Source organism: Paucibacter sp. M5-1 (assembly GCF_027498415.2).
In the GTDB taxonomy this organism is placed as follows: Bacteria; Pseudomonadota; Gammaproteobacteria; order Burkholderiales; family Burkholderiaceae_C; genus Roseateles_E.
In genome coordinates, this window is record NZ_JAPZLM020000001.1 from 791,840 (window position 1) to 1,015,297 (window position 223,458).

The 223,458-nt window shown below is 67.6% G+C and carries 207 protein-coding genes, 1 tRNA gene, 2 other RNA genes, 1 pseudogene and 2 riboswitches (2 of these 213 only partly in view); of the genes and pseudogenes, 120 read left to right on the top strand and 91 right to left on the bottom strand.

The window, feature by feature from the left end; all coding sequences use genetic code 11:
• Window positions 1-728 carry the 5' portion of an excinuclease ABC subunit UvrB gene (gene uvrB / locus O5M90_RS03640; RefSeq protein ID WP_137943547.1) on the bottom strand. Its footprint begins 1,405 nt before the window's first position, so the window shows 728 of its 2,133 coding nt (coding positions 1-728); it begins with the start codon at window positions 726-728; the stop codon falls past the left edge of the window.
• A gap of 136 nt (window positions 729-864) precedes the next feature.
• On the opposite strand from uvrB, the gene O5M90_RS03645 reads away from it, so the two are divergent.
• From O5M90_RS03645 to O5M90_RS03685, 9 genes are all read left to right on the top strand, one after another.
• Complete coding sequence (locus O5M90_RS03645) at window positions 865-2,067, top strand: amino acid aminotransferase (RefSeq protein ID WP_269841412.1); 1,203 nt, start codon at window positions 865-867, stop codon at window positions 2,065-2,067.
• A 128-nt stretch (window positions 2,068-2,195) separates the two neighbouring features.
• Complete coding sequence (locus O5M90_RS03650) at window positions 2,196-3,488, top strand: polyhydroxyalkanoate depolymerase (protein ID WP_269841411.1); 1,293 nt, start codon at window positions 2,196-2,198, stop codon at window positions 3,486-3,488.
• A complete protein-coding gene (rsxB, locus tag O5M90_RS03655; RefSeq protein WP_269841410.1) occupies window positions 3,485-4,153 on the top strand; it encodes an electron transport complex subunit RsxB in 669 nt (222 codons plus the stop codon). The genes O5M90_RS03650 and rsxB overlap by 4 nt, the downstream gene beginning before the upstream one ends.
• A 24-nt stretch (window positions 4,154-4,177) precedes the next feature.
• On the top strand, window positions 4,178-4,840 hold the full coding sequence (nth, locus tag O5M90_RS03660) for an endonuclease III (protein WP_269841409.1): 663 nt from the start codon (window positions 4,178-4,180) through the stop codon (window positions 4,838-4,840).
• Window positions 4,841-4,855: 15 nt separating this feature from the next.
• Window positions 4,856-5,071 carry a cell division protein ZapB gene (gene zapB, locus O5M90_RS03665; RefSeq protein WP_137943552.1) on the top strand — a complete coding sequence of 72 codons (216 nt, stop codon included), beginning with the start codon at window positions 4,856-4,858 and terminating at the stop codon, window positions 5,069-5,071.
• The gene (locus tag O5M90_RS03670; protein ID WP_137943553.1) at window positions 5,068-5,376 is read left to right on the top strand and encodes a cell division protein ZapA; all 309 of its coding nucleotides are present in this window, start codon (window positions 5,068-5,070) and stop codon (window positions 5,374-5,376) included. The genes zapB and O5M90_RS03670 overlap by 4 nt, the downstream gene beginning before the upstream one ends.
• Window positions 5,377-5,391: 15 nt before the next feature.
• Window positions 5,392-5,569: non-coding RNA, 6S RNA (ssrS, locus tag O5M90_RS03675), on the top strand.
• Window positions 5,570-5,597: 28 nt separating this feature from the next.
• Entirely contained in the window at window positions 5,598-6,056 is a 459-nt protein-coding gene (locus O5M90_RS03680) for an EVE domain-containing protein (RefSeq protein WP_269841408.1), read from the top strand.
• Between the two features lie 6 nt (window positions 6,057-6,062).
• The gene (locus O5M90_RS03685) at window positions 6,063-6,875 is read left to right on the top strand and encodes a sulfite exporter TauE/SafE family protein (RefSeq protein WP_269841407.1); all 813 of its coding nucleotides are present in this window, start codon (window positions 6,063-6,065) and stop codon (window positions 6,873-6,875) included.
• Here the strand turns inward: O5M90_RS03685 and O5M90_RS03690 are convergent.
• Window positions 6,867-7,901, bottom strand: a complete 1,035-nt coding sequence (locus tag O5M90_RS03690; protein WP_269841406.1) for a GGDEF domain-containing protein — start codon at window positions 7,899-7,901, stop codon at window positions 6,867-6,869. The two genes, O5M90_RS03685 and O5M90_RS03690, sit on opposite strands and share 9 nt — an antisense overlap.
• Before the next feature lie 303 nt (window positions 7,902-8,204).
• Here O5M90_RS03690 and O5M90_RS03695 point away from each other — a divergent pair, with 303 nt between their 5' ends.
• The 6 genes from O5M90_RS03695 (at window position 8,205) to O5M90_RS03720 (ending at window position 13,240) form a co-directional block, all read left to right on the top strand.
• Window positions 8,205-9,437 carry an NAD(P)/FAD-dependent oxidoreductase gene (locus O5M90_RS03695; RefSeq protein WP_269841405.1) on the top strand — a complete coding sequence of 411 codons (1,233 nt, stop codon included), beginning with the start codon at window positions 8,205-8,207 and terminating at the stop codon, window positions 9,435-9,437.
• 180 nt (window positions 9,438-9,617) lie between these two features.
• Window positions 9,618-9,830: a 30S ribosomal protein S21 gene (rpsU, locus tag O5M90_RS03700; RefSeq protein WP_007833691.1), complete on the top strand. Its 213-nt coding sequence runs from the start codon at window positions 9,618-9,620 to the stop codon at window positions 9,828-9,830.
• Window positions 9,831-9,967: 137 nt separating this feature from the next.
• Entirely contained in the window at window positions 9,968-10,414 is a 447-nt protein-coding gene (locus O5M90_RS03705; RefSeq protein ID WP_269841404.1) for a GatB/YqeY domain-containing protein, read from the top strand.
• A 10-nt stretch (window positions 10,415-10,424) separates the two neighbouring features.
• Window positions 10,425-10,769: a TIGR01244 family sulfur transferase gene (locus tag O5M90_RS03710; RefSeq protein WP_137943559.1), complete on the top strand. Its 345-nt coding sequence runs from the start codon at window positions 10,425-10,427 to the stop codon at window positions 10,767-10,769.
• Between the two features lie 120 nt (window positions 10,770-10,889).
• Window positions 10,890-11,492 carry a TRAP transporter small permease subunit gene (locus tag O5M90_RS03715; protein WP_269841403.1) on the top strand — a complete coding sequence of 201 codons (603 nt, stop codon included), beginning with the start codon at window positions 10,890-10,892 and terminating at the stop codon, window positions 11,490-11,492.
• Complete coding sequence (locus tag O5M90_RS03720) at window positions 11,492-13,240, top strand: TRAP transporter large permease (protein WP_269841402.1); 1,749 nt, start codon at window positions 11,492-11,494, stop codon at window positions 13,238-13,240. Before O5M90_RS03715 ends, O5M90_RS03720 begins: the two co-directional genes overlap by 1 nt.
• A 128-nt stretch (window positions 13,241-13,368) precedes the next feature.
• On the opposite strand, the gene O5M90_RS03725 is transcribed toward O5M90_RS03720, so the two are convergent.
• The 3 genes from O5M90_RS03725 to pmbA form a co-directional block, all read right to left on the bottom strand.
• Window positions 13,369-14,451, bottom strand: coding sequence for a TRAP transporter substrate-binding protein (locus tag O5M90_RS03725; protein WP_262972779.1), 1,083 nt, complete (start codon window positions 14,449-14,451; stop codon window positions 13,369-13,371).
• Window positions 14,452-14,605: 154 nt separating this feature from the next.
• Window positions 14,606-15,688 carry a TRAP transporter substrate-binding protein gene (locus tag O5M90_RS03730; RefSeq protein ID WP_137943563.1) on the bottom strand — a complete coding sequence of 361 codons (1,083 nt, stop codon included), beginning with the start codon at window positions 15,686-15,688 and terminating at the stop codon, window positions 14,606-14,608.
• Between the two features lie 204 nt (window positions 15,689-15,892).
• Window positions 15,893-17,284 carry a metalloprotease PmbA gene (gene pmbA, locus O5M90_RS03735; protein ID WP_269841401.1) on the bottom strand — a complete coding sequence of 464 codons (1,392 nt, stop codon included), beginning with the start codon at window positions 17,282-17,284 and terminating at the stop codon, window positions 15,893-15,895.
• Between the two features lie 79 nt (window positions 17,285-17,363).
• Here pmbA and yjgA point away from each other — a divergent pair, with 79 nt between their 5' ends.
• From yjgA to O5M90_RS03750, 3 genes are read left to right on the top strand one after another with little or no spacing between them, the layout of a single operon-like run.
• Window positions 17,364-17,912 carry a ribosome biogenesis factor YjgA gene (gene yjgA / locus O5M90_RS03740; protein WP_137945045.1) on the top strand — a complete coding sequence of 183 codons (549 nt, stop codon included), beginning with the start codon at window positions 17,364-17,366 and terminating at the stop codon, window positions 17,910-17,912.
• Window positions 17,905-18,483, top strand: coding sequence for a molybdopterin adenylyltransferase (gene mog / locus O5M90_RS03745; protein WP_262972777.1), 579 nt, complete (start codon window positions 17,905-17,907; stop codon window positions 18,481-18,483). Before yjgA ends, mog begins: the two co-directional genes overlap by 8 nt.
• Complete coding sequence (locus tag O5M90_RS03750; protein WP_137945043.1) at window positions 18,480-18,956, top strand: FKBP-type peptidyl-prolyl cis-trans isomerase; 477 nt, start codon at window positions 18,480-18,482, stop codon at window positions 18,954-18,956. The genes mog and O5M90_RS03750 overlap by 4 nt, the downstream gene beginning before the upstream one ends.
• A 3-nt stretch (window positions 18,957-18,959) precedes the next feature.
• Here the strand turns inward: O5M90_RS03750 and cysE are convergent, their stop codons facing one another.
• Both cysE and O5M90_RS03760 read right to left on the bottom strand, forming a co-directional pair.
• Window positions 18,960-19,748 carry a serine O-acetyltransferase gene (gene cysE, locus O5M90_RS03755; RefSeq protein WP_269841400.1) on the bottom strand — a complete coding sequence of 263 codons (789 nt, stop codon included), beginning with the start codon at window positions 19,746-19,748 and terminating at the stop codon, window positions 18,960-18,962.
• 98 nt (window positions 19,749-19,846) lie between these two features.
• Window positions 19,847-20,572, bottom strand: coding sequence for an RNA methyltransferase (locus O5M90_RS03760; RefSeq protein WP_269841399.1), 726 nt, complete (start codon window positions 20,570-20,572; stop codon window positions 19,847-19,849).
• Between the two features lie 120 nt (window positions 20,573-20,692).
• On the opposite strand from O5M90_RS03760, the gene O5M90_RS03765 reads away from it, so the two are divergent.
• A complete protein-coding gene (locus tag O5M90_RS03765; protein WP_269841398.1) occupies window positions 20,693-21,625 on the top strand; it encodes an inositol monophosphatase family protein in 933 nt (310 codons plus the stop codon).
• 68 nt (window positions 21,626-21,693) lie between these two features.
• On the opposite strand, the gene O5M90_RS03770 is transcribed toward O5M90_RS03765, so the two are convergent.
• The 18 genes from O5M90_RS03770 to gcvPA all read right to left on the bottom strand — a co-directional run bounded on the left by O5M90_RS03770 (window position 21,694) and on the right by gcvPA (window position 43,869).
• The gene (locus O5M90_RS03770; RefSeq protein WP_137945040.1) at window positions 21,694-22,062 is read right to left on the bottom strand and encodes a cupin domain-containing protein; all 369 of its coding nucleotides are present in this window, start codon (window positions 22,060-22,062) and stop codon (window positions 21,694-21,696) included.
• A gap of 35 nt (window positions 22,063-22,097) precedes the next feature.
• Window positions 22,098-24,722 (bottom strand): TonB-dependent siderophore receptor, encoded by a 2,625-nt coding sequence (locus O5M90_RS03775; protein ID WP_269841397.1) that lies wholly within the window; start codon window positions 24,720-24,722, stop codon window positions 22,098-22,100.
• Window positions 24,723-24,889: 167 nt separating this feature from the next.
• Window positions 24,890-25,876, bottom strand: coding sequence for a glucokinase (gene glk, locus O5M90_RS03780; protein ID WP_269841396.1), 987 nt, complete (start codon window positions 25,874-25,876; stop codon window positions 24,890-24,892).
• Window positions 25,873-27,036: a Gfo/Idh/MocA family protein gene (locus tag O5M90_RS03785; RefSeq protein ID WP_269841395.1), complete on the bottom strand. Its 1,164-nt coding sequence runs from the start codon at window positions 27,034-27,036 to the stop codon at window positions 25,873-25,875. Before O5M90_RS03785 ends, glk begins: the two co-directional genes overlap by 4 nt.
• Window positions 27,033-28,103: a sugar phosphate isomerase/epimerase family protein gene (locus O5M90_RS03790; protein ID WP_269841394.1), complete on the bottom strand. Its 1,071-nt coding sequence runs from the start codon at window positions 28,101-28,103 to the stop codon at window positions 27,033-27,035. Before O5M90_RS03790 ends, O5M90_RS03785 begins: the two co-directional genes overlap by 4 nt.
• A complete protein-coding gene (locus O5M90_RS03795) occupies window positions 28,100-29,140 on the bottom strand; it encodes a LacI family transcriptional regulator (protein ID WP_269841393.1) in 1,041 nt (346 codons plus the stop codon). The genes O5M90_RS03790 and O5M90_RS03795 overlap by 4 nt, the downstream gene beginning before the upstream one ends.
• A complete protein-coding gene (locus O5M90_RS03800; protein WP_269841392.1) occupies window positions 29,137-30,840 on the bottom strand; it encodes an amylo-alpha-1,6-glucosidase in 1,704 nt (567 codons plus the stop codon). The genes O5M90_RS03795 and O5M90_RS03800 overlap by 4 nt, the downstream gene beginning before the upstream one ends.
• On the bottom strand, window positions 30,837-31,676 hold the full coding sequence (locus tag O5M90_RS03805; protein WP_269841391.1) for a carbohydrate ABC transporter permease: 840 nt from the start codon (window positions 31,674-31,676) through the stop codon (window positions 30,837-30,839). The genes O5M90_RS03800 and O5M90_RS03805 overlap by 4 nt, the downstream gene beginning before the upstream one ends.
• Window positions 31,673-32,644: a carbohydrate ABC transporter permease gene (locus O5M90_RS03810; protein WP_269841390.1), complete on the bottom strand. Its 972-nt coding sequence runs from the start codon at window positions 32,642-32,644 to the stop codon at window positions 31,673-31,675. Before O5M90_RS03810 ends, O5M90_RS03805 begins: the two co-directional genes overlap by 4 nt.
• A complete protein-coding gene (locus O5M90_RS03815; RefSeq protein WP_269841389.1) occupies window positions 32,641-33,846 on the bottom strand; it encodes an ABC transporter substrate-binding protein in 1,206 nt (401 codons plus the stop codon). Before O5M90_RS03815 ends, O5M90_RS03810 begins: the two co-directional genes overlap by 4 nt.
• On the bottom strand, window positions 33,843-34,904 hold the full coding sequence (locus O5M90_RS03820) for an ABC transporter ATP-binding protein (protein WP_269841388.1): 1,062 nt from the start codon (window positions 34,902-34,904) through the stop codon (window positions 33,843-33,845). Before O5M90_RS03820 ends, O5M90_RS03815 begins: the two co-directional genes overlap by 4 nt.
• Before the next feature lie 6 nt (window positions 34,905-34,910).
• A complete protein-coding gene (locus O5M90_RS03825; RefSeq protein WP_269841387.1) occupies window positions 34,911-35,669 on the bottom strand; it encodes a sugar phosphate isomerase/epimerase family protein in 759 nt (252 codons plus the stop codon).
• A complete protein-coding gene (locus tag O5M90_RS03830) occupies window positions 35,666-36,790 on the bottom strand; it encodes a Gfo/Idh/MocA family protein (RefSeq protein ID WP_269841386.1) in 1,125 nt (374 codons plus the stop codon). Before O5M90_RS03830 ends, O5M90_RS03825 begins: the two co-directional genes overlap by 4 nt.
• A complete protein-coding gene (locus O5M90_RS03835) occupies window positions 36,787-38,823 on the bottom strand; it encodes an aldo/keto reductase (RefSeq protein ID WP_440401815.1) in 2,037 nt (678 codons plus the stop codon). Before O5M90_RS03835 ends, O5M90_RS03830 begins: the two co-directional genes overlap by 4 nt.
• A gap of 100 nt (window positions 38,824-38,923) precedes the next feature.
• Complete coding sequence (locus O5M90_RS03840) at window positions 38,924-39,715, bottom strand: SDR family NAD(P)-dependent oxidoreductase (protein WP_269841383.1); 792 nt, start codon at window positions 39,713-39,715, stop codon at window positions 38,924-38,926.
• A gap of 24 nt (window positions 39,716-39,739) precedes the next feature.
• The gene (locus O5M90_RS03845) at window positions 39,740-40,837 is read right to left on the bottom strand and encodes an ATP-NAD kinase family protein (protein ID WP_269841382.1); all 1,098 of its coding nucleotides are present in this window, start codon (window positions 40,835-40,837) and stop codon (window positions 39,740-39,742) included.
• Between the two features lie 18 nt (window positions 40,838-40,855).
• Window positions 40,856-42,448: an aminomethyl-transferring glycine dehydrogenase subunit GcvPB gene (gene gcvPB / locus O5M90_RS03850; RefSeq protein WP_269841381.1), complete on the bottom strand. Its 1,593-nt coding sequence runs from the start codon at window positions 42,446-42,448 to the stop codon at window positions 40,856-40,858.
• Window positions 42,449-42,468: 20 nt separating this feature from the next.
• Window positions 42,469-43,869 carry an aminomethyl-transferring glycine dehydrogenase subunit GcvPA gene (gcvPA, locus tag O5M90_RS03855; RefSeq protein ID WP_269841380.1) on the bottom strand — a complete coding sequence of 467 codons (1,401 nt, stop codon included), beginning with the start codon at window positions 43,867-43,869 and terminating at the stop codon, window positions 42,469-42,471.
• 105 nt (window positions 43,870-43,974) lie between these two features.
• Here gcvPA and O5M90_RS03860 point away from each other — a divergent pair, with 105 nt between their 5' ends.
• The 11 genes from O5M90_RS03860 to O5M90_RS03910 all read left to right on the top strand — a co-directional run bounded on the left by O5M90_RS03860 (window position 43,975) and on the right by O5M90_RS03910 (window position 56,077).
• A complete protein-coding gene (locus O5M90_RS03860) occupies window positions 43,975-44,868 on the top strand; it encodes a LysR substrate-binding domain-containing protein (RefSeq protein WP_269841379.1) in 894 nt (297 codons plus the stop codon).
• 76 nt (window positions 44,869-44,944) lie between these two features.
• Entirely contained in the window at window positions 44,945-47,524 is a 2,580-nt protein-coding gene (mutS, locus tag O5M90_RS03865; RefSeq protein ID WP_269841378.1) for a DNA mismatch repair protein MutS, read from the top strand.
• A 52-nt stretch (window positions 47,525-47,576) separates the two neighbouring features.
• A complete protein-coding gene (locus O5M90_RS03870) occupies window positions 47,577-48,413 on the top strand; it encodes an alpha/beta hydrolase (protein WP_262972754.1) in 837 nt (278 codons plus the stop codon).
• 44 nt (window positions 48,414-48,457) lie between these two features.
• A complete protein-coding gene (locus O5M90_RS03875) occupies window positions 48,458-50,101 on the top strand; it encodes a CTP synthase (protein ID WP_269841377.1) in 1,644 nt (547 codons plus the stop codon).
• A 13-nt stretch (window positions 50,102-50,114) separates the two neighbouring features.
• Window positions 50,115-50,972 carry a 3-deoxy-8-phosphooctulonate synthase gene (gene kdsA, locus O5M90_RS03880; RefSeq protein WP_269841376.1) on the top strand — a complete coding sequence of 286 codons (858 nt, stop codon included), beginning with the start codon at window positions 50,115-50,117 and terminating at the stop codon, window positions 50,970-50,972.
• Between the two features lie 41 nt (window positions 50,973-51,013).
• Window positions 51,014-51,304, top strand: a complete 291-nt coding sequence (locus O5M90_RS03885) for a DUF1330 domain-containing protein (RefSeq protein WP_137945020.1) — start codon at window positions 51,014-51,016, stop codon at window positions 51,302-51,304.
• A gap of 100 nt (window positions 51,305-51,404) precedes the next feature.
• The gene (eno, locus tag O5M90_RS03890; protein WP_137945019.1) at window positions 51,405-52,691 is read left to right on the top strand and encodes a phosphopyruvate hydratase; all 1,287 of its coding nucleotides are present in this window, start codon (window positions 51,405-51,407) and stop codon (window positions 52,689-52,691) included.
• Between the two features lie 25 nt (window positions 52,692-52,716).
• Complete coding sequence (gene ftsB / locus O5M90_RS03895; protein WP_269841375.1) at window positions 52,717-52,986, top strand: cell division protein FtsB; 270 nt, start codon at window positions 52,717-52,719, stop codon at window positions 52,984-52,986.
• Between the two features lie 12 nt (window positions 52,987-52,998).
• Entirely contained in the window at window positions 52,999-53,640 is a 642-nt protein-coding gene (gene pnuC / locus O5M90_RS03900) for a nicotinamide riboside transporter PnuC (protein ID WP_137945017.1), read from the top strand.
• Between the two features lie 7 nt (window positions 53,641-53,647).
• On the top strand, window positions 53,648-54,352 hold the full coding sequence (locus O5M90_RS03905) for an AAA family ATPase (protein ID WP_269841374.1): 705 nt from the start codon (window positions 53,648-53,650) through the stop codon (window positions 54,350-54,352).
• A 63-nt stretch (window positions 54,353-54,415) separates the two neighbouring features.
• Entirely contained in the window at window positions 54,416-56,077 is a 1,662-nt protein-coding gene (locus O5M90_RS03910) for a bifunctional metallophosphatase/5'-nucleotidase (protein ID WP_269841373.1), read from the top strand.
• 6 nt (window positions 56,078-56,083) lie between these two features.
• Here the strand turns inward: O5M90_RS03910 and hslO are convergent, their stop codons facing one another.
• Together hslO and O5M90_RS03920 are read right to left on the bottom strand one after the other, a co-directional pair.
• Window positions 56,084-57,040, bottom strand: a complete 957-nt coding sequence (gene hslO / locus O5M90_RS03915) for an Hsp33 family molecular chaperone HslO (protein ID WP_137945015.1) — start codon at window positions 57,038-57,040, stop codon at window positions 56,084-56,086.
• Window positions 57,040-57,564 (bottom strand): gamma carbonic anhydrase family protein, encoded by a 525-nt coding sequence (locus tag O5M90_RS03920; protein ID WP_269841372.1) that lies wholly within the window; start codon window positions 57,562-57,564, stop codon window positions 57,040-57,042. Before O5M90_RS03920 ends, hslO begins: the two co-directional genes overlap by 1 nt.
• A 38-nt stretch (window positions 57,565-57,602) precedes the next feature.
• On the opposite strand from O5M90_RS03920, the gene O5M90_RS03925 reads away from it, so the two are divergent.
• The 6 genes from O5M90_RS03925 to O5M90_RS03950 all read left to right on the top strand — a co-directional run bounded on the left by O5M90_RS03925 (window position 57,603) and on the right by O5M90_RS03950 (window position 61,563).
• On the top strand, window positions 57,603-58,391 hold the full coding sequence (locus tag O5M90_RS03925) for a ferritin-like domain-containing protein (RefSeq protein WP_269841371.1): 789 nt from the start codon (window positions 57,603-57,605) through the stop codon (window positions 58,389-58,391).
• 26 nt (window positions 58,392-58,417) lie between these two features.
• Entirely contained in the window at window positions 58,418-58,750 is a 333-nt protein-coding gene (locus O5M90_RS03930; protein WP_269841370.1) for a hypothetical protein, read from the top strand.
• Between the two features lie 115 nt (window positions 58,751-58,865).
• Entirely contained in the window at window positions 58,866-59,651 is a 786-nt protein-coding gene (locus O5M90_RS03935) for a TerC family protein (RefSeq protein WP_137945011.1), read from the top strand.
• Entirely contained in the window at window positions 59,648-60,343 is a 696-nt protein-coding gene (locus O5M90_RS03940; protein ID WP_137945010.1) for a Bax inhibitor-1/YccA family protein, read from the top strand. The genes O5M90_RS03935 and O5M90_RS03940 overlap by 4 nt, the downstream gene beginning before the upstream one ends.
• Window positions 60,344-60,418: 75 nt before the next feature.
• Window positions 60,419-61,330, top strand: a complete 912-nt coding sequence (locus O5M90_RS03945) for a DMT family transporter (RefSeq protein ID WP_269841369.1) — start codon at window positions 60,419-60,421, stop codon at window positions 61,328-61,330.
• 80 nt (window positions 61,331-61,410) lie between these two features.
• Complete coding sequence (locus O5M90_RS03950) at window positions 61,411-61,563, top strand: hypothetical protein (protein WP_269841368.1); 153 nt, start codon at window positions 61,411-61,413, stop codon at window positions 61,561-61,563.
• A 33-nt stretch (window positions 61,564-61,596) separates the two neighbouring features.
• On the opposite strand, the gene O5M90_RS03955 is transcribed toward O5M90_RS03950, so the two are convergent.
• Window positions 61,597-62,067 carry an Lrp/AsnC family transcriptional regulator gene (locus O5M90_RS03955; RefSeq protein ID WP_137945008.1) on the bottom strand — a complete coding sequence of 157 codons (471 nt, stop codon included), beginning with the start codon at window positions 62,065-62,067 and terminating at the stop codon, window positions 61,597-61,599.
• A gap of 133 nt (window positions 62,068-62,200) precedes the next feature.
• On the opposite strand from O5M90_RS03955, the gene O5M90_RS03960 reads away from it, so the two are divergent.
• The 8 genes from O5M90_RS03960 to O5M90_RS03995 all read left to right on the top strand — a co-directional run bounded on the left by O5M90_RS03960 (window position 62,201) and on the right by O5M90_RS03995 (window position 71,907).
• Entirely contained in the window at window positions 62,201-63,523 is a 1,323-nt protein-coding gene (locus O5M90_RS03960) for an aspartate aminotransferase family protein (RefSeq protein WP_440401816.1), read from the top strand.
• 42 nt (window positions 63,524-63,565) lie between these two features.
• Window positions 63,566-64,342, top strand: a complete 777-nt coding sequence (locus O5M90_RS03965; RefSeq protein WP_137945006.1) for a gamma-glutamyl-gamma-aminobutyrate hydrolase family protein — start codon at window positions 63,566-63,568, stop codon at window positions 64,340-64,342.
• 48 nt (window positions 64,343-64,390) lie between these two features.
• Window positions 64,391-65,758 carry a glutamine synthetase family protein gene (locus O5M90_RS03970; RefSeq protein WP_137945005.1) on the top strand — a complete coding sequence of 456 codons (1,368 nt, stop codon included), beginning with the start codon at window positions 64,391-64,393 and terminating at the stop codon, window positions 65,756-65,758.
• A 12-nt stretch (window positions 65,759-65,770) separates the two neighbouring features.
• A complete protein-coding gene (locus tag O5M90_RS03975) occupies window positions 65,771-67,180 on the top strand; it encodes an aspartate aminotransferase family protein (RefSeq protein WP_269841366.1) in 1,410 nt (469 codons plus the stop codon).
• A gap of 74 nt (window positions 67,181-67,254) precedes the next feature.
• On the top strand, window positions 67,255-67,584 hold the full coding sequence (locus tag O5M90_RS03980) for an antibiotic biosynthesis monooxygenase family protein (protein ID WP_262972743.1): 330 nt from the start codon (window positions 67,255-67,257) through the stop codon (window positions 67,582-67,584).
• 3 nt (window positions 67,585-67,587) lie between these two features.
• Window positions 67,588-67,998, top strand: a complete 411-nt coding sequence (locus tag O5M90_RS03985) for a hypothetical protein (protein ID WP_137945004.1) — start codon at window positions 67,588-67,590, stop codon at window positions 67,996-67,998.
• Complete coding sequence (locus tag O5M90_RS03990) at window positions 67,995-70,364, top strand: NB-ARC domain-containing protein (protein ID WP_269841365.1); 2,370 nt, start codon at window positions 67,995-67,997, stop codon at window positions 70,362-70,364. Before O5M90_RS03985 ends, O5M90_RS03990 begins: the two co-directional genes overlap by 4 nt.
• 40 nt (window positions 70,365-70,404) lie before the next feature.
• Window positions 70,405-71,907: an aldehyde dehydrogenase gene (locus O5M90_RS03995; RefSeq protein ID WP_269841364.1), complete on the top strand. Its 1,503-nt coding sequence runs from the start codon at window positions 70,405-70,407 to the stop codon at window positions 71,905-71,907.
• Between the two features lie 15 nt (window positions 71,908-71,922).
• Here O5M90_RS03995 and O5M90_RS04000 read toward each other — a convergent pair whose 3' ends face one another.
• From O5M90_RS04000 to O5M90_RS04035, 8 genes are all read right to left on the bottom strand, one after another.
• Window positions 71,923-72,738 (bottom strand): hypothetical protein, encoded by an 816-nt coding sequence (locus O5M90_RS04000; RefSeq protein WP_137945001.1) that lies wholly within the window; start codon window positions 72,736-72,738, stop codon window positions 71,923-71,925.
• A 94-nt stretch (window positions 72,739-72,832) separates the two neighbouring features.
• On the bottom strand, window positions 72,833-74,449 hold the full coding sequence (locus O5M90_RS04005) for an MFS transporter (protein ID WP_440401817.1): 1,617 nt from the start codon (window positions 74,447-74,449) through the stop codon (window positions 72,833-72,835).
• Entirely contained in the window at window positions 74,424-74,816 is a 393-nt protein-coding gene (locus O5M90_RS04010) for a DoxX family protein (protein ID WP_440401818.1), read from the bottom strand. The genes O5M90_RS04005 and O5M90_RS04010 overlap by 26 nt, the downstream gene beginning before the upstream one ends.
• A gap of 2 nt (window positions 74,817-74,818) precedes the next feature.
• Window positions 74,819-76,696 carry an amidohydrolase gene (locus O5M90_RS04015; RefSeq protein ID WP_440401819.1) on the bottom strand — a complete coding sequence of 626 codons (1,878 nt, stop codon included), beginning with the start codon at window positions 76,694-76,696 and terminating at the stop codon, window positions 74,819-74,821.
• Window positions 76,689-76,961, bottom strand: coding sequence for a XapX domain-containing protein (locus tag O5M90_RS04020; protein ID WP_137944997.1), 273 nt, complete (start codon window positions 76,959-76,961; stop codon window positions 76,689-76,691). The genes O5M90_RS04015 and O5M90_RS04020 overlap by 8 nt, the downstream gene beginning before the upstream one ends.
• 16 nt (window positions 76,962-76,977) lie before the next feature.
• Window positions 76,978-77,631 (bottom strand): hydrolase, encoded by a 654-nt coding sequence (locus tag O5M90_RS04025; protein ID WP_269838947.1) that lies wholly within the window; start codon window positions 77,629-77,631, stop codon window positions 76,978-76,980.
• Between the two features lie 45 nt (window positions 77,632-77,676).
• Window positions 77,677-78,504: an alpha/beta fold hydrolase gene (locus tag O5M90_RS04030; RefSeq protein WP_137944995.1), complete on the bottom strand. Its 828-nt coding sequence runs from the start codon at window positions 78,502-78,504 to the stop codon at window positions 77,677-77,679.
• Between the two features lie 153 nt (window positions 78,505-78,657).
• The gene (locus tag O5M90_RS04035; protein WP_440401820.1) at window positions 78,658-79,260 is read right to left on the bottom strand and encodes a response regulator transcription factor; all 603 of its coding nucleotides are present in this window, start codon (window positions 79,258-79,260) and stop codon (window positions 78,658-78,660) included.
• 242 nt (window positions 79,261-79,502) lie between these two features.
• Here O5M90_RS04035 and O5M90_RS04040 point away from each other — a divergent pair, with 242 nt between their 5' ends.
• Complete coding sequence (locus O5M90_RS04040; RefSeq protein ID WP_269838946.1) at window positions 79,503-80,174, top strand: response regulator transcription factor; 672 nt, start codon at window positions 79,503-79,505, stop codon at window positions 80,172-80,174.
• A 10-nt stretch (window positions 80,175-80,184) separates the two neighbouring features.
• Here O5M90_RS04040 and O5M90_RS04045 read toward each other — a convergent pair whose 3' ends face one another.
• From O5M90_RS04045 to O5M90_RS04085, 9 genes are all read right to left on the bottom strand, one after another.
• Window positions 80,185-80,505 carry a hypothetical protein gene (locus tag O5M90_RS04045; protein WP_269838945.1) on the bottom strand — a complete coding sequence of 107 codons (321 nt, stop codon included), beginning with the start codon at window positions 80,503-80,505 and terminating at the stop codon, window positions 80,185-80,187.
• Between the two features lie 146 nt (window positions 80,506-80,651).
• Window positions 80,652-81,581, bottom strand: coding sequence for a 2-hydroxyacid dehydrogenase (locus O5M90_RS04050; protein WP_269838944.1), 930 nt, complete (start codon window positions 81,579-81,581; stop codon window positions 80,652-80,654).
• A complete protein-coding gene (locus O5M90_RS04055) occupies window positions 81,581-82,351 on the bottom strand; it encodes a class II aldolase/adducin family protein (protein WP_269838943.1) in 771 nt (256 codons plus the stop codon). Before O5M90_RS04055 ends, O5M90_RS04050 begins: the two co-directional genes overlap by 1 nt.
• Entirely contained in the window at window positions 82,351-82,665 is a 315-nt protein-coding gene (locus O5M90_RS04060) for a type II toxin-antitoxin system RelE/ParE family toxin (RefSeq protein ID WP_262972730.1), read from the bottom strand. Before O5M90_RS04060 ends, O5M90_RS04055 begins: the two co-directional genes overlap by 1 nt.
• Complete coding sequence (locus O5M90_RS04065) at window positions 82,662-82,934, bottom strand: YlcI/YnfO family protein (RefSeq protein WP_137944988.1); 273 nt, start codon at window positions 82,932-82,934, stop codon at window positions 82,662-82,664. The genes O5M90_RS04060 and O5M90_RS04065 overlap by 4 nt, the downstream gene beginning before the upstream one ends.
• A gap of 46 nt (window positions 82,935-82,980) precedes the next feature.
• Window positions 82,981-83,943 (bottom strand): tripartite tricarboxylate transporter substrate binding protein, encoded by a 963-nt coding sequence (locus O5M90_RS04070; protein ID WP_269838942.1) that lies wholly within the window; start codon window positions 83,941-83,943, stop codon window positions 82,981-82,983.
• The gene (locus O5M90_RS04075) at window positions 83,940-85,457 is read right to left on the bottom strand and encodes a class I adenylate-forming enzyme family protein (RefSeq protein ID WP_269838941.1); all 1,518 of its coding nucleotides are present in this window, start codon (window positions 85,455-85,457) and stop codon (window positions 83,940-83,942) included. The genes O5M90_RS04070 and O5M90_RS04075 overlap by 4 nt, the downstream gene beginning before the upstream one ends.
• Before the next feature lie 9 nt (window positions 85,458-85,466).
• A complete protein-coding gene (locus tag O5M90_RS04080; RefSeq protein WP_137944985.1) occupies window positions 85,467-86,450 on the bottom strand; it encodes a tripartite tricarboxylate transporter substrate binding protein in 984 nt (327 codons plus the stop codon).
• Window positions 86,451-86,484: 34 nt separating this feature from the next.
• A complete protein-coding gene (locus O5M90_RS04085; protein WP_269838940.1) occupies window positions 86,485-88,173 on the bottom strand; it encodes a long-chain fatty acid--CoA ligase in 1,689 nt (562 codons plus the stop codon).
• A 279-nt stretch (window positions 88,174-88,452) separates the two neighbouring features.
• Between O5M90_RS04085 and O5M90_RS04090 the strand changes: the two genes are divergently transcribed.
• From O5M90_RS04090 to O5M90_RS04115, 6 genes are all read left to right on the top strand, one after another.
• Complete coding sequence (locus O5M90_RS04090; RefSeq protein ID WP_262972726.1) at window positions 88,453-89,286, top strand: IclR family transcriptional regulator; 834 nt, start codon at window positions 88,453-88,455, stop codon at window positions 89,284-89,286.
• Window positions 89,286-90,185, top strand: coding sequence for a DMT family transporter (locus tag O5M90_RS04095; RefSeq protein ID WP_269838939.1), 900 nt, complete (start codon window positions 89,286-89,288; stop codon window positions 90,183-90,185). Before O5M90_RS04090 ends, O5M90_RS04095 begins: the two co-directional genes overlap by 1 nt.
• Before the next feature lie 97 nt (window positions 90,186-90,282).
• Entirely contained in the window at window positions 90,283-91,128 is an 846-nt protein-coding gene (locus O5M90_RS04100) for a PIG-L deacetylase family protein (protein ID WP_269838938.1), read from the top strand.
• A 15-nt stretch (window positions 91,129-91,143) separates the two neighbouring features.
• Window positions 91,144-92,124 (top strand): succinylglutamate desuccinylase/aspartoacylase family protein, encoded by a 981-nt coding sequence (locus tag O5M90_RS04105; RefSeq protein WP_269838937.1) that lies wholly within the window; start codon window positions 91,144-91,146, stop codon window positions 92,122-92,124.
• Between the two features lie 10 nt (window positions 92,125-92,134).
• Complete coding sequence (locus O5M90_RS04110) at window positions 92,135-92,785, top strand: DsbA family oxidoreductase (RefSeq protein ID WP_269838936.1); 651 nt, start codon at window positions 92,135-92,137, stop codon at window positions 92,783-92,785.
• An 81-nt stretch (window positions 92,786-92,866) separates the two neighbouring features.
• Window positions 92,867-93,856, top strand: a complete 990-nt coding sequence (locus O5M90_RS04115) for a recombination-associated protein RdgC (protein WP_262972721.1) — start codon at window positions 92,867-92,869, stop codon at window positions 93,854-93,856.
• Between the two features lie 16 nt (window positions 93,857-93,872).
• On the opposite strand, the gene O5M90_RS04120 is transcribed toward O5M90_RS04115, so the two are convergent.
• The 14 genes from O5M90_RS04120 to rimP all read right to left on the bottom strand — a co-directional run bounded on the left by O5M90_RS04120 (window position 93,873) and on the right by rimP (window position 111,614).
• Window positions 93,873-94,631, bottom strand: a complete 759-nt coding sequence (locus O5M90_RS04120; protein ID WP_269838935.1) for a substrate-binding periplasmic protein — start codon at window positions 94,629-94,631, stop codon at window positions 93,873-93,875.
• Between the two features lie 25 nt (window positions 94,632-94,656).
• A complete protein-coding gene (locus O5M90_RS04125) occupies window positions 94,657-95,892 on the bottom strand; it encodes a DEAD/DEAH box helicase (protein WP_440401821.1) in 1,236 nt (411 codons plus the stop codon).
• 44 nt (window positions 95,893-95,936) lie between these two features.
• On the bottom strand, window positions 95,937-96,503 hold the full coding sequence (locus O5M90_RS04130; RefSeq protein ID WP_440401822.1) for a methylated-DNA--[protein]-cysteine S-methyltransferase: 567 nt from the start codon (window positions 96,501-96,503) through the stop codon (window positions 95,937-95,939).
• A 35-nt stretch (window positions 96,504-96,538) separates the two neighbouring features.
• Window positions 96,539-97,525, bottom strand: a complete 987-nt coding sequence (dusA, locus tag O5M90_RS04135) for a tRNA dihydrouridine(20/20a) synthase DusA (protein WP_440402507.1) — start codon at window positions 97,523-97,525, stop codon at window positions 96,539-96,541.
• Window positions 97,526-97,578: 53 nt separating this feature from the next.
• Window positions 97,579-98,880: an MFS transporter gene (locus O5M90_RS04140; RefSeq protein ID WP_269838932.1), complete on the bottom strand. Its 1,302-nt coding sequence runs from the start codon at window positions 98,878-98,880 to the stop codon at window positions 97,579-97,581.
• 90 nt (window positions 98,881-98,970) lie between these two features.
• The gene (ggt, locus tag O5M90_RS04145; RefSeq protein WP_269838931.1) at window positions 98,971-100,950 is read right to left on the bottom strand and encodes a gamma-glutamyltransferase; all 1,980 of its coding nucleotides are present in this window, start codon (window positions 100,948-100,950) and stop codon (window positions 98,971-98,973) included.
• Window positions 100,951-101,037: 87 nt separating this feature from the next.
• A complete protein-coding gene (locus tag O5M90_RS04150) occupies window positions 101,038-102,159 on the bottom strand; it encodes an enoyl-CoA hydratase/isomerase family protein (protein WP_269838930.1) in 1,122 nt (373 codons plus the stop codon).
• A gap of 11 nt (window positions 102,160-102,170) precedes the next feature.
• On the bottom strand, window positions 102,171-103,076 hold the full coding sequence (locus O5M90_RS04155) for a DMT family transporter (RefSeq protein WP_269838929.1): 906 nt from the start codon (window positions 103,074-103,076) through the stop codon (window positions 102,171-102,173).
• A gap of 121 nt (window positions 103,077-103,197) precedes the next feature.
• A complete protein-coding gene (gene typA, locus O5M90_RS04160) occupies window positions 103,198-105,021 on the bottom strand; it encodes a translational GTPase TypA (protein WP_262972711.1) in 1,824 nt (607 codons plus the stop codon).
• Window positions 105,018-105,980, bottom strand: a complete 963-nt coding sequence (gene truB, locus O5M90_RS04165; protein WP_440401823.1) for a tRNA pseudouridine(55) synthase TruB — start codon at window positions 105,978-105,980, stop codon at window positions 105,018-105,020. Before truB ends, typA begins: the two co-directional genes overlap by 4 nt.
• A gap of 9 nt (window positions 105,981-105,989) precedes the next feature.
• A complete protein-coding gene (rbfA, locus tag O5M90_RS04170; RefSeq protein ID WP_137944965.1) occupies window positions 105,990-106,400 on the bottom strand; it encodes a 30S ribosome-binding factor RbfA in 411 nt (136 codons plus the stop codon).
• Window positions 106,401-106,493: 93 nt separating this feature from the next.
• Window positions 106,494-109,520, bottom strand: coding sequence for a translation initiation factor IF-2 (gene infB / locus O5M90_RS04175; RefSeq protein ID WP_137944964.1), 3,027 nt, complete (start codon window positions 109,518-109,520; stop codon window positions 106,494-106,496).
• 67 nt (window positions 109,521-109,587) lie between these two features.
• Window positions 109,588-111,063 (bottom strand): transcription termination factor NusA, encoded by a 1,476-nt coding sequence (gene nusA / locus O5M90_RS04180; RefSeq protein ID WP_137944963.1) that lies wholly within the window; start codon window positions 111,061-111,063, stop codon window positions 109,588-109,590.
• On the bottom strand, window positions 111,060-111,614 hold the full coding sequence (gene rimP / locus O5M90_RS04185) for a ribosome maturation factor RimP (protein ID WP_269838928.1): 555 nt from the start codon (window positions 111,612-111,614) through the stop codon (window positions 111,060-111,062). Before rimP ends, nusA begins: the two co-directional genes overlap by 4 nt.
• Window positions 111,615-111,878: 264 nt before the next feature.
• On the opposite strand from rimP, the gene fabI reads away from it, so the two are divergent.
• Complete coding sequence (gene fabI / locus O5M90_RS04190; RefSeq protein WP_269838927.1) at window positions 111,879-112,658, top strand: enoyl-ACP reductase FabI; 780 nt, start codon at window positions 111,879-111,881, stop codon at window positions 112,656-112,658.
• A 119-nt stretch (window positions 112,659-112,777) separates the two neighbouring features.
• On the opposite strand, the gene O5M90_RS04195 is transcribed toward fabI, so the two are convergent.
• The gene (locus O5M90_RS04195; protein WP_137944960.1) at window positions 112,778-115,042 is read right to left on the bottom strand and encodes an arginine/lysine/ornithine decarboxylase; all 2,265 of its coding nucleotides are present in this window, start codon (window positions 115,040-115,042) and stop codon (window positions 112,778-112,780) included.
• 153 nt (window positions 115,043-115,195) lie between these two features.
• Here O5M90_RS04195 and O5M90_RS04200 point away from each other — a divergent pair, with 153 nt between their 5' ends.
• A complete protein-coding gene (locus tag O5M90_RS04200; RefSeq protein WP_137944959.1) occupies window positions 115,196-115,624 on the top strand; it encodes an NfeD family protein in 429 nt (142 codons plus the stop codon).
• Window positions 115,625-115,651: 27 nt separating this feature from the next.
• Window positions 115,652-116,563 (top strand): SPFH domain-containing protein, encoded by a 912-nt coding sequence (locus O5M90_RS04205; RefSeq protein ID WP_137944958.1) that lies wholly within the window; start codon window positions 115,652-115,654, stop codon window positions 116,561-116,563.
• On the opposite strand, the gene ribB is transcribed toward O5M90_RS04205, so the two are convergent.
• On the bottom strand, window positions 116,560-117,252 hold the full coding sequence (gene ribB, locus O5M90_RS04210) for a 3,4-dihydroxy-2-butanone-4-phosphate synthase (RefSeq protein WP_440401824.1): 693 nt from the start codon (window positions 117,250-117,252) through the stop codon (window positions 116,560-116,562). The two genes, O5M90_RS04205 and ribB, sit on opposite strands and share 4 nt — an antisense overlap.
• A gap of 108 nt (window positions 117,253-117,360) precedes the next feature.
• A riboswitch (FMN riboswitch) is annotated at window positions 117,361-117,512 on the bottom strand.
• Window positions 117,513-117,646: 134 nt separating this feature from the next.
• Between ribB and O5M90_RS04215 the strand changes: the two genes are divergently transcribed.
• Window positions 117,647-117,736 (top strand) — tRNA-Ser (locus O5M90_RS04215).
• A 424-nt stretch (window positions 117,737-118,160) separates the two neighbouring features.
• On the opposite strand, the gene O5M90_RS04220 is transcribed toward O5M90_RS04215, so the two are convergent.
• From O5M90_RS04220 to O5M90_RS04230, 3 genes are all read right to left on the bottom strand, one after another.
• Window positions 118,161-118,394 (bottom strand): hypothetical protein, encoded by a 234-nt coding sequence (locus O5M90_RS04220; RefSeq protein ID WP_269838926.1) that lies wholly within the window; start codon window positions 118,392-118,394, stop codon window positions 118,161-118,163.
• A 573-nt stretch (window positions 118,395-118,967) separates the two neighbouring features.
• Window positions 118,968-119,462 carry a DNA methyltransferase gene (locus O5M90_RS04225; RefSeq protein WP_269838925.1) on the bottom strand — a complete coding sequence of 165 codons (495 nt, stop codon included), beginning with the start codon at window positions 119,460-119,462 and terminating at the stop codon, window positions 118,968-118,970.
• A 570-nt stretch (window positions 119,463-120,032) separates the two neighbouring features.
• Window positions 120,033-120,956: a LysR substrate-binding domain-containing protein gene (locus O5M90_RS04230; RefSeq protein ID WP_269838924.1), complete on the bottom strand. Its 924-nt coding sequence runs from the start codon at window positions 120,954-120,956 to the stop codon at window positions 120,033-120,035.
• 83 nt (window positions 120,957-121,039) lie between these two features.
• Between O5M90_RS04230 and O5M90_RS04235 the strand changes: the two genes are divergently transcribed.
• The 4 genes from O5M90_RS04235 (at window position 121,040) to O5M90_RS04250 (ending at window position 125,238) form a co-directional block, all read left to right on the top strand.
• Window positions 121,040-121,609 (top strand): sulfite exporter TauE/SafE family protein, encoded by a 570-nt coding sequence (locus O5M90_RS04235; RefSeq protein ID WP_269838923.1) that lies wholly within the window; start codon window positions 121,040-121,042, stop codon window positions 121,607-121,609.
• A 36-nt stretch (window positions 121,610-121,645) separates the two neighbouring features.
• A protein-coding gene (locus O5M90_RS04240) for an IS3 family transposase (RefSeq protein WP_269838922.1) occupies window positions 121,646-122,748 on the top strand; the annotation gives its coding sequence in 2 pieces (ribosomal slippage) (window positions 121,646-121,904 and window positions 121,904-122,748; 1,104 coding nt in all).
• A gap of 1,865 nt (window positions 122,749-124,613) precedes the next feature.
• Window positions 124,614-125,066 carry a hypothetical protein gene (locus O5M90_RS04245; RefSeq protein ID WP_269838921.1) on the top strand — a complete coding sequence of 151 codons (453 nt, stop codon included), beginning with the start codon at window positions 124,614-124,616 and terminating at the stop codon, window positions 125,064-125,066.
• A 10-nt stretch (window positions 125,067-125,076) separates the two neighbouring features.
• Window positions 125,077-125,238 carry a hypothetical protein gene (locus tag O5M90_RS04250; RefSeq protein ID WP_269838920.1) on the top strand — a complete coding sequence of 54 codons (162 nt, stop codon included), beginning with the start codon at window positions 125,077-125,079 and terminating at the stop codon, window positions 125,236-125,238.
• Between the two features lie 115 nt (window positions 125,239-125,353).
• Here the strand turns inward: O5M90_RS04250 and O5M90_RS04255 are convergent, their stop codons facing one another.
• Entirely contained in the window at window positions 125,354-125,485 is a 132-nt protein-coding gene (locus O5M90_RS04255) for a hypothetical protein (RefSeq protein WP_262972482.1), read from the bottom strand.
• A gap of 446 nt (window positions 125,486-125,931) precedes the next feature.
• Between O5M90_RS04255 and O5M90_RS04260 the strand changes: the two genes are divergently transcribed.
• Complete coding sequence (locus tag O5M90_RS04260; protein WP_269838919.1) at window positions 125,932-127,023, top strand: catalase family peroxidase; 1,092 nt, start codon at window positions 125,932-125,934, stop codon at window positions 127,021-127,023.
• 348 nt (window positions 127,024-127,371) lie between these two features.
• On the opposite strand, the gene O5M90_RS04265 is transcribed toward O5M90_RS04260, so the two are convergent.
• From O5M90_RS04265 to ompA, 5 genes are all read right to left on the bottom strand, one after another.
• Entirely contained in the window at window positions 127,372-128,670 is a 1,299-nt protein-coding gene (locus tag O5M90_RS04265; protein ID WP_269838918.1) for a tyrosine-type recombinase/integrase, read from the bottom strand.
• Between the two features lie 181 nt (window positions 128,671-128,851).
• Window positions 128,852-129,223, bottom strand: a transfer-messenger RNA (tmRNA) gene (ssrA, locus tag O5M90_RS04270).
• 13 nt (window positions 129,224-129,236) lie between these two features.
• Entirely contained in the window at window positions 129,237-129,929 is a 693-nt protein-coding gene (gene gph, locus O5M90_RS04275) for a phosphoglycolate phosphatase (RefSeq protein WP_269838917.1), read from the bottom strand.
• Complete coding sequence (gene ubiG, locus O5M90_RS04280; protein ID WP_440401825.1) at window positions 129,926-130,630, bottom strand: bifunctional 2-polyprenyl-6-hydroxyphenol methylase/3-demethylubiquinol 3-O-methyltransferase UbiG; 705 nt, start codon at window positions 130,628-130,630, stop codon at window positions 129,926-129,928. The genes gph and ubiG overlap by 4 nt, the downstream gene beginning before the upstream one ends.
• Window positions 130,631-130,713: 83 nt before the next feature.
• Window positions 130,714-131,361 (bottom strand): outer membrane protein OmpA, encoded by a 648-nt coding sequence (gene ompA, locus O5M90_RS04285; RefSeq protein ID WP_262970751.1) that lies wholly within the window; start codon window positions 131,359-131,361, stop codon window positions 130,714-130,716.
• 265 nt (window positions 131,362-131,626) lie between these two features.
• Here ompA and gyrA point away from each other — a divergent pair, with 265 nt between their 5' ends.
• The 18 genes from gyrA (at window position 131,627) to O5M90_RS04375 (ending at window position 151,436) form a co-directional block, all read left to right on the top strand.
• Window positions 131,627-134,275 carry a DNA gyrase subunit A gene (gene gyrA, locus O5M90_RS04290; protein WP_269838915.1) on the top strand — a complete coding sequence of 883 codons (2,649 nt, stop codon included), beginning with the start codon at window positions 131,627-131,629 and terminating at the stop codon, window positions 134,273-134,275.
• 4 nt (window positions 134,276-134,279) lie between these two features.
• Window positions 134,280-134,894: a DUF2059 domain-containing protein gene (locus tag O5M90_RS04295; RefSeq protein WP_262970649.1), complete on the top strand. Its 615-nt coding sequence runs from the start codon at window positions 134,280-134,282 to the stop codon at window positions 134,892-134,894.
• A 36-nt stretch (window positions 134,895-134,930) separates the two neighbouring features.
• Entirely contained in the window at window positions 134,931-136,046 is a 1,116-nt protein-coding gene (serC, locus tag O5M90_RS04300) for a 3-phosphoserine/phosphohydroxythreonine transaminase (protein WP_269838913.1), read from the top strand.
• Complete coding sequence (pheA, locus tag O5M90_RS04305; RefSeq protein ID WP_269838912.1) at window positions 136,039-137,160, top strand: prephenate dehydratase; 1,122 nt, start codon at window positions 136,039-136,041, stop codon at window positions 137,158-137,160. The genes serC and pheA overlap by 8 nt, the downstream gene beginning before the upstream one ends.
• Before the next feature lies 1 nt (window position 137,161).
• The gene (locus O5M90_RS04310) at window positions 137,162-138,052 is read left to right on the top strand and encodes a prephenate dehydrogenase (RefSeq protein ID WP_137940819.1); all 891 of its coding nucleotides are present in this window, start codon (window positions 137,162-137,164) and stop codon (window positions 138,050-138,052) included.
• A gap of 14 nt (window positions 138,053-138,066) precedes the next feature.
• The gene (locus tag O5M90_RS04315; RefSeq protein WP_269838911.1) at window positions 138,067-140,082 is read left to right on the top strand and encodes a bifunctional 3-phosphoshikimate 1-carboxyvinyltransferase/cytidylate kinase; all 2,016 of its coding nucleotides are present in this window, start codon (window positions 138,067-138,069) and stop codon (window positions 140,080-140,082) included.
• A gap of 157 nt (window positions 140,083-140,239) precedes the next feature.
• Window positions 140,240-141,949: a 30S ribosomal protein S1 gene (rpsA, locus tag O5M90_RS04320; protein ID WP_137940821.1), complete on the top strand. Its 1,710-nt coding sequence runs from the start codon at window positions 140,240-140,242 to the stop codon at window positions 141,947-141,949.
• A 117-nt stretch (window positions 141,950-142,066) separates the two neighbouring features.
• The gene (locus O5M90_RS04325; RefSeq protein WP_137940822.1) at window positions 142,067-142,387 is read left to right on the top strand and encodes an integration host factor subunit beta; all 321 of its coding nucleotides are present in this window, start codon (window positions 142,067-142,069) and stop codon (window positions 142,385-142,387) included.
• A 40-nt stretch (window positions 142,388-142,427) separates the two neighbouring features.
• Complete coding sequence (locus O5M90_RS04330) at window positions 142,428-142,730, top strand: LapA family protein (RefSeq protein ID WP_269838910.1); 303 nt, start codon at window positions 142,428-142,430, stop codon at window positions 142,728-142,730.
• The gene (gene lapB, locus O5M90_RS04335; RefSeq protein ID WP_440401826.1) at window positions 142,720-143,868 is read left to right on the top strand and encodes a lipopolysaccharide assembly protein LapB; all 1,149 of its coding nucleotides are present in this window, start codon (window positions 142,720-142,722) and stop codon (window positions 143,866-143,868) included. Before O5M90_RS04330 ends, lapB begins: the two co-directional genes overlap by 11 nt.
• A gap of 7 nt (window positions 143,869-143,875) precedes the next feature.
• Window positions 143,876-144,610 (top strand): glycosyltransferase, encoded by a 735-nt coding sequence (locus O5M90_RS04340; RefSeq protein WP_269838909.1) that lies wholly within the window; start codon window positions 143,876-143,878, stop codon window positions 144,608-144,610.
• Window positions 144,607-145,710 (top strand): glycosyltransferase, encoded by a 1,104-nt coding sequence (locus tag O5M90_RS04345; RefSeq protein WP_269838908.1) that lies wholly within the window; start codon window positions 144,607-144,609, stop codon window positions 145,708-145,710. The genes O5M90_RS04340 and O5M90_RS04345 overlap by 4 nt, the downstream gene beginning before the upstream one ends.
• The gene (locus O5M90_RS04350) at window positions 145,707-146,477 is read left to right on the top strand and encodes a glycosyltransferase family 25 protein (RefSeq protein WP_269838907.1); all 771 of its coding nucleotides are present in this window, start codon (window positions 145,707-145,709) and stop codon (window positions 146,475-146,477) included. The genes O5M90_RS04345 and O5M90_RS04350 overlap by 4 nt, the downstream gene beginning before the upstream one ends.
• A gap of 14 nt (window positions 146,478-146,491) precedes the next feature.
• Complete coding sequence (gene glf, locus O5M90_RS04355) at window positions 146,492-147,595, top strand: UDP-galactopyranose mutase (protein ID WP_269838906.1); 1,104 nt, start codon at window positions 146,492-146,494, stop codon at window positions 147,593-147,595.
• Window positions 147,592-148,419: a hypothetical protein gene (locus O5M90_RS04360; protein ID WP_269838905.1), complete on the top strand. Its 828-nt coding sequence runs from the start codon at window positions 147,592-147,594 to the stop codon at window positions 148,417-148,419. Before glf ends, O5M90_RS04360 begins: the two co-directional genes overlap by 4 nt.
• Entirely contained in the window at window positions 148,416-149,432 is a 1,017-nt protein-coding gene (locus tag O5M90_RS04365; protein ID WP_269838904.1) for a glycosyltransferase family 2 protein, read from the top strand. The genes O5M90_RS04360 and O5M90_RS04365 overlap by 4 nt, the downstream gene beginning before the upstream one ends.
• Window positions 149,432-151,153 carry an ABC transporter transmembrane domain-containing protein gene (locus tag O5M90_RS04370; protein WP_440401827.1) on the top strand — a complete coding sequence of 574 codons (1,722 nt, stop codon included), beginning with the start codon at window positions 149,432-149,434 and terminating at the stop codon, window positions 151,151-151,153. Before O5M90_RS04365 ends, O5M90_RS04370 begins: the two co-directional genes overlap by 1 nt.
• 4 nt (window positions 151,154-151,157) lie before the next feature.
• The gene (locus O5M90_RS04375; protein ID WP_269840125.1) at window positions 151,158-151,436 is read left to right on the top strand and encodes a ComEA family DNA-binding protein; all 279 of its coding nucleotides are present in this window, start codon (window positions 151,158-151,160) and stop codon (window positions 151,434-151,436) included.
• Here O5M90_RS04375 and O5M90_RS04380 read toward each other — a convergent pair.
• On the bottom strand, window positions 151,424-152,692 hold the full coding sequence (locus O5M90_RS04380) for a patatin-like phospholipase family protein (RefSeq protein WP_440401828.1): 1,269 nt from the start codon (window positions 152,690-152,692) through the stop codon (window positions 151,424-151,426). The two genes, O5M90_RS04375 and O5M90_RS04380, sit on opposite strands and share 13 nt — an antisense overlap.
• Window positions 152,693-152,920: 228 nt before the next feature.
• On the opposite strand from O5M90_RS04380, the gene O5M90_RS04385 reads away from it, so the two are divergent.
• From O5M90_RS04385 to O5M90_RS04395, 3 genes are all read left to right on the top strand, one after another.
• Entirely contained in the window at window positions 152,921-157,468 is a 4,548-nt protein-coding gene (locus O5M90_RS04385) for a hypothetical protein (RefSeq protein WP_269840126.1), read from the top strand.
• Between the two features lie 66 nt (window positions 157,469-157,534).
• Window positions 157,535-158,194 (top strand): nucleotidyltransferase domain-containing protein, encoded by a 660-nt coding sequence (locus O5M90_RS04390; protein WP_269840127.1) that lies wholly within the window; start codon window positions 157,535-157,537, stop codon window positions 158,192-158,194.
• Window positions 158,091-158,540 (top strand): DNA-binding protein, encoded by a 450-nt coding sequence (locus O5M90_RS04395; RefSeq protein ID WP_269840128.1) that lies wholly within the window; start codon window positions 158,091-158,093, stop codon window positions 158,538-158,540. The genes O5M90_RS04390 and O5M90_RS04395 overlap by 104 nt, the downstream gene beginning before the upstream one ends.
• Window positions 158,541-158,582: 42 nt before the next feature.
• Here the strand turns inward: O5M90_RS04395 and dnaE are convergent, their stop codons facing one another.
• Window positions 158,583-162,089, bottom strand: a complete 3,507-nt coding sequence (gene dnaE / locus O5M90_RS04400; protein ID WP_440401829.1) for a DNA polymerase III subunit alpha — start codon at window positions 162,087-162,089, stop codon at window positions 158,583-158,585.
• A 37-nt stretch (window positions 162,090-162,126) separates the two neighbouring features.
• Between dnaE and O5M90_RS04405 the strand changes: the two genes are divergently transcribed.
• From O5M90_RS04405 to O5M90_RS04440, 8 genes are all read left to right on the top strand, one after another.
• Complete coding sequence (locus O5M90_RS04405) at window positions 162,127-163,047, top strand: peptidylprolyl isomerase (protein WP_269840129.1); 921 nt, start codon at window positions 162,127-162,129, stop codon at window positions 163,045-163,047.
• Between the two features lie 40 nt (window positions 163,048-163,087).
• Window positions 163,088-163,879, top strand: a complete 792-nt coding sequence (locus O5M90_RS04410; protein WP_269840130.1) for a sulfurtransferase — start codon at window positions 163,088-163,090, stop codon at window positions 163,877-163,879.
• The gene (locus O5M90_RS04415; RefSeq protein ID WP_269840131.1) at window positions 163,876-164,844 is read left to right on the top strand and encodes an alpha/beta fold hydrolase; all 969 of its coding nucleotides are present in this window, start codon (window positions 163,876-163,878) and stop codon (window positions 164,842-164,844) included. The genes O5M90_RS04410 and O5M90_RS04415 overlap by 4 nt, the downstream gene beginning before the upstream one ends.
• Before the next feature lie 70 nt (window positions 164,845-164,914).
• Window positions 164,915-165,709, top strand: coding sequence for an ABC transporter substrate-binding protein (locus tag O5M90_RS04420; RefSeq protein WP_137940840.1), 795 nt, complete (start codon window positions 164,915-164,917; stop codon window positions 165,707-165,709).
• A gap of 19 nt (window positions 165,710-165,728) precedes the next feature.
• Window positions 165,729-166,421, top strand: coding sequence for an ABC transporter permease (locus O5M90_RS04425; RefSeq protein ID WP_269840132.1), 693 nt, complete (start codon window positions 165,729-165,731; stop codon window positions 166,419-166,421).
• Window positions 166,418-167,104 (top strand): ABC transporter permease, encoded by a 687-nt coding sequence (locus O5M90_RS04430; RefSeq protein ID WP_269840133.1) that lies wholly within the window; start codon window positions 166,418-166,420, stop codon window positions 167,102-167,104. Before O5M90_RS04425 ends, O5M90_RS04430 begins: the two co-directional genes overlap by 4 nt.
• A 27-nt stretch (window positions 167,105-167,131) precedes the next feature.
• The gene (locus tag O5M90_RS04435; RefSeq protein ID WP_269840134.1) at window positions 167,132-168,247 is read left to right on the top strand and encodes a succinylglutamate desuccinylase/aspartoacylase family protein; all 1,116 of its coding nucleotides are present in this window, start codon (window positions 167,132-167,134) and stop codon (window positions 168,245-168,247) included.
• 7 nt (window positions 168,248-168,254) lie between these two features.
• Window positions 168,255-169,025 carry an ABC transporter ATP-binding protein gene (locus O5M90_RS04440; protein ID WP_269840135.1) on the top strand — a complete coding sequence of 257 codons (771 nt, stop codon included), beginning with the start codon at window positions 168,255-168,257 and terminating at the stop codon, window positions 169,023-169,025.
• Window positions 169,026-169,041: 16 nt separating this feature from the next.
• Here O5M90_RS04440 and O5M90_RS04445 read toward each other — a convergent pair whose 3' ends face one another.
• The gene (locus O5M90_RS04445; RefSeq protein ID WP_269840136.1) at window positions 169,042-169,923 is read right to left on the bottom strand and encodes a YbgC/FadM family acyl-CoA thioesterase; all 882 of its coding nucleotides are present in this window, start codon (window positions 169,921-169,923) and stop codon (window positions 169,042-169,044) included.
• Entirely contained in the window at window positions 169,920-170,837 is a 918-nt protein-coding gene (locus tag O5M90_RS04450; RefSeq protein ID WP_269840423.1) for an alpha/beta hydrolase, read from the bottom strand. The genes O5M90_RS04445 and O5M90_RS04450 overlap by 4 nt, the downstream gene beginning before the upstream one ends.
• 97 nt (window positions 170,838-170,934) lie before the next feature.
• Between O5M90_RS04450 and O5M90_RS04455 the strand changes: the two genes are divergently transcribed.
• Together O5M90_RS04455 and O5M90_RS04460 are read left to right on the top strand one after the other, a co-directional pair.
• Window positions 170,935-172,092, top strand: a complete 1,158-nt coding sequence (locus O5M90_RS04455) for an iron-containing alcohol dehydrogenase (RefSeq protein WP_269840137.1) — start codon at window positions 170,935-170,937, stop codon at window positions 172,090-172,092.
• A 180-nt stretch (window positions 172,093-172,272) separates the two neighbouring features.
• Window positions 172,273-172,407, top strand: a complete 135-nt coding sequence (locus O5M90_RS04460) for a hypothetical protein (protein WP_262970622.1) — start codon at window positions 172,273-172,275, stop codon at window positions 172,405-172,407.
• A gap of 94 nt (window positions 172,408-172,501) precedes the next feature.
• On the opposite strand, the gene aceA is transcribed toward O5M90_RS04460, so the two are convergent.
• Window positions 172,502-173,800 carry an isocitrate lyase gene (aceA, locus tag O5M90_RS04465; protein ID WP_440401830.1) on the bottom strand — a complete coding sequence of 433 codons (1,299 nt, stop codon included), beginning with the start codon at window positions 173,798-173,800 and terminating at the stop codon, window positions 172,502-172,504.
• 253 nt (window positions 173,801-174,053) lie between these two features.
• Window positions 174,054-174,656 carry a MarC family protein gene (locus tag O5M90_RS04470; protein ID WP_137940848.1) on the bottom strand — a complete coding sequence of 201 codons (603 nt, stop codon included), beginning with the start codon at window positions 174,654-174,656 and terminating at the stop codon, window positions 174,054-174,056.
• A gap of 264 nt (window positions 174,657-174,920) precedes the next feature.
• Here O5M90_RS04470 and O5M90_RS04475 point away from each other — a divergent pair, with 264 nt between their 5' ends.
• Together O5M90_RS04475 and O5M90_RS04480 are read left to right on the top strand one after the other, a co-directional pair.
• Window positions 174,921-177,107: a TonB-dependent siderophore receptor gene (locus tag O5M90_RS04475; protein ID WP_269840138.1), complete on the top strand. Its 2,187-nt coding sequence runs from the start codon at window positions 174,921-174,923 to the stop codon at window positions 177,105-177,107.
• Window positions 177,108-177,157: 50 nt separating this feature from the next.
• Entirely contained in the window at window positions 177,158-177,631 is a 474-nt protein-coding gene (locus O5M90_RS04480; RefSeq protein ID WP_269840139.1) for an Lrp/AsnC family transcriptional regulator, read from the top strand.
• On the opposite strand, the gene O5M90_RS04485 is transcribed toward O5M90_RS04480, so the two are convergent.
• Window positions 177,600-178,517, bottom strand: coding sequence for a LysR substrate-binding domain-containing protein (locus O5M90_RS04485; RefSeq protein WP_262970619.1), 918 nt, complete (start codon window positions 178,515-178,517; stop codon window positions 177,600-177,602). The two genes, O5M90_RS04480 and O5M90_RS04485, sit on opposite strands and share 32 nt — an antisense overlap.
• 137 nt (window positions 178,518-178,654) lie before the next feature.
• On the opposite strand from O5M90_RS04485, the gene O5M90_RS04490 reads away from it, so the two are divergent.
• Together O5M90_RS04490 and O5M90_RS04495 are read left to right on the top strand one after the other, a co-directional pair.
• Entirely contained in the window at window positions 178,655-179,059 is a 405-nt protein-coding gene (locus tag O5M90_RS04490; RefSeq protein WP_269840140.1) for a RidA family protein, read from the top strand.
• A complete protein-coding gene (locus O5M90_RS04495; protein WP_269840141.1) occupies window positions 179,056-180,165 on the top strand; it encodes an NADH:flavin oxidoreductase in 1,110 nt (369 codons plus the stop codon). The genes O5M90_RS04490 and O5M90_RS04495 overlap by 4 nt, the downstream gene beginning before the upstream one ends.
• On the opposite strand, the gene xerD is transcribed toward O5M90_RS04495, so the two are convergent.
• The 3 genes from xerD to O5M90_RS04510 all read right to left on the bottom strand — a co-directional run bounded on the left by xerD (window position 180,150) and on the right by O5M90_RS04510 (window position 182,775).
• Window positions 180,150-181,064, bottom strand: coding sequence for a site-specific tyrosine recombinase XerD (xerD, locus tag O5M90_RS04500; protein WP_269840142.1), 915 nt, complete (start codon window positions 181,062-181,064; stop codon window positions 180,150-180,152). The two genes, O5M90_RS04495 and xerD, sit on opposite strands and share 16 nt — an antisense overlap.
• A gap of 61 nt (window positions 181,065-181,125) precedes the next feature.
• Complete coding sequence (locus tag O5M90_RS04505; RefSeq protein WP_262970616.1) at window positions 181,126-182,103, bottom strand: tripartite tricarboxylate transporter substrate binding protein BugE; 978 nt, start codon at window positions 182,101-182,103, stop codon at window positions 181,126-181,128.
• A gap of 108 nt (window positions 182,104-182,211) precedes the next feature.
• The gene (locus O5M90_RS04510; RefSeq protein WP_269840143.1) at window positions 182,212-182,775 is read right to left on the bottom strand and encodes a chalcone isomerase family protein; all 564 of its coding nucleotides are present in this window, start codon (window positions 182,773-182,775) and stop codon (window positions 182,212-182,214) included.
• Between the two features lie 136 nt (window positions 182,776-182,911).
• Between O5M90_RS04510 and O5M90_RS04515 the strand changes: the two genes are divergently transcribed.
• A complete protein-coding gene (locus O5M90_RS04515) occupies window positions 182,912-183,820 on the top strand; it encodes an AEC family transporter (RefSeq protein ID WP_440401831.1) in 909 nt (302 codons plus the stop codon).
• Here the strand turns inward: O5M90_RS04515 and queG are convergent.
• On the bottom strand, window positions 183,770-184,900 hold the full coding sequence (queG, locus tag O5M90_RS04520; protein WP_269840144.1) for a tRNA epoxyqueuosine(34) reductase QueG: 1,131 nt from the start codon (window positions 184,898-184,900) through the stop codon (window positions 183,770-183,772). The two genes, O5M90_RS04515 and queG, sit on opposite strands and share 51 nt — an antisense overlap.
• Here queG and tsaE point away from each other — a divergent pair, their 5' ends adjacent.
• Both tsaE and O5M90_RS04530 read left to right on the top strand, forming a co-directional pair.
• Window positions 184,901-185,377, top strand: a complete 477-nt coding sequence (gene tsaE, locus O5M90_RS04525; RefSeq protein ID WP_269840145.1) for a tRNA (adenosine(37)-N6)-threonylcarbamoyltransferase complex ATPase subunit type 1 TsaE — start codon at window positions 184,901-184,903, stop codon at window positions 185,375-185,377.
• Window positions 185,374-186,780: an N-acetylmuramoyl-L-alanine amidase gene (locus tag O5M90_RS04530; protein WP_269840146.1), complete on the top strand. Its 1,407-nt coding sequence runs from the start codon at window positions 185,374-185,376 to the stop codon at window positions 186,778-186,780. The genes tsaE and O5M90_RS04530 overlap by 4 nt, the downstream gene beginning before the upstream one ends.
• Before the next feature lie 10 nt (window positions 186,781-186,790).
• On the opposite strand, the gene O5M90_RS04535 is transcribed toward O5M90_RS04530, so the two are convergent.
• The gene (locus O5M90_RS04535; protein ID WP_269840147.1) at window positions 186,791-187,441 is read right to left on the bottom strand and encodes a DedA family protein; all 651 of its coding nucleotides are present in this window, start codon (window positions 187,439-187,441) and stop codon (window positions 186,791-186,793) included.
• A 61-nt stretch (window positions 187,442-187,502) separates the two neighbouring features.
• On the opposite strand from O5M90_RS04535, the gene mutL reads away from it, so the two are divergent.
• The 8 genes from mutL to O5M90_RS04575 all read left to right on the top strand — a co-directional run bounded on the left by mutL (window position 187,503) and on the right by O5M90_RS04575 (window position 198,180).
• Window positions 187,503-189,383, top strand: coding sequence for a DNA mismatch repair endonuclease MutL (mutL, locus tag O5M90_RS04540; RefSeq protein WP_440401832.1), 1,881 nt, complete (start codon window positions 187,503-187,505; stop codon window positions 189,381-189,383).
• Between the two features lie 33 nt (window positions 189,384-189,416).
• Complete coding sequence (locus tag O5M90_RS04545; RefSeq protein WP_332909483.1) at window positions 189,417-190,730, top strand: pseudouridine synthase; 1,314 nt, start codon at window positions 189,417-189,419, stop codon at window positions 190,728-190,730.
• Window positions 190,727-191,947, top strand: a complete 1,221-nt coding sequence (locus tag O5M90_RS04550; protein ID WP_269840148.1) for a Bcr/CflA family efflux MFS transporter — start codon at window positions 190,727-190,729, stop codon at window positions 191,945-191,947. Before O5M90_RS04545 ends, O5M90_RS04550 begins: the two co-directional genes overlap by 4 nt.
• Complete coding sequence (gene miaA, locus O5M90_RS04555; protein WP_269840149.1) at window positions 191,944-192,879, top strand: tRNA (adenosine(37)-N6)-dimethylallyltransferase MiaA; 936 nt, start codon at window positions 191,944-191,946, stop codon at window positions 192,877-192,879. The genes O5M90_RS04550 and miaA overlap by 4 nt, the downstream gene beginning before the upstream one ends.
• Window positions 192,866-193,531, top strand: coding sequence for an ABC transporter ATP-binding protein (locus O5M90_RS04560; RefSeq protein WP_269840150.1), 666 nt, complete (start codon window positions 192,866-192,868; stop codon window positions 193,529-193,531). The genes miaA and O5M90_RS04560 overlap by 14 nt, the downstream gene beginning before the upstream one ends.
• Window positions 193,516-196,044, top strand: coding sequence for an FtsX-like permease family protein (locus O5M90_RS04565; RefSeq protein ID WP_440401833.1), 2,529 nt, complete (start codon window positions 193,516-193,518; stop codon window positions 196,042-196,044). Before O5M90_RS04560 ends, O5M90_RS04565 begins: the two co-directional genes overlap by 16 nt.
• 133 nt (window positions 196,045-196,177) lie before the next feature.
• Window positions 196,178-197,080, top strand: a complete 903-nt coding sequence (locus O5M90_RS04570) for a CPBP family intramembrane glutamic endopeptidase (protein WP_269840153.1) — start codon at window positions 196,178-196,180, stop codon at window positions 197,078-197,080.
• Window positions 197,077-198,180, top strand: coding sequence for a lipocalin-like domain-containing protein (locus O5M90_RS04575; RefSeq protein WP_269840154.1), 1,104 nt, complete (start codon window positions 197,077-197,079; stop codon window positions 198,178-198,180). The genes O5M90_RS04570 and O5M90_RS04575 overlap by 4 nt, the downstream gene beginning before the upstream one ends.
• Before the next feature lie 10 nt (window positions 198,181-198,190).
• Here the strand turns inward: O5M90_RS04575 and O5M90_RS04580 are convergent, their stop codons facing one another.
• Complete coding sequence (locus O5M90_RS04580) at window positions 198,191-199,000, bottom strand: GGDEF domain-containing protein (RefSeq protein WP_137940868.1); 810 nt, start codon at window positions 198,998-199,000, stop codon at window positions 198,191-198,193.
• A 107-nt stretch (window positions 199,001-199,107) separates the two neighbouring features.
• On the opposite strand from O5M90_RS04580, the gene O5M90_RS04585 reads away from it, so the two are divergent.
• The 8 genes from O5M90_RS04585 (at window position 199,108) to O5M90_RS04620 (ending at window position 207,800) form a co-directional block, all read left to right on the top strand.
• Window positions 199,108-199,455 (top strand): hypothetical protein, encoded by a 348-nt coding sequence (locus O5M90_RS04585; RefSeq protein WP_269840155.1) that lies wholly within the window; start codon window positions 199,108-199,110, stop codon window positions 199,453-199,455.
• Window positions 199,456-199,541: 86 nt separating this feature from the next.
• Window positions 199,542-200,771 carry a TolC family protein gene (locus tag O5M90_RS04590; RefSeq protein ID WP_269840156.1) on the top strand — a complete coding sequence of 410 codons (1,230 nt, stop codon included), beginning with the start codon at window positions 199,542-199,544 and terminating at the stop codon, window positions 200,769-200,771.
• A 26-nt stretch (window positions 200,772-200,797) separates the two neighbouring features.
• A complete protein-coding gene (locus tag O5M90_RS04595; RefSeq protein ID WP_269840157.1) occupies window positions 200,798-201,334 on the top strand; it encodes a hypothetical protein in 537 nt (178 codons plus the stop codon).
• Complete coding sequence (locus tag O5M90_RS04600) at window positions 201,331-202,425, top strand: efflux RND transporter periplasmic adaptor subunit (RefSeq protein ID WP_269840158.1); 1,095 nt, start codon at window positions 201,331-201,333, stop codon at window positions 202,423-202,425. Before O5M90_RS04595 ends, O5M90_RS04600 begins: the two co-directional genes overlap by 4 nt.
• 15 nt (window positions 202,426-202,440) lie before the next feature.
• Window positions 202,441-205,560: an efflux RND transporter permease subunit gene (locus tag O5M90_RS04605; RefSeq protein WP_269840159.1), complete on the top strand. Its 3,120-nt coding sequence runs from the start codon at window positions 202,441-202,443 to the stop codon at window positions 205,558-205,560.
• Window positions 205,561-205,595: 35 nt separating this feature from the next.
• On the top strand, window positions 205,596-205,991 hold the full coding sequence (locus O5M90_RS04610) for a hypothetical protein (protein WP_440401834.1): 396 nt from the start codon (window positions 205,596-205,598) through the stop codon (window positions 205,989-205,991).
• Between the two features lie 51 nt (window positions 205,992-206,042).
• The gene (locus O5M90_RS04615) at window positions 206,043-206,816 is read left to right on the top strand and encodes a helix-turn-helix transcriptional regulator (protein ID WP_269840160.1); all 774 of its coding nucleotides are present in this window, start codon (window positions 206,043-206,045) and stop codon (window positions 206,814-206,816) included.
• 72 nt (window positions 206,817-206,888) lie between these two features.
• A complete protein-coding gene (locus O5M90_RS04620) occupies window positions 206,889-207,800 on the top strand; it encodes a DMT family transporter (protein ID WP_440401835.1) in 912 nt (303 codons plus the stop codon).
• On the opposite strand, the gene O5M90_RS04625 is transcribed toward O5M90_RS04620, so the two are convergent.
• Window positions 207,784-209,334 (bottom strand): methyl-accepting chemotaxis protein, encoded by a 1,551-nt coding sequence (locus O5M90_RS04625; protein WP_440401837.1) that lies wholly within the window; start codon window positions 209,332-209,334, stop codon window positions 207,784-207,786. The two genes, O5M90_RS04620 and O5M90_RS04625, sit on opposite strands and share 17 nt — an antisense overlap.
• 197 nt (window positions 209,335-209,531) lie before the next feature.
• Here O5M90_RS04625 and O5M90_RS04630 point away from each other — a divergent pair, with 197 nt between their 5' ends.
• Window positions 209,532-211,325 carry an ABC transporter transmembrane domain-containing protein gene (locus O5M90_RS04630; RefSeq protein WP_269840163.1) on the top strand — a complete coding sequence of 598 codons (1,794 nt, stop codon included), beginning with the start codon at window positions 209,532-209,534 and terminating at the stop codon, window positions 211,323-211,325.
• Here O5M90_RS04630 and O5M90_RS04635 read toward each other — a convergent pair whose 3' ends face one another.
• Both O5M90_RS04635 and O5M90_RS04640 read right to left on the bottom strand, forming a co-directional pair.
• Window positions 211,326-212,051, bottom strand: coding sequence for a DUF599 domain-containing protein (locus tag O5M90_RS04635; RefSeq protein WP_269840164.1), 726 nt, complete (start codon window positions 212,049-212,051; stop codon window positions 211,326-211,328).
• Between the two features lie 20 nt (window positions 212,052-212,071).
• Complete coding sequence (locus tag O5M90_RS04640; protein WP_269840165.1) at window positions 212,072-212,794, bottom strand: pirin family protein; 723 nt, start codon at window positions 212,792-212,794, stop codon at window positions 212,072-212,074.
• A 134-nt stretch (window positions 212,795-212,928) separates the two neighbouring features.
• Between O5M90_RS04640 and O5M90_RS04645 the strand changes: the two genes are divergently transcribed.
• The 5 genes and pseudogenes from O5M90_RS04645 to O5M90_RS04665 all read left to right on the top strand — a co-directional run bounded on the left by O5M90_RS04645 (window position 212,929) and on the right by O5M90_RS04665 (window position 216,163).
• Window positions 212,929-213,921, top strand: coding sequence for a LysR family transcriptional regulator (locus O5M90_RS04645; RefSeq protein WP_137940877.1), 993 nt, complete (start codon window positions 212,929-212,931; stop codon window positions 213,919-213,921).
• Window positions 213,921-214,787, top strand: coding sequence for a tRNA glutamyl-Q(34) synthetase GluQRS (gene gluQRS / locus O5M90_RS04650; protein WP_269840166.1), 867 nt, complete (start codon window positions 213,921-213,923; stop codon window positions 214,785-214,787). Before O5M90_RS04645 ends, gluQRS begins: the two co-directional genes overlap by 1 nt.
• Window positions 214,788-214,816: 29 nt before the next feature.
• Window positions 214,817-215,161 (top strand): annotated as a pseudogene (locus O5M90_RS04655) (FKBP-type peptidyl-prolyl cis-trans isomerase); the annotation flags it as partial.
• 24 nt (window positions 215,162-215,185) lie between these two features.
• Window positions 215,186-215,539, top strand: coding sequence for an FKBP-type peptidyl-prolyl cis-trans isomerase (locus tag O5M90_RS04660; RefSeq protein ID WP_269840426.1), 354 nt, complete (start codon window positions 215,186-215,188; stop codon window positions 215,537-215,539).
• Window positions 215,540-215,851: 312 nt separating this feature from the next.
• The gene (locus tag O5M90_RS04665; protein ID WP_269840167.1) at window positions 215,852-216,163 is read left to right on the top strand and encodes a hypothetical protein; all 312 of its coding nucleotides are present in this window, start codon (window positions 215,852-215,854) and stop codon (window positions 216,161-216,163) included.
• 231 nt (window positions 216,164-216,394) lie between these two features.
• On the opposite strand, the gene O5M90_RS04670 is transcribed toward O5M90_RS04665, so the two are convergent.
• From O5M90_RS04670 to O5M90_RS04690, 5 genes are all read right to left on the bottom strand, one after another.
• Entirely contained in the window at window positions 216,395-216,877 is a 483-nt protein-coding gene (locus O5M90_RS04670; RefSeq protein ID WP_269840168.1) for a GreA/GreB family elongation factor, read from the bottom strand.
• Window positions 216,878-217,011: 134 nt separating this feature from the next.
• The gene (locus O5M90_RS04675; RefSeq protein WP_269840169.1) at window positions 217,012-217,392 is read right to left on the bottom strand and encodes a (2Fe-2S) ferredoxin domain-containing protein; all 381 of its coding nucleotides are present in this window, start codon (window positions 217,390-217,392) and stop codon (window positions 217,012-217,014) included.
• On the bottom strand, window positions 217,389-218,882 hold the full coding sequence (locus O5M90_RS04680; protein ID WP_269840170.1) for a PepSY domain-containing protein: 1,494 nt from the start codon (window positions 218,880-218,882) through the stop codon (window positions 217,389-217,391). Before O5M90_RS04680 ends, O5M90_RS04675 begins: the two co-directional genes overlap by 4 nt.
• Window positions 218,883-218,894: 12 nt before the next feature.
• Window positions 218,895-221,054, bottom strand: coding sequence for a TonB-dependent receptor (locus tag O5M90_RS04685; RefSeq protein ID WP_440401838.1), 2,160 nt, complete (start codon window positions 221,052-221,054; stop codon window positions 218,895-218,897).
• A gap of 152 nt (window positions 221,055-221,206) precedes the next feature.
• Window positions 221,207-221,458: riboswitch (cobalamin riboswitch) on the bottom strand.
• A 50-nt stretch (window positions 221,459-221,508) separates the two neighbouring features.
• On the bottom strand, window positions 221,509-223,458 hold the 3' portion of the coding sequence (locus tag O5M90_RS04690) for an ATP-binding protein (RefSeq protein ID WP_269840172.1). 870 nt of this gene lie beyond the right edge of the window; only the last 1,950 of its 2,820 coding nucleotides appear in the window; its start codon lies beyond the right edge, outside the window; the stop codon is at window positions 221,509-221,511.

Below are 223,458 nucleotides of genomic sequence, written 5' to 3' on the forward strand. Positions count from 1 at the left end.
TCAAAGAGCTCGATGCGCAGCGCCAGCTCCGAATGCTCGGCCGGAAACACATCGATGGTGTCGCCGCGCACGCGGAAGTGCCCGCGCGTGAACTCCATCTCGTTGCGCGTGTACTGCATCCGTATCAGCTGGGCGATCACATCGCGCTGGTCCATCTTGTCGCCGCTGCGCAGCGTCATCACCATCTGGTGGTAGTCGGCCGGGTTGCCGATGCCGTAGATGGCCGAGACCGAGGCGACAATCACGACATCGCGACGCTCCAGCAGGCTCTTGGTGCAGGACAGGCGCAGCTGCTCGATGTGCTCGTTGATCGCGCTGTCCTTCTCGATGAAGAGATCGCGCTGCGGCACATAGGCCTCGGGCTGGTAGTAGTCGTAGTAGCTGACGAAATACTCGACCGCGTTCTTCGGGAAGAACTCGCGGAACTCGCTGTAGAGCTGGGCCGCCAGCGTCTTGTTGGGCGCGAAGATGATGGCCGGCCGGCCCAGCCGGGCGATCACATTGGCCATCGTGAAGGTCTTGCCCGAGCCGGTCACGCCCAGCAGGGTCTGGAAGCTCAGGCCATCATTGATGCCCTCGCAGAGCTGGGCGATGGCCGTGGGCTGATCACCGGCCGGCGCAAAGGGCTGGAAGAGCTGGAAGGGCGAGCCTTCGAAAGACACGAATTCGCCCTTCGGCTCCTCGCTAGGGCTTTCGGGGTTCTCAATGGCGACGGGGGCAGATTGCATCGGGGTTTCCCAGGACTCGGGCCGCAAGCCCTCTAGAATTCACGGGCTTGCGCATCATCAACAGCCCGACAGGGTAGCGCAGGCGCCGTTCGATTGTTCGAACGCTCTTGCCACCGTCATGTCAGGAAAGCCGTCCATGTCCTTGTTTGCCGCCGTCGAAATGGCCCCCCGCGACCCCATCCTGGGTCTGAACGAGCAGTTCAACGCCGATACCAATCCCGCCAAGGTGAATCTGGGGGTCGGCGTCTACTACGACGAGAACGGCAAGCTGCCCCTGCTGAAGTGCGTGGCCCAGGCCGAGGCCGCGATGCAGGCCGATCCGAAGGCACGCGGTTATCTGCCGATCGACGGCATCGCCGCCTATGACAAGGCCGTGCAAGGCCTGGTGTTCGGTTCTGAGAGCGCCATCCTGGCGGCCAAGCGTGTGGCCACCGTGCAGGCCATCGGCGGCACCGGCGGCCTGAAGATAGGCGCCGACTTCCTGAAGCGCCTGAACCCCGGCGCCACCGTGCTGATCTCCGACCCCAGCTGGGAAAACCACCGCGCGCTGTTCACCAACGCCGGCTTCCCGGTTCAGACCTATCCCTATTACGACGCCGCCAAGCTGGGCATCAATTTCGACGGCATGCTGGCCGCGCTGAACGGCGCCAGCGCCGGCACCGTGGTCGTGCTGCACGCCTGCTGCCACAACCCGACCGGCTATGACCTGAGCCCCGCCCAATGGGAGCAGGTGGTCGCCACCGTCAAGGCACGTGGCCTGGTCGCCTTCCTGGACATGGCCTACCAGGGCTTCGGCGAAGGCATTGCCGAGGACGGCGCGGTGATCCAGCAATTTCTCGCCGCCAATCTGGACTTCTTCGTCTCGACCAGTTTCTCGAAGAGCTTCTCGCTCTACGGCGAGCGCGTCGGCGCGCTGAGCGTGGTCTGCGCCTCGGCCGAGGAGACCGCCAAGGTGCTGAGCCAGCTGAAGATCGTGATCCGCACCAACTATTCCAACCCGCCAACCCATGGCGCCCAGGTGGTTGCGAACGTGTTGTCGACCCCGGCACTGCGCGCGCTCTGGGAAGAGGAGCTGGCCGGCATGCGCCTGCGCATCCGGGCGATGCGCCAGGCGCTGGTCAGCGCGCTGCAAGCGGCCGGCGTGAGCCAGGACCTGAGCTTCGTGACCCGCCAGAAAGGCATGTTCAGCTATTCCGGCCTGAATGCCGCGCAAATGCAGCGACTGCGCAGCGAGTTCGGCATTTATGGTGTCGATTCGGGCCGCATCTGCGTGGCCGCGCTGAACGAGAAAAACCTGCCGGCTGTCGCGCAGGCGATGGCGGCGGTGCTGCGCGGCTGACAATCTGCCCGCTGGAACGAGTGGGCTTGCGCAGTTTTAACGGCTTTGCCACCTGGCAAGCCGCATAATGCTGCACTGCACCATTTGTTTTGCAGTACTGTCACCCCACAAAGCTACCGAGGTCCTCCATGCTGTATCAGCTCTACGAAACCCAGCGCGCGCTGATGAGTCCTTTTGCGGAGTTCGCGGGCGCCTCGGCCAAGCTCTACAGCCATCCGCTCTCGCCCTTCGCCCACGGCCCGATGGCCCATCGGGTCTCGGCCGGGCTGGATCTGATGCACCGGCTGGCCAAGGACTACGAGAAGCCCGAGTTCGGGATTCGCGGCGTCGAGGTCGACGGGATCGAGGTGGCGGTGCAGGAGCTGGTGCCGGTCGAGCTGCCCTTTTGCCGGCTGCTGCGCTTCAAGCGCTACACCGATGATCTGGCCGTGCTGGCCAAGATGAAGGACCAGCCCACCGTGCTGGTGGTGGCGCCGCTGTCGGGCCACCACAGCACCCTGCTGCGCGACACCGTGCGCCAGCTGCTGAAGGACCACAAGGTCTTCATCACCGACTGGACCGATGCGCGCATGGTGCCGCTGGACCAGGGCGCCTTCCATCTGGACGACTACATCGCCTATGTGCAGCAGTTCATCCGTCATATCGGCGCGGCCGAGTGCCATGTGATCTCGGTCTGCCAGCCCACCGTGCCGGTGCTGGCCGCAATCTCGCTGATGGCGTCGAATGGCGAGACCACGCCGCGCAGCATGACCATGATGGGCGGCCCGATCGACGCCCGCAAGAGCCCCACGGCCGTCAACAATCTGGCGATGAACCGCAGCTTCAGCTGGTTCGAGACCAATGTGATCTACCGGGTACCGACCAACTTCCCGGGTGCGCAGCGCGCGGTCTACCCCGGTTTTCTGCAGCACACCGGCTTTGTCGCGATGAATCCGGACCGGCATCTGAGCTCGCATTACGACTATTTCCTCGACCTGGTGCGCGGCGACGACGACAGCGCCGAGTCGCACCGCCAGTTCTACGACGAGTACAACGCGGTGCTGGACATGCCGGCCGAGTACTACCTGGACACCATCAAGACCGTGTTCCAGGACTTCGCCCTGGTCAACGGCACCTGGGAGGTCAAGGGCCAGCTGGTGCGCCCACAGGACATCCAGGGCACGGCCCTGCTGACCATCGAAGGCGAACTCGATGACATCTCGGGCGCCGGCCAGACCCGTGCCGCGCATGAGCTGTGCTCGGGCATCGCCCCCGAGCACCAGTACCACTATGACGCGATCGGCGCCGGCCACTACGGCATCTTCTCGGGTCGCCGCTGGCGCGAGAAGGTCTACCCCGAGGTGCGCGACTTCATCCTCAAGTACGAGCACCCGGTGACCGCGCCTGCACGCAAGACAACACGGAGCAAGAAGTCCGCTTGAGCGTCTTGGCCCCGACCGCCGATCTGGTCGCCCGCATCGACGCGGCGCTGCCGCAGACCCAGTGCACGCGCTGCGGCTATCCGGACTGCCTGAGCTATGCCCAGGCCGTCGCGGCCGGCGCGGCCGGCATCAACCAGTGTCCGCCCGGAGGTGCCGAGGGCGTCGCGCGCCTGGCCGCCCTCACCGGCCGGCCCGCGCTGCCGCTGAGCGCCGAGCATGGTGTCGAGGGCCCGCGCCAGTTGGCGGTGATCGACGAGAACTGGTGCATAGGCTGCACGCTGTGCATCAAGGCCTGCCCGGTCGACTGCATCGTCGGCGCGCCCAAGGCCATGCATCTGATCATCAACGAGCAATGCACCGGCTGCGAGCTGTGCGTGCCGGCCTGCCCGGTCGACTGCATCTCGCTGCTCAATGTCAGCGGCGAGCGGACCGGCTGGCAAGCCTGGAGCGCACCCCAGGCCGACGAAGCCCTGCAGCGCTACCGCTTCCATCAGCAGCGCCTGCCCCGCGCCCGGCAGGAGAACGAGGCCCGGCTGCAGGCCAAGGCCGAGGCCAAGCTCGCCAATCTGGCCGAGGCCAGCAAGCTCACGGACCCGGCCGCGCTGGACCGCAAGCGCAGCATGATAGAAGCCGCGCTGGCGCGTGCCCGGGCCCAGCGCGATTGAGATCCAGGCCCTCGGGCATACGCCATGAACAAGCAAGACATCGCCGCCTTCTTCGCCATCCTGAAGGCGGCCAACCCTTCGCCGCAGACCGAGCTCGAATACAGCAGCGTGTTCGAGCTGCTGGCCGCCGTGCTGCTGTCGGCCCAGGCCACCGATGTCGGCGTCAACAAGGCCACGCGCCGGCTCTATCCGGTCGCCAACACGCCGGCCAAGATCCTCGCACTGGGTGAGGACGGCCTTGCCGGCTACATCCGCACCATCGGCCTGTACCGCACCAAGGCCAAGAATCTCTACAAGACCTGCCAGATCCTGATCGAGCAGCATGGCGGCCAGGTGCCGCGCTCGCGCGAGGCGCTCGAAGCCCTGCCCGGCGTCGGCCGCAAGACCGCCAATGTGGTGCTCAATGTCGCCTTCGGCGAGCCGACGATGGCGGTGGACACGCATATCTTCCGGCTCGGCAACCGCACCGGCCTGGCGCCGGGCAAAAACGTGCTGGAGGTCGAGCAGGGTCTGCTCAAACGCATCCCGGCCGAGTACCTGGTCGACGCCCATCACTGGCTGATCCTGCATGGCCGCTATGTCTGCCAGGCCCGCAAGCCCTTGTGCGGCCAATGCCAGGTGCGGCCCTTCTGCGATCTGGGCCGCGCGCTGGGGCCCTCTACAATCGGTGCCAATCCCGCCCCATGATTCACTTAGGAAGCCATGCCTAGCATCACCGATCTTCTCGACCGGGTAGAGCGCCTGCTGCTGCGCCATGATGAGTTGAAGCGCACCAACGCCCTGCTGCAGGAGCAGGTGCAAAGCCTGGGCCAGGAGCGCGACAGCCTGCGCTCCCGCCTCGGCGCGGCGCGGCTGCGCATTGATGCGCTGCTGGAGCGGCTGCCTGTCGAGAGTGAGTCCGGAAAGAACAAGTCATGAAGCAAATGGAAGTCACCATCATGGGCCAGAGCTATTTGCTCGGCTGCCCCGAGGGTGGAGAAGCGACGCTGAGCCGTGCGGTCAGCCAGGTAGACCGCGAGATGAGCGCGATCCGTGATGCCGGCAAGGTCAAGGCGCGCGAGCGCATTGCCGTGCTGGCCGCGCTGAACCTGGCCTACCAGCTCGCCGATGGCCCGGCCGCCGCCACGCCGGCACGCGCCGACGAGAGCCAGACCGCCCCCGAACTCGAAGCGCTGATTCGCCGTCTCGATGAAGCCCTTGGCCACGACGGCCAATTGCTTTGAGCGCATAGAATGCGATGGTCCATCGTGTTCGCGTGAGTCTTATATTTCCTTGACCGATGCTCTATGAGCAAGGGCTTGGAACATCGCCCGGTTGGTGTGATCGTCTCGCGTCAGATGAACCCGAAGCTTGGCTGACCTCGCCCACCTGAATCCCCGGGTTCAGGAATGCGGCTCACGGCTCGCGGTGGACACCTTACACAAGCACGGGCCCGCTCCACACCTTGAACTACTGGTTGATGAAGTCCGAGCCGGACGAGTGCTCGATCGACGATCTCGCTGCCGCACCTGACCACACCGTGCCCTGGATCGGTGTGCGCAACTACCAGGCCCGCAACTTCATGCGCGATGCGATGCGGGTGGGCGATGGTGTGCTGTTCTATCACTCCTCGTGTCCGCAGCCTGGCATCGCCGGCCTGGCAGAGGTGGCCAGCCCCGCCTACCCGGACGCCAGCCAGTTCGACCCGGCCAGCCCCTACTTCGATGCCAAATCCAAGCTCGAGGCGCCACGCTGGCTGCATGTCGATGTGCGCTTGCTGCGCAAGACGCGGCTGCTGAGTCTGGCCGAGATGCGCGCCGAGCCGGACCTGGCCCAGATGCGCACGCTGCAAAGCGGCAACCGTCTTTCCATCACCCCGGTCACGGCCGCGGAATGGACCCTGATCCTGAAACTCCTGGCCTGAGTACCGATGACCTTCGACCCCGTTTTGCTGATCGAATTGCTGATACTGGGCCTGTGCTCGGGCTTTCTGGCCGGCCTGCTGGGCATAGGCGGCGGCATGCTGATGGTGCCCATCCTGACCTGGATGCTGTCCAAGCAAGGGGTCAGCGCCGATATGGCCGTCAAGATGGCGATCGCCACCTCGATGGCCACCATCATGTTCACCTCGATCTCCAGCGTGCGCGCCCATCACAAACGCGGCGCGGTGCGCTGGGATCTGGTGCGCGGCCTGGCGCCCGGCATCCTGATCGGCGGCCTGATCGCCGGCGCCGGCATCTTCGCGCTGCTCAAGGGTGCCTGGCTGGCGCTGTTCTTTGCCGGCTTCGTCAGCTTCTCTGCCTTCCAGATGCTGCTGAACAAGAAGCCGGCGCCGAGCCGCCAGATGCCCGGCACGGCCGGCCAGATCGGCGCCGGCGCCGGCATCGGCATGCTGTCGGGCCTGGTCGGCGCGGGCGGCGGCTTTGTCTCGGTGCCTTTCATGACCTGGTGCAATGTGGCGATGCACAACGCGGTGGCCACCAGTGCCGCCTTGGGCTTCCCGATAGCGCTGGCCAACACCCTGGGCTATGTGGTCGGCGGCTGGCATCTGGCGCCGGCACTGCCGGGTGCGGTCGGCTATCTCTTCATGCCAGCCCTGCTTGTGATCGCTGCGGCCAGCGTGACGATGGCGCCGCTCGGTGCGCGCGCCGCCCATGCGATGAATGTGGCCCAGCTGAAGCGGGCCTTCGCGATGCTGCTCTTCGTGTTGGCCGCTTATATGCTCTACAAGGGCCTAAGCTAGGGCGCCAAAGGGAATCGGCGCCAGCACCACCTGGTTGCCGCCGCGGCGCAGCGCTTCCTGCACCGCAGTCTCGCTGGCCGCGACCAGCTCTTCCTGCTTGGACGCGGTGTGCGGGAAGCTCGCCACCCCCATCGACAGCGACAGTCCCAGGTCCTGGCCATTGAGCACCACGATCTGGGCGGTGCATTGGCGGCGCAGCTGCTCCATGCGGGCATGGGCCGTCGCCAGACCGACGCCGGACAAGAGCACCGCGAAAGTCTGCTCGCCAACGCGGCAGGCCGCATCCATCGCCCGGGTATTGGCCCGCAGCATGCGGCCCAGCCCCTCGAGCATACGCTGGTGCGCCTCGTCGCCGAGTGCCTGCACGGCGGCCGGCGCCGGATCCAGTGCGATCAGCACCAGCGCGAACTCGCGGTGCTCCCGGGTCGACAAATCGATCTCGCGCAGCAGCTGGTCATCGAACTGGGCCCGCAGATACAGGCCCGAGACCTCATCGCGGCCGCTGCCGGCCTGCATCTCGCGGCGGATCTGCTCCAGCGCCTTCTGCTGCTGCTCGATCTGGTTCAGTGCGCGCTGCAAATGGGTCTCGCGATGGCGCTCCTCGGTACGCTCCGACCACATCGAGATCAGGTACTCGGCACCCAGCGGCATGCGGGTGACGGCAAACTCGCGCCGCCGCCCACCCAGCTCCAGCCGATGCTCGCTGACCACCACCGAGCGTTGAGCCATCACGGTCTGCTCGACCCTGCGCATCGCCACCACCTCGTCGGCCCGCATCAGATCGCTGTCGCCGCTGCCGACGATGCTGCTGTCATGGCGCTCGAACAGCGCATTGATACCGACGCTGGCATAGACATAGCGCCCGGTGGCCAGCGATTTGACCGCCATGAAGGAGCCCAACGGCTCGACCAGACCCAGCAGACCGGCCGCGACTTCGGTATCGGCCAGTTGCAGGCTGGCAAGCCATTGACCGAAGCCGCTGACTTGTGGCGAGGCACCGGGGTGCGGGGCGGCTGAGGTGTCCATGAAATCCTGGCAAATCTGGCAATAGGCGCGCTGTCCGGCGGGGACATGGCACCGAGGCTGATGGGGCAATGTAGAGGGCCACAGCAGCTGCGGGCAAGTGCGGGACACCCCCCTGTTTGCTGAGCCCCCCCTAGCTTGAAGGGAGTGATGGTAGCGAAGAACCTCGGCCCTCGAATGAAGAGCGGCGCTTTTCATGCTGGCTCACTCGGGCAATGGCCCAAAAAGAGGAGTGGCCCGGCAAAACTACAATCCGTCGCTTGCGGCCATCGCGGCCGACCCGCCCTTCCCTGCCTCAGTGCTCGCATGCAAACTTTTGATCTCGTCGTGGTCGGCGCCGGTGCGGCCGGCCTTTTTTGTGCGGGCATTGCCGGCCAGCGTGGGCTGAAGGTCCTGCTGATCGACCACGCACCACGCCTGGCCGAAAAGATCCGCATCTCGGGCGGCGGTCGCTGCAACTTCACCAACCGGGAGGCGACGCCGGCCAACTTCCTGTCGGAGAACCCGGCCTTCTGCCGCTCGGCGCTGGCCCGCTACACGCCGCAGGACTTCATCGCCCTGGTCAACAAGCATGGCATCGCCTTCCATGAGAAGCACAAGGGCCAGCTGTTCTGCGACCAGTCCAGCGAGCAGATCATCCAGATGCTGGTGCAGGAATGCGAGGCTGGCGGCGTCGAGCGCCGCCAGCCCTGCACGGTGGCCGATATCAGAACGGTCGATGGCGGCGGCTTCGAGCTCGACACCAGCGCTGGAACGCTGCGCAGCGCCAAGCTGGTCGTGGCCAGTGGTGGACTGTCCATTCCCAAGATCGGCGCCAGCGACTGGGGCCTGCGTCTGGCCAAGAAGCTGGGCCATGCCATCGTCGAGCCGCGCCCCGCCCTCGTGCCGCTGACCTTCGATGCCCAGGAGTGGGCGCCGTTTGCCGATCTGTCCGGCCTGTCGCTGCCAGTAGTGGTCTCCACCGGCGCCGGCAAGCAGCGCGGCCGCTTCGTCGAGGATCTGCTGTTCACGCACCGCGGCCTCAGCGGCCCGGCCGTTCTGCAGATCTCCAGCTACTGGCTGGAGGGTCAGGCCCTGCAGATCGATCTGGCGCCCGAACGCGATCTGGCCGAGGCCCTGCGCAGCGCCAAGAGCGGCTCACGCCGCCAGCTGGGCAATGAGCTGACCGAGCTGTTTCCGGCTCGCCTGGCCCAAGCCTGGCTGGCGCGCCTCGGGATGGAGGCAAGCCGGCCGATCGCCGAATGCAAGGACAAGGACTTGCAGCAACTCGCCAGCCAGTTGCAGGCCTGGCAGCTCAAGCCTGACGGCAGCGAGGGCTGGCGCAAGGCCGAGGTGATGCGCGGCGGCGTCGACACCCGCGAACTGAGCTCGCAGACCCTGGAGAGCAAGCGCGTGCCGGGCCTGTTCTTCATCGGTGAGGTGGTCGATGTGACCGGCTGGTTGGGGGGCTACAACTTCCAGTGGGCCTGGGCCAGCGCGGCGGCCTGTGCCCGCTCGCTCGAGCCCTCGGTGGCGGCCCCGGCAGTGATTTCCGCCTGAACTCTCGCCAAGCCTTGAAATCCTGGCTATAATCGCGGTCTTTGCTAGCAAACCCTGCGCGTCGATTCGGAAGCAGAATCCGGATTCTTCTGCTTCAGGCTCTGCATTCAGTGCCGCCTACGGGCAGCACCAATAACGAGTCTGGCGAACACCGAGCGCATATTAAGGAACCATAGTTTCATGACCACCATTCGCGTCAAAGAGAACGAGCCTTTCGATGTGGCACTGCGCCGTTTCAAGCGCACCATCGAAAAACTGGGCCTGCTGACCGACTTGCGCGCCCGCGAGTTCTACGAGAAGCCCACTGCCGAGCGCAAGCGCAAGAAGGCTGCCGCCGTCAAGCGCCACTACAAGCGCGTGCGCAGCATGCAGCTGCCCAAGAAGCTGTACTGAGCATCCCCGTGCTCCGTCGTGGGCTGCCCCGAACCTAGTGTTCATGGCCGACCCTCGGAACAAAGCCCGCACAGGACGCTGCTGCGGGCTTTTTCTATTTCTGCGACGCTTATGCCCGTCACACCAAAGGAATTGATATGAGCTTGAAAGACCGGATCACCGAAGACATGAAGGCCGCGATGCGCGCCAAGGAAGCCGACAAGCTGACGACCATCCGCATGCTGCTGGCGGCCGTCAAGCAAAAAGAGGTCGACGAGCGCGTGGTGGTCGACGATGTGGCCCTTGTGGCCATCGTCGACAAGCTGATCAAGCAGCGCAAGGACTCGCTGAGCCAGTTCACCGCCGCCGGCCGCATGGACCTGGCCGACAAGGAAGCCGCCGAGCTGACCGTGCTGGAGGCCTATCTGCCGCAGCGCCTGTCGGCCGACGAGATCCAGGCCGCCGTCAATGCCATCGTCGCCGAGTTGGGCGCCAAGGGCCCAGGCGATATGGGCAAGGTGATGGGTGCGGTCAAGGCCCAGCTGGCCGGCAAGGCCGATATGGGCCTGGTGTCGGCCGCGGTCAAGCAGGCACTGAGCCAGTAAGGAGCCCATGATGAGCCTGCCCATGCAAGCGCTGAGCCCCGATTTCTGCGTGGCCCCGCAGCTGGAACCGGCCGCGATGGCCGAGGCCGCTGCGGCCGGTTTTCGCAGCGTGATCAACAACCGTCCCGACTTCGAAGGCGGGCCAGATCAACCGACCAGCGCCCAGGTCGAAGCGGCCGCGCGCGCTGCTGGCCTGGAGTACCGCCACCTGCCGGTCAGCGGTGCTTACCAGTCCCCCGAAGAGATCGAGCAATTCAAGCAGCTGATCGACAGCCTGCCCCGCCCCATCCTCGCCTTCTGCCGTTCGGGTGCGCGTTCGAGCAAGCTATACACAGCGGCCCGTCAAGGCTATTGATAGAACTACGTACCGGGGGAAACACTCCGGCCTCGCTGCTTTGTCTCCTCCTAGAATGCCCGGGGCCGCGCTGCCGGGGCCTGCGGCTATGCCGTGCATTCAAAGGATAGAGGAGTCAACGTGCAGTTCTTACTGGGCCTGTCCAAGGCCATAGACCGGTTCAGCGACATGCTGGGCCATACGATCCGCTGGCTGGTGCTGGCCGCCGTGCTGATCAGCGCCGGCAATGCCATCATGCGCAAGGCCTTCAACATCGGCTCGAATGCCTATCTGGAGATCCAGTGGTATTTGTTCGCCGGTGTGTTCATGCTGGGCGTGGGCTATGTGTTCATGAAGAACGCCCATGTGCGCATCGACTTCATCTCCTCCAAGCTGTCCAAGCGTACCAACGCCATCATCGACATCCTGGGCATCCTGATCTTCATCGCGCCCTTGAGCGTGATCATGATCGAGCTGTCCTGGCCGCTGTTCCAGCGCGCCTGGGAGTCGGGCGAGATGAGCCAGAACGCCGGCGGCCTGATCCGCTGGCCGGTGCTGCTGCTGATCCCGGCCGGCTTCGCCATCCTGCTGCTGCAATGCACGTCCGAGCTGATCAAGCGCATAGCCTTCCTGACCGGCCATCGTGCCGAGCCTTTCTCGGTCGAACACGAGAAGAGTGACGAAGAATTGTTGGCCGAAGAACTGGCCGCCGCTGCTGAGCGCAAGGCCCGAGGAGCCAACTGATGATCGAGTTCCTGACTCAGAACTTTGTCCCGCTGATGTTTGCGGGCCTGTTCTTCTTCCTGCTGACCGGCATCCCGGTCGCCTTCGGCCTGGCCGCCACCGGACTGCTGTTCGGCTTTGTCGGCATGGAGGTGGGCCTGTTCGGCTCCAATCTGTTCCAGGCCCTGCCGCTGCGGGTGTTCGGCATCATGCAGAACGACACCCTGCTGGCCATCCCCTTCTTCACCTTCATGGGCATCATCCTCGAGCGCTCCGGCATGGCCGAGGACCTGCTCGAGACGGTGGGCCAGGTGTTCGGCCCGCTGCGCGGCGGTCTGGCCGTGGCGGTGATACTGGTCGGCGCACTGCTCGCCGCCACCACCGGCGTGGTGGCCGCAGCCGTGATCTCGATGGGCCTGATCTCGCTGCCCATCATGCTGCGCTACGGCTACAACCGCACCATCGCCACCGGCACCATCACCGCCTCGGGCACGCTGGCCCAGGCGATCCCGCCCTCGCTGGTGCTGATCGTGCTGGCCGACCAGATGGGTCGCTCGGTCGGCGATATGTATGCCGGCGCCTTGGTGCCCGGCCTGCTGCTGGTGGGCCTGTACCTGCTCTTCATTGCCGGTGTGGCCATCGTCAAGCCGAGCTGGGTGCCTGCCCTGCCCCCCGAGGCCCGCATCTACCGCGAGACCAATGGCGCCAGCGGCCACAAATCGCTGCTCGTGCTGCTGCTGGTCTGCGCCGCTGCCGGCTGGCTCTGGGCGCAGAACCACGAGGCCATCATCAACCCGCTGCTGCAGCGCCAGATGCCGGCACCGGGCGATGAGGTGCTGATCCTGTCGATGACCATTGCGGCCTTCCTGGCCCTGCTCCTGGCCGGCATCAACAAGGTCTTCAAGCTGGGCCTGCTGTCGCGTCTGGCCGGTCAGGTCACCTTTGTGCTGATCCCGCCGCTGGTGCTGATCTTTCTGGTGCTGGGCACGATCTTCCTGGGCGTGGCCACGCCCACCGAGGGCGGCGCCATGGGTGCCGTCGGCGCCCTGATCATGGCGGTCAGCCGTGGCCGACTGGGCCTGGGCCTGATGAAGCAGGCGCTGGACAACACCGCGCGCCTGTCCTGCTTTGTGCTGTTCATCCTGATCGGCTCCACCGTCTTCAGCTTCACCTTCAACGCCGCCGACGGCCATATCTGGGTCGAGCATCTGTTCGCGGCCCTGCCCGGCGGCGCGCTGGGCTTTCTGATCGTCGTGAACCTGCTGGTCTTCGTGCTGGGTATGTTCATCGACTTCTTCGAGATCGCCTTCATCGTCGTGCCCATCCTGGTGCCGGTGGCCGAGAAGATCCTGCCCGCCCTGGTGCCGGGCGTGCCACCCGATATGGTGATGGTCTGGTTCGGCGTGATCCTGGCGATGAATCTGCAGACCTCCTTCCTGACCCCGCCCTTCGGCTTTGCGCTGTTCTATCTGCGCAGCGTCGCGGCCAAGAAGGACTACAAGGACCGCATCACCAATGAAACCATCCCGGCGGTCAGCACGGCACAGATCTACAAGGGCTCGATCGCCTTCATCGTGCTGCAGCTGATCATGGTGGCGGTGATCGTCGCCTACCCGGGCCTGGTGACCGGCGGCATGGACAACAGCGCCAAGGTCGATCCGAACTCGGTGGAAATCGAGTTCCAGCCCGATACCAATGCGGACGACACCGAGATGGACGCCAGCAAGCTGTTCGGCGAGCCGGCCAGCGCGCCCGCCAGCCAGCCCTGAACCTGCGGCCGCAAGGCCTGCCAAGCCCAACAAGCCGCCCCGGTCGCAAGCCGGGGCGGCTTTTTCATAAGTGCAAGAAAAACCCGCCGGGATCTGCATCCCGGCGGGTTCGGTGGCCTGGCGGCCGATCAGAGCTTTTGCTGCTGCATGAAGTCGTCGAAGCCGGCCTCGGCAAAGCGGAACCACAGGTTCTGCTCGCTGCGGAACTTGGCGTAGTCCTCGTAGACCTTCTTCCAGTTCGGATTCTTGGCCGACAACTCGCTGTAGACCGCCATCGACTCCTTGAACGCTGCGTCCATCACATCCTTGGGGAAGCGCTGCAGCTTGGTGCCTGCGGCCACCAGCTGGCGCAAAGCGGCCGGGTTGCGTGCGTCGTACTTGGCCTGCATCTCGGTGTGGGCGTAGGCGGCCGCGCACTCGACGATGGACTTGTACTCGGCCGACAGACCCTCGTAGGCCTTGGTGTTGATATAGAGGTCCAGCTGCGGGCCGCCCTCCCACCAGCCGGGATAGTAGTAATGCGGCGCCACCTTGTTGAAGCCCAGCTTCTGGTCGTCGTAGGGGCCGACCCATTCGGTCGCATCGATCGTGCCCTTCTCCAGCGCCTGGTAGATTTCTCCGCCGGGGATGTTCTGCGGCACGCCACCCAGACGCTCCAGCACCTTGCCGGCAAAGCCGCCGATGCGCATCTTCAGGCCCTTGATATCGGCCACCGACTTGATCTCCTTGCGATACCAGCCGCCCATCTGCGCGCCGGTATTGCCCATCGGGAAGCTGATGATGTTGTACTTGGCGTAGAACTCGCGCATCAGCTTCAGGCCATTGCCCTCGTACTGCCAGGCCGTCATCTGGCGGCTGTTCAGGCCGAAGGGAATCGCGCAGCCCAGCGCAAAGGTCTCGTCCTTGCCAAAGAAGTAGTAGGGCGCCGTGTGCGCCATCTCCACCGTCGCGTTCTGCACCCCGTCGACCACGCCGAAGGCCGGCATCAGCTCACCGCCGGCATGCACCGAGATCTCGAACTTGCCGCCGGACATCTCCTTGACCTTGCGGGCAAACACCTCGGCCGCACCGTAGATGGTGTCCAGGGCCTTGGGGAAGCTCGAAGCCAGGCGCCAGCGGATCTGCGCCTGCGCTTGCACCACGGCCGGAGCAGCCCCAGCCGCCAACACCCCAGCCAGACCGGCATGGCCCACGAATGAACGTCTTTTCATCAATAGTCTCCTGTTATTGACTCACACAGCATGTGCTGATTGATTCTATTTGTGCGCCTTGCGCCCCGGCGGCAGGGGGAACCCGAGGCTTGCACAACTGGGACGAAAAAAAGCCCCGCACAAGGCGGGGCCGTGGAGCCATGCGGGGTCAGCGTCAGAACTTCTGTGCCTGCATGAAGTCATCGAAGCCAGCTTCGGCAAAGCGGAACCACAGGGTCTGCTCGCGGCGGAAGTTGGCGTAGTCGGTGTAGACCTTCTTCCAGTTCGGATTCTTGGCCGACAGATCGCTGTACAGCGCCATCGATTCCTTGAAGGCCAGGTCCAGCACGTCTTTCGGGAAACGCTGCAGCTTGGTGCCGGCGGCCACCAGCTGGCGCAGCGCGCCCGGGTTGCGGCCGTCGTACTTGGCCTGCATGTCCACATGGGCGTGCGAGGAAGCCGCCTCGATGATGGCCTTGTACTCGGGCGACAGCGCGTCGTAGGCCTTGTTGTTGATGAAGAAGTCGATCTGCGGACCGCCCTCCCACCAGCCGGGGTAGTAGTAGAACGGCGCCACCTTGTGGAAGCCCAGCTTCTGGTCGTCGTAAGGGCCGACCCACTCGGCCGCGTCGATCGTGCCCTTCTCCAGCGCCTGGTAGAGCTCACCGCCGGGGATATTCTGCGGCACGCCGCCCATGCGCTCGATCACCTTGCCGGCAAAGCCGCCGACGCGGAACTTCAGACCCTTCAGATCGGCGGTCGACTTGATCTCCTTGCGGTACCAGCCGGCCATCTGCGCACCGGTGTTGCCGCCGGGGAAGTTGACGATGTTGTAGTTGCGATAGAACTCGCGCATCAGCTTCAGGCCGTTGCCCTCATACATCCAGGCCGTCATCTGGCGTGAATTGAGGCCGAAGGGGATCGCGCCGCCGATGGCGAAGGTCTCGTCCTTGCCGAAGAAGTAGTAGGGCACGGTGTGCGCCATCTCGACCGTGCCGTTCTGCACGCCGTCGACCACACCGAAGGCCGGCATCAGCTCGCCGCCCGAATGCACCGAGATCTGGAACTTGCCGCCGGTCATGTCGCTGACCTGCTTGGCAAACACCTCGGCACCGCCGTAAATGGTGTCCAGCGACTTCGGGAAGCTGGAGGCCAGGCGCCAGCGGATATTCGCCTGCGCCTGCACGAAAGCGGGCGCGGTGCCCGCCGCCAACACACCGGCCAGACCGGCCTGCTTGACAAAGGAACGACGTTCCATCTTGAACTCCTCAGTGGTGGGCGCAGCCATTGCGCCGACTGTTTTATAGCGGCAGTCCCGGCCTGCGGCCGGTCTTGTCCCCGATGCCCGGCAGCGCTGCGGGAGCGCTGCAATGCAACGGACCATTGCACCACGACGCGGCTTTCAGAAAGCTGACGCCGTGCGTACTCATGACACCCAATGCGCGCTCAGCGCACAAGCCGTTCAGCTGCCCGCCAGCTTCATCCGGGCAATCAGCACCGAGCCTATGGTCTTGCTGCCGACCGTGTAGGCATCGGTGCCGACGCCGACGATCTGCCGGAACATCTCGGGCAGATGGCCGGCAATCGTCACCTCATGCACCGGGTAGGCGATCTCGCCGTTCTCGACCCAGTAGCCGCTGGCGCCGCGCGAATAGTCGCCGGTCACATAGTTGACGCCCTGCCCCATCAGCTCGGTGACGAAGAGGCCACGGCCCATGCGGCGCAGCATGGTCCGCAGGTCGTCGCCCGGCGCTGTCCAGCGGCTGGTGAGGCGCAGATTGTGCGAGCCGCCGGCATGGCCGGTGGTGCGCAGGCCCAGCTTGCGCGCCGAATAGGTGGACAGGAAATAGCCCTGCAGCACGCCGGCCTCGACGACCTGGCGCGGCCGCGTGATCACGCCCTCGTCGTCAAACGGCGAGCTGCCCTTGCCCTTCAGCTCATGCGGGTCCTCGCTGACGTCCAGGTGCTCGGCCAGCACCGGCTTGCCCAGGCTGTCGAGCAGAAAGCTGGCCTTGCGGTACAGCGCACCGCCGCTGGTGGCCTGCACCAGCGCGCCCAGCAGACCGGCCGCCACCGTGCTCTCGAACAGCACCGGCACCTCGGCCGTCTTGACCTTGCGCGACTTCAGGCGCGACAGCGCGCGCTCGGCGGCATAACGCCCCACGGCCTCGGGTGCGGCCAGCTCGGCGGCATCGCGCATCGAGCTGTACCAGGAGTCGCGCTGCATGCCGGCGCCGCGACCGGCGATCGGCGCCACCGAGAGCGAGTGCCGCGAGCTGGCATAGCCGCCGCGAAAGCCGCGGCTGTTGCCGGAGAAGAAATGCGACTGCTGGGCCGACACGGCCGCGCCCTCGGAATTGGTGATGCGCTTGTCGGTACTCAGCGCGGCAGCCTCGCAGCGCATCGCCAGCGCAGCTGCGCCCTCGGCATCGATGGCCCAGGGGTGGAACAGGTCCAGTTCGGGACGGGCCGTGGCGTCCAGGGACAGGTCTTGCTCGTCGGGCAGGCCGGCCACCGGGTCTTCGGCGGTGAAGCGGGCGATGTCGAAGGCCGCGCGCACCGTGTCCTGCAGTGCCTTGGCCGAGAAGTCCGAGGTACTGGCATTGCCGCGGCGCTGGCCCACATAGACCGAGATGCCCAGCGACTTGTCGCGGTTGCGCTCGACATTCTCCAGCTCGCCCTTGCGCACCGAGACCGACAGGCCGCAGCCCTCGGAGACCTCGGCGCCGGCGTCGCTGGCGCCCAGGCGCTTGGCCTCGGCCAGCACCTCGTCGACCAGCTCGCGGAAACGTTCCTGGCTGTAAGCGAAGCCGGCTTCGGCGGTGGGGACGGGGGCGTGGGTGGGCTTGGGCATGGAGGGGCGGGACGCGGGAGATCGGTTGTGGGCGACAATCATACGGGCGCCGGCGCTGCCCGCCTGATCAGAGAGCCTTATGACCTACCCGCAAGAACAGAACATTCCGGACGACGACGACTTCTACGATCGTCCCAGCAAGACCCAGAAGAAGAAGGACTCCCATGAGCTCCAGTCGCTGGGTGAGGATTTGCTGACCCTGCCGGCCGACCGCGTCGCGCCGCTGGGCCTGCCGGAAATCCTGCTCGACGCCGTCAAGGCCGCCAAGAAGATCACGGCCCATGAAGCCCGGCGCCGCCAGATGCAGTACATCGGCAAGCTGATGCGCAAGGTCGACCCCGAACCGATCAAGGAGGCCGTGGCCGCCTTCAAGCTGGGCCATGCCAAGGACAGCCTGGCCCTGCACCAGAGCGAGCGCTGGCGCGAGCGCCTGCTGGCCAGCGACGACGAGCTGCAAGCCTTCGTCAGCGCGCATCCCGAGGTCGATGTGCAGCAGCTGCGCAGCCTGGTGCGCGCGGCCCGCAAGGATGCCGCTGCGGCGCCAGAACAGCGCAGCGGCCGCGCCTTCCGCGAGCTGTTCCAGCTGATCAAGACCGAGCAGCTGCGCGTGGAGCCGACCGATGAGTGAGCAGACGGTCCGCGTCGGCATCGTCTCGATCAGCGACCGCGCCTCCAGCGGCGTCTACGAAGACAAGGGCCTGCCGGCGCTGCAGGACTGGCTCACGGCCGCGCTGCTGAACCCCATCGAGTTCGAACCGCGTCTGATCCCTGACGAGCGGCCGCTGATCGCCGCGACGCTGCGCGAGCTGGTCGACGAAGCGAAGTGCGATCTGGTGCTGACCACCGGCGGCACCGGCCCGGCCCTGCGCGACGTGACCCCGGAGGCCACGCTGGACGTGGCGGACCGCGAGATGCCGGGCTTTGGCGAGCAGATGCGGCAGATCTCGCTGCATTTCGTGCCCACCGCCATCCTGTCGCGCCAGGTCGCGGTGATACGCGGCCAGAGCCTGATCATCAATCTGCCGGGCCAGCCCAAGGCCATCGCCGAGACCCTGGCCGGTCATGCCGGCGCGAGCGGCATCTTTGCCGCCGTGCCCTACTGCATCGACCTGATCGGCGGCCCCTATCTCGAAACCCGTGACGAGGTCTGCAAGGCCTTCCGTCCGAAATCCGCGCTGAAGAAGCCGACAAACCCATGAAGATCCAGAAAGACACCATCGCCACCCTGAAGCTGAAGGTGGCCGATGCCAAGGGCAAGCTGATCGAGGAATCGAAGGAGCCGATGGCCTGCCTGATCGGCGGCTATGGCAACACCTTGCCGGCCGTCGAAGACGCCTTGATGGGTCAGGAAGCCGGCTTCCAGACCACGCTGAACCTGACACCCGAGACCGCCTTCGGCGAGCGCGATGAGAGCCTGCTGCGCAGCATTGCCAAGAAGGACTTCCCGCCGGGCGTCAAGGTCGGCGGCCAGCTGGAGCTGCGCGAGGCCGAGGGTGAGTTTCAACTCTTCAACGTCGTCAAGATCAAGGGCGATACCGTGATCCTGGACGGCAACCACCCGCTGGCCGGCATGAGCCTGAAGGTCACCGTCAAGGTGGTCTCGGTGCGCGCCGCCAGCGCCGAGGAAGTGGCCCATGGTCACGCTCACGGCGACCATGGACACCATCATTGAACGCTACTTGCCGATCAGCTGATTGAGCTTGGCGGCCTCGAAACACTCGGTACGGGCCGCATCCGAGGGCACGCAGTCCTTGTCGGAGCTGCGCGCCTTGGACAGGGTCTCGATGGCCTGCCACAGCAGCGCGATCTGGTGGTCCTGGCCCGAGGCGTTGTCGATCAGGCCGCGCAGGGCCTGGGACAAGGGGTCGTCACTCTGCGTCACGCCATAGGCCGAGAAGCCCATGCGGGCCGCCTGGGCCTCGCGCTGCGCGTCACTTGCATCTTGCACCTTGGCCTCGATGATGCGCGCCGGATTGCCCACCGCGGTCGCGCCCGGCGGCACCGGCTTGGTCACCACGGCCAGCGAGCCGATGCGCGCACCGGCCCCGACGGTGAAGCCGCCCAGCACACAGGCATTGGCGCCGACGATGACGCCGGCTTCCAGGGTCGGGTGGCGTTTGGCGCCTTTGATCAGCGCCGTGCCGCCCAGGGTCACGCCCTGGTAGATCGTGCAGCCCTCGCCAATCTCGGCCATCTCGCCGATCACGACGCCCATGCCGTGGTCGATGAAGACCTTGCGGCCTATGGTCGCGCCGGGATGGATCTCGATGCCGGTCAGGAAGCGGCCGCAGTGCGAGATGAAGCGCCCCAGCCATTTCAGGCCATGGGTCCAGCACCAGTGGGCGCGCCGGTGCAGCACCAGCGCATGCAGACCCGGATAACAAGTCAGCGCCTCCCAGGCCGAACGGGCGGCGGGGTCTCGCTCAAGAATGCAGGCGATGTCTTCGCGAAGGCGCTGGAACATGGGAAATCGGGGAGAAGTGGCCGGCCAGTTTAGTTGCGACTGCACATCCCTGCGGGATATGCGTCTTCTCTGAAGCGCAAGTGCTTGAGCGGCCGCGCTCAATCCTCGCTGGCGCGGGGCTTGACCATCTGGCGCGCAATGCCGCGCAGGATATGGACCTCCTCGCGGGTCAGCTGGGCGCGGTTGAAGAGCTGATTGAGCCGGGGCATCAGCTTGCGCGGCGCGGCCGGGTCCAGAAAGCCGATCGCCTCCAGCGAGGCCTGCAGATGGCTCAGCAGGCCCTGCACCGCCTGGGCATCGGCCAGCTCGGGGTCGGGCGTGCGTGCCTGCACCGCGAAGCCGCCCAGCGCCTGGCGCAGGTCGTAGGCCAGCAGCTGCACGGCCTGGGCCAGATTCAGCGAGCCATAGTCGGGATGGGTCGGGATCGACAGCACCGCGTGGCAGCGGTAGACATCCTCGTTGCTCATGCCGTAGCGCTCGGAACCGAACACCAGGCCGATCTTGTGCTGGGCCTGGGCCAGCTCGGCGAACAGGGCTCGCGGCTCACGCGTCGGCGGGCCGAAGTCGCGCGGCGTCATCGCGGTGGCACAGGCGAAGGTGACGCCGTCCAGCGCCTCCTCCAGGCTCGCGACGATGCGGGCCCTGGCCAGGATATCGGCCGCGCCGCTGGCCATCGCCACCGTGTCTTCCTGGCACAAGACATCGGCAAAACGCGGCCGCACCAGCACCAGCTCGGCGAAACCCATCACCTTCATCGCCCGCGCGGCGGCCCCCACATTGCCGGGGTGGCTGGTCTCAATCAGGATGAAGCGTGTGGAATCCACGGTGGCCCTTGCCGGTCTCGGCTAAAATGCGCGATTATCTGCGGCCAGGGCCTCGTCCCTTGTTTCGCAACGCTCTTTCCTTTCGCCAGTCCACCCCATTCGTTTGCAGGTTCACCACGCATGACGCAAGTTGCTCTCCATCCCATGCTCAATGTCGCCATCAAGGCGGCCCGCGCAGCAGGTTCCATCATCAACCGCGCGTCCCTGGACCTCGATATCCTGAAGATCAACACCAAGTCGCCCAATGACTTCGTGACCGAGGTGGACCAGGCGGCCGAGAACGCCATCATCGAGATCCTGCTGCAGGCCTATCCCGACCACGGCATCCTGGCCGAGGAATCGGGCCGCGAGCATGGCGCCAAGCATTCCGAGTTCGTCTGGATCATCGATCCGCTGGACGGCACGACCAATTTCATCCACGGCCTGCCGATGTACTGCGTGTCGATTGCGCTGGCGCATCGCGGCGTGGTGCAGCAGGCCGTCGTCTATGACCCCACCCGCAACGACCTGTTCTACGCGACCAAGGGCCGCGGCGCCTTCCTGAACGACCGCCGCCTGCGCGTCTCCAAGCGCACCCGCATGAGCGACGCGCTGATCGGCACCGGCTTCCCCTTCCGCCGCGGCGACAACTTCAAGCGCTATCTGAAGATGTTCGAGGAGATCATGCCCTTGTGCGCCGGCCTGCGCCGCCCGGGCGCGGCCGCGCTGGACCTCTGCTATGTGGCCGCCGGCTACTACGACGCCTTCTTCGAGACCGGCCTGAACCCCTGGGACGTGGCCGCCGGCTCACTGATCATCACCGAGGCAGGTGGTCTGATCGGCAACTTCACCGGCGAGTCCGACTTCATGAACCAGCGCGAAGTGCTGGCCGGCAGCCCCAAGATCTACGGCCAGCTGGTGCCCATCCTGGCGCCCTACAGCCGCGTGATCAAGGCCGAAGAAGAGGCCGCCGAGGCCAAGCCCAGCGCTGCCGATGTCGTGGCCGCCGAGGTGCTTGCCGAGCCGAAGAAGCGCGCCTCGGTGCGTATCAAGAAGGGCAGCGACGCCGCCTGAGCGGGCGACGCCCTGCCCCGAAAGACAGACCCCGAAAGACAGAGCCCTCGCAAGAGGGCTCTGTCCTTTCAGGCCTCCGTCTGGAAGCCGAAGGCCCGCTCGTGCACATAGACCAGCTTGCAGTCCTGCAGATACTGGGCATCGTGGATGCGTCCGGCCGCCACATAGCCGGTTTCGCCGGCATTCAGCAGCAGCGGCGCGCCGTCGGGCAGCAGCGCCCCGCCCTCGCGCCTGAAGAACTGGATGCGCATCCGGCCCTCCACCACCACGGTCATGTCGTTACCGGGATGGCTGTGCGGCGGCTCGCTGCTGCCGGCCTCCCAGCGCTCCAGCATCACCTCGACCCCGTCGGGGTTGGCCGGCACGCAGGTCCGCACGGTGAAGCCCGGCGGCGCATCGGGCACCGCCACATGATGGTCCCAGATCGTGTTTGTCATGGGCTTGCTCGCTTGTGACTGCATGAAATGTCTCCTCAGAAGCTCATGGTCGCCGACAGCTGGGCGTTGCGGCCCAGGATCGGACGAGCATAGTAGTAGTCGCTGCCGGCCGGCGCCTGCACAAAGCCCGAGCGCGGATTGCCCTCGGTCAGGCCTATGGTGTTGGTCAGATTGCGTACCGCCGCGTTCAAGGTGATGCGGGGCGTCAGCTCGTAGCGCAGGCTCAGGTTGATGGTCTTGTAGGCCGGCAGGCGCACCGAGTTGGACACATCGGCGAAACGGTCACCGACGTAGTGCCAGGCCACGGTGAATTCGCCCTTGCCATCGTTGAAGAACAGGGTCGGCGCGAGCGTGAAGTTGCGGTCGGGCGTGCGCTCCGGGCGGTTGCCCGACCAGCTGGTGGCCTCCTTCAGCAAGGCCTCCAGATCGGTGCCGCTGCCGCGCAGCACCCGCAGGTTGTTGACGCTGAAGCGCGAGCGCTGCAGCACGCCGGTGGCCGCGAACTCGAACCAGCGCAGCGGCCGCCAGCTCACTTCGAACTCCAGGCCTTGCGACTTCACGCCCTGCAGCATCTCGACCTGGGCGTTGTCCACCTCGGCGCTGTTCGGGTCGCCCTTGAAGTTGGCCTTGTAGAAGGTCAGCGTGGCAGCGACGTTCCTGGCCTGCATGCGTGCCCCCAGCTCGCCGAACTCGATCTTGGTCACCGGTAGATCGCCGGTGCTCTGGTAGCTCTTGGCGAATCGTCCGTAGAGGGCGATATTGTTGTTCAGCAGATAGTTGCCGCCAACAGTCCAGGAGGGTTCGGTCCAGCGGTTGCGTACCGTCTCGTACTGACCGTTGTTCGGATAGGCCCAGTAGTTGTTGGCGATGATGTTGTCCACATCGCAGGCCGCATCGCCCAGCGCGTCGCGATCACAGCCCGGCTTGAAGGCGCCGGGGATGGGTTCGTACTCGCCATAGCCACCGCGTTCCTGCCGATAGCGGAATCGCTCGATGCGCAGGCCGGCGTCCAGGCGCAGGGTGTCGCTGAGCTTGTACTCGTCGTTCAGGTAGACGGACATCGATCTGTTGCGGTTGCGGTCGTTGCTGTCGCCCCAGGTGGAGTGCTCGCGCACACCGTTCTCGGTGTAGGAACCCACCACCTTGCCGGACGGGTCGAGCGCCACCAGATCGACCCGCCTGGCGTGGTTGCGCACATCGCTGACAAAGCGCGCCGACACCGGGCTGCCGCCCTCGCTGCGCGTATTGAAGGTCAAGAGGCCCAGGCCCAGGCTGTTGCGCTCGGTGTTCCAGCTCAGGCGCATATCGTTGACGAACTCCCGGATGATCTGCTTGTCGGCCTGCAGCACGTTGTCGGACAGCAGGCCGTTGCCGTTCAGCGCATTGAGCTGCTCGGGCGTGGACAGCACCTCCCCGGTCGAGACGATGCGCACCGCCGGCTTGCAAGCACCGCCGCAGGCCGGCCCGAAACGGTCCAGCATCTCCTTGATGTAGCCGAACTTGGCCGGGTCCAGCCGGTCAACGGCCGGGCGCAAGCTGCTATTGCTGGACGAGAACACCACGCTGGCGGTCACGTCGGAATCGGTATAGCGGCCCTTGGATGAGAACTTCCAGGCCGGCGCCAGGGCCTTCTCGAAGTGGTAGCCCAGCGCCAAGGCCTTGTGGTCATAGCCGTCGCGCGAGTCCACGGTCTGCGTGAAGGTTCCGGGCACCAGCGATGTGCGCACCGTCTGCACGCCCGAGTCGAGGCCTATCATGGTGCCGTAGTTGGCGTTCATGCCGGGCAGGCTGCGTGGCTTGTCCTTGCCGATCACGGGAATGGGCAGGTAGAACATCGTGTGGTCACGCATGACTTTGAGGTTCACGCTCCACTCGCCGTCAGTGATCTTGCGGCCGAGATGCGCACGCAGCGTGCCACCCTTGTTGCCGGTGAACTCGGGGTGGCGCACGCCGTCGTCGACGCGGTAGTAGCCCGACACGCCGCCGAACCAGCCCTCGCCCAGGCCACCGGCATAGCGCAGGTCCACCCGGCGCTGCTGGTAGTCGGAGGTGGTCAGGCGTAGCGCGCCCTCGGGCTTGCCTTTGTTGCGGAAGGTCAGGAAGTTGATCGTGGCGCCGGCGCCGTTGGCGGTCAGAATGGCCGAGGTGCCACCGCGCACCGCCTCCATGCGGTCGATGCCGAGTTCCGACTTGACCAGGCCATCGGCCGACCAGCTCGGGTAGTAGAAGATCGGCAGGCCATCCTCCTGCACCTGCACCCAGCGCTGGTTGCCGCCGGACATGCCGCGCACCGAGTAGTTGTTGGACATCTCGCCGGCCGAGGCCTCGATATACATGCCCGGCACCAGCTCCATGGCCTCGGCCGCCGAGTACGGCGCCTTGCGGTCCAAGGCCTCGCGGTCGGCCACCGTCACCGCCACCGAGCTCTCGCGCACCGTGCGGTTCAGCCCGGTGCTGCCGGTCACGACGACGCGGTCCAGCTGATTGGTCGACTCGTCCTTGGCCTTCTCATCCGGCTTGGCCTCGACCTGCTGGGCCAGCGCCGGCAGGGCCGCCAGTTGCAGCACGGCGGCGGCCAGCCAGCTCGCGCGCAGCTTGAAACGATTCGATTCCTGGCCGCAAAGCGGGGGCTGCGGCTGATGTCCAACTCTCTTCTTCATGCTTTGTCTCCGTGGGTCGGTTGTTGCTTGAATGAACTGCATCGATGAAAAACAACGGGCAAAGAAACATCCCTGCAGGGCCGCGGACGGCCTCGCATCGGTACTTCGGGAAGTAACACGGTCGCGCCCAGCCCCGGGCGCACCGCGTGGTGCTCAGTGCGGCGGGCTCATAGCGCTCGACTCGCTCCGAGCAGGGCCGGCGGCTCCTGGCTCGCGATCACATAGGAGGGCACCTCGTGCATATAGCCGGCCAGGCGCCCCTTGGCCTCGAAACGCTGGCGGAAGTCCGAGCCGATGAAGCGCTCGGCCCCCAGGCGCGGCACGATGCCGCCGCCGATGTAGAGGCCGCCACGGGCCCCCAGCGACAGCACCAGATCGCCGGCCACATCGCCCAGAAAGGCGCAGAACAGGGCCAGCGCCTCGGCGCTTGGCGGCTCGCCGGCCAGGGCCTGCTGCACGACCTCGGCCGGGCTGGGCTCGGCCGGCAAGGGCTGGCCATCGAGCTCGGCGATGGCCCGGCGCAGATTGGCAAGACCTGGCCCCGACAGCACCCGCTCGGCCGAGACGCGCCCGAAGCGCCGGCGCAGCCGCTCCAGCAGCGCCGCCTCGCGCTCGTTCTGCGGCGCCAGGCCGACATGGCCCCCCTCGGTCTGCAAGGCCGTCCACTGCCCGTCGCCTTGGGGGATCAGGCCCGAGACGCCCAGGCCGGTGCCCGGCCCTATCACCGCCAGCGGCCCCGGCGCGCCGCGGCTCGGCCCGCCCACATGCCAGAAGTCCGGCTCGGGCAGCGCCGGGATCGCCAGCGCCAGCGCGGTGAAGTCGTTCAGCACCACCAGGCGCTGCAAGTCCAGCTGCCGGGCCAGAGCCTGGGCCGAGAAGGCCCAGTCGCGGTTGGTCAGGCGCACCCGGTCGTCCAGCACCGCGCTGGCCACGCCCAGCGCCGCCTGGGTCGGCCGCGCCGCGCCGGCCGCGGCCAGGCCTTGCAGATAGCGACCCAGGCAGTCGCCCAGATCGCGGTGCGCATCGCAGGCCAGGGTCTGCACATGCTCGATGGCCGCGCCGGCGCCGTCCTGCCAGCCCAGGCGCACATGGGTGCCGCCCACATCGGCCAGCAGCCGAACCGCGCGGGGGTTGCGGATGCCGATCTCTATCATTGGAACGCTCCTTCGGTGTCCAGTGCGGTCCAGGCGCTGCCGGCGCGATCGCTGGCCAGCATGGCCTCGATGAAAGCCAGGCCGGCGACGCCGTCCTCGGCCGTCGTCAGCCAGCGGCTGCCGATGTCCGGTGCCCGGCCTTCGCGGCGCGCGCGTATCTGTTCGGCCGCATCGCGGTAGAGCTGGGCAAAAGCCTCCAGATAGCCCTCGGGATGGCCGGCCGGCAGCCGGGTGGCGGCCCGAGCCTCGGCGCTGCTCGCGCGCCCACGGCTCAGGCGCTGGCTCGCGTCGCCCAGTGGGGTGAGCAGCAGCTCGTCGGGCCGCTCCTGCGCGAACTCCAGGCCGGCGCGGCTGCCCCAGATGCGCAGGCGCAGCGCGTTCTCGCAGCCGGCCGCCACCTGGCTGGCCCAGAGCATCCCGCGCACACCGCCGGGAAAGCGCAGCATGGCCTGGGCATGGTCGTCCAGCGGTCGGCCCGGCACCAGGCGGCTCAGCTCGGCACAGACCGCCTCGGCGCGCAGGCCGCTGACGAAGCAGGCCAGGTGGTAGGCATGGCTGCCGATATCGGCCAGCGCGCCGGCCGGCCCGGCCAGCGCCGGGTCGCAGCGCCAGGCGGCCTGCTTGTGGCCCTGCTGTTCGATCGCTTCGGTCAGCCAGTCCTGCGCATACTCGACCTGGATCAGGCGCAGTGTGCCGAGCTCACCGGCCGCCACCAGGGCCCGGGCCTCGCGCACCATCGCATACCCGCTATAGGTCTGGGTCAGGCACAGCAGGCGCTCGCGCCGCCGCGCCAGCGCGGCCAGCGCGCGGGCTTCGGCCAGCGAGATGGCCAGCGGCTTGTCGCAGATCACATCGATGCCCGCCTCCAGGAAAGCCGTGGCCACCGGCGCATGCAGATGATTCGGCGTGACGATGGCCACCGCGTCGATGCCGTCGGGCCGCTCGGCCTCGGCCGCAGCCATCTGCTGCCAGCTGGCATAGCTGCGCGCCGGATCGAGGCCGATCTCGCGGGCGCTGGCGGCGGCGCGCTCGGGCTGACTGGACAGGGCGCCGGCCACCAGCTGCCACTGCCCATCGAGGCGCGCCGCAATGCGGTGCACGCCGCCGATGAAAGCGCCCTGGCCGCCGCCGACCATGCCCAGCTTTAATGGCTTGTTCATGCCTCGTTCCCCAGGCTTAGGCCTAACATTCGGCGCAGCTCGGCACGCGGCGTCTGCGCATCGGCGAAATCGTCGAAGGCCCGGTCGGCCACGCGGATGAGGTGGCGGCGGATGAAGTCGGCCCCCTCGCGTGCACCGTCTTCCGGGTGTTTCAGGCAGCACTCCCACTCCAGCACCGCCCAGCCCGGATAGTCGTGCCGGGCCAGCTTGGAGAAGATCGCGCCGAAATCGATCTGGCCGTCGCCCAGCGAGCGGAAGCGCCCGGCCCGTTCCAGCCAGGGCGCATAGCCGCCGTAGACGCCTTGCCGACCGTTCGGACGGAACTCGGCATCCTTGACATGGAAGGCGCGGATGCGGGCGTGGTAGATGTCGATGAAAGCCAGGTAGTCGAGCTGCTGCAGCAGCAGATGGCTGGGGTCGTAGAGGATGTGGGCGCGCGGGTGCTGGCCGACGGCATCGAGAAAGCGCTCGAACGTCAGACCGTCGAACAGGTCTTCGCCGGGATGCAGCTCGTAGCAGACATCGACGCCGGCCTCGTCAAAGGCATCGAGCACCGGCCGCCAGCGCCGCGCCAGCTCGGCAAACGCCTCCTCGATCAGGCCGGCCGGCCGCTGTGGCCAGGGATAGAGATAGGGCCAGGCCAGCGCACCGGAGAAGGTGGCATGGGCTTGCAGGCCCAGCCGCGCCGAGGCGCGCGCCGCGAGCCTGAGCTGCTGCTGCGCCCAGGCGCTGCGCTGGGCCGCATCGCCGCGCACCGCCGGCGCGGCAAAGCCGTCGAACTGGCGCTCATAGGCCGGATGCACGGCGATCAGCTGGCCCTGCAAATGGGTGGACAGCTCGCTGATCTGCAAGCCCTGCTCGGCCACCCGGCCGCGCAGCTCGTCGCAATAGGTCTGACTCTCGGCCGCCAGCGCCAGGTCGAAGAGGCGCGCGTCCCAGCTGGGGATCTGCAGCGCCGCGAAACCGAGGCCGGCCGCCCAGCGGGCCAGATGGTCCAGGCTGTCAAACGGCGGCGCATCGCCGGCGAACTGGGCCAGGAACAGGCCCGGGCCTTGCAGCGTTTTCATGCCTGGCCCTCCTGCAGGGCGTCGCTCTGGCGCTCGATCAGCTCGGCCTGTTCCAGCAGCCGCAGCTGCTCCAGCGGCTCGCCGTCCAGGCGGCGCAGCAGCAGCTGGCCCAGCTGGCGGCCGGCGCCATGCAGCGAGGCGTAATAGGTCGACAGCGGCGGCACGAAGAAGGCGCTGACATTGCTGTCGTCGGTGGCCAGGACCACGGCCTCGCGGCCGGCCTGCCAGCCCAGCTCGGCAAAGGCCGACAGGGCGCCCAGCGCGCCGTATTCATTGGCGCAGACAAAGGCGGTCGGCCGGGGCTCGAGCCGGGCCAGCTCCAGCACCAGGCGGCGGCCGTCGCTGGCCGACAGGCCCGAGTGCCGGGTCAGCGCCGGGTCTTGCGCCAGCCCGGCCTCCTGCAAGGCGCGGCGGTGGCCGCGGTCGCGGTGCTGGCTGTACATCAGCTCGGCCGGCGGGTTCAGCATCGCGATGCGGCGATGGCCGCGCGCGATCAGGCGCTGGGTCGCGCGGTAGGCCATGTCCTCGTGGTCGGTGTCGTACCAGGGATGGGCCTGCGCCAGCTCGCTGCGGCCATAGCTGACAAAGGGAAAGTCCTGCGCCAGCAGATAGCGGATGCGCTCGTCCTGCGGCCGGGTCTGGGTCAGCACCAGGCCGTCGACCCGGCGCGCCTCCACCAGCTTGCGCAGACCGGCCACCGGGTCCTCGTCGGGCAGCTCGGGCTGCACCACCAGGCTGTAGAAAGTGCCGGCCAGCGCGGCATGCAGACCCGAGACCAGGGCCATGAAACCGCTGTCGCTGAAGTCCTGTTCGGCGTTCTCGACCGGCAGCACGATGGACAGCGTGTAGGTCTTGCCGGTGCGCAGCTTGACGCCGGCAAGATTGGGCGTGTAGCCCAGCTCGCGCGCAGCGGCCTTGACCAGCTCGCGGGTCTCGCGCCGGACCTCGGGACCGTCCTGCAGCGCCCGCGAGACCGTGCCCAGCGACAGGCCGGTGTGGCGCATCAGGGTTTTCAATGTGACTTTGCTATCGCTCATGAGGATTCGCCATTCAGCAAGCGCTGGCCCAGCAGCAGGGCCACGCTGGAGGTCCAGGTGAACGCGGGGTCGCGCAGCGGCGCGCCGCTTTGCGCATCGAAGTTCTCGGCCAGGCCCTTGCTCGCGCACAGCGCGGTGAAGCGCCGCGCCAGCTCGTCGCCCAGGTCGGGCCGGCCGCAGCGGTCCATCGCATCGACGAAGAGCAGCGTCGTCGGCGCCCAGATCGGGCCGCGCCAGTAACCATCGGCGCGGTAATGCGGGCTGCGCTGCGATTCGGTGGCCAGGCCGTGCGGGCTCAGGAAGCGGCCGGGCTCGAAGAGCTCGGCCAGCAGACGCTCGCGCACGGCCGGCGGCAGGCGCAGGCCCAGCAGCAGTGGCATGTAGGCGATCAGGCTGTCGCCTTCATCGACCACGCGGCCATCGGCCAGCCGGGCGACGAAGCGCTCACCGGTCCAGAGCCGGGCCATCAGGCGCTCGAACAAGGCATCGGCCCGGGCGCGCCAGTCCTGCGCCTGGGCCGGCCGGCCCAGCAGCTCGGCCAGCGCGGCCAGCTCCTCCAGCTGCAGCACCAGAAAGCTCGCCAGATCGGGGCTTTGCAGCGGCGTGCCGGCAAGAAACACCGTCGCGTTGTCCCAGCCGGCGTCGTTGCCATGGTCGTAGGCGGGCAAACCATCCTCCGCTGCGGTGTCCAGCCAGCTGCGCACCTGCGCCGCCAGCCAGTCGTGCATCTGTGCGCAGCGCTGTGGCGACCAGGGAGCGAGGCGACGCAGCCGGGCCACGGTCCAGCCATGGACCGGCGGCTTGGTGAAGCGCCAGTAGGCCTGCAGATCGTTGGCGAAGTCCGGCAGGCGGCCGCTCGGGTGCTGCAGCTCGAACATCAGCGCCAGCTGCTGCCAGGCCAGCTCGGGCTGACCCGCACCCAACGCCAGCGCGTTGAAGCAATGATCCCAGCTCCAGATATTGGTCATCCAGTTCTTGGACATATACATGGCCGGGTAATGCAGCCGGCCTTCGGCGGGCACGATGCAGGACCAGGTGATGTAGGCAGCCAGCCGGCGCAGCGGGGCCAGATCTTGCGGCAGGACCGGGGTCAGGGCCAGCCAGGCTTCGAAATCGGCGGCGGCATCGGCGCGCGCGGCGGCGAAGTCCGCGACATCGATGCGCGCCGGCACAACGCGGTAGAGATGGACGGCGGCCGCCAGCGCGCCGGCCTCGTCCGGCAGCAGGTCCAGCGCGATGTGTTCGGCGCGCTGGCCCTGCCAGGGCGCGTCCAGCCGCAACCGCCCTTCGGCCAGCGCGACCCGGGCCGACAGGTCCTGGCCGGCGCAGCTAATATGCACGGCCTGTTCATCCAGGCGCTGGGCATAGTCGTAGCGCTTGCTCTGCAGGCTCAGATGCAGGCCCAGGCCACGGCCTTGCAGCGCCAGCGTGTCGGCATCGGCAAGGGCCAGATGCAGCGCGCCGGCCTCGGCCTGGAAGCTCAGCGAATCGGCTTGCAGGCGCCACTCCCCCTGGACCACCCTGCCCTCGGCGTCCACCGGCAGCAGCTGGAACAGCCGGCCCAGATCTGTGTGCTCGTCGCCACCGCGCAGCTGGCGCAGCCAGAAGGCCGAGTCCTCCGCGATCCAGGAGACGCAATACCAGCTGCCGCGCCGCGACAGCGGCACGGCGCGTGGATTGAACAGGGTCGAGAGCATCATCCCTTCACGGCGCCGGCGCTGGCGCCCTCCATGATGTGGCGCTGGGCCAGGAAGAACAGCAGCAGCGGCGGCAGGCATAGCAGCACGGTCATCGCGGCGATCGCGGTCAGGTTGTTGGCATGCAGGCCACGGAACTGGGCCAGGCCCAGCGGCAGGGTGTAGAGGCTCTGGTCGTTCAGGAAGATCAGCGGGCCCAGATAGTCGTTCCAGCTGCCGAGGAACTGGAAAGTCCCGACCAGCACCAGGGCCGGCGCCATCAGCGGCAAGTGGATGCGCCAGTAGATCTGCCAGGCGTTGGCCCCGTCCATGCGCGCGGCCTCGTCGAGCTCGCGCGGGATGCTCATGATGAACTGGCGCAAGAGGAAGATGTAGAAGGCCGCGCCGAAGAAATTGGGCACGATCAAGGGCTTGAGCGTGTTGATCCAGCCCAGCCAGTTGAACTGCATATAGAGCGGGATCATCGTGACGTCCCAGGGAATCATCATCGAGCCCAGCACCACCATGAACAGCGTGTCGCGGCCACGGAACTCGAAGCGCGCAAAACCATAGGCCACCAGGCTGGACGAGAACAGCTGGCCCAGCGTCGACAGTGCGCCCACCAGCAGCGAATTCCACAGGAACAGGCCAAAGGGCTGGGCCGCCCAGGCCTCGGCGAAGTTCTGCCAGCGCGGCAGCGCCGGCCAACACACCGGCGGCCAGGTGTAGAGCTCGCTCCTGGCCTTCAGCGCGGTCACCAGGGTCCAGTACAGCGGCAGCACGAACAGCAGGGCCAGGCCCAGCATCAGCGTGTAGTAGGCCAGGCGGCGGGCATGGCGGGCAGAGTTGAACGGGGTCATGGCTTGCCCTCCCCCGACTCGCGCTTGACCTCGTTTTCGTAGAACACCCACAGGCTGGAGAAGCGCATCACGCTCAGGGCCAGCAGCAGGATGATCAGGAACAGCAGCCAGGACAGCGCCGCGGCATAGCCCATGTCGAAGTACTTGAAGGCGGTGTCGTAGATGTACATGGCCAGCATATAGGTGGACTTCAGCGGCCCGCCCTCGGTCAGCAACAGGGCCAGGGTCAGCTGCTGGAAGGCGGCGATCAGGGTCGTGACCAGGTTGAACAGCAGCACCGGCGACAGCAGCGGCAAGGTGATGTGCGTGAACTGCTTGAGCCGCGACACACCCGACAGCGCGGCCGCTTCATACAGATCGACCGGTATCGCCTTCAGCCCGGCCAGGAACACCAGCATCGTGCCGCCCAGGCTCCACAGGCTGGCGATCACCACCGACCAGATGGCCCAGCGCGGGCTGCCCAGCCAGTTCAGCGGCGCGATGCCGATCAGGCCCAGCAGATAGTTCAAGAGCCCGTACTCCTGGCTGTAGATCCAGGTCCAGATCGTCACCAGGGCCACGCCCGACAGCATGCTGGGCAGATAGAACAGCGTGCGGAACAGGCCCTGGCCCCAGCCGCGCCGGTTCAGCAGCAGGGCCAGGCCCAGCGCGGCGACCAGATGGATGGGCACATAGAGGCCGGCAAAGCGGCAGGTGACCCAGAGCGCATCGCGGAAGTCATCGTCCACCGTCAGAATGCGGCGGTAGTTCTCCAGCCCGACGAAGCGCTCGCCGCCCATCAGCGGCCAGTCGAACAGGCTGGTGTAGAGCGAGTACAGCAAGGGGCCCAGCGTGAAGGCCACAAAGCCCAGCAGCCAGGGGGCGACGAAAAGCCAGGGCGTCAGGCCGCGCGGCCAGCGCCGGCGGCTCGGCGGGGCCAGGTCTTGCGCGGGGGCCGCGGCGCCGGACAGCATCACGCGGGCGCTCATTGCAGTTTCCTCTCGGCTTTCAGTGCGGCCTTGCTGAGGATGGGCCTGATCTCGCCCTGCTTCAGGAACACCGCCTGGATCGCATCGCGCACCACGGCCGAGGCCCGGGTCCAGCGCGGGTTCAGCAGAAAGGCCGGCACCTCCTGCATGCTCAACGCCATCGCGTAGAAGGGCTGGACCAGCGGATCCTCCTGCAGCCGCAGCTCGCGTGCCACGCTCATCAGCACCGGCAGATCGCCCTGGCGCAGGCGCACCGCCTCGGCGCTGCTGTAGAACCTGATGAACTGCCAGGCCAGGGCCTTCTGTGTCGAGTCGCGGGCGATGGCCAGCGAGGAGACGCTGACGACGCTTTGCGCCGGCCGGCCCTGGAAGCTGGGCAGCGGCGCCACGCCGTAGCGCTTGCCGTCCTGGGCCAGTTCGAGCCGGAAGGCCGCGCCGTCCATCAGCATCGCGACACGGTCGGCAACGAAGAGCTGGCGCTGGTTCTTGCCGTCGCCCACGCCCAGGGTCGCCGCCAGCCCCTGGTCCAGCAGACCCAGCAGCATCGTGAACATCGCCTGCGAGCCGGCGCTGTCGAACTCGCCCTGCACCCGCCGCCCATCGGCGCCCAGCATGCGGGCGCCGGCGCTCCACAGATAGCCCTGGAAGTCATAGGGATCGGGAGCCACATCCAGGCCATAGCCATAGACCTTGGCGGCCGGGCGGCTGAGCTTGCGCGACAGCGCGGCCAGGTCGTCCCAGCTCCAGCCCGGCTGCGGATAGGCCAGGCCGGCGCGGTCGAACATGTCCTTGTTGTAGTAGATGACCTGGCTGGTGAAGCCGGCCGGCACACCGTAGAGCCGGCCCTCGGCGCTGGCAAAGCGCAAGAGGCCCGGCACCAGATCGGCGCTGGCGAAGGCCGGCTCGCGGGCCTGCCAGGCGTCCAGCGGCTCCAGCACGCGGTGATAGAGCGGGAAGTTCCACATCATCATCACATCGGGCGGGTTGCGCGCACCGAAGGCGGCCGACAGCTTCTGGTTGAAGCCCCCGCCATAGGCCTCCAGCTGCACCCGCACGCCGGGATGGCGCTGCTCGAAGGCGGCGGCGATGCGGCGCTGGATGCCCAGGTTCTCGCTACCGTCCCAGGTCGCGAAGCGCAACACCTGCGCGGCGGCCGACAGCGGAAGCAGCGCGAGCACAAGGAGGATCAGGCGCTTGTTCATGCCAGCGCCAGTGCGTCTTGCACCGCCTCGCTCAGGACTCGCGGCAGCGCGCGGCCATCGGTACCGAAGGCATGGACATGCTCGGCCGCCACTGTCAGCCCCAGCTGATCGCCGATCTGCACTGCGCGCGCACCGTCCACGCTGGCGGTCAAGGCATGGCCGTCAGCCAGGCGCAGATGGACCAGGCTTTGCGCGCCCAGGCGCTCGACCATCTGCACCTGGGCGCGCAGGCCGCCCCCGCTCCCGGCATCGCCCAGACGCAGATGCTCGGGCCGTATGCCCAGAATCTTGGCCCCGGGCCTGGCGGCAATCGCCCCCAGCACCTCGGCCGGCAGCAGATTCATCCGTGGCGAACCGATGAAGCCGGCCACAAACAGGTCGGCCGGCGCGTGATACAGCTCCAGCGGCTTGCCGACCTGGGCGATGCGGCCCTGGTTCAGCACCACGACCTTGCTGGCCAGGGTCATGGCCTCGATCTGGTCGTGGGTCACATAGATCATCGTCGCCTGCAGGCTCTGGTGCAGCCGGGCCAGCTCCATGCGGGTGTTCTCGCGCAGCGCCGCGTCCAGATTGGACAGCGGCTCATCGAACAGAAAGATGCGCGGCTGGCGCACGATGGCCCGGCCGATGGCCACACGCTGGCGCTGGCCGCCGCTGAGCTGGCGCGGCTTGCGCTCCAGCAGATCCTCCAGTTGCAGCATGCGCGCCGCTTCCTGGATGCGGGCCTCGATCTCGCCCTTGGGCCGGCCCCGCAGGCTCAGGCCGAAGGCCAGGTTCTTGCGCACCGACATATGGGGATAGAGCGCATAGCTCTGGAACACCATGGCCAGATCGCGCTCGGCCGGCGGCAGCTCGTTGATGCGCCGGCCGGCGATGCGCAGCTCGCCGCCCTGCACCTCCTCCAGCCCGGCGATGCAGCGCAAGAGCGTGGACTTGCCGCAGCCCGAGGGGCCCAGGAAACAGACGAACTCGCGATCGGCGATCTCGAGATTGATGTCCTTCAGCACCTCGACAGGCCCGAAGGTCTTGCGCAGCTGCTGGATGCTGAGGTCGGCCATATGTCGTCAGCCCAGGCGTTGGGAAAGATATTGATGACCGAGCCGCGCGCTGCGCGCCGGCTGGCTGGGATGGTCGTGCTCGACGATGAAGGTCTGCAGCCGGCCCGCCAGGCCCGGCAGCCACTGGGCCCAGGGCAGCCGCCCCTCGCCCAGCGTGGCCCAGCCCTGCTCGGCCGCGTCGGCGCCCTCACCGGCCAGGTCCTTCACATGCACCGACTGCAGGCGCGCCGCATAGCGCGCCAGCCAGACGGCCGGGTCCTCGCCAGCGCGCGCCACCCAGGCCACATCGGGCTGCCAACGCAGACTCGACGCGGCCTCGAACAGCGTCTCCAGCACGGTCCGGCCATCGGTCAAACGCTCGAACTCGAAGGCATGGTTGTGATAAGCCAGGCCGACGCCCAGCAGGGCCAGGTCTTGCGCGTGGGCCTGCAGCCGGCCGGCCAGCGCCAGCCATCCGGCCTGGTCGGCGGGGCGCTCGGCCTCGTCCAACCAGGGCATCACGAGCTGGCAGCAGTCCAGCGCGGCGAGGGCCAGCAGGATCTCGGCCCGGCCAGCGTCCAGCTCGCTCATCTCCACATGCATCGAGGCCAGACCCAGGCCCGAGGCCCGCAGCGTGGCGATGAAGTCGGCCGGCGCCAGGCCGTGCAGGCCCTCGGTCTCAACCCAGGCATAGCCGGCCTCGCGGGCCAGCGCCAGCCGCGCCGCCAGCGCCCCGGCGCTGCGCACCGTGTAGAGCTGCAGGGCGATCTTGTGATGTTTCGTCATGCGCCCACCTCACAGGCGATCTGCCGGGCAAAGGCCGGCGGCAGCGGCGCGGGCCGCTCGCAGCGCGTGCTCAACGCCACCGGGCCGCCCTGGGCGGCGGCGCGCAGGGTCGCGTCCATCACCTCCAGCACATGCAGGGCCAGCTCGCCGCTGGCGCGGTGCGGCTGGCCGGCGGTAATGGCCCAGGCCATCTCGGCCACGCCCAGGCCGCGCAGCCGGCCGGTGAAGGCACGGGGGGCCAGGTCTTGCCAGTCGCCGTCCTGCTCGCAGAACTGCAGGCCGCCGCCGAACTCGTTCGGATCGGGCAGCAGCAGCGAGCCCTGCTCGCCGTAGAGCTCGATGGGGCTGGACTTGTGCTTCCAGACATCGAAGCTGGTGCTCAGCGTGACGAAGGCACCGCCCACGAACTCCAGGCCGGCGACCACATGGCTGGGCGTCTCGACGGCGATGCGCTGGCCCTGGCGCGGGCCGCGCGGCACCTGGCGCGGCGACCAGCTGGTATGGGCCATGCCGCTGACCCGGCGCACCGGGCCCAGCAGCTGCACCAGCTGGGTCAGGTAGTAGACGCCCATGTCCATCAGCGGGCCGGCACCGGGGCGGTAGAAGAACTCGGGGTTGGGGTGCCAGTCGTCCGGGCCGCGCTCCATCATGCAGGCCTGGCCGGCGACGATGCGGCCCAGCCGGCCGCTGTCCAGCAGCGCGCGCGCGGCCTGGCCGGCGCCGCCCAGAAAGGTGTCGGGCGCGCAGCCGATGCGGCGGCCGGCGCGGGCGGCCGTCTCCATCAAGACCTGGCCCTCGGCGAAGCTGGCGGCCAGCGGTTTCTCGGTGTAGAGATGCTTGCCGGCCTCCAGCACCTGGCGGCCCACCGCCAGATGGACGGCCGGCGGGGTCAGGTTGATGACAATGTCCGCCTCGCCGGCCAGCAGCTCGGCAGGCGTCAGCGCCCGGATGCCGAAGGCCTCGGCACGCGCGCGGGCCGCGTCGGCGCGCGCATCGGCCACCGCAATCAGCTCGAGATGGCCGAAGGCCCGCAGGCCTTTGGCATAGGTCGGGAAGATGTCGCCGGCGCCGATGATGGCGACCCGGGTCACGGTGCCGCTCATGCCGCTCATGCCGCTCATGCCGGGCTCCCCAGATCGGCCAGATCCAGCCAGGCCAGTTCCTCGGCGCTGAGATTGACATCGAGGCCGCGCATCGAGCTGGCGGTCTCGGCGATGCTGCGCGGGCCGATCAGGCTGAAGGCGGGGAAGCCCAGGGCCAGCACCCAGGCCAGCGCGATATTGATCGCAGCACAGCCCTTCTTGGCGGCCAGCTCGCGGGCCCGCGCCAGGCGCAGGAAATTGGCCTCGCTATACCAGCAGCGCACCAGCTCCTCGTCGTCCTGCTGGCCCGGCGCGGCGCGGCCGTCGACGAAGAAGCCGCGCGCCTGCGAGGACCAGGCGAACAGCGCCAGGCCCTGCTCGGCCAGCCAGCGCCGCGAGTCCGGCGTGCCGGCCGAGACACAGCCGCGCCAGATCGGCGACTGCATACGCGCCAGGCTCAGCTGGTTGTTGACCAGCGAGAAGCCCTGCTGGCCGGTACGCGCCGCATAGGCATTCGCCTCGGCCACCCGCGTCAGCGACCAGTTGCTGCCGCCAAAGGCCTGGAAGCGGCCCTGGTTGCGCTGCTCGTTGAGCGCGTCGATGAACTCGCCGACCGGCACCTCGGGGTTGTCGCGGTGCAGGATGTAGAGGTCGGCCGACTCGGTGCGCAGGCGCTCCAGGCTTTCGGCCAGCTCGCGCGCCATGCCCTCGGGCGTGCAGTGCGGCGTGTGGGCGCCCTTGGCGATCAGCACGATCTCGTCGCGGATGCCGCGCGCGCTCAGCCAGTCGCCGAAGATGGACTCGCAGTGCCCGCCCTCGAAGTCATAGACCCAGGCGGTGTCGAAGGCATTGCCGCCGCGCTCCAGATAGTCGTCGAACAACGCGGCCGCATAAGGCAGGGTCTCCTGGTGGTCCACCCCCATGACCAGGCGTGACACCGGCTTGGCAAGACCCGGCACCTGGCCATAGCGCATGTTCGCATCGGGGCGGCGCGTGATCGGCAGGCCGGCCAGGGTCTTGCGGCCGACCAGCGCGGCGGCCTGCTCCTTCGGGTAGCTCAGGCCGATGGCGCGGCGCCAGCGGTCCAGCGCGGCCAGGTTGGCGATCGAGTCGGCCGGGCTCATGGCCGGATGCGGCACGGCGCCGGTGCGGACCGCCCGGGCGAAGACATCGGCCTCGTGGGCATAGAGGCCGCGGTCGGTGGCGACGGTCCAGCTCTGGGCCAGGGCCTCGTCCACCCACAGCTCGATGCGGCTCTCTCCGGCCTGCGCACCGGCGCCGTACCAGGGATTGGCCACGACCAGGGCGCCCTTAGCTCCACCCAGGCGCAGCGATTCCTCCTGTTCCAGGCTGATCGCCGTGGCGATCTGCGCCGTGATGTCGCCGGGAAAACGCAGCGTGGCCAGGGCCCAGGCATCGACGCCCATCGTCTCGTGCAGCCGCCCCATGGCCTGCAGCTCCAGCGGCTCGGCAAAGTCCTGGCCCCGGGCCACACCGGCCAGCAAGCGCGCCATCGACATCGGATAGCAGCCCACATCGAGGATGCCGCCGCCGGCCAGGCCCGGCTCCCAGCTGCGCGAGCCGGCACGCGGCGTCGAGGCGTAGCAGAAGGAGGCCTGGATATGGCGCAGCTCGCCGATCACGCCGCGCTTCAGCAAGTCCAGCAGCTGGGCGGTCTGCGGCAGGCAGCGGTACATGAAGGCTTCCATCAGCACGCGGCCCGCGCGCTCGGCCGCCTCGAACGCGATCATGGCCTCGGCCTGGTTCAGCCCCAGCGGCTTCTCGCACAGCACATGCTTGCCGGCGCGCAGCGCCCGCACCGTCCAGTGCAGATGCTCGGTGTGCGGCAGGCCGATATAGACGGCGTCCACGGTCGGGTTGGCCAGCAAGGACTCATAGCTCGCATGGGCGATGACCGCCGTGCCCGGCGCCGCATGGACATCGGCAAAGGCGCGGGCCCTGGCCTCGTCGCGGCTGGCCACCGCCACCAGGCCGCCGCTGTCGGTCTGTTGCAGGCCCTTGGCAAAAGCGCCCGAGATGTTCCCGGCGCCGATGATTCCCCAGTTCAGCATGGTTGGTTTTGAAACGTTTTAAATTGCGAATGCCAGAAATATATTTACTGCATTTCGGGCTTGAATCGAGGCTTACCCTAGGAGCGGCCGGCTGCAGACCCTAGGCCGAGCCGGCCAGGCCGCCGCCGTCGACGACATAGGCCGAACCGGTGACAAAGGACGCGCGGTCGCTGGCCAGGAAGAGCACGACCTGGGCGATCTCCTCGGCCTGGCCCACCCGCATCAGCGGCCGGGCATTACCGGCCTCGACCAGGGCCGTCTCGGCCAGGCCCAGCTGGGCCGCTTCATCGCGCAGCATGGCCGTGTCGGTGTCGCCGGGGCAGACGCTGTTGACCCGGATCTGCTGCGGCCCGTGGTCCACCGCCATCGCCCGCGTCATATTGACCACCGCGCCCTTGGCCGCGCAGTAGGACACCGCATCCTTGCCGCCGACCAGGCCCCAGCCGGAGCCGGCGTTGATGATGCTGCCGCCCCCCTGCTCGGCCATCACCGGCACCGCGTACTTGCTCATCAGAAAGATCGATTTGACGTTGACCGCCATCACCGCGTCCCAGTCGGCCTCGCTGGTGTCCACCACATTGGCGCGCCGTGTGATGCCGGCGTTGTTGAACAGCACATCGAGCCGGCCGAAAGCGGCCAGGGTCTGGCGCACGGCGCGCTCGCAGTCGGCGGCGCGGGCCACATCGGCCTCCACAAACACGGCTTCGCCGCCGGCTCCGCGGACCGCCGCCACCGTGGCTTCGCCGCCGGCAGGGTCCCGATCACAGACGGCCACCCGGGCGCCTTCGCGGGCGAACAGCAGGGCCGTGGCCCGCCCGATGCCCGAGCCGGCACCGGTGATCAGGGCCACCTTGCCGGCGAGTTCGCCGCCGCTTCTTGTCGTGTCGCTCATCTTGTCGGTCTCCTCTATGTTGTTTCAGTCGGCCACCAGGCGCAGCATGGCCTGCTCGCGCGGGCCGGTCAGCGCACGCACCGGGCCGGCATACAGCGCATCGACGGCGGCCGAGCCGCTGTCCACCCGCAGCTGTGCGCCGCCCAGGGCCTGCAGCTTGCGCGGCGTGATCAGCAGCGTCAGCGCCTGCGGGCCCAGGGCCCGCAGCACACGCGGGCTCAGCGGCGCATTGCCGCGGCCCAGCACATGACCCTGGCCGCCGATCGCGGTCAGCCACAGCCGCGCCGGCGCCTGTCGTCCTTGCAATAGTTCCCACAGCCGGGCCTCGTCGGCGTCGCGCAGCTCCAGCCGCCCGTCCACCACCACGTCCACACCGATCAGGCTGCCGTCCAGACCCAGGGCCTGTTTCAGCGCCCAGGTGGTGGAGCCGGGGCCGATCAGGTGCAGGCCCTGGCGCAGCTGCGGCGCCAGGCTGTGGGCCAGTCGCTCGGCATCCACCGCATCGCCGGCCTCGCTGCGCGACTTGCGGCCCTGCAGCCAGCGCGCATCGACCGGCGTGCGCAGCTGGCCATAGAGCCGGGCCTGCACCCGGCCCTGGCCCAGCGCGGCCTCGTCCAGGTCCAGCACCTCGCGGGCCTCGCTCAGACGGCGCTGGCCGGACAGGAAGGCCGCCGCCAGCCGCCCGGCGGCGCGCGGGCTGACGCCGAAGCAGGCCGACTGCAGCTTGACACCGGCCGGGATGCCCAGCACCGGCAGCGCCTCGCCCACCGCATCCAGCATATCGCGAGCCGTGCCATCGCCGCCGACGAAAAGCAGCAGGGCCAGATCTTGCGCCCGCATCTGCGCCACCAGCCGGCGCGTGTCCTGCGCCGTGCTGGGCCAGCGCCGCTCGCCCAGCACCTCGGGCACCTGGCCCAGCGCCCTCAGCAGGTCCTCCCCCATGGCCCCGGCCCCGCAGACCCACAGCGGCGCGCAGCCGGCCAGCAGCACGCGCAAGGCTTCTTCGGCGCGGCCCGCGGCCCAGGCCGGTGGCGCAGCGCCCGGACAGAAGGCATCGCTGCCATGCAGGGCCAGCGGCCCGCCGGCACCGGCGATGGGGTTGATCAGGAGGCCGACGCGCATGCTCTCTTCTCGCTCGCTTCAGGCCTTGGCGCCATGTTCGGCCAGCTTGCGCTGCCAGGCCCGCCAGGTGATGGCCCAGCGCTGCGGGTCTTCCAGATAAGCGTCCTTGACCCGCCGGGTGGGGCAGTTGTGCGGCGCACCCAGGACCAGCGCGGGGTCCGTGCGCGCCTCGTCCGCGACCTGGGCCATGATCTGCACGAACTCGTCCAGGTCGGCGCGCGAGTAGGCCTCGGTGGGTTCTATCGTCGCGGGCTCGGGCACCACATAGGGATGGTGGCTGGTCCAGTAATGGGTGCCGTAGTCGGCGGCGCGCAGGCCGATATCGCCCGAGCCGACGCCGGTTTCTTCGCTGAGCTGCGCCCAGCTGTAGCGCACCTGCTCGATACGGCGTTTGCCGGCTGCATAAGGCGCGCTCAGGCCGGGGATCTGCAGCAGCTGACTCATCATGTAGTTGTTGTTCAGCACCGCGACCTCGGCCACCTCGCGCAGCCCTTCGGCGCCCAGATTCATCACCCAGGCATAGGCCCGCAGCACCACACTGGCCGTGCCCATGAAGGCCGCCACCTTGCCGATCGATTGCGCCTCGCCCTGATCGATGCGGTACTGCGCGCCGTCCTTGACGATGCGCGGTCGCGGCAGAAAGGGCGCCAGCGCTGCCGTCACCGCGCAGGCGCCGACGGCGGGGCCGCCGCAGGCATGGGGCGTCGCGAAGGTCTTGTGCAGATTGAAATGGCACAGATCGAAACCGGCCTCGCGCGCCCGGGTGATGCCCAGCAGGCCGTTGGCATTGGCCTGGTCATAGCAGGCCAGCGCGCCTACCGCATGGGCGGCGGCGACGAACTCGGCGATCCGGGGGTTGAAGATGCCGGTGTCCTCGGGGTTGGTGATGATCAGGGCCGCGGTGCGCGGGCCGACCGCCGCCTGCATCGCGGCCAGGTCCGGGTAGCCATCGGCATCGGGGTATAGCGTGATGACCTTGTAGCCCAGCACCTTGGCGCAGGCGGCGTCCGAGGGGTGGGAGAAGATCGTCGTGATGATCTCGTCGCGCTCCCCGGCCTCGCCGCGCGACTCGAACCAGGCGCGGATCATCGCGATATTGGCGTAGATGGCCTGCGAGCCCGAGCGCGGCTGCAGGCTCACCGCGTCCATGCCCGAGACCTCGCAGATCACCTGCTCCATCTGGTGCATCACCTGCAGAATGCCCTGCACGGTGGACTCGTGCTGCAAGGGATGCAGCTCGCTCATCCGGGCATCGCGGGCCAGCTGCTCGTTGATCTTGGGGTTGTATTTCATCGTGCAGGTGCCCTGCCCGACGTCGACATTCAGATCCGCGCCCAGGTTCTCCTGCGACAGGCGCAGATAGTGGCGCAGCACCCGGTTCTGGCTCAGCTCCGGCAGGGCCGGGGCCTTGGCGCGGCGCATGCCGCTGGGCAGCCGGTCCAGCACCTGCGCGGTGGCCGTAGCGATGCCGGGCTCCAGCTCGGGCACCAGGATGGCGCGCTCACCGGCCTGGCTGAGTTCGAAGATCAGCGGCTCGTCCCAGCGCGCCTGCTGGTAGCGGCGCAGATTGGGCTTGCCGTCGCAAAAGCGATGGGCGGAGATGTTTTCCATGGTGCTGGGGTTTGTCGCAGTCATTGGCTCAGCAGCTCGCGCAGGGCCGCCACCAGGCGGTCGATATCGGCCTGGCTGTGCAGCTCGGTGAAGGCATAGAGGGCACTCTGGCCCAGGGCGGGGAAGGCGGCCGACAAATCATGGCCGCCGAAGATGCCGTGCCGCTCGCGCAGCGCCGTGTTGATCTGGGCCACCGTGAAGCCGCTGGCGCCGAAGTCCAGCACAAACTCCTTGAAATGGGCCGTGTCGGCATGAGCCAGACGCAGACCCGGCAGCTCGGCCAGGCGCTGGCGAGCATAGGCAACGCGGCGCGCAATGCCCTCGCCCAGCTCCACCATGCCTTGCGGGCCCAGGCTGGCCAGGTAGACGCCGGCCGTGATGCCCCACAGCGCGGCGGCGGTGCCGACGAACTCATTGCCCTGCTCGCGTTTGTCGAAGGAGGTGCGGTGGTAGGCCACATCGCCGAAGCCATACTGGCCCGGCACCGAGGTCGGCGCGATGCCGAACAGGCGCGAGGGGTATTGCAGCACCAGGGCCTCGTCATCGCGGCTGGCGATGAAGCCGCCATGGCCGCCGCCATAGCTCATATGCATGCCCAGGGGCTGGATATCACCGCAGACAATGGCCGCGCCATAGTCGCCCGGCGGGGTCAGCAGGCCCAGCGAGCCGGGGTCCACGCCGACGATCAGCAGCGCGCCGGCCGCTGTCACCAGAGCGGCCAGCGCCGCGCCCTCGTCGATGCCGCCGAAGTAGTTCGGCACGTCCACATAGAAGGCCGCCACCTGCGGGCCCAGCTTGGCCTGCAGATCGGCGCGGTCCACCAGGCCGGTGGCAGTGTCGAAGGCCACCTCGATGAACTCGATCTCGCTGCGCCCGTAGGTCTGCATATGCGAGCGCTTGTCGGGGTTCACATTGGCGGCCACCAGCACCTGACGGCGGCCGCCCCCCTGGTAGCGCACGGCCATGCAGCAGGCGGTGGCGGCCGCCTGCAGCCCGTCATAGGTGGGCACGCTGACCACATCCATATTCAGCAGCTCGCCCATCATCGAGACGTACTCCCACAGCGCCTGGAAGCGGCCATGGTCGTCATAGGGCTCGCCGGCATAGGCGGTCAGGAACTCGCTGCGGCCATTGATCTCGTCGCAGATCGCCGGCACATGGTGCTGGTAGCAGCCGCCGCCCAGAAAGCTCAGCACCTCGCCGCAATGCCTGTTCTGGGCCAGCAAGCCCTGAATATGACGCTTGAGCCGCGCCTCCGACAGCAGCGGCGCCGGCAGGTTCAGCGGCCGCGCCAGGCGCAGCGCGGGCGGGATGTCGGCATAGAAATCCTCGACCGAGCTCGCGCCGGTGGCCGCCAGCATCGCCGCCTTGACCTCGGGCACCGAGTTCGGGATATAGGGGTAAACCTGAGATTTGTTCATGACCCTGTGCGTGGCTTGAAACGTTTCGATAGACGCTATTGCACAGGCAGAAGAGGAATCGTACAAACGACATATATTTGCGCCATACATAAACACAGCTAATCCATGCGACGCCATCTGCACCATCTGAACGCGCTGCGCTGCTTCGAAGCGGCGGCGCGCCAGCTGTCCTTCACCCAGGCCGCGGCCGAGCTGCATGTGACCCAGGCGGCGGTCAGCCACCAGGTGCGGGCGCTGGAGCAGGCGCTGGGCCAGCCGCTGTTCGAGCGCCGGCCGCGCCAGGTGCGGCTGACCGCCGCCGGCGAGCGCCTGGTGGGCGTGCTGTCGAGCAGCTTTGACCGCATCGACGAGCTGCTGGGCCAGCTCAAGCAGGGCAGCCGGCAGACCCAAAGCCTGCAGCTGGCCGTCACGCCCAGCTTTTCCGGCCGCTGGCTGATGCCGCGGCTGCCGCGCTTCTGGGATGCCCACCCCGAGATCGAGCTGCATCTGCACCACAGCACCCAACCCGATGCGCTCGCCCGCGGCACGGCCGAGGCGGCGGTGGCCTGGCTGCGCGAGCCGCCGCCGCGCCTGTGGGCCCAGCGCCTGTTCGGCACCGCGCTGAGCCCGGTCTGCGCGCCCAGCCTGCCCCGGCCCGAGCAGCCGCTGGAGAGCCCCGAGGCGCTGCGCGACTACCCGCTGCTGCACGAGGACAGCTTCGAGGACTGGGCGCGCTGGCTGCGCGCCGCTGGCGTGGCCGAGGGCGGGCAGCAACGCCAGGGCCAGTTGATCGACGACAGCAATGCCCTGCTGCTGGCCGCGATGGCCGGCCGCGGCCTGGCGCTGGGCCGGCTGGCCCTGATCGAGGACGAGCTGCGCGCGGGCCGGCTGCTGCGGCCTTTTGCGCTCAGCATCGAGGCCGACGGCGCCTACTGGCTGCTGGCCGCACCGGCCCTGGCCGAGCAGCCGCGCTTTCGCGCGCTGGCCGATTTCATGCTGGGCGAGTGCCCGGCCGGCTGAGCGGCGCGCCGCAAGCCTTGTCCTACACTCTGGCCCCAAGCCCTCGACCGAGGGCTTTGCCTTTCCCCTTGCCGCAATGACCACCCAAGACTTCAGCGCCCACACCCCCGTGATGGCGCAATACCTGCGCATCAAGGCCGAGCACCCCGATGTGCTGGTGTTCTTTCGCATGGGCGACTTCTACGAGGTCTTTTTCGACGATGCCCGCAAGGCCAATGCGCTGCTGGACATCACGTTGACCACGCGCGGCCAGAGCGCCGGCCAGCCGGTCGTGATGGCCGGGGTGCCGGTGAACGCGCTGGAGAGCTATCTGGCCAAGCTGATCAAGCTGGGCGAGGCGGTCGCGATCGCCGAGCAGGTCGGCGATGTCGCGACGTCCAAGGGGCCGGTCGAGCGCAAGGTGGTGCGCGTTGTCACGCCCGGCACGGTCACCGACACCGAGCTGCTGGCCGACAAGCAGGACTCGGTCCTGCTGGCCGTTGCCGCCCAGGGCAAGACCTTGGGCCTGGCCTGGCTGTCGCTGACCAAGGGAGAGCTGGGCCTGGCCGAGTGCAGCGAGCGCGAGCTGCCGTCCTGGCTGGCCCGCATGAGCCCGGCCGAGGTGCTGGTGGACCGCGAGCGCCAGCCCGCCGGCGTGCTGGCCGCGCGGCTGCCGATCACCAACCGGCCCAGCTGGCAGTTCGACACCACGCTGGGCGCGCGCAAGCTCTGCGAGCAGCTGGGTGTGGCCAGCTTGGCAGGCTTCAATGCCCAGGCGCTGAGCACGGCCCAGGCCGCCGCCGCCGCGCTGCTGAGCTATGCCGAACACACGCAGGGCCGGGCACTGGCCCATGTCAAAAGCCTGCAGGTGCAGCGCAGCAGCGATCTGCTGGACCTGCCGCCGGCCACCCAGCGCAATCTGGAACTGACCCAGACCCTGCGCGGCGAGAGTTCGCCGACCCTGCTGTCGGTGCTCGACAGCTGCCGCACCGGCATGGGCAGCCGCGCGCTGCGCCACTGGCTCTTGCACCCGCGGCGCGAGCGCGGCGAGGCGCTGGCCCGGCACCAGGCGATTGCCAGCCTGCTGGCGGCCAGCCCGGAACCGCTGCGCGAAGCGCTGCGCCATGTCTCCGATGTCGAGCGCATCGCCGCCCGCGTCGCGCTGCGCCAGGTGCGTCCGCGCGAGCTGACCGGCCTGCGCGCGACCCTGCAGATCCTGCCCGAGCTGGCCCAGACCCTGCCCAGCGGCGCGCCGCTGATCGCCCAGCTGGCCGAGGGCCTGGCCGCCTCGCCGCATATCGAGGAGCTGCTGAGCCGCGCCATCGCCGAGGAGCCGGCCGTGCTCCTGCGCGACGGCGGCGTGATCGCCGTCGGCTTCGACGCCGAACTCGACGAGCTGCGCGGCATCAGCCAGAACTGCGATGCCTTCCTGCTGGACCTGGAGGCGCGCGAGCGCGCCCGCACCGGCATCGCCAATCTGCGCGTGCAGTTCAACAAGGTGCATGGCTTCTATATCGAGGTCACCCAGGGCCAGGTCGACAAGGTGCCGATGGACTACCAGCGCCGCCAGACCCTGAAGAATGCCGAGCGCTACATCACGCCCGAGCTGAAGGCCTTCGAGGACAAGGCGCTGTCGGCCCAGGAGCGCTCGCTGGCTCGCGAGAAGCTGCTCTATGAGGCTGTGATAGACCATCTGGTCGAGGAGCTGCAGCCGCTGACCGCGCTGGGCCGCGCGCTGGCCAGCCTGGACGCGCTGGCGGCACTGGCCGAGCGGGCCGCCAGCCTGCGCTGGTGCCGGCCCGAGTTCGTCAGCCAGCCCTGCATCGAGATCGGCGCCGGCCGGCATCCGGTGGTCGAGATGCGGCTGCGCGAGACCGGCGCCGGCGAGTTCATGGCCAATGACTGCCGGCTCGACGCCCGCACCCGCATGCTGATCATCACCGGCCCGAATATGGGCGGCAAGAGCACCTTCATGCGCCAGGTGGCCCTGATCAGCCTGCTGGCCGCGATCGGCTCCTATGTGCCGGCCACCACGTGCCGGCTCGGACCGATGGATGCGATTCACACCCGCATCGGCGCGGCCGACGACCTGGCCAATGCGCAATCGACCTTCATGCTGGAAATGACCGAGGCGGCCGCCATCCTGCACAGCGCGACCGAGCAGTCGCTGGTGCTGATGGACGAGATCGGGCGCGGCACCTCGACCTTCGACGGTCTGGCGCTGGCCGGTGCCATCGCCAGCCATCTGCATGACAAGAGCCGCGCGTTCACGCTGTTCGCGACCCACTACTTCGAGCTGACCGAGTTCCCGGCCAAGCATGCCGGCGCGCTCAACAGCCATGTCGGCGCGGTCGAGAGCGGCGACGACATCGTCTTCCTGCACGAACTGCAAGCCGGCCCGGCCAGCCGCAGCTATGGCGTGCAGGTGGCGCGGCTGGCCGGCATGCCCGCCAGCCTGGTGCGCCAGGCCCGCGCCACGCTGGAGGCGCTGGAGGCCAAGGCCAGCGAGGACAAGGCGCAGATCGATCTGTTCGCCACACCGCCCGAGCCGGTGGCCGCTGTCGCCGACGCGACCAGCCCGGCCTTGCTGGCATTGCAAGATCTGGATCCCGACGCGCTGAGCCCGCGCGAGGCGCTCGACGCGCTGTACCGATTGAAGAAACTCAGCAAGACATGACCCTCGCCGCCGCGTCCAAAACCCTGGTTTTCTGGCGAAAGACTCGCTGCATATGAATCAAGGCACGCTCGTCTTTTCCCACGCCAACGGCTTCGGTGCCGGCTGCTACCGGATTCTGTTCGAGACCTGGCGCGCGGCCGGCTGGGAGGTCCACGCCCTGCCCCGCATCGGCCATGACCCGGCCTACCCGGTCACGAGCAACTGGCCGCATCTGCGCGATCAGCTGATCCATTTCATCGAGCGGGAGGTCAAGCCCCAGATGCAAGTGGATGGTCCGGTGATGCTGGCCGGCCATTCGCTGGGCGGCATGCTGAGCCTGCTGGTGGCCTGCCGCCGGCCCGATCTGGTCGAGGGTCTGCTGATGCTGGACAGCCCGGTCGTCAGCGGCTGGCGCGCCCACAGCGTGCGCATGGCCAAGGCAACGCGGCTGATGCCCCGCGTCTCGCCAGGCAAGATCTCCAGCCAGCGCCGCCACGAATGGCCGACGCGGGCGGCCGTGCAGGAGCATTTCGCCGCCAAGCACAAATTCGCCCGCTGGGACCCGCGGGTGCTGGCCGACTATGTGGCCAGCGGCTTCGAGGAGCAGGGAGACAAGACCCGGCTGGCTTTTCAGCGCGAGATCGAGACCCGCATCTACAACACCCTGCCCCACCATCTGCCGGCCCTGCTGCGCCGCCATCCGCCGCGCTGCCCGATCGGCTTTGTCGCCGGCACGCAGTCCGAAGAACTGCGCCAGGCCGGGGCCGCCGCCTCGAAGGCGCTGGCGCGCCAGCATTTCCGCTGGATGGAAGGCAGCCACCTCTATCCCTTCGAGCGACCCGACGACACGGCCGCCCTGGTACTGCAAATGCTCGACGAGCTCCGGGCAGCGCGAGCCACCTCGCTATAATCACGCTTTACCACCACAGCGTTCTTGTACGGGCGCTGCAAGACATGACCAAGTACGTCTTCGTCACAGGCGGTGTGGTGTCCTCACTCGGCAAGGGCATCGCATCAGCCTCACTGGCTGCCATCCTCGAATCGCGCGGCCTCAAGGTCACCCTGATCAAGCTCGATCCCTATATCAACGTGGATCCGGGCACGATGTCGCCCTTCCAGCATGGCGAGGTCTTCGTCACCGATGACGGGGCCGAAACCGATCTGGACCTGGGCCACTACGAGCGCTTCATCACCACGCGGATGAAGAAGAGCAATAACTTCACCACCGGCCAGATCTATATGTCGGTGCTGGAGAAGGAACGCCGCGGCGACTACCTCGGCAAGACCGTCCAGGTGATTCCCCACATCACCAATGAGATGCAGGACTTCATCCGTCGCGGCGCCGGTCAGGGCACGCCGGATGCCGTCGATGTGGCCATCGTCGAGATCGGCGGCACGGTCGGCGATATTGAATCGCTGCCCTTCCTCGAAGCGGCGCGCCAGATGAGCCTGAAGGCCGGCCCGAACAACGTCGCCTTCGTGCACCTGACCTATGTGCCCTGGATCGCTGCGGCCGGCGAGCTCAAGACCAAGCCGACCCAGCACACGGTGCAGAAGCTGCGCGAGATCGGCATCCAGCCCGACGCGCTGCTGTGCCGCGCCGACCGCCGCATCCCGGACGATGAGCGCGAGAAGATCTCGCTGTTCACCAATGTGGCCGAGTACGGTGTGATCTCGATGTGGGACGTGAACACCATCTACAAGGTGCCGCGCATGCTGCACGAGCAAGGCCTGGACCAGCTGATCTGCACCAAGCTGCAGCTCAACACCAAGTCCGCCGACCTGAAGCGCTGGGACACCCTGGTGCACGAGGTCGAGCATCCGACCCAGCATGTCACGATCGCGATGTGCGGCAAGTACACCGATCTGAGCGACTCCTACAAATCGCTCAACGAGGCCCTGCGCCACGCCGGTATCCACAACCACTCGGGCGTGAAGATCGAGTACGTGGACTCGGAGCTGCTGACCCCCGACAATATCGACCAGCTGGGCCAGTACGACGCCATCCTGGTGCCGGGCGGCTTCGGCAAGCGCGGTGTCGAGGGCAAGATCCTGGCGGCCAAGTACGCCCGCGAGCACAAGGTGCCTTATCTGGGCATCTGCCTGGGCATGCAGGTCGCGACCATCGAGTACGCCCGCCATATGGCCGGCCTGGCCGGCGCCAATTCGACCGAGTTCGAGCCCGAGACACCGAACCCGGTGATCGCCTTGATCGACGAATGGCAGGACGCCGACGGCACCATCCAGAGACGCGACGAAAAGAGCGATCTGGGCGGCACGATGCGTCTGGGCGCGCAGAGCTCGGACGTCAAGCCCGGCACCCTGGCCCATGACATCTACGGTCCGGTGGTCACCGAGCGCCATCGCCATCGCTACGAGGCCAACGAGCACTATCTGGATCGTCTGCAAGAGGCCGGTCTGGTGATCTCGGCCATCACCCAGCGCGAGAAGTTGACCGAGATGGTCGAGCTGTCGCGCTCTGTCCATCCCTGGTATGTCGGCGTGCAGTTCCACCCGGAATTCAAGTCCACGCCCTGGGACGGCCACCCGCTGTTCACCGCCTTCATCAAGGCGGCGCTGGAACACAAACAGGCCTGAAGGAGTTCCTGCCATGAAGCTGTGCGATTTTGAGGTCGGCATCGACCGCCCCTTCTTCCTGATCGCTGGCACCTGCTCGATCGAGGGCCTGGAGATGAGCATGGAAGTGGCAGGCCGGCTCAAGGAGGCCTGCTCGGCCTTGGGCATCCCGCTGATCTACAAGGGCTCCTTCGACAAGGCCAACCGCTCGTCGGGCAGCACCAAGCGCGGCGTCGGCATGGACGCCGGCCTGAAGATCCTGGACGAGGTGCGTCGCCAGCTGGGCCTGCCCATCCTGACCGATGTGCATGACGAAGCCCAGGTGACCGATGTGGCCGCCGTGGTCGACGTGCTGCAGACCCCGGCCTTCCTGTGCCGCCAGACCGATTTCATCCGCGCGGTGGCCAAGTCGGGCAAGCCGGTGAACATCAAGAAGGGCCAGTTCCTCGCGCCCTGGGACATGAAGAACGTCATCGACAAGGCGCGCGACGCGGCCCGCGAAGCCGGCCTGTCGGAAGACCGCTTCCTGGCCTGCGAGCGCGGCGTGAGCTTCGGCTACAACAACCTCGTGGCCGATATGAGCAGCCTGGCCGAGATGCGCAAATCCGGCGCGCCGGTGGTGTTCGACGTGACCCACTCGGTACAGAAGCCCGGCGGTCAGGGCACAAGCAGCGGCGGCGCCCGCGAGATGGTGCCCGTGCTGGCACGCGCCGGCGTGGGCGCCGGCGTGGCCGGTCTCTTCATGGAAACCCATCCGCGCCCGGCAGAGGCCTGGTCCGATGGGCCCAACGCCGTGCCGCTGCAGCATATGCGCACGCTGCTGGAGCAGCTCGTTGCGCTGGACCGCATCGTCAAGACCCAGCCCCTTCTTGAAAATGACTTCTCCTGCTAAGGAGAGGTCACTTCGCCAGAATGACTTCTCCTGCTGAACCCATGCCCAGCGCCTACATCCTCGCCAACGTCCAGGTCACCAACCCCACGCAGTACGAGGAGTACAAAAAGTTCTCCTCGGCCGCGATGCAAGCCCATGGCGCCGAAGTCTGCGTGCGCGGCGGCCGAGTCGAGGTGCTGGAGGGCGACTGGACGCCCGACCGTGTCGTGCTGCTGAAGTTCGCGTCGGTGGAGGCCGCCCGTGCCTTCAATGACTCGCCCGAGTATGGACAGGCCCGCGCGGCGCGCCAGGGCGCGGCCGTGATGCGCATGGTCCTGATCGAAGGCGTTTGAGCCCCCACACACAGGCGGCATCTTGTTGTGCGCTGGTAACGAAAATCCGGCACCATCGCGCCGCCCCAAGATTTTTTGACCTTCTGGAGACCTCGAGACTATGAGCGCTATTGTTGATATCGTCGGCCGTGAAATCCTGGACAGCCGCGGCAATCCCACCGTCGAGTGCGATGTGCTGCTGGAGTCCGGCGTGATGGGCCGCGCCGCCGTGCCTTCGGGCGCATCGACCGGCTCGCGCGAAGCCATCGAGCTGCGCGACGGTGACAAGAGCCGCTATCTGGGCAAGGGCGTGTTGAAGGCCGTCGAGCACATCAACACCGAGATCTCCGAGGCCGTGCTGGGCCTGGACGCCTCCGAGCAGGCCTTTCTGGACCGCACGCTGATCGATCTGGACGGCACCGAGAACAAGAGCCGCCTGGGTGCGAACGCGATGCTGGCTGTCTCGATGGCCGTGGCCCGTGCCGCCGCCGAAGAGTCCGGTCTGCCGCTGTACCGCTATTTCGGCGGCATGAACGGCAACCAGCTGCCGGTGCCGATGATGAACGTCATCAACGGCGGCGAGCACGCCAACAACAATCTCGACCTGCAAGAGCTGATGATCATCCCGGTCGGCGCGCCGAGCTTCCGCGAAGCGCTGCGCTGGGGTGCCGAGGTGTTTCACGCACTGAAGAAGATCCTGCACGACAAGCACATCAGCACCGCGGTCGGTGACGAAGGCGGCTTCGCGCCGAACGTCGAGAATCATGAGGCCGCGATCCAGATGATTCTGGAAGCGATCGACAAGGCCGGCTACACCGCAGGCGAGCAGATCGCCCTGGGCCTGGACTGCGCCGCCAGCGAGTTCTACAAGGACGGCAAGTACGTGCTCGAAGGCGAAGGCGGCATCAAGCTGTCCTCGCAGGAGTGGACCGATATGCTGGCCACCTGGGTCGACAAGTACCCGATCATCTCGATCGAAGACGGCATGGCCGAGGGCGACTGGGACGGCTGGAAGATCCTGACCGACCGCCTGGGCAAAAATGTGCAGATCGTCGGCGACGACCTCTTCGTCACCAACACCAAGATCTTGAAGGAAGGCATCGAGAAGGGCATCGCCAACTCGATCCTGATCAAGATCAACCAGATCGGCACGCTGACCGAAACCTTCGCCGCGATCGAGATGGCCAAGCGCGCCGGCTACACCGCCGTGATCTCGCACCGCTCGGGCGAGACCGAGGACTCGACCATCTCCGACATCGCCGTCGGCCTGAACGCCGGCCAGATCAAGACCGGCTCGCTGAGCCGCTCGGACCGCATGGCCAAGTACAACCAGCTGCTGCGCATCGAAGAAGACCTGGGCGATGTGGCCGTGTACCCCGGCCGCGCGGCCTTCTACAACCTGCGCTGATCGCGCGAGCAGCTAGACTGCGGGCGTGAAAATTCTCAGCATCATCCTGGCCGGCTTTCTGCTGGCCATCCAGGCCCAGCTCTGGTTCGGCAAGGGCGGCATGCCGCGTGTCGTGCAGCTGCGCTCCGAGCTGGCTGAGCAGCAGCTGGCCAATGACAAGGCCCGCGCCCGCAATGCGCAGCTCGACGCCGAGCTGCGCGATCTGCGCGAGGGCCTGGAGATGGTCGAGGAAAAGGCCCGCTTCGAGCTGGGCATGATCAAGCCCGACGAGATCTTCGTCCAGCTGCGCCGCTGAAATGGCCCCGTCATGATCGACGCGCTGCTGCAGCCGCTGCAACCCTTGCTCGCGCCGGCCTTCGAGGCCTTCGGCAGCCCGATCACCTGGACCGAGATCCTGGCCTTTGTGCTGGCGGTCTGGATGGTGGTGTGCAATATGCGCGTCCATGTGCTGGCCTGGCCGCTGGCCTTGTTGAGCTCCCTGCTCTACTTCCTGCTGTTCTGGAGCGGCAAGCTCTATGGCGAGGCGAGCTTGCAGCTGGTCTTTGCCAGCCTGGCGATCTGGGGCTGGTGGCAATGGCTGCGCGGCAAGGACGAGCGGGGTCAGGCCTTGCGGGTGCGCCTGCTGAGCCCGCGCGGGCGCTGGCTGGCGGTGCTGGCCGTGCTGCTGGCATGGCCGCTGCTGGGCCTGTTCCTGCAACGCCAGACCGACTCCCCCGCGCCCTATTGGGATGCCTTCCCGACCGTGGCCAGCCTCTTGGGCCAGTATCTGCTGGGCCGCAAATACCAGGAGAACTGGAGCGTCTGGGTGCTGGTCAATGTGGTCAGCGTCAGCCTGTTCGCCTACAAGGGTTACTGGCTGACCGTGCTGCTGTATGCGGTCTTCATCCCGATGTCGGTGGCCGGCTGGCGTGCCTGGCAGCGCCAGCTGCGGCCTGCCGTCACGGCCTAGTCACCTGATGGCAGGCCTGTGCATTGCCATCGTCGGCGCCGAGAGCACCGGCAAGAGCCGCCTGGCGCAAGACCTGGCCCTGCGGCTGGCGGCCGACACCGGCCTGCGCTGCACTTTCGTCCCCGAATATCTGCGCGACTGGTGCGAGCGCGCCGGGCGCACGCCGCGCGCCGACGAGCAGGCGGCGATTGCCCGCGTCCAACTCGAGCTGATCGATGCGGCCCGCATCACCCACGATGTCGTGATCGCCGACACCACGCCGCTGATGACGGCCGTCTACAGCCGGCTGCTGTTCGACGACGCCAGCTTGCTGCCCGGTGCCCTGGAAGCGCAGCGCCGCTGTGCGCTGACCCTGCTGACCGCGCTGGACCTGCCTTGGGTAGCCGACGGCCTGCAGCGCGACGGTGCCCATGTGCAGGCCCCGGTCGACGCGGCGCTGCGGCAGGCGCTGATCCGGTCCCAGCTGAGCTGGGCCGTCATTGCCGGCCAGGGCCAGGATCGGCTGGAGGCCGCGCTGACGGCCGTAACTCCGTTGCTGACCCCCCAGGTCAAGGCCGGCCAGGGCCTCTTCACCCGCTTGCAGGCACGCCAGGACGCCCTGCCCTCGCAGGCCTGGATCTGCCGCGACTGCGACGTGCCGGAGTGCGAGCACGCCAGCCTGCAGCGCACGCGAGGACGGGAATCGGCCGGTTCTCCGGGTTTCGACACTTGACGTTGCCGAGCTCGGCCATCGACACTTGGCACTTGCTTGCAAACGTTTGCCTGGAGTGTTCCGATGATGAAGAGTTCCGCCCTCACCCTGCTGGCCTCGGCCTTGCTCCTGTCGGGCTGCGCGATGCTGAGCCCGACGGGCCCGGTGGCCGTCAAGGTGCTGGCAATCAATGACTTCCACGGCAATCTGAAACCGAGCAGCGGCATCCGCATCAAAGATCCGGCCGACCCGAGCAAGACCATCACCGTGCCGGCTGGCGGCGCCGAGCATGTGGCCACCGCCACCCGGCAGCTGCTCGAGAAGAATCCCAACCACATCTTCGTCGCCGCCGGCGACCTGATCGGCGGCAGCCCGCTGTTGTCGGCGCTGTTCTATGACGAGCCAACGATCGAATCGCTGAGCCTGATGGGGCTGGAAGTCGCGGCCGTCGGCAATCACGAGTTCGACGGCGGCATCGCCGAGCTGCTGCGCAAGCAGTATGGCGGCTGCCACCCCGAGCATGGCTGCAAGGGCCCGACCCAGTTCAAGGGCGCCAAGTTCCAGTATCTGGCCGCCAGCACCTGGGATACCAGGACCGGCAAGACCGTGCTGCCGGCCTATCACATCAAGCGCTTCAACGGCGTGCCTATGGCCTTCATCGGCCTGACCCTGAAGGGCACACCCGAGATCGTCACGCCCAGCGGCGTGGCCGGGCTGCGCTTCGATGACGAGGCCGAGACCGTCAACAAGCTGGTGCCCGAGCTGCGCGCCCAGGGCATCGAGGCGATCGCCCTGCTGATCCACGAGGGCGGCTTCCCGACCGGCGACTACAACGAATGCCCCGGCATCTCCGGCCCCATCGTCGACATCGTCAAGAAGCTGGACAAGGCGGTCGACATGGTCGTCAGCGGCCATACCCACCGCGCCTACCAGTGCAATATCGATGGCCGCCTGGTGACCAGCGGTGACAAGTACGGCACCATCGTCACCGAGATCGATCTGCAGCTCGACCCGAAGAGCCGCGACGTCATCAGCGCCAGCGCCAACAATGTGATCGTGCGCACCGAGCGTTATGCCAAGGACCCGGCCCAGACCCAGCTGATCGCCGCCTACGAGAAGCTGGCCGAGCCGCTGGCCAAGCGCGTCGTCGGCCGCATCAGCGACAGCATCTCGCGCGAGGCCAGCCCGGCCGGCGCGATGCCTATGGGCCAGCTGATCGCCGACGCCCAGCTGGCCGCGACGTCCGGCGCCAACGAGGGCGGCGCGGTGATCGCGCTGATGAACGCCGGCGGCGTGCGTGCCGCGCTGACCAAGAGCGCCAGCGGTGAGGTCACCTATGCCGACGCCTTTGCGGTCCAGCCCTTCTACAACAATCTGGTCACGATGACGCTGACCGGCGCGCAGATCCACCGCCTGCTGGAGCAGCAATGGCGCAGCGAGGATGTGCGCGGCGCCTTCCTGCAGGTCTCCAAGGGCTTCAGCTACAGCTGGGATGCGAAGAAGCCGCTGAGCTCGCGCGTGCCGGCCGAGAGCATCAAGCTCAATGGCCAGACGCTGGACCCGCAGACCGGCTACCGCGTCACCGTCAACAGCTTCATCGCCAGCGGCGGCGATGGCTTTCGCGTGCTGACCGAGGGCAAGAACGCGCTGACCGGGGTGATGGATGTGGACGCGCTGGAGCGCTATCTGAGCACCCAGCCCAATATCACGCCCAGCGCGCTGGACCGGGTCCAGCGCCTGAACTGAGCCGATTTACTGCAGGGTGCCCGAGCTCGGCTGGGCCTGATGGCCAACGGTGAAGAGCTCGGCCACATCGACCGCGTCGTAGTGGTACTGCAGGCCGCAGAACTCGCAACCGACCTCGACATGGCCGCGCTCGGCCACCACCGAGTCGATCTCCTCGCGTCCCAGGCTCTTCAGCATCGAGCCCACCCGCTCGCGTGAGCAGCTGCAGGCAAAGCTCGGGGTCTGCGGCTCGAAGCGTCGCACCGTTTCCTCCCAGAACAGCCGGCGCAAGATCGTATCGGCATCCAGGGTCAGCAGCTCCTCGCTGGTCAGGGTCGCGGCCAGGATGCTGATGCGGTTGTAGGCATCGGACAGACCGATATCGTCCTCGTTCTTCGCGCCGGCCAGATTGCCCTCGCCCTGCACCGGCAGGCGCTGGATCAGCAGGCCGGCTGCGATCTGGTCATTGGCCGCCAGCACCAGCTTGGTGTCCAGCTGCTCGGACTGCAGCATGTAGTGCTCCAGCACCTCGGACAGCTGCTGCAGTGGCTCGCGCTGGTCGCCATGCAGGGGCACGACGCCCTGGTAGGGCTGCTGGCCGGGGAATTTGTCCTTGGGGTCCAGCGTGATCGCGCAGCGGCCCTTGCCGTGCACATTCAGCATCGCCTCCAGTTTGGCCCCCTCGGGCACCTCGCCGACCAGCTTGGCGGTGGCGCGGAAGCTCAGATCCGGCTGCACCTCGGCCACGGCCAGCTTGACCGGGCCATCGCCGAAGACCTGCAGCACCAGGGCGCCGTTGAACTTGATATTGGACTGCATCAGCACGCCGGCGGCCGCCATCTCGCCCAGCAGCGAGCGCAGCTCGGGCGGATGGGCACCGACCGTCTCGCGGCGCTTGAGCACCTCCTGCCAGCTGCCGGTCAGGCGCACCAGCATGCCGCGCACCGGCAGGCCTTCGAACAGGAATTTATGCAGTTCACTCATCACTTGATCTTCTTCAAACCCGTCGAATAGCGCCGGGCATTGTCTATGTAGTGGCGGGCGCTGGCTTTTAAACCTTCGATCTGGGCCGGGCTCAGCTCGCGCACCACCTTGGCCGGGCTGCCGACGATCAGCACCCCGTCCGGGAATTCCTTGCCCTCGGTCACCAGCGCGCCGGCGCCGACGAGCGAGTTCTTGCCGATCTTCGCGCCATTGAGCACCACCGCACCAATGCCGATCAGCGAGTTCTCACCCACCGTGCAGCCATGCAGCATGACCTGGTGGCCGACGGTGACGTTCTCGCCCAGCTGCAGCGGGAAGCCGGTGTCGGCATGCAGCACCGAGCCGTCCTGGATATTCGTGCCCCGGCCTAGGCTCAGCGTGTCGCTGTCGCCGCGCAAGACGGCGTTGAACCACACGCTGCAGTCCTCGGCCAACGTGACCCGGCCTATCACCTGGGCACTGTCGGCCACCCAGGCCGAGTCGGCAATATCGGGCTTGTGCTCGCCCAGCTCATAGATGGCCATCGCTCGTCCCTCCTGGGCGCAAAGCGATAATTGTAAGAATGGAAGCCCGTAGCCGTGCCCTGAAGGTCTTGTGTATCGCCGATCCGGCACAAAAAGCGACAGCCGCACGCGCGCTCTATGACGCTGCCCAGGCCGACCTTCCGCTGGACAGGGCCCAGGCATTCACCCGGCCGGACGGTCTGCCGGGCCGTCCCGAGCGCCCGCAGCTGGTGCCGACGCTGCAAGTGCCCAAACGCTCGCCCTTCACGACCGAAGGCCGCGCCGCGCTGCTGCACGCGATCGCCCATATCGAGTTCAACGCCATCAATCTGGCGCTGGACGCGGTCTGGCGCTTTGCCGGCATGCCGCGCGAGTTCTATCTGGACTGGCTCAAGGTCGCGGCCGAGGAGGCCCTGCATTTCACGCTGCTGCACGAGCATCTGCAAAGCCTCGGCCGGCAGTACGGCGACTTCGACGCCCATGACGGCCTGTGGACCATGGCCGAGCGCACCGCCGGCGATGTGCTGGCCCGCATGGCCCTGGTGCCGCGCACGCTGGAAGCGCGCGGCCTCGACGCCACGCCGCCGCTGCAGGCCAAGCTGGCCCGCGCCGGCGACAGCCGCGCGGTCGAGATCCTGGACATCATCCTGCGCGACGAGATTGGCCATGTCGAGATCGGCAACCGCTGGTATCGCCAGCTGTGCCGCGAGCGCGGCCTCGATCCGGTGGCCCTCTATCCCGATCTGGTCCGCCAGTACGAGGCGCCCCGGCTGCGCCCGCCCTTCAATCTGGTGGCCCGCCATGCGGCGGGCTTCAGCGCGGAAGAGCTGGCCTATCTGCAATCCTAGTCACGGGCAAGTACACTAGCGCCTGTATGCCTCGCTGGATTCTTGCCATCCTCACCGCTGTGATGCTCGTCCTTGCACTTGCGCCCGCGTCGGGACAGGTGCAGGCGCCGATGAGCGGCCAGCAAGCGCACTGCGACAGTCTGGAGCTGCAGGGCCAGGACGCCCCCTCAGGCGTGCTCGCCGAGCATCTGCCCATGGACGGCCCGCTGGAGATCCCCGAGCTGTTCGACGCCCCTCGCCCGCTTCGATCCGACGAGCGCGCCGCTATGGCCCCGCCAAGTTTGAATGCGGCCGTGATGCCGCCGCCCTATCTGAAGGGCCCGCAACGGCCTCCCCGCGCGGCTGCCCTGCACGCCTGAGCGCCCCGCGCGGCGCCCCAGGCGTGGCTTCTCCGCGCCTTTGCCTCTTCTCTCGTTCTTGAACTCACTCGGCGCGACCAGCTCCTGAAGCTGGCCGCCATCGGACCTACCGGCCATGGACTTTCTTCTCGACCCCAATATATGGATCGCCTTCGCGATGCTGACCGCCCTGGAAATCGTCCTGGGCATCGACAACATCATCTTCATCTCCATCCTGGTCGGCCGCCTGCCGCCGCATCTGCGCGACAAGGCACGCCGCCTGGGCCTGGGCTTTGCGATGGTGTCACGCCTGGCTTTGCTGTTCACGCTGAGCTGGGTGATGGGGCTGACGGCCGATCTGTTCACGGTGCTGGGGCAAGGCATCAGCGGGCGCGACCTGGTGCTGCTGTTCGGTGGCCTGTTCCTGCTCTACAAGGCCTCGCACGAGATCTTTGTCGAGGTCGAGGCACATGAGCAGGACGGCCCGCCGGTCACCGAAACGGCCGAGATGAAGGCCGCCGGCCAGCGCCTGTTCTGGGCCATCATCGGCCAGATCGCCATCATCGACATCGTGTTCTCGCTGGACTCGGTGATCACCGCGGTCGGCATGGTCGACCAGATCGGCGTGATGGTGGCCGCCGTCGTGACCTCGGTCGGCGTGATGCTGGTCGCCGCCAAGCCGATCGGCGACTTCGTCGACCGTCACCCCTCGGTCAAGGTGCTGGCCCTGGCCTTCCTCGTGATGGTGGGCATGGCGCTGACCGCCGAGGCCTTCGATCAAGAAATTCCCAAGGGCTATATCTACGCTGCGATGTGCTTCTCGCTGGCGGTCGAAGCCCTGAACATCCGGGCCCGCAGCAAGCGCCAGGCGCTGGCCAAGTCCGAATCCGTCTCTCATTCCCACTCCAAGGAGCTGTCATGAACCAAAACCTGAACCACTACGCCACCGCCACCGGCGGCACGGCCGTCAGCGTCGAACGCAACCGCGTGCTGCGCAACACCTACTGGCTGCTGGCCCTGTCCATGGTGCCCACCGTGCTGGGCGCCTGGCTGGGCGTCAGCACCGGCATCGCCCGCGCGATGTCGCCGATGGTCAGCCTGATCGTCTTCATGGCCGGCGCCTTCGGCTTCATGTACGCGATCGAGAAGACCAAGAACTCGGCCGCCGGCGTGCCGATGCTGCTGGCCTTCACCTTCTTCATGGGCGTGATGCTGTCGCGCCTGGTCGGCACCGTGCTGGGCCTGGCCAATGGCGCCAGCCTGATCATGACGGCCTTCGCCGGCACCGGGGCGATCTTCCTGGGCATGGCCTCGCTGTCCTCGGTGATCAAGCGCGATCTGAGCTCGATGGGCAAGTTCCTCTTCATCGGCATGATCATGTTGCTGGTGGCCGGCATCGCCAACATCTTCCTTCAGTCCAGCGCGTTGATGATCACGCTGTCGGTGCTGGCGATCGGCATCTTCTCGGCCTTCATCCTGTATGACCTGAAGCGTGTGCAGGACGGCCTGGAAACCAACTACATCACCGCCACCCTGGGCGTCTACCTGAGCATCTACAACGTGTTCCAGTCGCTGCTGGCCCTGCTGGGCATCTTCGGTGGCCGTGACGAGTAAGCCTTAGTCTTCGTTCTATAGACGCAAGGGCGGGACTTATCATCCCGCCCTTGCTCATTTTTGCGCCCGCCGTCTGTGTCCCGCGTCCAAGCCAATCTCCTGCTCGTTTTCATCGCCCTGATCTGGGGCTCGGCCTTTGTCGCGCAAAGCCATGGCATGGCCGATGTCGGGCCTATGGCCTTCACCGGCGTGCGCTTTCTGATCGGCGCCCTGGTCGTGGCCCCGCTGGCCTGGCGCGAGTGGCAGGGTCTGCAGCGGCAGAGCCGCGCGCTGCAGCCGGTCGACGGGCTGAAGATAGCTGGCCTGGGCAGCCTGCTGCTGCTGGGCGCGGCGATGCAGCAGATCGGCATCGTCAGCACCACGGTCACCAATGCCGGCTTCCTGACGGCGCTGTATGTGCCTCTGGTGCCGGTGCTCGGCTGGCTGCTGCTGCGCCAGCTGCCGCACTGGTCGGTCTGGCCCGGTGCGCTGGCCTGCCTGGTGGGCGCCTTTTTGCTGTCCGGCGCTCACACGCTGCAGGTCAGTCTGGGAGACAGCTGGATCATCGCCTCCGCCCTGCCCTGGGCCCTGCATGTGTTGCTGGTCGGCCGGGTGGCCGACCGGATGAACGCGCCCTTTCTGGTGGCGGGCGGGCAGTTCCTCGTCTGCGGTCTGCTGGCGCTGGCCTGGGCCCTGCTGTTCGAGCCGCTCAGCTGGGCCGGCCTGCAGGCGGCGTCGCTGCCGATTGCCTATACCGGCGTGCTGTCGGTGGGCGTGGCCTTCACCGCCCAGGTGGTGGCCCAGCGCTATGCCCATGCGGCCGATGCCGCCATCATCCTGTCCTCCGAGACCTTGTTCGCGGCGCTGTTCGGCTATCTGCTGATGGGCGACCGGCTGGGCGAGGCCGGCCTGCTGGGCTGCGGCCTGATCCTGGCCAGCATGTTGGCGATCCAGTTGCTGCCCCTGCTGCGGACCCGGAAACCGGTGTTTACTAGCGAAAACCCTTAGGTTTTTCACAGGGTTTTCACTTAGTCATGCCAGAATCGCTCCCGAAGTCATTCATTTGAATGGCAACGGAGACTCAAATCATGACCAACGCTAATATTTCGCTGAGCCAGAACAACGCCTATCTGCTGGCCGATTCCGCCAGCGCGTCCAGCGGCCGCATCGAGACCTATGCTTTTGCTGCGCTGCTGGCCCTGTTTGGCGCCACCTCGCTGCTGGCCCTGCTGGGCGCCTGATCGACTGGGCAGTTCGACCGGGCGCCGTGCCCGCTAGAGTTCGAACGCCGTCGTCTTCTTGACGGTTCGCAGCACCAGCATCGAGTTCGAGCGCGCCACCCCGGGCAGATGCATCAGCACATCGCTGTGCAGGCGCTCCAGATCTTCGGCATCCTTGTAGGCAAAGCGCAAGAGATAGTCATTCGTGCCGGCCACATAGAAGCAGTCGAGGATCTCCGGCACATCGCGCACCGCCTGCTCGAAGGCACCCAGCGCCTGCGGCGTCATGCGCTCCAGATTGATGATGGTGTAGCTGGTGCCGGGCTTGCCCACCGCCTTCGGGTTGACCAGGGCCACATAGCCGGCAATCACTCCCGCGTCCTCCAGCTGTTTGACCCGGCGCAGACAGGCCGACGGCGACAGGTGCACCCGCTGCGCCAGCTCCACATTGGAGCGCCGGCCATCCTGCTGCAGCTCCCTGAGGATGGCACGGTCAATCGCATCCAGTTGCACTTCTGAGCCCATCGTTCGAATTTCCTGCGGTTTGATTGGCAGATGATCGCACGAAGATGCAAAAACACGGGTTAACGCCAGGCCATTGCGCCTGCATATTGCGCGCATCCCTGTCTAGACTGGTCGGCATTCAAGGAGCCCTGCCATGTCTGACCACACCCCCCATCCCGCGATGGACGCCTACTGGATGCCGTTCACCGCGAACCGCCAGTTCAAGAAGGCGCCGCGCCTGCTGACCCGTGCCGACGGTATGTATTTCACGGACGACAAGGGCCGCCAGATCCTGGACGGCATTGCCGGCCTGTGGTGCGTCAACGCCGGCCACAACCGACCCAAGATCGTCCAGGCCATCCAGCAGCAGGCGGCCGAGCTGGACTTCGCCCCGCCCTTCCAGATGGCCCATCCCAAGGCCTTCGAACTGGCCGAGCGCCTGGCCGCGCTGACACCGGCCGGGCTCAACAAGGTCTTCTTCACGAACTCGGGTTCGGAGTCGGTCGAGACCGCGCTGAAGATGGCCATTGCCTACCACCGCGTGCGTGGCGAGGGCGCGCGCACCCGCTTGATCGGCCGCGAGCGCGGCTATCACGGCGTCAATTTCGGCGGCATCTCGGTCGGCGGCATGGTGGCCAACCGCAAGATGTTCGGCACCCTGCTCAGCGGCGTCGACCATATCCGCCACACCCATGACCATGCGCGCAATGCCTTCTCGCTGGGCCAACCGGCCCATGGCGCCGAGTTCGCCGACGATCTGGAGCGCCTGATCGCGCTGCACGATGCCAGCACCATCGCCGCCGTCATCGTCGAGCCGGTCGCCGGCTCCACCGGGGTGCTGATCCCGCCGCAAGGCTATCTGCAGCGCCTGCGCGAGATCTGCGACAAACACGGCATCCTCTTGATCTTCGACGAGGTCATCACTGGCTTCGGCCGCACCGGCAACCCCTTTGGCGCCCAGACCTTCGGCGTCACACCGGACCTGATGACGGTGGCCAAGGGCCTGACCAATGGCTGCGTGCCGATGGGCGCGGTGTTCGCCAAGCAAGGCATCCACGATGCCTTCATGAACGGGCCCGAGCACCTGATCGAGTTCTTCCACGGCTACACCTACTCGGCCCATCCGCTGGCCTGCGCCGCCGCGCTGGGCACGCTGAACACCTATGCCGACGAGGGCCTGCTGACCCGTGCGGCCGAGCTGCAGGGCTATTTCGCCGAGAGCCTGCATGCGCTGAGGAACGAGCCCCACGTGATCGACATCCGCAATATCGGCCTGGTCGGCGGCATCGAGCTGGCGCCCCTGCCGGGCGAGCCGGCCAAGCGCGCCTTCAACATCTTCCTGGACTGCTATGAGAAGGGCCTGCTGATACGCACGACCGGCGACACCATCGCGCTGTCGCCGCCGCTGATCATCGAGCGCAGCCATATCGACCAGATCGTCGACACCTTGCGCGGCGCCTTGAAACGGGCCGCCTGAAACACAGGCATGATGGGGTCACTTCGGTGGCCCTTTGCGTTTATGACCTTGTCTTCCCGTAAGCCCGTGGTGCTGGTGCCGGCCTGCAACCGCATGATGGGCGAGCATCCCTTCCAGATGGCCGGCAAGAAATACATCGACGCGGTGCGCCTGGCCGGCTGCCTGCCGCTGATCGTGCCGGCCAGCACGCCCGACGAGCTGGACGAGCTGCTGGCCCTGGCCGACGGCCTGCTGCTGACCGGCTCGCAGAGCAATGTCCACCCCAGCCATTTCGGCGAGACCGTGCACGACCAGAGCCTGCCGCTGGATCCGCTGCGCGATGCCTGGACCCTGCCGCTGATCCCCAAGGCCCTGGCCCTGGGTCTGCCGCTGCTGGGCATCTGCCGCGGTTTCCAGGAGGCCAATGTGGCGCTGGGCGGCAGCCTGCACCAGGCCGTGCAAGAGCAGCCGGGGCTGCGGGACCATCGCGCCGTCAAGGGCCAGCCGCCCGAGATCCAGTACGCCAGCGCCCACCCGGTCCAGGTCCTGCCCGGCGGCCAGCTGGCCGCGATCCTGGGTTCGAGCGCGCCCATCGAGGTCAACTCGCTGCATGGCCAGGGCATCAAGCGCCTGGCGCCGGGCCTGCGCGTTGAGGCCCTGGCCGAGGACGGCCTGGTCGAGGCCTTCACGGTGGCCGATGCGCCGGGTTTCTCGCTGTGCGTGCAATGGCATCCGGAGTGGCTGGCGCACAGCAACCCGATTTCCCAACGTCTGCTGCAGGCCTTCGGACAAGCCTGTCGCGATTACCAAGGCAACAAAGTCAGTAACTGGCGGACCTAGGAGCCCCGCCCGCCGGACATCCGATCCCATCAACCGAGGAGGTGCAGCATGGTGGTACGAGACAAGTTCACATTCAGCGAGCTGGAGCAATGGTTCCGCGAGCACGGGGTCACCGAGATCGAGTGCCTGGTGCCCGATCTGACCGGCGTGGCGCGCGGCAAGATCCTGCCGCGCGAGAAGTTCACCGAGGATCGCGGCATGCGCCTGCCCGAGGCCGTGGTCGCAATGGGTGTCACCGGCGAGTTCCCCGAGGAAGGTCCGTACTACGATGTGATCAGCCCGAACGACCGGGACATGCATCTGCGCGCCGACCCCACCACCGCCCGTCTCGTGCCCTGGGCCAGCGACCCGACCGCGCAAATCATCCACGACTGCTTCGACCGCCACGGCCAGCTCGTGCCCTTCGCGCCGCGCTCGGTGCTGCGCAGGGTCTGCGGCCTGTTCGACGACGAGGGCTGGGAGCCGGTGGTCGCGCCCGAGCTGGAGTTCTATCTGGTGGCTCGCAACAGCGATCCCGACATGCCGCTGAAACCGCCGGTGGGCCGCAGCGGCCGCGCCGAAACCTCGCGCCAGGCCTACTCGATCGACGCGGTCAACGAGTTCGACCCGCTGTTCGAGGATGTCTACGACTACTGCGAGAAGATGCAACTCAATGTCGACACCCTGATCCATGAGATCGGCGCCGGCCAGATGGAGATCAACTTCTTTCACGGCCATCCGCTGGGCCTGGCCGACGAGGTCTTCTTCTTCAAACGCACGGTGCGTGAGGCGGCGCTGCGCCACGATATGTTCGCCACCTTCATGGCCAAGCCCATCGCCGGCGAGCCGGGCAGCGCGATGCATGTGCATCAGAGCCTGGTCGACAAGCGCAGCGGCCGCAATCTGTTCAGCAACGAGGACGGCACGCCCAGCCGCGAGTTCTTCTGGTACATCGGCGGCCTGCAAAAACACATCCCGGCCGCAATGGCGCTGTTCGCCCCCTATGTCAACAGCTACCGCCGCCTGGCCCGTCACACCGCCGCGCCGATCAATATCCAGTGGGGCACTGACAACCGCACCGTCGGCATCCGCGCACCGTTGGCGCCGCCGGCCGCGCGGCGCGTCGAGAACCGCGTGATCGGCGCCGATGCCAACCCCTATGTGGCTCATGCCGCGACCCTGGCCTGCGGCTATCTGGGCATCAAGAACCGCATCGAGCCGACCGCCGAATGCAAGGGCGATGCCTATCTGGGCGACTACCAGTTGCCGCGCAGCCTGGGCGAGGCGCTGGCCCTGCTGCGCGCAGACAAGGAGCTGGCCGCCGTGCTCGGCGAGTCCTTCATCACCGTCTACTCGGAGATCAAGGAGATCGAGTACGCCGAGTTCATGAAGGTGATCTCGCCCTGGGAGCGCGAACACCTGCTGCTGCATGTCTGAGGAGGACCCGCGATGAGCCAGATCCATCCACAAGCCGCGCTGATCGAGCGCCGCAGCACCGGCGAATGGCAGCGCGCCGACGCCGCGCATTTCCTCCACCCCTTCACCGACTTCAAGGGCCTGGCCGCCAAGGGCTCGCGCATCATCGAGCGGGCCGACAACATTTATCTGTGGGACAGCGAGGGCCACAAGATCCTCGACGCGATGAGCGGGCTGTGGTGCGTCAATGTCGGCTACGGCCAGCAGTCGCTGATCGATGCCGCAGCGCGCCAGATGAAGGAGCTGCCCTTCTACAACGCCTTCTTCCAGACGGCGACGCCGCCCGCCATCGAGCTGGCCGAGCTGCTGGCCGAGGTCACGCCACCACAGTTCCAGCATGTGTTCTTCACCGGCTCGGGCTCGGAAGGCAATGACACGGTGCTGCGCATGGTGCGCCGCTACTGGGACATCCTGGGCCAGCCGCAGCGCCAGACCGTGATCGGCCGCATCAACGGCTATCACGGCTCGACGATGGCCGGCGCCTCGCTGGGCGGCATGAGCGGCATGCATGCCCAGGGCGGGCTGCCGATACCGGGCATCGCGCACATCGAGCAGCCGCACTGGTTCGCGCTGGGCCGCGAGCAAAGCCGCGAGGATTTCGGCCTGAGCGCCGCGCGCTGGCTGGAGGCCAAGCTGCTCGAACTCGGCCCGGAGAACGTCGCCGCCTTCATCGGCGAGCCGGTCCAGGGCGCGGGCGGCGTGATCGTGCCGCCGGCCAGCTACTGGCCCGAGATCCAGCGCATCTGCGACCAATACGGCGTGCTGCTGGTCAGCGACGAGGTGATCTGCGGCTTCGGTCGCACCGGCGCCTGGTTCGGCTGCGAGACCCAGGGTTTCAGGCCCGATCTGATGACCTTCGCCAAGGGCGTGACCTCGGGCTATATCCCGCTGGGCGGCGTGATGGTGGGCGAGCGGATCGCGCGGGTGCTGATCGAGCAGGGCGGCGAGTTCGAGCATGGCTTCACCTACTCGGGCCATCCGACCGCCTGCGCGGTGGCGGTGGCCAATATCCGGCTGCTGCGCCAGCTCCATCTGGTCAAGCATGTGCAGGCCAGCACGGGCCCCTATCTGGCCGCGCAGTTTGCCAAGCTGGCCGAGCAGCACCCGCTGGTTGGTGAGGCGCAGAGCTGCGGCCTGATGGGCGCGCTGCAGCTGGTCAGGAACAAGACCACGCTGCAGACCTTCGCGCCCGAGCTCGGCGTGGGCATGCTTTGCCGGGCCCACTGCTTCGGCAACGGCCTGATCATGCGCGCGGTCGGCGACCGCATGATCGTCGCGCCGCCGCTGGTGACGACGCTGGCACAGATCGACGAGATGCTGGGCCTGATTCGGCGCTGCCTGGACCTGACCCTGGACGATGTGAGCCGGCGCGGCTGGCTCTGAGGCTCGAAAGCTGGGGGGATGTAGGGCGCCGCCGTGCGCAGTAGACTGGCCGCGCCTTCTCCGAGGAGTGCGCCATGATGATGACTGCGACCGAGAAACTGGTGGTGGTGTTCCGTTCACGGCTGCGCGCCGATGCCGATATGGCCGCGCTGGAGCCGCTGGGGCAGCGGATGTATGAGGTGGCCAGCACGATGCCGGGCTTTCTCTCCTACAAGGACTTCGCGGCCGCCGATGGCGAAACGCTGACCCTGGTCGAATTCGCCGATGCCGACACGCTGCGGGCCTGGCGCGAGCATCCCGAGCACCGCGAGGCACAGCGCCGCGGCCGCGAGGAGTTCATGAGCGAGTATCAGATCGATGTCTGCCGGCCCGAGCGTTCCTATGCCTTCCGGGCCGGGGGCTGAGCCATGGACCCCGCCGCCATCGCCGCCGGCGTCATCGCCGCCCTCGCCCCCTATCTGGCCAAGGCCGCCGGCAAGTTCGCCGAGGGCGCCGGTCAGGCCGCTCTGGATCAGGGCGGCAAGCTGTTCGACAAGCTGAAGGCCCGCTTCGCCGCCGCGCCGGTCGAGCACAAGCAGTTGCAGGATCTGCAGGCCGCGCCGCAGGACCCACTCAACCAGATGGTGGTGCAAAAGCTGCTGCGCGACGCGCTGGAGCGGGACCCCGCCTTCGCACGCGAGCTGGCCGAGCTGCTGCAGGGTCTGGCTGCGACCGGCCCGGCCCAGCAGTTCAATGTGCGGGCCGACAGCATAGGCAGCGTCGTCAACGCCGGTTCGGTCCAGACCCTGAACATCGGGCGCGGGTCCGACAAGCCATGAGCGGCGACACCTCGGCCGATCGCATCGAGAACCTGATCCAGATCGCCAGCCTGGGTGCGCTGAACCTGGGCCAGCCCGCGCGCGACGCGTCGCATGCGATTCCCGAACCCGAGCTGCGCCTGCCCCAGCACGCCATCGTCGGCCGCAGTGAGCTGGTGGCCGCCGTGCTGGCGGGCATCGAGGCCGGCCAGCAGGACTTCGCCTTCGAGTTCCTGCCCGGCATCGGCAAGACCACGGTGGCGGCCGAGCTGATACGCCACCAGGCGCTGCGCGGCCGCTTCGACGGCGTGCTGTGGGCCCATCTGGGCCAGACGCCCGATGTGCATGGCGAGCTGGTCAAATGGGCCGAAGCCGTCGGCCTGGATGAGGCCACGATCGCCAAGCGCAAGAACGATGGCGAGCTGGGCCGCGCGATCGCGGCCCGTATCGGCGAGCGCCGGGTGCTGCTGGTCGTTGACGATGTCTGGACCTCGGCCGAGGGCCAGTACTTCATGCTGGCCGGCCCCCACATCACGCGGGTGCTGACTTCGCGCAAGCGCGGGGTCGCGCGCGATCTGAACCCCCGGGCCCAGGTCCATGTGGTGCCCAAGCTGGCGCTGGACGAGAGCCTGCGCCTGCTGCGCGCGCTGGCGCCGCAGGCCGCCGAGGCCGAGCCCGAGGCCCTGCGCATGCTGGCAGACCGGGTCGACGGCCTGCCGCTGGCCCTGGTGCTGCTGGGCCGCATGCTGCGCAACAACGAGGATGAGAGCCGGCCGGTGCAGGATCTGCTGGCCTCGCTGAGCGATATACGCCGCATGTTCGCGGCCAAGAAACCGATGGAGTTTGCCGAGAACGCCAGCTTCAGCCTGGCCGAGGTGGTCGAGGCCGGCTACAGCCAGCTGGGCAGCTCGGGCCTGCTCAACGGCGAGCCCACCGACGCCCAGCAGCTGCGCGAGGCGGTCACGGCGCTGGCGGTGCTGCGGCCCGATCCGATCTGGTTCGACGAATCGCTGGCGCTGAGCGTCGCCGAGGTCAGGCCGGTGCTGCTGCGCCAGCTGGTCCAGGCCGGCATGCTGGAGCGGCGCGCGGCGGCCCGACCCGGCGGCGAGCCGCGCTACACGATGCACCGGGTGATCGCCGAATACCTGCGCGGCAAGCTGCCGACGGAGCGGCTGCAGCTGCTGAACACCCGCGCCGCCTACTACTACCTGGCCCAGCTGAAAGCCATCGAGGAGCAGTACCAGAAACGCAGCCACTACCTGGGCCTGTACCGCTACGAGAACCCCGACTGGCGCGAATCGCAGGACAACTGGCTCTACCACTTCGCCCAGGCCGGCTACAGCCGCGACGCGACGATGGCCTTTCTGCGTGTCTGGCTGACCGCGTTCTGGTGGTGGAGCTGCTTCACCGACGAGGGCTTCGACTTCTGCGACCAGTTGCTCAATGAATGGGCCCACCGGCTGAGCCTGTCCGCGCCCGAGGCCGGCAGCGGCGCGCTGCTGCAGGCGCAGAGCGGCGAGCGCATCAACCAGCTGCTCGAGGGGCTGGACCTGTTGCGCCGCTTCAAGCTGGCCTATCCCAAGGAGACGGTCGAGCGCAGCCAGGGCTTCTGGCCGGACGTCGAGGCCACGCTGGGCGAGATCCGCCGGCGCGCCCAGCTCGACGCTGCGCCGCCCGACGGCGACAAGCCCGATGCCTGCGTCGTGCGCGGTCTCAGCAGCGTCTTCCTGGCCGAGGCGGCGCGCTTCGGCCGGCAGGATTTCGCCGCCGCCGAGACCCGCTACCGCGACGCATTGGCCCTGTTTGTCGAGATCGGCGACGAGTGGACCCAGGCCTGGGTGCTCTACCACCTGGCCGATATGCAGATCCAGCGCGGCCAGCCGGCGCTGGCCCGGCCTTTGTGCGAGCAGGCGCTGCGCCTGGCCGAACGCGAGCAGGATCCCGAGGTCGTGGCCCTGCTGCAGCGCGCGCTGGGCGATGTCGAGCTGCAGGGCGGCGAGCTCGATGCGGCGCGCCAGCACTATGCGCAGGCCTTGCAGGCGGCCTATCTGTTCCAGGTCAGCCCCGAGCCGCCCGATGCCTACACGGTGAGCTTCTACCCCGAGCTGGCCGAGGCCGTGGCCGAACGCCTGCGGGTCCTGCAGGCCAGCGAACCAGCGGCCGCCCAGGCGCTGGCCCGTGACCTGCGGCGCCCCTGGCTGCGGGCCCAGGGCCTGCCGGACTCGGCCGAGCCTGTCGAGATCGCCGGCAGCACGGCCGCCGCGCTGGCCGCCCGGCTGTTCGCGCCGGCCCTGCCGCTGGAGCAGCTGGGCGCCGAGGGTGCGGCCTATGCCCAGCGCGTGATCGAACATCTGTCCCGCATGCAGCAAACAGCGGCCGACGAATAGGCCATGATGTCGGCTGTCGCACAGCCCCAGGCCCAACACCATGACTCAGACTTCCCGCACCGACTGGCACGCCCGTGCCGCCAGCCTGCAGGCCGACGGCCGCGCCTTCATCGCCGGCCAGCGCGTCGCCAGCGCCAGCGGCGAGACCTTCGCCAAGCATTCGCCGATCGACGGCCGGCTGCTGGGCGCCATCGCGCGCGGCCAGGCGGCCGATATAGCCGCCGCCGTCGCCAGCGCCCGCGCCGCCTTCGATGATGGCCGCTGGTCCGCCCGGCCGCCGGCCGCGCGCAAAAAGGTGCTCTTGCGCTTCGCCGATGCGATCCTGGCGGCCCGCGACGAGCTGGCCCTGCTGGAGACGCTGGACATGGGCAAACCGATCCAGTACGCGCTGACGGTCGATGTGCCGGCCGCCGCGCGCTGCATCGCCTGGTATGCCGAGGCCATCGACAAGGTCTACGACGAGATCGCGCCGACCGGGCCGAATGCGCTGGCGCTGATACAGCGCGAGGCCATGGGCGTGGTCGGTGCCATCGTGCCCTGGAACTACCCGATGATCATGGCGGCCTGGAAGCTGGGGCCGGCCTTGGCGGCCGGCAATTCGGTGGTGCTCAAGCCCAGCGAAAAGTCGCCGCTGACCGCGCTGCGCCTGGCCGAGCTCGCGCTGGCCGCCGGCCTGCCCGAGGGGGTGCTCAACGTCGTGCCCGGCTACGGCCATGAGGCCGGCGAGGCGCTGGCCCTGCATATGGAGGTCGACGCTGTGGGCTTTACCGGCTCGACCCGGGTCGGCCGCAAGATGCTGGAGTACGCCGGCCGCTCGAACCTGAAGCGGGTCTACAACGAGCTGGGCGGCAAGTCGGCCTTCATCGTCTTCCCCGATTTCGACGACATCGCCCGCGCCGCCAAGACCGTGGCCGGCGCGATGTTCTTCAACCAGGGCGAGAGCTGCAATGCGCCCTCGCGCGTGCTGGTGCATGAGAGCATCGCCGATCAATTCGTCGAGCTGGTCGCGGCACAAGCGCCCAGATACCAGCCCGGCGACCCGCTGGACGTCAGCACCGTGATGGGCGCCATCGTCGACGAGACGCAGCTGAAGACCGTGCTGGGCTATATCGAGTCCGGCACATCGGAAGGGGCCCGCGCCATCGTCGGCGGCCGCCAGGCGCGCAGCGACAGCGGCGGCTTCTATGTCGAGCCCACCGTGTTCGACGGCGCCACCAACCAGATGAAGATCGCCCGCGAGGAGATCTTCGGCCCGGTGATGAGCGTGCTGCGCTTCAAGGACGAGGCCGATGCTGTGGCCCAGGCCAATGCCAGCGCCTACGGCCTGCAGGCCAGCGTCTGGAGCTCGCACATCGACCGCGCCCACCGCGTCGCCCGCGCGCTGAAGGCCGGCACCGTGCATGTCAACCAGTACGACGAAGACGACATCACCGTGCCCTTCGGCGGCTACAAGCAAAGCGGCAATGGCCGCGACAAGTCGCTGCACGCCTTCGATAAGTACACCGAGCTGAAGACGACCTGGCTGCGTATCAACGCCGGCTGAACAGCGGCGGCGCCCTCATTTCGAGGTCTGGCCCAGGTCCCCGCTCCTGAGCTTGTTGGCCAGCCGCGGATCATCGATCCGTATCTCCATCTGGCCTTCGCGCTGCTGACGCGGATCCTTCCAGAGCAGGCGCACCGGCAGGATCAGCCGACCGACATAACGCTGGCTTCCCACCACATGGGCCACGGGGATCAGGATCTCGTTGCTCAGGCGCTGCGACTGCTGGGCCGGCTCCATCAGCTGACCCAGGCCATGGGGCTTGGGCTCGCCCTGGAAGCTGGCCGTCATCGCACTGTAGAGCCCACCCTGGCCGCCGCGCTGCGCATCGAAATCGCGCTGATGAGCCAGCAAGCGCAGCTCGGTGGCCGGGGTGTTGCCGACATTCATCAGGCGCAGGCAGACGACCTGGCGCAGCAGCAGGCTCTGATCGGCCGCCCGGCTCATCAGGTGATAGTGGGCCTTCCAGGCCTTGGCGGCGTCGCGCATCTGCTGCTCCTGCTGATCGTCCAGCCAGACCAGGTTCAGCAGGCCGTCGTCCATGCCACGGGCGAAGTCGTTGGCGGTCAGCACCTGCCACTCGGCCACCAGCCGCACCGAGTTCTCGAAAGCCTTGTTCTTCAACTCTAGCTGGCGCAGCTCCGCCTCCAGCAGGGTCGAGCGGTTTCTGGCCTCCTTGACCTGGGTGTCGATCTCGCTGGTCACCGTCGCGATGAAATTCGTCTTTACCGCGACGAAGACGCCCAGGCCGGTCGAGATCAGGCCCAGCACCAGACCCAGGGACTTGAGCCGCTCGTCCAGGCTGGGCGTGGCGGGCTTGTCGGATTCCGGCATGGTCGGCTCCTGTGGCGGCGATGCCGGCATCCTGCCGCGTCGGGGAGCGCGACGCAAACCCGTCCTCCATTCGATGCGGGATCCGCCGTCCGGCTCACAGCGCCAGGAAGTGATGCACGGCTGGCCGCTCCGGGCCGATATGGAACTTCAGCGCCTCGCCCTGCAGATCGGCATCGGCCTGCGAGACGCGCTGGTGCTGGCGCAGGTGCTCGGCCCAGGACTCGACCAGAAACCACTCCATCAGCCGCTCCGGTTCGGCCGTGTGCTCGGTGATGCCCCAGGCATAGGCACCGTCGCGTCGGCGCTCGATGGCCAGGCGCTTGAGCGCGAGCAGGAAGGCCTCGCGGTCTTCGCGGCGAACGCGGTACTCGATCTGAATCATCACCGGCCCGCGATCATCAGCGACCGGCTCGGCCAGCAGCGGCTCGGGCCAATGATTGGCGGGCTGCAGATCGGCCTCGCCGGCGGGCAGCTTGAGCCGGTGGAAGATCAGCGCGACCACGGTCAGACCTGTGGCGCCGGCCGCCAGCGTGGCCGGCACGCCGATCTGCTGCGCGATCAGGCCCCAGCCCAGGCTGCCGGCCGCCATCGCGCCGTTGAACACGGTCAGATAGACCGCCAGGCCGCGGCCGCGCACCCAGTTCGGCAGGATGGCCTGGGCCACACCGTTCAGCGTGGTCAGCGCGATGATCCAGCCCAGGCCGAGCAGCAGCATCAGCACGACGGCGGCCCAGCGCGGCGGCGCGGCCACCAGGGCCGCCATCACGGCGGCCGCCAGCAGCGAGGCCAGCAGCAGCAGGCCGTCGACATCGAGACGCTGGCGCAGGCGCGGCATCAGCACCGCGCCGAGGATGGCGCCGGCGCCGACCGCGCCCAGCATCAGACCGTAGAAGCCGGCCGTGCCGCCCAGCATCTGCCGTGCCACCAGTGGCAGCAAGGCCCAGACGGCGCTGGCGAACAGGAAGAACACCGCCGCACGCAGCAGCACGGTATGCAGCTCGGGGCTGGCGCGGGTGTAGCGCAGGCCGGCGCGGAAGGCACCAAGAAAATCTTCTGACAGCGCGCTCTCGCTCGGTGCCGGACGGCGCCACCACAGCAGCGCGGCGATCACGAAGACATAGCTCAGCACATCGACGCCATAGGTCAGCGCGGCGCCGAAGCTGGCCAGGATCAGGCCGCCGGCGGCCGGGCCGATCGCGCGCGCGATATTGACGCCCAGCGAGTTCAGCGCCACCGCATTCCTCAGGTCTGAACGCGGCACCAGCTCGGGGACGATGGACTGCCAGGTCGGCCCCATCAGCGCCGCGCCGATGCCGCCGACAAAGGTCAAGGCGATCAGCGAACCGACCGACTGCAGGCCCAGCCAGGACAGGGTCAGCAAGGTCGCGCTGACGGCGCCCAGCAGCACTTGCACGCCGATCAGGAAGCGGCGGCGGTCGAGGATGTCGGAGAGCACGCCGGCAGGTATCGCCAGCAGAAAGACCGGCAAGGTCGCGGCGGTCTGTATCAGCGCGACGGCGGTCGGGCTGGCCGACAGATCGGTGATCAGCCAGGCGCTGGCGACATCGCGCATGAAGCTGCCGATATTGCCCAGCACCGTGGCCGCCCACAGCACGGCGAACACCGGCTGGCGCAGCGGCGCGAAGCTGCCCGAGGACGATGGTGAGGAGGAGGCCTTGCTCGCTTCAACCACGACGGTCCTGCCAGTCATGCCAGGCCACCAGCAGGAGGCCGCCGACCAGTCCCCAATGCTCGAAGAAGGCATTCATCAGCATGAAGCGTTCATGATCGGTCGCTTCCCAGTAGCGGTTGGCCATGAAGGTGGCCGCAGCGGTGAAGACCGCCAGCGCCAACGCGCCGAGCCAGCGCAGCCGGCCCGTCAGGATCAGCGCGGCGGCGCCCAGCTCCAGCACGATCACCGCCACCGCAAACAAGGGCGCCGGCTGCAAGCCGAAGTGCCTCATCTCGCCGACGGCACCGGGGAAGTCGAAGAGCTTGACCAGACCGCCCTGCAGATAGGCAGCGCACAGCAACAGCAGGCACAGCCAGCGCAGGCCCGCATTCATCCTGATTGCCATGTTCACACCGCCCAGCAGGCGCAACCCAGCGCACCCCAGAAACTCTTGAAATCGGACACCGGCGCATTGCCGGCCCAGGACTTGGCATGCTGGTGGCCGTGCACATGGCAAGCCTTGGCGCAGGCGCAGGCCTGTTGCTGCATGACGGCTTGCAAGGGCTTGCCTTCTTGCTCGCCCCAGGCGCCATAGCCCTTGAAGCTGCGCACCGGCGACCAGTCGGGCATGGCCGGCGGCAGCGTGGCCTCGTCATCCGAGGCGAAGGGGCCGGCGCCATAGACCACCTTGCCGCCGACCACGGTCAGCAGCGCGGTGGTGTCGATGATCTCGCTCTCGGCGCAAGCGAAGAAGTCGCGGTCCGGCACCAGCAGGTCGGCCAGCATGCCCTCCTCGATGCGGCCCTTCTTGCCCTCCTCGTTGGAGAACCAGCAGACGTTCTCGGTCCACATCCGCAGCGCCTGTTCGCGATCCAGGCAGTTGCGCTGCGGCGTCAGCTGCAGGCCGCCGACGGTCTTGCCGGTGATCAGCCAGGCCAGCGAGACCCAGGGGTTGTAGGAAGCGACGCGGGTCGCGTCGGTGCCGGCCGAGACCTTCATGCCTTTGCTCAGCATCTTGGCCACCGGCGGTGTGGCCTCGGCCGCGCCGGAGCCGTAGCGCTCGACGAAGTACTCGCCCTGGTAGGCCATGCGGTGCTGCACCGCGACGCCGCCGCCCAGCGCCGCGATGCGGTCCATCGAGCGTTCGGAGATCGTCTCGGCATGGTCGAAGAACCAGTTCAGCCCGGCCAGCGGCACGTCCCGATTGACTCGCTCGAACACATCGAGCGCGCGGCTGATGGTCTCGTCATAGGTCGAATGCATGCGCCAGGGCCAGCGGTTCTGCGCCAGGATGCGAACCACGCCGTCGAGGTCGTCCTCCATCTCCGGCCCCATCTCCGGGCGCGGCTGGCGGAAGTCCTCGAAGTCGGCGGCCGAGAACACCAGCATCTCGCCGGCGCCGTTGTGGCGGAAGTAGTCGTCGCCCTGCTTGTAGCTGGAGCTGGCGGTCCAGTTCAGGAAGTCGGCTTTCTCCTGCTTGGGCTTTTGCGTGAACAGGTTGTAGGCCAGGCGAATGGTGAGCTGGCCGGCATCGGCCAGTTGCTGGATCACCTGGTAGTCGTCGGGATAGTTCTGGAAGCCGCCGCCGGCATCGATGGCGCCGGTCACGCCCAGGCGGTTGAGCTCGCGCATGAAGTGGCGGGTCGAGTTCAGCTGGTATTCGACGGGCAGCTTCGGCCCCTTGGCCAGCGTGGCGTAGAGGATGGACGCATTCGGCTTGGCCAAGAGCAGGCCGGTCGGGTTGCCGGCGCTGTCGCGCAGGATCTGCCCGCCGGGTGGCTCGGGCGTGTCGCGGGTGTAGCCGACGGCGCGCAGCGCGGCGCCGTTGAGCAGCGCGCGGTCGTAGAGATGCAGGATGAAGACCGGGGTGTCGGGCGCCACCGCGTTCAGCTCCTCCAGGGTCGGCAGGCGCTTCTCGGCGAACTGGTGCTCGGTGAAGCCGCCGACCACGCGCACCCATTGCGGCGCCGGCGTGATGTCGACCTGGCGCTTGAGCATGGCCATCGCATCGGCCAGGCTCTTCACGCCGTCCCAGCGCAGTTCCAGATTGAAGTTCAGGCCGCCGCGGATGATGTGGATATGGTTGTCGATCAGGCCCGGCAGCACGCGGCGGCCGCCCACATCGATGATCTTGGTCATCGGCCCGGCCAGGGCCATCACGGCCCGCTCATCGCCGACGCGCAGGAAGCGGCCGTCCTTGATGGCCACCGCCGAGGCCGTAGGCTGGGCCCGGTTCAGCGTCGTGAACTGGCCGCGATGCAGGATCAGATCGGCGGTTTCAGACATGCCTGGACTCCTGGACGGCGGACTTCTCGGCGCACTTGGGCAGCTCGCCGAACATATGCGGCTTGACCTGATGATGCAGCCAGGAGACCGGCGCGGCCTCGGTCTGCATCAACTTCTTCACCAGCGGCGGCAGCTGCTCGCCGACCAGAATGCCCAGAAGCCCCACCAGCGCGATCACCGGCGGCGCCGGCGAGCGCACATTGAACAGCGCGTAGATCACGCCGACCAGCAGGCCGATGGCCAGGGACAAGAGGTAAGGCTTCATGGGCATGTCCTTCAGATCAGCCTTCGTGCGCGCCGAACATGGACTTGGCATAGATGATGCCCAGGCCATAGGCGCCGCCGAACTTCTTGGCGATGCCGGTGGTCAGCTCGTAAGTCTCGCTGCGAGCCCAGTCGCGCTGCAACTCCAGCATGTATTGCAGTGCGGTCATCGGGCGCACGCCGGCCTGCACCATGCGCTCGACCGCGCGCTCGTGCGCCTCGTCCGAGACGTCGCCGCAGGCATCGGTGATCACATAGACCTCGTAACCCTGGTCCAGCGCCGACAGCGTGGGCCCGACGATGCAGACCGAGGTCCACAGGCCGGCAAACACCAGGCGGCTCTTGCCGATCACATTGACCTGCTTGATGACGGCGGCGTCTTCCCAGGTGTTCATCGAGGTGCGGTCCAGCAGGGCCTGGCCCGGGAAGGCGGCGGTGATCTCGTCGAACATCGGGCCCGAGAAGCTCTTCTCGGCCACCGTGGTCAGGATGGTGGGCACCTTGAAGCCGGCTGCGGCGTGGGAGATCAGGGCGGCGTTGTTGCGCAGCGCGATCGCGTCGATGGACTTGGTCGCGAAGGCCATCTGCGACTGGAAGTCGATCAGGATCAGCGCGTGGTCGGTGGGGTTCAGCAGCTTGGCGCCGGGCGTAGGGGTGGCGGTGATGGGCATGTCAGGGTCCTTTCAGACGATAAAGAAGATACGGGGGCTGGTGGATCAGCTCTTCAGGAAGGCCAGCAGATCGGCGTTGAGCTTGTCCTTGTGCGTGTCGGTCAGACCATGGGGCGCGCCGGGGTAGACAACCAGCTTGGCGTTCTTGATCAGCTTGGCCGCAGCCAGGGCCGCCGCAGCGATGGGCACGATCTGGTCATCGTCACCATGCAGCACCAGCGTCGGGATGTCGAACTTCTTCAGGTCTTCGGTGAAGTCGGTCTCCGAGAAGGCCTTGATGCAGTCCAGCGTGGCCTTGTGGCCGGCCATCATCCCTTGCATCCAGAAGGTGTCGACCAGGCCTTGCGAGAGCTGGGCGCCTGGGCGGTTGAAACCATAGAAGGGGCCGGAGGCGATGTCCTTGTAGAGCTGGGCGCGGTTGGCGCGCTCGCCGGCGCGGATGCCGTCGAACACCTCGATCGGCAATCCACCGGGGTTGGCCTCGGTCTTCAGCATCAAGGGCGGCACGGCCGAGATCAGGCCAGCCTTGGCGACGCGCTTCGTGCCATGGCGGCCGATATAGCGGGCCACCTCGCCGCCGCCGGTCGAGAAGCCGAACAGCGCCGCGCCCTGGATGTCCAGCGTGTCCAGCAGCGTGGCCAGATCATCGGCATAGGTGTTCATCTCATGGCCGCCCCAGGGCTGGCTGGACCGGCCGTGGCCGCGGCGGTCATGCGCGATCACGCGGTAGCCGTGCTCGGCCAGGAACAGCATCTGCGCTTCCCAGCTGTCCGCATTCAGCGGCCAGCCGTGGCTGAAGACCACGGGCTGACCGCTGCCCCAATCCTTGTAGTAGATCTGCGTGCCGTCTTGGGTGCTGATGGTGTTGCTCATCGAAGAAGCTCCGGTAGTGGGCGATTGGCGGTCTTGCAAACGGTGCTGCAGACTCGTTCACCAGCATAGGAAAGCCTCGACGCGGCCACCACCACAGGATGGCCTGACACTCGCTAGCCCATTGGAGGCAGTCGGCCCACGGGCCGCAGCCACTCAGAGCCGTATCAGCCCGCGCTTGAGCGCGATCGAGACCGCATGGGTGCGGTCCTTGGCGCTGAGCTTGACCAGAATGCTCTTCATGCGCGCCTTGATCGTCTCTTCGGACACCGACAGCATGGCGCCGACCTCGCGGTTGGAATTGCCGGCGGCAATGCGCTGCAGCACCTCGATCTCGCGCTCGGTCAGCGGCTCATCGCCGGCATGACTGGCCAGCTCGACGGCGATCTCGGCCGGGATCCAGCGCCCGCCGGCATGAACGGCGCGGATGGCCGCCAGCAGATCGGTGCGCAGCGAGCTCTTCAGCAGATAGCCCAGCGCGCCGGCCCTCAGCGCGCGCCAGGACTGGGCATCGCCCTTGTAGGTGGTCAGCACAAGGATGCGGGCCTGCGCAAACTCGGCACGGATCGCGGTGATCGCCTGTACCCCGTCCATCTCCGGCATCTGCACATCCATCAGCGTGATGTCGGGCTGCAGCTGCCGGAACTGCGCCAGCGCCTCCAGGCCGTTACCGGCCTCGCCGACGATCTGCATATCGGGCTGGCGTTTGACGACCGCAGCAATGCCTTCCCGCAGCAGCGGGTGATCGTCGACCGTCAAGACCCGGATGGGCCGATCTGTGTGCTGCACTATCGCTCCCACTGTCGCTACATATCCCCGTGTTGCTGCGCTGGCCGGGCGTCACTTTAACTGCTGTGTCATTGCTGTGGCAGGGCCCGCCCGAGTCCCTGCCGACTACTCTTTCGGGTAGTCGCGATACACCCCGCCGGGGGTGGTTGCCGTCACCCCGTTTGCCGATGATAGAGGCCGATACCGGCACGCTTGCCGGAAGCGGAGGTCAGATGCTCACGACAACAAAACCCGATATCGCGGTGCTGCACAGCACCCCCTTGACCGCCGCCGGCCTGGCCGCGGCCCTGGATGCCGATTGGCAGGTCCGGCAGCTGCCGGCGCTCGGCGCTGGGCAGCTGCCGGCGCCTGACGAGCCGGTGCCGTCCATGGTGGTTGCGGACTACCACTGCGGCCTGGCGCTGATGCGGCAGTACAAGGCCCTGCCCTGGCTGCGCCAGCGCCAGCCGCGCTGCCTGATCGTCACCGAGGCCACCCGCTGCTGGCAGGTCCGGCAGGCGCTGGAGCATGGCGTGCAAGGCTATCTGGGCGCCGACTGCAGCCTGCAGGAGTTGCGCGAGGCGGTGCGCGGCGTCCACCAAGGCCAGCGCGTGCTGTGCGCGGCGGCCGCCGCCAGCATGGCGGAAAGCATGGCCCAGACCGCGCTGACGGCGCGCGAGATGGATGTGCTGCTGCTGCTCGGCGAAGGGCTGGACAACAAATCGATCGCCCTGCGCCTGGACATCGCACTGGGCACGGTCAAGTCCCATGTCAAGGCGGTGCTGGACAAGCTCGATGCCAGCAGCCGCACCCACGCCCTGGCGGCCGCGCTGCAGCGCGGGCTGATCGGCGACGAGCGCCGCGCCGCGCCGACAACGCGGCAGGCATTGTCGGCCGCCTGCTGAATAGGCCCGCCTAGCCCCGCCCATCGCGACCGGCCAACGCCTCGCGATCGGCCAGCAGCAGCGCATCGGCGCGGTCCAGCAGCCGCTCCAGCGCCAGGCGCGCAGGGTCCTGGCTCGGAAAGCCCTCGGCGATCGACTGCAGCTGCAGCAGCAGGCCTTGCACTCCCTGCACCAGCACATCGTGGGCGGCCTGCTGCGCCTGCTCGCGCGCACGGCGTTGAGCACGCCCCCGCATGGCCATCCAGTAGCACAGGCCCAGCAAAACCAAGAGGAGCAATGACAGCAGGGCCAACAAGGGCAGCATCTCAATGCCGGTCTGCTGATTTCCCATGGACGGCCCGCCTCCGTATGGCTTGTTCGACAGCGTCAGGCCTGTCTCCGAGACCCCTCATTGAGGATCTTGGAACAAGCCTAAGGCCAGCGCAGGCGCGCGGCCACTCCCATTGGAGCTAGGGGGTCGGCGGGGCGCTGGGCGGCTCAGTAGCCCGCCGCCCGGTCCACCGCCCACTCGGGCCGCCGCCCGGCGCGCACCGCGCGCAGCGCCTCGAGACACTGCTCGGCCACCACGGCCTCGCGCGCCTCGCCGGCGATATGCGGTGTGGCCAGCACCCGGGGGTGGTGCCAGAGCCGGGACTCGGCCGGCAGCGGCTCGCGCTCGAACACATCGAGCGCGGCGCCGGCCAGATGTCCCTCGTCCAGCAGGGCCAGCAGATCGGCCTCGACCAGATGGCCGCCGCGGCCGACATTGATCAGCACCGCACCACGCGGCAGCTGGGCCAGGCGCTCGCGGTTCAGCAGGCCCTGCGTCGCCGGGGTCAGCGGCAGGGTGCAGACCAGCAGATCGCTCTGGGCCAGCAGCTGCGGCAGCGCGCCAGCGCCGGCCAGGCTTTGCAGGCCGGCGAACTGCTTGGCCTGGCGGCCCCACAAGGTCACCGGGTAGCCCAGCGGCACAAAGGCGGCCGCTACCGCCTGGGCCACCGCCCCCTGGCCCAGGATGCCGACCCGGCAGCGCTCGGGCGACCGCACCGGGTGGCGGCGCCACTCGGCGCGCGCCTGCTGGGCCGCATACAGCGGCAGATCGCGGCTGAAATGCAGTGCGCAGGCGATCACATACTGGGCCATGGTGCGGGCCTGCAGCGGGTCGACCACGCGGCTCACCGGCAGCCCCGGCGGCAGGTCCGGCACGGCCAGCAGCTTCTCGACGCCGGCGCCGGTCGAGCACAGCAGACGCAGGTTCGGGTAAGCGCCGAGCTGGCCGGGCTTGAGCCGCCAGGCCAGGATGGCTTCGACCGCCTCGGGCGGCGGCGCATCGGCCTCGGTCCAGACCTGCACCTCGGGGGCGGCCGCGCGCAGCGCCGCGACGAAGGGCGCCGAGGGCAGCGGCGCGCTGAGAACCAGGATGGCCATCAGCTCTCGTAACCCGGCAGGCGACGATCGAGCCGGCGCAAGAGGCCCGGCCAGACCAGATTCGCGCCCAGGCCCTTGCTGACCTCGCGCGCCTGCTCGGGCATGGTGTCAATGATGGCCTGCGGCACCCGGGTCAGCGCGCTGCCACCGGCCTGCGCCAGCAGCTGGATGCGGCAGGCCGCCTCCAGCGTGTACATCTGCTGGAAGGCTTCGGCGACGCTGCGACCGCAGGTCAGCAGCCCGTGGTTGCGCAGGATCATGAAGCGCGCCGTGCCCAGATCGGCAGCCAGGCGCGGCCGCTCGGCATCGCGCAGCGCGACGCCCTCGTAGTCGTGATAGGCCAGGCTGCCCAGCACAAAGCCCGACTGCTGCGACAAGGGCAGCAACCCCTCGGCCTGCGCCGAGACCGCGATGCCATGCGGGGTGTGCGTGTGCATCACGCAGCTCATCTCGGGCCGCGCCTCGTGCACGGTGCTGTGGATCATGAAGCCGGCCGGGTTGATCGCGAACGGCGTGTCCTGCAGCGCCCGGCCGTGGTGATCCACCTTGACCAGACTGGAGGCCGTGATCTCCTCGAAGAACAGGCCGTAGGGATTGATCAGGAACTGATCGCCCTCGCCCGGCACCCGCGCCGAGATATGGGTGAAGACCAGATCGTCCCAGCCGAACATCGCCACCAGACGGTAGGCCGCCGCCAGATCGACGCGCTGCTGCCACTCCTCGGGCGAGACCTGAGCCTGCAGGCTGGGGATGGGGGGCAATGGCTTCATCAGTGATAGTCCTCTTCACGCTGGTGGCGCACGGCCAGCACGACAACCTTGGTCGTGCTGACGATCTCGTACAGCGCCACATAGCCGGTGTTCCCGAAGGGGATGATCAGCTCCCGCTGAGCGGGGTTGCGAGCCGCCTTGCGGAAGCTGAAGGGGGTGATGGCCAGTCGATGCTGCGCGGCGGCTCTGATCGCGGCGATGGCCTGCTGGGCCTCGTCAAGGGCCTCGCCGGTCTCGGCCCGTTCGAGCAAGAAATCAAACAGGCGTTCCAAGTCGGCCTCGGCAGCAGGGGCCAACTCGACGCTGAAACTCATGGCCCGAGTTTCTTGCGCTTGGCATCGAGCTTGGTCTGCAGTCGACCCAGCACCGTCTCGACAGGCACGGAAACACCGGTGCGGTGGTACTCCTCGGAGGCGGCCTGCGCCCGCTCATGGAAGGCCGTTTGCACGCGCCGGAAGGCAATCGCATTGCGCACGGTCGCCTCGACAAAGTCGGTCAGCGTCTCGCCCTGCCGGAGCACCGATTCGAGATCGGCACGAAGCTCGGGCTCCACGCGAATCTGGGGAATGACGGCGGTTTTCATCAGCGTATTGTATTGCGCTTGCACTACAGCCACAACAAACCCGCCCTCAGTCCACCTTCACCTTGGCGTTGCGTATCACCTGGCCCCATTTGGCCGTTTCGCTGGCGATGAAGCTGCCGAACTCGGCCGGGCTGCCACCCATGGGCACCGTGCCCATGGCCTCCAGGCGCTGGCGCACCTCGTCCAGGCGGACGATGGCATTGACCTCGTCGGCCACTTTCTTGACGATGGCCTCCGGCGTGCCGGCCGGCGCCAGCAGGCCGGCCCAGGTGCTGCCGGTGAAGCCGGCCACGCCCTGCTCGACAAAGGTCGGCAGCTCGGGCAGCGCGGGCAGACGCTTGTCGCTGGCCACGCCGATCAGCCGCACCTTGCCGGCCTTGCCGGGGGCGATCAGGCCCGAGGCGGCGTCGAGAAAGAGCTGGATCTGGCCGCCCATCAGATCGGTCAGCGCGGCGGCCGCACCGCGATAGGGGATGTGCACCATATAGCTGCCGGTCAGCGCCTTCAGCAGCTCGGTGCTGAGGTGGGCGGCCGAGCCGTTGCCGCTGGAGCCGAAGCTGATCTTGCCGGGGTTCTTCTTCGCATAGGCGATCAGCTCGGCGGCCGTCTTGAAGGGCACCTCATTGGGGACCGCCGCGACCAGCGGCGACAGGCCGATCAGCGAGACCGGCGCGATGTCCTTGGCCGGGTCATAGGGCAGCTTCGGATACAGCGTCGTGTTGGCCGCATAGGCGGCGATCACGACGGCCATCGTGTAGCCATCGGGCGCCGACTTGGCCAGCGCATCGACGCCGATGATGCTGTTGGCGCCGGGTTTGTTGTCGACCAGCACGGCCTGGCCCAGCCGCTCCTGCAGCTTCTGCGCGACCAGGCGCGCGGTCACATCGGTGAAGCCGCCGGGCGGGTAAGGCACGATGAGCTTGATCGGCCTGGCCGGCCAGGCCTGGGCCCAGGCCGGCGCGCTCAGCGCGGCCAGGCCCAGGGCAAACTCGCGGCGGTTCGTCTTCATATCGTCTCCTGCTGGTTGTAGCCATCCCTTAGCTCGCGCTTGAGCACCTTGCCGATGGCACTGCGCGGCAGCTCGGCGATCAGGCGCAGATCGGCCAGGCGCTGGGTCTTGCCGACGCGGGCGTTGAGCCATTCGCGCAGCGCTGCGGCCGGCATGTCGAAACCGGCACGGCGCACGACAAAGGCCACCGGGGTCTCGCCCCAGACGCTGCTGGCCACGCCCACCACCGCCGCCTCGGCGACGGCCGGGTGCTGGCGCAGCTCGGCCTCCAGATCGCTGGGGTAGATATTGAAGCCGCCCGAGATGATCATGTCCTTCTTGCGGTCGAGCAGGATCAGAAAGCCCTCGGCATCGAAGCGACCGATGTCGCCGGTGCGGATGAAGCGCTTGCCGTCCGGCGCGAACCACTCGGCCTCGCGCGTCTTCTCGGGCTGGCCGTGGTAGCCGGCCATCATCGCCGGCGAATGGCCGACCACCTCGCCGGCCTGGCCGGTCGGCAGTTCCAGCCCCGCATCGTCGATCAGGCGGATGTCGTGGCCCTCGGCGGGCCGGCCCACGGTATGCAGCTTGTCGGGCTGCAGATGGGCTTCGAGGATGCAGGTGCCGCCGCCCTCGGTCATGCCGTAGAACTCCACCAGGCCGCCGGGCCAGCGCGCCAGCACCTCGGCCTTCAGCGCGGCCGGGAACGGCGCGCTGGTGCAGAACTTGATCCGGCAGGCGCTCAAGTCATGGTCGTCAAAGCTCGGCAAGGCCATGATGCGCTGGTACTGCACCGGCACCAGCATCGTGTGCGTGGCACGGTGGGCATGGGCCAGGGCCAGATAGGCGGCGGCATCGAACTTGGCCATCAAGAGCACGCAGCCGCCATAGGCCAGGGCCGGGAAGAACACCACCAGTGTCGTGTTCGAGTACAGCGGCGTGGCCAGCAGGGTCACGCTGTCGGGCCCGTAGCCATAGGTCGCACCGCGCCGCACATGCATCCAGCGCATGCCATGGGGCTGGACGATGCCTTTGGGCGCACCGGTGGTGCCGGAGGAATAGATGATGTTGAACGGCGCCTCGGCGCCTATCTCCACCGGCTGCGGCCGCGCGCCGGGCGGCGCCAGCCAGGCCTCGAAAGCGGCCTCGTCGTCGAGCGAGATACGGCGGATGTCGCCGGCCGAGATCGGCGCCGCCGCGTCGGCAAAAAGCAGCCGCGCCTGCGCATCGCCCAGCATGCCGGCCAGCGCCGCCGCCGTGACCGAGGGGGCCAGCGGCGCGACGACGACGCCGGCCCGCAGCGCGCCGAGGAACAGCGCCGCCTGGCGCGGCGTGGCCAGGCCGCACAGCGCAATCGCCTGGCCGGGCGCGATGCCCTCGCGCTGCAGCGCGCCGGCGATGCGGTCCATCAGCGCATCGAGCGCGGCATAGCTCAGCACCGTGTCGCCCTGGCGCAGCGCCGGCGCGGCCGGCCGCTGCAGCGCATGCTGATGGATCAGGTCGGCGATGCGCTGGAAGTCCTGGTCATCGGTCATCCCCACCGCCTACTTCGCCGCCAGGCCCAGGCGCTCGATCAGCGCCTTGTCCTTGGCATAGGTCTCGACCGCCCACTGGCGGTACTCCGCGCCGTTGCGATACCACATGGCCTGGTTCAGCTGCTCCAGCAGCTCGATGTGCTTGGGGTCGTCCATCGCCTTCTTGTAGGCATCGTGCAAGGCCTTGACGACCGCCGGGTCCATGCCCTTGGGGCCGGCCAGGCCGTAAGGCGAAGTCGACACGACGTTGTAGCCCAGCTCCTTGGCGGTGGGCACCTGGGGCCAGCGTTTGGTGCGCTGCTCGCCGAAGGTCACCAGCAAACGCATCTGGCCGCCGTCGACGAACTTGTCCCAGCCGCTGGCATCGCTTTGCGCCATCACATGGCCGCCCAGCAAGGCCTGCTGCAGATCGGCATTGCCCTTGAAGGGGATGTGGTTGAGCTGCACCTTGGCATTGCCGGCCAGTTCTTCCAGCAGCAGATGCGGGCTGCTGCCGGTGCCGGTGGAGCCGTAGTTGATCTGGCCGGGTGCCTTGCGGGCGGCCTCGATGTAGTCGTTGAAGCTCTTGAACGGCGAGTCGCTCTTGACGGTGAAGCCGAAGGTGTAGCCGCTGATGCCGATGATGAACGTGAAGTCGTTCAGCGGGTCCCAGGCGGTCTTCTGCATATGCGGGATGCGCAGCATGCCCAGCGGGTACTGCGAGATCGTGTAGCCGTCGGGCTTGGCGGTCTGCGCCATCGTGCCCGGGCCCAGCGTGCCGCCGCCACCGGGCTTGTTCTCGATGATGATCTGCTGGCCCAGATGCTTGGACGCGAGCTCGGACAGCGCGCGCAGATGCCGGTCGGTCGAGCCACCGGCCGGCCAGGGCACGATCAAGGTGACCGGCTTGCTCGGGAAGGCCTGGGCCTGGGCGCCGGCAAGCGGCGCCAGCGCGGCCACGGCGCCGGCCGCCAGCATCAGGCGGCGGCCCCACATCATCGTTTGCTTGCTCATCACTTTGTCTCCTGGTTTTATGAGAGAGGGGGATTCAGGTCCGGGACTGCTGTTCCTGCAGTTCGCGCCACATCACCTTGCCGCTGCCCGACTTGGGCAGCGCGGCGACGAACTCGACGATGCGCGGGCTCTTGTAGGCGGCCATATGGCCATGGGCCCAGTCGATGATGTCCTGCTCGCTGACCGATTCCGCCAGGCCGGGCTTGAGCACGACCAGGGCTTTGACGGTCTCGCCGCGTCGGGCGTCCTGCACGCCGATCACGCAGGCCTCCTGCACGGCCGGGTGGTGGTACATCAGCGCCTCGACCTCGGCCGGCCAGACCTTGTAGCCCGAGGCATTGATCATGCGCTTGAGGCGGTCGGTCATGAAGAAGTAGCCGTCCTCGTCGATGCGGCCCAGGTCGCCGGTGCGCAGAAAACGCTGGCCGGCGATCTCGACAAAGGCCTGGGCGGTGGCCTCGGCATTGCGCCAATAGCCCTGCATCACTTGCGGCGCGGCGATGATGATCTCGCCACTCTCGCCCTGCGGCAGCTCGGCCAGGCTGACGGGGTCGACGATGCGCGCATCGACATCGAAGACCGGGATGCCCAGGCACTGGGGCTTGGGCCGGTGCACCGGATTGATATGGGTGGCGGCCATGGTCTCGGACATGCCGTAGCCCTCGACATAGTCCAGTCCGGTCAGCGCCTTCAGCTTGGCGCAGATGGCCTCGGGCATCGCCGCGCCGCCGCCGCGGATGCCGGCCAGGCTGGACAGGTCATAGTCCGCCAGCCTGGGGTTGGCCAGGAAGTCGATCAGCATGGTCGAGATGGTCTGCCAGACGGTGACCCGGTAGCGCTGCATGCACAGTGCCGCCGCATCGCGGTCCCAGCGCGGCAGCACGACGATGGTGGCGCCGATATAGAGCGGCCCGTTGAGGCTGCCCGACAGGCCGGTGACATGGAAGAAGGGCAGCACCGACAGATAGACCGCGTCCTGGGTGCGGGCGAACCAGTTGATGCCGCCGACCAGGGTGCTCATCACGCTGCGGTGCGTGTGCATGCAGCCCTTGGGCTGGCCGGTCGTGCCCGAGGTGTAGGGCATCACGCAGAGATCGTCGGGGCCGGCCGTCAGCGGGCCCGGCACACGCCCGGCCTGCAGCATCTCGCGCCAGGCCCGCAAGCCGGTGCCGACCAGGGGCCGCGCCGGCGCGGCCACGAAATCGGGCACGCTCAGATCGGTAGCCTCGCGCAGATAGTCGCTATAGCACGCGACGATCAGATGCTGCAGCCCGCCCGCGCCCGGCAAGGACTGCAGCGGCTGCAGCTGATCCAGCAGATCCTGCGCGACGAAAGCCGTGCCGGCGCCGCTGTCCGCGACATAGTGGCGCAACTCCTCGCCCCGGTTCATCGGATTGACCGGCACGACCACCGCATTGGCGCGCAGGATGGCGTAGAAGGCCAACACCCATTGCGGGCTGTTCTGCATATAGAGCAGCACCCGGTCGCCGGCCTGGACGCCGCAGTCCTGCTGCAGATAGCCGGCGATGCGCTCGGTCTCGCGCAGGAACTCGGCGAAGCTGATCGCCGTGTCGTAGAAGATGATGAAGGGCTTGTCGGGGTAGCGCGCGGCAGCCACCTCGACATTGAAGAAGAGGTGGGTCTGCGGCAGGGTCAGGTGTTGCGGCAGGCCCGGCGGCCAGTGCGCCAGATGCGGTGCCTGCGATGAAGGGACTGAATTCATGGGGCTGGGCCATGGCCGGCATCGCTGCGCGGCCGTTGGCTTCTTGTCTCCGTCCTTGCTTATAGGTCGGCGCCTGGGGCACCGCTGTCGCATCGGCGTCATTCCTTCATTCCGCTCGACGGAATACACAAATGCTACGACCCAGTCTACGCAGCCCGTCGGCAGCTGTAAATTGGAATGGATCTGAAATCAGGGATTGCGAGCATCCATGCGCCACGGCGAATGGCAACATGGCACGCTATATTCCGTCGAGCGGAAAATAACCGGATTGCAGCAAGCATGGGACGACAACGCAGCAGCCTCGCCGAGGCCGGTGGCACGGACAGCGCCGACCCGGCCGAGGATCGGCGTTTCGTCACCGCGCTGGCCCGCGGGCTGGAGCTGCTGCGCTGCTTCAAGCCGCAGGACCGCTGGCTCGCGCACCAGGAGATCGCCCGCCGCACCGGCCTGCCCCAGGCCACCGTCTCGCGCCTGAGCTTCACGCTGACCAGCCTGGGCTATCTGCGCCACCGCCCGCAGACCGGCGAGTACGCGCTGAGCCCGGCCGTGCTGTCGCTGGGCTTCTCGGTGCTGACGAATTTCGAGATCGGCCGCATCGCCCGCCCCTTCATGGAGACCCTGGCCGAGCACACCCAGGCCGCGATCTCGCTGGGCGTGCGGCATGACTTGAGCATGGTCTATGTCGCCCACTGCCGCAGCACCGCGCGGCTAATCCTAGGCCTGGATGTCGGCACCCGGCTGCCGCTGGCCGAGACCGCGATGGGCCGCGCGATGTGGTGCTGCGCCTCGCCGGGCATGCGCACCCTGCTGGGCCAGCGCCTGCAAGCCCAGGACGCCGAGCGCTGGGCCCGCCAGCAGCCGGCGCTGCGGCGCGCCGAGGCCGACTACGCGCGGCGCGGCTATGCCTGTTCCGAGTCGGAGTGGGAGAGCGATATCGCGGCCATCGGTGTCGGCATCGACATCGGCGACGGCCGCGAGCCTCTGGCGCTGACGGTGGGCGGCCCGGCCACGCGGCTGCGCGGCGCGCTGCTGCACGAGGACTTCGCCGCCGCGCTGAAGCGCACCGGCCGCGAGATCGTCGACGCCATCCAGGCGGCCGACTGGCGCGACTGATGGCCAGCCCCGTTCCAACGCCCTGGCTGGCCTATGCCTGCCTGGCGCTGAGCACCAGCCTGGTCGGCAGCTATGTCGGCCTGTCCAAGCTGCTGCTGGCGGTGTTCCCGGTGTTTCTGCTGGCCTGGCTGCGCTTTGGCAGCGCGGCCGTGCTGATGGCCGGCTGGGTCCGGCGCGGCGCCGACGAAGCCCGGCTCGATGCGCGCTCGCGCCGCCTGCTGTTCCTGGAGTCCTTTGTCGGCAACTTCCTGTTCTCGATCTGCCTGCTGTTCGGCCTGCAGCTGAGCTCGGCCGTGGTGGCCGGCGTCATCATGGCCGGCATCCCGGCTGCGGTGGCCCTGCTGAGCCGGCTGCTGCTGGGCGAGCACATCGCGCCGCGGGTGATGGCCGGCATCGTGCTGAGCGTCAGCGGCATTGCGCTGGTAGCACTGAACCGCGAGGGCCAGGGCCAGACCACGCCCTGGGGCGCCGCCCTGCTGCTCGCGGCGGTGTTCTGCGAGGCCGGCTATGTCGTGATCGGCAAGCAGCTGACCGCCCATCTCTCACCCAAGCGCATCAGCGCGCTGATCAATCTCTGGGGCCTGGCCCTGGTGACGCCGCTGGGCCTGTGGCAGGCGCTGAGCTATGACTTCGCCCGGCCCAGCGGCCAGCACTGGGCGCTGCTGCTGTTCTACGCGGCGGCGGCCAGCATGGTGACGGTCTGGCTGTGGATGACCGGGCTGAAGAAGGTGCCGGCCGCGCAGGCGGGCGTCTTCATGGTCTTTCTGCCGATCGCCACCGCGCTGGTGGGCCTGGTCTTTCTCGGCGAGCGTATCGGCGCCGTGCAGCTGCTGGCCTATGGCCTGGCGCTGGCCGGCGTGCTGCTGGCCACCGCGCCGAGCAGCGGGCAAAAGGCATGAGCCCCCCAACAAAAGCTATGGCCGCGTCTCACCGACACCCACTCGCCTTGCCCTAGCATTGCCGGCATTCGCTCCCTCCCCTCTTCGCCCCGGACCCATGGACGACTTTGAATACTGGCAGCAGCAGGTGTCAGGTTTTGCCGCACTGATGCAGGCCCGGCCGGCCGCCGCCGCCAAGCCGGCACGCGCCAAGCCGCTGCCCGGCCACTGCATGATCTTCTCACCCCACCCCGATGACGAATGCATCGTCGGCGCGCTGCCGCTGCGGCTGCGCCAGGAAGCGCAGTGGCGCATCACCAATGTGGCCGTCACGCTGGGCAGCAAGCCCGAGCGCCGCGAGCCGCGCTGGCGCGAGCTGCAGGCCGCCTGCGAGGTGCTGGGCTTCGACAATATCCGCCTGACCGAGCAGGGCCTGGCCCTGGTGCGGCCCGAGACCGAGACCGAATCGCCCCAGCTCTGGCGCGCCCATCTGCAGTGCGTGACCGAGCTGCTGGCCGAGCAGATGCCCGACCTGGTGCTGGCCCCGCATGCGCGCGACGGCATCGCCACCCATATCGGCGTGCACAAGCTGCTGACCCAGGCGCTGCAGGCCAGCGGCATCAGCTGCGTGCTGGCCGAGACCGAATACTGGGCGACGCTGCCGGCGCCGAACTGGCTGGTCGAGACCGGCGTGGCCGACACCGCGCGCCTGGTCCAGGCCCTGGCCTGCCACCACGGCGAAATCGCCCGCAACCCCTACCACCTGCGCCTGCCGGCCTGGCTGGCCGACAGCGTGCGCCGTGGCGGCGAGCTGCTGGCCGGCGCCGGCAGTGCCGTGCCCGGCTATGCCTTCGGCACGCTGTACCGGCTGAGCCTGTGGGCCGACGGCCGGCCCCAGCAAGACCTGTCCCCCCGCCTGTGCCCCGCCGATCAGGCGATCGATGCACGCTGGCTGAAGCCCTGAGAAAGATCCCCGGCAATGTCTGAACACCCGACCCATCTGCGCATCCATCAGTTCGCCGGCCTGCACGCCGGCCCGCGCCTGCTGGTCAGCGCCGCCGTGCATGGCAACGAGATCTGCGGCGTGGCCGCGATCCGGCGCCTGCTGGCCGAGCTCGACAGCGGTGCGCTGCGCCTGCTGCGCGGCACCCTGAGCCTGATCCCCATCGTCAACCCGCTGGCCCACGCGCTGGGCCGGCGCGAAGGCGAGCGCAATCTGAACCGCAATCTGCGCCCGGCCGTGATCGCGCAGGACTTCGAGGACCGCATCGCCGGCCCGCTGTGCCGCTGGCTGGCCGATCACGAGGTGCTGCTGGACCTGCACTCCTTCCAGGGCCAGGGTCAGCCCTTCGCGATGCTGGGCCCGCGCAATAACAGCGGCGAGCTCGAACCCTTTGCCTATGAGTTGGCCGAGGCGCGGCTGGCCGCCTGCGTCGGCACCGGCCGCATCGTCGAGGGCTGGCTTTCGACCTATGCCCTGGGCCTGCAGCGGCGCGCGGCCAGGACCGGCGACGGCACGCGCCGCGCCACCCTGCAGCAAGACCCGCATTACGGCGTCGGCACCACCGAGTACATGCGCTCGCAGGGCGGCTACGGCATCACGCTGGAATGCGGCCAGCACGAGGACCCGGCCGCGCCGGAGTTCGCCTACCGGGCCATTCTGCGCACCCTGGTGCTGCTGGGCATGGTCGAGCCCGGCGTCGTCGACCCCCGCCCGGCCGAGCCGCCCGAGCTCTTGCAACTCTATGAGGTGATCGACCGCGAGCACGAGGGCGACCGCTTCGAGCGCGCCTGGGTCAGCTTCGATGCGGTCCGCAAGGGTCAGCTGATCGGCAGCCGCCATGACGGCACACCGGTGCTGGCGCCCGACGACGGCCGCATCGTCTTCCCGGCCGCCAATGCCCAGCCCGGCAGCGAGTGGTTCTACCTGGCGCGAGCGAGTGAGCGCCGGCTCGGCTAGAGTGCGGACCATGCGTATCGATTTTGTCTCCGACGTTTCCTGCCCCTGGTGCGTGATCGGCCTGAAGTCGCTGGAGCAGGCCCTGGCCCGGCTGCCCGAGCTGGCGGTGGACCTGCACTTCCAGCCTTTCGAGCTGAATCCGCAAATGGCCCCCGAGGGCCAGGACATCGACGAGCATCTGGCACAGAAGTACGGCGCCGGCCCGGATCAGCTGGCGGCCACGCGCGAGGCGATACGCCAGCGCGGCGCGGCGCTGGGTTTCACCTTCACCGTCGGTGCCCGCAGCCGCATCTACAACACCTTCGATGCCCATCGCCTGCTGCACTGGGCCGGGTTGCAGGACGCTGACCGGCAGAAGGCCTTGAAGCTGGCCTTGTTCAGCGCCTATTTCACCGCCGGCAAGAACCCGGGCGCCCACGAGGTGCTGCTGGATGCCGCCGTCGAGGCCGGCCTGGACAGGCAGGCGGCCGCCGCCGTGCTGGGCTCGGACGCCTACCGGCAGGAGGTGCGCGATGCCCAGAGCTTTTATCTGAGCCAGGGCATCAACTCGGTGCCGGCCATCATCATCAATGAGCGTCATCTGATCCAGGGCGGCCAGCCCAGCGAGGTGTTCGAGCAGGCGCTGCGCCAGATCGCGGCCGAGGCTGCCCCGTCGGCCTGAGCGACAATAGAGCCCAGACCCTTTCTCCCAACCGCCCCGCCCTCGGGGCGGTTTCATTTGCGCACGACGCCGAGCAACAAGATGTTCAAGAACTTGACGATTTACCGCGTGGGCCCGAGCTGGCAGCCCACCCAGCAAGAGGTTGAAGAGGCCCTGGCCAAGGGTCAGTTCCTGCCCTGCGGTCCCAGCGAGCCGTTGTCGCTGGGCTGGGTGCCGCCGCGCGGCATCGAGCACGCGCCCCTGGTCGAGGTGATCGACGGCCATCTGCACCTGAAGCTGACGATAGAGTCGCGCGTGCTGCCCGGCTCGGTGGTCAAGGAACGCGTCGACGAGATCGCCGCCCAGATCGAGGAGCAGACCGGCCGCAAGCCCGGCAAGAAGGCACTGAAGGACCTGAAGGAACAGGCCACCCACGAGCTGCTGCCGCTGTGCTTTAAGAAGCGCAGCAGCATCCGCGTCTGGATCGCGCCCGAGCAGCGCCTCTTGATGATCGATGCGTCCAGCCCGGCGCGCTGCGAGGAGGTCGTCAGCCTCCTGATCAAGGCACTGGACGGCCTGACCCTGCACCTGGTGCAGAGCGCCGAGACGCCGGCCGCCTGCATGGCCGCCTGGCTGATGGACGGCGTGCCGCCCGAGGGCTTCACGATAGACCGCGAGTGCGAGCTCAAGAGCGAGGACGAGATGAAGTCGGTGGTTCGCTATGCCCGCCATGCGCTGGACATCGAGGAGGTGCGCCAGCATCTGAGCAGCGGCAAGCGCCCGACCAAGCTGGCGATGAGCTACAAGGACCGCGTCTCCTTCCTGCTGACCGACACGCTGGCCATCAAGAAGATCGCCTTTCTGGACCTGGTGTTCGAGGGCCATGACAAGCCCGAGAAGGACGAGCAGTTCGACGCCGATGCGGTGATCGCGACCGGCGAGCTCGCCGAGCTGATCCCGGCCCTGATCGAAGGCCTGGGCGGCGAGCACGACTTCCTCGGCTCGGCCCCGAAGTCGCTCGACATCGCCGAGCTGCTGCCGCCGGATCAAGACCTGGCCCTGGTCAGCGACGACGTGCCGCCCTGGGCTTGAGCCGAGGCCTGGCGCCTCAGCGCATCGACATGCCGTAGCGCTGGGCCAGCCTTGCGATCTCGCCGCTGGCCTGCAGGCTGTGCAAGGCCTTGTCGACGGTCGCGACGGCCCAGCGCGATTTCGGCGACACCAGGCAGTGCGTGTCGACCACCGAATAGGGTTTGGCGCTGACGGCAAAGCGCTCGCGCTCTTTCGGGTGGCGCTGGAAATAGCCCTCGATCTCGGCCTCCGAGACGATCAGCACATCGGCCATGCCGCGGCCGACGAGGCGAAATAGATTGTCCGATTGCGTGTCGTTGATGCGCTTGATGCGGCCCGCCTCCATCAGCGGCTGCAGGCTGGGAAAGCTGTAGCCCAGCAGCACGGCCACACGCTGGCCGTCCAGATCCTCGGGAAGATGCCCCGGGGCTGGCCGCTCGGCCGGGCCGACCACCCGCTCGATCTGCGGCAGCACCGCCTGCGTCCATTGCGATGCCGGCGCCCGAGTCCAGACCGGGCTGGAATAGCAGACCAGGTCGGCCTGGCCGCCCAGCACCGCCGGCTCGATGCGACGGCGCGGATAGAGCTGCTGCACGGCCCGCGTACCCAGCTCCGCCGCCAGCCGCTCGGTCAGATCATGCAGAAAGCCGCCGCTGACCTTGCCGCCCTCCACCGTCAGCAAGGGGTAGCCCATGCCCGAGGTTTGCGCAATCCGCAGCGACTCCTGGGCGAAGGCGCCGGTCGCACACAGCCACAACAGGGCAGCCAGACAGTGCTGGCGAGCGGACGGATTCATCTTTCTTTGTCCCAACGAGTCCAGGTCAGGGTGCCGATTGTGCCGCCGCCTCGCGCAGCTTGTCCTTCTTGCTCTTGCGCTTGCCCTTGATACCGCCGACGGCCTGGGCCTCGCTGGCGACCTCGCCGGGCTCGAAACCGGCGATCTGCTCGCGTGCGACACGCTGGACCTGGCGTTTCTCGATCAGACGGAAATGCGCTTCGGTGTCGGCCGTGATGAAGCTCAGCGCGACGCCGCTGGCACCGGCCCGGCCGGTGCGGCCGATGCGGTGGGTGTAGTCGGCCGGCGAGCGCGGCAGCTCGTAGTTCAGCACCGCGGTCAGCTCGGGGATGTCCAGGCCGCGCGCCGCCACATCGGTGGCCACCAGCACCTGGATCTCATTGGCTTTGAGCGCCGCCAGCACCTGGCGCCGCGTGCCCTGGCTCAGCTCGCCATGCAGGGCTGCCGCCTTGATGCCGGTCTTCCAGAGCTTGTCCGAGACATGCTCGGCCGCGTACTTGGTGGCGACAAACACCAGCAGCCGCGGCCAGGCCTCGGTGGCGATCAGATGGCGCAGCAGCGGCGTCCGCGCGGCGGTGTCGACCTGGATCGCGCGCTGCACGATGTCGGGCAGCTCGGCCGGTGCGGCCTCGATCGCGATGCGCTGCGGCTCGCGCAGGATGGCATCGGCCAGGGCCTGCACGGCCGGCGCGAAGGTGGCCGAGAAGAACAGGTTCTGGCGCTGCGCCGGCAGCAGGCCCAGCACCCGCTGCAACTCCTCGGCAAAGCCCAGCGCCAGCAGCCGGTCGGCCTCGTCCAGCACCAGGGTCTGGGCCGTGTCCAGGCGCAGCGCGTTGTGCTCGACCAGGTCCAGCAGCCGGCCCGGCGTGGCCACCATGATGTCCACGCCGCCGCGCAAAGCCATCAGCTGCGGGTTGATGGACACACCGCCATAGGCGATCGCGATCTTCAGCGGCTCGGGCAGCGCGCGGGCGAACTCGCGCAGCACCTCGCCGACCTGCTCGGCCAGCTCGCGCGTGGGCAACAGCAGCAGCGCGCGCAGGCGGCGCGGGCCACCGTCACGAGCGGCCAGCACCCGCTGCAGCAGCGGCAGCGCATAGGCCGCGGTCTTGCCCGAGCCGGTCTGGGCCAGGCCCAGCACATCGCCGCCGCCCAGCACGGCGGGGATGGCGGCGGATTGAATCGGGGTCGGTGCGTGATAGCCCTGCTCGCGCACGGCGCGCAGCAAGGCGGGGGACAGGCCCAGGGTGGAGAAAGACATCGGGGGCGGGCCTGTAAAGAAGAATGAAGGCGGGATTCTACGGTTCAGCCGAACAGCGGCGTCTGCTCGCCGACCTGCTGGCCAGTGGCGCGTGCCTCGATGGCCAGCAGGCGCAGTTTCGTCGCGACGCCGCCATGGGCTGAAAAACCCGTACCCACACCCCCTGCCCCCATCACCCGATGGCAGGGCACGATGGGCGCAAAGGGGTTGCTGCCTTCGGCGCGGCCGACCGCGCGAGCGGCGCCCGGCTGACCCAGGCGCGACGCGACCTCACCATAAGTCAGGGTCTGGCCGACCGCGATGCGCCGGGTCAGCGCATGGACCTGGCGATTGAACTCGGGCACGCCACGCTCGTCCAGCTCGACCTCCAGCAAATCGCGCGGCTCGCCGGCGAGCAAGGCCTGCACGCCGGCACGAGCCTGCTGCACCGGCAGCGGCAGCTGCTCAAACGCCAGCACCTCGCGCGCGGCCGGAAAGCGCACCCGCATGCGGTCACGCGTAGCGACGGCGCTTTCCTCAGGCAGCTGCGAGCCGACGATGCCCTGCCCTCCCCAGGCCAGCGCACAAGTCCCCAAGGCCGTGTCGTAGCAGTGGAAGAACAGGGTGTCCATCAGACCGACTTCCCGACAGACTGTCAGACCGGCTCTCAGGCCGCCTGGATGGCCCGCTCGGCCTTGTCCTGCGCCACATGGGCGGCAACACCCAGGCGCTCCCGGGTGGCCAGGGCCGCGACCTCGTCCACCGGCAGGCGCTTGAGTTGCGCATCGCTCCAGACCTGGCGCCAGCGCCGAGCCCCGGCCTGGCCATTCCACAGGCCCAGCGCATGGCGCATCGCCTGCGTCCAGGGCCGGCCAGCCTCGACCTGCGTGCGCAGATAGTCCAGCCAGTCGGCCTCGACCTGCTCGCGGCTGTCCGCCGGGTCGGCCGAGCCGAAGAAGCGAGAATCCCATTGCGCCATCTGCCAGGGCTCGTGATAGGCCTGGCGGCCTACCATCACACCGTCGACGTGCTGCAACTGCTCGGCGATCTCGGCATCACTCTTGAGGCCGCCGTTGATAACGAGGGTCAGCGCCGGGAAGTCGCGCTTGAGGCGGTGCACCAGCTCGTAGCGCAGCGGCGGGATCTCGCGGTTGTCCTTGGGCGAGAGTCCTTGCAACCAGGCATTGCGCGCATGGACGATGAAGACCTCGCAACCAGCCTCGGCAATCGTGCCGACGAAGTCGCGCACGAACTCATAGCTCTCGACCTTGTCGATGCCGATGCGGTGCTTGATCGTCACCGGAATGCTGACCGCATCCTTCATCGCCTTCATGCCCTCGGCCACCAGGGCCGGCTCGGCCATCAGGCAGGCGCCAAACGCCCCGCGCTGCACCCGCTCGCTGGGGCAGCCGCAGTTCAGATTGACCTCGTCATAGCCCCATTGCTCGGCCAGCTTCGCGCAGGCCGCCAGATCGGCCGGCTCCGAGCCACCCAGCTGCAGCGCGACCGGGTGCTCCTGCGCGTTGAAGTCCAGATGGCGCGGCTGGTCGCCATGCAGCAGCGCGCCGGTGGTCACCATCTCGGTGTAGAGCCGGGTCTGGCGGGTCAGCAGGCGGTGGAAGCTGCGGCAGTGCTTGTCGGTCCAGTCGAGCATAGGGGCGACCGACAGGCGCCAGGGATTGGTTTTCGAGGTTTGCACCCGTCGGATTATCGCAAACCCGGCGTTGGAGGCGGGCCGAAGAGCTCCGGATGGCGCTGGGCGTACCAGTCCTTGACCTGCTCATGGTCCAGGGTCAGCAGGGTCTTGAAGTCGGGCACGAACAGATAGCCCAGCGCGCTCGCCGCCGACAGCAGGCCGAACAGGAAGTAGACCGTGGCCACTTCCAGTTTCAGCAGGGCCAGGCCGGCCAATGCCGGACCGGCGGCTGCGGCAATATTCATCGTCATCATGCCCACCGAGCTCAGGCGGGCCCGGAAGTGCTCCGGGATGGCCAGCATGCGATGGGTTTGGCCGACCAGCACGCCGCAGGAATTGGCCAGGCCGACCAGGAACAGAGCCAGCACCAGCACCTCGCCCTGGCCTGTCCAGCCCGCCAGCGCCAGGCCCAGGCCCTGGGCGGCGGTGGCGCCGACCCGGGTCGCATAGCGGCCGATCAGGCGGGCCACCCAGGCCGAACCGCCCAGCGCACCGATCAGCATGCCCAGCGACAGCCCGGTCTCGGCCGCGCCCAGCCAGGCACCCGAGAGCCCGAGGGCCTTGATCTTCAAGGGCACCAGCATCGTGAAGGCCGGGAACATGAACAGCATGCCGACAAAGTTCACCAGGGTCCACCCCCGCTCCAGCGGCATGGTCCAGCTGGCCCGCAGGCCCTGGCGCAGATCGTCGCGCCAGGCGCTCATGCCACGCCCGGCGCGTGCCGGCGGCGCCCGCTGCGGCAGCCGGCGCGCCAGCAGCACCGCGCTGAACAGCAGGCCGGCCTGCAACCACAGCGCCGCGCCGGTCGACCAGGCCAGCAGGCTGCCGCCCAGCGCCGGCCCCAGCACCCGGCCCAGCGACTGCGCGCTGCGCTGCAGGCTCAGGGCATCGGGCAGCTGCGGGGTCTCGACCAGATCGGCGGCCACCGTCATCAGCGCCGGCATCAACAGGCCCGAGGCCAGCGCGCTCAGCAAGGCGGCCAGCAGGACCCAGCCGAGGTGGTAGTGGTCGAGGCTGACCAGGCTGGCCAGCAGCAGGGCCACCAGCGCATAGAGCAGGAGGCCCAGCATGATCAGCCGGCGTTTGGCCAGGCGGTCGCCCAGCGGCGACAGCACCGGCATCACGATCACCGCCAGGGTGGCCGCGCTGAAACCGTAGATGGCCAGATCACGGGCTCCGCCCTGGCCGGCAATCCACCAGGGCGCGGCGACCGCACCGACCATCAGTGCCAGCCAGCTCAAGAGCTCGCTGCACAGCAAGGCCCGGAACGGAGGGCCCAGGGCGTCCACACGCCCGCGCAAGACGGCAATCACCGCATCTCCCTGCGGCGCCCTCTTGGGAGCGCCGCCATCTCGTTGTTGATTTGATTGGTGCCGGTGATTGTGGCCGAACGCGGGTGCGACTCAGGGCTTGAAGCTGTCACCCAGCGCCACGCCCTCGCGGCGCGGATCGGCGCCGCCGGTCAAGGTCGGCGTGCCATTGAGCGGCACGCGGATGATGGTGGAGATGCCGCTGGACTGGGCATTGACCGACACCGTATGCCCCAGCGCCCGCAGGCCGCTGACCAGGGGATCGGCCGCACCGCTGTTGGCGGCGTTCACATTCGGGTGCTCGCCGCCGACATTGGTGGTGACGCTGTTGGCGGCGCCGAAATCGATCAGATTGGTCGCCTGCTGGGCGTCCAGCCCCCAGTCCAGCGCACCGACCACGGTCTTGATCACGTACTGGATGATGGTGCTGCCGCCGGGCGAGCCGGTGCCCATATAGAAGTCGCCGATCTTGCCGTCGGCAGCGGTCTTGAACACCAGGGTCGGCGCCATCGAGCTGCGCGGGCGCTTGCCGGCGGCCACACTGTTGGCGATCGGCAGGCCGGCCCCGTCGGTCGGCGTGGCGGAGAAATCGGTCAGCTGGTTGTTGAGGACAAAGCCCTGGGTCATGTGGAAGGAGCCGAAGGAGCTTTCCACCGTGGTCGTCATCACGACCGCATTGCCCTCCTTGTCGACAATGGTCATATGGGTGGTGCCGTTCTCGGCCGTGCTGGACAGGCCTTGCGCGGGCGTGCCGAAGTCGCCCGGCTGCGCCGTGCCCATGCTCTTGCTGAAGCTGATCAGGCCGGCGCGGCCGCGCAGATAGGGCTTGGCCAGCATCGCCTCCCAGCTGCCGCCGGGCAGCGGCACGAAATCGGTGTCGGCGATGTATTTGTCGCGGTCGGCATAGGCCAGGCGCCCGGCCTCGCTGATCAGGTGCACGCCGAACACGCTGGGCTTGCCGCCTTCCAGGTCGATCGCGCTGGGGCCATGCAGGCTCAGGTTGAAGTTCTCCAGCACGCCCAGGGCCGAGGCCACCGTGATGCCGCCCGACGAGGGCGGCGGCATGCCGCAGACCCAGTAGGCCCGATAGGTGGTGCAGACGGCCTCGCGCTTCTTCGGCTGGTAGGCGGCCAGGTCGGCCAGCGTGGTCTTGCCCGGCGTGATGGGCGTGCCGCCGGTCGCGGCCGCGACGCCGATCTTGTCGACGATGGCCTGCGCGATGGGTCCGGTGTAGAAGGCATCGGCGCCGCCGTTGGCGATCGCCGTCAGCGTCGCGGCATAAGCCGGGATCTTCAGCGTTGTGCCCAGGGCCTTGGCGCTCTGGTCGGCGTTGAAATAGGTGGCGGCGGCCTCGGCATCGGCCAGCAGATTGCTGCGTGAGGCGCTGATCGCGGCGGCCATGCGGCCACTGATCGCAAAGCCGTTGGTGGCCAGCTGGATGCCGGGCTGGAACAGCTCCTTCCAGGCGGTCCTGCCATGGGCTTTGTGGGCCATCTCCAGCATGCGCACGACGCCGGGCGTGCCGATCGAGCGGCCGCTGGCACGGGCATTCGGCTTGGGCGCGCTCTGGTCGCCGGCGTCATCGATCCAGCGCAGGTAGTTGGGCGTGGCGGCGGCCGGCGCGGTCTCGCGGCCGTCGTAGCTGACCACGGTCTTGGTCTTGGCGTCGTAGTGCAGCATGAAGGCACCGCCGCCCAGTCCGCTGGACTGCGGTTCGACCAGGCCCAGCACCGCCTGCACGGCCACGGCCGCATCGGTGGCCGTGCCGCCGGCCTTCAGCACCTCGCAGCCGGCCTTGCTGGCCAGCGGATTGGCCGTCACCACCATATAGCTCTTGGCATGCACCAGCTTCTTGCCGACGCGGTAACCCGAGGCGGGTTCGGGCGCCGCCGGATCCCCTGGCAGGCCCGAACCGACCACGACCGTGCCGGTATCGCTGATGGCCTGGCAAGCAGTGTCCGCCGGCGGCGGAAGGGGCGGCTCCTCGTCATCGTCGCTGCCTCCACAGCTGCCGAGCAGCCACAGCGGGGCAAGCAGCAGGACGAGTTGGAGCGGGCGGGCAGATAGGCGCATGAGCATCTCCGTGGCAGGGTGGCGACCCATCCTAGGCTGCTACCCCGCCCTCCCCAGCTGCGCCGTGCGAATGCCGGATCGAGACCCCTAGAACAAAGCCCGCAGCGGATGCTGATCCGGCGCCCAGGGGCTCTCGAAGAAGGCCTCGACCATGTCCGGTGTCACGTCCTCGATGCGGGCCGGGTTCCAGCGCGGCGCATGGTCCTTGTCGACCGCCAGCGCGCGGATGCCTTCGACGGTCTCGCTGGCGGCGCCCGGGCGCAGCTGGAAGCAGCGGTGCACCAGATCGCGCTCCATGCGCAGATCCTCGGCCAGGCTCATGCGGCGCGCGCGGCGCAGCTGCTCCAGGGTCACGGCCAGCATCAGCGGCGAGCGCTTGGCCAGGGCCGCATGGGTCCGCTGGGCCCACTCGTCGTCGACCTCGGCCCGCAGCGAGGCCATGATGGCAGCCACATCGGGCAATGAAAAATGGCGGTCGATGCGGGCCTGAAACTGCAGATGCTCGTCGGGCGGCGCCAGATCGGCCCGCTCCATCACGGTGGCGACCACATGCTCGGCACTGCCCTGCTCGCCGTGCCGGAAGGCCTCGATGATGGCGGGCAGCTCGCTGCTCTGCACGAACACATCCGCGAGGTTCAGCTCGATCGCATCGCCGGCGCCGATCACCTGGCCGGTCAGCGCCAGCCACTCACCGATTCGGCCCGGGCATTGGCTCAGGAAGTAGCCGCCGCCGACATCGGGGAACAGGCCGATATGGGTCTCGGGCATCGCCAGCTTAGAGTGCTCGGTCAGCACGCGCAGCCGGGCGCCCTGGCTGATGCCCATGCCGCCGCCCATCACCACACCATCCATCAGGGCGATATAGGGCTTGGGATAGTGGTGGATCAGGTGGTTGAGCGCGTACTCCTCGGTGAAGAAGTCCTCGAGGGCGCTGTCACCGGCCAGCGCGGCCTGGTGGAAAAAGCGGATGTCGCCGCCGGCGCAGAAGGCCGCCGGCTTGCCCTCGCGGCCGGCGCCCATGATCACCACGGCCTGGATCTGCGGCGCAGCGGCCCAGGTCTTCAGCAAGTGAGTGATGTCGCGGATCATCGCCAGCGACAGCGCGTTCAGCGCCGTGGCGCGATTCAGAGTGATCAGTCCCAGGCAGCCATTGATTTCGGCCAGGATCTGACCGTCGGACTGCAAGGTGGAGATGGCGGCGGACGGCATGTCCAGTTCCCTTAGTTTTTTGATCTTGTTCCGCAGGCCCGCGAGCGCAGGCCCAGCAACTCATTGCCCAGCAGGGCAAGCAGCACCATAGCACCCCCGGCCAGGGCGGCGAAAGACGGGGCTTCCCCAGCACCGAGCCAGGCCCACAGCACGCCGAAGATCACCTCCAGCAGACCCAGCAGCGCAATCTCGGGCGCGGCCAGCACGCGGGTCAGCCACACCGCCAGCAGGCAGGGCACGGCCAGCTGGAACACGCCGAGGCCGGCCAGCAGGGTCAGGTCATGCGCACCGGCTTGCAAAGGCCAGGCCAAAGGCAGGGTCAGCGCGGCAGAGATCAGCGCGCCCAGCAGCACGGCCAGCAGCATGTCCGGGTCGGAGGCGCTGCCGGCCTTGCCGCGCTGCACATGCTGCAGCAGGGTCCAGTTGGTGGCGGCGGCCAGCGGCACGGCAAAGGCCACTGCGACGCCGATCAGCGCACCCGGCCCGCCCTGCATCTCGTGGCCGAACATCCAGGCCAGCCCCAAGCTGCCCAGCGCGATCGCCGCCCAGGTGCGCGTCGGCAGCCGGTGCCGCAGAAAGACGCGGGCGAACAGCGCCGTCAGCAAAGGCCCCAGCGACATCGTCACCAACACATTGGCCACCGAGGTCAGCATGATGCTGACCATGAAGGCGGTGAACATCGTGGCCCAGCACAAGGCCGAGACCCAGACGCTGGCCGAGGCCCGCCGGATCTGCCCGGCCAGCGCCGGCCCGCGCATCCAGGCCAGCGCCGCCGCCAGCGCCAGCGCATTGAAGGCGCTGCGCCAGAACGTCACCTCGAAGCTGCGTGCCGCCTCCAGATGCCGCGTCACCACGCCCGCCGTGCTCCACAGCAGCGTGACAACAAGCATCAGCAAGACAGCGCGACGATGGGTCATGATGAATTGAGAGCGGCCCCAGTGGGGCCGCGGGCGTCAACCTAACTAGAGCCTCCCTCTTGGAGGGAGGCTGGAGGGAGCTCAGCAAGCCCGCGCGGTGCGCACCGCGCGGAGCGAAGCGTCAGCTACGCGACGCGCGCTTGCGTTCGTTCTCGGACAGATGGCGCTTGCGCAGACGCACGCTCTTGGGCGTGATCTCGACCAGCTCGTCGTCCTCGATGAACTCGACGCCGTACTCCAGCGTCAGCTCGATCGGCGGCGTGATCTTGATCGCGTCTTCCTTGCCGCTGACGCGGAAGTTGGTCAGCTGCTTGGTACGCGTGGCATTGACGACCAGATCGTTGTCGCGGCTGTGGATGCCGACGATCATGCCTTCGTAGACCGGATCATTGGGCTTGACGAACATGCGGCCGCGGTCGTCCAGCTTGCCCAGCGCGTAGGTGAAGATTTCACCGGCATCCATCGAGATCAGCACGCCGTTCTTGCGGCTGGCGATCTCGCCCTTGTGCGGCTCGTAGCCGTCGAAGATATTGCTGATCAGGCCCGAACCGCGGGTCAGGTTCAGGAACTCATTGGAAAAGCCGATCAGGCCACGCGCCGGGATGCGGTACTCCAGGCGCACACGGCCACGGCCGTCCGGCTCCATATTGACCAGCTCGCCCTTGCGCTCGCCCAGCGCCTGCATCACGCCGCCCTGGTGGGTTTCCTCGACGTCGGCCGTCACCAGCTCGATAGGCTCATGCTTGACGCCGTCGATGTCCTGGAACACCACGCGCGGCTTGCTGACGGCCAGCTCGTAGCCCTCGCGGCGCATATTCTCCAAGAGGATGGTCAGGTGCAGTTCACCGCGACCCATCACCTCGAAGATGCCGTCCTCGTCGGTTTCCTTGACGCGCAGCGCGACATTGCTCTGCAGCTCTTTTTGCAGGCGGTCCCAGATCTGGCGGCTGGTGACGAACTTGCCTTCGCGACCGGCCAGCGGGCTGGTGTTGACGCAGAAGTTCATCGTCAGGGTCGGCTCATCGACCTTGAGCATCGGCAGCGGGGCCGGGTTGGCCACGCTGGTCACGGTCACGCCGATGCCGATTTCCTCGATGCCGTTGATCAGCACGATGTCGCCGGGGCCGGCCTCGGTGACCTGCACGCGATCCAGACCCTGGAAGGTCAGCACATTGTTGACGCGACCCTTGACGGCCTTGCCGTCCGGGCCTTCCATCACCAGCACATCCATCGCCGGCTTGATCGTGCCCTGGCTGATGCGGCCCACGCCGATGCGGCCGACGAAGGTGCTGTAGTCCAGCGCCGAGATCTGCAGCTGCAGCGGCGCGGCCGGGTCGCCCTTTTGCGGCGGCACATGCTTGAGCACGGTGTTGAACAGGGCCGACATATCGGGGCCCCACTGCTCGCCCGGCGCGCCCTCTTCCAGCGAGGTCCAGCCATTGATGCCGGAGGCGTAGACGACCGGGAAGTCGAGCTGCTCGTCATTGGCGCCCAGCTTGTCGAACAGATCGAAGGCGGCGTTGATCACGGCGTCGGGCTTGGCACCGGGCTTGTCGACCTTGTTGACGACGACGATGGGCTTCAGGCCCAGGGCCAGCGCCTTCTTCGTGACGAAGCGGGTCTGCGGCATCGGGCCTTCCTGGGCGTCGATCAGCAGCACCACGCCGTCGACCATCGACAGCGCGCGCTCGACTTCACCGCCGAAGTCCGCGTGTCCGGGGGTGTCGACGATATTGATGTGGGTGCCTTCCCAGCTGACCGCGCAGTTCTTGGCCAGGATGGTGATGCCGCGCTCGCGTTCGATGGCGTTGTTGTCCATCACGGTGTCGACCACTTTTTCGTGCTCGGCAAAGGTGCCGGACTGGCGCAGCAGCTGGTCGACCATGGTGGTTTTGCCATGGTCGACGTGGGCGATGATGGCGATGTTGCGAATCTGCTTACTCATACGACGCTTTCAAAAAATCTGGGTTCGCTGCGGAGGCCTTCAACCTCCTGAGCGCTCAATAGTCGGTCGGCGATCAACTCGCCGGCGCTGATGTGTGCACTGCCTAAAAGTACATGCGGCTCGGGCCCGTAGACCCTGACATGCGCCGCATCTGCAACGGCAACACGGCGCCGCAGACCGGTGAGAAAACGGGCGGCCTCGTCGCCGGGCAAGCTCAGCGCGGGCCAGTCCGCCAGCAAGGCGTCCGGGGGGCGCAGCAAGGCCTCGCGCTCGGTCTCGGTCAGCGCCGCCAGCGCGTCCAGGCTGATGGCCTGGGCCACGCTCAGCGGGCCGGAGCCGATGCGGCGCAGCGCGCCCAGCGAGGCGCCGCAGCCCAGGATCTTGCCCAGGTCTTCGGCCAGCGTGCGGATATAGGTCCCCTTGGAGCAGCGCACCCGCAAGCTCAGGGTGTCATGCTGCCAATCCAGCATGTCAATCGAGTGAATCGTGATGCGGCGCGTCGGGCGCTCGACCTCGATGCCGGCGCGGGCGTACTCGTACAGCGGCCGGCCCTCGTGCTTGAGCGCCGAATACATCGGCGGCTTCTGCTCGATCTCGCCGCTCAGCGCGGCCAGCGCGGCGGCGATCTGCTCGGCGGTCACCGCCACCTCGCGCTGCTCCAGCACCTCGCCCTCGGCATCGCCGGTGGTGGTCGTGAGGCCCAGCCGCAGCACCGCCTCGTAGGCCTTGTCGGCATCCAGACTGACCTGGCTGAACTTGGTGGCCGCGCCAAAGCACAGCGGCAATAAGCCGGTAGCCAGCGGATCCAGCGTGCCGGTATGGCCGGCCTTCTCCGCCCGCAGCAGCCATTTGGCTTTCTGCAGCGCGTCGTTGCTGGACAGGCCCAGCGGCTTGTCCAGCAACAGCACGCCGTGCACGGCACGGCGTGTGATCCTGGGGCGCGGGGCGGGGCTGTTCATCGCGATGGCTCAGTCCTTGGCGGGCTCGCCAGCGCTACTGTCGGGCAGCGCGGGCTCGTCGTCCAGTGCCCGCGTCGCATTGGCCTTGTGGATCAGCGAGCTCAGCTCGGCCGCGCGCTCGATGCTGCGGTCGAAATGGAAGTGCAGGGTCGGCACGGTATGGATCTGCAGGCGCTTGAACAGGCCGTTGCGCAGAAAGCCGGCGGCCTCGTTGAGGGCCGCCTCGGTCTCGACCGGATCGCCGACCAGCACCGAGAAGAACACCTTGGCATGGGCGTAATCGGGCGTGACCTCGACGGCATTGACCGTGGCCATGCCGATGCGCGGATCTTTCAACTCACGGACCAACTCGGCCAGATCGCGCTGGATCTGGTCGGCCACGCGGAAACCGCGGTTGGGAATAGCTCGTTTATGTCGCATGCTCAACTCCTTGGCGCCCTGTAAACGCAAACCCCGCCTTCGTGTGGAAGGCGGGGTTTGCTGACAAGTCTTTCGACTGAGGGCAACGCCGCCTTACAGCGTTCGGGCCACTTCCTTGATCTCGAAGAATTCCAACTGGTCGCCCTCGGCGATGTCGTTGTAGTTCTTCAGCTTGATACCGCACTCGAAGCCTTCCTTGACTTCCTTCACATCGTCCTTCTCGCGGCGGACCGAGTCGACCTCGCCGGTGTAGACCACGATGTTCTCGCGCAGCAGGCGGAACTTGGCACCACGGCGCACCAGGCCCGAGGTGACCATCGAACCGGCCACCGTGCCGATCTTCGAAGCCACGAAGACCACGCGGATCTCGGCCGTGCCGATGACTTCCTCGCGCTGCTCGGGAGCCAGCATGCCGGTCATCGCTGCCTTCACCTCATCCACGGCGTCATAGATGATGTTGTAGTAGCGGATGTCGACCGCATTGCCTTCGGCCAGCTTGCGCGCACCGGCATCAGCCCGGGTGTTGAAGCCGATGATGACCGCCTTGGAGGCGATCGCCAGATTGACGTCGCTCTCGCTGATGCCGCCCACGGCCGCGTGCACGATCTGCACCTTGACCTCGGGCGTCGACAGCTTGAGCAACGAAGAAGCCAGCGCTTCCTGCGAACCTTGCACATCGGCCTTGATGATCAGGCTCAGGGTCTGCTGATCGCCACCGATGTTCTCGAACATGTTCTCGAGCTTGGCGGCCTGCTGGCGAGCCAGCTTGACATCGCGGTATTTGCCCGAACGGAAGGTCGCGATTTCACGCGCCCGACGCTCATCGGACAGCACCATGAACTCGTCGCCGGCCTGCGGCACTTCGGTCAGACCCTGGATTTCCACCGGGATCGACGGGCCGGCCTCGGTACAGGCCTTGCCGTCCTCGTCCAGCATGGCGCGCACGCGGCCATAGGTCGAGCCGGCCAGCACCACATCGCCACGCTTCAGGGTACCGCTTTGCACAAGGATGGTCGCGACCGGGCCGCGGCCCTTGTCCAGCTTGGCTTCGATCACCAGGCCCTTGGCCATCGAGTCCTTGGCGGCCTTGAGTTCCAGCACTTCGGCCTGCAGCAGCACCTGTTCCAGCAGGGCATCGATGCCCTCGCCGGTCTTGGCCGACACCGGCACGAACGGCGACTCGCCGCCAAACTCTTCGGGCACCACCTCTTCGGCCACCAGCTCGCTCTTCAGGCGTTCCAGATTGGCACCGGGCTTGTCGATCTTGTTCATCGCCACAACCAGGGGCACGCCGGCCGCCTTCGCGTGGTGGATGGCTTCCTTGGTCTGCGGCATCACGCCGTCGTCCGCCGCCACCACCAGGATGACGATGTCGGTGGCCTTGGCGCCGCGGGCACGCATCTGCGTGAAAGCCGCGTGACCCGGGGTGTCCAGGAAGGTGATCATGCCGCGCGGCGTGTCGACGTGGTAAGCGCCGATATGCTGCGTGATGCCACCGGCTTCACCGGCGGCCACGCGGGCCCGGCGGATGTAGTCCAGCAGCGAGGTCTTGCCGTGGTCGACGTGACCCATGACCGTGACCACCGGCGCACGCGACAGCAGCTCGTGGGTCTGCTCGGTGACGCCCTCTTCCTCGAGGAAGGCATCCGGATCGTCCAGCTTGGCCGCGAAGGCCTTGTGACCCATTTCTTCCACGACGATCATCGCGGTTTCCTGGTCCAGCTGCTGGTTGATCGTGACCATCTGGCCGAGCTTCATCAACTGCTTGATGACCTCGGAGGCCTTGATGGACATCTTGTGCGCCAGATCGGCCACCGAGATGGTCTCGGGGATGTGCACTTCCTGCACCACCGGTTCCGACGGCGCGACGAAGTTGGACGGTGCGCCACCACGATCATCGCGACCACCGCGACGGCCACCGGCGCCACCCTTGGGTGCGCGCCAGCCCGAGGACGGACGGGCACCGGCGGGGCCGGTCGAACCGATGGTCTTCAGGCCGCGTTTCTTGGCGGCGTCGTCGGCCCAGCTGCTCGACAGCTTCTCGGACTTGACCGACTTCTTGTCGCCCGGCTTGGCAGCCCCGGCAGCGGCCGGCGCAGGAGCGCCCGGCGTGCCCGGCTTCTTGTGGATCGTGCCCTTGATTTCCTTGGCCGCGTCCTTGACCTCCGGCTTCGGCTCTTCCTTCTTCGCGACCATCACCTTCTTCGGTGCATTCATCATCGCGCGGATCGCCGCTGCCTCGGCCTCGGCCGCCTTGCGGCGGCGCTCCAGGTCGACCTGTTTCTGCTTCTCTTCGGCGCCCACATCGACCGCCTTGATCACCCGCAGCGCGGGCTTGGGCGGCTCGACCGGTGCTGCCGGTGCAGCCGGCGCGGCGACGGGCGCCGCAGGTGCGGCGGCTTCCGGAGCCGGTGCGGCCACTTCGGGCGCTGGTGCAGCGGCCGCGGCACGACGCCCGCCACCGGCCACCGCCTTGTTGATCGCGGCAGCAGCTACCTTGGCGGCTTCACGAGCCGCCGAGTTATCAGCAGCGGCAGCCGGCTTGGCTTTGGCGGCCTTGGCCGCAGCGGCGTCGGCCGCAGCCTTGGCGGCGGCCTCCTCGGCGGCGCGGGCTTCGGCAGCCAGCTTGTCCTGGCGGCGCTGCTCTTCGGCGGCACGGGCGGCGCGCTCGGCTTCCTCACGCTCGCGCACGCGGATCGCCAATTCCTCTTCCTGACGACGCAGAGCTTCGGCCTGAGCCTGGGCTTCCTCTTCGCGACGCTGCAGATCAGCTTCTTCGGCGGCGGCGGCGCCAGCCTCGTCCAGGCCACCCGGGGCGTCATCGCGCTTGACGAAGGTGCGCTTCTTGCGCACCTCGACCTGGATGGTGCGGGCCTTGCCGCTGGCGTCGGCCTGCTTGATCTCGCTGGTCGACTTGCGGGTCAGCGTGATCTTCTTGCGGTCGGCGCCGCCGGTACCGTGCGCGGTGCGCAGGTAGTCCAGCAGACGTTCCTTGTCGGCTTCGTTGAGGGCGTCATCGGTAGACGCCTTTTTGACGCCCGCAGCTTGCAGCTGTTCAAGCAGCGTGCTCGCAGGCCTTTGAAGCTCTGCAGCGAACTGGGCGACGGTAGTCACAGCCATTGTTGGATCCTTAACTTATGCGTTCTTTGCTGTGCGAATGATGGGTTTGTGCGGGCATCTCGCTGCCTCAGACAAACCAATGTTCGCGGGCCTTCATGATCATGGCGCGGGCCGCAGCCTCGTCCATGCCGGCCAGTTCAACGAGCTCGTCGACGGCCAGATCGGCCAAGTCGTCACGGGTATGGATATTGCCGTCAGCGAGCTTGGCGACCAGTTCGGGCGTCATGCCGTCCAGGTCGCGCAGGTCTTGGGACACTTCCTCGACCTTTTCCTCGCGTGCAATTTCCATGGTCAGCAGCGCATCCTTGGCCCGGGTGCGCAGCTCGTTGACCGTGTCCTCGTCGAAGGCCTCGATTTCCAGCATTTCCTGCATAGGCACATAGGCCACTTCTTCCAGGCTGGTAAAACCCTCGGCGATCAGGATGTCGGCGACTTCGGCATCGACGTCGAGCTTGTCGACGAAGAGCTTGCGCACCGATTCCGATTCGATCTCATGCTTGGCCGCGGATTCCTCGGCCGACATGATATTGATACGCCAGCCGGTCAGCTCGGAAGCGAGCCGCACGTTCTGGCCGCCACGGCCGATCGCGATGGCGAGGTTTTCCTCGTCCACCACCACGTCCATGGCATGTCGTTCTTCGTCCACCACGATGGACTGCACATTCGCCGGCGCCAGCGCGCCGATCACAAACTGGGCCGGATCTTCCGACCAAAGCACGATGTCCACGCGCTCGCCGGCCAACTCATTGGTCACGCCGTTGACGCGCGAACCGCGCACGCCGACGCAGGTGCCGATCGGATCAACCCGCTTGTCGTGCGACAGCACGGCGATCTTGGCGCGGCTGCCGGCATCGCGGGCGCAGCTCTTGATCTCCAGCAGGCCCTGCTCGATCTCGGGCACTTCCTGCGCGAACAGCTCCTTCATGAACTCGGGCGAGGAGCGCGAGAGCATGATTTGCGGGCCGCGCTGGGTCGGGTCGATGCCCAGGATGACGGCGCGCACGCGGTCACCGGTGCGCAGGTTTTCCTTGGGGATCATCTCGCCGCGCTTGAGGCGGCCTTCGATGCGGCCCGACTCGGCAATGATGTCGCCCTTGTCCAGGCGCTTGACCGTGCCCATGAAGATCTTCTCGCCACGCGACAGGAAGTCGTTGAGCAGCTGCTCGCGCTCGGCGTCGCGGATCTTCTGCAGGATCACCTGCTTGGCGGCCTGGGCGCCGATACGACCGATCGGCACCGAGTCGATCGGCTCCTCGATATGGTCTTCGACCTCGATGTCGGCGATCTGCTCCTGCGCTTCGAACAGCAGGATCTCGGCGTCGGCATTCTGCAGGCCGGCCTCATTGGGCACGACATGCCAGCGACGAAAGGTCTCGTAAGCGCCCGAATCGCGGTCAACGGAGACGCGGATGTCCACCTCGCCGCCATACAACTTCTTGGTGGCCGAGGCCAGGGCAGCTTCCACCGCGCCAAACACCACATCGCGCTCCACGCTCTTCTCGCGCGAAATCGCATCCACCAACATCAACAGTTCGCGGTTCATTGCTCAGGACCTCCGTCAACCTTGTCATCCTTGGGCACGGCACTGGGCTTGCCGGCCTTCTTGTCTGGCGCCGGCTTGGCGCCGCGCCCCTTGAAGTTCACCACCGGCACCAGTCGTGCCTCGCGGACCTCTTCAAGCGAAAAATCCAATGCCTGATCGCTCTTGCCATCATTGAAGACCAGACGCCAGCCCTCGCCCTCGGCTTCCAGCAGACCCTTGTACTTTTTGCGCCCCTGGAACGGCATGCGCAGGGCCACCTCGATCTCCTGGCCGGCAAAGCGCTGGTAGTCGGCCGCCTTCTTCAGCGGGCGATCCAGGCCGGGCGAGGACACCTCAAGGCGCTCATAGGCGCAGTTCTCGACTTCGAGCACATACTGCAGCTGGCGCGTCACGCGCTCGCAGTCTTCCACCGTGATCAGCTCGCCGGCCAGAGCCTGCTCAGGCAATTTGTCAATATAGACACGCAGCAGGCCGCCGGGGCTGCGTTCGCAGTCCACCATGTCGTAACCCAGACCGGTCACGGTTTTTTCAACGGCGGCTTGCCAGTTCATGCTTTGACTCATGCAGCGGGTATCTCGGGCTCTCTGGAGGACTGTCGGTATGTAAAAGCGATCAAGCAAAAAAAATGGGCTGGATGAATCCGCCCACCTCAGTGCCTCGCCAAAAAGTCTTTGAACAGCCTTTGAAGAATCTTCAAAGCCCCTCAGCGAAGGCAGGATTGTACTATGCAAGCACCATGCCCGCAAGCTGCGGCGCTCGCGAAGTACCGATGGCATGCCAAAATCCGAGGCTTATTTTAATGACAAGGAGCCACCATGGGTTTTCTCGCCGGCAAGCGACTGCTGATCACGGGCGTGCTGTCCAACCGCTCGATTGCCTATGGCATCGCCAAAGCCTGCCACCGCGAGGGGGCCGAGCTGGCTTTCAGCTACCAGGGTGAGCGTTTCAAGGAGCGCATCACCGAGTTTGCCGCCGAATTCGGCTCGCAGCTCGTGTTTGATTGCGATGTGTCGGACGACGCCCAGATCCAGGCGCTTTTCGACCAGCTGGGCGAGGCCTGGCCCGAGTTTGATGGTTTTGTCCACTCGATCGGTTTCGCACCGCGCGAAGCGATCGCCGGCGACTTCCTCGACGGACTGACGCGCGAGAACTTCCGCATCGCCCACGACATCTCGGCCTACAGCTTCCCGGCCATGGCCAAGCTGGCCGCACCGCGCCTGCGCGCAGGCAGTTCGCTGCTGACCCTGAGCTATCTGGGCGCCGAGCGCTATGTGCCCAACTACAACACCATGGGCCTGGCCAAGGCCTCGCTGGAAGCCAGCGTGCGCTATCTGGCGCATTCACTGGGCGCCAAGGGCGTGCGCGTCAACGGCATCTCGGCCGGCCCGATCAAGACCCTGGCCGCCTCGGGCATCAAGGACTTCGGCAAGCTGCTGAGCCAGTTCGCCGCCAGCGCACCGATCCGGCGCAATGTGACGATCGAGGATGTCGGCAACACCGCCGCCTTCCTGTTCTCCGATCTGTCGGCCGGCATCAGCTCCGAGATCATCTATGTCGACGGCGGCTTCAGCCACGTCGCCATGTCGGCAGAGTAAGCCGCCGCCCGCCGGGCCGCTCCCAAGGGCGGCCGAACGAAAAAAGCGCCGGTCAAGCCGGCGCTTTTTCATCCCCTCGGGGGATCGCCCAGGTATGCCCTGGGCGAGAGGCTTACCACTCAGCCGGCCGAGACGCAGTCGACGTAGTAAGTCGACTTGCCGTCCTCGCCCTTCTCTTCCACCAGGCCATGCACATCGGTGGCAAAACCGGGGAACTTGGCATTGAACTCGCGGGTGAACTTCAGGTAGTCGACGATCTTCTTGTTGAAGCGCTCGCCCGGGATCAAGAGCGGGATGCCGGGCGGATAAGGCGTCAGCAAGGAGGTCGTGACCCGGCCTTCCAGATGGTCGACCGCCACCCGCTCGGTCTTGCGGTGCGCGATATGGGCATAGGCATCGCTGGGCTTCATCGCCGGCTCCAGGTCCGACAGATAGACCTCGGTGGTCAGGCGCGCGATATCGCCCTTGGCATAGGCCTCGTGGATGCTCTGGCACAGATCACGCAGGCCCATGCGCTCGTAGCGCGGCTGGGCGGCCACGAACTCCGGCATGATGCGCCACAGCGGCGCGTTCTTGTCGTAGTCGTCCTTGAACTGCTGCAAGGCGGTCAGCAAGGTGTTCCAGCGGCCCTTGGTGATGCCTATCGTGAACAGGATGAAGAACGAGTACAGGCCGGTCTTCTCGACCACGACGCCATGCTCGGCCAGGAATTTGGTGACGATGGAGGCCGGGATGCCGCTGTCGGCGAACTTGCCGCTCATGTCCAGGCCGGGCGTGATGATGGTGGACTTGATCGGGTCCAGCATATTGAAGCCGGCGGCGATATTGCCGAAGCCATGCCACTTCTCGTTGGCCTTCAGCATCCAGTCGGCCGGCTTGCCGAAGCCGTCCTCGGTCAGCTTGTCCGGGCCCCAGACCTTGAACCACCAGTCCTTCTTGCCATAGTCCTTCTCGACCTTGCGCATCGCGCGGCGGAAGTCCAGCGCCTCCGAGATGCTTTCTTCCACCAGGGCCGTGCCGCCGGGCGGCTCCATCATCGCCGCCGCAACATCGCAGCTGGCAATGATCGAGTACTGCGGGCTCGTGCTGGTGTGCATCAGGTACGCCTCGTTGAACAGATGCTTGTCCAGCTTGACGTTTTGCGAGTCCTGCACCAGCACCTGCGAGGCCTGGGAGAGACCGGCCAGTAGCTTGTGGGTCGACTGGGTGGCATAGACCATCGCGGTCTTCGGGCGCGGGCGGTTCTTGCCCATCGCATGGAAGCTGCCGTAGAAGTTGTGGAAGGCCGCATGGGGCAACCAGGCCTCGTCGAAATGCAGGGTATCGATCCAGCCGTCGAGCTTGGCCTTGATGGTCTCGGTGTTGTAGAGCACGCCGTCATAGGTGCTCTGCGTCAGGGTCATGATGCGCGGCTTGACCTTCTTGGCATCCACGCCCTTGAGTAGCGGATTCTTCGCGATCTTCTTCTTGATCGACTCCGGCGAGAACTCGCTCTCGGGAATCGGGCCGATGATGCCGTAGTGGTTGCGCGTCGGGGTCATGAAGACCGGCACCGCGCCGGTCATGATGATGGCGTGCAGGATGCTCTTGTGGCAGTTGCGGTCGACCACGACCACATCGCCCGGCGCCACCGTGTGGTGCCAGACCATCTTGTTGGAGGTCGAGGTGCCATTGGTGACGAAGAAGCAGTGGTCGGCATTGAAGATGCGCGCCGCATTCTTCTCCGAGGCCGCCACCGGGCCGGTGTGGTCCAGCAGCTGACCGAGTTCCTCGACCGCGTTGCAGACGTCGGCGCGCAGCATGTTCTCGCCGAAGAACTGGTGGAACATCTGACCCACCGGGCTCTTCAGGAAGGCCACGCCGCCGGAGTGCCCAGGGCAATGCCAGCTGTAGGAACCGTCCTGCGCATAGTCCATCAGCGCCTTGAAGAACGGCGGCGCCAGCCCGTCCAGATAGCTCTTGGCCTCGCGGATGATGTGGCGGGCCACGAACTCCGGCGTGTCTTCGAACATATGGATGAAGCCATGCAGCTCGCGCAGCACATCATTGGGCAGATGCTGGGAGGTGCGGGTCTCGCCATACACATAGATCGGGATGTCCGCGTTCTTGAAGCGGATCTCCTCGATGAATTTGCGCAGGCTCAGCACGGCCGGATCGAGCTCCGGGCCGGGCGTGAACTCGTTGTCGTCGATCGACAAGATGAAGGCACTGGCCCGGCTCTGCTGCTGGGCGAACTGGCTCAGATCGCCGTAGCTGGTGACGCCCAGCACCTCGAAGCCCTCTTTCTGGATCGCATCAGCGAGGGCTCGGATACCCAGACCGGACGTATTCTCCGAGCGGTAGTCCTCATCAATGATCACAATCGGAAAGCGAAAACGCAGCATTCGGGGCCTCCAAAGGGCTGGGGCAAAAAAAACAGAAGGCGCGAAGTGTAGGGCCAAGCATTGCCCGTGCGCGCGCGCCTTCGCGCTTTGTCTCACAAAGCGCACGAGCCCGGGCACTACACTCGATTCACATCATGAGCTTGGGGAGGTGACATGGACATGAATCAGGCCACCGTCTGGTGGCTGATCGCCGGCGCCCTGGTGGCCATCGAACTGGCCACCGGCACGTTTTATCTGCTGATGCTGGCCGTCGGCGCCGCCGCTGCCGCACTGGCCGCTCATCTGGGCCTGGGCCTGACGGCGCAGATCGCCACAGCCGCCGTGGTCGGCGGCGCCGCCGTCGTGCTCTGGCATCAAAAGCGCGCCGCTCGCGACCAGGCCGCCCCCGCCAACGCCAATCCCGATGTCAATCTGGACATCGGCCAGAGCGTGCAGGTCGACCACTGGCAGCCCGGCGGCCGCGCGACGGTCAAGTACCGCGGCGCCGACTGGCAGGCCCGCTACCAGGGCAGCGACACCCCTGTCGCCGGTCGCTATGTGATACGCGCGGTCGAGGGCAGCTGCCTGCTGCTGGATCACTGACACCATCATCAAGAGGGAGCCTCATTCATGGAAATCGCACTGGTTCTGCTGGTCATCGCGGCCATCTTCGTGGCCCGCTCGATCAAGGTCGTGCCGCAACAAAACGCCTGGGTGGTCGAGCGCCTGGGCAAGTTCCATGCGACCTTGACACCGGGGCTGAACTTCCTCGTACCCTTTGTCGACCGCCTGGCCTACAAGCATTCGCTGAAGGAAATCCCGCTCGATGTGCCCAGCCAGGTCTGCATCACCAAGGACAACACCCAGCTGACGGTAGACGGCATCCTCTATTTCCAGGTGACGGACGCGATGCGCGCCAGCTACGGCTCCAGCAACTACATCGTCGCGATCACCCAGCTGGCCCAGACCACGCTGCGCTCGGTGATCGGCCGCATGGAGCTGGACCGCACCTTCGAGGAGCGCGCCATCATCAACACCTCGGTCGTCGAGGCGCTGGACGAGGCCGCGCTGAACTGGGGCGTCAAGGTGCTGCGCTACGAGATCAAGGACCTGACCCCGCCACCGGCCATCCTGCATTCGATGCAGGCCCAGATCACCGCGGAGCGCGAAAAGCGTGCGCTGATCGCCGCCTCCGAGGGCCGCCGCCAGGAGCAGATCAATATCGCCACCGGCGAGCGCGAGGCCGCCATCGCCCGCTCCGAAGGCGAGAAACAGGCCGAGATCAACAAGGCCCAGGGCGAGGCTGCCGCGATCACCGCAGTGGCCGACGCCACCGCCGACGCGATCCGCAAGATCGCCGCCGCCATCGAACAACCGGGCGGCCAGCAGGCCGTGCAGCTGAAGGTGGCGGAAAAGGCCGTCGATGCCTATGCCCAGCTGGCCCAGAAGAACAACACGATGATTGTCCCGGGCAATATGAGCGAGGTCGGCGGCCTGATCGGCACCGCGATGGCCCTGATGAAGGGCCACAAACCCGGTTAAGCAGCCTGACGCCAGCCCTTTTGCCGGTAGTCGGCCAGCTCGGCAATGCTGAGCATCGGCAGGCCATGGTGATGGGCAAAGTCCAGCACCTGCTGGCCGCGGCTCATCGTGCCATCGGCATTCATCAGCTCGCACAGCACCGCCGCACCCGACAGGCCCGCCATCAGGGCCAGATCGACCGAGCCCTCGGTATGGCCGCGCCGCGCCAGCACGCCGCCAGGTGCCGCGCGCAAGGGGAACACATGGCCGGGCCGCGCCAGATCGGCCGGCTCCGCATCCGGCGCAATCGCCGCACGCACCGTCGTCAGCCGGTCGGCCGCGCTGACACCGGTGCTCACCCCCTGACGGGCCTCGATGCTGACGGTGAAGGCCGTGCCATAGCGGCTTTCATTGTTGGCCACCATAGGCGGCAGCGCCAGCCGCTCGATCTGTGCGTCCTGCAGGCACAGGCAGACGATGCCGCTGCACTCGCGGATCAGCAGGGCCATCGAGGCCTCGCTCAGGCGCTCGGCCGCGATGATCAGATCGGCCTCGTCCTCGCGGTCGTCGTCATCGGTCAGCAGCACCGGCTTGCCGGCGCGCATCGCGATCAGCGCCGCCGCGAGGCGTGCGGGCATGCGCAGGATCTCCTGCTCGCTGCAGGCCGCAGCGTCGGGGTACAAAGGGGTAGAAATAGCGTGTTGAGACATGGTTGAAACGCTCCTCGTGAAAGGTGAGAGAAGGCATTTCAGGGCGCGCAAACAAGCACCCGTCGCGGCGCGGGCGACAGGCACCCACGCCGCAACGAGCGCTTGTTGGCACATCTTCTTTCATCCGGACTGTGACCGTCGGCCCTGGCATCGCACCAGATCTGCTGACCTCGAACCAGGAAGGTTCGAGCGCTCGCGGGCTCGCCAGCTCGCGCTGGCCTACCGCCGGTGGGGAATTCCGCCCCGCCCTGAAGACGTGTGCCGGCCTGCGCCGGCGCCGCTATCGTAGCCGCGCCCATGGCGGCACCGCTGTCCGCTGTGCGACTTGCGCGCCCATCGAGCGAAGCGACTTTCGCTCGAGCCGGATAAAAACTGCGCTATGATGGCGGGCTTCGGAGAGGTGGATGAGCGGTTTAAGTCGCACGCCTGGAAAGCGTGTGTGGGTTTATCCCCACCGCGGGTTCGAATCCCGCCCTCTCCGCCAGAACTAAGTCTCAGCGCCTCCCACGGCGTCTCGATAGACATCCCAAAAGCCCTGTTTCCCCAGTGAAACGGGGCTTTTTTGTCTCTGGACGTCCTGTACCGCTTCTTGCCATCCAGGGCTTTCTGTCGGTGCCGTTGTTGAAAGTCAGCCGCCAAGGCCGCTCCGGCAAAGAAGACCAAGAAGGTTCAGGCAGCCGCAAAGAAGCCGGCTCCAGCCAAGAAGCCCCCTGCTGCCAAGAAGGCGGCGCCGCGCAAGCCACGCGCCAAACAAGCCCGGCCCGGGGCCGCTGCGGCGAACTGATCCATCTGCACAGCGGGGCGGTATACACCCCATGTGCCCCTCCAAAGCCGACGCGCAGAGACAGCCTCAGCTGCCGCTGCGCGTCGGCTCTTGCTTCATGAATGACGAACTCATCAGCAGGATCTCAAGCGTGATGCACGGCCGGCTTCGTGATGCTGTTCAAAGCCATCGCGGTGCTGCTGCGGCCGACGATCACGACGCGGGGCAACTGCACGACCTGCTGAACCACCGGCTGCGACTTGCCGGTGATCACGACGCGCGGCAGTTGCTTCACCTCCTGAGAATCGGCAGCGGCCAGCATCGGGGTGGCGGCGGCAAAGGCAATGGCGGCGAAGGCTTGAATCAGGGTGGTGTTCATGGCGGGCTCCTGCTGGGTTTGTGACGTCGATGGAGTCAGTATCGAAAGTCACAGCGACCGGCGCCAGGCGTACGCGACGAACTGCAGATTCGCGCCGCCAAGCCGTTCAGGCAGGCGCTGAACGGTCAAGCCTCGCGCATGCTCGGCGGCCCGGCTTCGGGCGCGGCGGGTTCCGGGGCTGCCGATCTGGCAAGGCCAGTTCGGCCAGGCGGGCCGTTCCCGCAACGCGGGAAGGAAACAGGCCTGCCGCCCTGGCACGGGACGGGCCGCCCTGTCCGGTTCAACTTCGGCCAAGCTCCCGCCTCGCGCGACCAGCCGAAGCGCGACATCTTCTAAGTTCGGCGCGCAACGCCGCCCCGCCCTCCCAGCTTGCCCAGCATCCCGACAGGCAGCTAAGCGCCCGATGCTGCGAGCTGTTGCAGCGGGCGCTGGTCGCAACGTTGGCTTGGGGCCGTCGCCTCCCTCGTCCGGCCACACCCGTAGATGCTCGGTAGCGCATCGCAACAGCGGCGCTTGGCGCAAGCTCAGTCGTCCTCCGGACCTATGCATGCAGGTCGAAACCCATTGCGGCCCTCAGGCCAGCCCGACACAGTCACCACGCCGGATCGCCCGCGCGTAGGCATTCAGACGGCGCGCAGCCACCGCATGCACCGCCCCCTCTACCTCGACACCCACAAAGCAACGCCCGATCGAGCGAGCCGCCACCAAGGTCGAGCCCGAGCCCGCGAAGGGATCAAGCACCACGCCACCGGGCTCGCAGAAGGACGCGATCGGCGGCGTCAGTACCGCCAGTGGCTTCTGCGTCGGATGCAGCTTGTTGCCCGTGTAGACCCAGTCGATCACATCCCCGATCGGCCAGGCCGGCGCCTCGGGCCGTCCTTTGGCCAGCAGGTATGCGTTCTCGTGCTGGAAGCGCATCAGACGCACCGTAGACGTGTAGCGCTTCGGAAACGCGATGTGGCCCACCACCCGAAAACCTGCCCGCTGCCATGCATCAAGAAACAACGCGGTTTGCGACCACCCATAGAACGACACGCACAGATGATCCGGCTTGAGCAGGCGGAACACCTCCGCAAAAGCCGGCCGCAGCCACCGCAGCGACGCGGGACACCAGGTGACGTGGAATAAATAGCGCCCGCCTAGGCCGCATCCGGACGGCTTGCCGCCTGGTGCGGACTCGGACAGGCGCGGTTTATGCCGCGAAAGCACCTGGTGAGGCGCAGGGGACAGGCGCAGCCTTCGGCGCCTGACGCGGCCCGAGAACCACGGGCCGCCCCTGGGCGGGGCGCAAGCACCGTCCGCCGACCCACGCCGCGAGGCGGAAGATGCGGGCATGGGCTGGCCTCGATCCCGCATAGAGCATCAGCCAAACGGCCAATCACCCAAGGAGACAGTCACTCTCCCGCGCGCAGCGCACAGGCGGCCCGGCTTCGGGCGTGGCGGGTGCCAAGGGGCTGTCGGGCCGGAAGGCAAACAGTGCCGACCGGAAGTAGGCAAACGGCCGATCCTGCGCCTTGCCATCGGAGTTCTACAACCCAATGCAGCCAGATCCCCTATTGCTATCGCAGTCAGGCGGCACTTAGCACAGCCTTTGCTGCCCGGACTCACCGTCTGCTGCCCCAGCAACACGAAGACTTGTCAACTACACGACGGCGTGGAATTCAAGAGCGCATCCACGAGCGCACGAACGGTGTTCAGCTCCGCGCCCTGCGGCGTCATGCAGATGAGCAGTTTCCTGCGAGCCCACGCATCTGACAGTGGGACGATGCGGGTGCTAGTGTCGGGGTAGCGGGACGCCACGCTCTCCGGCATCACTGCGGCGCCAGCGCCTGCCGCCACCAGCTGCGCGACAGCGTCAAAGCCGCCTAGACGCACCCGATGACGCGGAACGCGGCCGCTCCGACTAGCCTGCGTAGCCAAGAAGCGACTGAGCCCGCTGTCGCGAGGCAGCCCAACGAGTGGATGCTCCAGCATCTCGCCGTAGGCCAAGGTCCGCCGTCGCCCCCCGGCCCAGCGGCTAGGCAGCAGGGCCACCAGTCGGTCGTCGACCCAAGTACGGACGAGCAAACCGGAGGTGTCAACATGGTCCGCCACGATGCCTAGGTCAGCCGTGCCGCGTCGCAAGGCGTCGATCACGGCTTCACTGGGCAGCTCCTGAACATCAATGTCGAGGTCGGGCGTCGTCGAGAGGAAGCATCCAATTTTTTGCGGCAAGGCCTCGGACATCGCCGCGGTGTTGCACAGCAGCCGCAAGGTGCCGCGCAGCCCGCTTCCGAAGCTCGCCATCTCGACATGCAACGACTCCAGTTCTGCCAGCACACGGTGCGCATGTCGCGCCAATGCCCGTCCAGCATCGGAGGGCGCCGCTCCTGTCTTCGAGCGCTCCAGCAAGCGCGCGCCGGTGGCGTTCTCCAGAGCCTTCAGGCGCGAGCTAGCCGCGGCCAGTGACAGGCTGACGGCCGAGGCAGCTGCTGTAATGGTCCCGTGCTCAATGACAGCGGCGAACAGGTGCAGATCGAATGGGTCGATGCGATAGTCGACGGTGCGGCGTGTATGGGTCATGGCGCATATCCTACGAATTCGACGAAGGATAGGTGAACTGCATTGCGATGGACAGCATCGGGGACGGCCGACACCATGCGTCCATGAATCTCTCGCAGCTTCTTATGGTGATTGGGGTATTCGTGCTCGCCGGGATTGTCAAAGGCGTCACCGGCATGGGCCTGCCTACCGTGGCCATGAGCTTGCTCGGGCTGTGGATGTCACCGGTTCAGGCGGCGGCGATGCTCGTCCTCCCATCGCTGGCTACCAATGTGGCGCAGTGTCGTGGCCCTCATCTGCGCCAACTCGCTGCGCGGTTGTGGCCCGGATGGATGGCGATCGCCATCGTGACCGTTGCCGCACCCGGATTCGGAGACACAGATTCGACGGAATCAGCTAAGTATTGGCTGGGGGCGATCCTTATCACCTATGGCGCGTGGGGGCTGTGGCGCCCTGTACTGCCGGACCTGTCGACGCGCAGCACCTGGTTGAGCGCGATGGCTGGAGCGGCCACAGGCGTGGTCACGGCGTTCACGGCCGTTTTCGTTTTACCCTGGGTTCCGTACCTGCAGTCACTGCGGCTGGCCAAGGATGAGATGGTTCAAGCGCTCGGACTTTCTTTCACGGTCGCCACATTGGCGCTGGTGACCTGCCCGGTTTCTCCGAGACATTGATTTCTAGGAAGATGGCTCCCGCCCAAAGAGGAGCCCATGAAGAAGAGTCGATTCACGGAAGAGCAGATGGTCGCGATCCTGCGCGAAGCGGACCGCACCACGGTGGCCGAGGTAGCCAAGAAGCACAAGGTCAGCGCACCCACGATTTACGCCTGGCGCAAGCACTTCGGCCAGTTGGACGTGGCTGACGTCAAGCGACTCAAGGCCTTGGAGCTTGAGAACAGCCGACTCAAGAAACTGCTGGCCGAAGCGGCGCTGGACAACGCGATCCTGAAAGAGATCAACGCAAAAAAATGGTGAGCCCGCTGGCTCGGCGAGAGCAGCTTGCCTTCGTGCGCGCACGGGGCTTGAGTCTTCGCCGGGCTTGCGGGCTGATCGGTATGTCGCGTGCCACGCCCAGCTACAAGCTGCGGCTGCCTGCCAAGGATGCACCGGTCCTCGCGGCCATGAAGGAACTCTCGGCCCAGTACCCGCGCTACGGCTATCGGCGCATTCGCGTGTTCCTGCGCCGCAAAGGCTTCGAGCTGAGTTGGTCGCGAACGCATCGCCTGTGGCGCCAAGCGGGCCTGCTGGTGCCCAGGAAGCGCCCGCGCAAGCGCGTCGCGTCGGTGCGGCCACGCATCCACACACCGTTCAAGGCCAACATGGTCTGGGCGTATGACTTCGTCTTCGACACCACCGCCTGCGGCCAGCAAATCAAGTGTTTGACCGTCGTGGACGAGTACACCCGGGAGTGCCTGGCCATCGACGTAGCAGGCGCCATCCGGTCCAAGCGCGTGATCGAAGTCTTGTCGCGCTTGGTCAGCCTGCACGGCGCGCCGCTGTTCATGCGCTCGGACAACGGGCCGGAGTTCGTCAGCCAGGCAATCCTGGAGTGGATCTCGAGCGCCGGCATCGCTACCGTGCTGAACGATCCCGGCAAGCCCTGGCAGAACGGCACCGACGAGAGCTTCAACGGCAAATTCCGAGACGAGTGCCTGTCCATCGAGTGGTTCCGCTCGCGCCGCGAGGCCGCCGTGATCATCGAAACCTGGCGCCAGCACTACAACGAGGTCCGCCCTCACAGCAGCCTGCAATACTTGACCCCGGTGGAGTTCAAACAGCACCTCCGCCGAGACTTGCAACCCGCCGTCTTCTAGGAATAACTGTCTCGATTAAGCCGAGCAGGTCACTGGCGCTGGCGGTGCGCGTGCAGGCATCGACACAGCAGTGGTGGCTGTCATTGTCCGGTGCCCTAACTGTCTGCTTGGCGCTGGCCGGCGCCTTCGCAGGACTTAGGCTGGGAGAAGCGTTGCGTGGCCGACTCTCCGGACCCGAGTTCCAGAAGGCGCTGTTCCTGGTCTTCATCACGCTCGGCGTGGCCAATCTTGCGCGCGCAGGTTGATACGGCATGGGCTGCCCCGAGGACCTGCTGGCACTCGCTGCACTTCTGGAGAGGGCTTACGGATTGGCGTTGGTCTTGCAGGACGCGCCGCTATCCGAAGTTGAAGTTAGTCGGCGGGCAGCGGCCGAACTTGTCGATGTGCTTGACGACGCGCGCGTCGCCCTACTCACCGCAAGTCGACTACCGAAGGCTGTTTGAACTTCTTCCAGTCGACCATTCGACGAACAGGTAGGCGAGGGACAAAGAGCTGGTAGAAGGCCAGGTGAGACATGCACGTGCCCTTGAAGGGCAGCTCACCGGAGGCCCCTCCAAATGTCTCATCATGGCCGGGGTCGGGTATTGCCTGGCGAGACCGTAAGCTGGCACTCGGTGAATGGATACAGTCTGTCAAGTCAGCTAAGGGAGTAGCTGCTGGGGACCCGGTCTCGGCCATAACCGGAAACTCGCCAAGGTCGCCTTTGCGGCCAGCGAGACAGCGCAGGTAAGTGCCCTTCCACCAATCAGCGCCAATGCTTCCGGCCGATTGCAGGACTCATCTCCCGTTGCATAGCTCGCCAGACCCGCTCAAGGCCCGCACACATCCAGGGCTGCCCGTCTCTAAAAACCCGCCATTGCCTTACATCCCTTGGATTCGGCTCGAAGTGCAAAGACCAGGAGATACCGCCACAGGAGAAGCTCCAGTCGAACGGCTGCCGTCGATCTTCGTCGGCAACTAGGGGCCGTCCAGGCGCTGCTCCCTCTGCGAGGTTTAACCGCTGCTCGGCACGAGCATCGCGTTCAGCCCGGGTTGCGGATCGATACGGTCGCATGCTCAAATCTTAGGCAAGAATCGTTAACAATAGGTATATAACCAAGTTCCCTTGAGCTACTGCTACAGCCAACCGCGTAGAGTAAATGGAAAACTGTATGTTTATACAGCTCGATAAAACTGCTAGCTTGCGCTGCGAAGCAGGCGCGCACGCACAAGCGAGCTTGGTGCGGACGAGCCTGCTTCGCAGCGTGAACGTATCAGCCTTGCCGAGGCTCATTGCGGGCACCACCGGTTTGCTAAACACCGTTGTGGCGTGCCCCGCAGCAGCTCCAGAGAACCTCTCCACGATGCGGACGCCACTGCGTGGCGCCGCATATGTCGGACGTTAGGCAGACACCTGGATGATTCAGTTGCCTCCTCAAGACGCTGTCTATTTAGCTATAGCTCGAAGTGAAACTACGCTCTTTCTTCGGAAGCACTTCGGCGCCACTTGGAGCCAGCGTGGTGATCCGAGGACAGTGCTGGGCGTCTCGTTCGAAGGGTTCCAGTCCTGGGTTCTTCAGCATGGAATTCCTCAGTTCATATTGCAGGAGGGCTATTGGGGAGGAGACAACCACCTTGTAATTGCAGAACGGGAAGGTGCATGGTTGTTCGGTTTTGCTGAGCGAGGTGTTGCTACCCTCTTCAGTACACACAGCACCTTGGAGAGCGCGCGTACCGCAGCGGTGGAGAGTCTGTGGCAGTCATTTCAAATTGCTGCAAATCCGAACAACACCGTTGGAGGGCTCTCTAGTGGAAGTCCTTTTGCCTAACCCTGTGCTCCAGCGGCCGCCTAACGGCGCCGCTGAGCGTGAACGTTAAAGCGCAATATGACCGACAAGCTTGCGCACGCGTTGCTGGAACGCCAGGGCTCCTCGGGGCCGGATGGACTTTCCGTGCAAGCGCGCACCTCGGCGGATTTCGTCGTCAACGGCACGTCGTTACTACAGACATTGGTGAAGGCCCATGGAGGGCATTCTGATTTCATGGGGCGGTTCATCGCTGGCTACCCGGAAAACAATCAGTCGGCGGCAGATGAACTTCTCGGCCGTGTTGGGCCAGAGACTGGGGACCACCTGCTCCTTTACATCTGCCCTGAATGCGGGGACATCGGTTGCGGCGCTTACGCCGCGCGCGTGCAGCGTCATGCGGGCAACTACACATGGCTCGACTTCATGTACGTGAACGGCCATGAGCCGCCGCGAGCCATATCAACCGTCGGCCCGTTTCAATTCGCCGTGGCCGAGTACGAACATGCCATTGCCGCTGCAAGTGCGCTTTAACCTTTCGTATATGGACTCCCCCACAACGGCAAAGGCGCGGCGCTCATTCCTGCGGCTGCTGCGCTACGACCTGAGTCCCGACACCCAGATTCCCGCGCTGGTACTGACAGATCGAGGCGATGTGCCAGAGGCGGTTTTCGCGCAGGGCTGCGATGAAGCGATCTCGCTCTAATGCGCCGGGGGCACGGCGACCCGGCAAGTTGTCAGAGAGGTTCCTGCAACGGCAACAAAAAGGCCGGCGCTATGGGCGCCGGCCCTGGGCCGAATCGGCTTAGTTCAATCTGACCTTAGAAGCAGCAGGCCAACATCTCCAGGCAGCATGCGGCGAGATCGCCGCAGCAGCTGTTCGCCGCAAGAGCGGCGGCAGAGATGGAAAGCAAGCCGACAGCGGCAGAGATTTTCAGGAGCTTCGATTTCATGATTTGGATTCCTCTATGAATGAGTGGTGGTGATTGACGTCAACCACACACCTAATCAGGGGGCGTCCAAATCTCGGCGAATGGCGCCGGTGGCAGGAGTTCTCCCGCACCGGGGCGCTCACGCGAATCCGCGAAAACGACAGAGTGCTCACGGGGTGTAGGGGCTGCCGGCAGCACGGCACAGACCTGACAGTTCAAGCTTGCGCACGCTGCCACCCCCTCGCATCCATGTGTGCAGCAATCGCTATAGCCTGCAGAGGCTGCCATCGTGGAATGAACCACGAACAAGCAACCGAGGAGCAAAGCGGCGATGGCGAGAAACTTGCGCACACCATAAATATACAGAGCCATGCTTGGCCTAATGTAGAAGAGGTCAGTACAGCGCTGGACACTTTTCGGGGCACTGTGTAAGTTCAGCGCACCCGGCTCGACTACTGGTTCAGACCTTGCTGAAGCCTTGCGCGGCTAGCGGCTCGTCTTGTCGTCCAAACCTCTTAGCCTCAGGAGCTTCGTCCATGCCAAAGCTGCTTCTTTCTGCCGTGGCTGTCGCCGCCGCGACCACCGTGTTGACCTCGATCGCCGTTGCTCAGTCCCCCGCAGTCGCGCCGGTCGACCCGAACACCTTCCTGAATCAGTTCGAGTCCACATTCGGCAAGTTCGACGGCTACCGCCGATCCGGCGCCAAGGGCATCTGCGCGATGGGCGAGTTCGTAGGTACGGCGGAGGCGCGGGCCCTGTCAACAGCTTCGGCCTTCAGCGGCAGGCCGGTGCCGGTGGTGATGCGCTTCTCGGTGGGCGGCGCCAACCCCAAGGCACCCGACAACGCCAGGTCCCAGCGCAATATGGCCTTGCAGTTCAACCTGCCGGATGGCGAGCAGTGGCAGCTGGGCAATATCTCGGCGCCGGTGTTCGGAGCTTCGACGCCTCAGCAGTTCTTCGGGCGGCTGGCTTCCCTCCAGCCCGACCCGAGCACCAAGATGCCCGACCCCGCCAAGGTCAAGGCCTTCGCCGATGCCAACCCCGAAGTGCTGCTGCAGGGCAAGTACTATGCGTCGCAACCGGTGCCGGCCAGCTTCGGCAGCGTCAACTACTGGGGCGTCAGCGCCTTCGGCTTTGTCAACGCCGGCGGCACCAAACAGTTCGGCAAGTGGATCTTCGAACCGGTGGGCGGCGTGCAAGGCCTGAGCGACGAGGAAGCCAAGGCCAAGGGGCCGAGCTTCCTGTTCGAGGACCTCAGGCAACGCGTGAAGGAGGGCCAGGTCGCCTTCAACTTCAACCTGGAACTCGCTCAGCCCGGCGACAAGATCGACAGCGCGACCGTACCGCTGCCAGAAGGCCGCAAGAAGGTCAATCTGGGACTGCTCAAAGTCACCTCGGTGGCCGAGGACGGCGGCGGCGCCTGCCTCACCATTACCTACAACCCCATGGTCCTTCCCAAGGGCGTGGAGCCATCCGCCGATCCAATGATTGCCGCCCGTGCAGCCCCGTATGCCATCGGGCTCGGTCGTCGCCTGACCGAGGGAGCGAAGCAGCAGTAGCGCGTAGGGACAACTCATCGAGCTACAGGCAACTGGCTTTTTGATGCAGCACGCGATGTCGACAACATCGCGACACCAGACGGCCACGCGGAACGCCTCCGAAAACTCACCAACGCGCAGCATCGTCGTCGCTGTGGTTTACCGCTTGGTTTACCCAAGCAGAGCAATTTCGACGAGGCGAAAAAATGAGCTACGGCATTTCTGCTGTAGCTCATTGATTTACTTGATGAATCTTGGTCTTGGCGGAGGGATTCGAACTCGCGACCCTATGCTCCCAGATGCAACTCAGACCCGATGCTTCGATTCGAGGCGATCGGTGGGACGCAAGACCCCGGACCGATTCGATGCTCATGCCGTGTTCTTCATTCGCAGCGGCAACACATCCGCGCCGTTGCGGATCTTGTCCAGATAGTTTGCCCATGACTGCATCATCTTCCTACGTTGATCAAGGAATTGAGTGCGGTTGTAGGCCCGCCCAAGAGAGTCGGGTACGGCATGCGCGAGTTGAGCCTCGATGATCTCAGCGGCCACATTGAGTCGCTCGGCGATCATCGTCCGCGCCGTGGCCCTGAATCCATGCGCCGTCATCTCATCATTGCTGTAGCCCAGCCTGCGGAGCGCACTGCGCACTGTGTTGTCACTCATGCATCGCTGCCGCGTCGTCAGCGCCGGAAACACAAAGCGGCCTGCGCCCGTGATCTGATGCAGTTCCCGCAGGATGTGTAGCGCCTGCGATGCCAAAGGAACGAAGTGAGGCGGCCCTGCCGCCTTGTCCGCCTTGCTGCGCCTCATCGTCACGGCGGGCACGGTCAATGTCGCACCTTCAAAGTCGATCCACGCCCACTCCATGTGTCGCAGTTCGCCAGGACGCAGCAACAGCAGGGGCGACAAGCGCAAGGCAGCGCGGGTGACGGGTTGCCCGGCATACGCCTCGATGTCGCGCATCAGCTTTCCGACCAGTTTGGGCTCCGTGATCGCCGCATGGTGGCTGACGTGCACCGGCTTCAGAGCATCCTGGAGGTCAGCCGCCGGGTTGCGTCTGCATACCCCCGTGGCAATTCCGTACCGAAAGACCTGGCCACAGGCATGCTTGATCCGGTGCGCTGTCTCGATCGCACCGCGCGCTTCGACCCGCCGGAGGCACTGGAGGAGTTCGGGCGGCTCGATCTCCCCGATTGGACGCCTGCCGATCCACGGAAAAGCGTCCTGCTCAAGCCGGATCTGGGTGCGCTTGGCATGCCCTTCGCTGACCTTTGCCTGATGCACCGTTTTGAGCCACTCCCGGGCGACGGCTTCGAAGGATCCCACTGCCGGCAAACCGGCCTCATCCCGCAACTCCGCCTCACGCTGCCGCGAGGCTTCGGCTTTTGCCTCCATCCGCGCCTCACTGGGGTCCAAGCCCTCCGCGACCAGGCGCCGGGCTTCGTCGGCCTTCTGCCGGGCCAGCGACAAGCCGGTATCCGGATACGTGCCTAGGCTCAGCGTTTTGCGACGCCCCTGGAAGCTGTAGTCCAGGCGCCAGCCGTGTGAGCCGCCGCGGACGAACAGCAGCAGGTAGAGGCTGTCACCGTCGCCTAGACGCTTGCGGGGATCACCCGGCTTGATTGTGCGGATCGTCAGATCGGACGGGATCAAGTTGCGAGCCATACAGTAACTCCTGGCGCACTTTGCGTGCTTTTTCCAAGTTACTGTAAAAGTTACTGCATTGCCAGTCGGATCTACGGGGCTGCCATAGGACTCCAAGATGCAAAGAAAAAGGCCTAAGTGCTTGATTCACTTAGGCCTTTTGGATTTCTCGGGACCGTCTGGGAGTCCTGAAAACAGTAAATGGTGGAGCCGGGGGGAATTGAACCCCCGTCCGCAAGCCATCACCGAGCAGTTCTACATGTGTAGCCGTCTGATTTGAATCTCGCGTTCAGGTCGCGCAGCGGCACGCTACCTTTCCCGCCAGTCACTAAATCTTGTTCCCTATCGAGTGACCCGACAAGAAACCAGCCGATGTGAATGACTTCTCAGCTTTCCGTCTTGCGACTTGAGCCCGGCCCATCGGCCTGCCGTTGAGAAGCTCAACTGCAATTAAGCAGCGAGTGCGAACGTAGAGTCGTTTGCAGTTACTTTGTTTCCAGTGGTTTTACGAGCGGACTGGTGCTCGACATGCCCTACTTCGGATCCGCACCCACGTCGAAACCGGGTCGGCCCCTAAGACTTGTAGTTTAAGGCAGAACCAGTTCTTTCAAGAGCTGGGCCGGCTCATTGATGACAATATCTGCGCCCCAGGCTTCGACATCAGCCCCCTGCCCCAGATAGCCCCAGCCGGCAGCGACCGTGGCCATGCCGGCGGCGCGACCGGCCTGCACATCACGTTCGTCGTCGCCGATATAGACACACTGGTCCGGCGCGATGCCGAGGCGACGCGCCGCTTCCAGCAATGGACCGGGATGCGGCTTGGCATGCGGCGTGGTGTCGCCGCCGATCACCGCGCCGGCCTGCTCGAACAGGCCCAGCGCCCGTGTCATCGGCAGCGCGAAGCGTTCGGCCTTGTTGGTCACGATGGCCCAGGGCATGGCCGCTGTGCTCAGCGCATGCAGCACCGGCTGCATCGCGTCAAACACAGCGGTCAGACGCAGCATGCGGCGCTCGTAGCGATCCAGAAAATCGGCGCGCAGCAGCTCGAAGTCTGCATGACCGGGAGCAATGTCCAGAGCCCGCCCCAACATACCGCGCGCGCCCGAGCCCACCATCGGACGCAGCGCCTCATAGGGCAAGGGATCAAGGCCGCGCTCGATGCGCATCTCGTTGGCAGCACCCGCCAGATCGGGCGCGCTGTCGATCAGCGTGCCGTCGAGGTCAAAGAGCACGGCACGCACATGGGCCAGCGAAGCGGCCGAGTTCAGGACTGCACTCATATCAAGGGCTTGCGACAGGCCATCAGGTAGTTGACATCGGTATCGGTGCCAAGGCTGTAGCGCTGGGTCAAAGGGTTGTAGCTCAGACCCTTGCTGCTGTGCAGCTCGAGACCAGCATCACGGCCGAATTGCGCCAGCTCCGAAGGCTTCAGGAAGCGCGCGTACTCATGAGTGCCGGCAGGCAACATCTTCAGCACATACTCGGCGCCGACGATGGCCAGCATGAAGGATTTGAAGTTGCGGTTCAGGGTCGAGAAGAACAGCCAGCCCCCGGGCTTGACCAGGTCGGCACAGGCCCGCACCACTGAGGCCGGATCGGGCACGTGCTCCAGCATTTCCATGCAGGTCACGGCGTCGAACGAAGCTGGCCGCTCGGCCGTCAGCGCCTCGACCGCGATCTCGCGGTAATCGACGTTCTCGGTACCCGCCTCCATCGCATGCAGCTGGGCCACTTTCAGCGGTTTGGTCGAGAGATCGATGCCCAGCACGCGCGCGCCCTTGCGTGCCATCGAATCGGTCAGGATTCCGCCGCCACAACCGACATCCAGCACATCGAGCCCGGCCAGCGGGCACAGGCTGTCGATCCACCCCAGGCGCAGCGGATTGATCTGGTGCAAGGGCTTGAATTCGCTGTCGGGATCCCACCAGCGATGGGCCAGTTCGCCGAACTTGGCGAGCTCTTGAGGGTCGGCATTGATCATGGGCGGCAATGATAGGGCAATAAAAAACCCCGCCGAGCCGAGCTCCTGCGGGGTTGGTCCTCAAGCGGCCGAAGCCGCCGAGATCACTTCTTGTTGCGGGTACCGACGACTTCGATTTCCACGCGGCGGTTCTTGGCGCGGCCTTCGGCAGTCTTGTTGTCAGCAACCGGCTGCTTCTCGCCCTTGCCTTCGGTGTAGACGCGGTTCTTCTCGACACCCTTGGAGACCAGATAGGCCTTCACGGCTTCGGAACGCGACACCGACAGCTTCTGGTTGTAAGCATCGGAGCCGACCGAGTCGGTGTGACCCACGGCAATGATGACTTCCAGATTGATGCCACCGGTCTTGGAGACCAGGTCATCCAGCTTGGCCTTGGCTTCGGACTTCAGCACCGACTTGTCGAAGTCGAAGAAGGCGTCAGCAGCGAAGGTCACCTTCTCGCTCACGGGAGCGGGCGGCACGACCGGTGCGGGCGGCTTCACAGCAGGAGCCGGCGGCGGAGCGACCGGGGCGGGCGGCTCAACCTTCGGTGCCGGCTTCAGGGCGCCGTCGCAATCCTTGGCGGCAGTCGCCGGGGTCCAATTGCTGTTGCGCCAGCAATATTCGTTGGTGCCGTTCTTCCAGACGGTACCGTCTGTTGCACGCCAGTTGTCGACGGTCTGAGCAAAAGCGCCAGACGAAGCAACAACAGCGACTGCGAAGAGCGACGCCACGCGATTCAATTTCTTCATGATTCTCCTCTCAAGGAAGGCCGCAGTTGCCCTGCGAAATTTTCCAAAGCTGGAACTAAACCTCAGGAAGATTCCCAGCATTCGGGTTTCTCCTAGGGACTCGTCGATTGTGCCATAGGGCACCCAGACGGTTTGCATTGTGGCGGCGCCCGCCGCACCACATCACGCCAATGTTGCGCAGCCACTACAGCGCCGCGCAATTAGAATTCGCGCTCCTGTCTCTATTGACGTTGGCCGCACCACGGGGTGTGAGCCGCGCCCGCGCATGACCCAGTTCGCCAAGGAAACCCTGCCCATCAGCCTGGAAGAGGAGATGCGGCGTTCGTACCTCGACTACGCGATGAGCGTGATCGTCGGACGTGCCCTCCCCGACGCCCGCGACGGCCTCAAGCCGGTGCACCGGCGCGTGCTTTACGCCATGAACGAAATGGGGAACACCTACAACGCCAAGTACCGCAAGAGTGCGCAGGCCGTGGGTGAAACCATGGGTAAATACCACCCGCATGGCGACTCCGCGATTTACGACACCATCGTGCGAATGGCCCAGCCCTTCAGCCTGCGCCACATGCTGATCGATGGCCAAGGCAATTTCGGCTCCATCGACGGTGATAACGCGGCGGCGATGCGATACACCGAAATTCGTCTCGACAAAATCGCTCACGAATTGTTGGCGGATATCGACAAGGAAACCGTCGATTTTGGGCCCAACTACGATGGCAGCCTCAAGGAGCCGCTGGTGCTGCCCGCGCGCCTGCCGAATCTGCTGATTAACGGCGCTTCCGGCATCGCCGTGGGCATGGCCACCAACATCCCGCCGCACAACCTCAACGAGGTCGTTGACGCCTGCCTGCATTCGCTGAAGAACCCGGACTGCTCGATCGACGAGCTGATGGAGATCATCCCGGCCCCCGACTTCCCGACCGCCGGCATCATCTACGGCATGTCCGGCGTGCGCGAAGGCTACCGGACCGGCCGCGGCAAGGTCGTGATGCGCGCCAAGGTCCATTTCGAGGACATCGACAAGGGCTCGCGCCAGTCCATCATCGTTGATGAGATCCCCTACCAGGTCAACAAGAAGACCCTGCTGGAGCGCATTGCCGAGCTGGTCCACGAGAAGAAGATCGAGGGCATCAGCCACATCCAGGACGAGAGCGACAAGTCCGGCATGCGCGTGGTGATCGAGCTCAAGCGCGGTGAAGTGCCCGAGGTCGTGCTGAACAATCTGTACAAGCAGACCCAGCTGCAGGACAGCTTCGGCATGAACATGATTGCGCTGATCGATGGTCAGCCCAAGCTGTGCAATCTGAAGGACCTGATCACCGTCTTCCTGGAGCACCGCCGCGAGGTGGTGACGCGGCGCACCATGTTCGAGCTGCGCAAGGCGCGCGAACGCGGCCATGTGCTGGAAGGTCTCGCCGTTGCGCTGGCCAATATCGACGAGTTCATCGAGACCATCAAGAACTCGCCGACCCCGCCGGTGGCCAAGGCCGCGCTGATGGCCAAGAGCTGGGACAGCTCGCTGGTGCGCGAGATGCTGGTGCGCGCCGAGGGCGACACGCCCGGCGGCCGCGGCGCCTTCCGCCCCGAGGGCCTGCCGGCGATGTACGGCATGCAGGCCGACGGTCTCTACCGCCTCTCCGACGATCAGGCCGGCGAGATCCTGCAGATGCGTCTGCAGCGCCTGACCGGGCTGGAGCAGGACAAGATCGTCGGCGAGTACAAGGATGTGATGGCCCAGATCGCCGACCTGCTGGACATCCTGGCCAAGCCCGAGCGCGTCACCGTCATCATCGGCGAGGAGCTGGTCCAGGTTCGCCAGGAGTTCGGCCAGACCAAGCTGGGCGCGCGCCGCAGCGTGATCGAGCACAACGCCCAGGAACTCGGCACCGAGGACCTGATCACACCCACCGATATGGTCGTGACGCTCTCGCACACCGGCTATATCAAGAGCCAGGCGCTCAGCGAGTACCGCGCCCAGAAGCGCGGCGGCCGTGGCAAGCAGGCGACGCAGACCAAGGAAGACGACTGGGTCGATCAGCTCTTCATCGCCAACACGCACGACTGGATTCTGTGCTTCTCCAACCGCGGCCGCGTCTACTGGCTGAAGGTTTGGGAAGTGCCGCAGGGCTCGCGCAACTCGCGCGGCAAGCCCATCGTTAATATGTTCCCGCTGCAGCAGGACGAGAAGATCACCGTCGTGCTGCCGCTGACCGGCGAGTTCCGCGTCTTCCCCGAGGACCACTTCATCTTCATGGCCACCGCCCTGGGCACGGTCAAGAAGACCTCGCTGAAGGACTTCAGCAACCCGCGCAAGGCCGGCATCATCGCGGTCGACCTGGACGAAGGCGACCATCTGATCGGCGCTGCGCTGACCGACGGCAAGCATGATGTGATGCTGTTCAGCGACGGCGGCAAGGCGGTGCGCTTCGACGAGGACGATGTGCGCCCGATGGGCCGCCAGGCCCGCGGCGTGCGCGGCATGATGCTGGAGCCCGATCAGCGCCTGATCGCGATGCTGGTGGCCGAGGACGAGAACCAGAGCGTGCTGACCGCCACCGAGAACGGGTTTGGTAAGCGCACCGCGATCACCGAATACACCCGCCACGGCCGCGGCACCAAGGGCATGATCGCGATCCAGCAGAGCGAGCGCAACGGCCGCGTCGTCGCCGCCACCCTGGTGCACGCCGAGGACGAGATCATGCTGATCACCGACAAGGGCGTGCTGGTGCGCACCCGCGTCAGCGAGATCCGCGAGCTGGGCCGAGCCACCCAAGGCGTGACCCTGATCGCGCTGGACGATGGCGCCAAGCTGTCGGGCCTACAGCGTATCGTCGAAAACGATGCCAACGACAGCAGCGATGCTGAAACCCCAGCCGACGACAGCAGCGCTGCCGACGATGCCAACAAGGAATGATGTTTTGAACTCTCAGTCCCTGAAAACTCTCGCCGCCGCCGCACTGCTGGCCGCCTCCGCCCAGAACGTGCTGGCCCAGGCAGCGCCGGCGGCCCAGCCCGCACCGGCTGCCGCCAGCAGCAGTCCCGCCAAGAAGGAACTGGTGGCCAAGCTGCTGCAACTGCAACAGCCCGGCTTCGAGACCCTGGGACGCAGCCTGCTGCAGCGCCCCGTCACGCAACTGATGCAGGGCGCCAGCCAGGCCCTGCAGCAAGTGCCGCCGGAAAAGCGCGAAGCCACCATCAAGGCCATCGACACCGACATCAAGAAATTTGTCGACGAGACCGGCGGCCTGATGCGCGACCGTGCCATCAAGCTGGCGCCGTCCACCGTCGGCGCGATGCTGGAAGAGCGTTTCACCGAAGACGAGCTCAAGCAGTTGGTGGCGTGGTTCGAATCGCCAATCAATAAAAAGTACAACCAGATGGGCGCCGAGATGCAAAAAGCGCTGACCGAGAAGCTGGTCGCCGAGACCCGCGGCACGGTCGAGACCCGGCTCAAGACGCTGGAGCAGAACGTGGCCAAGCAACTGGGCATCACCCCCCCGCCAGCGCCTGCCGCCAGCCCCGCGAAGAAGTAAGCAACGCCAGTCTCACGAGCTCAGCCGCCACGACCCATGACCCAGCGCCCGTTCAATTTCTCCGCCGGCCCCGCCGCCCTGCCCGAAGAGGTGTTGCGCCAGGTGGCGGCGGAGATGCTGGACTGGCAGGGTTCGGGCATGAGCGTGATGGAGATGAGTCATCGCGGCCGCGAGTTCGTCTCGATTGCCGAGCGCGCCGAGTCCGACCTGCGCGAGCTGCTGCAGGTGCCGGCCAACTTCCGCATCCTGTTCATGCAGGGCGGTGGCTTGGCCGAGAACGCGATCGTGCCGCTGAACCTCTCGCGCGGCGGCAAAGTGGATGTGGTGGTCAGCGGCTCCTGGTCAAAGAAGAGCGCCGAGGAGGCCCGCCGCTACGCCGATGTGCAGATCGCCGCCGACGGTGCAGCGTCCGGCTACACCGCGCTGCCGGGCGACTGGCGGCTGCGCAAGGATGCGGCCTATGTCCATATCTGCAGCAACGAGACCATAGACGGTACCGAGTTCCACACCCTGCCCGACATCAGGGCGATGGGCAGCGATGCACCGCTGGTGGCCGATGTGTCCTCGCATCAGCTCTCGCGCGCCATCGACTGGTCCAAGCTGGGCCTGGCCTTTGGCGGTGCCCAGAAGAACATCGGCCCGGCCGGCGTGACCCTGGTCTATGTGCGCGAGGACCTGCTGGGCCATGCGCTGCCGGCCTGCCCCTCGGCCTTCGATTACAAGATCGTGGCCGATGCGCAGTCGATGTTCAACACACCGCCGACCTTCGCGATCTATGTCGCGGGCCTGGTGTTCCAGTGGCTGAAGAAGTTCAGCTACGCCGGCAAGACCGGCCTGGCCGCGATCGAGCAGCGCAATATCGACAAGGCCGCCCTGCTCTACGGTGCGCTGGACGACTCGGGCCTGTTTGAAAACCGCGTCGCGGCCGACTGCCGCTCGCGCATGAATATTCCGTTCTATCTGCGCGGTGAATACAACACCCAGCGCCTGAACGACGCCTTCCTGGCCGGTGCCAAGGAGCGCGGGCTGCTGCAACTCAAAGGCCACAAGTCGGTGGGCGGCATGCGTGCATCCATCTACAACGCCATGCCGCTGGAAGGCGTGCAGGCGCTGGTCACGTATCTGAAGGACTTTGAGACAAGCCATGGCTGATAGCCCCCAACCCGGCAGCAATCCCGGTGCCGATCCCGAACTGCTGAAACTGCGCGATCAGATCGACGCGGTCGACCAGCAACTGCTGCAGCTGCTGAACCGTCGCGCCACGCTGGCCTCCGAGGTCGGCGAGCTGAAGAAAAAGGAAGGCTCGGTGGTCTTCCGCCCTGAGCGCGAGGCCCAGGTCATCAACGGCCTGAAGTCGCACAACCCCGGCCCCTTGATGAGCGACAGTGTCGCGCCGATCTGGCGCGAAATCATGTCGGCCTGCCGCGCGCTCGAGACGCCGACCCGCGTCGCCTATCTGGGCCCGGCCGGTACCTTCAGCGAGCAGGCCGCACTGGGCTTCTTCGGCAGCTCCATCGTGCAAGTGCCCTGCACCAGCATCGACGAGGTGTTCCGCACCACCACCGCCGGCGCCGCCGACTTCGGCGTCGTGCCGGTCGAGAACTCGACCGAGGGTGTGGTCGCGCGCTCGCTGGACCTCTTTCTGACCACGCCGCTGTTCATCATCGGCGAGACCAGCCTGTTCGTGCGCCACAACCTGTTGCGGCGCGAAAACTCGCTGGACGATATCCAAGCCGTCTGCGCCCACCCCCAGGCCCTGGCCCAGTGCCACGGCTGGCTGTCCACCCATCTGCCGCATGCCGAGCGCCGCCCGGTGTCCAGCAATGCCGAGGGTGCGCGCCTGGCCTCGCTGGACAAGCGCCTGGCCGGCATCGCCAGCGAGCGCGCCGGCAGCGAGTACGGCCTGCATCTGGTGGCCCCCGCCATCCAGGACGATGCCCACAACCGCACCCGCTTTGCCATCGTCACCCACCCGGACCGCCATCCGGCCCCGAAGGCCTCGGGCAACGACTGCATCAGCCTGGTGGTCTCGGTGACCAACAAGCCCGGCGCGGTGCATGACATGCTGGTGCCGCTGAAGGAACGCGGCGTCTCGATGACGCGCTTCGAGTCGCGCCCGGCCCGCTCGGGCCAGTGGGAGTACTACTTCTACATCGATCTGCAAGGCCACCCCGACCAGCCTCATGTGGCCCAGGCGCTGCGCGAGTTGCGCCAGGCCTGCGCCTTCTTCAAACTGCTGGGCACTTACCCGCTGGATTCACACTGAGATGTACAAACAACTGGGCGTGATCGGCTGCGGCCTGATGGGCGGCTCGTTCGCGCTGGCGATGAAGAAGGCCGGTCTGGTCAAGCGCATCGTCGGCTACAGCAAGTCGCCGTCGACCACTGAAACAGCCAAGCGCCTGGGCGTCATCGATATGGTGGCCGAATCGGCGCTGCAGGCGGTGGCCGGCTCGGACATCGTGCTGCTGGCCGTGCCGGTGGCGGCCACCGAAGCCAGCCTGCGCGCGGTGCGCCATCTGGTCGAGCGCAAAGTGCTGTTCATGGATGTCGGCTCGACCAAATGCGATGTGGCCGAGGCGGCACGCCGCGCGCTGGGCGACAAGCTGCCCGCCTTTGTGCCGGCCCACCCGATCGCCGGCAAGGAGTCGGGCGGCGTGCAGAACGCCGACGCCGCGCTCTACCAGGGCCGTCAGGTCATCCTGACGCCGCTGCCCGAGACCGATGCCGGCCTGGTGCAGAAGGCCACCGACATCTGGTCGGCCCTGGGCTCCCAGGTGTTGAAGATGACGCCGGAGAACCATGACGCTGCTTTTGCCGCCGTCAGCCACCTGCCGCACCTGCTGGCCTTCGCTTTCTTCCAGGCGGTGGCCAGCCAGCCCGCCGGGCGCGACTATCTGAGCCTGGCCGGCCCGGGCTTTCGCGACTTCACCCGCATCGCCGCCAGCGAGCCGGCGGTCTGGCGCGACATCCTGATGGCCAACAAGAGCGAGCTGCTGGTGCAGTCGCGCCTGTTCCGCCAGGCACTCGACGCATTGGAAGCCATGATCCACAGCGGCGATGCCGCCGCGCTTGAGGCCCGCATCCGCTTGATCGCCGAGGCCCGCGCCAATTGGCATATGAATGCGCCACGCGCCACCACGCGCAAAGACAACTGATTCGCCCTTTTTCCATGTTCAAGATTCCCTTCCTCGACCTGCCGCCGCTGCGCAGCGCCGCCGGTACCGTGCGCCTGCCGGGCTCCAAAAGCATCTCCAACCGGGTGCTGCTGCTGGCCGGCCTGTCCGAGGGCACGACACTCGTCCACGATCTGCTGGACTCCGACGACACCGCCGTAATGCTGGCCGCGCTGAAGGAACTGGGCTGCACGCTGGAGCAGGTCGACGGGGGCCCGCTCAAGGTCACCGGCATCGGCGCCCGCCTGGGCACCCAGCAGGCCAAGCTCTTCCTCGGCAATGCCGGCACCGCGATGCGGCCGCTGACCGCCGCGCTGGCCCTGCTGGCCGCCACCCAGGGCGGCGAGTTCGAGCTCAGCGGCGTGCCGCGCATGCATGAGCGGCCTATCGGCGATCTGGTCGATGCGCTGCGCGGCCTGGGCTGCGAGATCGACTGCCTGGGCCAGCCGGGCTATCCGCCGCTGCGCTTGCGCGGCCCATCGAACCTGCGCCTGAGCGAGCCGGTGCGCGTGCGCGGCGACGTCTCCAGCCAGTTCCTGACCGCGCTGCTGCTGGCCCTGCCCCTGGTGGCCGAGCAGGAGGTGCAGATCGACGTCATTGGCGAACTGATCTCCAAGCCCTATATCCACATCACGCTCGAACTGCTCAAGCGCTTCGGCATCGAGGTGCGGCGCGAAGGCTGGCAGCGTTTCACGATACCGGCCGGCAGCCGCTACCGCTCGCCGGGCGAGGTCCATGTCGAGGGCGACGCCTCGTCGGCCTCCTACTTTGTCGCGCTGGGTGCGATCGCTGCCACTGAAACGCCGGTCCGTATCGAAGGCGTCGGCTCGGCCTCGCTGCAGGGCGATGTGCGCTTTGTCGAGGCCGCCCGGGCCATGGGCGCTCTGGTCGAGTCTGGGCCCAACTGGCTCGAAGTCCGGCGTGGCGCCTGGCCTTTGAAGGCGCTGGACCTGGACTGCAACCACATCCCCGACGCGGCGATGACACTGGCCGTGATGGCGCTGTACGCCGACGGCCCCAGCACCCTGCGCAATATCGCCTCCTGGCGCGTCAAGGAGACCGACCGCCTGGCCGCGATGGCCATCGAGTTGCGCAAGCTCGGCGCCGAGGTCGACGAAGGTCCGGACTGGCTGCGTGTGCAGCCGCCCAAGGTCTGGCAGCCGGCCGCCATCCACACTTACGACGACCACCGGGTCGCGATGTGCTTCTCCTTGGCTGCCTTCAACGCACTGGTCGCCGAGCCCGCGCTGCCGGTGCGCATTCTCGAACCGCATTGCGTGGCCAAGACCTTCCCCGACTATTTCGAGACCCTGTTCGAACTGGTGCGGGCCCGCGCCGACGACATCCCGGTGCTGACCATCGATGGCCCGACCGCGTCCGGCAAGGGCACGCTGGCCGATGAGGTCGCCCATGCCCTGGGCTATATCGTGCTGGATTCGGGCGCACTGTACCGCGCCGCCGGCCTGGCCGCCTCGCGTGCCGGCATCGATCTGGACGATGGTCCGGCCGTCGCCGCGCTGGCCTCGGGCCTCGATCTGCGCTTCCGCAAGGGCCGGGCCTATCTGGGCGATGAGGACATTAGCGAGCTCTTGCGTGCCGAAGCGGTCGGCCTGATGGCTTCCCGGGTGGCGGTCCATGCCGAGGTGCGCGCCGCGCTGAACCAGTTGCAGCTCGATTTCCGCCAGCTGCCCGGCCTGGTGGCCGACGGTCGCGATATGGGCTCGGCCGTGTTTCCGGACGCCGCGCTGAAGGTATTCCTGACCGCCAGTGCCCAGACGCGCGCCGAGCGCCGCCATAAGCAATTGATTTCCAAGGGTATTTCGGCTAATATCGTGGGCTTGCGTGCGGATTTGGAAGCACGGGACGCTCGCGACAGCAATCGCAGCGCCTCGCCTTTGAAGCCCGCCGCAGACGCGCAAAGCCTCGACAACTCGGCCCAGACCATTGAGCAATCAAGGGATCAGGTGCTGGCTTGGTGGGAAGAGCGCCGGCCGTTTCAAACCCAGCGTTGAGTGGGAGACGGTCCAGGCCTGAGAAGCCAGGGCCCGCCGCCCTTCCCTCCGAACGTCAGTTCATCGAGGGCGGCGATGTCTACAACCTAACCCGCAAGCCCGTCTTGCACCCACCGCGCCTGGACCAAACGCCTTGGTCGACGCACAGGAAACCAGAATGTCCCAAACCCAAACCGCTTCCGGCATGGACTCCTTCGCAGCAATGTTCGAAGAGTCGCTGCAGAAGTCCGACATGCGCGCCGGCGAAGTGATCTCCGCTGAAGTCGTTCGCGTCGAGCACAGCTTCGTCGTCGTCAACGCAGGCCTGAAGTCCGAAGCCTACGTGCCTATCGAAGAATTCAAGAACGACCAGGGCGAACTGGAAGTTCAAGTCGGTGACTTCGTGTCCGTCGCCATTGACGCCATCGAAAACGGCTACGGCGACACCATCCTGTCGCGCGACAAGGCCAAGCGCCTGGCCTCGTGGCTGAGCCTGGAAACCGCACTGGAGTCGGGTGACTTCGTGACCGGCACCGTGTCGGGCAAGGTCAAGGGCGGCCTGACCGTGCTGGTCAACGGCATCCGCGCCTTCCTGCCGGGCTCCCTGCTGGACACCCGTCCGGTCAAGGACATGAGCCCGTACGAAGGCAAGACCATGGAGTTCAAGGTCATCAAGCTGGACCGCAAGCGCAACAACGTCGTGTTGTCGCGCCGCGCTGTGGTCGAGGCTTCGATGGGCGAAGAGCGCGCCAAGCTGCTGGAAACCCTGTCCGAAGGCGCGATCGTCAACGGCGTGGTCAAGAACATCACCGAATACGGTGCCTTCGTGGACCTGGGCGGTATCGACGGCCTGCTGCACATCACCGACATGGCATGGCGCCGTGTCCGTCACCCGTCGGAAGTCGTGACGGTGGGCCAGGAACTGACCGCCAAGGTCCTGAAGTTCGACGCCGAGAAGAACCGCGTCTCGCTGGGCCTGAAGCAGCTGGGCGATGACCCGTGGTTCGGCGTTGCTCGCCGCTACCCGACCAGCACCCGTCTGTTCGGCAAGGTCACCAACATCGCCGACTACGGCGCCTTCGTCGAGATCGAGCCGGGCATCGAAGGCCTGGTGCACGTCTCCGAAATGGACTGGACCAACAAGAACGTCGCACCTTCGAAGATCGTCTCGCTGGGCGACGAAGTCGAAGTCATGGTGCTGGAGATCGACGAAGACAAGCGTCGCATCTCGCTGGGCATGAAGCAGTGCAAGGCCAATCCTTGGGAAGAGTTCGCCGAGAACGTCAAGCGCGGCGACAAGGTCAAGGGCCCGGTCAAGTCGATCACCGACTTCGGCGTGTTCGTCGGCCTGGCTCAAGGCATCGACGGCCTGGTGCACCTGTCCGACCTGTCCTGGGACGAGACCGGCGAAGCTGCCGTGCGCAACTTCAAGAAGGGCCAGGAAGTCGAAGCCGTCGTGCTGGCCGTGGACGTCGAGCGCGAGCGCATCTCGCTGGGCATCAAGCAGCTGGACAGCGACCCCTTCACCGCCTATACCACGGTCAATGACCGCGGCATGTCGGTGACCGGCAAGGTCAAGACGGTCGACGCGCGTGGCGCCGAGATCGAACTGGCCGATGGCGTGCTGGGCTATCTGCGTGCTTCGGAAATCTCCCGCGACCGCGTGGAAGACGCCCGCAACGTGCTGAAGGAAGGCGACGAAGTCACCTCCATCGTCGTCAACATCGACCGCAAGACCCGCAACATCCAGCTGTCGATCAAGGCCAAGGACAATGCCGACAGCCAAGAGGCGATGCAGCGTCTGTCCGCCACGTCCGAGCGTGAGAACGCCGGCACGACCAGCCTGGGCGCCCTGCTGCGCGCCAAGCTGGACAATCAAGGCAACTAATCATTGCTCGCAGGGGCCCGGGCTCTGGTAGCCTAGGACCTTGCCGGTGATGCCGCAGGCTCGCCACTCTTTCGAGGGCGAGCCTGTTTCAATTCCAATCACAAGAATCTTCTCGTCATGACCCGATCCGATCTTGTTGCCCATCTGGCCGAGCGCTTTGGCCAGCTCACCCAGCGCGACACCGAGTTCGCGGTCAAGACCATCCTGGACGCGATGTCTGACGCGCTGGCCAAAGGCCACCGCATCGAGATCCGCGGCTTCGGCAGCTTCTCGATCAACCGCCGCCCGCCCCGCATGGGCCGCAATCCGCGCAGCGGCGAGCAGGTGCTGATCCCCGAGAAGCTGGTGCCCCATTTCAAACCGGGCAAGGCCCTGCGCGAGTCGGTCGACGAACAGCTGCCGGTGCTTGACGACAAGGGCAGCGAGATTCACGCCTGAGCGCCGTCAAGACGACCGCCGCCCCCTAGAATCCGCCTCGATGCGTATCTTCGTCTGGCTCTTCCGGGCCTTCATCTTTTTCGCCCTCTTCGCCTTCGCGCTGAACAACAGCCAGGAGGCCACCGTGCGCTGGTTCTTCGGCCACGAGTGGCGCGCGCCGATGGTCATCATCGTACTGCTGGCCTTCGGCTGCGGCGCCGCACTGGGCGTGCTGGCCATGGTGCCGGCCTGGTGGAAGCACCGCCGCGTCGCACAGCGCGGCGGCGACATCGCAGCGCCCGCGTCCGACGCGCCCACGCCCACCGAAGTTCAGACCCCCAGCGGCGTGCGCGATGGACTTTGATCTGCGCTGGCTGCTGTTCGCGCTGCCGCTGGCCTTCGGCCTCGGCTGGCTGGCCTCCAAGCTCGATGCTCGGCAATGGAAACGCGAGCAGCGCGACGCCCCCAAGGCCTACTTCAAGGGCCTGAACCTGCTGCTCAACGAGCAGCAGGACAAGGCCATCGACGCCTTCATCGAGGCTGTGCAGAACGATCCCGACACCTCCGAACTGCACTTCGCCCTGGGTAATCTGTTCCGCCGCCGCGGCGAGTACGAGCGCGCGGTGCGGGTGCACCAGCATCTGTTGCAACGCGGCGACCTGCCGCGCGCCGAGCGCGACCGCGCCCAGCATGCGCTAGCCCAGGACTTCTTCAAAGCCGGTCTGTTCGACCGCGCCGAGGAGGCTTTTGCCGCGCTGCGCGGCACCGCCTTCGAGACCGAGGCCGAGCTGGCCCTGCTGTCGCTGTACGAGCGCTCGCGCGAATGGCGCAAGGCCGCCGAGGTGGCCCGCCATCTGGAGCAAGGCGGCACCGGCTCGTTCGCGGCCCGCATCGCCAACTATCTGTGCGAGCAGGCGCTGGAAGCCCAGGCCCGCAACGAGCACGGCGAAGCGCAGGAGTTGCTGGCCCAGGCCCGCAAGACCGCGCCGCAGGCCGCCCGCGCCCATGTGCTGGCCGGCCAGATGCTGGCCCGGCGCGGTCAGCCCGAGCAGGCCATGGCCGCCTATGCCCAGCTGCTGAGTGCCAAGCCCGAGGCCTTCAATCTGGTGGCCGGCGACTATGCGGACGCCGCCCTGGCCATCGGCGCGACCGAGCCGGCCCTGGCCACGCTGCTGGCCCAGTACCAGCGCGCGCCCGGCATGCATCTGCTGCTGGCCATCGCCAAGCTGGAGCCGGCCGCCGCCGCCCAGCGCCAGCGCCTGGTGACCCATCTGCGCGCCGAGCCCAGCCTCAGCGCCGCCCGCATGCTGCTGACCCAGAGCAAGGCCCAGCTCAGCGAGGAGGAAGCCCCGCTGATGGCCGCCGCGCTGGACCGCGCCAGCCGGCCGCTGCAACGCTATCGCTGCGCCGCCTGCGGCTTCGAGGCCCAGCACTATTTCTGGCAATGCCCGGGCTGCCTGAACTGGGACACCTACCCGCCCCGCCACGTTGAAGAACTCTGAGAACACCATGGCGAGCAGCGACCGCGTCATCCTCTGCATGAAATGGGGCAGCAAGTACGGCCCCGAATACGTCAACCGTCTGTATGCGATGGTGCGCCGCCACCTGCGCGGCGAGTTCCGTTTCGTCTGCCTGACCGACCGCAGCGAGGGCATCCGCGCCGAGGTCGAATGCCTGCCCATCCCCGACCTGGCCCTGCCGCCCGGCATTCCCGAGCGCGGCTGGACCAAGCTGACCACTTTCGAGGCGGATCTGCACGGCCTCAAAGGCACGGCGCTGTTCCTCGATCTCGATGTCGTCATCGTCGACGACATCACGCCCTTCTTCGAGGTGCCCGGCGAATTCCTGATCATCCATGACTGGAAGCGCCCCTGGCGCATCACCGGCAATTCCTCGGTGTATCGCTTCACGCTCGGTGCGCATGCCGATGTGCTGGCCAAGTTCCGCCGCGAGTTCGAGAGCATCCGCGCCGAGGTGCGCAACGAGCAGGCCTATCTCTCCAACGAGATGCAGGCCAAGGGCTTGCTGACCTACTGGGACGCGGCCTGGTGCGCCAGCTACAAATACCACTGCATCCCGCGCTGGCCCAGCAATTACTGGCGCGCACCCTTTGTTCCCAAAGGTGCCCGCATCCTGATCTTCCACGGCGTGATGAACCCGCCCGACGCGCTGGCCGGCCGCAGCAACGGCAACTGGCGCCGCGCCAAGCCGGCGCCCTGGATCGCGGATCACTGGCGCGAATGAGCCCGCCACCCAAGGTTCTGCACTTCGTCACCGGCGGCTTCTCCGGCGCCACCCAGGTGGCGCTCGATCTGGTGCGGGCGGCCCAGGCCAGCGGCCGCAGCGAGCCCCTGCTGGTACTGCGCAAAAAGCGCCAGACCGACCCGCAGCGCATCGCCACGCTGCAGCAGCAAGGCCTACCGCTCGAACTCGTGCCGGGCTGGAGCCATGCGGCGACGATCTGGCGCCTGCAGCAGCTCTGCCGACGCTTCCGCCCCGATGTGCTGGTGGCCCACGGCTTCCCCGAGCACCTGCTGGGGCGCTGGGCTGGGCTGTTAGCGGGCGTGCCTCATCTGGTGCATGTCGAGCACAACTCGCGCGAGCGCTACAGCCGCTGGCGCCTGCTGCAAGCCCGCTGGCTCGCACGTCGCAGCGATGCCATCGTCGGCTGCTCGGAGGGCGTGCGGCACAGCCTGCTGGCGCTGGGCATGCCGGCGGACAAGACCCTGGCGATCTCGAATGGCATCCGGCTGGAACCGTTTGCCGACGCCGACCGCCATCCCTATGCCGGGCGCGTGCCGGGTCTGGTGATGGCCGCGCGATTCGCCGGCCAGAAGGACCACGCCACCCTGCTGCAGGCCCTGGCCCTGCTGCGCGAGCAAGGCCTCAGGCCACCGCTGCTGTTGGCCGGTGGCGGCGGCGAGCGGCATCTGCGCGCCGCTCGGGCGCTGACGCAAAGCCTGGGCCTGCAGCAGCAGGTGCAGTTCCTCGGCTTCCAAGCCGGACTGCCCGAACTGCTGATGCAGCACCAGATCGCGGTGCTGTCCACCCACTACGAGGGCATGCCCCTGTCCCTGGTCGAGGGCATGGCGGCCGGCTGCGCCGTGGTCGGCACCGCCGTGCCAGGCGTGCAGGAACTGCTGCGCGATGGCGACACCGGCCGCCTGGTGCCGCATCGCGATGCCCGAGCCCTGGCCGCTGTGCTGGCCGAGTTGCTGCGCCAGCCCCAGGCCGCCGCCGCGCTGGCCGCACGCGGCCGCCATGCGGCCCTCACCGAGCACAGCCTCGCCGGCATGACGAATCAGTACGAAGACCTGTTCACCCGACTGGCCCGCAAGCAATGAGCTGCCCTGTTTATCTGATCAATCTACCCCGCGACACGCGCAGGCTGGCCGTGATGCAAGCCCAGCTGCAGCGCCTGGCGCTGCCCTTCGAGGTCACGCCGGCCGTCTACGGTCGGGACCTGTCCGCCGAAGAGCGGGCCAGGCTGTACAGCCCGGCACTCAACCGCGCCCGCTTCCACCAGGCCATGGCGCCCGGCGAGATCGGTTGCTACGCCAGCCATCTGCAGGTCTGGCAGCGCCTGGTGGACAGCGGCGCGCCCCATGCGCTGGTGCTGGAGGACGATGCCGAGCTGCGCCCGGAGCTGCCTGCCGCGCTGCAAGCCGTGGCGGCCCTGCCGCCGCACTGGGACATGATCAAGCTGATCGGTCGCGAGCCCGAGTCGGTGCTGCAAAGCTGGCCCCTGCCGGGCTGTGCCGTCGAGCTGGTCCGCTACCAGCGCGCACCCAGCCTGACCTGTGCCTACCTGGTCAGCCGCGACGGTGCCCTGAAACTGCTGCGCAGCCGCCGGCCGTTCTTCCGGCCCATCGACGTCGACCTGCGCCACTGGTGGGAAGCGGATCTGCGCCTGTTCGGCCTCACACCCTACCCGGCCGGCCAGACCGACGAGGCCACCACCTCCAGCATAGGCAGCCGCGAGTTCGGCGCCTGGTGGTCGCGGCGCTGGCGCAAGGGTCGCACACAATGGCATTACAGCCGCGGCAATACCCGCGCCAACCGGGCGCTGCAGGCGCTGCCGGATCCCTTTCCAGAATTGAACGCTCGCTGAAGCAAGAAGTTCCCATGCCCAAGTTTGACTACCTGATCGTCGGCGCCGGCTTTGCCGGCTCGGTCTGTGCCCGCGTGCTGGCCGATGCCGGCAAGCGCGTGCGCCTGATCGACCAGCGCCCCCATATCGGCGGCAACGCCCACGACACCCGCGATGCCCAGGGCCTGCTGATCCACCCCTATGGCCCGCACATCTTCCACACCAACAGCAAGGCGGTGCTGGCCTGGTTGTCGCGCTTCACCGAGTGGCGCTTCTATGAGCACCGGGTGCTCGCTCAAATGGAGCAGCAACTGCTGCCGATTCCGATCAACCGGACCACGATCAACCGGCTCTATGGTCTGAGCCTGAGCGGCGACGAGGTCCAGGCCTATCTGGACAGCGTGCGAGAACCGCGCGAGCCGCTGCAGACCAGCGAGGACGTGGTGCTGAACTCGGTCGGCCGCGACCTGTGCGACAAGTTCTTCCGCGGCTATACCAGGAAGCAGTGGGGGCTGGACCTGGCCGAGCTGTCGGCCGGTGTCGCCGCCCGGATTCCGACCCGTTGCGACGACGATGACCGCTACTTCAGCGACACCTACCAGCTGATGCCCGCCCAGGGCTACACGGCGATGTTCGAGCGCATGCTGGACCACCCGCTGATCAGCATCGAGCTGGCGACCGACTTCCGTCGCATCAAGGCCGACAGCGATGCCCAGCATTTGATCTACACCGGCCCGATCGACGCCTACTTCGATCACTGCTATGGCCGCCTGCCCTACCGCAGCCTGCGCTTTGATCACCAGCACCTGCCCGATGTGGCGCAGTTTCAGGCGGTCGGCACGGTCAACTACCCGAACGACCACGACTACACCCGCATCACCGAGTTCAAGCACCTGACCGGTCAGCGTGCCGCCGGTACCTCGATCGTGCGGGAGTACCCGCAGGCCGAGGGCGATCCCTTCTATCCGATCCCCAGGCCCGAGAACGAGACGCTCTACAAGCGCTACCAGGCCCTGGCCGATTCGCTGCCCAAGGTCAGCTTCGTCGGCCGCCTGGCCCAGTATCGCTACTACAACATGGACCAGATCGTTGCCGCCGCGCTGAAGACCGCAAACCAGCTGCTGGAGCCGCAGGCATGAGTGCGACACCGCCCCTGCGCCGCAAGAATCTCGTCGTGCTGCGGGCCGGCGACGGCTCCCTGCACCCAGGCTGGATCGCCCAGCCCAACCGCGACTTCGACATCTTCGTCAGCTACTACGGCAAGCAGCCCGGCCTGCACCAGGAGAGCGCCGACTACTACGAGCACCGCCCCGGTCCCAAATGGCCCTGCATTGCCGAGCTTCTGCAAGCCCATCCACAATTGCTGGAGCAATACGACGCCTTCTGGTTTCCCGATGACGACCTGGCCGCCGGTACCGAGACTTTGAACCGCATGTTCGCGCTGTTCCATGGCCATGCACTGGCGCTGGCGCAGCCGGCCTTGACTGCCGACTCTTACTACAGCTGGAAGGCGGTGCTGCAAAACCCCGCCTACATCCTGCGCCATGTCGATTTTGTCGAGGTGATGGCGCCGCTGTTTGACCGGCATGCGCTGCGTGTCTGCCTGCCCACCTTCTCGCAAAGCCGCAGCGGCTGGGGCCTCGACTGGGTCTGGCCCAGCCTGGTCTCGCGCGGCCGCGACGCGGCCGTCGCCATCATCGACGCCACGCCGGTCAAGCACACCCGACCGCTGGGCGGCGATCTGTACAAGAACAACCCCGAGCTGAACCCCGCCCTGGACGAGGCCAAGCTGGTCAAGCTCTACGGCCTGGGATCGCGCCGCAGCACGGCCCGCCTGGTGCTGCACAGCGTCGTCAGCCAGCAACGCCCCGACTGGCTGACCCGCTTGAGCCTGGCGCTGCGCCGTCTCAACGCGCAGCGCCGCTTCAAGCGCGCGCAAAGAAAAGCCGCGCCGACGGCATGAACGCGCCCACCGAAGCCCGGCCCTGGCTGAGCCTGCTGATCCCGGTCTACAACGTCGAGGCCTGGCTGCGCGCCTGCCTGGCCTCGGTGCTGTCGCAGGCCGATGCCGGCGTCGAGATCCTGCTGCTCGACGATGTCTCGACCGATGGCTCGGCCGCGCTGATGCAGAGCCTGGCCGAGGAGAACCCGGGCCGGCTGACCCTGCTGCGCCACCAGCACAACAGCGGTCTGAGCGCCGCGCGCAACACCCTGCTCGAAGCCAGCCGTGGCGAGTACCTGTGGTTCCTGGATTCCGACGATGAACTGATGCCGGGCGCCATCGCGGACCTGGCGGCCATCGTGCAGGGCCATGCCCCGGACCTGGTGCTGTGCGACTTCCGGACCCTGCGCGAGCGCATGAAGCGCAAGCATGTCTGGCGCGGCGAGTTGCACCGCCGCAGCTTCGACGGCCCGGGCGACCAGTTGCTGAGCGACCGCTCGGCCCTGCTGCAAGGCCTGTTCGCGCTGGGTCAGCTGCACAGCTGGAGCAAAATCTCGCGGCGCGCGCTGTGGGGTGACGATCTGCGCTTCCCCGTTGGCCGCTATTACGAAGACATGTACACCACCCCGGCCCTGGCGCTGCGCGCCACCAGCTATGTCTATGCGCCGCGCGTCTGGGTGGGCTACCGCCAGCGCGGCGGCAGCATTCTCGCCACACTGACCCCCCGCAAGATCGACGACATGATGCAGGCCCTGGCCGGCCTGCCGGCCCGGCTGGACGCCCAGCAGCCACCGGTCGGCACGGCAGCGCGTTTCGCACTGGCGAACTATGCCGGACGCGGCTTCGTCAGCGCGGCCCGCTTCATGGCCCGCCATGCGGACGGGGCCGCGCTGGCGCGCTGCCTGCAGCAGTTCCAGGCCAACTCGCCGCTGAGCGCTGCGGCCCTGCTGCGCGCCTATCTGGCGCGCGGCTGGCTGTGGCGCGCCAGCCGGCTGCACTACTGGCTGCGGCGTGCCGCGAAGGCCTCGACATGATGCTGGACCCGACGCTGCGCCGCCTGCTGGCCTATGTCAAACCCTATCGCCTGGGCGTGCTGCTGACCTTTGTCGCCTACCTGGCGGCGGCCTCCACCGAGCCGCTGATTCCGGAGCTGCTGCGGGTGGTGTTTGGCAAGGGCTTCGAGCAGCAGACCTTCTCGATCTGGTGGATTCCGTTGGTGCTGATCGGTCTGTTCGCGCTGCGCGGCGCGGCCAGCTTTGCCGGCCAGTACCTGCTGAACTGGACCGTGCTGCGCAGTGTGATGGACCTGCGCCAGACCCTGATGAACGCGATGCTGCGCGCCGACGCCAGCGTCTACAACAGCCTGCAGCCCGGCACGGTCGTGACCAAGGTGGTCAATGACCCGCAGCAGGCCCTGAGCCTGCTGGGCGGGGTGCTGACCACGCTGCTGCGCGACGGCCTGCCGACCATCGCGATGCTGGGCTATCTGTTCTTTCTGAACTGGCAGCTGACCCTGCTGTCCCTGGTCACGCTGCCGCTGATGGCCCTGGTGGTCAAGCAGGTCAGCCGGCGCGTCCACGCGATGGGCAATCTGAGCTACGACGCCCAGATGCAGCTCTCCGCCAAGGTCGACGACCTGACCCGGGCCTGGCGCGTGGTGCGCAGCTTCGACGCTGCCGAGCATGAGCGCGAGCGCTTCGCCGAGATCGCCCAGCAGGTGCGCCGCAACAGCCTCAAGCAGGTCGCGGCCGGCGCGCTGAGCTCGCCGCTGTCGCAACTGGTGGCCAGCGTCGGCCTGTCCATCATCGTCAGCCTGGCCCTGCTGCAGGCGCGCAGCCAGCATGCCTCGGCGGCGGATTTCGCGGCCTATATCACCGCGCTGCTGCTGCTGGTCTCGCGGCTGCGCCATCTCAGCGACCTGGCCACGCCGATCACCAATGCCCGCGTGATCGCGCACGGCTGCATGCAGCTGCTGGACCTGCCGTCCGAGCCCGACCAGGGGCAGCGCGAGCTGGCGTTGCCGGTGCGCGGCGAGCTGCGCCTGGAACAGGTGCGGCTGCAATACCCGGGCGCCGAGCGGGCCGCGCTGGACGGGCTCGATCTGCCGATCCCGGCCGGCCGCACCACCGCGCTGGTCGGTGCCTCGGGGGCCGGCAAGAGCTCCATCATCCATCTGCTGCTGGGCTTCGGCCGGCCCGATGGCGGCACCGTGCTGCTGGACGGCGTCGACATCCAGATGCTCAAGAAGGCCAATCTGCGCCGCCAGTTCGCGGTGGTCTCGCAGGACATCGTGCTGTTCGACGCCTCGGTGGCCGACAACATCGCCTATGCCCAGCCGCGCGATGCGGCCCGCCTGGAGCAGGCCTTGCGCGCCGCCCATCTGTGGGACTTTGTGCACGGCCTCCCCCAGGGGCTGGACAGCCCGATCGGTGCCAACGGCAGCATGCTGTCCGGCGGCCAGCGCCAGCGCCTGGCGATCGCCCGCGCGCTCTACAAGGACGCGCCGATCTGGGTCTTCGATGAAGCCACCTCGGCGCTGGACACCGAGAGCGAGCGCGCGGTGCAGCAGGCGCTGGATCAATGGCAGGGCCGCAAGACCCTGATCGTGATCGCCCACCGCCTGTCCACCGTGCGCTCGGCCGATGCCATCCATGTGCTGGGTGCCGGCCGGGTGATCGAAAGCGGCAGCCATGCCGAGCTGCTGGCCCGGGGCGGCGCCTATGCCGCGATGGTGCAGGCGCAGATCGGCGACTGAAACCATGCTGCGGCGCCGCCTGCTGTTGCTGCTTTGCGCCCTGCCCGCGCTGGCCAGCGCGCAAGCGCTGCCGCTGGAGCTCAACAGCGCCAGCCAGGCCGAGCTCGAATCGCTGGCCGGCGTCGGCCCGGCGCTGGCCGAGCGCTTGCTGGCCGCGCGGGCCCAGGCCCCGTTCAAGGACTGGGCCGATCTGAAGCGCCGGGTGCGCGGCATCGGCACGGCGCTGGCGCGCAAGCTGTCGGCCCAGGGACTCAGGGTGCAGGGGCTGGCCTACGACAACTGAGCCGCTGTGCTCTCGGCAAACCCCGCGCGGCGCTTGCGCATCGCGGCCGGATCGACGCTGGGCGCCTGGGCCGGCCAGCCGAAGAAGCGCTGCACATCGGCGCGCCGCGCCAGCGTGTCGGCCATGCCCAGCATGATCAGCTCGCCGGTGAACGAGGGCTCGAACAGCAGATAGCTGGTCAGCGCCGAGCCGCTGGCGGCCTTGCCCTCGCCGGCCACGCCGACGCTGCGCAGCAGCGCCTTGATCGGCGGCGGCAGGCTGGCTTGGTGCTCGGCCGCCAGATCATCGAGGCGCCGGCTCGGCGCGATCACCAGCACATCGAGCGGCCGCAGCGGTGTCGCGCGGCGGGCCTCGGGCGTCAGCAGGCCCAGCGTGTTGTTGATGCGTTGCAGGCGCTCGACATCGACCGCCAGCGCATCCAGAAAGATGTTCGACAAGGCATGGCCGGCGATCTGCGCCATGCTCGGGTGGCCCTCGACCAGCACCTCGCGGCGCGCCCCCGGCGGTTCATGCATGCGGCCCGCGCCTATCACCAGCACCCGGTCGGCCCCCAGGTGCACAGCCGGCGAGATCGGCGCGCTCTGGCGCATCGAGCCGTCGCCGAACCATTCCTGCCGGCCGTCCAGGTCCAGCAGCTCGGCCGGGAAGATGAAGGGGATGGCCGACGAGGCCATCAGATGCTCGATCGACAGCCGTGTCTTCACGGCCACCCGCTGCGAGCGCAGCCAGGGCTCGAACGGCAGCTGGGTCTGGTAGAAGGTCACATGCTGGCCCGAGGTGTAGCTGGACCCGCTGATCGCCAGCGCCTGCATATGGCCGGCCGCCAGCATCTCGTCGAGCCGCTCCATGCGAACCCAGCGGCGCAGCAGGGCACCGAGCGGCGCATTGTCCAGCAGGCTGCGCGGGCGCGAGCGCTTCCAGCGCGCCAAGGCCCAGCCCAGGCTCATCATCGTCATCCAGCGCGCGCCGGTGCGTATCACGCCGAAGGAGTCGGCCGCATAGACCTGCTCGACATGCAGGTTCTGCCACAGATGCGTCAGCCCGTCGACCGCGCCATCGAAGTCGTCGGCATTGCAGGCCAGCGTGGCGGCATTGATGGCGCCGGCCGAGGTGCCGGCAATCACCTTGAAGGGATTGCCCTCGACGACGCCGGCATCGCGCTTGAGCTGGGCCAGCGCCGCCAGCACACCGACCTGGTAGGCGGCGCGCGCGCCGCCGCCGGTCAGTATCAATCCTGTCGTTGGAGGGGCCGCCATGTGCTGCATGGTCTGATCGGTCTCGGGTGGAAGGTGGCTGGGTTGATGACCATCATCGCCGATCAAGCGTTCAGCGACAGCCTCGAATAGAGGGTGGAGCAACGCACAAACAACAGGCGCTGAACCGAAAGCGCCCCCTTATTCCGACGACCGCCGGCCGCAGATCCACTTAGGCTTATCGGACAAATGGAGCCGGGACTTGAGTCCCAGGATCAAGGGAGAGAAAAAATGACTAGCAGCACCCCCGGGTCGATCTGGACACCCGCGCTGATCGCGCGCCTGACACCCCAGCAGATCGCCACGATACGGCCGGAGCGGCTGGCCGAGTTCGACAGCGTCCAGCTCAATGCTTTTTCGCGCGTCCAGTTCGCCAGCCTCGGCATCGGCCAGCTGCGGGCACTGAGCCCCGAGCAGGTCGGCCATCTGGGCGTCAAGCATCTGCAAGGTCTCAGCGGCGCCCAGCTGCAGGCCTTCAGCCCCGAACACTTCAGCCACCTGAGCCCGGCGGCGCTGACGGCGCTGACCCCCGCCCATATCGGCGCGCTGAGCCCCCAGCATCTGGCCGAGCTGAGCAGCACCCAGCTGCGCATGCTGAGCCCGCTGGCCCTGCAGTCCTTCAACGCCGCGCAGATCCAGGGCCTGGGCACGGCCCAGATCGCCGGCCTGAGCAACAGCCAGCTGGCCGTGCTCAAGCCCGCGCAGCTGGCGGCGCTGGAAACCGAGGACCTGCGCGCGCTGGGCCTCGGCCAGCTCAACAGCCTGGGTAGCGCACAGTTCGCGGCACTGGGCCTGGCCCAGTTGCAGGCCTTGAGCGACGAGCAGTGGGCCGGCCTGAACGGCCGCCAGCTCGGTGGCTTGAGCGCCGGTCAGCTGCAGTCGCTGGGCACCGACATCCTGGCGACGCTGAGCCCGGCGGCGCTGCGCGCGCTCAGCGGTGCCCAGCTCGCCTCGCTCAGCGAGGCCCAGATCGCTGCGCTGACCGAGACCCAGCTGCGCGTGCTCAGCGTCGCCCAGATCGGCGCGCTGGGCAGCGAGGACGTGGCCGCGCTGAGCGACGGCCAGATCGCCGCCCTGAGCCCGCAGCAGATCGCCGCGATCAAGCCCGAGCATCTGCGCCTGTTCAGCGACGAGGAGCTGCGCGCGCTGTCCAAACCCCAGTTGCTGGCACTGACCGCTGCCCAGATCGCCAAGCTGACACCTGGCCAGCTGCTCGCCCTGAATGATGAGCAGCTGGCCGCACTCGGACCACAGCAGATCGGCGCGCTGACCCCCGCCCAGCTGCAGGCCCTGGGCCCCGAACACCTGGCCCAGCTGGGCCTGGCGGCGCTGCGCGCGCTCGGCACGGCCCAGGTGGCCGCGCTGGGCTCGGAACAGCTGGCAGCGCTCAGCAGTGAACAGTTCAAGGCGCTCAACGCCAAGCAGCTGGCCGCGATCTCGACCGAGGACATGCAGGCACTGCGGCCCGAGCAACTGGCCGGTCTGGACGCCACACAGTTCGCCGCCTTCAGCGGCGCGCAGCTGAGCCTGCTCGGCGCCGATCAGATCGGCGCCGTCTCGCTGGCCGCGCTGCGCGGCCTGACGACGGCGGACGCGCGGGTGCTCAGCGAGGCCCAGCTGGGCGCCTTGAGCAGCGGCCAGATCCAGGCCCTGGGCACCCAGGCGCTGCGGGCCATGAGCAGCCAGCAGATCCAGGCGCTCGACGAAGACCAGATCCGCGCGCTGGGCAGCGCCCAGCTGGGTGCGCTCAGCGTGGCCCAGCTGGAGAGTTTCAGCAGCGCCGAGCTGCAGGCCCTGGGCCACCAGCAACTGGCCGGCCTCAGCACCACCCAATTGCGCGGCCTCAGCGCCCAGGCCCTGGCTCAGCTCAGCGACGAGCAATGGGGCGGCTTCGGCGGCCGGCAGATCAAGGCGCTGAGCAACGAGCAGCTGCAGCGGCTCAGCACCGCGCAGATCGCCGCGCTCAGCAGCGACGCGATCGCCGGCCTGAGCACCGCCCAGTTCCTGTCGCTGGGCAGCGCCCAGCTGCAGGCCATCGAGACCCGCGACATCGCGGCGCTGAGCGCGGCCGATCTGCGCGTGATGGGCAGCCAGCAGATCGCCTGGCTCAGCACGGCCCAGGTCGGCGCACTCAGCGCCGCCGGGCTGAACACGCTGAGCTCGGCCCAGGTCGTCCAGTTCAGCACCGAGCAGCTCGGCGCGCTGAGCAGCCAGGCGCTGCGCGGTCTGGAGGCCGGCGACCTGGTGGCGCTGAGCCCGGCCCAGCTGCAGGCCCTCAGCAGCGCGCAATGGCTGGGCCTCGGTGCCCAGCAGTTGAGCCAGCTGGGCAGCGCGCAGATCCAGGCGCTGAGCCCCGACCATATCAAGGCCCTGCCGCCGGCGGCCTTCGACGGCCTGAGCCTGCGCCAGCTGGGCTGGCTCAGCGACGAGCAGTGGGCGGGCGTCAGCCATGCCCAGCTCGCCGCGCTGGCGCCCGCCGACATCAAGGCGCTGCAGGACCGCCTGCCCCGGCTCGACACCGCCCAGCTGCAAGGCCTGGGTGCGGCCCAGGCCCAGATGCTGGGCAGCGCCACCATCGCCCAGCTCAGCGACGAGCAGCTCAAGGCCCTGGGCGCCGGTGCCATCGGTGCGCTGAGCGGCAGTGCGCTGCAGGCCCTCAGCGCCGAACGCCTGGCCCTGCTGGGCAGCCAGCAGTTGCAGGCCCTGGACGGCGCCGACTTCCAGGCCCTGGGCGCCGAGCGCCTGGGCCAGCTCAGCAGCCAGCAGATCGCCGTGCTGACGGCGGCTGCGGTCGCGCCGATGGGCACGGCCCAGCTGGCTGCGCTGGGTGCCGGCCTGGGCATGAACGGTGTGGCGGCACTGAGCCCGGCCGCGCTGGCCACGCTCAGCAGCGCCGAGATCGCACACTTCGCCACCAGCGCCCTGCCCGCGCTGCGCAGCGAGCAGATCGCCGCGCTGGGCAGCGCCCAGATCGCCGGCCTGAGTGCGGCCACCCTGCAGGCCTGGCAGCCCGAGCAGGCGGCGGCCCTGTCCAGCGCCGCCATCCAGACCCTGAACAGCCAGCAGATCCAGGGCCTCAGCGGTGCCCAGCTGGCCCAGCTCGACGGCAGCCAGATCGCCGCGCTGACGACCGCGGCCTGGCAGTCCCTGTCCGGAGCCAGCCTGAGCGAGCTCAGCGCCGCGCAGATTCGCGCGCTGCCCGCCGGCCATCTGCTGGCGCTGCAGGGTCAGCAGCTGCAGGCCTTGCAGCCCGACCAGCTGACGGCGCTGGGCACGGCCGGCATCGCGGCGCTGCGCCCCGAGCAGATCGCCGCGCTGCGGCCGGGCCAGATCGCCGCGCTCGGCGAAGCCCAGATCGCCGCACTCGACAAAAGCGATCTGCGCGCGCTGTCGCCCGAGGCCTTGCGAGCCCTCCATGTGGCCCAGATCAGCGTGCTGAGCCCCACCCAGCTCAGCGAGCTGGCGCCGGCCCAGCTGGCCCAGATGACGCCGGTGCAGATCGGCGCGCTGTCCAATGCCAGCCTGGCCGGGCTCAGCCTGGCCCAGTTGCAGGCGCTGGCCCCCGAGCAGTTCGATCATCTCTATGGCAGCCAGCTCGGCGCGATCACCCCCTACCGCCTGAGCATGCTCAGCAGCGCGGTGATCGCCTCGCTGGACGCCGAACAGCTGGCCGTGCTGAGCCCGGCCCAGGTGCTGACCTTGAACGCCCAGCAGTGGCAGGTACTGAGCCCCGAGCAGATCGGCGCCTTCTCGGCCCAGGCCCTGCGCGAGCTGCCGGTGTCGACGCTGGCCCTGCTGACACCCGAGCAACTGGGCTCGCTGAGCGCGGCCCAGGGCGCGGCGCTGACGGCCAACCAGTTGCAAGGCCTGAGCCTGGCGCAGCTGCAGGCCCTGGGCACGCAGGTGATCGCGGCGCTGAGTCCCTCTCAGTTCGATGCGCTGAGCCCCGCCCAGCTCGGCGCGCTGAGCCCGCAGCAGACCGCCGCCATCAGCACGCAGGACATGCGCCAGCTCTCCGACAGCGATCTGCTGGCCCTGCGCAGCGAGCAGATCACCGCCTTCAGCGCGGCCCAGCTGCGCGCACTCGATGTCGACCAGCTCAATGCGATGAGCACGCTGCAGATCGAGGCCCTCAGCGGCCGCCAGGTCCAGGCCTTGCATGAGAACCAGATCCACGGCCTGGCGCCGCAGCAGTTCGCCGCGCTGAGCCCCGCCGATATCGGTGTGCTCAGCACCGCCCAGGCGGCCGCGATCACCGCCGCCCAGGTCGACGCGATGAGCGATGCCCAGCTGCGCTCGCTGAGCGCCCAGGCGATTGCCGCGCTCAGCGAGGACGCGCGTCGCGCGCTGCAGCAGCAGGGCCTGAGCCGCATCGCTGCGCCCAGCGAAGACTGGCCGGACCTGGGCGGCATCGGGCTGGGCCCGCTCGATCCGCTGCCGACCCTGCCCAAGTTCGAGCCTATCCAGACCCCGTCCCGGCCGGAGCTGGCCATCGAATTGGACTTCGATATCGCACCGCCGCTGCCCCCGCCGGCCAGCCTGGCGCAGGCCCTGCCGAGCCTCGATGTGTCGCCGATGCTGGCACTGGCGTCACTGCCCCAGCTGTCCGAGCTGCTGACCCCGGCCCAGGACGCGCTGCTGGGCGCGGTGGTGGCCGAGCCGACGCGCGGTCCGGATGAAGGCTCGCCCGCCACCGAGCTGTCACCGGCCATGCTGCAGGAGCTGCAGCGGATGACACAGGAAGCGCTGTTTGACGGGCGCAATCAGTTGCTGATCTAGGCAAGGCTTGAAAATCGTCGCCTTTTAAGCAACAATTGTCGCCTAATGAGCAACGATTTTTCATTGATGGATCTGCTGTTCCCGGCCGCCCGGCAGCGCGCGTTGGCGCTGCTGTTGCTGCAGCCGGCAGCGGCTTTTCATCTGCGCGAGCTGGCACGCCTCACCGGCAGCCATGCCGGCACGCTGGCGCGTGAGCTCGACAAGCTGACCCAGACGGGTCTGCTGCTGCGCGCCGAACAGGGCAACCAGGTGCGCTACCAGGCCCACACACGCCACCCGCTGTTTGACGACCTGGCGTCGCTGTTCCGCAAGACGCATGGCGTGGTGCCGGCCCTGCGTGAGGCTTTGGCGCCATTGGACGCCGAAATTGACCTGGCGCTGGTGTTCGGTTCGGTGGCACGCGGCACGCCACTGCCGGGCAGCGATGTGGATGTGCTAGTGCTGGGCAAGGTGGGCTTCGTGCCGCTGGTGCAGGCGCTTTACCCCCTGCATGCGGCACTCGGCCGCGAGGTGAATCCGGTGCTCTACGCACCGGAGGAGTTTGGCGAGCGGACGCGGCAGGGCGATGCCTTCGTGCGCGAGCTGCTGGCCAAACCCCAGCTGTTCGTGAAGGGAGATGCTCATGAGCTTGCAAAACTTGCTGGCGATTCAGCGCCTGCAGACACACACCCCGGACCCGGCGGGCACGCTCAAGCTGTTGCAGGCCGCGCACCGCAATCTGGCTGACGCGCAACTGGCCCAGCTCAGCAGCGACAATCGCTTCGACGCGGCCTACAAGTGCATCATGCAGTGCGCGATGCTGGGCCTGTGGGCCAGCGGCTATCGCACCGCCACCAGCCAGCCGGGCCATCACCAGACAGCCATTCAAAGCCTCGGGCTGACAATGGGAATTGCACAGCCCAACATCATCGTGCTGGATGCGCTGCGGCGGCAGCGCAACCTTAGCGACTACGAAGGCGACCCGGTCTCGACTGCCACCGTGAACGCCTGCATCGAGGAAGCCACAAGACTGCTGGCGCACACCGAGCAATGGCTGAAAGCCCAGCACCCCCACTTGCTGACGCCCCCATGAGCCGGCAGCGCAACTGCCAAGTCGAGGGTCAAACGCTCCGCCTCAGCTCACCTCATAGACGATCTGCGGCGGCTCCGGGCTGATTGCTGCGAAGCGCTGCAGCGCTTCGTCGCAGGGCCAGAAGCGGCTGTCCTCGCCGAGGTCGATCTTGGCCTGGCCGCTGGCCAGGAAGTGGTGGGTCATGACCTTCAGACCCTGGTTGACCACACCCTGCTCGCCCTGCTGCTGGCGCGCCGGCCATTGCTTGACCACCTCGTCCAGCGGCGGCAGCTTGTTCTTGACCGGCACATAGACATAGCGGCCGAAGCGTGCCCGCGCGCCGGCCAGATCCCAGACCGCCTGCACGGTCAGGCGCAGGCCGCCGGAGAAGCGGTCGTTCTGCACCTTGCCCTGCACGATGATCAGCTCGTCGTCGGCCAGCAGCTCCTTGTGGGCATTGATCAGCTCCTCGTTGGCCACCGCCTCGATCGCGTCGCTCTTGTCGTCGAGCTTGAAGATCGCGACACGGCCGCGGTGGCCGTTGATGATGCGCAGATCGCCGACGATGCCGGCCACCATGATGGGCTCGCGGCTGTCCTGCAGATCAACGACGCGGCGCTTGACCATGCGCCGCACCTCCTCGCCGCTCTGATCGAAGAGATGGCCGCTGAGGTAGTAGCCGATCGCGGTCTTCTCCAGGCTCAGCCGTTCCTTGATGCTCCAGGGCCCGGCCTGCACCAGCGGCGGCTCGGCGGTCGAGGAGCCATGGGTGTCATCGAAGTCGAACAAGCCGCCCTGGTCGACGTTCTGCGCCAGGCCGTCGGCATAGGTGTAGCCCAGCGCCACGCTGGCCAGCAGGCGGGCGCGGTCGGGTTCGATCGCATCGAAGGCGCCGGCCTTGATCAAGGCCTCGACCACGCGCTTGTTGACCTGCTTGCGGTCGACCCGGGCGCAGAAATCGAAGAAGCTCTTGAACGGCCCGCCTTCGGTGCGCGCCGCGACGATGGCGTGGATCGCGCCGACGCCGGTGCCCTTGATCGCACCCAGGCTGTAATTGATCTTGCGTTCCGACAGCGGCTCGAAGCGATGCACGCCCAGGTTCACATTGGGCGGCTCGAACTCGATGCCGAAGAGCTTGGCATCGTTCATCAGGACCTTGAGCTTGTCGGTGTCGTCCGACTCGATGGTCATGTTCGCGGCGAAGAACTCGGCCGTGAAATGCACCTTGAGCCAGCCGGTGTGATAGGCCAAGAGCGAGTAGGCGGCGGCATGCGACTTGTTGAAGCCGTAGCCGGCGAACTTCTCCATCAGGTCGAAGACCTCGTCGGCCTTGTCCTGATCGATGCCCTTCTCGGCCGCGCCCTTGCGGAACAGCTCGCGGTGGGCGGCCATTTCCTCGGCCTTCTTCTTGCCCATCGCACGGCGCAGCATGTCGGCGCCGCCCAGCGTGTAGCCCCCCAGCACCTGGGCGGTCTGCATCACCTGCTCCTGGTAGACCATGATGCCGTAGGTTTCGGCCAGCACGGCCTCGGCCAGCGGGTGCGGGTACTCGACCTTCTCCTTGCCGTGCTTGCGCGCGACAAAGGTCGGGATCAGGTCCATAGGCCCCGGGCGGTACAGCGCGTTCAGCGCAATCAGGTCTTCCAGCCGCGAGGGCTTGGCTTCGCGCAGCATCTTCTGCATGCCGCTGGATTCAAACTGGAACACCGATTCGGTCAGGCCGTCGGAAAACAGCTTGTAGGTCTTGCGGTCGTCCAGAGGAATCGTCTCGAAGGCGAAGTCCTTGTGCTGCGGATAGCGCGTGGTGATGAATTCCTTGGCCAGCTCCATGATGGTCAAGGTCGCCAGGCCCAGAAAGTCGAACTTGACCAGGCCGATCGCCTCGACGTCGTCCTTGTCGTACTGGCTCACCGCCGAGCTCGAGCCGGGCTGCTGGTACTGCGGGCAGAAGTCGGTGATCTTGCCCGGCGCGATCAGCACGCCGCCGGCATGCATGCCGATATTGCGCACCATGCCCTCGACGCGCGCGGCCAGTTTCAACAGGCCCGCCACCTCCTCGTCAAGCGCCTCGCGCTCCTCGATCTCGGGCGCCTCCTTGCGGGCGTAGATGATCTTGTCGTCGGGCTTCTCGGGCACCAGGGCCAGGGTCACGGTCTTGCCGGGGGGCGCCGGGATCAGCTTGGCGATCGAGTCGACCTGGCCGAAGCCCATGCCCAGCACCCGGCCGATATCGCGCAGCGCCGCCTTGGCCGCCATCGTGCCGAAGGTGGCGATCTGGCTGACCGCCGGCCGGCCGTACTTGTCCTTGACGTAGTCGATCACCCGGTCGCGGTTGCCCTGGCAGAAATCGATGTCGAAGTCGGGCATCGAGACCCGCTCGGGGTTCAGGAAACGCTCGAACAGCAGGTTGTACTGCAGCGGGTCCAGGTCGGTGATCAAGAGCACATAGGCGACCAGCGAGCCGGCGCCCGAGCCCCGGCCCGGGCCCACCGGGCAGCCATTGTTCTTGGCCCACTGGATGAAGTCGCCCACGATCAGGAAGTAGCCCGGGAAGCCCATCTTGATGATGGTGTTCAGCTCGAACTCCAGGCGCTCGACATAGCGCGGCCGCTCGGCATCGCGCTTGGCCGGGTCGGGGTAGAGCTGCTTGAGCCGGTGCTCCAGGCCATCAAAGCTCTGCGCGCGGAAATAGACGTCCATCGGCATCGGCGTGCCGTCGTCCTGCAGCGGCGTCGGGAAGTCGGGCAGCTGCGGCTTGCCCAGCACCAGGGACAGGCTGCAGCGCCGCGCGATCTCCACGGTGTTGGCGATCGCCGAGGGCACATCGGCGAACAGCGCCTCCATATCCGCCTGCGGGCGGAAATACTGGCCCGGCAGGAAGCGCTTGATGCGCTTGGGGTTGGCCAGGGTCTCTCCCTCGGCCACGCAGACCCGCGCCTCATGGGCCTCGAAGTCTTCCTCGGCCAGGAACTGCACCGGGTGGGTGGCCACCACCGGCAGGCCCAGCTCGGCGGCAAAGGGCACGCTGGCCAGCACCAGCGCCTCCTGGCCGGGCAGGCCGGCGCGCTGCAGCTCGATGTAGAAACGCTGTGGGAAGAGTCTTGACAGACGCTGCGCCCAGTCCAGCGCCCGCGCCTTGTCGCCCTGCAGCAGGGCCTGGCCCAGGCCGCCATGCTGGGCGCCCGACAGGCAGATCAGGCCCTCGCCCAGCTCCTGCAGCCATTCAAGCTTCAGGCAGGCTTGGTTGCGTATCACGTTCTGTATCCAGGCCCGCGACAGCAGCTCGCTGAGGTTCAGATAGCCCTGCTTGTTCTGGATCAGCAGCAGCACGCGCGAGGGTTGCTTGTCCGAACCCTCGGGCTCCAGCCAGCAGTCAGCCCCCAGGATGGGCTTGACGCCCTTCTTGCGGCAGGCGTTGTAGAACTTGACGCCGCCGAACAGATTGGCCAGGTCGGTGACGGCCAGTGCCGGCTGTCCGTCCTTGGCCGCCGCCGCTGCGGCATCGTCGATTCTCAGGGTGCCGTCGACGACGGAAAACTCGGTATGGGTACGCAGATGGACGAAGGGCATGGCGGGATTGTAGAGAGCGGCGCTATGCTCGCCGCCCATGCGCAAGACAATACCGCCCACCCTGCTGCTTCTGGCTCTCGCATCCGCTGCCTGGGCCGCCGATCCGCCGCCGACAGCGGCCAGACCCAGCAGCGCCGAGATCCTGGCCCAGTCACCGGCCGGCGACTGGCGCGGCCTGGACCCCGAGAACACGGTGCTGATGGAACTGCCCCAGGGTCAGGTCCTGATCGAGCTGGCACCCCGCTTCGCACCCCGCCATGCGGCCAATATCCGCCAGCTGGCGCGCGGCGGCTATTACGACGGCCTGGCCGTCGTGCGCGTACAGGACAATTTCGTCACCCAGTGGGGCGATCCGAACGGCGAGGACGAGAAGCTGGCCAAACCGCTGGGCAAGGCCGAGGCCAAGCTGCCGGCCGAGTTCTCGATTGCGCTGAAGGGCCTGGCGCTGACCCGGCTGCCCGATGTCGACGGCTGGGCACCGGTAACCGGTTTTGTCGACGGCTTCCCGGTCGCCGCCGACCCGAAGCAGGACCGCGCCTGGCTGGCGCACTGCTACGGCATGGTCGGCGCCGGGCGCGGCAATGCGGTCGATTCCAGCAACGGCACCGAGCTCTATGCGGTGATCGGCCACGCGCCGCGCGGGCTGGACCTGAACATCACCGTGGTCGGCCGGGTGCTCAAGGGCATCGAGCTGCTGTCCAGCCTGCCGCGCGGCGGCCCGAATATGGGCTTTTACGACAAGCCCGAGCAGCGCCTGACGATACAGCGCACCCGGCTGCTGGCCGATATGCCCGAGAGCGAGCGCCCGGCTCTGCAGCTGCTGCGCACCGACAGCAAGACCTGGGGCGCGCTGCTGGACGCGCGGCGCTGGCGCAGCGGCTGGTTTGTGCACAGCCCGGGTCATATCGAGCTGTGCAGCGCCAGCGTGCCGACCCGGCCCGCGCCGCCTGTCAAATGAAGCCGCGGCGCGACATGCCTACAATCCCGGCCTGTCCGCCATGCAAAACGCTCCGATTCTGAACATCTCGGCCTATCTTTTCGTAGGCCTGCCCGACTGCCACGCGCTGCGTGAGCGCCTCCATGAGCTGGCCCTGAGCCTGGAGCTCAAGGGCACGGTGCTGCTGGCCGAGGAAGGCATCAATCTCTTTCTCGCCGGCCCGGCCGAGGCGGTGCGCCGCTGGGTCGCGGCCCTGCACGAGGACGCCCGCTTCGCCCCGCTGAGCCCTAAGGAAAGCTGGAGCGAGACCGTGCCCTTCAAGAAGCTGCTGGTCAAGGTCAAGCCCGAGATCATCCGGATGAACCATCCGACGATCCGGCCGGACCAGGCCGAGCGCGCACCCGCCCTGCCCGCCGCCACGCTGGCGCGCTGGCTGGATCAGGGCCATGACGATGCGGGCCGGCCGGTCGTGACCCTGGACACACGCAATGCCTTCGAGGTCGATTACGGCACCTTCGACGGCGCGATCGACTGGCGCATCCACAAGTTCAGCGAGTTCCCCGAGGCCGTGCGCCAGCACCGCGAGGAGCTGATGGGCAAGACCGTCGTGAGCTTCTGCACCGGCGGCATCCGCTGCGAGAAGGCCGCGCTGTATCTGCGGCAGCAGGGGCTGGACGGCCCCGTCTACCAGCTCGAGGGCGGCATCCTGAAATATTTCGAGGAGACCGGCGGCCCGCACTACCACGGCAGCTGCTTTGTGTTTGACCAGCGCGAGGCGCTGGACGCCGGCCTGCACCCGGCCATCGAGATCGAGCGCCCAGCCAGCGAGGCCCATCGAGCGCCCCAGCCATGAGACGTGAACGGACGGGGCCGGGCGGCTTGCTGCTGAAGCTGCTCGGCCTGCTATTGCTCGCCGCGGCGCTGATGATGGCCGCCTTCCGCGCGCCCGAGCGCTCGCTGGAGAGCCTGGTGGCACGCTGGGCGCGGCCGCCCTCGGACTTCATCGAGCTGGGCGGCCAGCTGGTGCATCTGCGCGACGAAGGTCCCAGCGACGACCCGCAGCCCATCGTGCTGATCCATGGCACGGCGGCCAGCCTGCACAGCTGGGAAGGCTGGGCCACCGCGCTGAAGCCGCGGCGCCGCGTCATCAGCTTCGACCTGCCCGGCTTCGGCCTCAGCGGCGCGCAGCCGCAGGGCGACTACAGCGACGAGGCCTATATCGCTTTCGTGCTGGCCCTGCTCGATCATCTGAAGCTGCCACCCGTCGTGCTGGCCGGCAACTCGCTGGGGGGCCAGATCGCCTGGCAGCTGGCGGCCCAGGCGCCGCAGCGGGTCGCGGCCCTGGTGCTGGTCGATGCCGCCGGCCACGATTTCAAACCCGACTCGGTGCCGCTGGCCTTGCAGCTGGCGCGCCTGCCGGTGCTGCGAGGCCTGGTCAGCGGCCTGCTGCCGCGCCGCCTGGTCCAGGCCAGCGTGGCCAATCTCTACGGCGATCCGGCCAAGGTCGACACCGCCCTGGTCGACCGCTATTTCGAGCTGACCCTGCGTGAGGGCAACCGTGCGGCCCTGCTGCAGCGCATCCAGCAGATGCGGCCGGGCCAGAACACGGCACGCCTGGCCGAGCTGAAGCAGCCGACCCTGATCCTCTGGGGCGGCCGCGACCGGCTGATCCCGCCCGCCTATGGCCAGGCCTTTGCCGACGCGATTGCCGGCAGCCGCCTGGTGGTGTTCGAGGCGCTGGGCCATGTGCCGCAGGAGGAAGATCCGGCCGCCACCGTGGCCGTGATGCAGGATTTTTTACATTCGCTCAAACCCTGATGCCTTTTGCCTCATGGGCATTGCAATATCCTCACCTTGTTTTGCCATTCGCACATTTCTTGGAGAACGCATGCAACGTCGTCATCTGATCGCTCTGGCCGCCCTGGCCTGCAGCACCCTCACCGCCCTGAGCAGCCACGCCCAGGCGCCCGATTGGAAGAAGGTCCGCATCGGCGTCGAGGGTGCCTACCCTCCGTTCTCCGAGGTCGGCCCGGACGGCAAGCTCAAGGGCTTCGAGATCGACTACGCGCTGGCCCTGTGCGCCGAGATGAAGGCCGAGTGCACCCTGGTGCAGCAGGACTTCGACGGCCTGATCCCGGCCCTGCAGGCGCGCAAGATCGACGCCATCATCGCCTCGATGTCCATCACCGATGAGCGCAAGAAGGCCATCGCCTTCTCGAAGGCCTACTACAACACCCCGGCCCGCTTTGCCGCCAAGGCCGACGCCAAGCTGGACATCAGTGCCGCCGGCCTGAAGGGCAAGAAGATCGGCGTGCAGCGCGCCACCATTCACGAGAAGTTCGCCGCTGACCAGTTCAAGCAAAGCGAGATCGTGCGCTACGCAACCCAGGACCAGGCCTATCTGGACCTGAAGTCGGGCCGCATCGATGCCACCGTGGCCGACTCCGTCGCCATCGACACCGGCTTCCTGAAGACCCCGGGCGGCAAGGGCTATGCCTTCATCGGCCCGGCCTTCGATGACGTCAAGTACTTCGGTACCGGTTCGGGTGTGGGCATGCGCAAGGCCGATGAGAAGGCCCTGGGCAAGAAGTTCAACGATGCCATCGCCGCGCTGCGCGCCAACGGCACGTTCAAGAAGCTCAACGACAAGTACTTCGAGTACGACGTCTCGCCGAAGCAGTAAGCAAGCCGCTCATCAACGCATGTTTCTGCACGGCTTTCTGCCCAGCCTGCTGGAGGGTGCCCTGGTCACGCTGAGCGTGGCCCTGGCCTCTCTGGCCCTGGCCATGGTGCTCGGCATGGCCGGCGCCATGGCCAAGCTCTCGCGCTTCCGGGCGGCGCGCGGCGTCGCCCAGGTCTACACCACGGTGATACGCGGTGTGCCCGATCTGGTGCTGATGCTCCTGATCTTTTTTGGCGGCCAGCTGGCCGTCAACGAGATCGCGCTGGCCCTGGGGCATGAGGACTATGTCGACGTCGACCCCTATCTGGCCGGCGTGCTGACGATAGGCTTCATCTTCGGCGCCTATCTGACCGAGGCCTTCCGGGGTGCCTTCCTGGCCGTGCCACCGGGCCAGCGCGAGGCCGGCCTGGCCTACGGCATGAGCGGCTGGCAGATCGCCCGGCGCATCACCTTGCCGCAGATGTTCCGCCATGCGCTGCCGGGCCTGTCGAACAACTGGCTGGTGCTGATCAAGAGCACGGCCATCGTCTCGGTGATCGGCCTGCACGACCTGATGACCCGCGGCTCGCAGGCGGCCGGCACGACGCGCGAGCCCTTTGTGTTCTACGCGGCCGTGGCCGTGATCTACCTGGCCTTCACCAGCGCCTCCGAGCTGGTGTTCAAGCATCTGCAAAAACGTTTCTCCGTCGGCGTGCGCCAAGGACTGTTGTGAATCTGGACGCGATTGCCGAAAACCTGCCGCTGTATGTCAGCGGCGCATGGACCACCCTGCAACTGCTGCTGATCTCGCTGGTGCTGGGCCTGGCGGTGGCCATCCCGCTGGCCCTGCTGCGCTGCATGCCCTCGCGCTGGGTGTCGGGCCCGGTCTGGCTCTACACCTATTTCTTCCGCGGCACGCCGATGCTGGTGCAGCTGTTCCTGATCTATTACGGCCTGGCCCAGTTCGAGGCGGTGCGCGCGAGCGTGGCCTGGCCCTATCTGAGTTCGGCCTGGTTCTGCGCCTGCCTGACCTTTGCGCTGAACACCTGCGCCTACACCGTCGAGATCATCGCCGGCAGCATCCGCGCGCTGCCGCACGGCGAGATCGAGGCCGCCAAGGCCCTGGGCATGAGCCGTGGCGTGATGCTGCGCCGCATCGTGCTGCCCTCGGCGCTGCGCCGCGCGCTGCCGGCCTACAGCAACGAAGCCATCTTCATGCTGCACGGCACCTCGCTGGCCAGCATCGTCACGATCACCGACCTGACCGGCGCCGCGCGCCAGGTCAACTCCACCTACTACCTGCCCTTCGAAGCCTTCATCACGGCGGCGCTGTTCTACTTCGTGCTGACCCTGGCCCTGGTGGGCCTGTTCCACAAGGCCGAGGCCCGCTGGCTCAAGCCGCTGATGCCACGCTGAAGTCCGGATGACGCCGCGCTGATTCCCATGCAAACCTCCCGCCACCCCCTGCTTTCGCCCGCCCCAGGCACCCAGCGAGAGCTGATCTCGCTGCACTACGGTCGTGCCGGTGCCCAGAAGGCCTATATCCAGGCCTCGCTGCATGCCGACGAGCTGCCCGGCATGCTGGTGGCCCACCATCTGCGCCAGCAGCTCGATGCGCTGGAAGCGTCCGGCCGCATCAATGGCGAGATCGTGTTGGTACCGATGGCCAACCCGATCGGCCTGTCGCAGTTTCTGCTGCACGGCCATCTGGGCCGCTTCGAGCTGAACTCGGGCGAGAACTTCAACCGCCACTACCCCGACCAGATCGCCAATGTCGCGGCCGCCATCGAGAGCGAGCTGGGCGACGACGCGGCGCGCAATGTGCGGCTGCTGCGCCTGGCGCTGCGGGAGGCGGTGCTGCAGACCCCGGTAGACACCGAGCTGCAGTCGCTGCGCCGCACGCTGATGAGCTTGTCCTGCGATGCCGACATCGTGCTGGACCTGCACTGCGATGCCGAGGCCGTGCTGCACCTCTATACCGAGACGCCCTGCTGGCCCGAGTGCGAGGTGCTGGCGCGCTTTCTGGGAGCGCGCCTGACGCTGCTGGCCCAGGACTCCGGCGACCGGCCCTTCGACGAGATCTGCTCCCAGCCCTGGTGGCGCTGGGCCGAGCAGTTCAAGAATCGCTTCCCTATTCCGCAGGCCTGCCTGTCGGTCACCGTGGAGCTGCGCGGCCAGGCCGATGTCGACCACGCGCTGGCCCGCCGCGACGCGCAGCACATCATCGATTTCCTGACCCATCGCGGCCTGATCTCGGGCCAGGCGCCGGCGCTGCCGGCCGCCGTCGGCGATGCCCGGCCGCTGGCCGGCAGCATCCCGGTCAAGAGCCCATCGGCCGGCGTGCTGACCTTTTTGCGCGATGCCGGCGCGATGCTCAGGGCCGGCGAGGTGCTGGCCCATGTGATCGATCCCCTCAGCAACCAGGTGAGCGAGCTGACCAGCCCGGTCGATGGCCTGCTGTTCGCGCGCGAGTCGGTGCGCTTCGCCCATGCCGGCATGAAGGTGGCCAAGGTGGCCGGCCTGACCGCGCTGCGCACCGGTAAGTTGTTGGGTGATTGAGAGAAAAATGTCCGAAGCAAGCCTTGTCATTGAAAACCTGCACAAACGCTATGGCGAGCGCGAGGTGCTCAAGGGCGTCTCGCTGTCCGCGCGCACCGGCGATGTGATCACCCTGATCGGCTCCAGCGGCTCGGGAAAAAGCACCTTCTTGCGCTGCATCAACCTGCTGGAGCAGCCCTGGGAGGGCCGCTTCTCGCTGGGTGGCGAGCAACTGAAACTGGGCCGCGACCGCGACGGCAGCCTGAAGGCGCTGGACGCCAAGCAGCTGCAGCGCTGGCGCGCCCGGCTGGCGATGGTGTTCCAGAACTTCAACCTCTGGGGCCACCGCACCGTGATCGAGAACGTCATCGAGGCGCCCGTCTATGTCTTGGGCGTGCCCAAGGCCGAAGCGATGGAGAAGGCCGAGGCCCTGCTGGCCCGCGTCGGCGTGGCCCATCGCAAGGATGTCTACCCGGCCCAGCTCAGCGGTGGCGAGCAGCAGCGCGTTGCGATCGCGCGGGCGCTGGCGGTAGAGCCGGAGGTGATGCTGTTCGACGAGCCGACCTCGGCGCTGGACCCGGAGCTGGTCGGCGAGGTGCTGAAGGTGATGCGCGATCTGGCGGCCGAGGGCCGCACGATGATTGTCGTGACCCATGAGATGGGTTTCGCCCGTGAGGTCTCGACCCACACGATGTTTCTGCACCAGGGCAAGGTCGAGGAGCAGGGCAATCCGCGCGAGGTGCTGCTCAAGCCGCAGAGCCCGCGCCTGCAGCAGTTCCTCAGCGGCGGGCTGAAATAGGCCCACCCTCCGAGCGCTACAACGCCCGGACCATCTCCACATGGGCGATGCCGGCCTCGTCGAAGACGGGGCCGCGGCGCTGGAAGCCGGCGCGGGTGTAGAAGCCCTCGGCCGACAGCTGGGCGTGCAGCAGCACCTCGCGGTAACCGCGCTCGCGGCCCGCCTGCATCAGCGCCTCCAGCACCTCGCGCCCGACCCGGCTGCCGCGCAGCGCCGCGATCACCGCCATGCGGCCGATCTTGGCGACACCGGGCACATGCTCGAGCAGGCGGCCGGTGGCCAGCGGCCGGCCCAGCCGGTTGTAGGCCACCGCATGCAGGCAGCTTGCGTCGGCGCTGTCCCACTCCATTTCGGCCGGGATCTTCTGCTCGTCGACGAAGACGGCCTGGCGGATCCGCTGCGCCTCGGCGCCCAGCTCGGCCCAGGCGCCGACGCGCACCCGCGCCATCGCCTCGCCCTTCTCGAAGCCGGTCAGCAGCTCGCGCAGGCCCTGCGGCACCGGCTTCGGCGTGCGGCTGACGGCATCGGCAAACACATAGACCAGCTCGCCATGGACCAGGCAGTCCTCGCCACGGAACACCGCGCAGTGCAGGCTCATCGAGCTGTTGCCGACGCGCTCGCAGCGCACGCCCACATCGAGCAGCTCCTCGAAGCGGGCCGAGTCCAGATATTCCAGCGTAGCCTTGCGCACGAACAGATCGCCGCCCAGCTCAGCCATCGTCGCCGAGTAAGGCAGGGCCAGCGCACGCCAGTAGCCGCCGACCGCGGTGTCGAAATAGGTCAGGTAATGGCCGTTGAAGACGATGTGTTGCGCATCGATCTCGGCCCAGCGCACGCGCAGTCGCTCGAAGAAGCGGAAGTCGCGACGACGTGGCGTGGATGTAGAAGTGGCGCTCATGGCTGCAAGGCTTCCTTGATGGCGAGGCCGCAGGCGTCCAGCGCCAGCAGGGCTTCGGGGATTTGGCGGCCCATCTTGATGAAGTCGTGGGTCACGCCGCGATAGAGCTCCAGCTGCACCTGGCCGCCGGCCGCGCGCAGCCGGTCGGCATAGGCAATGCCCTCGTCGACCAGCGGGTCGCATTCGGCCAGCAGCACGCAGGCGGGAGCCAGGCCACCGTGGTCCTCGGCCTCCAGCGGCGCGAAGCGCCAGTCGCGCTTGTGGTGGTGGGCGATGTAGTGGTCGAAGAACCAGGCGATGGACGCCGCATCGAGCAGGAAGCCGTTGGCAAACAGCTTGTGCGAGGCGGTGTCGGCATGGGCCGTGGTGCCCGGCGTGATCAGCAGTTGTAGCGCCAGCGGCAGGCCCAGATCACGGGCATGCAGCGCGCAGACCGCTGCCAGCGTGCCGCCGGCGCTGTCGCCGCCGACCGCCAGCCGGCTGCCGTCCAGGCCCAGCGAGTCGGCCGCGCCCACCAGCCAGCGCATCACCGCCCAGCAGTCGTCGACGGCGGCCGGAAAGCGGTGCTCGGGCGCTAGCCGGTAGTCCAGCGCCAGCACCGCCGCGCCCGAGCGCAGCGCCAACTGGCGGCACAGGCTGTCGTGCGTCTCCAGGCTGCCTATCGTGAAACCGCCGCCGTGCAGATAGAGCAGCACGGGCAACCGGGCCTCGTCTCGGGTCTTGGGCGCATAAAGCCGGGCGGCCAGCGGGCCTTCGGCACCGGGCACCTGCAGATTCTCGATGCGGGCCAGCGGCGCGCGCGGCAGATCCAGGATCTCGGCCCCCATCAGATAGGCGATACGCGCCTGCTTCGGGCTCAGGCTGTGAAACGGCGGGCGATTGGCGCGATGTATGCGCGTGAGCACACCGGCCATGCGCGGTGTCAACAAGGTGCTACTCAACAAGATCTCCAACAACTACGCTCGGGGCATTGGCGCGCAGTGTGCCAGAGCCCCCAAGGAGACGAGAGCGATGGCCCTGATCCAGTACCTGACCCAGATCCAGTTCGACTTCGGCGCCGCCGCGCTGCTGCCGCAGGAGTGCGAGCGCGTCGGCATCCAGCGGCCGCTGATCATCAGCGACGCCGGCGTGCGCGCTGCCGGTGTGCTGGCCAAGGCGCTGGCCGCCTGGGGCGCCGCCGACACCGCATGGCCGCCGGTGTTCGACGCCACGCCCGCCAACCCCACCGAGGCGGCGGTGCGCGCCGCTGCCCTGATGTATCAAGAACTCGGCTGCGACGGCCTGGTGGCCATCGGTGGCGGCTCCAGCATGGACCTGGCCAAGGGCGTCGCGATTGCCGCGACGCACGAGGGGCCGCTGAAGAGCTACGCCACCATCGAGGGCGGCAGCCCCAGGATCACCAAGGCGGTGGCGCCGGTGATCGCGGTGCCGACCACGGCCGGCACCGGCTCCGAGGTGGCTCGCGGCGCCATCATCATCGTCGACGATGGCCGCAAGCTGGGCTTTCACAGCTGGGAGCTGATGCCCAAGGCCGCGATCTGCGACCCCGAGCTGACCCTGGGCCTGCCGGCCCTGCTGACCGCCGCCACCGGCATGGACGCGATTGCGCACTGCATGGAGACCTTTATGTCGGCCGCCGTCAACCCGCCGGCCGACGGCATCGCGCTGGAAGGCCTGCGCCGTGGCTGGGCCGCCATCGAGCGCGCGACCAGCACCGGTAGCGACCGCGAGGCGCGCTGGGCCATGATGAGCGCCAGCATGCAGGGCGCGATGGCCTTCCAGAAGGGCCTGGGCTGCGTGCATTCGCTCAGCCACAGCCTGGGCGGCGTCAACCCGCGCCTGCACCACGGCACTTTGAACGCGGTGTTCCTGCCGGCCGTCGTCAAATTCAATGCCCAGCACCCCAGCCTGCATCAGGACGACCGGCTGCAGCGCATGGCCCAGGCCATGGGCCTGCCCGGCAGCGATGCGGCCGGTCACGCGGTGGCCGAGGCGCTGCGCGCGATGAATGCGCGGCTGGGCCTGGCTCCGGGGCTGGCGGCGCTGGGGGTAGGCGAAGACCTGTTCGAGCGCGTCATCGATGGCGCGATGCTGGACCATTGCCACAAGACCAATCCGCGCCTGGCCACGCGCGAGGACTACCGCGAGATGCTCATCGCCTCGCTTTGACCCGGAGGCTCGCGTCAGGCAATGCCCGACAGGGTTTACAGCCGGCTTCCTATGCCCGGCGAGCGGCACATCGGTTGCAATGGAGCGGTGTTCACAGGCAGGAGGCGGGTCATGGACCGAAGTCTTTTGTTTCCATTGCTGACACCCGCAGGCCGGCGTCATGGGCAGGATGTGCGCAGCATGAATCACTCCCCGAGCCTGCCACCGCTGACAAGAAGGCCTGCCGAGGCAGAACCAGCGATGCAAGGCCGACGCACCGGGCGCCGCCGACAGATGCCCTTCTTCATCCGCTGGTGGCTGGCCCTGCAGGGCTGAGCGCGGACCGGCCAGCAAAAAGGCCGACCTCTTGTGGAGGCCGGCCCGGCGATACGAGCCCCGGATGCCAGGGCTCAATCACTTGAGGGGTGCATCAACCATGCTTGGCGTCGAAGAACTGCTCGTCCTCGGTCGAGCCCTTCAGCGCGGCGGTGGAGGCTTCGCGCTCGATGGTGGTGGTCACCGCGTCGAAGTAGCCGGTGCCGACCTCGCGCTGGTGCTTGACGGCCGTGAAGCCCTTCTCGGCGGCGGCGAACTCGGCTTCCTGCAGCTCGACAAAGGCGCTCATATTGTTGCGGGCGTAACCGTAGGCCAGGTTGAACATCGAGTAGTTCAGGCTGTGGAAACCGGCCAGCGTGATGAACTGGAACTTGTAGCCCATCGCACCGAGCTCGCGCTGGAACTTGGCAATCGTCGCGTCGTCCAGGTTCTTCTTCCAGTTGAACGAGGGTGAGCAGTTGTAAGCCAGCAGCTTGCCGGGGAACTTGGCATGGATCGCATCGGCGAACTGCTTCGCGAAGGCCAGGTCGGGCTTGCCCGTCTCGCACCAGATCATGTCGGCATAGGGCGCGTAGGCCAGGCCGCGGCTGATGGCTTGGTCCAGACCGTTCCTGGTGCGGAAGAAGCCTTCGACGGTGCGCTCGCCGGTGCAGAAGGGCTTGTCGTTGTCGTCGATATCGCTGGTCACCAGATCGCCGGCCTCGGCATCGGTGCGGGCCAGCAGCACCGTGGGCGTGCCCATCACATCGGCAGCCAGACGGGCAGCCACCAGCTTGGCCACCGCCTCGCGGGTCGGCACCAGCACCTTGCCGCCCATATGGCCGCACTTCTTGGCGGCGGCCAGCTGGTCTTCGAAGTGCACGCCGGCAGCGCCGGCCTCGATCATGGCCTTCATCAGCTCGAAGGCGTTCAGCACGCCGCCGAAACCGGCCTCGGCGTCGGCCACGATGGGCGCGAAGTAATCGATATCGTTCTTGCCCTCGCTCCACTGGATCTGGTCGGCGCGCGCGAAGGTGGCGTTGATCTTCTTGACGACCTTGGGCACCGAGTCCACCGAGTACAGCGACTGGTCGGGGTACATCTCGCCATTGCTGTTGGCGTCACCGGCGACCTGCCAGCCCGACAGATAGATGGCCTTCAGACCGGCCTTGACCTGCTGCATGGCCTGGTTGCCGGTCAGCGCGCCCAGCGAGTTGATGAAGGGCTCGGTGTTGACCAGGCCCCAGAGCTTCTCGGCGCCGCGCTTGGCCAGGGTGTGCTCGATGGCCAGCGAGCCACGCAGGCGCACCACGTCGGCGGCCGTGTAGCCGCGGGTGATGCCCTTCCAGCGCGGGTTCTCGGCCCAGTCTTTTTCGAGGGCGGCGATTTGCTGTTCACGGGTCAAGGTGCTCATGAAGTACTCCTGCAAGCGGTTGGGGGTAGGAAGGAATCGATGGCTTAAGCGTAGTCCTCGCCTCCGTCTTGCGGAAGTGTTGTGTCTTATATAAGACTAAAAATATTCTCCTTGAAAATCAACAACTTGCACTTTCAATGCCGGATCGTGAAAACAACTTCTCCATAATGAGAAAAAATGTCGCGGCGCAACATGAAGAAAGATCACGATATGAAATGTCGTTTTCGTATCGTGGATTTGCAGCGATGCGATCTCAGAGCCCGCCGATGAAGTAGCGCTTCAGCCCGGCCAGCACCATCTCGACCGCGATCGCGGTCAGCACAAGGCCCATCAGCTTCTCGATCGCCGACACCACCGAGTCGCCCAGCAGCTTGCGGATGCGGTCGGCCAGGATCAGGGTCAGGCCAGAGACCACCATGGCCGCGGTGAGCGCGGCAATCCACTCCCAGATGCGGTCGGGCTGACGCGAAGCCAGCAGCAGCACGGTGGCCATCGCCGAGGGGCCGGCCAGCAAGGGCACGGCCAGCGGGAAGATGAAGGGCTCGCGGCCGGGCTCCAGGCCATAGGCCGACTCGCCGCTGCTGCCGAAGATCATGCGGATCGCAATGATCAGCAGGATCACACCGCCGGCCACCTCCAGCGAGCGCTCCGACAGATGCATCACCCGCAAAAAGGCATCGCCAACGAACATGAAGGCGAACAGCACGCCGAAAGCGATGCCGACCTCGCGCAGCGCCACCAGCTTGCGCCGCGGCTTGGGGACCGCTCGCATGATGGGAATGAAGATCGGCAGGCTGCCCAGCGGGTCCAGCACCAGCAGCAAGAGGATGAAGGCGGAGAGAAAACTGTGGTCCATGGCCGGATTGTCCGCCGGCTTGCCGTCGGGCCGGTCGCCCGCCAATCGCCCTCACGGTGGCTTGGACACAACAGCCCGGGCTTTTCCTTCGATCGGGTCGATGCCACCTTACAATGCGAATAACAACAATTCTCATTCACATAAACAAGCCACTGCAGGCCGAACCCAGGCTGCGGCGGGCTTGTCCATGCAACTCCTCCGATGACATCCTCTCGTATCAAGGCGCAGTGCGCCAAGCATGCCAGTCACTCCCAGGCGGTCACCATGCCCGCCGCTGCCCGCGCCAAGACAGGTCGCCTGAGCCTGCTGGCCACCCTGGTGGCACTGGCGCTGCCGAGTCTGGCCCAAGCACCACAGGGGGCGCAGGAGCCGGCTCCAGAAGTGAACGATGCAGCGGTCTTGCCGGTCGTGAAGGTCAAGGCGCGCAGCACCCATGAAAGCCAGTCCTACACCGCCGGTGCCAGCCAGTCCGCCACCGGCCTGACCCTGTCGCTGCGCGACACCCCGCAGTCGGTGACCGTGATCACCCAGCAGCGCATCAGCGATCAGGCGATGCGCCAGGTGGCCGATGTGCTGCAGGGCACACCCGGACTGTCGTACAAGGACACCGACCGCGGCCGCAACAGCCTGTCGGTGCGCGGCTTCGAGATCGACAACTACCAGTACGACGGCGTGCCAGTCGAGAAAATCAATATCGGCGGCGAGAACGACAGCACGGTGATCTATGAGCGCGTCGAGGTCGTGCGCGGCTCCACCGGCTTGCTCAGCGGCGCCGGCAACCCCTCGGCGGCCATCAATCTGGTGCGCAAGCGCGCCGACAGCAAGGTCTTCGCCGGATCGGTCCAGGCCAGCCTGGGGAGCTGGCAGCATCGCGGCCTGACGTTGGACCTGTCCACCCCGCTGAGCGAGGACGGCCGGGTGCGGGGCCGGGTGGTTGCCAGTCATGAACGGCAGCATGCCTTCATCGACCTCGAGAACACCAGGCGCAGCGTGCTGTACGGCGTCATCGATGCCGACCTCGGCACGGCCACACGCCTGAGCGTCGGCGCCAGCAGCCAGGACGACAAGCGCAATGGCGTCTACTGGGGTGGCCTGACCTACTGGTATGCCGACGGCAGCCCTACCCGCTGGGATCGCAGCAAGACCACGGCCACGCGCTGGAACCAGTGGGACACGCGCCAGCAAACCGCCTTCGCCAAACTGAGCCACCAGTTCGAGAACCTCTGGCGCGTCAGCCTGGACCTGAACCACTTCAAGCAGCGCGAGGAGTCGATGCTGCTCTGGATAACCGGCCTGCCCGACCGCAACACCGGCCTGGGCCTGAACGCCATGCCCTATCACTACCGCGCCGAGCCGACCCAGAACCAGCTGGCTCTGACGGCCAGTGGCCCCTTCCGGCTGTGGGGCCGCGCCCATGAGCTGAGCCTGGGCCTGAGCCATAGCCGTGCCAAGGCCGGTTGGGACAATGGGGAACCGCTGGACAAGCAGCAGGCCCCGGTCGGCGACTTCAATCGCTGGGATGGCTCCTACGCGCGGCCGGCGATGAAGGCTTTGGAAGTCGGCAGCAGCGATGCCACCATCCAGTCCGGCGCCTATGCGGCGGCCCGGCTGCAACTGAGCGACCCATTGAAGCTGATACTCGGCGGCCGCGTCAGCCATTGGAAGAAGGAGCACAAGGTCGGCCTCTGGACTCCCGAGGCCTTCACGATCGAGCACAAAGGCGAGTTCACCCCCTATGCGGGCCTGATCTTCGACCTCAACAAAGAGCTGTCCCTCTACGCCAGCTACACCGACATCTTCAAGCCGCAGAACGAGCGCGACCGTAACGGCCACTACCTCGACCCGCTGCGCGGCAAGAGCTATGAGGGCGGCATCAAGGGCGAGTTGCTGGACGGCCGGCTGAATGCCTCGGCCGCGGTATTCCGTGTCGACCAGGACAATTTCGCCGAGCCGGATCCGGGCCAGTTCATCCCCGGCACCACCACCCCGGCCAAGCGCGCCGGCCAGGGCGTGCGCTCCCAGGGCTGGGAGCTAGAGCTGGCGGGCGAGTTGGCGCCGGGCTGGAGCCTGAGCGCCGGCTGGACCCATTTCTCGACCAAGGACGGCCAGGGCGTGCAAGCGGCGCTGGACCATCCGCGCCGTCAGCTCAAGCTGTTCAGCAAGTACACCCTGGGCGGCAGCCTGCAGGGCTTCAGCGTCGGCGGCGGCATCAACTGGGAGAGCGCGCAGCTCACGCGTCTGGAAAATCCCGTCAGCAAGGTCAACGAGCATGTTGGCCAGCCCAGTTATGCGCTGGTGGATCTGATGCTCAGGTACGAGTTCAGCAAGAAGCTCTCGCTGCAGGCCAATGTCGACAATCTGCTGGACAAGAAGTACTACAGCAGCAGCTGGAGCGGCTACACCTACGGCAAGCCGCGCGGCCTGACCCTGACGCTCAGCCACACGCTCTGATCGGTCCTGCGGCGGCCGGCTGCCGATTTGCAAGGACAATGCGCGCCACCATGAGCGAAGCCGGCCCCCTCGACACCATAGACCGCAGAATCATCGAGATCCTGCAGCGCGACGGCCGCCTGTCCAATGTGGACCTGGCGTCCCGCATCCATCTGTCGCCGCCGCAGACCCTGCGCCGTGTCAAGCAGCTGGAGGAACGCGGCGTGCTGCGCGGCTACCGGGCCATGGTGCAGCCGGCCACGCTGGGCCTGGGCGTGACCGCCTTTGTCAGCCTCAATATCGAGGCCGATGCCTTCGGTCGCGTGCGCGAGATCGAGGCCCTGATCCGTGATTTCCCCGAGATCCTGGAATGTCACACCGTCTCCGGCGACTGCGACTATCTGCTGAAGGTCGTCGCCGCCGACCTGAAGAGCCTGTCGCAGTTCCTGACCGACCGGCTGATGCAGCTGCCCGGCGTCGCCGACATCCGCTCGATGATCTGCCTGGAAGAGATCAAGCCGCCGGCGCCGCTGCCGGTGCGCTGAGCGGGCCGGCGAATTCCTGCCTGACCCATTCACGCAGCCGCACGGTGGCCGGACGCTCGGCCGCACGCGGGCTGTAGACCAGGTCGAAGCGGTAGCCCGGCAGCAAGGCCTCAAAAGGCCGCAACAGTGCACCCGAGGCCAGCTCCTCCGCCACCAGGGTCAGGCTCAGCAGGCCCACGCCCTGCCCTGCCAGGGTCGCTTGCACCGCATGGATCTCATCGGTGAAGGACAGGCTCTGCCCGAGCCCGATGTCGCCGCCTGTTAGATCGGCCCAGCGGCGCCAGCTGGGCGTGCGCGGATCGTCTCGCACCCTGGCGCCCCAGTCGAAGTCCAGCAGGGCGACGCCGTCCAGTCCGGCCCTTGCGGCGTCGGCCAGGGCTGGCACGCACACCGGCGCGAAATAGTCCTGGATCAGGGGTTCGACGACCAGGCCCGGATAGTGCCCGCTGCCGTAGCGGATCGCCGCATCGGCCTCGCCGTCGAGATCCACCAACTCGTTGCTGGCACTGAGCCGCAGCTGCCAGTCGGGGTAGCGGGCATGGAAAGCGCCCACGCGAGGCGCCAGCCGCCGGGCCATGAAGGCCACGGTGGACGACAGCGTGGCCAACTGCCCGCCCGGCTTGTGGCGCAGCGACTCCAGCGCCCGCTCGAAATCATCCAGCCCCTCGCGCAGCACGGGGTAAAGCCGCGCGCCCTGCACGGTCAGCATCACCTGGCGGGTGCCGCGCTCGAAGAGCTTGAGGGACAGATAGCTTTCGAGCTGCTTGATCTGGTGGCTGACCGCCGTCGGCGTCACATGCAGCTCCGCGGCCGCATCCTTGAAGCTCAGGCGCCGCGCCGCGGCTTCGAAGGCCCGCAGCATGCCCAGGGGTGGTAGTTTTCGCATCGGTCGACAGCTTACTTAAATTCATCCATCACCTGAATATTGAACGTTTGTCAGGCCCAACACCGAGAGAGAAACTGGCTTTCACTGGTGGAGATCGGCTTCATCAGATGATCTCAAATCACCCATCGAGAAAACCCATGAAACGCCAACAAGTCCGCACCCAGCCCGATCCCTATGCGCCCTACCTGCTGTCCCAGGCCATCAAGGCAGGCGGTCTGGTCTATGTGTCCGGCCAGGCCGGCGTCGGCGATGACGGCCGCATCGTCGGCGACGGCGATTTCGACCGGCAGGCCGAGCAAGCGATGCTGAATCTGCGCCGCGCGCTGGTGGCTGCCGGTTCCGACCTGTCCCAGATCGTCAAGGTGACGATCTTCCTGACCTCAATGAGCCATTTCCCAAAGATCGTCGCGCTGCGCCGCCGCTGGTTCAGCGCGCCCTATCCGGCCGACACCATCGTCGAGGTCTCGGCGCTCTACACGCCGGAGGCGATGATAGAGATCGAGGCCATTGCCATCGCCGACACCACCGGGGCCGACGCATGAGCACCCACGATGCCCTGTTCCAGCCCTGGCGCCTCGGCCGCCTGAGCCTGCCCAACCGTCTGGCCCTCGCGCCGATGACGCGGGTCAGCGCGACGCCGGACGGTCTGGCCAGCGCAGCGATGCAGCGCTACTACCAGCGCTTCGCCCAAGGTGGCTTCGGCCTGCTGATCACCGAGGGCCTCTACACCGACCAGGCCTTCTCGCAGGGCTATGCCGGGCAGCCAGGCCTGAGCGATGCCCGTCAGGCCAAGGCCTGGCGGCCCATCGTCGACGCCGTGCATGAGGCGGGCGGCGCCATCGTGGCGCAGCTGATGCATGCGGGTGCGCTTTCCCAGGCCAATCGCTTCCGTGACGCCAGCGTCGGCCCTTCGGCCATCCAGCCCAAGGGCGAACAGATGGCCTCCTATCACGGCAGCGGCCCCTACCGGCTGCCGCGGGCCATGTCGGAGGCAGAGATCGCCGACGCCGTGGACGGCTTCGCGCAGGCCGCGCGGCTGGCGGTAGAGGTGGCCGGTTTCGACGCTGTCGAGATACATGGCGCCAACGGTTATCTGCTGGACCAGTTCCTGACCGACTACAGCAACCAGCGCGAGGATGGCTGGGGTGGCGACATCGTCGGCCGGGCCCGGCTGAGCCTCGAGGTCAGCCGGGCCGTGCGCCAGGCGGTCGGGAGTGAGGTGCCGGTGGGTCTGCGCCTCTCGCAGTCCAAGGTCAATGACTTCGAGCACCGCTGGGCCGGCGCCGAGGCCGATGCGCTGCGCCTGTTCGGCACGCTGGCCCAGGCCGATCTCGACTATCTGCATCTGACGGCCTACGAGGCCTGGCGGCCAGCCTTTGGCAGCGAGGGCCCCAGCCTGACAAGCCTGGCCCGCCACAGCCTGCCCACGCTGAGTTTGATCGCCAACGGCGGCCTGCACGAGCCCGAGCGTGCCCTGCAAAGCCTGGGCGACGGGGCCGATCTGGTGGCACTGGCGCGTGGCGCGCTGGCCAACCCCGACTGGCCGCAGCGGCTCAGGCAGGGCCTGGCGCTCAAGACCTTCGACCCGGCGCTGCTGTCGCCACAGGCGGGCATCAAGGCCTCGGAGCTCGATCAACCACGCGGGTGATGTGCCGCGTGGATCGCCTTCAGCCGCTCGCGGGCCACATGGGTGTAGATCTGCGTGGTTGACAGATCGGCATGGCCCAGCAGCAGCTGCACCGCGCGCAGATCGGCGCCGTGGTTGAGCAGATGGGTGGCGAAGGCGTGGCGCAGCGTGTGCGGTGACAGCGGCGCGGTGATGCCAGCCTGCAGCGCGTACTTCTTGACCAGCTTCCAGAACATCTGCCTCGTCATGCCCTCGCCGCGGATCGTGACGAACAGCGCGTCGCAGCGCTGGCCCTTCAGCAGGGCCGCTCGCGCCTCCTGCAAGTAGCGCAGCAGCCAGCTGTGCGCCTCCTCGCCGAAGGGCACGAGGCGCTCCTTGGCGCCCTTGCCGGCGATGCGCAGCACCGCTTCCTTGAAGCCCACATGCACGCTCTTGAGCTCGACCAGCTCGCTGACCCGCAGGCCGCTGGCATACATCAGCTCCAGCATCGCGCGGTCACGCAGGCCCAGCGTGTCCTCCACCTCGGGCGCGGCCAGCAAGGCCTCGACCTGGGCCTGGCTCAGCACCTTGGGCACGCGCAGCGGCTGCCGGGCATTGGCCAGGCGCAGCGTCGGATCCTCGGCCAGCGCCTGCTCGCGCAAGGCCCAGCGGTAATAGCGCTTGAAGACACTGAGGCGGCGGTTCGAGCTGGTCGCGCGGCTGCCCTCATGGCGGGCCGCCGCATAGCCCAGCAGATGCAGCTCCCGCGCGGCGTCCAGCGCCAGACCATGCTCCCGCGCCAGCCAGTCGGCCAGCAGGCTCAGATCGCGCCGGTAGGCCGCCAGCGTGTTGGCGGCCAGACCGTCCTCGATCCACAGCATCTCGACGAAACCTGCGATCGCCGCCTCGCTGGCGGCACGCGCAGCCGATTCCTTGTCCATCCCTGCCTTCCAAAGAGAAAGGGCGCACGCGGCGCCCTTGGTCACTGCTGCAGCGCCCGGCTCAATCGAGCTTGAGCTTCTGCTGCTCGACCACCTTTTTGTAGACCTCGAACTCGGCCTTGGTCTGGGCCGTGAACTGTTCGGGCGTGTTGGCCACGATCAGAGAGCCGGTGTCCTCGATGCGCTTCTTCACATCGGGCATCTCGACGGTCTTCTTGACCGCCGCGGCAACCTTGTCGATCACCTCCTTGGGCAGGTTCTTCGGGCCATGGATGCCGTAGTAGGCCATGCGGTTGACCGGCTCCAGGCCCACTTCCTTGAAGGTCGGCACATTGGGCAGCACGGCCAGGCGATTCGGTGCGGCCACGACGATGGGGATCAGCCGGCCGTCCTTGATGAAAGGCAGGGCCGAGGGCAGGTTGTCGAAGATCATCGGCACCTGGCCGGCCACCGTGTCGTTGAGCGCCGGGCCGGCGCCGCGATAGGGGATGTGCAGCACAAAGACATTGGCCAGGCTCTTGTAGAGCTCCATCTGCAGATGGCCGATGCCGCCGGTGCCCGAGCTGGCGAAGCTGTACTTGCCGGGGCTCTTCTTCAGCTCAGCGACAAAACCCTTGTAGTCACGCGCCGGGAACGAGGGATGCACCGCGATCACATTGGGCGTGGCCGCCACATTGATGATGGAGGTGAAGTCGGTCAGCGGGTTGTAGGGGATCTTGGGGTTGATCGCGGGGTTCGACGCGGTGGTCGACACCGTGGCCATGCCCAGCGTGTAGCCGTCCGGCGCGGCCTTGACGATTTCATTGGCGCCGATCGAACCGCCACCGCCGGCGCGGTTGTCGACCAGCAGGTTCTGGCCCAGATGGGCCTGGATCTTCTCGGCCAGCACGCGCGCGACGATGTCGGTGGTGCCGCCCGGCGCAAAAGGCACGATCAGGCGCACCGGCTTGGCCGGATAGCTCTGGGCCAGGGCCAGCGGGGCGACCAGGGTAGCGGCGCTCAAGGCCACACAACGACGTATCCAGACTCGACGGCTCATCAGCGGTCTCCTTTTATGAGGTAATTCTTGGGGCAGTTCATCGATGCTTCTGGCGCGATGCTAACCACCCCCATCGGGGCCCATGCTAGCGGAACTACGTACAGGCCCTCAGTCGCCGGCGCCGCCCAGCAAGCCGGCCTTGAGCCGCTTGTCCACCGGTCGCTCGCCGAGAAACACCTTCAGCAAGGCCAGATAGAACTCCGGCCCGGCAATCGCCGCGCCGATGGCTTTGCCGTTCAGGCTGATCACGGTGCCCTGATCGGGCAGATAGTCCATATCGATCAGGTCCTTGCTGCGCACCTTGGCGACCGCGCGCAGCTGGGTGTTGAACTGCTCGATCTTGTCGGGCAGCGCGGCCTGCTCGGCCTCGCTGCAGTTGCGCCGCACGCCCTTGGCGATGGCCTTGACGAACTCCTCGGTGCCGACGTCCAGCAACATGCGGATGCGGATGCGCTTGGGGCCAGGTGTTGCGTAGACCGCCGCCGGCGTGCTGGCGCTGCGGCCCAGGTAGAGGGCCGCCAGATAGCCTTTGAGCACTGCCACCGCCCGCATGCCGACGCCGTTGAGCATCAGCGCGCTGCCACCCAACTGCAGCTTGTCGTCGAAGTCATAGCCCTCGTAGCGGCGCGCCAGTGCCGGCGCATTGATGCCCAGACCCAGCAGCGCGGCCATGAGCAGGCGGCGCCGTCGGTTCGGCACAGCCTTGCGGGGGACCCCAGGGAAAAAAGCCATATCACTCTTCTTGCCCCAAGCCTAACGCAGCCGGCGCCCCGCAGGCCGACAGCGCCCCGATGGCACACTGCCGGCCATGCCTGCCGTACCCGTTGTTCCCGACTTCCTGCTGCTACTGCCCGACGCGCTGCTGATACTTTGCGGTTTTTTACTGTGCCGCTACACGGCGCTGAACCGGACCATCTGGGAGTCCACCGAGAAGCTGGTGTACTACCTGCTGTTCCCGGTGCTGCTGTTCAACTCCATCGTGCGCACGCCGCTGCAGCCGGCCGAGACCCTGAGCTTGGCCGGTGCCGGTGTGGCCGTGGTGCTGGCCGGTGTCGCACTGGCCTATGGGCTGAAGCTCTGGCCCGGTGTCGATGCGCGCGCCCATGCCTCGGGCGCCCAGGTTGCTTTCCGCTTCAATTCCTATATCGCGCTGGCGCTGGCCGAGCGGCTGCAGGGCGCGCAGGGCGTGGCCTGGGTGGCCCTGCTGGTGGCGCTGTGCGTGCCGATCTGCAATGTGGCCGCCGTCTACCCGCTGGCCCGGCACGGTGGCCAGGGCCTGTGGCGCGAGTTGGCGCGCAACCCGCTGATCCTCAGCACCGTGGCCGGCCTGATCGCCAATCTGATGGGGCTGAAACTGCCCGAGGCCGCCGCGCTGACTTTGAACCGCATCGGCCTGGCCGCCCTGCCGCTGGGCCTGATGGCGGTGGGCGCCGGCCTGCGCTTCGGTGCGCTGCGCGATGCGCCGCGGCTGGCCGCCGCGCTGCTGGCGATCCGCCATGCCGCCCTGCCCTTGCTGGCCCTGGGCCTGGGCCACGGGCTGGCGCTGCCGGCCGGTCAGCGTGTCGTGCTGCTGACCTTTGCGGCCCTGCCTACCGCGTCGAGCGCCTATGTGCTGGCCGCGCGCATGGGCGGCCATGCGGCCTTTGTGGCCGGCCTGGTGACCTTGTCAACCGGGGTGGGCATGCTCAGCCTGCCGTTCTGGCTGAGCCTGTTGTAGCGCCCATTCGATGTGCTCGGCCAGCAGTTCGTTGGCGCTCGGCAAGGCTTGCTGCAACGCCATGCTGATGCCCTGGTCCGAGCCGGCGCGCAGCGCATTGCCCATCGCCACGGCCAGATTGCGCCGCCAGCGCGCATGGCCGATGCGGCGGATCGCCGAACCCTCGGTAAAACGCAGGAACTCGGTCTCGCTCCAGGCCCACAGCGCCAGCAGGCCGGGCGCGCGCAGCGGCTCGCGCTCGTCGAAGTCCGGCAGCGTGCTCTTGCCGGCGAACTTGTTCCAGGGGCAGATCAGCTGGCAGTCGTCGCAGCCGTAGATGCGGTTGCCCATCAGCGGCCGCAGCTCGATCGGGATGGCGCCCTCATGCTCGATGGTCAGGTAGGAGATGCAGCGCCGCGCATCGACCCGGTAGGGCGCCACGATGGCGCCGGTGGGGCAGGCCTCGATGCAGGCCGTGCACTGGCCGCAATGGGCGCTGACCGGCTCCGAGAGCGGCAGCGGCAGGTCCAGATAGATCTCGCCGAGAAAGAACATCGAGCCATGCTCGCGGTGCAGGGTCAGCGTGTGCTTGCCGCGCCAGCCGATGCCGGAGCGCGCGGCCAGTTCCACCTCCAGAACCGGGGCCGAGTCGGTGAAGACGCGGTAGCCGAAGGGCCCGATGGCCTGCTCCAGCCGGGTCGCGAGCTGCTGCAGCCGGGCGCGCAAGACCTTGTGATAGTCGCGCCCCCGGGCATAGATCGACAGCTGTGCGCGCTGCGGATCGCCCAGGCCCTGCCACTCGACGGCCTGCCAGTCCTGCGCACTGCCCCGTGACCGGTAGTCCATGCGCACGGTCAGCACCCGCAGCGTGCCGGGCACCAGTTCGGCCGGCCGTGCGCGCTTGAGCCCGTGGGCCTCCATATAGTGCATAGCGCCGTGAAAACCGGCCGCCAGCCAGGCCATCAAGCCGGGTTCGGCACTGCTCAAATCGATATCGGCCACGCCAATCTGTGAGAATCCCAGCTCAAGCGCCCAGGCGCGCAATTGCAGCAGCAGCGCTTGCGCGTCCTTGTCACCGATTTGCTGTGGAGCCTCGTTCATTTGCGCATTCTAGAAAGCCGCCACCTGCTGTGGCCCGATGAAGCCGCCACCGAGGCCTTTGCCGCCCGGCTGGCCCAGGCGCCGGGCCTGATGAATGCCAGCATCGAGTTGCACGGGTCGCTGGGCGCCGGCAAGACCAGCCTGGTGCGCCATCTGCTGCGCGCGCTGGGCGTGACCGGCCGCATCAAGAGCCCCAGCTACGCGGTGCTGGAGAGCTATGAGTTGCCCCAGGGCGATGTCAGCCATTTCGATTTCTACCGCTTCGCCGACCCGCGCGAGTGGGAGGACGCCGGCTTTCGCGAGATCTTCACCCGGCCCGGGCTCAAGCTCAGCGAGTGGCCGGAGAAGGCCGAGGGCATGCTGCCGACGCCCGATCTGCGCATCTGGCTCGCCACCCAGGACGACGACAGCCGCCGGGTCGAACTGCAGGCCTGCACCGCCGAGGGTCAGGCCTTGCTGAAGGGGCTGGCGCCATGAGCCGACGCCTCGCGCTGCGCCGCATGGGCAGCCTGGTGCTGCTGCTGCAGGCTCCCCAGCTGGTGCGGGCAGCCAGCAGTGCCAGCATCGTCGCGGTGCGGGTCTGGCCGGCGCCCGATTACACCCGGGTGACGCTGGAATCCGACCGGCCGCTGGCCGCCAAGCATTTCCTGGTCGACAGCCCGCACCGGCTGGTGATCGACATTGACGGGCTGGAGCTCAGCGCCGGCCTGCGCGAGCTGCTGGGCAAGATCAAGCCCGAGGACCCCTATATCAGCGCGGTGCGGGTCGGCCAGAACCAGCCGCGCGTCGTGCGCATCGTGCTGGACCTGAAGCAGCCGGTGGCGCCGCAGATCTTCACCCTGGAGCCGGTCGCGGCCTACAAGGACCGCCTGGTCTTCGACCTCTACCCGCAGCAGGAACGTGATCCGCTGCTGGCGCTGATCCGCGAGAAGGAACAGGCCGAGACCCAGGCCGCGCAGGCGGTGCAGGACGCGCTGGGCGAGCTGATCGGCCGGATCGAGAAGCCGGCCGTGCTGCCCCCGGTGGCTGCAGCGCCATCGCCCGCGCCGTCCCCTGCGCCCACCACACCGCCCGTCACAACGCCCGCCACAACGCCCGCTTCAGCCCCATCGCTGCAGACCCCGGCACCAGCGCCAGCGCCCGGTCCGATCGACCGCAGCAAGCTGGACCGGCTGATCGTCATCGCGCTGGACCCCGGCCATGGCGGCGAAGACCCCGGCGCCGTCGGCCCCAGCGGGCTGAAGGAAAAGGATGTGGTGCTGGCCGTGGCGCTGAAGCTGCGCGACCGGCTCAACAGCAACCCCAATATCCGCGTGATGATGACGCGCGATGCCGATTTCTTCGTGCCGCTGCAGGAGCGGGTGCGCAAGGCCCGCCGTGTGCAAGCCGATCTGTTCGTCTCCATCCATGCCGATGCCTTCTTCACGCCGCAGGCGCGCGGCGCCTCGGTGTTCGCGCTGAGCCAGGGGGCGGCCACCAGCACGGCGGCGCGCTGGATCGCGGCCAAGGAGAACCGGGCCGATCAGGTCGGCGGCGTCAACGTCGCATCGGTCAAGGACCGCGAGGTGCTGCGCGCGATGCTGGACATGAGCACCAGCGCCCAGATCAAGGACAGCCTGAAGCTCGGCTCCGAGGTGCTGGGCCAGATCGGCAAGGTCGGGCGCCTGCACAAGAAGGCGGTCGAGCAGGCCGGCTTCGCGGTGCTGAAGGCGCCGGATGTGCCCTCCATCCTGGTCGAGACCGCCTTCATCTCGAACCCTGAGGAAGAGGCCAAGCTGCGCGACCCCGACTACCAGGCCCAGCTCGTCAACGCGCTGGCCACCGGCATCGCGCGCTATTTCGCCAAAAACCCGCCGCTCGCGCGGCACCGCTCGCTGTAGCTCACCGGGCTCAGGCCGCCTGCTGTTGGCTCCGGCTGGCCTTCCAGCCGCCGTAGATCGCGATCAGGCCCGGGATGATGATCATCGCCCAGATGATCTTGCTCAGATGGGTCTGCACAAAGGGGATGTTGCCGAACAGATAGCCGGCCACGGTGATCCCGACCACCCATATCAGGGCGCCGACCACGTTGTAGAGCGTGAACTTGCCACGGCTCATCTCGGCCACACCGGCCACAAAGGGAGCGAAGGTGCGGATGAAGGGCATGAAGCGGGCGATGATGATGGTCACGCCGCCGTTTCTTTCGTAGAACTCGTGCGCCGCATTGAAGGCGCGCTTGTTGAAGAAGCGCGACTGCTCCCACTGGAACACCTTGGGGCCGAAGTAGCGCCCGATCAGGTAGTTGGTCTGATCACCCAGAATGGCCGCGATCAGCAAGATGGTGATGGCCAGCGGCAGGCTCATCACGCCGGTGCCGCACAGGGCGCCGACCACGAAGAGCAGCGAATCGCCCGGCAAAAAGGGCATCACCACCAGACCGGTCTCGACGAAGACGATCAGGAACAGCAGGGCATAGACCCAGGCGCCATAGGCCTGCACGAACGCGGCAATATGCTTGTCCACATGCAGGATGAAGTCGATCAGAAAGCTCGCGAATTCCATGGCGGCGGATTATGACCGGGCTTGATACCGCCTCGATGACAGGACTTCTTACAATCGGCCCATGGATTTGTCTTCCCCCAGCGCGCCGGCGGCCCAGCGCCGCGCCATCCGCGAACTCCCCGATGAACTGATCAGCCAGATCGCCGCCGGCGAGGTGGTCGAGCGCCCGGCCTCGGTGGTGCGAGAGCTGGTGGACAACGCGCTGGATGCCGGGGCGACCCAGATCACCGTCAAGCTGATGGCCGGCGGCGTGCGCAGCGTCGTGGTCGAGGACGACGGCCTGGGCATCCCGGTCGAGGAGCTGCCGCTGGCGCTCAAGCGCCACGCCACCAGCAAGATCCGCAATCTGGACGAACTGGAATCGGTCGCGACCATGGGCTTTCGCGGCGAGGCGCTGGCCGCGATCTCCTCGGTGGCCGAGATGGCGGTGTCCAGCCGCTGCGAGGGCGCGCCGCATGCCCACCGGCTCGACGCCCGCTCAGGCGAGCTGGCGCCGGCGGCGCGCGCCCGCGGCACCAGTGTCGAAGTGCGCGAGCTGTTCTTCAGCACGCCGGCGCGCCGCAAATTCCTGAAGACCGATGCCACCGAGCTGGCCCATTGCCTGGAATCGGTGCGCCGCCATGCACTGGCCCGGCCCGATGTCGGCTTCACCGTCTGGCACGAGGGCAAGCTGGTCGAGCAATGGCGCATCGCCAGCTCCGAGCAGCGCCTGGCCGATGTGCTGGGCGCCGAGTTCATGGCCGAGAGCCGCGCGGTCTTCGCCGAGACCGGACCGCTGCGCGTCTACGGCCGCGCCGGCCTGCCGGAAGCGGCGCGCAGCCGTGCCGATATGCAGTACGTCTATGTCAACGGCCGTTTCGTGCGCGACAAGCTGATCGCCCACGGCATCCGCTCGGCCTATGAGGATGTCCTGCACGGCCACCGCCAGCCCTGCTATGTGCTCTTCATCGAGATCGCGCCCGACCGGGTCGATGTCAATGTGCATCCGACCAAGATCGAGGTGCGCTTTCGCGATGGCCGCGAGATGCACCAGAAGGTGCGCTATGCGGTGCAGGACGCGCTGGCGCTGTCGCGCAGCAGCGAGGCAATGGCCGCTGCACCCGCCATCGAGCAGGCCCAGCAGACCGCCGCCGGTGCCACCGGTTTCCGCCCCGCGCCCGGCCATCCGCCGGCCTGGTTCGCTCAGCCGGCCGCGGAGCCCGCCCCCAGCTACGGCGGCGCAGCGCCCAGCTGGCGCAGCCCCATTGCCAATAGCGCGCAGGTCTCGCTGGGCCTGGCCGAGGTGGCGACGCTGTACGGCCAGCCAGCAACACCTGCCCCCAGCCCTGCGGCTGCGCCCCCCGCCCTGCCCCAGCACGACTGGCCGCTGGGCCGCGCCATCGCCCAGATCCAGGGTGTCTATGTGCTGGCCGAGAACGCCCAGGGGCTGATCATTGTGGATATGCATGCCGCCCATGAGCGGGTGGTCTACGAGCGGCTCAAGGCCAGCCTGGGTGCTGCGGCGATCGAGTCGCAGCCGCTGCTGATCCCGGTCACCTTTGCCGCAACGCCGCAGGAGATCGCCACCGCCGAGGCCCAGACCACGACCTTGGAGCGCCTGGGTCTTGATATCGCGCCGCTGTCGGCCAAGGTGCTGGCGGTGCGGGCCCGGCCGGCCGCGCTGGCCGGCGGCGATGTCGTCGAGCTGGCGCGCAGCGTGCTTGCCGAGCTGGCCCAGTTCGACGCCAGCCAGGCCATCGAACGCGCCCAGCACGAGATCCTCGCGACCATGGCCTGCCATGGCGCGGTGCGCGCGAACCGCCAGCTGACGCTGGACGAGATGAATGCCCTGCTGCGCGATATGGAGCGCACCGAGCGTGCCGATCAGTGCAATCATGGTCGCCCGACCTGGCGCCAGCTGACCATGCGCGAGCTCGATGCGCTGTTTTTGCGCGGTCGCTGATACGCAGCCGACCGCCACCCCGAAGGAGCCGTGATGGCCACATTGAAACTGAACAAAAAGAACAACAAACCCGGCGCCGTCGACAAACCCGAGGGCGAGCGCCGCGGCCCCTTGCGCGGCAAGGGCGTCTCGCGCCCGCGCCAGAGCCTGGCGGCGGCCCAGACCGAACGCGCCGAACGCCAGGCCGCTTTCGAGCAGCGCCGTGCCGCCGAGGAAGCTCGGCAGCAGCAACGCCCAGCTGCGGCCCGGCCGCCACGCCGCGACGACGGCCCGCGCTTCGAGGACCGTCGCCCGCAACGCCGCAGCGAAGGCGCACAGCAGCCCTACGAACGCCAGGACCGCCCCGTGCGCGGCCCCCGGCCCGAGTTTGCCGGTGAGCCGAGCCGGCGCGATCCGCGCCATGAGCCGCAGCGCCATGAGCAGCGCCCGGAGGCCCGTCAGGAAGACCGCCAGGAGCCGCGCCGCGACCAGCGCCGCGCCACCGGTCCGCGCCCCAACGTCCGCCCGCCAGAGCCGCGTGCCTTCCCGCAGCGCCCAGCGCCGCGTCACCGGGACGACGACGATGACGACGACAACTACCGCGACCCGAGCAGCGAGGGCGAACGCCTGTCCAAGCACATGACCGCGCTGGGCATGGCCTCGCGGCGCGAGGCCGATGAGTGGATAGGCGCGGGCTGGGTGCGGGTGGACGGCAAGATGGCCGTGCTGGGCCAGCGCGTACAGCCGGGCGTGAAGATAGAGATTGACCCGCGTGCCCACAAGGAGCAGGCCAAGCAGGTCACCATCTTGCTGAACAAGCCGATCGGCTATGTCTCCGGCCAGGCCGAGGACGGCTATGAGCCGGCCTCGGTGCTGATCAAGAGCGCCAACCAATGGAGCGAAGACCCCTCGGGCCTGAAGTACCACATCGGCCACAGCCGCGGTCTGGCGCCCGCCGGCCGCCTGGACATCGATTCGACCGGCCTGCTGGTGCTGACCCAGGACGGCCGCGTCGCCAAGACGCTGATCGGCGAGGACTCCAAGGTCGAGAAGGAATACCTGGTGCGCGTCGAGCTGGCCGGCGAAGGCGCGCCGATGGTGCGCTTCCCGGCGCAAGACCTGGCCCTGCTGAACCATGGGCTGGAGCTGGACGGTGTGCAGCTGAAGCCCGCCAAGGTCAGCTGGATCAATGACGACCAGCTGCGCTTCGTGCTGCGCGAGGGCCGCAAGCGCCAGATCCGCCGCATGTGCGAGCTGGTCGGACTCAAGGTCGTGGGCCTGAAGCGGGTGCGCATCGGCCGCATCAATCTGGGCCATCTGCCGCCCGGCCAGTGGCGCTTTCTGTCGCCCTGGGAGCGCTTTGATTGAAAACGCCCCTCGCACCGACGCTGGGCTGGCAGATCGCCGCGCTGGCCCTGTTGCTAGGGCTGCAGCCGATCAGCACCGATCTCTACCTGCCGGCCCTGCCCGCGCTGCGTGCCGATCTGGCCGCGCCGATGGCGGCCACCCAGCTGACCCTGTCGGCGCTGATGCTCTGCTTCGGCTTCGGCCAGCTGCTGCTGGGCCCGCTCAGCGACCGCGTCGGGCGCCGGCCGGTGCTGCTGGCCGGCCTCGCACTCTATGCGGGGGCTGCGGTGGCCGGCGCGCTGGCCGCCGACATCTGGCTGCTGGTGATCTGCCGGGCGCTGCAAGGCCTGGCCCTGGCTGCGGCCGTGGTCGGCGCGCGCGCGATGCTGCGCGACTGGTTCGAGCCGCAGCAGGGCGCGCGCGTGATGGCGCGGGCCCTGGGCGGCCTGGGCGTGCTGGCGATGCTGGCGCCGCCGCTAGGCGGGGCGCTGGCGGGGGCCTTCGGCTGGCGCTGGGCCCTGCTGGCCATTGCGCTGGCCGGCGCGGCGGCGCTGGCCCTGGTGGCCCTGCGCATCCCCGAGAGCCTGGCAAAGCCTGACCCCGAGGCGCTGCGGCCGCGCCGCCTGCTGGCCAACTGGGCCCTGGTACTGGCCCACCCCTCGTTTCGCGCCTACACCCTGCTGACCAGCCTGGCCTACGGCACGCTCTACACCTTTCTGGCCGCCTCGGCCTTTGTCTTCATCGAGGTGCTGGGCCTGTCGCGCGGCCATTACGGCCTGCTGGTGGGTCTGGGCGCCGGCATCTATGTGCTGGGCACCCTGCTGTGCCGGCGCTGGCTGGCGCGGCTGAGCCTGGCCCGCACGGTGCGGCGCGGCGCCTTCTTCACCTTCACCGGTGCCTGCGGCATGGGTCTGGCTGCCTGGGTCTGGCCGCCCTCGGTCTGGGCGCTGATGATTCCGCATGTCTTCATCATGCTGGGCCATGGCGTGCTGCAACCCTGCAGCCAGGCCGGCGCGGTCGGGCCCTTCCCGAAGCAGGCCGGCGCGGCGGCGGCGCTGTCGGGCTTCGCCTCGGCCCTGGTGGCCTTCGCGCTGGGCGGCTGGCTGGGCCTGAGCCTGGATGGCACGGTGCGGACCATGGCCGCGACCATGATGGTGTTGGGCCTGGGCGCTGCCGTCTGCGGCTGGACCCTGGTGCAGTCGCAGGAGCGGCACTTGCGGCCGGTGGTGCCCGCATGAAGCTCGGCCCGATCTGCCTGGCCGGCCCGACCGGCTGCGGCAAGACCGCCGGCGCGCTGGCGCTGGCCGAGGTGTTGCCCATCGAGATCATCAGCGTCGACTCGGCCCTGGTCTATCGCGGCATGGACATCGGCACGGCCAAGCCCACACCGGCCGAGCTGGCCGCCGTGCCGCACCACCTGATCGACATCCTCGACCCGCTGGACAGCTACAGCGCCGCCCAGTTCGCCAAGGATGCGCAGCGCCTGGCCACCGAGATCCTGGCGCGCGGCAAGCTGCCGCTGCTGGTCGGCGGCACCATGCTTTACTTCAAGGCCTTGTTCGACGGCCTGTCGACCCTTCCGCAGGGCGATGAGGCCCTGCGCGCGCGACTCGATGCCGAGGCCGCCGCGATCGGCTGGCCGGCCATGCATGCGAAGCTGGCCGAGGTCGACCCGGTCACTGCGGCCCGCCTGGCGCCCGGCGACTCGCAGCGCATCCAACGCGCGCTGGAGGTCTGGCATCTGGCAGGCAAGCCGCTGTCGATGCTGCATGCCGAGCAGGAGCGCAGCGCCGGCGTCGACTGGCCGCTGCTGTCGCTGGAGCCCAGCGACCGCGCCTGGCTGCACCAGCGCCTGGCGCAGCGCTTCGAGCAGATGCTGGGCCAGGGCCTGATCGCCGAGGTCGAGCGCCTGCGCGCGCGCGGCGATCTGCATCCGGGCCTGCCGGCCATGCGCTGCGTCGGCTACCGCCAGGTCTGGGAGGCCCTCGACTCCGGTGATATGAAGACCCTGCCCGAGCGCGGCATCGCCGCGACCCGGCAGCTGGCCAAGCGCCAGCACACCTGGCTGCGCAGCATGCCGCAGCGCCAGGTGATCGCCTGCGAGTCTCCCGAGGCACCGCTGCATCTGCTGGCCGCCGTGCACCGGCTGCTCCACGATGGCGGTGCTTGAGGCCCGCGGCCTGGCCAAGCGCTACGGCGACACCCCCGTGTTCGCCGGCATCGAGCTGCGCCTGGAAGCCGGCGAACTGGTGGCGCTGCTGGGCGAATCGGGCTGCGGCAAGTCCACCTTGCTGAACTGCCTGGCCGGGCTGGACCGGCTGGATCAGGGCCAGGTCTTGCTGGCCGGCCAGGACATCGCCGCGCTGCCCGAGCAGGCCCAGGCCTTGCTGCGCCGCCGTCATCTGGGCTTTGTGTTCCAGGCCTTCCATCTGCTGCCGCATCTGACGGTGGCCGACAACGTCGGCCTGCCGCTGCTGCTGCTCGGCGCGCCCGACGCCGGCCGCGTGCGGCAGATGCTCGCGGCGGTGGGTCTGGACGGGCTCGATGCCCGCCTGCCGCGCCAGCTCTCCGGCGGGCAGCTGCAGCGTGTCGCGATCGCCCGCGCGCTGGTGCACCGCCCGGCCCTGGTGCTGGCCGACGAGCCCACCGGCAATCTGGACCCGCGCCACGCCGCCCAGGTGCTGGACCTGCTGCGCCAGCAGTGCAAGCAGGAGGGCGCGGCCTGCCTGCTGGTGACCCATTCCGAGCGCGCCGCCGCCGCTGCCGATCGCGGCCTGCTGATGAGCGATCAGCCCGGTCTGCAGCCATGGCACGCTGGCTGATCGCGCTGTCCTGGCCGGCACTGAAGGCCCAGTGGGGCCGGCAGTTGCTGGCCTTGCTGGCGATCGCGCTGGGCGTGGCCCTGGCTTTCGGCGTGCAGCTGCTGAACAGCTCGGCGCTGGCCGAGTTCGGCGCAGCCCAGCGCAGCCTGGCGGGCACGCCCGATCTGCTGCTGCGCGGCAGCGACGGGCGGCCGCTGGACGAGGCCCTGCTGGAGCGGCTGATGCAAGAGCCCCAGGTCCAGCAGGCGGCGCCGGTGATCGAAGGGCAGGTCCAGGTCTTGATGGAAGAGCGCTTCAATTTGCGCCTGCTCGGCCTGGATGCCTTGCAAACCGCCCAGTTCAATCCGGCCCTGCTGCCGCAGGCATTTGACAAGGGCCAGGCCCTGCAGTCGCTGCTGGCGCCGGACGCCCTCTTCCTGAACGAGGCGGCGCTGCGGCGCCTTCCCAGCCCGCGCCCGCTCAGCGTGCGGCTGCGGCTGGTGGGCGAGGATGGCCGGGCTCGCGATGTCGAGCTGCGCCTGGCCGGCAGCGTCGCCGCCCCCGGCGCACCGCTGGCGGTGCTGGACATCGCGGCGGCCCAGGCCCTGTTCGACCGGCTCGGCCGGCTGGACCGCATCGAGCTGCGCTTGCAGCCCGGGGTACAGGCTCAAGACCTGACCCTGCCCGAAGGCAGCATCGCTGCCGCGCCGCGGGACGAGGAAGACCAGATGGCGCGGCTGACCCGCGCCTACCGCGTCAACCTGGGCGTGCTGTCGCTGATGGCCTTGTTCACCGGCGGCTTTCTGGTGTTCGCGGTGATCTCGCTGTCGGTGGCCCAGCGCCTGCCGCAGCTGGCGCTGCTCGGTGTGCTGGGCATGAGCGCGCGCGAACGCATGCGGCTGGTGCTGACCGAGGCCGCACTGCTGGGCCTGCTGGGCAGCGGCCTGGGCCTGGCGCTGGGTGCCGGTCTGGCCGCGCTGGGCCTGCGCCTGCTGGGCGGCGATCTGGGCAGCGGCCTGCTCGGTGGCCCGCTGGGTGGCAATGGGCCGGCCTTGCGGCTTGACCCCTGGCAGATGCTGTTGTTCGGCGGCCTGGGGCTGGCGGTCAGCCTGCTCAGCGCGCTGCTGCCGGCCTTGGCCGTGCGACGCATGGCGGTGGCCCAGGTACTCAAGGGACTGGGCACCGAGTTGCAGCCGCGGTTGCCGCGCGGGCTGGCGCCGGCTCTGCTGCTGGCCGGCGTGCTGCTGGCCCTGTTGCCGCCGTTTGGCGGCGTGCCGCTGGCCGCCTATCTGGCCATGCTCTGCCTGCTGATGGGCGGCATCGCGGCCATGCCCGGCCTGGTGCGCCTGCTGACCCGGCTGCTGCCAGGCCGGCGCAGCGCCGGTCTGATGCTGCTGAGGGAGCGCGCCCGCGACCAAGCCGGCGCGGCCACGCAGATGCTGGCCGGCGTGCTGGTGGCGCTGGCACTGTCGGTGGCGATGCTGGTGATGGTGCACAGCTTCCGCGCCTCGCTGCAGGACTGGCTGCGCCAGATGCTGCCGGCCGACCTCTATCTGCGCAGCAGCCTGCAGAGCAAGGGAAACACAGCCCCGCTGGCGCCGGACTTCATCGAGGCGGTGCGCGCCAGCGGCCTGGCGCAAGACCTGGCCCCGCAGCGCAGCCGCCGCGCCTGGACGGTTGATCAGACCGAGCTGAGCCTGCTGGCACGCGCCATCCGCGACGAGAACCGGCTGCCGCTGGTCGGGCCGCTGGCCGAGCCGCCGGCACCGGGCTTGATGCCCATCTACATCAACGAGGCGATGCGCGACCAGCAGGCGCTGCGGCCCGGCGCGCGGCTGGCACTGAGCTTGAGCCCCGGTTCAGCGGCGCCGCCCACCCTGCAGTTCTTTGTGCGCGGCGTCTGGCGCGACTACAGCCGCCAGAGCGGCGCGCTGCTGATGTCGCTGGCCGACTACCAGCGTTGGAGCGGCGACACCCGCATCACCGAGCTGTCGCTGTGGCTGGCGCCGGGCACTGACCTCGTGCAGGCCCAGGCCAGGCTGCGCGCGCTGGCCGCCGACCCGGCCGATCTGGAACTGGCCGCCACCGGCGAGCTGCTGGCGCTGTCGCTGCGCCTGTTCGATCGCAGCTTCGCGGTCACCTACTGGTTGCAGGCGGTGGCGCTGGGCCTGGGCCTGTTCGGCATCGCCGCCAGCCTGTCGGCCCAGCTGCTGGCGCGCAAACGCGAGTTCGGCCTGCTGCGGCATCTGGGCTTCACCCAGGCCCAGCTGCTGCGCCTGCTGGTGCTGGAGACGGGCCTGTTCACGGCAGCCGGCGCCCTGGCCGGCCTGGCCCTGGGCCTGGGCGTCAGCGCGGTGCTGGTCTGGGTGGTCAACCCGCAGAGCTTTCACTGGAGCATGGAATTGAGCCTGCCCAGCGCCCGCCTGGCCGCGCTGCTGCTGGCAGTGGTCGCCGCCTCGCTGCTGACCGCCTGGGCGAGCTTCGCCAAGGCCGGCAGGGTCGATGCGGTGCAGGCGGTGAGGGAGGATTGGTGAGCGCCGCGGAGCGCCTGTCGGCGGCTTTCGCAGGTCGAGAGGGCCGTGTCGCAGTTCGTCATTCGGGCCGCTTGGCCAGCACAGCTCGCCCTGATACTGCGCGCCAGCCCTCACCGCTTCAAGGAGCACAAGAATGAAAAACACGCTGGCCATCTCCCCGCCGTCGACACCACAGCCCTCTCCCGGCCCTGAGGCCAAACCCTCGCTGCTGGCCCGCTATGCGCTGCTGAGGGTGCTGCTGGGTTCCTTGATGGTGATCGCCGCGATGTCGGTCGTGATGGTGCTGGCCGAGAACCTGCCCAAGTCCGCACGCCTGCTGTGGCCGCAGCTGCTGGCGGCGGTGCTGATGGCGGCCGCCTTCCGCTTCTATGCTTTACGCATCGATCGCCGCCCTGCCACCGAGTTCGCCAGCGCCGGCGCAGCGCGCGAGCTGGGTCTCGGCCTGCTGGGCGGCGCGCTGCTGGTGGTCATGGTGTTTGGCGCTTTGGCTCTGCTGAATGTCTTTCATCTGCAGGGCATGCATCCGGTCGGACTGGCCACATTGAAATCATTCGGGGACATGACCCTGGTGGCCGTGTTTGAGGAGTTGCTGGTGCGCGGCATCCTGTTCAAGGCGCTGGAACGGGTGCTGGGCAGTGTGCCGGCCTTGCTGGCTTCGTCACTGCTTTTCGGCCTGGCGCATCTGCCCAACGACGGTGCCACCCTGCTGTCAACACTCAACGTCACCGTCGCCGGGATTCTCTTCGCAGCCGCCTACCTGGCCAGCGGACGGCTCTGGCTGGGCATCGGCTTGCACCTGGCCTGGAACTTCTGTGCCGGCCATCTGTTCTCGGCGGTCGTGTCGGGACACAAGGCCGAGGCCGGCCTGCTGTATGGCCAACTGGCCGGGCCAAACTGGTTGACCGGCGGCGCCTTCGGCATCGAAGGCTCGGTCATCACGCTGCTCGCACTGCTGGGTGCCTGCGCCCTGCTGCTGGCGTTGGCACATCGTCGTGGCCGGCTGCTGCCACGATCATCCAGGCAGGCTGCGCCGTGATAGGCAGGCGCGGTTTGCTGCTCTGGGCCCTGGCCACGATGCCGGAGATCGCGGCGGCAGCGCCGGCTGTCTCCGGTGTGTCGGGCATCCGCCGCCGCCCGCTGCAGTTCCCGCGCGACTTCGGTGCGCACCCCGAGACCGGCATCGAATGGTGGTACCTGACCGGGCTGCTGGGCGCGGACGAGGCGCAGCCGCCGCTGTTCGGCTACCAGCTGACCTTTTTCCGCCTGCGCAACCGCGATCCCGCCGTGCAGTCGCATCCCAGCGCGCTGGCGCCGCGCCAGCTGTTGCTGGGCCATGTGGCGCTGAGCGATCTGCGCGCCGGGCGGCTGCATCATGACCAGCGGCTGGCGCGCGTCAGCGCCGGCGGCACCCAGGCCGCCGAGGCCGACTGCGATCTGCGCCTGCGCGACTGGCGTCTGCGGCGCAGTGCCGATGACGACCGCTATCGTGCCCGCTTCGGCAGCGCCGGATTCGCGCTTGACCTGGACCTGCACAGCGCGCTGCCGCCGCTGCTGCAGGGCGATGCCGGCTATTCGCGCAAAGGCCCCGAAGAGAGCCAGGCCAGCCACTACTACAGCCGCAGCCAGATGCAGACCCGCGGCCGGCTGAGCCTGGGCGGGCGCATGCTGACGCTGCAAGGCCACTCCTGGCTGGACCACGAGTGGAGCGACAGCCTGCTGGCGCCCGAGGCGGTCGGCTGGGACTGGCTGGGGCTGAATCTGCTGGACGGCAGCGCACTGACGGCGTTCCGGTTGCGCCGCGCCGACGGCAGCAGCCTGTGGACCGGCGGCAGCTGGCGCGAGAGCGGCGGCCGCGTGCGCAGCTTCGGCAATGGCGAGCTGAAGTTCCGGCCCGGCCGGCGTTGGCGCAGCCCCGTCAGCCAGGCCGAGTACCCGGTCGAGTGGGGGCTGAGCACGCCTGTGCAGGCCGGGCTGCAGGTCAGGGCGATGTTCGATGCCCAGGAGATCGATGCCCGCGCCAGCAGCGGCCTGCTGTACTGGGAAGGCGCCAGCGAGCTGTTCGATGCCGGCGGCCGGCTGATCGGGCGTGGCTATCTGGAGATGACCGGCTACAGCCGTCGCATGGTTCTGCCCTAGTGGGCGGGCCCTAGCCGCTGGTCACGCTGGAGCGGCCCGGCAGCAGGCCGGCGCCGGCACGCACACAGTTGCGGCCGGCCGACTTGGCTACATAGAGCGCCTCGTCGGCGTCCGAGATCAGGTGGTCCAGCGTGATGTGCTCGGCATGCAGGGCCGCCACGCCGAGGCTGGCGCTGACCGGCACCGGCTCGCCGCGCCAACTGAAGTCCAGCGCCTCGATGCGCTCGCGGATGCGTTCGGCCACGTCCAGCGCCCCGAGCGGATCGGTGTGCGGCAGGAAGACGATGAACTCCTCACCGCCAAAACGCGCCAGCACATCGGGCTGGCGCAGGGTCTCGATGCTGACCTCGGCAATCTCGCGCAGCAATTGGTCGCCGCACAGATGGCCGAAGCGGTCGTTGACCTGCTTGAAATGGTCGATGTCCATCAGCAGCAGCGCGCAGGACATCTCGTAACGCTTGGCGCGCGACCATTCGCGCTCGACCAGCTCGAGAAAATGGCGGCGGTTGAAGGTACCGGTCAGCGAGTCCAGCGTGGCGTGGCGGGTCATGTTCTTGTGGGCCTTGTCCAGGTGCTGAACCAGGCTCAGGAACAGGTAGCCGAACACGCTGGTGATGCTGATCGCACAGGTGCTGGCGGCCAGCGTCGCGATCAGGCGGTTGCCCTCGCCGAGCAGCGTGATGGCCAGCTGCGAGATGCCCACCGCCATCAGCCAGACCGCCCCCACCAACAGGGCCAGCGCACGCCACAGGCCCAGCTTCTGCACCCACAGGTTCAGGGCCGGCAGCCAGGCGGGTGCTTCGACATCGTATTGCTGCATCGCGGGCCCATCATTCTCGACAACAACGCTATTCGACCACAGGCCGCCCCCTCCGCAGCGCCCCACCCCCAAGAGCGGGGCCCCAATATTGGCTACACTGCCGCCCCATGCGCCGCTTTGTGCTGATCCTGATGCTGACCTTGCTGCCGCTCCAGTGGACCTGGGCGGCTGCGGCCAGCTATTGCGAGCACGAGACCGAGGCCCGCGCCGCCGCGCATTTCGGCCATCACCAGCACGAGCACCAGGACAGCGGTGACGCCGATGCTGAGGTCGATGGCAGCGGCATCGATGCCGATTGCCCCAGCTGCCATGGCGCGGTGGCCGGCATCATGATGGTGCATCCCCCCAAGCCGCATGACTGGCCGGCCGACAGCCAGGCCACGCCCTACCGGCGCTCGGTCACCGACGGCCTGCCCGAACGGCTGATACGCCCACCCCACACGTCCCCGGTCTGACGCTGCGACCGGGGCCGATACAGCCCCGCGTCGACATCTGTTGTTGACCGGGCGGGCCGCTGCGCCCGTCCCAGACGAGGGACACCATGAAGATCACGAAACCCTGGATCAGCCAGGGGGCGGGCTGTTGCGTCATCGCAATGGCCCTGAGCCTGCCCGCGCAGGCGCAGACAAAAAGCCTGGCCGAGCTGTTCGCGGCCGCCTGGCAGCGCCAGCCCGAGGCCCTGGCGGCTGCGGCCCATCGCGAGGCCGCCGAGGGGCGCCAGGCCAGCGCCCGCAGCTGGACGGCCGAACCCGCCAGCCTGGAAATCGCCAGCAAGACCGACCGGCTGCACCGCAACGACGGTGCGCGTGAACTCGAACTGGGGATTGCCGCGCCGCTGTGGCGGCCCGGCGAACGCGGTCGGGCGCAAGCGCTGGCCGCCGCCGAGCTCGGCGCGCTGGACAGCCGCGTCGCGGCGGCCCAGTGGCGCCTGGCCGGCCTGCTGCGCGAGGCCTGGTGGGGCTGGCAGCGTGCCGCGCTGGACCTGGGGCTGGCGCAGGCCAGGGTCGAGCAGGCCGGTCAGCTCGGCCGCGATGTGGCCCGCCGCGTCGCGGCCGGCGATCTGTCGCGCGCCGATCAGCACCAGGCCGAGGCCGCCATCGCCGCCGCCCAGGCGGAGCTGGCCGAGGCCCAGGCCGCTCTGGCCCAGGCCCGCTTCGGCCTGCAGGCCCTCAGCGGCGTCGCACCCGAGACCGCCGGCAGCAGCGAGCCCGTGCCCCCCGGTGAGGACCACAGCCTCGAGGCCCATCCGGCGCTGCGCGAGCTGCAGGACCGCGCCCGCCTGGCCCGCCATGCGCGCGAGTTGGCCGGCACCCAAGGCCGCGCCAGCCCCGAGCTGAGCCTGTCGACCGCGCGCGAGCGCGGCGCCCGGGGCGAGGCCTGGGGCCAGACCGTCACGCTGGGCCTGCGCATCCCCTTCGGCAGCGAGGGCCAGCGCAAGACCCAGTTGGCCACGGCCGCCGCCGCGCAGATCGAGGCCGAGACCCAGCTGACGCTGGAACAGCAAAGACTGGCGGCCGAACTCGCCACCGCCCGTGCGCGGCTCGCCGCCTCCGAGGCCCAGCTCCGGTCCGCCGCGCGGCGCGCCGAACTGGCCCGCGAGACCCTGGGCTTTGTCGACAAGGCCTTCGGCCTGGGCGAGACCGATCTGCCGACCCGCTTGCGCGTGGCCCAGGAGGCTTTCGAGGCCCAGCGCCAGAGCGAGCGCGCTCGCCTGGGCCAGCAGCACGCCCTGTCCACGCTGCGCCAGGCCCTGGGCCTGCTGCCGCAGTGAACGCCACAACCATTCAAGGAATACCGATGCTTTTCTCTTTCATCAGTCATCGCGGCCTCGTCGCTGCGATGACGCTGGCACTGACGCCAGCCCTGTGGGCCGGCGAAGGCCACAGCCATGACGCCCCGGTCGCGGCTGCAGGCCCTGCCCTGCCGCGTTTCCACGCGGTGTCCGAAGACTTCGAACTGGTCGGCGTGCTGCAGGGCAAGCAGCTGACGCTCTATCTCGATCACGCGGCCGACAACCGGCCGGTCAAGAACGCGACGCTGGAACTGGAGCTGGGCGCGCTGAAGCTGCGCCCCACGCCGCATGGCGAGGACGGCGAATTCGAGGCCACGCTGGCCGAGGAGCTCAAGCCCGGCACGATCCCGGTGACCGTCACCGTCAGCGCCGGCGCGCAGAGCGATCTGCTGGCCGGCGAACTCGATCTGCACGCGGACAAGCACGCCGATGACGCGGCGGCACTCGCCTGGAAGCCCTGGGCCGCTGGCGCACTGATCGCCGCAGCCGGGGCCGCCGTGCTGCTGAGCCTGCGCGCACGCCGCCAAGGAGTTGCGGCATGAGCAAGCAGCCTCTGATCGTTTTGACCCTGCTCGCCGCCTCGCTGCTGGCCCAGGCCGGCCCCGGCCATGACCACGGCGACGCACCGCCGGCAGCGAGCGGCAACGGCCCGCAGCGCCTGCCCGATGGCGCGGTCTTCCTGCCCAAGCCGGCGCAGCGGCAGATCGGCGTGCGCACGCAAGTCAGCAGCGTCGAGGCCTTGCCGCGCGTCAGTGCGCTGGCTGGCGCCGTCGTGATGGACCCGAACGCCGGCGGCAAGGTGCAGGCCTTGATGGCCGGCCGCCTGGAAGCCGGGCCGCGCGGCCTGCCCTCGCTCGGGCAGACCGTGCGCAAGGGCGAGCTGCTGGCCTGGGTGCGCCCGGGCGGCGAGGCGCTGGAGCGCGCCGGCCAGGCGGCGCAGATCGCCGAATGGCAGGCCCAGCGCGGCCTGGCCGAGCAGCGCCTGGCACGGCTCAAACTCTTGGCCGACAGCGTGCCGCGCAAAGAGATCGAGGCGGCCGAAAGCGAGCTGGCCAGCCTGCGCGCGCGCATCGCGGCGGTCGGTGCCGGCCTGGCCTCGCGCGAGGCGCTGCTGGCTCCGGTCAGCGGCGTGATCGCGTCGGCCGCAGCGGTGGCCGGCCAGGTGGTCGACGCGCGCGAACTGCTGTTCGAGATCGTCGATCCGGCGCGGCTGCGTGTCGAGGCGCTCGCCTATGACGGCGCCGCCGCGCAGGACATCGCCGGCGCGGCCCTGGCCGTCAGCGGCGTCAAGCTGGACTTCATCGGCGCCGCGCGTGCGCTGCGCGAGCAGGCGATTCCCTTGCTGTTCCGCGCCCAGGGCACGGGCCTGCAAGACCTGGCCCTGGGCCAGCCGGTGCAGATGCTGGTGCACAGCCGCAGCACCGTACAGGGCGTGCGCCTGCCGGCGGCGGCCCTGGTGCGCAGCGCCTCGAACCAGACCATGGTCTGGGTCAAGGCCGCGCCGGAGCGCTTCGAGCCCAGAGTCGTGAGCAGCACGCCGCTCGACGGCGCGACGGTGGCGGTCAGCGCGGGGCTCAAGCCCGGCGAGCGGGTCGTCTCCGAAGGCGCCCTGCTGATCAACCAGATCCGATAACCGAGGCCACCAATCATGTTCAAGTGGCTACTCGACTACAGCCTGGGCAACCGGCTGCTGGTCATCATCGCCGCGCTGGCGCTGATGGCCTATGGCGCATTCACCTTATCGCGCACCCCGGTGGATGTCTTTCCCGATCTGAACAAGCCCACGGTCACACTGATGACCGAGGCCGGCGGCATGGCCGCCGAGGAGGTGGAACAGCTGATCACCTTCCCGCTGGAAACGGCGATGAACGGCCTGCCCGGTGTCGAATCCGTGCGCTCGACCTCCAGCGCCGGCCTGTCCTTCGTCTACATCACCTTCGACTGGAGCGCCGAGATCTTCCGCGCCCGGCAGATGGTGTCGGAGCGACTGGCGACCTTGGAGCAGGGCCTGCCCGAGGGCGTGGTCGCGCATATGGGGCCGATCAGCTCCATCATGGGCGAGATCATGCAGATCGCGCTGCCAATCGACACCGACAAGGTCTCGGCGATGGCGGTGCGCGAGTATGCGGATTGGGTGCTCAGACCGCGCCTGATGGCGATTCCCGGCGTTGCCCAGGTGATCCCGATCGGCGGCGAGGTGCGGCAGTTCCAGGTCCAGCCGCAGACCGCACGCATGGCCGAGCTGGGCGTCACGCAGGAGCAGCTGGCGGCGGCGCTGCAGCGCTATGCGGCCAACAGCTCGGGCGGCTTTCTGGAGCTCAATGGCCGCGAGTACCTGATACGCCATCTGGGCCGCGACAACAGCCTGGAAGCCTTGCGCCATCTGGCGCTGGGCGCCAGGAACGGCCAGCCTCTGCTGCTGCGCCAGGTCGCCGAGGTCAGATTCGCGCCGGCCCTCAAGCGCGGCGATGCCGGCTTCGAAGGCAAGCCGGCGGTGATCCTGGGCATCCAGAAGCAGCCCGGCGCCGATACCGTGGCGCTGACCCAGGCCATCGAGGCCGCGCTGGGCGAGATGAAGCGCTCGCTGCCGGCCGGCATGGCCGCGCCCCAGGTCACCTTCCGCCAGGCCAGTTTCATCGAGTCCTCGATCTCGACCTTGCAAGGCAAGCTGATCGGCGCCTCGGTCTTTGTCGCGGTGATCCTGTGGTTTTTCCTCGGCAATCTGCGCAGCACGGTGATCGCGCTGCTGGCGATTCCGGTGTCCATCCTCATCACGGCCCTGGTGTTTCGCTACTTCGGCCTGTCGATCAACACGATGACCTTGGGCGGGCTGGCGATCGCGATCGGCGGCCTGGTCGACGATGCGGTGGTCGATGTCGAGAACATCATCCGTCGCCTCAAGGAAGACCGCGCGCGCCATCCGGAGCACCGGCTGAACCCGCTGCAGTTGGTCGCCAAGGCCAGCATGGAGGTGCGCTCGGGCATTCTGTATGCGACCGCCATCATCGTGCTGGTCTTCCTGCCGCTGTTTGCGCTGCCGGGCATGGAGGGGCGGCTGTTCGTGCCGCTGGGCATCGCCTTCATCGTCTCGACCCTGGCCAGCCTGCTGGTCTCGGTGACGGTGACGCCGGTGCTGAGCTACTACCTGCTGCCGACGATGAAATCGCTGGACCATGGCGACACCCGGCTGCTGGCCTGGTTGAAGGCGCGCTATGCAGTGGGGCTGCAGGCCGTGCTCAAGCATCCGAAGCGCGCGCTGGCGGCAGGGGCCTGCGCGGCGCTGGCCGCGGCGGCGGCCGTGCCCTTTTTCGCCACCACCTTTCTGCCGCCTTTCAATGAAGGCACTTTGCTGATCGGCCTGCGCCTGAACCCGGGCGTGACCCTGGCCGAAAGCTCCGCGCTGGCACGCCAGGCCGAGCTGCTGGTGATGCAGGTGCCCGAGGTCGCTCATGTGGGCCGGCGCAGCGGCCGGGCCGAGCTGGACGAGCATGCCGAGGGCGTGCATGTCAGCGAGCTCGATGTGGGCCTGAAACCGCAGGCCGAGATCACGCGCTCCATGGACGAGGTCCAAGCCGATATCCGCGCCCGCCTGGTGAATCTGCCGGCCGGGGTCGCGATCGGCCAGCCGATCTCGCACCGCATCGACCACATGCTGTCCGGCGTGCGCTCGCAGATCGCGATCCGCATCTTCGGCGAGGACCTGGACACCTTGCGCGGCCAGGCCGATGCCTTGCGCGCGCGCCTGGCCAGCATCCCGGGCCTGGCCGATCTGGAGATCGAGAAGCAGGTGCTGGCGCCGCAGATCAAGGTGCGCATCGACGCGGCGGCGGCCGCCCGCTACGGTGTGCCGACGCCGCAGATCACGGCCGCCTTGCAGGCGCTGGTCGAGGGCCAGGAGCTCAGCCAGATCGTCGAGGACGGCCGGCGCTTCGCGCTGGTGCTGCGCCTGCCCGAGTCGGCGCGCTCGATGGAGGGCCTGGCGCAGATCATGATCGCCACCCCATTGGGCCCGGTGCCGCTGTCCAAGCTGGCCAGCATCGAGGACGGCGACGGCCCGAACCAGATCAGCCGCGACGACGGCAAGCGCCGCATCGTGCTGTCGGCCAATGCGCAGGGGCGCGCGCTGTCCGACATCGTCGCCGACATCCGCAAGGTCGTCGCCGAGACGCCGCTGCCCGAGGGCTATTTCGTCACGCTGGGCGGGCAGTTCCAAGCGCAGGAACAGGCCTCGCGCCTGGTGGGTCTGCTGTCCCTGGTGTCGGCGGCGCTGATGTTCGTCGTGCTGTTCAGCCGCTACCAGAGTACCCGGCTGGCGCTGATCATCATGGCCAATATCCCGCTGGCCCTGGTCGGCGCGGTGCTGGGGCTGTGGCTGTCGGGGCAGCCGCTGTCGGTCGCTGCCCTGGTCGGCTTCATCACGCTGGCCGGCATCTCGGTGCGCAACGGCATCCTGAAGCTGAGCCACTACCTGAACCTGATGCGCTTCGAGGGCGAGAGCTTTGAGCTCCAGATGATTGTTCGGGGCTCGCTGGAGCGGCTCAGTCCGGTGCTGATGACGGCCCTGGTGACCGCCTTCGCGCTGGCGCCGTTGCTGTTCGAGGCCGAGCGCCCCGGCACCGAGATCCTGCATCCGGTGGCCGTGGTGATCTTCTGCGGCCTGATCAGCTCGACCCTGCTCGACACCTTTCTGACCCCGGCGATGTTCTGGCTGTTCGGCCGCCGCGATGCCGAGCGGCTGCTGGACGACCGTGACGCGCAAGCTTTCTGATGCACCACCCCAACCCAAGAGAGAGGACTTTGAAAATGATGACCATCAAGACTTTGGCCTGCGCTGCGGCGCTGAGCCTGGCAAGCCTCGCCGCCCAGGCGGCCGGCGATCACAGCCACGCCCATGAGCACAAGCCGCTGCATGGCGGCGTCGTGGTCGAGGCCAGCGATATCGACTTCGAGCTGGTGGCCAAGGCCGAGCAGATCACCCTGTATGTGCGCGACCACGGCAAGCCGGCCTCCACCGCCGGCGCGCTGGCCAAGCTGACCCTGCTCAGCGGCGCCGACAAGAGCGAGCTCGCGCTGAGCCCGGCCGGCGACAACAAGCTGGAGGCCAAGGGCAGCTTCAAGACCGGCCCGGGCACCAAGGTCGTGGCCACCGTGACCTTGGCCGGCAAGAAGCCGGTCAATGTGCGCTTCAGCCTGAAGTAGGCCGGCGCGTCGGTCTGCGGCAGCCCTCCCTGAGCCCCTATAGTGGGGCTCATGCCGCAAGACCGCACCCTGCTGCACACCGGCGACCAGCTGCGGGTGGAGCGCGTCGTCATGCATGCGTTGCCCCCGCAATGGAGCCCTTGCTACCAGGTGGCTTCCGCGCGGCTGGTGCTGCCCGCCCGGGGTGCCACCGAATTCCGTCTGGCCGATCAAACGCGCGTGCTCGACGGCGTGACCGTGCTGCGTCTGCCGCCGGGCCAAGCCTATCAACTCAAGCCCTGCGGCGCCGCGACACGCGCCAGCATCGTCGTCAGTGCCCGACCGGGCATCGACGACGCCCTGGCGTCAGCACCCAGCGCCTGGCTGCTGGCGCCGCGCGCACTGTGGCTGCTGCGCCGGCATTGGCGCGCACTGGCCCGCGATCCGCTGCGCGCCGGGCCGCTGACACCGGCGCTGCTGCAACACGCCTTGCAGCAAGCGCTGCCTGCCGATCCGAGCCCGACGGCCGTGTTGCGCGCGCAGCGCTTCATCGTTGCGCGCACCGACACAGACGCACGCTGGCTCTTGCAGGACGTGGCCGATGCGGCCTGCTGCTCGCTGTTTCACCTGGCTCGCTCATTTCGTCGGCACACCGGCCTAAGCCTGCATGGCTATCGCCAGCGACTGCGCCTGGCCGTGGCGCTGCAGCGGCTCGAAGACGGCGAACGCGACCTCGCCGGCCTGGCCCATGATCTGGGCTTCAGCAGCCAGAGCCATCTGGGCGCCGCCTTCCAGCGGGGGCTGGGCGTGACACCGGCCCAGGCACGGCGCGAGCTCGGCCGCTGAGACCAAGGCTGCGCATCGATAGCGCAGGATTCTGATAGTCGCGACCGGTCCGGCCGGGCAGACTCGGCCCCCATGATGAATCGCCCATTCGCGCTCGGCCTGCTGGCCGCCCTGGCCGCCGCGCTGATCGCCAGTGTCTGGCAGCTCGCTTCGCGCCATGGCGTCAGCACCAGCCTGGGGCCGCTGGAGCTGAACACGCTGCGTTACGGCCTGCCCAGCCTGGTGCTGCTGCCCTTGCTGCTGAAGACCGGCTTGCTGCCGGCCGGGCTGCCGCGTCGCCGGCTGGCCCTGCTGGTGATGGGCGGCGGGCTGCCGTTCGGCGCGCTGGTGATGATGGGTGCGCAGTGGGCGCCGGCCGCTCATATGGGCGTGTTCATGGCCGGCAGCATGCCGCTGTTCACCGCCCTCGGTGCCCGGCTCTGGCATGGCGAGCGCATAGTCGGCCAGCGCCTGTGGGGGCTGTTGCTGATCTTGCTGGGCCTGATGCTGTTTGCCACCGGCAGCCTGGCCGACGCGGCGCAGAGCTGGCGCGGCGATCTGCTGTTCATGCTGGCGTCCGCGCTATGGGCGGCATACACACTGGCCTTTCGGCACAGTGGCCTGACACCCTGGCAGGGCGCGGCCGTCGTCAACGGCTGGTCCTGCCTGCTGCTGCTGCCGCTCTTGCTGAGCGTCGGCGCGCCGAAGCTGCTGAGCGCGCCCTGGAGCGATGTCGCCTGGCAGGCGCTGGGCCAGGGCCTGCTGGCCGGCCTGCTGGGCCTGCTGGTCTATATGGCAGCGATCGAACGGCTTGGGGCGGCCCGCGCCTCGCTGTCAGCCGCCCTGGTGCCACTCTTGACGGCCGGCGGTGCGAGCTGGCTGCTCAAGGAGCCGCTGGGCGCCGCGACACTGCTTGCCTGCGCCATCGTGGCCGGCGGCGTGGCCTTGGCCAGTGGGGCGCTGCGATTCAGGGCAGGCAAGAAGGACTTCAGCGCCCCAGCTTGAACACGCTGACCACCTCGGCCAGCTGTGCGGCCTGGTGCTTCAGACTCTCGGCGGCGGCCGCGCTCTGCTCGACCAGGGCGGCGTTTTGCTGCGTGACCTGATCGAGCTGGGTCACCGCCTCGCCGACCTGGCTGATGCCGGTGGTCTGCTCGCCGGTGGCGTGCGAGATCTCCTCGATCAGATCATTGACCTTGCGCACCTGGGCGACGATGCCCTCCATGCTCTGACCGGCCTCGCCGACCAGCCGGGTGCCGGCCTGGACCTTCTCGGCGCTGTTGACGATCAGGCCCTTGATCTCCTTGGCCGCGTTGGCCGAGCGCTGCGCCAGGCTGCGCACCTCGGCGGCAACGACCGCGAAGCCCCGCCCCTGCTCGCCGGCCCGCGCCGCCTCGACGGCCGCGTTCAGCGCCAGGATATTGGTCTGGAAGGCGATGCCGTCAATCACGCCGATGATGTCGGTGATCTTGTTGGAGGCGGCGGAGATGTCCTGCATCGTCGCGACCACCTGGCCCACCACGCTGCCGCCCTGCACCGCCGCCGTCGACGCGGCATTGGCCAGCGCTGCGGCCTGGCGGGCGGTGTCGGCATTGTTCTTGACGGTGCTGGTCAGCTCCTCCATCGAGGCCGCCGTCTGCTCCAGATTGGCGGCCTGCTCTTCGGTGCGCTGGCTCAGGTCGGCATTGCCGTTGGCGATCTCGGCCGAGCCGGTGGCGATGCTGTCGCTGCTCTGGCGCACCGCGCCGACGATGCGCACCAGCGAGCTCTGCATGCGTTGCATCGAGCGCAGCATCTCGGCCACCTCGCCGCGCCCCTCGGCCCGGATCTCGCGTGACAGATCGCCCTCGCCGATGCTGGCCACCGCCTCGCTGGCCGAGGCCAGCGAACGCCGGATGCCAGCCACCACCACCCAGGCCAGCAGGCACAGCAAGACCAGTCCGGCCAGGCCGGCGCCCAGCACCATGAGCCGATACGCCTTGATCATGCCGGCCGCCTCGGCGGCCTGCTCGGCCGAGCGCCGGGCCTGGAAGGCCACCATCTTGTCGGCCGTTGCGATATAGCGCTCCATCAGCGGCGCAAAGCTGCTGCGGCCCAGCGAGCGCGCCTGCGCCATATCGCCCTGCTTCTTCAGGGCCAGCGCCTTGTCACGGGCCTCCAGATAGGACTTGCGCACACCGGCCAGTTCCTCCTGGATGCGCAAGCCCTCGGGGCTGGTCTCCAGTTCGGCGTAGCGCTTTTGCACGGTGCTGGTGTCGGCGGTGACCGCCGCCATGCCGTCCTTGAAGTAGTCCTGCAGGCCGTCACCGTCGGATTCGATGATGGCGAAGACCCGGGTCGCGTTGACGGCGATATTGCCACGCCAGCGCTGCGCCAGCTGCAGCCGCTCGACCTGGTCGGTGGCCAGCTGCTCGACCGTCGCGCCCAGCGCCTGCACGCGCAGCAGGCTCAGCCCGATGATGCCCAGCAGGATGGCGACGGCAACACCGACGATCAGCGAAAACTGCTGGGCAATGCTCAGCTGCGAACGCCATCCCATGCCTTGGCTTGCTTGTGTCATATCGAGGCCCCAACACCAGACACTGGCTCTCTTGCTCTATCGTCAGCCAGCGGCGCCATCTTGAGCGCTGTTCGCACGCGCCGCCCGGACAGGCCGGCGGCCCGTGCCGCCCGCGTTTTTGATCGTCGCCGGCCAAAGAGGCCACAATGCCTGCGCCGCCACCCGCCTTGCCACGCATGCCTGCACTCGACGCTGTAGCCGATACCGCCGCTCCCAAAGCCTCGCCCCGCGCCCTCTCCGGCCTCTGGCCTTTTCTTGCGCCTTATCGCGGCCGCATCCTGACCGCCCTGCTCTTCCTGCTGCTGGCCGCGCTGGCCACGCTGGCCTTCCCGCTGGCGCTGCGCGGGCTGATCGACCAGGGCCTGGTGGCCAGCGATCCGGGCGAGCGGCTGATGGCGCTGCGCGGGCATTTCCTGGCGCTGTTCGGCGTCGGCGCGGCCTTGGGCCTGTTCTCGGCGGCGCGCTTTTATGCCGTCACCTGGCTGGGCGAACGGGTCAGCGCCGACCTGCGCAATGCGGTCTACAGCCATGTGCTGCGCCAAAGCCCCGAGTTCTTCGAGCACACCCAGACCGGCGAGGTGCTCAGCCGCATCACGACCGACACCACGGTGGTCCAGACCGTGGTCGGCTCCAGCCTGTCGATGGGCCTGCGCAACAGCGTGATGGGCATCGGTGCGATGGTGATGCTGATCATCACCAATCCCTGGGTGATGACCCAGGTGCTGGGGCTTCTGGTCCTGGTCGTGCTGCCGGCCATCTATTTCGGCCGGCGCGTGCGGCGCCTGTCACGCGCCAGCCAGGACCGCGTCGCCGACACCAGCGCGATCGCGGCCGAGGTGCTGAACGCCGTGACCGTGGTGCAGAGCTATGTGCAGGAAGGCGCCGAGACACGCCGCTTCGCCGGCGCCAGCGAGGCCGCGTTCGACACCGCGCGCAAGCGCACCCGCGTGCGGTCCATGCTGGTGGCCTTCATCATCACCGCCACCTTCGGCTCCATGCTGTGGGGCCTGTACCAGGGCACGCAGGCGGTGATTGCCGGCAATATCAGCGCCGGCCATCTGGGCCAGACCGTGGTCTACGTCATCCTGCTGGTCAGCAGCGTTGCGGTGCTGGCCGAGGTCTGGGGCGATGTCTTGCGCGCCGCCGGCGCCACCGAGCGGCTGATGGAGCTGCTGGCGACCCGTTCGACCATCGCCGAGCCGGCCGCGCCGCTGCCGCTGCCGGCCACCGCCGGCGGCTCCGGCCTGGCGCTGCGCGGCATCCAGTTCCACTACCCCTCGCGCCCGCAGCAGCCCGCGCTGACCGATTTCGACCTGGAACTGCGCCCCGGCGAGACCGTGGCCCTGGTCGGCCCCAGCGGCGCCGGCAAGAGCACGGTGCTGCAGCTGCTGTTGCGCTTTTATCAGCCGCAGGCCGGCACGATCACGCTGGACGGTGTGCCCATCGATCGCGTCTCGCTGCAGACGCTGCGCCAGCGCATCGGCCTGGTGCCGCAGGACAGCGTGATCTTCTCGGCCAATGCGCTGGAGAACATCCGCTACGGCCGCCCCGAGGCCAGCGACGAGGAGGTGTTCGCGGCGGCCCGCGCCGCCTTCGCGCACGACTTCATCAGCCAGCTGCCGGAGGGCTACCAGACCTTTCTGGGCGAGCGCGGCGTGCGCCTGTCCGGCGGCCAGCGCCAGCGCATCAGCATTGCGCGAGCGATCCTGAAGAACCCGCCGCTGCTGCTGCTCGACGAGGCCACCAGCGCGCTGGACGCCGAGAGCGAGCGCGCGGTGCAGGCGGCGCTGGAAGTGGCGATGCAGGGCCGCAGCACCCTGGTGATCGCGCACCGGCTGGCCACCGTGCAACGCGCCGACCGCATCGTCGTGATGGAGCACGGCCGCGTCGTCGAGACCGGCACGCATGCCGAGCTGGTGGCCGCCGGTGGGCTGTATGCAAGGCTGGCGGCGATGCAGTTCGAGGGTTGATCAGCCCTCCCCGCTGCCATCCCCCTGCAAGACCTTCAGCACCTCGGAGCGGAACTCACGCTGGTAGAGGATGTAGATCACGCCGACGGTACCGGCGATGAAGGCCCAAGGGGAGAAGAACCAGGCGATGGCGGCGAAAGCCAGGTAGTAGGCGCGCAGGCCGTCGTTGAAGGTCTCGGCCGCCAGGCCGACGACGCGGCCGGCACGGTCGGCAAAGGCCTCGCGCGACAGGCCGCCGCTCTCGAACAGCTTGTGGTCAGGGGCCGAGGCCACCAGCAGCGCGCCGAAGGTGTACTGGCGCATGCTCCAGGTGAAGCGGAAAAAGGCGTAGACAAAGATTCCGGCCAGCAGCACCAGCTTCAGATCGAAGACCAGGGTCGAGGTGCGGGCCGCGAACGGGATCTCGCGCACCAGCTCGCTGGCCTGGTCGCTGGCGCCCAGCACGGCCAGCAGGCCGCCGATGATCAGGATGGTGGTGGAGGCAAAGAAGGAGGGGCTGGTGGACAGGCTTTGCACCACCACCCCGTCGATCACCCGCACCTCACGGTAGGTGACCTGCAGCATCCAGAGCCGGCGCTCCCGGTTGGTCGCGGCCAGCACCGAGCCCTTGCTGACCGCCTGGTGCTTGGCGAACTGGGCATAACCGACCCAGCCGCCAAAGAACAAGGCCAGCGCCAGCCAGTCGATGGCGGGCAGAAAGGTCAGCACGGTCCACAGTTTTTCCATGGCCGTGAGTCTATCCAGTCTCAGGGCGCGAGATCGAACACCAGGACCTCGGCATCCGAGCCCTGACCCAGCACCAATTTGTCGGTCCCGGCCAGCTTCAGCGCATCACCGCCGGCCAGGGTCTGCCCGTTGACAAGCAGGCTGCCGCGCACCAGGTGCACATAGGCCAGGCGCCCCGGCGCCAGCGCCAGCTCGGCCGCTTCATCACCGTTGAACAGGCCAGCATAAAGCCTGGCGTCGGCATGGATGGTGACCGAGCCCTCGGCACCGTCGTTCGAGGCCACCAGACGCAGGCGGCCGCGCTTGTCCTCGGCCGGGAAATGCAGCTGCTGGTAGCTGGGCGCCACGCCGCGCTGGTCGGGCATGATCCAGATCTGCAAGAAATGGGTCTGCCTGCCCTGCGCGTTGTTGAACTCGCTGTGCATCACGCCGGTGCCGGCGCTCATGCGCTGCACATCGCCGGGCTTGATGACGCCGGCATGGGCGCCGCCCTTCTCGCCGTTGCCCATGCTGTCCTTGTGGGCCAGTTCGCCGTCCAGCACATAGCTGATGATTTCCATATCGCGATGGCCGTGGGTGCCGAAGCCGGTGCCCGGGGCGATGCGGTCTTCGTTGATCACGCGCAGCGCGCCAAAGCCCATGCGCTGGGGGTTGTAGTAATCGGCGAAGGAGAAGCTGTGGAAGGACTTCAGCCAGCCATGGTCGGCATAGCCACGGTCGGAGGATTTGATCAGTTCAAGCATCGTGGGCTCCTGTTTGTTGAGCGCCTCGTCGGCGCCATGGATCCAATGTAGGAGCGGGAGCCTTCAACAAAGCCCCCTCGCCGATGAAGTCAACGTTCAAATAAGATGAAGGCCCACGCCTTTGCCCTCTGCCCATGCACGCCACCCACGACAAACGCCGCGTCCTGACCCCCGAGGCCCTGACGATGATGGACACCATCGCCCGCACCGGCAGTTTTGCGGCCGCCGCGCGGGCCATGGGCAAGGTGCCCTCGGCGCTGACCTATAGCGTGCGCCAGCTGGAGGAGGCGCTGGACGTGTTGCTGTTCGACCGCCGCTCGCGCCAGGCCGAGCTGACCGCCGCCGGCCAGGAGCTGCTGGTCGAGGGCCGGCGCCTGCTGCAGGAGATGGACGCAGTGGCCAACCGGGTGCGGCGCGTCGCCACCGGCTGGGAGAGCGAGCTGACCGTCGCGATCGACGATGCGGTGGCGCGGCGCGCGCTGTTCGATCTGATGGAGGCCTTCTACCAGCTGCCGGTCGACGACACGCCCGATGCGGACGGCGTGGTCGCCAAGGGCCCGCCGACCCGGCTCAAGCTGCGCGTCGAGGTGCTGTCCGGCACCTGGGAGGCGCTGCTGTCGGGCCAGGCCGATCTGGCCATCGGCACCTCGGCCCAGCCGCCGGGCAGCTCGGTGTTCTGCGAGCTGCTGGGCGATATGGAGATGGTGTTCTGCGTGGCCCCGCACCACCCGCTGGCCCGCCACGACGGCCCGCTGTCGGCCGCGACGATCGCGCAGCACCGCATCATCGCGGTGGCCGACAGCGCCCGCAGCCTGGCGCCGATGACGGTGGGCGTGATGCCCGGCCAGGAGGTGCTGACCGTGCCCTCGATGGCCACCAAGCTGGAGGGCTTGATGCGCGGCCTGGGCTGCGGCTCGCTGCCGGTGTCCATGGTGCGGCGCCATGTCGAGGCCGGCCGCCTGCTGCAGCTGCCGACCTTCCAGGAAAAACGCGTCTTCCCGATGCACTACGCCTGGCGCAACACCGGCCAGCCGCCGGCCAAGGCCTTGTCCTGGTGGCTGGGCCAGCTGCAAAGCGCGGCGACGCGGCGCTCGCTGCTGGAGCAGCATGAGGGGCTGCTGCTTTGATGGCTGGCCGCTACGTCGGTCGCTTTGCGCCCTCGCCCACCGGGCCGCTGCATGCCGGCTCCCTGGTCGCGGCGCTGGCCAGCTGGCTGGATGCGCGCGCCCATGGCGGGCGCTGGCTGCTGCGCATCGAGGATGTCGACACACCGCGCTGCCCGCCGGGCGCCGACCAGCTGATACTGTCCCAGCTCGCCGCCGTGGGCCTGCTGCCCGATGCGCCGCCGGTCTGGCAGTCGCAGCGCGGCGCGCTCTATGCGGCCGCGCTGCAGCGCCTGGTCGAGGCCGGCCAGGCCTATGGCTGCGCCTGCTCGCGCCGCGATATCGCGGCCGCCGCCGGCCCGCAGCCCCGCCACGGCGAGCTGATCTATCCCGGCACCTGCCGCCCCGCCCGGGGCGGTTTGCAGGGCAGGCCGGCGCGGGCCTGGCGGGCGCTGACCGAGGGCGCGGGCCGCATCGAATGGCAGGACCGGCGCCTCGGCGCCCAGGCCCAGGCGCTGGAGACCGAGGTCGGCGACTTCGTGCTCAAGCGCGCCGACGGGCTCTGGGCCTATCAGCTGGCCGTGGTCGTCGACGACGCCGAGCAAGGCATCAGCGATGTGGTGCGCGGCGAGGATCTGGCCGACAACACGCCGCGCCAGCGCTGGCTGCAGCAGTTGCTGGGCCTGCCCACGCCGCGCTATCTGCACACCCCGCTGGTGCTGGGCGCCAATGGCGAGAAGCTGTCCAAGCAGAACGGCGCTGCGGCGCTGGACCTGAGCGATCCGCTTGCTGCGCTGCGCGATGCGGCCGGCCATCTGGGCCTGCGTCTGCACGCCGGCACGCCGGCCGATGCCCTGGCCGAAGCCGTGTCGCTCTGGCGCGATTTATGATGCCGGCCATTCCAATTCAAGGATCCATCATGATCACCACCGCCAGCGGCCTGCAGTTCGAAGACACCGTCGAAGGCAGCGGCCCCGTCGCCAAGTCCGACCAGGAAGTCACCGTCCACTACACCGGCTGGCTCTACAAGGACGGCCAGAAGGGCAGCAAGTTCGACTCCAGCAAGGACCGCAATGACCCTTTCCAGTTCGATCTGGACGCCGGCATGGTGATACGCGGCTGGGACGAGGGCGTGCAAGGCATGAAGGTCGGCGGCAGCCGCACCCTGGTCATCCCGCCCGAGCTGGGCTATGGCGCCCAGGGCGCCGGCGGCGTGATCCCGCCGAACGCCACGCTGCTGTTCGAGGTGGAGCTGCTGGGCGTGGCCGGCGGCGAGGAGCCAGTCGAGCTGACGCTGCAGACCACCGCCAGCGGCCTGCAGTACGAGGATGTGGTGGTGGGCGACGGTGCCGAGGCCAAGAGCGGCGCCAACGTCACCGTGCACTACACCGGCTGGCTCTACAAGAACGGCAACAAGGGCAAGAAGTTCGACTCCAGCAAGGACCGCCGCGACCCCTTCAAGTTCAAGCTCGACGCCGGCATGGTGATACGCGGCTGGGACGAAGGCGTGCAAGGCATGAAGATCGGCGGCACCCGCGTGCTGATCATCCCCTCGGAGCTCGGCTACGGCCCGCGCGGCGCCGGCGGCGTGATCCCGCCGAACGCGACGCTGATGTTCGAGGTGGAGCTGCTGGCGGTTTGAGCCAGCGCGCGGCGGCGGCGATGCCGCCGCAACAAATGAAGGAACAAAGAAGCCGGCGGGCGATGAGCCTGGCCGGCTTTTTCAATGGCGGGAGGATGCTGTCGGTCGGGAGCAGGCGCTGGTTGGCGTTGGTTTCCGGGTAAGCATTAGCGGCCTTCCCTCATGGCGCATGCTCAAATGTTGGGCAGAAATCGTCAATGATCGGCATACAACATCGTTATGGCGCAAGTGCAGTCCATGACGTCTTGCGTTCGCAGCCGAATAACTGACTTGCGATTAACAATCAGATCTTTGTACTTCGGGAGGACGCAGATGGAATGGATCAATTTGGTAGCGGCCGTCGTTAGTGCAGTTGCTGCAGTGGCTGCGCTATTTCAGGCGCGAGGAGCAAAGGCTGAAGTTCGCGAGCTTAAGACGACGATCTTTAGCCTTTCTCAGCAAGTGACCAATGCGAACGTCGAGATCGGAAGAATTGCCAACTCGCCGTTCCTTACTCTTGGCGGCGGCATCGTCATCCCCGGTGCGGCAGGCGGCGCTGGCGGCTCGTATGGCGGTGGCGGCGGTGGCGGCGGAAGTCCCTTCGGCCAAGGCGGTCGAGGTGGAGACGGATCGTATGCGCCATAACCACTTGCTGCAGCGGACGGCTTCGCCGCCTGCTGAGCGCGAACGATATGGCTTCTCCGTGTCAAGCGGCAAGACCTGACCCTCTGCGCCGCAGATGAATGATGGGTAAAGCCCGTTGCCGGACGGGGAACGCGACGGAGCCCGTTGATGCCACCCGATGTGGATGCGCGACGGTTGCCCATGCTGATATGCGAGGGTTTCTGACCATCTCGGCAAGCCCTGGCTTGCCGCTCAATCAACCCGCAGCACCTCAAACTGCTGTCGATGTGGAGCGAGCGGTAGCAACACCTCATCCCCCTCGCACTTGCCCAGCAGGGCCCGCCCCAAGGGGGCTTCTCTGCTGATGACCTGAACGATCTGAGCGCCGCTGAGCAACTTCATGCTGCCGCCATCCGGGCCGAGAAAGAGATGTTGCTGCTTGTCGTCGGCATCGACCAGGCAGACCAGCGCACCGAGCTGTATGCCTTTGCTGGCGTCGTAGGGGCTGGGGCGGAATTGGCGCCAATGGGCCATCGCCTGGCGGATGGCTTCGGCGCGACGAGCTTGGCCGGTGGCCAGGTAGGCGGCTTCGAGGCCCAAGGTGTCGTACTTGTTCTCGGCGATGTTTTCTTCATGAGTCGCCACCTCATGGGCCGCCCGCGCGGCCTGTTCGGCTTGCTGCAGGTCTTCGGCGAGCCGTTCCAGTACCTGCTGCTGCAGCAAGAATTTATCCATGATGATGATGATGAAAGGCAGGCATCTCGAACCAGCGGGGGGCAGGTCTTGATTATCAAGGCGCCATCGGTGGTCGACGCTGCCGTCTGCTGCAGGCGAACTCCAGCTATTGGCAGCTTGCCGCCCCTCCAGGCTCAGCCCTCAGACTCCTGCGCCCCGCCCGGCCCCTGGTGGAACAGCAGATCCGCCACCGGCCGGCCGCCGACCAGGTGCTCGCTGATGATGCGGTCCAGGTTCTCGCCCTTCGCGTTGTAGTACCAGCTGCCATCGGGTTGCACGCACATCACCGGCCCGCCCTTGCAGGCCGCAAAGCAGCTGACCCGGCTGCGCTTGACGCGCAGCGCCCCCTCGTGGATGCCGGCCGCCTTGAACTTCTCGCCCAGGCTGTCGAAGATGGCCTGCGCCTCGCCGTCCTGGGTGCAGCGCGCGCCGGTGCAGACCAGCAGATGGCGGCGATAGGGCAGGATGCTGGGCTTGATGGTGGTGGTGGTGTTGTTGTTGTCGTCGTCGCTCATGAGGGTTTCCGTTTGTTCCGGCGGCCGCGGCTGCTTTGCAGGCGCCGCCAGGCCAGCACACAGCCGCTCAGCGACAGCGCCGCGCCCAGCAGGCTCAAGGCCGTGATCACCAGATCGCGGCCCAGCACCGACGCGGCCAACGGCGGGAAGTCCCAGCGATGCAGGGCATTGAAGAGCCAGCGGTTCCAGCGCCCGGCCTGGTCCACCCGCAGCGCCACGCGGGCCGTGCGCGGGTCCAGATAGTAGACGCTGCCGGCGGCATCGTCGAAAGCCACGCGATAGACCGGAAAAGCGCGGGTCTGGTGGCGCAGCGCGTAGTAGTGCAGATCGGGTTGATGCAGCCAGCCGGCCTCGATGACACGGGCCTTCGGCTGCAGGCTGGCGGCGGCCGTGCGCAGCCGCGCCTCGTCCAGACCCTGAGGCAAGACCTGGCCCTGCATGTCCAGCAGCCGGCTGCCACCGGGGGCCGAAGCCAGCCACAGATGCTGACCCTGGAAGCGCAGCGCGGCCAGCTCGCCAACGCCATCGCGCAGAACGGCAGGCAGAGCATCGGGAAGCGATAGCGAGGCCGGCTGCAGCGCACCGCCGCGCCAGCGCTGTTGCTCGCCGACCGCCGCGCGCTCGCCGCCGGGCCAGCCCCAGGGCGCCATCGACAGCCAGCCGCTGAACAGCCAGCTCAGCAGCACCAGGCCAGCGCCCAGGCCCAGCAGATGGTGCCAGCGCTGCCAGCGCTCGCGGTAGGGGCTGACGCTGCCGCTGGCATAGCGGCCGCGCAGGCGCAGCCGCTGCAGGCCCAGCACCAGGCCCAGCAACACCAGGGCCAGCGCCGCCCCGCTACTCCACAGCACCACATGACGCCACAGGGGGCCGTTGGCGCGCAGCGGCGTGAAGTAAAGCCAGTGCGTCACCGTGCCCAGCCAGTTCCAGCCGCGCTCCCAGGCGCGCGTGTCCAGCACCAGCTCGCCGCTGCCCTGGCCGATATAGAGCTCCAGGCCCTCGTCGCCGTCGGCCAGCACCACGCGGTACAGCGGGCGCTGCGCGTTGAAGCGGCTGTAAATGCTCCATTGGTCGCGCTGCAGCAGCTCGACCTCGGCCACCGCCCCGGGGCGCTGAGTCAGACGCTGCGCATGCTCCAGGGCCAGCGCCCTGGCCTGCGCCTCGGTCAGCGGCGCACGCGGCCGGCCGGTCAGGGCGTCGACCGCGTGCCAGGTCTTGCCCGCCTCCTGCAGCAGCCAGACCGGCCGGCCCAGTTGCTGCTGCAGGCGCAGGCCCTCGGGTGCGCCCGCGATGCCCAGCGCCGCCCAGGCCTGGGCCGCGCTGACCGGCGGTGGCGCGGCGGGCAGCGGGGCCAGGGCCTGCAGCCGCTCGCCCTCCTGCAGCGCGGGTCGGGCCACGAACAGCATCACCAGGCCCGAGAGCAGCCACAGCAGGATCAGCAGGCCCAGTGCGATGCCCAGCCAGCGATGCAGGAGATGGAGCCAGCGCTTCATCATCATCGACGCTCAGCGCAGCCGCCAGTCCAGCACCAGGGCCGCGCTGCGCGGCGCGCCCAGCATGGCGGCGCGGCCGCTGCCCATGCTGCTGGCATAGAGCTTGTCGCCCAGATTGCGCAGCTGCAGGCGCAGGCTGGCGGCCTCGCTGAAGCGCCAGCCCAGGCTGGCATCGAGCACCGTGTAGGCGGCCAGGCTCATGGCGTTCTCGCGGTTCGTGAAACGCTGGCCGACATGGCGCAGCCCGGCGCCGATCTCGTAGGCGCCCGCGCTGTGGCTGAGCCAGAGATTGGCCAGGCGCTCGGGCACATTGGGCGGGCGATGACCGGCCAGCGAGACCGTCTCCTTGGCCGCGTTGACGACGAACAGATGCTCGTAGCGGGCCTGCACCAGCGCGGTGTTGGCATCGACACGCCAACCCGGCGCCGGCGTCCAGACCGCGCCGAACTCCAGGCCGCGCGAGCGCTGGCTGCCGCCCTGCACGCTGTCGTCCGGGCGGTTGGGCCGCGGCGAAGTGATGATGTGGTCCTTGACGATCTCGAACAGCGCCGCCGTCCACTCCAGACCGGCGCCGGCCCGCTTGTAGCCCAGCTCGAGCTGCCGGCCTTCGGTTAGACGCAGATCCTTGTTGGCGCTGGAGATCGACACCACATTGCCGACCGGATCGGTGCCGGTGCTGGCCTGGGCATAAAGGCTTTGCGTCGCATCGAGCTGTAACACCGTGCCCAGGCGCCAGGTGCTGGGGCTGAAGCGGGCCGCCCAGGGCGCCGGCAGCGCGGTGCCGGGCGCTGGATTGAGATTCTCGCGATCCACCCGGGTGCGATCACGGCGCAGCCCCAGGCTCAGCAGCCAGCGCGGCGCGGCCTGCCAGCTGGCCTCGGCGAACAAGGCCTGCTGGCTGACCTCCGAGCGGCTGCGCGGCAGCAGCGCATCGCGGGCCTTGTAGAGGCCGGGATCGAAGCCTTGCAAAGACACGCGGCTGACGGTGCTGTACTCGTAGCGATCGTTGGCATGCACGAAGTCCAGCGCCATGTGCTCGACCCCCACCAGGGCCTGCACAGCGCCAACGCGGGCCAGCAGGTCAGCCCGCAGCCCCGATTGGCGCAGCCGGTGCTTGATGCCCAGATAGCCCACGCGCTCGATCTGCTGGCCGTCCTGGGCCAGGCTGTACTCCTCCAGATTGCGCCACTGGCGATCGGCCTGGAAACGGTAGGCCACGGCGCGGGCGCTCAGGCTGTCGCTGATGCGCCAGTCCAGGCGCGCGCGGGCACGGTCCTGATCGACCTGCCAGAGCGCATCGCTGACGTTGTAGTTCTCGCGTCGCAGCTCGGCCCAGAGGCTGCCGTCGGCCTTCAGCGGGGTGCCGAAGTGATTGGTCGGGCGCTCGCGATGCGCATCCAGGCTCAGGTCCAGGCGCAGATCGGGCGTGGCCTGCCAGCGCAGCGTGCTCATCAGCTTGGCGTGCCGGTGATCGCCGCGCTGCACATGGCCATCGCCGCCGGTGGCCAGCGCATCCACGCGCAGCGCGGTGCCGGCGCTCAGGGGCTGGTTCAGGCCCAGACCCAGCCGGTAGTCGCCGGCCGTGCCCAGGCCTGCCGTCAGCTCCGCGCTCGCCTCGCGGCCCGGGCTCTTGCGCACCAGGTTGACCAGGCCGCCGATACTGCCGTCGCCATACAGCACCGAGGCCGGGCCGCGCAGGATCTCGATGCGCTGATAGCCCCAGCTGTCGGTCGGCGTGGACTGGGTGCCCGAGGCCGTGGCCATGCGCAGCCCGTCCTCGGCGCTGGCCACCGACTCGTTGCCGGTGAAGCCGCGGCTCGAGTAGGTGCTGCCCGAGGTGGCCGAGGCCTGCACCATGATGCCGGTGGCGCGGCCCACCGTGTCGGCCACGCGGGTGTCGCCGCGGGCCTGCTGCAGGGCCACATCCAGGCTTTCGATGCTGGCCGGCGTATCCAGCGCGCTCAGCGCCAGGCGCGAGGCCGTCAGCTGCGAGGCCTTCAGGCCGCCGGCCTTGTGCGAGGCCCCCTGCACCAGCACCGGCCTGAGCTCGGTGGTCGGCGCGGTGCTGGGCGGGTCGACTTCGGCGGCGCAGGCCGGCATGCCCAGCAGGGTCAGGGCAGCGGCCGCGCAGGGGGCCACGACGGCGCAAGGCCGTGCAGGGAACTTCTTCATGATGATCAGCGCTCAACAAAGGGGACGGCCACGCCGCCCGCGCCGCGAACAGCGGTGGACAGAGCAAGGCAGACAGGCAAGGACCATCCCTCGTGCGCACCACCTCCCCGTGGCCGCGCACCTCATGACGCTGCCGCCGGCCCGAGGGCTGACGGCGCATCGCCTTGTTGGCCGGTATCCGGGCTGACGGCGCGGCTCATATGCCCTTCCCAGACGCCGGGGCATCCAGTGGGCTGCGGATATGAGCTGCAGGTTTCTTCTTTCTTTCGAAACCTGGGTCCGTTTGACCGTTGCGGGGGCAGCTCAGGCAAGGATGGGGCCGCGTGGCCCTGCTCCCTCCTGATTCCCGTTTAACTGCGGCATCAATGACTGATCCCGCGAGCACCAACGGCGCGCATTCTATGCGAGGCCGGTGTCCCCCGATGTTGATCGGGCAAGACCTGGCCCCGGCCCTTCAGTCGTAGATTGACTTCTCGGGCCGCCGCGTGATCACCGCGATCGGCGGGGCCCAGCGTTCGCCGCGCGGCTTCTTGCTGGTCACCAGGGTGATCTCGCTGGGCTCGAAGACCTCGACGTTGTGCGTGATCGGCGTGGTCAGCAGGTATTGCGCGCGCGTGCTGCGCAGGAAGTGGCCGACCAGCTGGATATTGCGCACGTCCAGGTGGGCAAAGGGCTCGTCGATGAAGACGAAGCCGCCGGGGGTCTCGTCGTCCTTCATCAGGCCCACCAGCAGGATCAGGCTCTTGAGCACCTGCTGGCCGCCCGAGGCCTCGCCGTCGTTCAGGCCCACCTCGCCCTTGCCGTCGAAGTTGAAGCGCACATGCAGGCCGGCCTGGGCCAGCACCATATCGTCGTTGTCCAGATGCGGCAGCTCGGCCTGGGCCATCACGCCGGCCAGCTCGCCGAGCTCCTGCACATTCTTCTTGTAGCGCCGCACGGTCGCGCGCAGCACGTCGATATAGCGCTCGCGGGCATTGAAGGCGGCGATGCGCGCCATCTCGTTGCTGGCGCGGCGATCCTCCAGCTGGCTGCTCTGCTCCAGCACCGAGACGTTCATGCGGGCATGGCGCTCCTGCACGGCCGGATCGGTCTCCCACACCCCGGTGTCCAGCTCCTGCTGCACATGGCGGGCCGCGATCTCGGCCTGCTTGGCGTTCTCGAACTCGTCGCGCAGCGCCTGCACCTTGGCCGGCAGCGTCCAGCTGGCCGGGAAGCGCTCGCGCGCCTCGCGCGAGGCCTTGGCCGCCAGGGCCAGGTCTTGCCGGCGCGACTCATGCTCGCGCAGCACGCGCAACACGTTCTCCTCGCTGGCCTTCAGCCCGCCCTGGGCGGCCTCGTAGTCGCGCTCGCTGCGGGTCGCCGCGGTCAGCGCGCGGTCATGCTCGGCGTCGAGCGCGGCCATGCGGGTGGCGGCCTCGATACGGGCTTGGCGCAGGCCGGCCAGGCGGGCCCGGCCTTCGGCGAACTCGGCCGCCCGCTCGGCCAGCTCGCGCGCGGCCTTGTGGCCTTGCGCGGCACGCTGCACGTCTTTGAGCTGGCGCTCGACCTCGGCCTGCTCCTTGGCGATGCGGCTCAGCTCGCTGTCGTAGCGGCTCAGCTCACGCTCCAGCGAGGCGCGGCGCGAATCCAGCGCCGAGGTGCCGAACTGGTAGTCGCGCGCCTCTACCCAGAGGCTGCGGCCGCCGCGACCGTCGCGGTAATAGGCCTCGGGCGTGATCCACTCGCCGCCGGCCTTGGCACCTGTCTCCGTGTCCTTGACGCAGCGTATCGTCGCCAGCTGGCGCAGCAGCCAGCCGGGCAGCTTGGCATTGATCTTCAGCGCCGCCAGCAGCGAGTCCTTGGGCGCCTGGGCCGGCGCGTTCTCACCGTCGGCAACGACGTAGTGGCGGTAGCGCTCCTTGGCCGCCAGGCCGAAGGCGCGGCCTTCGTCGCCGCTGTGGGCCAGCACGACCACCCAGCGCGAGGGCCGCAGCAGACCCTCGGCGGCCGCGCGCCAGGCCTCGTCGGCGATGTCGATGCAGTCGGCCAGCACATGGTGGGCGATGCCGGCCTCGTCGAGCGCGCGCCGAAAGCGCGTCACCTCGGGCGGCGGCGGCGGCAGACGCTGGCCGCTCAAGGCCTCCATCGCCGCCTGGGCCTTGCGGCTTTGGTCGTTCTGGCGCGTGAAGCTCTCGCGCAGCGTGTGCTGGCGGCTGCTCAGTTCCTCCAGGCGCTGGGTCAGCTCCTGGCCGTCGGACTCCACCGCGGCCAGCGCTTTCAGCTCCTCCTCGCGCTTGGCCAGCAGCTCCACAGGACGCTCGGCCTCGCGGGCCGCATCAAAGGCGCCGCGCGCGAGCTTGCGCTCGGCCTCCAGGTCCACCAGCTTCTGCTTGGCGGCCTCATGGCCCAGGTGCAGCGCATGCAG

Coding starts and splice junctions, on each gene's coding strand:
- O5M90_RS03645 (WP_269841412.1), top strand. CDS start 865: ATGTCCTTGTTTGCCGCCGTCGAAATGGCCCCCCGCGACCCCATCCTG.
- O5M90_RS03650 (WP_269841411.1), top strand. CDS start 2,196: ATGCTGTATCAGCTCTACGAAACCCAGCGCGCGCTGATGAGTCCTTTT.
- nth (WP_269841409.1), top strand. CDS start 4,178: ATGAACAAGCAAGACATCGCCGCCTTCTTCGCCATCCTGAAGGCGGCC.
- zapB (WP_137943552.1), top strand. CDS start 4,856: ATGCCTAGCATCACCGATCTTCTCGACCGGGTAGAGCGCCTGCTGCTG.
- O5M90_RS03670 (WP_137943553.1), top strand. CDS start 5,068: ATGAAGCAAATGGAAGTCACCATCATGGGCCAGAGCTATTTGCTCGGC.
- O5M90_RS03685 (WP_269841407.1), top strand. CDS start 6,063: ATGACCTTCGACCCCGTTTTGCTGATCGAATTGCTGATACTGGGCCTG.
- O5M90_RS03690 (WP_269841406.1), bottom strand. CDS start 7,901: ATGGACACCTCAGCCGCCCCGCACCCCGGTGCCTCGCCACAAGTCAGC.
- O5M90_RS03695 (WP_269841405.1), top strand. CDS start 8,205: ATGCAAACTTTTGATCTCGTCGTGGTCGGCGCCGGTGCGGCCGGCCTT.
- rpsU (WP_007833691.1), top strand. CDS start 9,618: ATGACCACCATTCGCGTCAAAGAGAACGAGCCTTTCGATGTGGCACTG.
- O5M90_RS03705 (WP_269841404.1), top strand. CDS start 9,968: ATGAGCTTGAAAGACCGGATCACCGAAGACATGAAGGCCGCGATGCGC.
- O5M90_RS03710 (WP_137943559.1), top strand. CDS start 10,425: ATGAGCCTGCCCATGCAAGCGCTGAGCCCCGATTTCTGCGTGGCCCCG.
- O5M90_RS03720 (WP_269841402.1), top strand. CDS start 11,492: ATGATCGAGTTCCTGACTCAGAACTTTGTCCCGCTGATGTTTGCGGGC.
- O5M90_RS03725 (WP_262972779.1), bottom strand. CDS start 14,451: ATGAAAAGACGTTCATTCGTGGGCCATGCCGGTCTGGCTGGGGTGTTG.
- O5M90_RS03730 (WP_137943563.1), bottom strand. CDS start 15,688: ATGGAACGTCGTTCCTTTGTCAAGCAGGCCGGTCTGGCCGGTGTGTTG.
- pmbA (WP_269841401.1), bottom strand. CDS start 17,284: ATGCCCAAGCCCACCCACGCCCCCGTCCCCACCGCCGAAGCCGGCTTC.
- yjgA (WP_137945045.1), top strand. CDS start 17,364: ATGACCTACCCGCAAGAACAGAACATTCCGGACGACGACGACTTCTAC.
- mog (WP_262972777.1), top strand. CDS start 17,905: ATGAGTGAGCAGACGGTCCGCGTCGGCATCGTCTCGATCAGCGACCGC.
- O5M90_RS03750 (WP_137945043.1), top strand. CDS start 18,480: ATGAAGATCCAGAAAGACACCATCGCCACCCTGAAGCTGAAGGTGGCC.
- cysE (WP_269841400.1), bottom strand. CDS start 19,748: ATGTTCCAGCGCCTTCGCGAAGACATCGCCTGCATTCTTGAGCGAGAC.
- O5M90_RS03765 (WP_269841398.1), top strand. CDS start 20,693: ATGACGCAAGTTGCTCTCCATCCCATGCTCAATGTCGCCATCAAGGCG.
- O5M90_RS03770 (WP_137945040.1), bottom strand. CDS start 22,062: ATGACAAACACGATCTGGGACCATCATGTGGCGGTGCCCGATGCGCCG.
- O5M90_RS03775 (WP_269841397.1), bottom strand. CDS start 24,722: ATGAAGAAGAGAGTTGGACATCAGCCGCAGCCCCCGCTTTGCGGCCAG.
- glk (WP_269841396.1), bottom strand. CDS start 25,876: ATGATAGAGATCGGCATCCGCAACCCCCGCGCGGTTCGGCTGCTGGCC.
- O5M90_RS03785 (WP_269841395.1), bottom strand. CDS start 27,036: ATGAACAAGCCATTAAAGCTGGGCATGGTCGGCGGCGGCCAGGGCGCT.
- O5M90_RS03790 (WP_269841394.1), bottom strand. CDS start 28,103: ATGAAAACGCTGCAAGGCCCGGGCCTGTTCCTGGCCCAGTTCGCCGGC.
- O5M90_RS03795 (WP_269841393.1), bottom strand. CDS start 29,140: ATGAGCGATAGCAAAGTCACATTGAAAACCCTGATGCGCCACACCGGC.
- O5M90_RS03800 (WP_269841392.1), bottom strand. CDS start 30,840: ATGATGCTCTCGACCCTGTTCAATCCACGCGCCGTGCCGCTGTCGCGG.
- O5M90_RS03805 (WP_269841391.1), bottom strand. CDS start 31,676: ATGACCCCGTTCAACTCTGCCCGCCATGCCCGCCGCCTGGCCTACTAC.
- O5M90_RS03810 (WP_269841390.1), bottom strand. CDS start 32,644: ATGAGCGCCCGCGTGATGCTGTCCGGCGCCGCGGCCCCCGCGCAAGAC.
- O5M90_RS03815 (WP_269841389.1), bottom strand. CDS start 33,846: ATGAACAAGCGCCTGATCCTCCTTGTGCTCGCGCTGCTTCCGCTGTCG.
- O5M90_RS03820 (WP_269841388.1), bottom strand. CDS start 34,904: ATGGCCGACCTCAGCATCCAGCAGCTGCGCAAGACCTTCGGGCCTGTC.
- O5M90_RS03825 (WP_269841387.1), bottom strand. CDS start 35,669: ATGACGAAACATCACAAGATCGCCCTGCAGCTCTACACGGTGCGCAGC.
- O5M90_RS03830 (WP_269841386.1), bottom strand. CDS start 36,790: ATGAGCGGCATGAGCGGCATGAGCGGCACCGTGACCCGGGTCGCCATC.
- O5M90_RS03835 (WP_440401815.1), bottom strand. CDS start 38,823: ATGCTGAACTGGGGAATCATCGGCGCCGGGAACATCTCGGGCGCTTTT.
- O5M90_RS03840 (WP_269841383.1), bottom strand. CDS start 39,715: ATGAGCGACACGACAAGAAGCGGCGGCGAACTCGCCGGCAAGGTGGCC.
- O5M90_RS03845 (WP_269841382.1), bottom strand. CDS start 40,837: ATGCGCGTCGGCCTCCTGATCAACCCCATCGCCGGTGCCGGCGGGCCG.
- gcvPB (WP_269841381.1), bottom strand. CDS start 42,448: ATGGAAAACATCTCCGCCCATCGCTTTTGCGACGGCAAGCCCAATCTG.
- gcvPA (WP_269841380.1), bottom strand. CDS start 43,869: ATGAACAAATCTCAGGTTTACCCCTATATCCCGAACTCGGTGCCCGAG.
- O5M90_RS03860 (WP_269841379.1), top strand. CDS start 43,975: ATGCGACGCCATCTGCACCATCTGAACGCGCTGCGCTGCTTCGAAGCG.
- mutS (WP_269841378.1), top strand. CDS start 44,945: ATGACCACCCAAGACTTCAGCGCCCACACCCCCGTGATGGCGCAATAC.
- O5M90_RS03870 (WP_262972754.1), top strand. CDS start 47,577: ATGAATCAAGGCACGCTCGTCTTTTCCCACGCCAACGGCTTCGGTGCC.
- O5M90_RS03875 (WP_269841377.1), top strand. CDS start 48,458: ATGACCAAGTACGTCTTCGTCACAGGCGGTGTGGTGTCCTCACTCGGC.
- kdsA (WP_269841376.1), top strand. CDS start 50,115: ATGAAGCTGTGCGATTTTGAGGTCGGCATCGACCGCCCCTTCTTCCTG.
- O5M90_RS03885 (WP_137945020.1), top strand. CDS start 51,014: ATGCCCAGCGCCTACATCCTCGCCAACGTCCAGGTCACCAACCCCACG.
- eno (WP_137945019.1), top strand. CDS start 51,405: ATGAGCGCTATTGTTGATATCGTCGGCCGTGAAATCCTGGACAGCCGC.
- pnuC (WP_137945017.1), top strand. CDS start 52,999: ATGATCGACGCGCTGCTGCAGCCGCTGCAACCCTTGCTCGCGCCGGCC.
- O5M90_RS03905 (WP_269841374.1), top strand. CDS start 53,648: ATGGCAGGCCTGTGCATTGCCATCGTCGGCGCCGAGAGCACCGGCAAG.
- O5M90_RS03910 (WP_269841373.1), top strand. CDS start 54,416: ATGATGAAGAGTTCCGCCCTCACCCTGCTGGCCTCGGCCTTGCTCCTG.
- hslO (WP_137945015.1), bottom strand. CDS start 57,040: ATGAGTGAACTGCATAAATTCCTGTTCGAAGGCCTGCCGGTGCGCGGC.
- O5M90_RS03920 (WP_269841372.1), bottom strand. CDS start 57,564: ATGGCCATCTATGAGCTGGGCGAGCACAAGCCCGATATTGCCGACTCG.
- O5M90_RS03925 (WP_269841371.1), top strand. CDS start 57,603: ATGGAAGCCCGTAGCCGTGCCCTGAAGGTCTTGTGTATCGCCGATCCG.
- O5M90_RS03930 (WP_269841370.1), top strand. CDS start 58,418: ATGCCTCGCTGGATTCTTGCCATCCTCACCGCTGTGATGCTCGTCCTT.
- O5M90_RS03935 (WP_137945011.1), top strand. CDS start 58,866: ATGGACTTTCTTCTCGACCCCAATATATGGATCGCCTTCGCGATGCTG.
- O5M90_RS03940 (WP_137945010.1), top strand. CDS start 59,648: ATGAACCAAAACCTGAACCACTACGCCACCGCCACCGGCGGCACGGCC.
- O5M90_RS03950 (WP_269841368.1), top strand. CDS start 61,411: ATGACCAACGCTAATATTTCGCTGAGCCAGAACAACGCCTATCTGCTG.
- O5M90_RS03955 (WP_137945008.1), bottom strand. CDS start 62,067: ATGGGCTCAGAAGTGCAACTGGATGCGATTGACCGTGCCATCCTCAGG.
- O5M90_RS03960 (WP_440401816.1), top strand. CDS start 62,201: ATGTCTGACCACACCCCCCATCCCGCGATGGACGCCTACTGGATGCCG.
- O5M90_RS03965 (WP_137945006.1), top strand. CDS start 63,566: ATGACCTTGTCTTCCCGTAAGCCCGTGGTGCTGGTGCCGGCCTGCAAC.
- O5M90_RS03970 (WP_137945005.1), top strand. CDS start 64,391: ATGGTGGTACGAGACAAGTTCACATTCAGCGAGCTGGAGCAATGGTTC.
- O5M90_RS03975 (WP_269841366.1), top strand. CDS start 65,771: ATGAGCCAGATCCATCCACAAGCCGCGCTGATCGAGCGCCGCAGCACC.
- O5M90_RS03980 (WP_262972743.1), top strand. CDS start 67,255: ATGATGATGACTGCGACCGAGAAACTGGTGGTGGTGTTCCGTTCACGG.
- O5M90_RS03985 (WP_137945004.1), top strand. CDS start 67,588: ATGGACCCCGCCGCCATCGCCGCCGGCGTCATCGCCGCCCTCGCCCCC.
- O5M90_RS03990 (WP_269841365.1), top strand. CDS start 67,995: ATGAGCGGCGACACCTCGGCCGATCGCATCGAGAACCTGATCCAGATC.
- O5M90_RS03995 (WP_269841364.1), top strand. CDS start 70,405: ATGACTCAGACTTCCCGCACCGACTGGCACGCCCGTGCCGCCAGCCTG.
- O5M90_RS04000 (WP_137945001.1), bottom strand. CDS start 72,738: ATGCCGGAATCCGACAAGCCCGCCACGCCCAGCCTGGACGAGCGGCTC.
- O5M90_RS04005 (WP_440401817.1), bottom strand. CDS start 74,449: ATGACTGGCAGGACCGTCGTGGTTGAAGCGAGCAAGGCCTCCTCCTCA.
- O5M90_RS04010 (WP_440401818.1), bottom strand. CDS start 74,816: ATGGCAATCAGGATGAATGCGGGCCTGCGCTGGCTGTGCCTGCTGTTG.
- O5M90_RS04015 (WP_440401819.1), bottom strand. CDS start 76,696: ATGTCTGAAACCGCCGATCTGATCCTGCATCGCGGCCAGTTCACGACG.
- O5M90_RS04020 (WP_137944997.1), bottom strand. CDS start 76,961: ATGAAGCCTTACCTCTTGTCCCTGGCCATCGGCCTGCTGGTCGGCGTG.
- O5M90_RS04025 (WP_269838947.1), bottom strand. CDS start 77,631: ATGCCCATCACCGCCACCCCTACGCCCGGCGCCAAGCTGCTGAACCCC.
- O5M90_RS04030 (WP_137944995.1), bottom strand. CDS start 78,504: ATGAGCAACACCATCAGCACCCAAGACGGCACGCAGATCTACTACAAG.
- O5M90_RS04040 (WP_269838946.1), top strand. CDS start 79,503: ATGCTCACGACAACAAAACCCGATATCGCGGTGCTGCACAGCACCCCC.
- O5M90_RS04045 (WP_269838945.1), bottom strand. CDS start 80,505: ATGGGAAATCAGCAGACCGGCATTGAGATGCTGCCCTTGTTGGCCCTG.
- O5M90_RS04050 (WP_269838944.1), bottom strand. CDS start 81,581: ATGGCCATCCTGGTTCTCAGCGCGCCGCTGCCCTCGGCGCCCTTCGTC.
- O5M90_RS04055 (WP_269838943.1), bottom strand. CDS start 82,351: ATGAAGCCATTGCCCCCCATCCCCAGCCTGCAGGCTCAGGTCTCGCCC.
- O5M90_RS04060 (WP_262972730.1), bottom strand. CDS start 82,665: ATGAGTTTCAGCGTCGAGTTGGCCCCTGCTGCCGAGGCCGACTTGGAA.
- O5M90_RS04065 (WP_137944988.1), bottom strand. CDS start 82,934: ATGAAAACCGCCGTCATTCCCCAGATTCGCGTGGAGCCCGAGCTTCGT.
- O5M90_RS04070 (WP_269838942.1), bottom strand. CDS start 83,943: ATGAAGACGAACCGCCGCGAGTTTGCCCTGGGCCTGGCCGCGCTGAGC.
- O5M90_RS04075 (WP_269838941.1), bottom strand. CDS start 85,457: ATGACCGATGACCAGGACTTCCAGCGCATCGCCGACCTGATCCATCAG.
- O5M90_RS04080 (WP_137944985.1), bottom strand. CDS start 86,450: ATGAGCAAGCAAACGATGATGTGGGGCCGCCGCCTGATGCTGGCGGCC.
- O5M90_RS04085 (WP_269838940.1), bottom strand. CDS start 88,173: ATGAATTCAGTCCCTTCATCGCAGGCACCGCATCTGGCGCACTGGCCG.
- O5M90_RS04090 (WP_262972726.1), top strand. CDS start 88,453: ATGGGACGACAACGCAGCAGCCTCGCCGAGGCCGGTGGCACGGACAGC.
- O5M90_RS04095 (WP_269838939.1), top strand. CDS start 89,286: ATGGCCAGCCCCGTTCCAACGCCCTGGCTGGCCTATGCCTGCCTGGCG.
- O5M90_RS04100 (WP_269838938.1), top strand. CDS start 90,283: ATGGACGACTTTGAATACTGGCAGCAGCAGGTGTCAGGTTTTGCCGCA.
- O5M90_RS04105 (WP_269838937.1), top strand. CDS start 91,144: ATGTCTGAACACCCGACCCATCTGCGCATCCATCAGTTCGCCGGCCTG.
- O5M90_RS04110 (WP_269838936.1), top strand. CDS start 92,135: ATGCGTATCGATTTTGTCTCCGACGTTTCCTGCCCCTGGTGCGTGATC.
- O5M90_RS04115 (WP_262972721.1), top strand. CDS start 92,867: ATGTTCAAGAACTTGACGATTTACCGCGTGGGCCCGAGCTGGCAGCCC.
- O5M90_RS04120 (WP_269838935.1), bottom strand. CDS start 94,631: ATGAATCCGTCCGCTCGCCAGCACTGTCTGGCTGCCCTGTTGTGGCTG.
- O5M90_RS04125 (WP_440401821.1), bottom strand. CDS start 95,892: ATGTCTTTCTCCACCCTGGGCCTGTCCCCCGCCTTGCTGCGCGCCGTG.
- O5M90_RS04130 (WP_440401822.1), bottom strand. CDS start 96,503: ATGGACACCCTGTTCTTCCACTGCTACGACACGGCCTTGGGGACTTGT.
- dusA (WP_440402507.1), bottom strand. CDS start 97,525: ATGCTCGACTGGACCGACAAGCACTGCCGCAGCTTCCACCGCCTGCTG.
- ggt (WP_269838931.1), bottom strand. CDS start 100,950: ATGCGCCTATCTGCCCGCCCGCTCCAACTCGTCCTGCTGCTTGCCCCG.
- O5M90_RS04150 (WP_269838930.1), bottom strand. CDS start 102,159: ATGCCGTCCGCCGCCATCTCCACCTTGCAGTCCGACGGTCAGATCCTG.
- O5M90_RS04155 (WP_269838929.1), bottom strand. CDS start 103,076: ATGACCCATCGTCGCGCTGTCTTGCTGATGCTTGTTGTCACGCTGCTG.
- typA (WP_262972711.1), bottom strand. CDS start 105,021: ATGAGTAAGCAGATTCGCAACATCGCCATCATCGCCCACGTCGACCAT.
- truB (WP_440401823.1), bottom strand. CDS start 105,980: ATGAACAGCCCCGCCCCGCGCCCCAGGATCACACGCCGTGCCGTGCAC.
- rbfA (WP_137944965.1), bottom strand. CDS start 106,400: ATGCGACATAAACGAGCTATTCCCAACCGCGGTTTCCGCGTGGCCGAC.
- infB (WP_137944964.1), bottom strand. CDS start 109,520: ATGGCTGTGACTACCGTCGCCCAGTTCGCTGCAGAGCTTCAAAGGCCT.
- nusA (WP_137944963.1), bottom strand. CDS start 111,063: ATGAACCGCGAACTGTTGATGTTGGTGGATGCGATTTCGCGCGAGAAG.
- rimP (WP_269838928.1), bottom strand. CDS start 111,614: ATGAACTGGCAAGCCGCCGTTGAAAAAACCGTGACCGGTCTGGGTTAC.
- fabI (WP_269838927.1), top strand. CDS start 111,879: ATGGGTTTTCTCGCCGGCAAGCGACTGCTGATCACGGGCGTGCTGTCC.
- O5M90_RS04195 (WP_137944960.1), bottom strand. CDS start 115,042: ATGCTGCGTTTTCGCTTTCCGATTGTGATCATTGATGAGGACTACCGC.
- O5M90_RS04200 (WP_137944959.1), top strand. CDS start 115,196: ATGGACATGAATCAGGCCACCGTCTGGTGGCTGATCGCCGGCGCCCTG.
- O5M90_RS04205 (WP_137944958.1), top strand. CDS start 115,652: ATGGAAATCGCACTGGTTCTGCTGGTCATCGCGGCCATCTTCGTGGCC.
- ribB (WP_440401824.1), bottom strand. CDS start 117,252: ATGTCTCAACACGCTATTTCTACCCCTTTGTACCCCGACGCTGCGGCC.
- O5M90_RS04220 (WP_269838926.1), bottom strand. CDS start 118,394: ATGAACACCACCCTGATTCAAGCCTTCGCCGCCATTGCCTTTGCCGCC.
- O5M90_RS04230 (WP_269838924.1), bottom strand. CDS start 120,956: ATGACCCATACACGCCGCACCGTCGACTATCGCATCGACCCATTCGAT.
- O5M90_RS04235 (WP_269838923.1), top strand. CDS start 121,040: ATGAATCTCTCGCAGCTTCTTATGGTGATTGGGGTATTCGTGCTCGCC.
- O5M90_RS04245 (WP_269838921.1), top strand. CDS start 124,614: ATGACCGACAAGCTTGCGCACGCGTTGCTGGAACGCCAGGGCTCCTCG.
- O5M90_RS04250 (WP_269838920.1), top strand. CDS start 125,077: ATGGACTCCCCCACAACGGCAAAGGCGCGGCGCTCATTCCTGCGGCTG.
- O5M90_RS04255 (WP_262972482.1), bottom strand. CDS start 125,485: ATGAAATCGAAGCTCCTGAAAATCTCTGCCGCTGTCGGCTTGCTTTCC.
- O5M90_RS04265 (WP_269838918.1), bottom strand. CDS start 128,670: ATGGCTCGCAACTTGATCCCGTCCGATCTGACGATCCGCACAATCAAG.
- gph (WP_269838917.1), bottom strand. CDS start 129,929: ATGAGTGCAGTCCTGAACTCGGCCGCTTCGCTGGCCCATGTGCGTGCC.
- ubiG (WP_440401825.1), bottom strand. CDS start 130,630: ATGATCAATGCCGACCCTCAAGAGCTCGCCAAGTTCGGCGAACTGGCC.
- ompA (WP_262970751.1), bottom strand. CDS start 131,361: ATGAAGAAATTGAATCGCGTGGCGTCGCTCTTCGCAGTCGCTGTTGTT.
- gyrA (WP_269838915.1), top strand. CDS start 131,627: ATGACCCAGTTCGCCAAGGAAACCCTGCCCATCAGCCTGGAAGAGGAG.
- serC (WP_269838913.1), top strand. CDS start 134,931: ATGACCCAGCGCCCGTTCAATTTCTCCGCCGGCCCCGCCGCCCTGCCC.
- pheA (WP_269838912.1), top strand. CDS start 136,039: ATGGCTGATAGCCCCCAACCCGGCAGCAATCCCGGTGCCGATCCCGAA.
- O5M90_RS04310 (WP_137940819.1), top strand. CDS start 137,162: ATGTACAAACAACTGGGCGTGATCGGCTGCGGCCTGATGGGCGGCTCG.
- O5M90_RS04315 (WP_269838911.1), top strand. CDS start 138,067: ATGTTCAAGATTCCCTTCCTCGACCTGCCGCCGCTGCGCAGCGCCGCC.
- rpsA (WP_137940821.1), top strand. CDS start 140,240: ATGTCCCAAACCCAAACCGCTTCCGGCATGGACTCCTTCGCAGCAATG.
- O5M90_RS04325 (WP_137940822.1), top strand. CDS start 142,067: ATGACCCGATCCGATCTTGTTGCCCATCTGGCCGAGCGCTTTGGCCAG.
- O5M90_RS04330 (WP_269838910.1), top strand. CDS start 142,428: ATGCGTATCTTCGTCTGGCTCTTCCGGGCCTTCATCTTTTTCGCCCTC.
- lapB (WP_440401826.1), top strand. CDS start 142,720: ATGGACTTTGATCTGCGCTGGCTGCTGTTCGCGCTGCCGCTGGCCTTC.
- O5M90_RS04340 (WP_269838909.1), top strand. CDS start 143,876: ATGGCGAGCAGCGACCGCGTCATCCTCTGCATGAAATGGGGCAGCAAG.
- O5M90_RS04345 (WP_269838908.1), top strand. CDS start 144,607: ATGAGCCCGCCACCCAAGGTTCTGCACTTCGTCACCGGCGGCTTCTCC.
- O5M90_RS04350 (WP_269838907.1), top strand. CDS start 145,707: ATGAGCTGCCCTGTTTATCTGATCAATCTACCCCGCGACACGCGCAGG.
- glf (WP_269838906.1), top strand. CDS start 146,492: ATGCCCAAGTTTGACTACCTGATCGTCGGCGCCGGCTTTGCCGGCTCG.
- O5M90_RS04360 (WP_269838905.1), top strand. CDS start 147,592: ATGAGTGCGACACCGCCCCTGCGCCGCAAGAATCTCGTCGTGCTGCGG.
- O5M90_RS04365 (WP_269838904.1), top strand. CDS start 148,416: ATGAACGCGCCCACCGAAGCCCGGCCCTGGCTGAGCCTGCTGATCCCG.
- O5M90_RS04370 (WP_440401827.1), top strand. CDS start 149,432: ATGCTGGACCCGACGCTGCGCCGCCTGCTGGCCTATGTCAAACCCTAT.
- O5M90_RS04375 (WP_269840125.1), top strand. CDS start 151,158: ATGCTGCGGCGCCGCCTGCTGTTGCTGCTTTGCGCCCTGCCCGCGCTG.
- O5M90_RS04380 (WP_440401828.1), bottom strand. CDS start 152,692: ATGGCGGCCCCTCCAACGACAGGATTGATACTGACCGGCGGCGGCGCG.
- O5M90_RS04385 (WP_269840126.1), top strand. CDS start 152,921: ATGACTAGCAGCACCCCCGGGTCGATCTGGACACCCGCGCTGATCGCG.
- O5M90_RS04390 (WP_269840127.1), top strand. CDS start 157,535: ATGGATCTGCTGTTCCCGGCCGCCCGGCAGCGCGCGTTGGCGCTGCTG.
- O5M90_RS04395 (WP_269840128.1), top strand. CDS start 158,091: ATGAGCTTGCAAAACTTGCTGGCGATTCAGCGCCTGCAGACACACACC.
- dnaE (WP_440401829.1), bottom strand. CDS start 162,089: ATGCCCTTCGTCCATCTGCGTACCCATACCGAGTTTTCCGTCGTCGAC.
- O5M90_RS04405 (WP_269840129.1), top strand. CDS start 162,127: ATGCGCAAGACAATACCGCCCACCCTGCTGCTTCTGGCTCTCGCATCC.
- O5M90_RS04410 (WP_269840130.1), top strand. CDS start 163,088: ATGCAAAACGCTCCGATTCTGAACATCTCGGCCTATCTTTTCGTAGGC.
- O5M90_RS04415 (WP_269840131.1), top strand. CDS start 163,876: ATGAGACGTGAACGGACGGGGCCGGGCGGCTTGCTGCTGAAGCTGCTC.
- O5M90_RS04420 (WP_137940840.1), top strand. CDS start 164,915: ATGCAACGTCGTCATCTGATCGCTCTGGCCGCCCTGGCCTGCAGCACC.
- O5M90_RS04425 (WP_269840132.1), top strand. CDS start 165,729: ATGTTTCTGCACGGCTTTCTGCCCAGCCTGCTGGAGGGTGCCCTGGTC.
- O5M90_RS04435 (WP_269840134.1), top strand. CDS start 167,132: ATGCAAACCTCCCGCCACCCCCTGCTTTCGCCCGCCCCAGGCACCCAG.
- O5M90_RS04440 (WP_269840135.1), top strand. CDS start 168,255: ATGTCCGAAGCAAGCCTTGTCATTGAAAACCTGCACAAACGCTATGGC.
- O5M90_RS04445 (WP_269840136.1), bottom strand. CDS start 169,923: ATGAGCGCCACTTCTACATCCACGCCACGTCGTCGCGACTTCCGCTTC.
- O5M90_RS04450 (WP_269840423.1), bottom strand. CDS start 170,837: ATGGCCGGTGTGCTCACGCGCATACATCGCGCCAATCGCCCGCCGTTT.
- O5M90_RS04455 (WP_269840137.1), top strand. CDS start 170,935: ATGGCCCTGATCCAGTACCTGACCCAGATCCAGTTCGACTTCGGCGCC.
- O5M90_RS04460 (WP_262970622.1), top strand. CDS start 172,273: ATGAATCACTCCCCGAGCCTGCCACCGCTGACAAGAAGGCCTGCCGAG.
- aceA (WP_440401830.1), bottom strand. CDS start 173,800: ATGAGCACCTTGACCCGTGAACAGCAAATCGCCGCCCTCGAAAAAGAC.
- O5M90_RS04470 (WP_137940848.1), bottom strand. CDS start 174,656: ATGGACCACAGTTTTCTCTCCGCCTTCATCCTCTTGCTGCTGGTGCTG.
- O5M90_RS04475 (WP_269840138.1), top strand. CDS start 174,921: ATGCCCGCCGCTGCCCGCGCCAAGACAGGTCGCCTGAGCCTGCTGGCC.
- O5M90_RS04480 (WP_269840139.1), top strand. CDS start 177,158: ATGAGCGAAGCCGGCCCCCTCGACACCATAGACCGCAGAATCATCGAG.
- O5M90_RS04485 (WP_262970619.1), bottom strand. CDS start 178,517: ATGCGAAAACTACCACCCCTGGGCATGCTGCGGGCCTTCGAAGCCGCG.
- O5M90_RS04490 (WP_269840140.1), top strand. CDS start 178,655: ATGAAACGCCAACAAGTCCGCACCCAGCCCGATCCCTATGCGCCCTAC.
- O5M90_RS04495 (WP_269840141.1), top strand. CDS start 179,056: ATGAGCACCCACGATGCCCTGTTCCAGCCCTGGCGCCTCGGCCGCCTG.
- xerD (WP_269840142.1), bottom strand. CDS start 181,064: ATGGACAAGGAATCGGCTGCGCGTGCCGCCAGCGAGGCGGCGATCGCA.
- O5M90_RS04505 (WP_262970616.1), bottom strand. CDS start 182,103: ATGAGCCGTCGAGTCTGGATACGTCGTTGTGTGGCCTTGAGCGCCGCT.
- O5M90_RS04510 (WP_269840143.1), bottom strand. CDS start 182,775: ATGGCCGCGCTGCTGGGTCTGGGCATCAATGCGCCGGCACTGGCGCGC.
- O5M90_RS04515 (WP_440401831.1), top strand. CDS start 182,912: ATGCCTGCCGTACCCGTTGTTCCCGACTTCCTGCTGCTACTGCCCGAC.
- queG (WP_269840144.1), bottom strand. CDS start 184,900: ATGAACGAGGCTCCACAGCAAATCGGTGACAAGGACGCGCAAGCGCTG.
- O5M90_RS04530 (WP_269840146.1), top strand. CDS start 185,374: ATGAGCCGACGCCTCGCGCTGCGCCGCATGGGCAGCCTGGTGCTGCTG.
- O5M90_RS04535 (WP_269840147.1), bottom strand. CDS start 187,441: ATGGAATTCGCGAGCTTTCTGATCGACTTCATCCTGCATGTGGACAAG.
- mutL (WP_440401832.1), top strand. CDS start 187,503: ATGGATTTGTCTTCCCCCAGCGCGCCGGCGGCCCAGCGCCGCGCCATC.
- O5M90_RS04545 (WP_332909483.1), top strand. CDS start 189,417: ATGGCCACATTGAAACTGAACAAAAAGAACAACAAACCCGGCGCCGTC.
- miaA (WP_269840149.1), top strand. CDS start 191,944: ATGAAGCTCGGCCCGATCTGCCTGGCCGGCCCGACCGGCTGCGGCAAG.
- O5M90_RS04560 (WP_269840150.1), top strand. CDS start 192,866: ATGGCGGTGCTTGAGGCCCGCGGCCTGGCCAAGCGCTACGGCGACACC.
- O5M90_RS04565 (WP_440401833.1), top strand. CDS start 193,516: ATGGCACGCTGGCTGATCGCGCTGTCCTGGCCGGCACTGAAGGCCCAG.
- O5M90_RS04570 (WP_269840153.1), top strand. CDS start 196,178: ATGAAAAACACGCTGGCCATCTCCCCGCCGTCGACACCACAGCCCTCT.
- O5M90_RS04580 (WP_137940868.1), bottom strand. CDS start 199,000: ATGCAGCAATACGATGTCGAAGCACCCGCCTGGCTGCCGGCCCTGAAC.
- O5M90_RS04585 (WP_269840155.1), top strand. CDS start 199,108: ATGCGCCGCTTTGTGCTGATCCTGATGCTGACCTTGCTGCCGCTCCAG.
- O5M90_RS04590 (WP_269840156.1), top strand. CDS start 199,542: ATGAAGATCACGAAACCCTGGATCAGCCAGGGGGCGGGCTGTTGCGTC.
- O5M90_RS04595 (WP_269840157.1), top strand. CDS start 200,798: ATGCTTTTCTCTTTCATCAGTCATCGCGGCCTCGTCGCTGCGATGACG.
- O5M90_RS04600 (WP_269840158.1), top strand. CDS start 201,331: ATGAGCAAGCAGCCTCTGATCGTTTTGACCCTGCTCGCCGCCTCGCTG.
- O5M90_RS04605 (WP_269840159.1), top strand. CDS start 202,441: ATGTTCAAGTGGCTACTCGACTACAGCCTGGGCAACCGGCTGCTGGTC.
- O5M90_RS04610 (WP_440401834.1), top strand. CDS start 205,596: ATGATGACCATCAAGACTTTGGCCTGCGCTGCGGCGCTGAGCCTGGCA.
- O5M90_RS04615 (WP_269840160.1), top strand. CDS start 206,043: ATGCCGCAAGACCGCACCCTGCTGCACACCGGCGACCAGCTGCGGGTG.
- O5M90_RS04620 (WP_440401835.1), top strand. CDS start 206,889: ATGATGAATCGCCCATTCGCGCTCGGCCTGCTGGCCGCCCTGGCCGCC.
- O5M90_RS04625 (WP_440401837.1), bottom strand. CDS start 209,334: ATGGGATGGCGTTCGCAGCTGAGCATTGCCCAGCAGTTTTCGCTGATC.
- O5M90_RS04630 (WP_269840163.1), top strand. CDS start 209,532: ATGCCTGCACTCGACGCTGTAGCCGATACCGCCGCTCCCAAAGCCTCG.
- O5M90_RS04635 (WP_269840164.1), bottom strand. CDS start 212,051: ATGGAAAAACTGTGGACCGTGCTGACCTTTCTGCCCGCCATCGACTGG.
- O5M90_RS04640 (WP_269840165.1), bottom strand. CDS start 212,794: ATGCTTGAACTGATCAAATCCTCCGACCGTGGCTATGCCGACCATGGC.
- O5M90_RS04645 (WP_137940877.1), top strand. CDS start 212,929: ATGCACGCCACCCACGACAAACGCCGCGTCCTGACCCCCGAGGCCCTG.
- gluQRS (WP_269840166.1), top strand. CDS start 213,921: ATGGCTGGCCGCTACGTCGGTCGCTTTGCGCCCTCGCCCACCGGGCCG.
- O5M90_RS04665 (WP_269840167.1), top strand. CDS start 215,852: ATGGAATGGATCAATTTGGTAGCGGCCGTCGTTAGTGCAGTTGCTGCA.
- O5M90_RS04670 (WP_269840168.1), bottom strand. CDS start 216,877: ATGGATAAATTCTTGCTGCAGCAGCAGGTACTGGAACGGCTCGCCGAA.
- O5M90_RS04675 (WP_269840169.1), bottom strand. CDS start 217,392: ATGAGCGACGACGACAACAACAACACCACCACCACCATCAAGCCCAGC.
- O5M90_RS04680 (WP_269840170.1), bottom strand. CDS start 218,882: ATGAAGCGCTGGCTCCATCTCCTGCATCGCTGGCTGGGCATCGCACTG.
- O5M90_RS04685 (WP_440401838.1), bottom strand. CDS start 221,054: ATGAAGAAGTTCCCTGCACGGCCTTGCGCCGTCGTGGCCCCCTGCGCG.